Below are 230,686 nucleotides of genomic sequence, written 5' to 3'. Positions count from 1 at the left end.
ATTGATCGATGATTCAGGCTTGAAAGTATACTCAGCTATTTTATTGAAAGAAGCAGCTGAACTTGTTACTAAAGTATTGAAAGGATAATTTTTCTTTTTTATAAGTTTAAAAGCCTTTAGAACGCATGCTAAAGGCTTTTTTGTTTGCTGGGGCTTCAGTAGATAATGTAATCCTCAAGCGCCCATCCTCCCAAGAGCGTGCGCGCTCCTACCTAGCGGAAACCATCTTCCACAAAGCCCTATCGACTTTATCAACCAGATGAACTTTATAGGCGTATTTAAAAAATAATAAACTATTTTTGTAAGCTCAAATCCGACAACATAAGACGCTCATTATTGCATACTCATGGAACATACACGTATAAAACAACTGTTACAGTCAGAAGAAATTGGCAAAGAAGTTATTGTCAAAGGATGGGTCAGGACATTTCGCAACAACCAGTTTATTGCGATCAATGATGGCTCCACCATACACAATATTCAAGCCGTAGTTGATTTTGAAAACACCGATGAGACACTCTTGAAAAGAATAACTACTGGCGCCGCGCTTCGCGTGAAAGGCACGCTTGTGGCGTCACTTGGAAAAGGGCAACGTGTAGAAATCAAAGTAACGGAGCTTTCTATTTTAGGGGATTCTGATCCAGAGAAATTTCCATTGCAACCTAAAAAGCATAGCTTAGAATTTTTACGGGAGATTGCGCATCTACGCTTCCGTACAGGCACCTTCAATGCCATCTTCAAGGTCCGCAATGCCCTGGCCTTTGCTGTCAATAAATTTTTCTACGATCGGGATTTTGTGTATATGCATACCCCAATTATCACGGGATCCGATGCCGAAGGAGCGGGCGAAATGTTTCGCGTCACAACACTAGACCTGAACAGCCTACCACGCACGGAAGCTGGCGAGATTGACTTTAAGGAGGATTTTTTCGGAAAATCGACAAACCTTACCGTTTCTGGTCAGTTGGAGGGCGAATTGGCCGCAATGGCTTTTGGCAATATCTATACGTTCGGACCTACTTTCCGTGCCGAAAACTCAAACACGACCCGGCATTTAGCAGAGTTTTGGATGATTGAGCCTGAAATGGCCTTCTATGAGCTGGAAGACAATATGGATCTTGCAGAGGAGCTTTTAAAATATGTAATAAACTATGCCCTTACAGCTTGTTCTGATGAAATAGAGTTCTTGAGAAACCGTTTGCTGGAAGAAGAGAAATCGAAGCCACAGGCTGAACGTTCAGAGCTTGACCTTGTAGCGAAATTGCAATTCGTGGTACAGAATGAATTTGAACGCGTGAGTTACACGGATGCCATTGAGATTTTGAAACGCAGCAAGCCCAATCAAAAGAAGCAATTCAAATACCTTATCGAAGAATGGGGTGCTGATTTGCAGTCGGAGCACGAACGCTACCTCGTAGAAAAGCACTTTAAAAAACCCGTTATCCTGACAGATTACCCGCGTGAAATAAAATCATTCTACATGAAACAGAATGAACCCGATGCTCAAGGGCGTCAAACTGTGCGCGCTATGGATATCTTGTTTCCTGGAATCGGTGAAATGGTGGGGGGATCACAGCGTGAGGAAAACTTGGAAAAACTATTGACGCGCATGGCAGAAGTAGGTATTCCCGAAGAAGAGATGGATTGGTTTCTAGACACCCGTCGTTTCGGCTCAGCACCGCACTCGGGTTTCGGCGTAGGTTTTGAGCGCCTCGTTCTATTCGTTACGGGTATGACCAACATTCGCGATGTCATACCGTTTCCTAGAACGCCTAAAAACGCAGAGTTTTAAACAAGACATGTATATCACCGCCGAACATTTTCTATGTTCGGCGGTTCTATTTTACAGGGTACTTTAAAAAAAACGATCACGGCGAATCGCCGATAAGCGGTTCGATAAAAAAGAGCAAGATGTTATTAAAAATATACGAAGACAATCCCAATCCTAAAGCCATTCAACAGGCAGTAGAGGTGCTTAAAAAAGGCGGTGTTATCATCTACCCTACAGATACCGTATATGGGATAGGCTGTGATATAACCAACCAAAAAGCGATTGAACGGGTCTGCCAAATTCGTGGGTTGAAACCTGAAAAATCAAACCTATCGTTCATTTGCTACGATCTTACCGATATCTCCAACTATACCAAACCGTTCGACACGGCTGTTTTCCGGGTGTTGAAAAAGGCACTGCCAGGGCCTTTCACGTTTATCTTTAATGCAAGCGGGCAAGTCCCTAAATTGTTAAGTTCAAAAAAGAAGACTGTCGGTATTCGGGTTCCAGACAACAACGTTGTACGCGAGATTGTAAAAGAGCTGGGTAATCCGATTGTATCATCATCCATTCACGATGAAGATGAGATCATCGAGTACTCGACTGATCCGGAATTGATCTATGAAAAGTATCAAGACCTGGTGGATATCGTGATTGATGGAGGCTACGGCGGCAATGTGGCCTCAACGGTAGTTGATCTTACAGCAGGCGAATTTGAAGTGCTTCGTGAAGGAAAAGGTGATCTGGAAGATTACTTATAGATCGACCTTTTCTTGTTCTTCCACTCGCTTTTTCAATGCATAGTTGAATGCCCTAAAACCTTCTTGTGTAGGTCCCAAGATCATCTTTCTCAAGAACGGAACCAATATACCACTAAAATATTCGCCTTGTATAAATTCTGTTGTTCCATTTGCCAATGGCTTCAGCATGAAATAGTGCTCGCCGTCAAAAATGCCGGGCAAGAACAATCGACCTCGCCAACGCAGCTCTTTGTTAGCCGAAAGGCGAAGCACCTTGGGATGCATCGTCATTCTTTTTCCGTTGGGTTGCTGCAACAAAACAGTGATTGATTTTCCTACTTCGGGGGCTGATGCCAAAAAACGTACGGTTGGACTCCATTCATGATACGCCTGAAAGTTGGCGAACACGGCCCAGACTTCATCCGACGATGCGTTAATGGTCACCTGCTGTTCTATATGTAATTTTCCCATAGCCCGAAAATAGTAGATCGCCCGCAGCATTCACTTGATAAAAATCAAGAAAACTGTTTTGCGCGAATTCGGCTTAAGGTCTCGGCGCTCATGCCCAAAACCGAAGCGATGTATTGTAAAGGCACCTGATTGAAATGTTGGGGAAACATGCTAAAATAACGCTCGTAGCGCTCTTCTGCCGATAATGCGATAAAATCAAAAATACGGCTTTCCATCAACGCAAAACACTTGGCTACAAATCGCTTTTCCATCTTATTCCATTCGGGCAATTCCGCTTCGAACCGCAGATAGTCTGTATAAGAAAGCGTCCACAGCGTGGTATCCGATAGCGCGCGGATGTTCCAGCGCGCTGGCTGCCGAAAAAGAAAGGATGATACATCTGTCAGAAAGTGGCCCGCATCGCCGATCCATTGTGTGACCTCCTTCTTATCCGTTTCCGCGTACACGCGAACCAGACCGGAAGCTATAAAACTGAATCTATTGCAGCGCTCTCCCGTTTCAAGAAAAAAGGCATTTTTAGGGAGTACTTCTGGTGTAAACTTATCCGCAAACTGCAGTGCATGCGTTTTTGAGATTTGGAAGGCTTCACTAAAGATAGCGGCGATATCCATGACTAAAGGATAATAAACTCTTCAACCACAACGTGCCCTACGTATTCATTAACACGCCCGATAATCTGTCGACGCATCATAGCCAGTTCGTTTTTGATTACGGCAGACTCCACGCGCACGAAGAGTTTTTTATCGTGAATATAGATCTTTTGGGTACGATTGGCGATGGCACTCCCAATAATTTTGGGCCAAGCCGTTACGATGGATGATTCATCAAATTTCGAACGCAGCCGGTAGACTTCGATCCATTTTTCAACGGCCTCTTTAATGCCGACATCATCCTTCGTCGGAATTTCATCAAATTTCTTCTTATACATCTACCCTGCCTCCTTTAACTTCAAAAATACGAATTGGCTTTCCTATTTCCTCAAAGATACGTCTTATTCTTTCCCCATCGGTATCGGTCAAGAAAATCTGGCCAAATTCATCGTCAGACACGAGCTTCATGAGCTTACGGGTGCGATGAACGTCAAGCTTATCAAAAATATCGTCCAGTAACAGCAGGGGCTTGTAGCTTTTGCAGCTACGCAGAAAACTGTATTGAGCCAGTTTCAACGCAATTAAAAAGGATTTTTGCTGACCTTGGGAGCCAAACTTCTTCAGCAGCATGCCCTCGTGTATCGTAAACAAAAGATCATCTTTATGGATCCCCTGCGTGGTACGTTCCAACAAACGATCTTTTTCCAATGAGTTTCTTAACAGGTTTTCGAAACCGTCGCGCATCAAAGGCGAATCATACACCAAAGAAACCGTCTCCGCCCCTTCTGCAAGAAAAGCATAGTAGCGTTCAAATTCTGGAAGAAAAGCTTCCATAAAGCGCTTCCTTCGTAAGAAAATGCGCTCCCCGACATTCGCCAACTGCGCATCCAAAACTTCCAACAGACCGATATCAAACACGCCTCTTTCCTTGATCTGCTTGAGTAAGGTATTTCGCTGCAACAAAATTTTATTGTATTGGATGAGTATATCCAAATAATGGTTGTCGGTTTGCGAGATGACATTGTCCATAAATTTGCGCCGCTCTTCGCTCCCCTCGGTCACAATATTAGTATCACTGGGCGAAATCATCACCAGCGGAAACTGACCAATATGGTCGGCGAGTCTTTGGTAATCTTTCTTGTTTTTCTTGAACTGCTTCTTTTGGTTTCTTTTGAGGCTACATGATATAGTATCAGCGGCGTATTCTTTATCAAATTCGCCTTGCACCATAAACCAATCCTCTCCCTTCTTGATATGTTGCGCATCAATAGGATTAAAATAAGACTTGCAAAGGGCAAGGTAGTGAATGGCATCCAGCAAATTGGTTTTACCCGCACCGTTGGTACCCGCAAATGCATTTGCTTGCGGCAAAAATTCTAAAGAAGACTCCGTATAGTTTTTAAAATTTAAAACGGAAAGTTGTTTTAGCCACATGTAGAAAAGGGAAAAATCAAAAATAACTATTAAAAAACGAAGGGGCAAAATCTATTGCCCCGTACTATTAAATAATTTCAGAATACAGATTTACTTTATCTCTTCAAAATCTACGAATTCACCTGCAGTCTGGGTTCCCTTTCTATCTTTTGCTTCATCCGTTGGCACATAATCTACGCGGATCTCTCCCTGATGTTCGGCTGACTTTTGTTGTTTAAACTGATCAAATGGATTGGTACTCTGGTATTGATATTGTCCTCCTCCTGTCTGTCCCTGTTGTGCTTTCTGCATTAACCGTTCCGTCATCTTGCGCAATGCAAACGGCATTAGTAGGCGAAAAAGATACTTTACGCCGTAAAACACAATAAAAAATATAACGATAAATTTCAATAAAGATTCCATGCTCAAACTATTTTACCAAATTTACTAAAAATCTGGAAACCGTTTCGTCAATAAAATGTCAGCATGATGGCGTTAACAGAATTTAACGTCGTGATGTTGTGGCAATGGTCTAGCTTTTCAATTTGGCTTTGGCCTCATTCACTGCCCGGACAAGTTCCGCCGCACGGTAAGAGCCGATGATGTAAACCAATCCCTCCTTATCTGTGAGCCATACAGAGTCCTTTCCACCAGAATAGAAGCGAATTTTACCGTTTTTATGGAGATTGTAAACCGGATTATTAAAGATAAACAGGCTGTAAGGCTTACGTTCCACTTTGACAATATTGTAGAGGTCGATCTTTACCAAACGGGAAGACCAAAGCCCACTGATAATAAGAAACTTCTCTCCCACCACCGTCTTGTAATGAACCATATAGATCATAATAACCGAGACGATGATGATGCTGACGCCTACGATAAAAAACAATTGGCTTGACGCCAAATGATTAAGATTTAGATAGTAAGCCACAAAGCAAAACAATACCAAAATCATACGCACGCTTAGCCAGGTCGCATCACGCCCTAAGTATTGCTTTTCCTGAAATATATACTGTTCGTCCATAGCCCTTATTTGTAAACTAAAGTAAACACTTTTTTTGTACTTTTCGTAATCCGATAGCGGTTATCCATTCGATAGCCGGCGATCCATAGGATATGGCCATTGCCATTTATCAACAGCGGTATCTGCTTCTTCGTATACCGATCAATCTTTTGCTGAATAAAAAAGTCACTCACCTTTTGTCTTCCTGACATGCCCAACGGATAGAATGCGTCGCCTTCTTCCCAAAAGCGAATCCGTAAAGGAAAAATTAAATGATCAAAATCCAGCTTTGCTATCGTAGTATCCCGCACGATGGATACGTCCTCGCTCAGGTTCGTCTCAAAAATTCGATCGCAGAAACGGGTTAGCGCGCTATCCATTTGCACATCTACGGTACCAGTAGGTCCCTCGTGGGGTTCTGTCAAATGCCTTAGGCGGATGACATGCCTATCCAAAAGCATTTCATAGTCCGGAGACTGGAAATACCGCCCTGATTCGCCCTCCCAGGCGCCCTGAAGATCTTGCAATACCGATTTGGAAAAGCCATAAGGTCGAAATAGCTCAAACAGTAAACTGAGATTGTCTATGTAGGGTGCCAAGGCCGTTTTAAGAAGTTCGATGTCCCTTGCCTTACGCAAAAAAAGTTGTTCTCGAATAGGGCTTACAAAAGATTGTAGCAGTCGGTAAGATTCTTGAAAATTAGCGATATTGTCGACCATAATCGCGTCAAAATCTGGACTGATTTCTTTCAGCTTCGGGACCACTTCCAGACGGATCTTGTTGCGTGCATACTTTGTCGAAAAATTTGATTGATCGTCTCGAAAAGGTATCGCAAGACTTGCCACCTGTGCCGTTACCTGCTCACTGGAAAGAAATAGTAGGGGTCGGATAAGATGCCCTTGTTTAGGCAATATTCCACGAAGCCCGCGAAGCCCTGTGCCGCGTGTCAAGTTGAGCAATGTCGTCTCGATATGATCGTTCTGATGTTGCGCGATAGCAATCCATTCCGCGCTTTCTTGCACGCGCAACTCTTCAAACCATAGGTAGCGCAATTCGCGAGCGGCCATTTGGATAGAAATATGCTTATCTTCGGCATAACGCGCCGTGTCAAAATCGCGTCGCACAAAAGGCACTTTATACGCCTTCGCAAATTCGCGAACCAGTGCCTCATCTTTGTCCGACTCTGCACCTCGCAGTTTGAAATTACAGTGAGCAATCACACACGCATAACCAGCTTCTATAAACAAATAAGCCATCAGCATCGAGTCTCGCCCACCGCTCACAGCCAGCACAATGCGATGATTCTCGGAAATACATAAAGACTCCTGCAGGTGTTTTCGAAATTGACGAAGCAAATCCATAGGTCAAAGTTAAGAGATTATTGCTGCCAAAAGTATTTACCGGGAAAATTTGTCCTTTAACATTTTTTTGCTTTTTTATTAGCTATTTTTGCGCTCGTGAAACACTGTTTAGCCTTCATATTCGCATTGCTTTGCCTCCAAACTCTATTCGCTCAAGACGAACTGAGATTGGTTTCCTCTCGCTACAGTACTATTATTGAGCAGAAGGGATTTAGCAGCATCCAACCGGTATATTCGCATAAAGGGAATACACTTTCGGCAGATAGCGGTATCTTATATGAAGACGAGTTGAAGCGGCAATTTTTTGAAGCATTCGGAAACGTGGTTATCACGCAGCCATCAGGAACGGTGATTTACGCGGATCGTCTGCATTACGACGCGACACCGCAAATAGCTACCCTAACGAATAATGTGCGTATGGTAGATGCGAACTCCGTATTGACGACAAATTTCCTTGTATACAAGATGCGCGAAAAAATAGGCACATACACGGGCGGCGGCCGCATTATCTCTAAAGGCGACACCATCACGTCAAAAAATGCCTATTATTTCGAGAACACGAAGGATGCCTATTTTCGAAACAAAGTAGTTGTTCGCACAGCCAATGTAAAAATATACACCGATACGATGCGCTATAATTCCGCGCAGCGCATGACCTATTTTTTCGGGCCAACAAATATCAAAGGTACAAAAGGAGAGAATTTGTACACGGAAAAAGGAAACTACAACACCGAGACCGGCGTTGCAAACTTTTCAAAGAATAACCTCTATACGGAAGGAACCCGTTTTCTAAAAGGTGACAGCCTGCATTACGAACGTGCATCAGGCATAGGAAAAGCTTTTCGGAATGTAGTTTTTGTAGACACCTTAGATAAGTTTTACGCGCAGGGCGGATATGGCCTTTACAACCAGCTTGATGAGTCCATAACCATGACCGAGAAACCGCTGATTACGATGGTCGTAAATAATGACTCTACCGAGACGGCGCCCCCCGATAGCACGGCACAAGCCCCCCTAGAAACTGATTCAAAGAAAAACAAACGAAAAAAAGAAACCGAAGAAGTGGCCGTAAGTTTAGCGGATGAAAATACAGGGCTAGGCAGTGACTCCACCGCAGTAACAACGCTAAAGCCAGAGAAGCCTGCCGTGGATTCGGTGTATATGACCGCCGACACGCTGTTTTCTCGCATGATATTATTGAAAGATTACAAAGCGCTAAAATTCAACCTAGACCGCAGCGGTGGAGAACTTGATGTGGACGAGGATGTGGACTACGGAGACGATGATGGTTTCGATATCGGCGACAATGGCGAAGGAGAAAATTTGCTACAAGATTCTACGTTAGTTGATACCGCAGGTGTAGATAGTCTCCTGAAAAAAGAATCGCCCGGAACGGCGCAAGAGCCGGTTAGTAAAGGTACAGAAGTGAAAAAAGCTCCGGCCAAACAGCCTACAAAAACACCACCGGCCCGCGTACCACCGGAAACAGATATTGCAAAGACTTTACAGCAAGATTCTGTTATTCGCCAGCGCGCCATTGTGCCGCGCGAAGCCGAGGCAGATAGTTTGATCAACCAGGCGCTAACCGCGGTACAGAAACCTGATACCGCTTTTAAGGACACCTCCAATCAAGCGTATCTTGACACAGCTCGAACCCGGATTGTGAAGGCCTACTACAATGTCCGCATGTTTAAATCAGATCTGCAAGCGGTCGCCGATTCAGTATACTATGGGATGGCCGACTCGATGTTCCGCTTTATGGGACGACCTATGATATGGGCCGATGGATCACAGATCTCATCAGATACGATATACATGCAGATCAGGAACCAGAAAATGGATAATGCCTTGTTGATAGCGAATGCATTCATGGTGAATGCCGTTTTGGATTCCATCAAGTACAATCAGTTGAAGGGAAGAAAGATCACCGCTTTCTTCGCCAACAATTCCATCGATCGGATGTACGTAGATGGAAACGCGGAAAACCTCGTATTCTCTACCAACGACAAAACCAATACAATTACGGAAATGTTTCATGATCGAGGAGCCCGAATAAAGATCAAGATGGAAGGCAAAAAGATCATCGACTATATTACTATCCGCAAGGTGGATCAAAAAGTATATCCATTCCGTTTGGTGAACCAGGAGAACGAAGTGCTGCCCGGTTTTATTTGGCGACCGCAAGATCGACCTCAATCCAAAGAAGACATGATCAATCGTAAGCGTGAGATACCAAAAGATGGTGTGTCTGGTGCAGAAGGAAATGAAGCAAAAAGTCCGACGGATATAACGACAGAGCCGGATGATGCTGCAACGGAGGCTCCGGTACAACCTGTGAAACCGGCAGCGCGCGAAGGCGAAAAGGCAACCACCGCAGCAGAAAAAAAGAGCGAGTCGGGAAGCACGGCACCACCTATACGCTAGGCACACAAAACGACCCCGCAAAACAGAACATAATCCCTTATTTCACGCCAAGGACGGGCTGTACTTACCCCGGAAACGGAAACTTACTTACGCAACAAAAAGTCAGCAAGCTTTGCCACAGCAATCGAACGGTGACTGATCGCGTTTTTCTCGGCAGGAGTCATTTCGGCAAACGTCTTTTCATAGCCATTCGGAACAAAAATTGGATCGTACCCAAAACCGGCTACGCCACGACGTTCGGTAACGATAGTACCTTCGATAGTGCCTTCGAAAAAGTGTTGCTGCTCGTTTAGATAAAGCGAAATAACCGTACGAAATTGAGCAGCGCGATTTGCATTTGTACCTAAACGATGCAGCACCAGATCAATATTTTTCTCCATATCTCGGCTACCCGAATACCGTGCTGAATATACACCAGGCTCATTATTCAAGGCTTGTATTTCCAATCCAGAATCATCGCCAAAGCAATAAAGCCCATATTTATTGACTAGGTAATCGGTTTTTTGCTGCGCATTTTCTTCAAAGGTCACACCCGTTTCCGGTATGTCATCATGACAATCGATATCCGCCAAGGATTTGATAACGAACTTACCATCGACAATGGATTGCACTTCTTCTAATTTATGGGCGTTGTTTGTGGCAAATACGAGTTCAAGCATTCTTTGGAAAGTAAAAGGTAAAAATTAAAAAGTCAAAAGTTAGAAGTTAAAAGTTAGAAGTTAGAAGTCAAAATTAAAAAGTCAAAAGTTAGAAGTCAAAATTAAAAATTCAAAAGTTAGAAGTTAAAAGTTAGAAGTCAAAATTTAAAAGTCAAAAGTTAGAAGTTAAAAGTTAAAATTAGACGTTAGACAAACTAAAACATAACCACACAACTTACTGTAATCTACCATCTATCATCTAAGTACTATCATCTATTATCTAAGTACTACCATCTATTATCTATCTACTACCATCTATTATCTATCTACTACCATCTATTATCTAAGTACTAATAAACGTCTTAAACTCGTTCCAGAACAGCTTCTTTTTTTCGACGTCGGCAAACATCTCTTCAAAGCTAAAGGTATTGAACACGGTAGCGATACGCCCTTTCATATAGGCGTTATGTCCGATAGCAGGCAAGTTGAGCGAAGACGGCTCGACACCTAATAGGGTGATCTTCTTCGGCTCGAAAAAGGTCATGATACGTTTGAAGTCATTGGGGTTTTGTGCGTTCGCCAGATTCACAACAGCGACATTCGCTAACGTCAGCTTCAAGGCGCCGATAGTTTTTACGAAGGCCTCTTCTGCCTGTGGTGAAAAGTATGGATAGGATGGGTAACGCAGGATAAAAAGTATACCGGTCGATTTATCGCCGGTGTAGACAAATTCCTCAGCAGCGGTCGAAGTTTCCTGCGGCAGCGCCAAGATCTCGTCTGCTCCATTAGGCTGTGAAAAGAGGGCTTCCGCACCGGAGGTGAAGATGGTCTCCGACATAAGAGCCTGTAAAGCTGCTGCATTGTGCGTAACCAAGTTGCTCATCGTTCTAAATTTACCCTATTTGACAAAAGAGGAGCAAGAAGATATGCTATCCTTGCTCCTGTAAAGTATGTAATGTTTCTCTACGATTAGTGTCCTAACACGTACGAAAAAATCAATGGAACCACGATAGTCGCATCAGATTCAACAACGAATTTCGGTGTATCGATGTCCAATTTGCCCCAAGTAATCTTTTCGTTTGGCACAGCCCCGGAATAAGAACCGTAAGAAGTTGTTGAATCAGAGATCTGACAGAAATAAGCCCAGAAGGGCACATCTTCCCACTCTAAATCCTGATACATCATCGGTACGACGCAGATCGGGAAATCACCAGAAATACCACCGGCAACCTGAAAGAAACCGACACCCTTACCTGCCGAATTTGCACGGTACCACTCGCTTAAGTAGATCATGTATTCGATACCTGATTTTACGGTGCTTGCCTGTAGTTTACCTTTAATAACATTTGCAGCAAAGATATTTCCCGTTGTAGAATCTTCCCAGCCTGGACATACGATTGGCAAATTTTTCTCTGCCGCTGCTACAATCCAAGAATTTTTAGGGTCGATTTCATAATATTGCTCTAAGATACCCGAGTTCACTACTTGATACAAAAATTCATGTGGGAAGTAGCGTTCGCCTTTTTCTTCCGCGGCATGCCATACATCTTCCAGATGTTTTTGTAAACGGCGGAAAGCTTCTTCCTCTGGAATACAGGTATCCGTTACGCGGTTATAGTGTTGGTCAAGTAATTCTCGTTCCTGCTCCGGTGTAAGATCACGGTAATTAGGCACACGTTTATAGTGAGAGTGGGCTACCAAGTTCATCACATCTTCCTCCAAGTTTGCGCCTGTACATGATATAAACTGTACTTTATCCTGACGGATCATTTCAGCCAAAGAAATGCCCAACTCCGCAGTACTCATGGCACCGCCTAAAGAGATTAACATCTTGCCACCATCTAAGAGGTGAGCTTCGTAACCTTTCGCCGCGTCAACTAATGCTGCCGCATTAAAATGCAGGTAATTTTTCTCCAAAAACTGAGAAATAGGACCTTTTTGTGTACTCATAGTTTTCAATTTTCTATCTTCTCACAAAGGTAGGTAATATATTCATCATCTTCGAAAGGATGAGGGGGAATATTGACCAGAAAGCCTTTAAAGACAGCCTGCGATGGTTGGCTTGGGGATCACTTCCGTTTTAGCAATCGACTAAAAATCTGCCAAAAGAAAACGACCGGCATAACAAGAATGGCCAGTATTATTATTTCTTCTAGGCCATTGTCCACAGCAAACAGGTTACCCTCATATATTTTCTTATCTTTTGCTAAATCGTCCATTGTTCACATTTCTCCAAAAACTTCGGATCAACATCAGCACCAATTCCGGGCGCTTCACTAACAGACACACGATATCCATCAAATTGAACACCACCAGTAATCGGATCTAGAAGGTGACCAATCATGCAGGTATCCAAATCGTAGAATTTTACGTTTGCTGCGGCGTACGCGAAATGAACCTTGGCCGAGAGTGCCAAACGAGACTCCAACATGCCGCCAATCATACAGGGCACTTCATAATCAGCAGCCACGGCTTGTATTTTTAGCGCTTCTGCAATACCGGATGATTTAGAAAATTTGATGTTGATATAATCGCAGGCGTCGGTTCTACAAAGGCGATCGGCATCTTGCGGGCTGCAAACCGATTCATCTGCCATAAGGGGTATAATGGTCTGGCTGCGTAGTTCCGGCAACAGATGATCGTTGTGACTACGCATCGGCTGTTCGCAAAACTGAATCTTAAACGGCTCCATACCGTGAAGTGCCTCCACAGCATCCTCAAATGACCAACCTTGGTTGGCATCGATGCGCAACGGAATATCAAATCCGACGGCACGACGAATGGCGCGTATTCGCTCCACGTCATCTTTCGGTCTTTTCCCGAGCTTCACCTTTAAAACAGCAGCGCCCGCGGCTTTGAATGCCTCGGCTTTTTGCGCCATCACGTTGGGTTCGCCCAAACCAATCGTAATATCCGTCACAATATCCTTCCGCTGCCCACCTAAAAATCTGTACAGGGGTAGGCCCGCTTGCTTCGCAGCAAGATCATGCAAAGCAATGTCAAAAGCTGATTTTATCGTGGCATTGCCCGCAATAAAAAGATCCAGCTCTGCCATACGATCCTTGATCGCTAACGGGTTCTTACCCTTCCAAATGCGTGCAAAATCACGCGCAAGCACTAAGCAGGTATCTTGTGTTTCACCCACAATCATCGGAAAGGCAGAACATTCGCCAAGGCCGTAAAAACCGGAGTCTGTGTGTATACGGATGCAGGTATTTTGCGCGTAATCCATCACCCCTGTTGCAATAACGAAAGGCTCCATGGGAATACTGAATCTATAAATGTCGATGGAAGTAATGATCATTCGGGTCTGAAAGTTAGATGTTGGGAATAAAGCTATAAAATTTATTTTATTTATCCCGCAAATTGAACTCGGCAGTGAAAATTGGAAATTGTTCACCGACATCACCCGAAGCATAACCGATTTCGTCTTTGTACAATCATGCGTCCCCTTAAACGCGTTATTTTACCGATGTAAAAGCGTCAAATTTCGAATAAAAGCAATAAATTAGCCCCGATCATTAACGTATACTAGCTATGAAGTACCATTTGTTTGCCCTACTTATCAGTCAATTGGCTTGGCTTGTGCCATATGCCCAAGAAAAACACACTCCGCTCACCTGGCAAGACATTCCCGACTGGAAATACACGCGAACAAACGATGCTACAGCAAGCCCAGACGGCAAGTGGTTAGCCTACGTATCTGGACCCACGCAAGGAGATTTGGCACTAACGATAAAGAACACGGGCAGTCAACAGCAATATCGCTATGCCATCGGCGGGCAGCATACCCCGATAAGCTTCAACGAACACAGCAGCTTTGTTGCCTTCTATCAATCGCCTGACTATAAAACGATAAAGAGCAACCAGAAAGCCAAAAAACCAAGCCGCAAAAAGCTCTATTTGATTTCCTTGAAAGACACCGCTTCAATAATCTTCAACAACGTGCAAAAATTTGATTTTGCAAACGAGCACGGTGGATGGATAGCCCTTCGTTTTGAATCGATTGCACCGACAGCAAAAAATGATACAACCGGCAGAGGGACGGATTTATTGCTTTACAACCTAGCCAACAAACAGAAATTTAATATCGGTAGTGTCCATGATTACGCGTTTAATAAAAGCGGCACACTACTAGCCTATACCGTAGACGCGGCAGGCCAAAATGGCAATGGCGTATTCCTACTTAACTTAATGAGCGGATTAACAACACTGGTACAAAATGATGCCGCTACCTTTTCCAAAGTTAATTGGAATAAGGAAGGCACCGCATTCTCCCTATTGAAATCCAAAAAAGACAAAGCCTACAAAACACCCGTTTACACGCTTATCGGCGTCAAAAATATACATGCAAAAAATCCAGAAGTGCATAGCTATACGGGCCTCCAGGAACAAGAGATCACAGCTGGCTATGGCATTAGCGAAAACACCGCGCCCTATTGGAGCAAGGACCTCAAACGTATCTTCTTCGGCATTGCCAAACTGGAAAAAACAAAGGCTGATTCAGAAAAAGCACAAGATGCCAAGGTAGATAGTCTAGCGCAGAAGGTAAAGGTGGCAAGCATTGCCGATAGCAGCGAACACAATCGTGACAGCGTTGCTGTGAAAACGGCCTCTCGTGATCCGCAAAAGTCTACCGTGAACAAGAAGGATCTGGAAAAACCCGATATGACGATATGGAACTGGCAGGATAAACGACTTCAATCGTCACAACGCACACAACTTGAGCGCGATAAAAAGTTTAACATCATGAGTGTTTGGGAGATTGGCGCCAATACGTTTGTGTCCTTGGCAGACAGCAACCTGCGGTCAATCCGTTTGGCTCCGAATGAAAAAATTGGATATGGTCTTGATTTTTCTCCCTACGAGTATGCCTCTAATCTCGACGGACAGCGTTTTGCCGATGTCTATATTGTCGACATCGCTTCGGGCACACGCAAACTTGCCATTGAAAAGCTATATCTCAACGCCAGTTTCAGCAGTACCTTCTCCCCCACTTCCACGCATATACTCTATTACAACGATGGCAACTACTATGTGCTGGATGTAAAAACGCTGGCAAAGACCAATATCACCAAAGATATCCCAACCTCTTTTATCAGTGATACCGATGACCATAATGTTTCCAAACCGGCAACGGGCACTTATGGATGGACAGCGGACGGCCGCTTTGTGCTTTTAAAAGACAATTATGACCTCTGGAAGGTAGCCTTCGACGGCAAATCGCACACACAACTGACCGATAACTGGAAACATAAAAAGCTCATTATTACAGCTTACAACAATATCCACCCCGATGATGAGGAAATCGACCTCACGAAAGACCAATATTTTTCAGTGATCGATGATAACAGCAAACGGACGGGTATTGCACTGCTACCAGGCAACCGCAACAAGATCGACGTCGTTACACTGGAAGATGCCTATTTCGGCGCCGTCAATAAGGCGAAACATACTCCGGCCTATTTTTTCACAAAACAAACACCAACCGTTTCGCCAGAGCTCTATATGTCAACCGACAAGACACTAAAATCACCGGTCAAACTTATTGCGGATAGCGCAAAACAGCTACTTTCTGCCGGTAGTAAGCTGATTAGTTACGTCAGCGATCATGGTGATACCTTACAAGCCGTTTTATATTTGCCAGCAAACTATGTCGAAGGACAGGCCTACCCAACGATCACCTACATTTACGAGCGCTTGACGAATGGGAAGAACAGCTACTCGCTGCCAGCCTACCCTGGTGGTGGTTTCAACCGCGCTATGTATACTAGTAATGGATACGCGGTGTTGATGCCTGACATCAAGTACAAACTAAACGATCCCGGCATGTCTGCCGTAGCTTGTGTCGTGCCAGCCGTTAAGGCAGCAGTAGCAACAGGTATTGTCGACGAAAAGAATGTAGCGATCCACGGACACTCTTGGGGTGGCTATCAAACGTCGTTCTTGATCACCCAAACAAACATCTTTAAAGCGGCTGTTGCTGGTGCGCCATTGACCAATATGATTTCCATGTATTCATTGATTTACTGGAACTCGGGCTCGTCTAACCAAAGTATATTCGAATCAAGCCAAGGACGACTAACGACAGGCTATTGGGACAATTGGGATGCCTACGCAAGAAATTCACCGATCTTTCACATCAAAAATGTACAGACGCCATTGATCATTATGCACAACGATAAAGATGGGGCTGTAGATTATACGCAAGGTATCGAATACTTTAACGGTTTGCGACGCCTTAACAAGCCGGTAGTCATGCTGACCTATAACGGCGAAAACCACGGTCTTGCCAAAGAAGTGAATCAGAAGGACTATGCGGTACGCATGATGGAATATTTTGATCATTACCTCAAAGGTAAAGAAGTACCGGAATGGTGGTCTAAAGGGATTGACTTTATGGCTCTTCCTAAACATTTGGAAGAACGAGCTTTTAACGCAACTGTCACAAACGAATAAACCATATCCCCCCGCCCTAATCAGTTCGTCCGAATAGGGCGGGGATTCGATTGCGTCTAAAATATTTAAGATTAATCGCGTATATTAACGAAGCACAGCATCGATGTAGGCCGCGTAATCGTCCATATTTTCATCGTGAAAACCCTCTACTCTTCTTAGCAGTCGACCATGTTCATCTGTAAAGACAATCAACGGCATCTCTCGGAAATTATATTTAACACGCATAAAATCAACATAGGTTTTATCTACAAAGTATTGCGGCCACGCGGGCCGATTATATCGTAAACTAGCTTTCCAATCGAAAATATCCTTTGTCATTGTTACATAGGAAAGTGAAATCTGTTCATTATCCCTGCAAAGCTCGCGTAAACTGTCGATATTAAGGCTTTTCAGCGGAAGAGGAGATACGTCCACAGGGGGAAAAGCCAATATATTAAGTACTGTCCGCTTATCGGCATTTTGCACTAACCCCACCCGGAGACCAGCAAGTGAAAGACTACTCGGATGTACATCCGAGTAAAGGAAGGAGGATAAGATATTGCCGTAAAATCTGATCAGGCATAGACGGGCCTCGGCCGGCAATCTTATAGTGTGCCTGCGGATCTCTTTTAGCGTTCGTTGTTCGTATCGCCAACCAAACAACAATACATAACAACAGGAAAATATTCCAATACAGCACGCTCGCTCGTTTCACGCCAAACTGTCTCATAACAATGCAATCTATATGTTTACCATACCCTCTTTGCCCGGCCGACCAGAGGATATGATGGCTAAAATTATTCCGTTTTTCACGATCGTTGCAAAATTAGCGAAGAGCTTTATCCGTTATCCAGCAGACAGATGCTCATTGTAAAGATACTAAACACTTCTCCATTGTAACAAACAGCGCGTTAATGTACCGGTGCAACAGTTTGTTCGCCAAACCACGCATGTGACAGAACGATCTTTCCTTGGGCAGAAAGATTTCAAACAGGAATACAATATCAATAAAAAAACATCTTTAAATTGGAAATAAACCAACAACAATCTATTTTTTTTATAAAATCAGTAACAAAAGAAGTTTTTTATTCGTATATTAGCAACCTAATATTTTGAGGAGAGTATGATAAACGAAAGATTACCGGAACAAGGGCTGTATAACCCCGACTTTGAGCACGATGCCTGTGGAGTAGGTTTTGTAGCGCACATCAAAGGCCAGAAGTCGCACCAGCAAGTGAGTGATGCATTAACCATGTTGGAAAACATGGAGCATAGAGGTGCTTGTGGTTGTGATCCTGAGAGTGGTGATGGTGCTGGTATAATGATCCAGTTGCCGCATGAGTTTTTGTGGGAAGAGTGTATTAACCTAGGTATTCAACTGGAAGAACCTGGTTACTATGGTACGGGCATGGTATTTTTACCGAAGGAAGCAGACCTCAATGCTATCTGCCGTGAGGCCATCATCGAAGCCACAGCAAGCAGAGGCATGAAGTTCTTGGGCTTTCGCGATGTCCCGGTAAGCCGTGATGGCATCGGGCCAACAGCTTTGAGCGCCGAGCCGGAAATCGTTCAGTTTTTCGTTTCCCGTCCCGATGGCGTCTCCACCACCGAGGATTTCGAGCGTAAGCTTTTCGTCTTAAGACGTCTGATCATCCAAATCGTTAAACAACACCAAGAATATCCGTTGCCCTTATACATCGCATCGCTTTCTTGTAAAACTATAATCTACAAAGGCCAGTTGACAACCTATCAAGTGGGCACTTATTATGATGATTTGAAAGATCCGCGTGTCGTGTCTGCATTCGGCTTGGTACACTCGCGTTTCTCGACAAACACCTTTCCTTCTTGGTCGTTAGCACAGCCATTCCGCAATATCGCACACAATGGCGAGATCAATACATTAACTGGAAACCTCAACTGGTTTTACGCTGGTGCGCGCGCGCTTTCATCGCCCTACTTTACGGAGGAAGAGATGCAAATCTTATTGCCGGTGGTGGATCGTGGGCAGTCCGACTCGGCATGTTTAGACAACGTCGTTGAACTACTCCTCCACAGCGGAAGAAGCCTTCCACATGTCATGCTCATGCTTGTTCCGGAAGCTTGGGACGGAAATACACAAATGGATCCCTTGAAAAGAGCGTTCTACGAATACCACGCGACGCTAATGGAACCATGGGACGGCCCCGCGGCACTATGCTTCACCGATGGTAAAACCATTGGAGCAACGCTAGACCGCAACGGCCTGCGTCCACTGCGTTTCGCTATTACCTCGGACGACCGCGTTATCGTGGCTTCGGAAGCCGGCGCTTTGCCTATTCCAGAAAGTCTGATCATCAAAAAAGGACGTCAACAGCCGGGTAAAATCTTCGTAGTAGATATGGAGAAAGGTCAGATCCGCTCTGACGAAGAGGTTAAAGGCGAGTTGATCCGTCAACAGCCATACAGCGAATGGTTAGACAACTACAAAATCCGTATGGATGAGCTAGAGGAGCCGCGTGTAACTTATACTTACCTCAAACAAGAGTCCGTATTCAAATACCAACAGGCCTTCGGTTATTCCCGTGAAGACCTCGAGACAATATTAACACCGATGGCGCTAACCGGTTACGAACCGATTGGTTCTATGGGTACCGACGTGCCTTTGGCAATCCTCTCGGATCAACCACAGCATCTATCGAGTTACTTCAAGCAGTTTTTTGCTCAAGTAACCAATCCACCAATTGACCCTATTCGGGAACGTTTGGTGATGAGCTTGGCAACCTTTATCGGTAATGCCGGCAACATTTTGATTGAAGATAAAAAATTCTGTCACTGCGTGACTTTGGAGCATCCGATTTTAACATCGAGCGAATTGGAAAAACTACGTTCTATCGATACGGGCATTTTCCAAGCGAAAACATTACAGCTGTATTTCCAAGCCGATGGAAAAGCAGGCTCTTTGGAGGCAGGTTTAGAAAGACTTTGCCGGTATGCAGATGACGCTGTTCGAGACGGATTCGAGGTCATCATACTTTCTGACCGCGCTATTGATTCGCAGCACGCCGCTATTCCGTCTATACTTGCCGTATCTGCGGTGCATCACCATTTGATAAAAACCGGAAACCGCGGGGCCGTAGGTCTTGTCGTAGAGGCCGGCGACGTATGGGAAGTGCATCATTTTGCTTGTCTCTTAGCCTTCGGCGCTACGGCAATCAACCCCTATATGGCCCTAGCCTCGATCCGTACGATGAAAGAACTCGGCCAGATCGAAACGGATTTGGTTTGGGATGATCTGAAGAAAAACTACGTAAAAGCTATTTGTGCAGGCCTATTGAAGATCTTCTCTAAAATGGGAATCTCGACGCTTCAATCTTACCATGGTGCCCAGATTTTCGAAGTATTGGGTATCGACAAGTCTGTAGTAGACGATTACTTCTGCGGTTCCGTATCCCGTATCGGCGGATTAAAACTGGACGATATTGCGAAAGAAGCTCTTTCCAAACATTGGAGAGCATTTGGCGAATCGCGCGTAGAGAAAAAACTATTGCCTGAAGGCGGTTTGTACCAGTGGAAGCGCCGTGGCGAAGGTCACTTGTGGAGCCCAGAGACGGTGCACCTTTTACAAAAAGCCTGCCGTACCACGGATTACAATTCTTACAAACAATATGCATCCATTATCAATAACCAAAAAGAGCGCATGTATACGCTCCGCGGTTTATTGGATTTTGCAAAACATAGAACACCCGTTTCTATTGACGAGGTAGAACCTATAGAAAACATCATGAAGCGTTTTGCTACCGGTGCAATGTCTATGGGCTCCATCTCTACTGAAGCACATAGTACGTTGGCAATTGCCATGAACCGTATTGGGGCAAAGAGCAATACTGGCGAAGGAGGGGAAGATCCGGCACGTTTTGAGCGCCTCGCCAACGGCGATTCGATGCGCTCGGCTATCAAACAGGTGGCATCGGCCCGTTTCGGCGTTACCTCACACTACCTGACCGAGGCCGACGAAATCCAGATCAAGATGGCGCAAGGAGCAAAACCAGGTGAGGGTGGACAGCTTCCAGGCCACAAAGTAAATGACTTCATTGCACGCCTACGACATGCTACACCGGGGGTAGGTCTTATTTCGCCGCCACCACACCATGACATCTATTCTATTGAAGATTTGGCACAGCTGATCTTCGACTTAAAAAATGCAAATCGTGCAGCGAGAATCAATGTGAAATTGGTCTCTAAAGCCGGAGTAGGCACCATCGCAGCAGGCGTAGCGAAAGCGCACGCTGATGTGATCCTGATTGCAGGTTACGACGGTGGTACAGGTGCATCACCGATCAGTTCCATCAAACATGCGGGCCTACCGTGGGAGCTTGGCCTGGCCGAAGCACACCAAACACTCGTACAGAATAAATTACGCAGCCGTGTTGTACTCCAAGCGGATGGCCAAATGAAAACCGGACGCGATATCGTTATGGCGACGCTTCTGGGCGCTGAGGAATGGGGTGTTGCTACCGCAGCTTTAGTTGCTGGTGGGTGTATTATGATGCGCAAATGCCATTTGAACACCTGTCCAGTTGGGGTGGCAACACAAGATCCGGAATTACAAAAACTCTTCTCCGGTAAACCGGAAGATATCGTAAACCTGTTCCGCTTCTTGGCAGAGGAGATTCGCGAAATCATGGCTCAACTTGGCTTCCGCACCATCAACGAAATGGTTGGACGTGCACAGTTCCTTAAAAAACGTGAAAACATTGACCATTGGAAAGCCTCAAAAATTGACTTTTCCAAAGTACTCTATGTAGCGCGTAACGAACCATCGGAAAGCTTGTATAATACCCAAGAACAAGATCACGGCATGAGCATGATTCTTGACTGGGGCCTATTAAAACAGGCAAAATCAGCTCTTGATACCAAAACGCCAGCATTCGGTACGTTTAAAGTTAAAAACACCGACCGTACTATCGGCACCATGTTGTCTAACGAGATATCGAAGATCTACGGAGCAGATGGCTTACCAGACAATACGATTAACTTCAAGTTTGAAGGTTCTGCCGGGCAGTCTTTTGGCGCCTTTGGTGCAAAAGGTCTTTCTTTCGAGCTAGAGGGGGAAGCTAATGACTACGTTGGTAAAGGATTATCCGGTGCTCAACTCGCTATTTATCCTACGAGCGACAGCCCATTAACGGCGCACGACAATATCATCATCGGTAACGTAGCCCTTTATGGAGCGACTTCAGGGCACCTCTTCATCAATGGTATGGCGGGCGAACGCTTTGCAGTAAGAAACTCGGGCGCAACCGCCGTAGTAGAAGGTATTGGTGATCACGGATGTGAGTACATGACAGGTGGCCGTGCCTTGATCCTTGGACCGACCGGTCGGAATTTCGCAGCAGGAATGAGCGGCGGTATCGCTTGGATATACGATTTGTCTGGCACCTTCCGCGATAACTGCAACCAGGAAATGGTTGATCTTGATCCATTGGACACCGAAGATGAAAATGCGATTATAGCTTTATTAAAACGTCATATCAACTTGACGAACAGCGAGCGAGCCAACTTCATCCTACAGGATTGGGCAAATGAGAGAAGTAAGTTTATCAAGGTATTCCCAAGAGAGTACAAAAATGTGTTACGTAAAAAATTAGTGGAAGCTTAATATAGCGGAGGAAACAGACATGGGCAAACCAACAGGATTTTTAGAATATGAAAGAACGCTTCCTCAGAAAGACACTGTAGAAAGCAGAAAACAAAATTATCAGGAATTTGTGCACAGCTATTCCGATGATCAATTGAATAATCAAGCTGCACGTTGTATGAATTGCGGCATCCCGTTTTGTCACTCAGGATGTCCACTCGGAAACGTGATTCCAGAATTCAACGACGCCGTTTACGATGCTCGTTGGGAAGAGGCTTACAACATACTGATATCAACAAATAACTTTCCGGAATTTACGGGAAGAATATGTCCCGCACCTTGCGAAGCCGCCTGCGTGTTGGGTATCAATAAATCACCGGTAGCCATCGAAGAGATTGAAAAGCACATTATTGAAATTGCTTTCAAAAACAATTTCGTGAAAGCGAACAAGAACTTGATCAAGACCGGAAAAAGCATTGCTGTAATTGGGGGGGGGCCAGCGGGCTTAGCAGCAGCAGCCCAGCTCAATAAAGCAGGTCACGATGTCGTGTTGTACGAACGTGATGATAAGGTGGGCGGCTTGTTACGCTATGGCATTCCGGATTTCAAACTGGACAAATCCGTTATTGACCGTCGTGTGGCGGTGATGGAACAATCCGGCGTTGTATTCCGGACCAATGCGGAAGTCGGCGGAAACGTTCCCGCCAGCGAATTGCAGGCGTATGACGCTATCGTGCTTGCAGGAGGCTCTACTATCCCACGCAATCTTCCGATACCAGGTCGCGAATTGAAGGGCGTGCACTATGCTATGGAATTCTTGAAACAGCAGAACAAACGTGTAGGCAACTCGCCTATCGACGTGGAAGAAATCCATGCAGCCGGAAAAAATGTATTGGTGATTGGTGGTGGCGATACGGGCTCTGACTGTGTTGGAACGTCAAACCGCCACGGCGCAAAAAGCGTTACGCAGTTTGAGTTGATGCCGCAGCCTCCGAAAGAGCGTACGGTAGCGATGCCTTGGCCGACCTACCCGATGCTATTGAAAACTACGACATCGCACGAAGAGGGCTGTCAACGCCATTGGAGCGTCAGCACAAAAGCGTTCTTGGGCGATGAAAATGGCCATGTCCGCGCAGCCTTAGTTGTCGATTTGGAATGGGAAACCGACGCCTTGGGACGGCCCATGAAGTTTAAAGAGGTAGAAGGATCCGAACGCGAACTTCCTTGCGAACTGGTAACGTTAGCCATGGGCTTTTTGCACCCACAACATGAAGGCCTCCTGCAGCAGTTGGGTGTAAAATTAAACGAACGCGGCAATGTGGACGCTACGGAAACAGACTATAAAGCATCTGCGGATAAAGTATTTGTCGCTGGAGATATGCGCCGTGGACAATCTCTTGTCGTTTGGGCGATCTCCGAAGGTCGAGAATGTGCGCGTAAAGTTGATGAGTACTTAATGGGCTACTCAGAACTGGAGCGCAAAGATAAAGCTGTCTCATACGCTTAATTTCATATACTTTAGTTAAAGTGAGAAACCGGACTAGGTCCGGTTTTTTTTGTTTTTATAGTAGTGAGTACTGCGTAATGAGAATTGAGTATTGAGTAGTCCGTATAGCGTAGTGGGAAATTCAAGCCACGTACATTTTATAGCGCGAACGACAGTATAGACTAGACAAAGGTTAAGATCTCTCAAGAAAAAGATGACTATTAAAAGCGATTTTCACAAGCTATGCCTTGAAGTTATTACGAGTTGATTTACCCATTTTGACTTTTAAATTTTGACTTTTAAATTTTTACTTTTTAATTTTTAACTTCAACCGGTGCTGTCCCGCGTCCAACTTAACCATAGCCGTTTCGACCACATTGCTGGGCGGATAGAAAGTAGCGGTAGCGTTCGGTGGGATCAGCACGTCATAAGTGACTGCGCTTTTGCTTTTCTTCCAACTGGATTTTATTTCACCGAAGGGTGATGTGTGTGTCACGGATGAATGTTCCAGTCCTGCTGGGAAGATGGGACGAAGCTGCACATGCTTAAAGCCGGGAGCACTTTCATCCGGAATAATTCCGCCGATAGATTTAAAGAACCACCCCCCAATTTCACCAAACATCATATGGTTGTCGGAGATATCACGCTCGGCGTCGAGATCCCAGTTTTCCAGCAAGGTGGTGGCGCCATTGACCACCCACCAGCCCCACGAAGGATACGTATCCTGAACGGCAACCTTATATGCCGTTTCGCCATAGCCATTATCCTTTAGCGCATTAAGCAATGCCTTTGCTCCTAAAACCCCTACATCCAAATGAAAATTAGTGGCCTCTACCCGCTTGTTCAAATTTGCAGCGACCTGCTCACGCATATCGTCGGGGACTACGCCCCAATATAGAGGTACGCTTAACTCGGTCTGCGAGCCGTCGGCATAAATTCCGGTTTCCTTATTCAAGAATTTCGCGTTAATCGCGTCCTTGATTTTATGGCTCAATGCAGCATATTTCCGATGATCTTCGGCATGACCAAATAGCTTTGCTGCTGCAGCCAAGATACGCGCGTCGGTATAAAAATAAACGGAGGAGGTCAACTCTAGATTGGAAGTGGTTTTTACCGGAACCCAGTCGCCTCGTCCAAAAGTAGTCAGTCCCGTCGGGCTTATCCGATCCACATAGTCCACATAGCGTTTAATATTTTCATAGCACTCCTCGAGAAGATGGCTATCGCCGTAGAACATATACGCTTGCCAAGGAATAATGGCAATAGTACTCGTCCAATCCAAGCCATTAGCTGTTCCATATCCCCAGCCTCCGGTCGGAATAATATCCGGCAATACACCGTTTGGCTGCTGCTCATCCCGATGGTCGGCCAGCCATTTTTCGTAGACCGTGATCCCATCAAAATTGTAAAAAGCCGTTTCAATAGCGAGATGACCATCACCGGTCCATCCGTTCTTCTCACGCTGCGGGCAATCTGTTGGATAACCCATCAAATTGGACAGGTACGCATTATTAGTCACCCTCCACAAATCATTTACCAATTTCGAGGATGTCTTCACGCTGCCCTTGGGCTTCACATCGCTATGCATAAAATAGCTTGTAATGTTAGACTCATTCAACGCTAGAGGTGCTGTGCTGCTGACTTCGACATACCGAAAGCCTTTATAATTGAACTTCGGCATGAATACGTCCTCTTTCTTGCCACTGAGTATCAATATATCGGTTTGAAAAGGATCGTTCTCCTTGTCTCCGCGGTAATACACGTCGATGTTGGACATATCGATTCGTCCATCGGGGAGAAGGCGTTCCCCATGCTTGATTTTCACGATTGTTCCTTCCGGTCCCTTTACTTTTAGTTCGGTAATACCCGACATGTTTTGCCCCATATCAAATACATACGTTTGGGCATCGATCTTTTTGCTGGAGATCGGTTTATATGATCTTACACGACGAATGGGAACAGTTTGTTGGGCGACGATATTCATAGAGGGAGCTGCACGATAGCGTATGCCTTGCCATTTGGAATCATCAAAATTTGCCTTGTCCCATCCTTTCTGCTCCAAGCGCGCATCATAATGCTCGCCCGTGTAGATGCTGTTGGCGGTGATAGGGCCGGAAGACGTTTTCCAATCCCGTTCGGACACGATCACATCTTCGGTTCCATCCTCGTAGTGCACGTGCAGCTCAAAACAGAAGGCTGGTCGTGCCCGCCAAGGGGCTTGATGAAAATCCCACACCGCCAAGGATTGGTGATTATACCAACCATTTCCCAAAATTACCCCAACAGCATTCCCTCCAGGCTGTAGGTGTGCGGTCACATCGTGGACCACATATAAAGTACGCCGGTCGAAGCGGGTATACATAGGATCCAAGTGGTGATCACCAACGCGCTCACCATTCATGGACAATTCAAACAATCCTGCAGCAGCAACATACGCGCGTGCATATTTTACAGCTTTTTTTACCTGAAATTCTTTCCGGAAATATGGGGCTTCTCGGTGTGCTATATCACGACCGTCGCTAATCCACGTTGCCTTCCAATTACTTGCACCCAATAATCCAGTTTCGAACAAAGCGATTGCTGGCTTGCTGGCTCTTCCATCTTTATCCCATACGATGACTTGCCAATAGTAGCGAGTTGCAGGTGTCAAGGGTTTTCCGTCATACTTTACCAATTCATCCGGACTTGACTGCTTGCCCGAATCCCACATCGCTCCTCTCCCTTTCTCTACCAAAGCTAAGGAATCGGTATCTACAAGAATCTGATAAGCGGTTTGCAGGGCGCCTTGCCGATCGTCATTCAGCATCCACGTCAAACGGGGTCTTTTATTATCAATGCCGACAGGATTTACCAAATGTTCACATTGAAGATAAATAGGCTCAGCCTGCTGAATGGATTGCGCGAAACTGTTCGTCAAAAAGAGAGTGATAAGACCAAGCAATAGGAAGCTTTTCATTATTGGGCTATGTAAGGTTCAGGGGGCAAAAAACTAATCCGTTTTAGCTTTGCCTCACTAAAATAAGAAAGTTATCCGACACTAAGAAATCGAAAAAAACTTCACAGATTACAAAAAAGCCAAATTTTATAAATTAACTCTAGAAGAAAAACTACATTTAATTATTTATTTTGCAAAATATTTGGTTCTTTAAAAAATAACAAGCATATTCCATGATTAAATATAATAACACTAACCTCATCTATTTATTATGAATAAAAATATACATAACAAACATAAGCTATCAAAGTCTAAAATACGCTATTGTTTAATGGATATGAAATACGCCATAATCGTGAGCATAGTATTTTCACAAATCGATAGCGTGCAATCGGCTTCGAATAGCGACCACGTAAATCGCATCGTAATAGACGACAGCTTTCCTCTCCCTCAACAAAACATCATCACAGGATTGGTAACCAATACTTCAGAACAACCATTACAAGGGGTAACAATAAAATTGAAAAACGACAGCAAGGTCAGTACAAGCACCGATGTAAATGGCCGTTTTGTATTGAACGTGCCTAAAAACGAAATCATTCAAATATCGCTTGTTGGCCACATCACCCAAGAAATAAATGTAGCTGAAGGAAAAGATTTAACGATCATTCTCGAAGAGGACAAGACCGGTATTGAGGAAGTTGTCGTTGTGGGATTTGGAACACAAAAGAAGGAAAGCAACGTAGGTTCACAGGCAACTATAAAGCGAGAGGAACTGAAAGTCCCAGTAGCTAACCTATCAACTGCTATAGCAGGAAGGTTAGCCGGTGTTGTTGCGACCCAGCGCGGCGGCGGGCCCGTTTCAACGGGTGCGGACTTGTTCGTACGCGGAGTAGGCACCTTCGCTTCCTCGCCACAAGGGCCCTTACTCGTTGTCGATGGCGTGCCTGACAGAGATATAAACAATATTGACCCAGAAGATGTGGAGAGTTTTACCGTGCTAAAAGATGCTACAGCAACAGCTGTATATGGAACCCGCGGAGCCAACGGCGTTATTATTATCACAACAAGGAAAGGTAAGGCGGGTAAGCCCCAAATTTCCGCTGAGGTGCAGGGTGGCCTGACGCAATTTACCTATCTTCCAAAGTTTGTTGACGCCCCCACGTTTATGCGTCTTTACAACGAGGGGCAAACCTTACGGGGCAAGACACCGTTCTACTCTGAGGAAACTATCCAAAAACATGTATCAGGCGAAGATCCAGATCTGTACCCTAATGTTAGTTGGTATGACGTACTGTTCAATGATTTTGGCTCTAACAAAAGGGTGAACACGAACATCTCTGGAGGCGCAGACATTGCCCAGTATTATCTATCTATAGGATATTACACAGAAACAGGACAATTCAAAACGGAAAACATCGACAGTTACAATGCAACGTTGAAAAGAGATCGTTTTAATTTCACAAGCAACCTGGATATCAACGTTACTCCATCAACAAAATTAGCTTTTGGCGTGAATGGATATTTAACGAATTACAACCGGCCAAATGCTGGCGACAACTATATTTTTGAATTAGCTTCAGCTACACCGCCCCATATTATACCACCTCAATACTCCAATGGACAATCGCCTTACCTAGGAGGAACAAATAGAAATCCATATGAAGCGATGACACTATCGGGCATCCAAAACTCCTACCAAAACGTGGTACGCTCCAACATCAGGCTTACACAGCAATTGGATATGTTAACGCAAGGGCTAAGCGTGTCCGGAATGTTTGCTTTTGATGTAAATGTCGACAATAATTTACATCGTTGGCGAGACTTGCCGGTATATTTTGCTGAAGGTCGAGACCCAGACGGCAACCTGATTACGCGTATAACCAGAGAGGGCAGTGAAAATATAAACTTTTTATTCACGCGATTCTCCATGCGTCGTATTTACCTGGAAACATCGCTCAACTACAGCCGCACATTTGGAAAACACGACGTGGGTGGATTACTATTATTTAATCAATCTGATTTATCCGATGGTCAAGACCGTGTTACGACTTACATTGCCGCTATTCCCTACCGACAACGCAATGTGGTAGGTCGCGGGACATATGCCTATGATACACGATACCTGCTGGAGGCAAACTTTTCCTATTCAGGATCAGATAATTTTGATCCGGATAACCGGTATGGCCTGTTCTCCTCGCTAGGGATAGGCTGGAATGTTTCAAATGAACGCTTTTTTGAAGGACTAAAGGAAACCATTAATCACTTCAAGCTGCGCTACTCTTACGGAACTTCCGGGAATGCCAGTTTACAAGATCCAAATAATAGGTTTCTCTACCTATCCCAATTCGGCGTGAGCGGTGAGTATACATTTGGCTCGCCAGGGTCAACTCGATCTCTAAGTGGCTATAACGAAACGTTAATTGGTTCGCCTGTTAGCTGGGAAACCTCATATCGTCACAATATAGGGCTGGAAATGAATTTTTTTAACAATGAAGTTCAGCTTATTGCCGAACTGTTCAAGGAAGACCGCAAAGGCATCCTTTTACGCGACCTCCAATTCCCCTACATCTCTGGCTATACAAACGGCAACTTACCTTTCCGCAATATCGGCGAAACAAAAAATAAAGGCATAGATATCACCCTAGAATATAACAAAAAGTTTAATAATGGCTTTTTTATGGCAAGAGGAACGTTTAACTACAATGCAAATGAAATTGTAAGGGACAACCTGCCTCCATTTAGCTATCCATATCTAGACCGGGAGGGGCACCGTATCTCGCAACGCTTTGGTTATATCGCGACTGGACTATTTAAAAGCGATGAGGAAATAGCTAACGCCGCGGTACAGCCTGGCGATGTGCGCGTGGGGGACATTCGTTATAAGGATTTGAATGGAGATGGAATTATCAATGCGGATGATCAAACAGCAATAGGCTATGGCGACGTACCCGCTATACTCTACGGCGTAACGCTGGGTGGCGGCTACAAAGGATTTGACTTCAGTATGTTTTTCCAGGGTGCAGGTTTAGTCGACTTAAATTACAGCGCGGGCTATGCCACTACCCCCTTTCAAAACGGTCCAACCCTAGGCAATCTATACGCCGTCGCAACCGATCGATGGAATCCAGACAATCCAGATGCAGCAAGCTTCTATCCACGTTTATCGACAGGAGAAACGGTAACTACGAACTACCAAAGCAGTTCCTGGTGGATTAAAAGATCGGACTATTTGCGCCTAAAACAAGCGGAAATAGGCTACAATTTTACGGACAAAGGTTTTCTAAAAAAATTAGCGATAAGCAGATTACGTCTATATGCAAATGGCTTTAATCTATTCACCATTTCTAAATGGACGCATTGGGATCCCGAAATCGGTGATGGCAGAGGCATAAATTACCCAAATACACGTGTATATAACATGGGGATACGACTAAACTTTAACTAATACGATGGACCATATGAAAACGAAAAGGTACAGCTTAATACTCATGTGTGGCGCTATGGTCGCCAGCGCATGCAACGACAATTTTTTCAATGCGCAACCAGACAACCTACTAAATATTGACAATATTTTCAGCAATAGAGCACAGACAGAAGGCTACTGGGGCGGGCTCTTTTCGGGGATTCCAGACCCATGGGACCAGCCTTACGCGTTTTATTACAGCGCTATAACGGACGAATTAGATTGTTCAAACTGGATGTCGGAGATGCTCAACGGATACAATTCCGGCGCCTTGTCATCCAACAATGTTTCATCGCCTTATGCGGCACTATACAACAAAATTCGGCAGTGCGCTATTTTCTTAGCAAATGTAGACCGCAACACCGAACTCCTGAATGCCGAAGGAGGTGCAGAGCGTATAAGACAATACAAGGCGGAAGCAAAATTTTTGCGTGCATATTATTACTGGGTGCTAATGAAATTGCATGGCCCGGTACCCCTTATGCCGTTAGAGTCTGCCACCTTGGAGACCAATCTGCAAATTCCGCGCAGCTCATGGGACGAATGTGTCAACTTTGTGATGGGCCAAATGGAAGAGGCTAAGACTGACTTACCCGAAGATTATTACATCGGTGGATCAACAAATATTGTAGAATCAGAAGTTGGTAGAATCAACCAAATGATTATCGATGCGGTGCAGTCGGAAATAACGCTATTTTCTGCGAGCCCTTTTTACAATGGGAATGCAGATCTTGCACACTGGACAAACGTCGATGGCAGCGCTTTGATGTCTCAAAACTATGATGCAAACAAATGGACTATCGCGGCGAACCAGGCAAAACGAGCGATCACCATTGCTGAGAGCAATGGCAAAGGACTATACAAGGTAGCGCATGCAGATCCGTTTACCGCAGCCTTCCTTTCGGTTCGGAACGTTTTTTGGGATGGCTGGCGCAGGGAAGGAATATGGATACGTCCTAGCACAAACACGTTTCAATGGGAATCCCATGCAGCTCCTCGCGCTGTAAATGGTACACCCTTCAATGGACTGGCAGTTTTTCAGGAAGTGGTTGACGATTTCCGTATGAGCGATGGGCGCAGCATAAAAGAAACCGAAGGATACAACGAAAATACGTACGCAACAGCATCAACCGCATATTATGTAGCCGGGACAAACAATATGTATACCAATAGAGAGCCGCGCTTTTATGCGTATGTAACATTTAATGGGTCTGTTATACCTGGCGCTCCAAAAGCAGGCATGACACGTGTTGAATTTTACGCAACGGGAAATTCCGGCAAAAACGGTGCGCCGCGTGATTGGCCGAGAACTGGATACACCGCACGTAAGAACTTACATCCTACATATAGTCACTCCCCGCGCATCATTGTGACTCGTCCGGTTATGATGATTCGCCTATCGGAATTATATCTTAATTATGCCGAAGCCCTGAATGAAGCAAATCCTGGACATCCTGATATTTTACGCTATTTAAACCTTGTTCGTGACAGGGCGGGATTGCCAGCTTTACCGAGCGGCCTCAGCCAAGATGCGCTACGAGAACAAATTTATTTAGAAAGAAGAATTGAGTTGTGCTTCGAAGGGCAACGATACTTTGACGTAAGACGCTGGAAACGCGTGGAGACGGAAGGGTTTAGACAGGGAGGAACCTACACAGGAATGAATATGGATGCAGGGTCAACCTTAAGCAGCCCCGAGTTTCACACGCGAACAACCGCGATAGTTCGGCGTGAATGGCACGATAGATTTTATATCCTACCATGGCCGCAACAAGAACTGAACAGAAATAAACAGCTTATCCAAGCACCGGGTTACTAGCGCTCATGTAAAGAAAATTGACGTTTTTAAACAAGTTGTTTATGTTGACGTGGGCTAAGTTAAGCGTTTAGCCCACGTCAATCAAATAGTTTCTAATGCAATTTTCTATTCACCAAGCGTCGTTCCTTATTTTCAATTCGAGTCTTGATGTAGGGGTAGAGGAACACGGCACCCAAGACAATTAAGGCGCCGAGATAAAACCCAACGCTCATCGTTTCCTTTTGACCGAAAATCAATACGGCTAAAATAATACCATATACAGGTTCCATATTAGTCGTCAGGGCTACGGTAAAGGCACTGAGTTCTTTCATCACAGCAACGCCTAATACGTAAGCAAATGCCGTACAAAGTACGCCCAACAATAGCAGATAGGCCCAATCAGATCCGCGAAGCCATATCTGTTCATTGAATTCACCAGTCAAAAGCATAAATAGGGAAATCCAAAGAAAGGCACCCAGCATTTCATAAAATGTGATGACCGTCGGACTTGTCTTTTTTACCATGCGGGCATTCATTATGGAAAATATACTGGCACATACTGCGCAAGATAAACCACAGATGATACCCCATAGATATTGAAATTCAAATTTAAATATTAGGTAGATACCGAACACAATAACCAAACCTACGCCTACATCGGATAGCGCTATCCTTTTCTTGTTGATGATGGGTTCGAGAATAGATGTGAAAAGCGTGACCGACGATAGCGTTACCAGGGTGACGGATACCGTAGAAATTTTAATGGCGTGGAAAAACAGCACCCAATGCAAGCCGACCACGCCACCCACAACTAAAAATTGAATGAGGCGCTGTCTATTGACGTGCAGCGATTTTCCAAGAAAAACAAAATAGATAAAAAGCGCTATAGCGGCAATGAGCACGCGATACCAAACTAGATGCAGTGCGGAGATGGAAATAAGCCCTCCTAAAATACCCGTAAAGCCCCAAATCAAAACTGTAAAGTGTAAGATGAGTACGTTTTTGTTGATCAGAAATTTTGTCATACTATTTGGGCGCCTTGTATTTTAACCAGAAGGCCAATGTTAAAAATAAAACGTTGGGAATCAATATTGCGATTAAAGGGGGAAGTCCACCTTTCAGGGAGAACATGGTCGAAAATTGTACAAGCACCAGAAAGGTAAAACTTAGGGCAATGCCTATTCCCAAACTTAAACCGATGCCGCCACGGACTTTCTTTGAGGAGAGCGAAACACCCATCAGTGTTAGGATAAATGCAGAAAAAGGACCAATATAACGTTTATATTTTTCGAGTAGTAAGTCGGTCATCATACCTGTTCCTCGCGTTTCCTCTTTACTAATCCGATCGTTCAATTCATCGGTATCCATCGCCGTAAACACGTTATCATAAACCTCAAAATCACGAGGCAACATGTCAAGCGTGGTATCACGGCTCGTTCCTTTATCCATCTTTTCAGACAGTCCGTCGATAGTCCGCACAGTATAATCTTCAATTTTCCATTTGGTCGCCACCGAATCCCAAGTGATACGCTCTGCGATCAGCTTTTCCGTCAGTTGATCACCTTGAAATTTTTCCATGGAAAATTTATACCCTATGTTTCTTCGTGTGTCAAAATTATCAATATACACATAGGTATTTGAATCAATCTGCATATGCGTAGACATCGTCGAACCACTCACTTTCTGCGGTTTGACGTATACATTTTCAAAGTTTACCTTTATTTTATTTGTATAGGGTATAATCCAGATATTGGATACCAACGTAAACGCAAAAATCAAACCAGCAGAAATCATATAAGGCCGTAAGAAACGGTTGAAACTCATTCCACCGCTTAAAATAGGCACCACTTCTGTCTGATCCGCCATCTTAGAGGTGAAGAAGATAACAGCGATGAAGTTGATCAATGGCGTCAACATATTGAGGAAAAACGGAATACTACCCATCGCGTAATATTCTAAAAAGACACGCGACATGGGCGCCTTATTTTTGAGGAAGTCATCTAGTTTCTCCGACACATCAAACACAACGATCACTACAATGAAAATACCTACCGTAAACACGAAAGTGCTTAGGTATTTCTTTATGATATAGCGATCTATGATGTTCATTATAAAAAGTAAAAAGGTAAAATTAAAAAGTAAAAAAATCTATCTGTAGCCGAATTTTTAAAAAGTAAAAAGGTAAAATTATCTTCGATGAGCTCGCTACGCTCGGTTAAAAAGTAAAAAAATCCATCTGTAACCCAATTTTAAAAGTCAAAAGTCCATTGGCGTTGGCTCGTGCGAGCTTCTTGCTAGAACGATCATCAGTACCCAACGCTCAATACGCAATACGCACTACCCAATACTAAACGCCAACTACAGCCTTTGGCCTAGTACCTTGACCATCTTTTCCTTCCAATCGTAAAAAGTACCGGCTATAATTTGTTCGCGCGCCTGTTTTACTAGCCACAAATAGAAGTGAAGATTGTGTAGCGAAGCAATTTGCGCACCTAATATCTCTTGCGAACGGATAAGATGTCGGAGATAAGCCTTCGTATGAATTTGATCTACCAGAAGGTCACTTTCCGCCTCAATAGGTGAAAAATCATCTTTCCACTTCTCATTCTTAATGTTGATGATACCATTTTGTGTAAACAACATCCCATTTCGTGCATTCCGAGTTGGCATCACGCAATCGAACATATCAATACCCAACGCTATATTTTCTAAAATATTTATAGGCGTTCCAACGCCCATTAGATAACGTGGTTTGTCTTGCGGCAAAATATTGGTAACCACTTCTGTCATGGCATACATCTCTTCTGCGGGTTCGCCGACGGAAAGACCACCTATAGCATTACCATCGCGATTAAACGATGCAATGACTTCGGCTGATTTTTCGCGAAGATCTTTATAGACCGAACCCTGGACAATTGGAAACAAGGTCTGGTCATACCCATAAAGTGGTTGAGTGCTATCAAAACGGTCTACACAACGCTTTAACCAGCGGTGGGTCATGTCAAGCGACTTGCGCGCGTAGCTGTATTCACAAGGGTAAGGTGTGCATTCGTCAAATGCCATAATAATGTCGGCACCGATGACGCGTTGTGTATCCATCACGTTTTCCGGGGTAAAAAGATGCTTCGATCCGTCGATGTGGGAGCGGAAAGTAACACCCTCCTCCCGAATCTTGCGCACTTCCGTAAGCGAATACACCTGATATCCGCCGGAATCTGTAAGAATCGGCCCGTCCCAATGGTTAAACTTATGAAGACCACCTGCTTTCTGCAATACGTCAAGCCCCGGACGCAAGTATAAATGATAGGTATTTCCTAATATAATCTGTGCCTGGATATCTTGCACTAACTCATGTTGGTGAACAGCTTTAACAGTTCCCGCCGTGCCCACCGGCATAAAAATCGGTGTTTGAATGTTTCCATGCGCAGTCTCCACTACGCCGGCACGTGCACTTGAACCCTTATCCTTCGCCTGAAGCGTAAATTTCATATATCTTTTTCCTCTTACCCGTTGATAAAAATCGCTACAAAAATAGGATAAAAATCCGCAGGAAACGAGCGCGCTACGAAATCTTAATAAAAGTTAACTATTTCTCCTCGGTATCTTACGAGAAGACGTTATCTTTGTTCTTCTGTATGCTACAACTCGAACAATTTTACCCCCTGTTGCTGCACATTCCGTTTGGAATTTTGGCGCTTTTGCTGATTATACAGCTGTATTACATCTACCTAGTGTATGGCAAGCTGGCGGCCTATAAGGTAGAGTCTTTTCAGGATCGCGCGGAAAAACCAGCAGTAAGTGTAATCATTTGTGCGCACAATGAGCAGGAAAACCTGAAGGCATTTCTTCCTGATATTTTAGAGCAAGAATATCCCAATTTTGAGGTCGTCGTAGTAGACGATTGTTCGGATGATGACACCCCTTGGATTCTTAAAGATTTCGCCAATCGCTACCCCCAAAAATTAAAAATTGTCGAAATCAAGGAGCATATCCGTCTCAAGAACACGAAGAAATTTGCCGTGACAATGGGCATTAAAGCAGCGAAACATGAACATCTCGTATTCACTGATGCCGATTGTCAGCCGTTGAGCAGCCGATGGCTGGCGGAGGTAGCCGGTGCGTTCACGACAGAGAAAGAGTTGATCTTAGGTTATTCTCCTTATTTTAAGACCGCAGGCTTCCTTAACAAAGTTATCCGTTTTGAGACTGCGCACACGGCTATGAGCTATTTGGCTTACGCCTTGCGCGGAAATGCCTATATGGGTGTCGGACGAAATCTCGCCTACACCAAATCTTTGTTTTTTAAAGGAAAAGGCTTCAACAAACATATGCACATCAAATCAGGCGATGATGATCTCTTTGTCAATCATAACGCCACAGCAAAGAATGTGCAAATTGTACTACATCCAGATGCGCATGTTGCATCCTTACCAAAAACAACTTGGAAGAGCTATTATAAGCAGAAAGGCCGCCATGCCGGAGCCTCCGTTCTATACAAAGGGAAGCACAAACGTATGCTCGCTATCCAACTGCTATCAGCTGTGCTTTTTTATGTATTGCTCGCTGTTTGCGCCGTGACCTATCCATCGCTTTGGTTTATCCCCTTATCGGTTTACTTATTGCGCCTCTTGAGCCAACTTATTATCTTTGGCAACATTTACAAAAAGCTTGCACTTCGAGGGCTACTATGGTGGATTCCACTGCTCGATCTTTTTTACTATTTTTATATTTGCATCAACGGGATATTCAACCGCAACAAAAAGCAAAGTTCTTGGAAATAGATTTACACAAGCGCCTTGAAGCACATTTAACGCGGGCAACATGGACGACAAAAAACAACATATGAACCCTACTGTCGATATTATCTACAAATACTTCCCCAAACTTTCAGCGACTCAAAAAACGCAATTTGCCCAATTAGCAGCGCTGTATCCATTTTGGAACAACCAAATTAATGTCGTCTCGCGCAAGGACATGGAAAGCCTTTATCTTCACCACGTCCTACATTCTCTCGGTATAGCGAAGTTTGTAAACGAATTTACAGCAGGTACGCGCATTCTGGATGTAGGCACGGGCGGCGGATTTCCCGGCATACCGCTGGCAATATTATTCCCGGAAGTAAAATTCCATCTGGTAGATTCCATTGGCAAAAAAATAAAGGTGGTGCGTGAGGTAGCTGCAGCTTTGGGCCTGCAAAATGTGGAAGCAGATCACATTCGGGCGGAGGAACTTGATTATAAGTATGATTTCGTCGTATCGCGCGCTGTGACTCGTTTCGTTGATTTCGCTCCTTGGGTTCGCAATAAGTTTGAAAAGAGGGATAAAAATGGAATTCCAAACGGCATCCTGTACTTGAAGGGCGGAGATCTAAAAGAAGAAATTAAAGAGGCTCGTTTAAAAGCAGAACTACACCCACTATCAGCATACTTCAACGAAGATTTTTTTGAAACCAAGTATGTGGTGTATGTTCCCATGTAAGCAACAGAGGAATTATTAATGAACAGCTTCTGTTCATGCTGTGCCTGTATCTAAGAAAAAAAGTGAGAAATGGAGCTTCGATAAACGTAAAGCGCTCCTACATAAGAACATTTGTTAAAAATAAAAAAAGCGCCAAAATTGCGCTTACCCCTATTTAAAAAAATAAAAAAGGGCAAGCTACTCCTATCGCACCGCTCAACCAAATACCCTTGCTTTGTTCCCAACCTGGGGGAGTCATTGGGAGCTGGTCGTAAGAGACTTGCCCGCGACAAAAGTAGCAAAAAAATCACGTTCCCCAAATTTTTTTAGGAATATACAGATAGTACACTGATAGTCAACCAACAAAACTTACATCTTTTTCTTTGCATATTCCCCGCGCAATGCAAAGTAGCCAAAGACAGCCATTCCAATGCTAATAATGGGTGTTAGAATACACAAAATGATAATCCCAAAGACAAGATCTTCTTGATGACCGGTATATAATTTCGGTATTCCAAATTCGAAAACACAGAAGTAAGCGGTAACAACGGCTAACAAGATCCAGACAACACCTAATATTTTTTTTAAGGATTCCATACGTTTACGGTTTTACAGCGTTAGCATTCATTGATTTAGATATATAAATTGCACCTATTATAAAACAGACTCCCGCCACCCCAATGGGATACCATAGCCCAGACAGGTAAAAATCGACTTTACCTTGCAATTGTGCATTTGTTGCCAGGTATGTAGACACGGCAGGTAACAGTCCTCCAAAGATACCATTACCAATATGGTAGGGCAATGACATAGAGGTGTAACGGATTTTCACTGGAAACATCTCAACCAAAAAAGCCGCTATAGGCCCATAAACTAGCGTGATGTAAACGATTTGTACAAAGATCAAGATGACTAAACACACATAATTTATTCCTGATATAAGTACAGTCGTTTTTTGAGACGGCTTAAACTGCACAGCTTCATCTTGAGTGCCTCCATCTTGAGCTAGAGCTGGCATCGAGGTCGTAATATGTTTCACCGTGGTGCCATCTGTAAAGTATTTTGTTATTGTTTCTTCTAAAATCTGTCCTGCTGCCGTTTCTTTAGCCATCACTGTCTGTCGGCGCAAGTCAGCTTGTTCGGTCTTCTTTTCGATATTGGTCAATTGATACATGGCTTCATAAATAGGCCGATACGTTAGTATGGCGAGTAGCATGCCGGTTAACATGACCCATTTTCGCCCCAACCTATCACTGAGTTTACCAAACACCACAAAAAACGGCGTACCAAGCAGCAGTGCAATTCCTAATATAAGGTCGGCTTGATCGGTATCAAGAAACATCACCGTCTTCATAAAACTCATCGAATAAAATTGACCAGTATACCAAACTACTCCCTGCCCCATCGCTGCACCAAAAAGCGCCAACAACACGAACTTTAAGTTGTACGTATTTCCAAAACTTTCGCGTAATGGGCTTTTCGCCGTTTTACCTTCTGATTTTGCTCGTTTGAATTCCGGAGATTCATCCATATTCTTCCGGATAAGATAGGAGACATAGACCATGAAAATAGAAAGCACGAAAGGTACTCGCCATCCCCATTCATCAAACTGTGCCTCTGTAAGGAGTAAGCGCGTTAATAAGATAACGACCAGGGATATAAACAATCCAAAGGTAGCGGTGGTTTGTATCCAAGACGTCCAATAACCTCGCTGCCCTTCCGGACTATGTTCGGCTACATACGTTGCTGCGCCGCCATATTCGCCGCCAAGCGCCAATCCCTGCAAGAGACGTAATAGCAAAACAATCAGTGGGGCCAAAAACCCTATGCTTTCGTAACTAGGCGTACAGCCAATCAGGAAGGTCGCGCCCCCCATCAACATCAATGTCACCATGAACGTATATTTACGACCGATGAGATCTCCCAAACGACCAAAAAATAAGGCTCCAAAAGGGCGCACCACGAATCCAGCTGCGAAAGTTGCTAAGGTGGATAAAAAAGCTGCTGTCGGATTGTCAGCAGGAAAGAACTTGGTAGATAAAACGATGGAAAGACTTCCGAAGATGAAGAAGTCGTACCACTCGATTAAGGTCCCCAAAGAGGAAGCACCGATGACTTTCCATAATGTTTTCTTTGCGTTATTCATGGTCTATTTACGTTTATAGTGAGGTGTCACACCTTCCGGTACATCTTGCCCGGTAAGGCTAGCACAATATTGTTCATTTCCATTTCCAAAAGCACCATAGCAAGTTTACTCATTGGCCAATCCAGGAACAGGGCGATCTCATCGACGACGGCCTGCTCCTTATCTTGCAAGTAGTTGTAAACCCGCTGTTGATCTTTCGTCAAGTCAAGTTGGTGTAGCGGAAGCTGAATACTCGTTTCGTTCTTGACACGATCTTCCCACCCCATTAAATAGCAGAGATCCTCTGCGTTACGAATCAAGTGTGCGCGATTAGTTTTGATAAGGTAATTACAGCCCGCCGAGTACTCCTGATCAATCCGACCAGGAAAAGCACAAACGTCGCGGTTATAGCTATTAGCCAACTCCGCCGTAATTAACGCTCCACCTTTGTGTGCAGCCTCAACAATTACGGTAACATCTGCTAAGCCGGCGATAATGCGGTTGCGGGCAGGAAAATTATTTCGTTCCGGCGCTGTACCCGAAGGAAACTCCGTGAGAAGCCCTCCCTTTTCCAGCATGCGAGAAGCCAACTCCCGATGTGCTGCAGGATAGATGATATCGAGGCCATGCCCCAGCACGCCTACTGTAGGGACATCATGTTTAATAGACTGACGGTGAGCTAAGACGTCAATGCCGTAAGCAAGGCCACTCACAACAAGAGTATCCTGAACTGGCATCGCTGCTACAAGCTCTTCGCAAAGCTGGCGTCCGTAGGGCGTCGCATTCCGAGTGCCCACAATACTGACCACACGGCGACTATTGAGATTGGCGGCACCTTTGTGATAAAGTAATAGGGGCGCGTCTTCACAATGCAGTAAACGCTTGGGATAGCTCGGACTCTCTATCCATAATACTTGGATACGATGTTTATCAATAAAAAGAAATTCGCGCTCCGCTTCATCCAAATAATTTTTCGACAAAATAGCATCTACTGTTACCTTACCGATAGAAGGGATGGCGAGCAGCTCTTTCCGCGTTGCGTTAAAAATTGCATCAACAGAACCGCAATACGCTAGCAGCATGCGCGCTGTTCGCGAACCTACGCCTTTAATCTTGGTGAGTGCTATTTGTTGAATCTTGTTCATAATTGGATTCTTAAAAATAAGAATTTTGTTTAAAAGTTCTAACTTTGATTAAAAAATTAGCGCATGAAATTAGAAGGAGCACAAGAGCCATTTGACATTGAGTTGGAGAACATCGTGTATTCAGTCTTTCCGGAGGAAGAGGATGTTTTTGTTATTTTCAAGGATGGAAAAGAATACGTCAAGATTATCCGTGACAACGATACCTCCTGGTTAAAACTAAATCCTGAAACCGAGCTTCCCATGTTCGGGATGGATGAAGAGGTCAATTACATTGGTAGCAAGATCAATGAAAGACGAGAAGATTAACATCAGAGTAGCATTCCCCAGCAAAGGGTAGCCCTATAGGAATGCTCTCCCATTCTTCCCAAAAAAATGGCGAGGTATCAGCTTACTTGCAGAAGCGGGAGATATTTACCGTTTCCAAATTTCTTTCCATTTTCTATATTTAGATGGCTTAATTTGGAAACGTGCAAAATTCCCGTCGTGCATGGAGAGTAATTCGGTATCCACAATCTCAACAAATTTACTTCTATCACTTTTTGGCAAGCTCCCTGAATAATCTGCTATCATTTTAACCGCTTCCTCCTGAACGATTGCTTTTCTAACAACTTCACCGATGATGTAACGAATATCATCCCTATAGGTAACTTGCAACGGATCGGGTTCACCTAAAGATTGCTTAATTGCTGCATATCGAGTTGCAGAGCGTTCATAAGACCATATAAAAACATCTTTCAATAGATCCACACGGTTTAAATCGTAAATACCGAGCAAACCGGCTATTTAACTCGTTATCAGTTGCTTTTCTTAATTCGCCATCCTCGATCTGTTTATCATGATTACGACACTTCTAAGCTAATTGGAATCAAATATGTCGTAATACCCCCCCTATAACTATACAAATGCACCAATTTTGACGCAATTATCAAAATAATTACGACAAAAAAAGGTTTACAGCATTTTAAATATAATCTTGTTAAGGCATGTTAAAGTCGACAACTATTTGCAAATTAGTCATAGGTTTAGAAAACTTATGGTGAGGAGAACTGTATTTATTACTGTATGCAGCATGTTAACACTCTGCATTTTGCTTCGCGGGGCAGACGTTAAAAAAGTGCCGCGAATACAGCAAGACACCCTACACACGGACACCATAGCTATAGACGAAATATATATTGAACGAAAAATAGATGCCCGTTCGAAATTTGAAGACAAAAAGGCTTATCATAAAGAGATATATCTTTTAGGAGACAATAAGAATATGGTTACATTTTCACCTTTCGGTGGGATAGCCCTGAACATTCAAAAGCTTTACAACCATTTTAGCAACCGCGGACGTGCCGCTCGAAGACTGCAAGCTCAATTTGAGCGCGAGTTTGAAGAAGATCTCGCTAGCGAAATCTGGGATCCATTACTACTGGAATACACAACGCTCCGTGGAGATTCGCTCCAAAAATTTAAATTATATTGTAGTCCTAATTTGGCATTTTTAAATGACGCTTCGCATTATGAGCGTGTTGAACACCTGCTACGACATCTAAAAATGTATAGAGATTCCGTGAACGTAATCCACGATCGCTTACGTCTTATTCCCAAAGAGGGGGACAAGTAACATTGCTTCGTAAGCTCGACGGAATATCTATTACGCTTAGATGCTTGCTTTCAGCCTATCGACAGCATTCGAGAGTACGTGTTCGAAACTAATGATCAAATCTCATTTGGGCAAACCGACGTATACCACTATTACGCCCTTTATACTATTTTTCAGGATATTTTTTGTTTATTTGTAGTCCGAATTATCGAATACTTATGAGTTGGTTTAAAAGAAACAAGGCAGGAATCAGTACTGCAACCGAAAATAAAAAGGAAGCTCCTGACGGCATGTGGAATAAATGTCCGAATTGTAAGAAGCCGTTATTGAACAGCGAGCAAATTGAGAATAAATATGTATGCCAGTATTGCGACTACCATATTCGCATTGGCTCGGCAGCTTACTTTTCTATACTTTTCGACAACAACGATTTCACTGAACTTTTTGAAAACCTAACCTCCGGCGATCCTTTACAATTTTCTGATACAAAGCCGTATCCTGTCCGTTTGGCTGATAGCCAAGCAAAAACAGGTCTGAAAGATGCTATCCGCTGCGGACAAGGCAAGATGGAAGGAAAGGATGTCGTTATTGCCTGTATGGACTTTAACTTTATTGGGGGTTCCATGGGATCGGTCGTCGGCGAAAAAATCGCACGGTCCATTGACTACTGCTTGGAACACAAAATCCCATTCATGTTGATCTCTAAATCTGGTGGAGCGCGTATGATGGAGGCCGCTTTTTCCTTGATGCAAATGGCAAAGACATCAGCAAAATTGGCTCTATTGGCGAAAGCAAAAATCCCATATGTATGTCTATTGACAGATCCTACAACAGGGGGAGTGACCGCTTCTTACGCCATGCTAGGCGACATTAATATCGCAGAACCAGGTGCACTGATAGGTTTTGCCGGGCCACGCGTTATTAAAGAAACGATAAAAAAAGATTTGCCAAAAGGCTTTCAGACCTCTGAATTTGTGTTGGAACATGGCTTCCTAGACTTTATTGTGGATAGAAGAAATCTCAAAGCGAAAGTAGCAGCCTATCTCCGCTTAGTTTACGCGTAAGATTTTCCAAATATAACGAAGAAGCTCCTCTATGCAGGGGCTTCTTCGCTTTCAGGAGGTTTTAAAATAGTTTAAAAACGCCCAGCATTGACGGCGCTCCAAATAATGCGGTTCCGTTTCGTGGGCATAAGCTTCCTGCTCAAAAGAAATAGATCGGTAAGCTTTTTGAAAGTTGCCACATCGACAATAGCGAACAATAAACTCCAACAGATACCATACATAGAAAGGTAATACAGCTAGCTCTAAAGCCTGTCTAATATGGATGCGCTCGTGCTGAAGCAAGACATAGTCCGAGATAAGGCTTTGCGACCTAACAAAAATAAATGGAAAAACGGTGACCGCAACGGCGCGCCCTGCTGAAAACATATTGGTCCAAAACTTACTGACAATTACAAAGCCTTTCACCTTTCAAAATTAAGAAGTTTCCCGAAAAGATTACGGCACTGAAAAATTTTGAATATCAAACAGAGCTCGTATATTTGTTAAAGTAGAACGTAAACTATGCCATACAAAGAACGTGAAATAAATAAGTTATATTATACGATGGGAGAAGTGACCACGATGTTTGGTGTAAACGCTTCTCAGATCAGATTTTACGAACGTGAATTTGATATTCTACAACCCAAAAAAAACAAGAAAGGCAACCGTCTTTTCACCCAAGAAGACATTTCCAACTTGAAGATTATCTTTAATCTAGTGAAAGACAAAGGATATACCCTGCAAGGTGCCAGGGACTATTTACGCGCCAATAAAAATGAAGTGAAGGAAAACCAACGGGTAGTCGATTCGTTGGAGCGCCTGAAGAAATTTTTGATAGAAGTGCGCGATAGCCTATAAGCTAGCGATTACCCAACTCAATCACTTCGAGGTTTTCGATACGATCTTCCGTTATGTGAAAACGCATTAATGTTCGCACTTTATGCCAGCCTTGCTTTCCCGCGGCGCCAGGATTCAGATGCAATAAATTCAATTTAGGATCATACTGCACTTTTAGGATATGGGAATGCCCGCAAATAAATAGTTTGGGCGGATTCAATGTAATTTCGGGTCGCACTTGCACCGCATATCTTCCAGGGTACCCGCCGATATGCGTCATCCATACATCCACATTTTCGCACATAAAACGTTCATGTTCCAAGCATGCCTGTCGAATATCTTGACCATCAATATTTCCCCAAACCCCTCTAAAAGGCTTAAAGGCCGCTAAATGATCAACAATGCCTATCGAACCAAAATCTCCTGCATGCCAGATCTCATCACAGGGCTCAAAGTATCGAAAAACAGCGTCATCCAGGTAGCCGTGCGTGTCAGATAATAATCCAATTTTTTTCATCATCAGTAAGCTAAAAAGTAGGGTTTTAACAAAGTCCTATATGCCATAGTATGCTCTCCGCGGTTTTGATATATCAGCAAGTCCTCTTGCACCGCATCCCCTGCATCCTTTTGGATAGTGATTAGGCTACGAATCGGATCTTCACCTGGATAGGAAGAAATGCTTAAACGATGCCGAAAGTGCAATGCTCGTTTTGCCAACATATTGCCAATCATCTTATCAGCTAAGGCAACCGGAAGGATGCATTGGAATTTACCATCAGGAGAAAGGTGCTTTCCTACGAAGTCTAGCAAACTTTCAAAAAAAGCTTCATCGGTATGTTTTGCCAATTTCTTGCGCGGGTCAGGATTGTGTAAGGAGTTCGTATAGAATGGGGGATTTGATACAATCAAATCATAGCCATGCTGCGTTTCGACATCTTGGAAAGCACCGGTAATCGAACGCAAGCGACTGGCAAAACAAGATCTGCGGAAGTTGTAATCGGCCTGACGACTAGCGGCTTCGTCAATTTCAACGGCATCGATAAATGCTTCAGGATGGCGTTGTGCAAGCATGAGTGCAACGACACCCGTACCCGTTCCCACGTCGAGGATACGCCTAGCGTTAGCTTGGAATGCCGAAGCGCCCAAAATCACCCCATCGGTATTAATCTTCATCGCGCAGTCTCCCTGATCGACGTCGAACTGCTTAAACTTAAAAATGGAAGCCATACGCAAAGGTAAACTTATATTTTGGCGGGACTAGCTCTCTTCCCTTTTATAAGCGAATTAATTTTATTATCATTGGTACATGATTAATGTCATGGCTAAACTTTTCACACTTCTGCTTTTTCTACAGCTCTTCGCCTACCCCATCTATGCACGAGCCAATACCGACGACGCTTTGCAAGACTGTGAACAGATTACCGCCATTGCGCTAGAAAAACTTGTTCCTGCTTTAAAAAAGAATGACTATCAACCCCTCGAGAGCATACTAGGAACGATGCAAAGTGCTTGCGGAGAAAGTGAGTTCACACAACGCATGCGTATCATCCAAGCCTTAGTAGAAAAAAAGGCAACTGCCGAATTGATCGCAGACTACCTTTCAAAAAATTATCACGAAGTCCTTACTATGCGTTGGGATTATTCAGTCGAAAAAGAATATCGGCGAATCTATCAAGACAATAAGCCAGACTTTAGTTACATTCCACTCAACCACCCCATAGACTCGCTGACCAAGCTGAAGGCAAATGCATTGTTGGTTTCCTCCTCTTATACACTTAATGCGCAGGAAGAGCAAATTACGTACCTCTTTGCCGACCAATTAGATAAGTTCTACCAATCTTACGCAGGAGAAGCCACCCAACCAGTTGTCCAAGAAACGCTACCCGTAGTTTCAGAAAATGTTTCGCGTGCCAACTACGATAATAAAAGAGCGGGTGTCGTCATCGCTGCGGGAGCTGAATTTCCAATTACCGGATCTGACCCTCTTTTCAAAACAAACCCAACGGTTAGCGTCATGTATGCTTCGGGACTTTCATCCCTGTTTCTATTTGAGGGTGGAATTAAAATACGGATAAATAGCAATGACCGTTCTTTTGATTACAACCTCTATAACGAGGTGGAACATGTTAACTCTGGCGCGAGCTTCAGCCTCGGTGGAAATATTGGGATAAAAGCCTTCGATAACGATAAATTCATCATTGCTCCAAAAGCAGGTCTATATCTTGACGTGACAACAACTGGGCTAAGCGAAGTTAATTACTACGACGATGGCTATTATGATGATGAATATGAAGAAGGGGGTAGTAGCGTGCAGTATCACAACGTGAATACGATGCGTACTACCTTAGGATTAAATATAATGCGGCATATTGCCGGAAAGAAATACATAGGCCTGGAAGCTGCATATCATTACATCCCCTACAATTGGGACAGCAGCTTACTTACAACAATACAACCCAACTACGCCAGTTTGCAGCTTTTTTTCCGTTTTTAAAAAAGAAGCAACCTGACCCATAATATAAGTGCCTAATTCTTTAATAAGCGCTGGATTTCATCCAGTTTCATCAAGGCCTCAACCGGGGTCAACGTATTGACATCCAAGTTATTCAGCATATCACGTATTTTTTCTAAGACAGGATCATCGATAGCAAACATTTGAAGTTGATAAGCCTGCTTTTGGATCTTACGCATGCTATCTTTAATTTGCTCACCTCCTGTACGCTCTTGTTCCAAACGTTTTAGTATCTCCCCTGCGCGGCCGATCAATTTATTAGGCATACCGGCTAACTTCGCCACATGAATACCGAAGCTGTGCTCTGAACCTCCAGGCACTAGCTTCCGCAAGAAGATCACTTTATTATTGAGCTCTTTTACCGTCACATTAAAGTTCTTGATACGAGACATGGAGTTCGTCAACTCATTCAATTCATGGTAATGGGTAGCAAAAAGCGTTTTTGCTCGAGCCGTAGGATGGTTATGTAGAAATTCAGCAATTGCCCAAGCAATAGAGATTCCGTCGTACGTACTGGTACCGCGACCGATTTCGTCCAAAAGGATGAGCGACCGATCCGAAAGGTTGTTCATGATGCTAGCTGTCTCATTCATCTCCACCATAAACGTGGACTCTCCAGACGATAAGTTGTCGGATGCACCTACGCGTGTAAAGATTTTATCGACCAGACCAATTGTCGCCTCTTTCGCCGGAACGAAACAACCGATTTGAGCCATCAGCACAATCAAACCCGTTTGCCGCAATAAAGCTGATTTACCGGCCATATTGGGTCCGGTAATGATGATGATCTGCTGGGTTTCGGGATCTAGATACGTGTCATTGGTGATGTAATCTTCGCCAATTGGTAAATTTTTCTCGATAACCGGGTGCCGGCCACCTTTTATATCCAATAGCCTGTTCGCAGTTACAACCGGCTTTACATAAAAATTCTTCTCGGCAATCCATGCGAAGTTTAAAAGCACATCAAGCTTCGCTATTAATTGTGCGTTGAGCTGGATAGGTTTGATATAGTTGGTAATATCCAATAGAAGCTCCGCATAGATGCGATTTTCTATCGCTTGTATTTTTTCCTCAGCACCAAGGATCTGCTCTTCATATTCCTTTAGCTCTTCCGTGATGTATCGCTCCGCGTTGACCAACGTTTGTTTACGAATCCATTCCGTAGGCACCTTGTCTTTATGCGTATTGGTTACTTCCAGGTAGTAACCAAAAACGTTATTGAATGCAATCTTTAACGAAGGAATACCGGTAGCTTCCGATTCCCGTCGTTGGATTTCCAATAGATAGTCCTTCCCACCAAAGGCCACTTTACGCAATTTATCTAAATCCGCATCGACACCGTCTGCAATCACATTTCCTTTGACAATAGATACGGGCGGCTCTGCCTGTAACATCCGCTCCATTTTGTCACGGATAATCTGGCAAACGTTCAATTGCTCAGCAATAACACGCAAACTTTCGGAAGACTCGATATTAGTCAAAGTTTTCAGCTTCTCCACGGCGTACAACGAGCGCTTCAGCTGGGTAATTTCACGCGGGTTAGCCTTCTGTAAACCTATCTTCGAGATAAGACGTTCCAAATCGCCCACCTGTTTGATCTCTTTGATAAGCTCATCGCGCAAATCTCGGTTTTGCGAAAAATACGAAACGACATCCAACCGCTCGTTGATTGATTTCAAATCTTTTAGCGGCATCACCATCCATCTTTTCAGTAGGCGGGCACCCATTGGAGATGCTGTTTGATCCAAAACATCAGAAAGGGTGGTTGCATTTTCGTTTGCCGAACCGATCAACTCCAAATTACGGATCGTAAAACGATCCAACCACATGAAGTGATCCTCCTCGATTCGGGCAATATGCGAAACGTGTTGTAGGTTGCGATGTTCTGTTTCGTTGAGATAGTGCAAAGCTACACCAGCAGCCATGGTACCTAAAGGCATTCGTTCGATGCCAAAACCTTTCATGGAGTTAACCTCGAAATGCTTCAGCAACGTCTCCGAAGCATAGTCCCCAGTATACGGCCATTCATCCAAGGTATACGTGTAGTATTGGCTACCAAATTGTTCCAAGAATGTCTTATACTGCTTTTTTGGTAAAATAATTTCAGTAGGTTTAAATCCCTGCAACAGTTTATCGATATAACTCGCATTGCCCTGTGCCACTAAAAACTCACCCGTAGAGATATCCAAAAAAGAAATGCCATACTGACCCTTCTCTTCAAAAAGCGAGGCCAAATAATTGTTGGACTTTTGCTGAACGATATTGTCATTGTAGGACACGCCCGGCGTGACAAGCTCGGTTACGCCACGCTTCACGATGGTTTTGGTTTGCTTCGGGTCTTCCAATTGATCGCAAATAGCAACCCTTTGCCCAGCGCGGACTAGTTTCGGCAAATAGGTTTCCAAAGAGTGATGAGGAAAACCTGCTAGCGCCGTTTCAGACTCTGAGCCGTTCCCCCTTTTTGTAAGTACGATACCCAAAATACCAGCAGCCTTAATCGCATCTTCTCCAAAGGTCTCATAAAAATCGCCCACTCTAAACAACAGCAAAGTACCAGGATATTTGGCTTTGATGGTATTATATTGTTGCATTAAAGGGGTTTGCTTTTTCTCTTTTGCCACGGATTTCTGCGTTTTAGTGAGCCGTAAAAATAAGGTAAATGGCCGGATTTGACAAGACCTTTGTGGAGCGCCGCGCGCTGATAAGCGAATGCTAGATCTACATTTTTAGCCCGAAAGGGATCCGATAAAAACAACTTCGCTCAACAAACAACGATCTCGTGAACGCTCTACTAGGAGAATAGCAAAAAATCGCCTAGCTTTGCAGCACAATTCGTGGTCATGGCAATCAAACGCTCTACAGCAAAAAAGAAAAATACTAGAAAAAAAGGCTACAAAACATCTTGGAAGCAGGTGCTGGGCATCTGGATTCTTCGCGTCACCCTGCTGTTTTTTGCGTTCACCGTTTTTTGGGTATTGCTATTAACGATCATGAATCCGCCAGTCACTTTTCTACAACTGCAGCGGGCGTTTGAACGCAAAGCAGCAGGTAAAGAATGGAAAATTGAAAAAGACTGGCTGAGCTATGACGAACTATCGAATAATCTAAAGAGGGCTGCGATAGCGGGTGAAGATGCGCATTTTCTAACGCATAGCGGATTTGACACCGAAGCCATTCGCCAGGCATTTGAAAAAAATCAAGCCGGTAAGAAGCTACGGGGTGGCAGCACAATTAGCCAACAAGTAGCGAAAAATGTGTTTCTATGGCCCGATCGTTCATGGCTCCGCAAGGGACTGGAAACCTATTTCACCGTATTAATTGAAGTCTTTTGGAGCAAAAAGCGCATACTCGAAGTATACCTCAATGTCATTGAGATGGGTCAGGGCGTTTATGGTTCGGAAGCGGCGGCACAATATTACTTTCACAAATCGGCGAAAAGCCTAAGCAAGAAGGAAGCGGCGTTGATTATCGCCATTCTTCCAAGTCCACAAAAATGGGATGCTAGAAGGCCGTCAGCCTATGTCAACCGACGCGCAAACAACATCGTGAGGTATTTAAATTTTTACCGAATTCCAGAGTAACGTTTGTTAGTCTTTATAAATTGCGACCTCTACAGCACCATCAGCTGTTATAGCTCCGCGATACATTCCTGCCGTGTTAAAAGGCATAGCTACCTCCCCGTTTTTATCTAATGCTATCATTCCGCCATCACCACCCAGTTCGGCAATTTTATCGATAACAGCTTGCGTCGCCTTGGCAAGAGGTACATGGGTGTAAGCAACCATAGCGGCAACATCATAGGCCGCTACCGTACGAATATAATACTCGCCCCAACCGGTGCAAGATATAGCGACTTGGTCGTTTGCATAATTTCCGGCACCAATTATGGGTGCATCGCCTACTCTTCCATACTTTTTATTGGTCATCCCGCCTGTCGAAGTGCCGGCGGCTAAGCCACCTTGCTGGTCTAATGCGACACAGCCCACCGTACCAAACTTTTCATCCACATACTTCTTACGATTGCTTTGCTTATCGTCATGATCCAAAGCCGTCGCTTCTTTATCACGCTGTAAGATCCGTTGCAAAGCATCCCATCGCGGCTTGGTCCAAAAATAAGAGGGATCAACAAGTACAATTCCTTTGGAATCAGCAAACTCTTCCGCGCCTGCCCCCACCATCATCACGTGCTCCGATTGTTCCATCACCGCTTTCGCGGCTGTTATCGGATTTCTGATGGTATGCACTCCCGCTACGGCACCAGCCTTCAAAGTTTTGCCATCCATAATCGAAGCGTCCATCTCATTCTCGCCTTTATGGTTAAATACAGCGCCTTTACCTGCGTTGAAAAGTGGCGAATCTTCCATTATTTGTATAGCAGCAGTAACCGCATCAACGCTTGTACCCCCCGCCTGTAAAACGCGATACCCCTCGCGCAATGACTTCGTTAATTCGGCCACATAAGCACGTTCCAACGAATCGCTCATGTTCTTTTTCAAAATAGTTCCAGCACCTCCATGTATTGCTAATACGTAACGTTTTGGTGAAGCCTGCTGTCCGTAGCTGCTTAGCAAAAAGCCCATCAAGAAGATGCAAATAAGGGTAAGGCCTGTTTTTATCATAGGGAGTTTTCTTATCAACACAATACCATTCAAGGTACAGATTTAAACTCAAATAAGGAGAGAAGCCAGACAAAAAATATCCAGCTTCTCCCCTTGCTTACTTCTTATACCGATTATTTTCGGACTACCGTCAAGACCGCTTTATCGTTCCCACCGGATAAATCTACCGTTAGCTCATAGGTCGCACCATTTAGAAGCTGCTTCCCAGACACAATACCTAAATTGCCGGGATCGCGTCCGTTAGAACCGTTACCCACGAAAATCACATCACTGTTGCTTGCTAATCCATCGTTTTTAAACTCGCCGCCCCACCCTTTCTGATGGAAGAATTTGAAGTTGATGGAATTGGTCGATATATTTTCTCCAGCAACTACGGTGATCCGGTATTTTTTACCCCCGATAGGTGCTAGACAAAGTGCTTTCTCGGTTGTCCAACCAACTTGGTTACCAAGACTTGGCTTGCCTATGCCCTCTCCGATAATCCAGATGGCACCCGTGCCATCAGCATGTAACGTAGCCAAATTATTGCCCGTCATTGCTTCCACAATAAAATAGCGGCGATCGAAATCTGCTGTGATGCGATATTTTCCCGGGCTAGCTTGAAACTGGATACGTCCATTCTCCTGACGCATGAAGTCCGTATCCAGCCACCAATTGTCAAGCGACGGAAAGTCAGTGAATGCGATCTCTTGATTTGCCGCTAGCGTCAGATCAGCCGTATAATGGCTATCATCCAACATTCGCATTTCATTGCCATTGACTTTATAGCTTTGAAATGGCGATGCAGCGTAGGTTAGCGTATTAAATGAAAGACTATACTCGCCCGGAGAGAGATACGAAAAAGGGATCTGCTGTGTGCTACCTTGTGTCACCCGTTCATTTTCCCATCCAAAGTTTAGGGTATTGCCATGTGTACCGAAAGCCGGTGCCTGAATGTACCCTTTGACTTTCTGCGGAAGCTCCTTAGTAACCGTATACTGATTATTCCCCATGCGTTCGAGACGAATGGTTTCCGTATCGGTAATTAAGTTTAGAAATGGAAAATCTGGACGGGTCAAGGCGAGTTCTTTGGTCTCCTCCACTTTTACCATACCTACATTTTCTAGGATAAATCGCAATTCGGCCGTGCCATTTGGAATGTCTTTGTAAAAAGGTACATAAATTTTAGCAGTATAATTACCGTAGCTTTTGGTTCGAATAATCGTCTCCGCTACCTTGTCGCCACTGAAATAAAGTTGAGCTTTTACTGTCGAAAGCTCCGTTCCATCGTCGGCGACAGCCAACCTAAAACTGAGGCTATCCCCAAAATGAGCGCTCGTTGCCAACTCTTCTACAGCCAGCGTTGGCTTTCCGCCTTCTAACGGGTAGCGGTATTCTTCTTTGCAGGCCCACAAAGATGCCAGCGCCAGAAGAAGGAGGATATGTTGTACGTGCTTTCTCATTATTTCCAAGTATAAGAAACTACAGACTGTGCAGGAATATCATAACTAAAGTATTTACTACCGTCCGTAAATGTAATCCGTGTACTTTTCGTATTCTCATTCGCCAAAACTACCGCGTAGCTGTTATCCGGGTTTTTAAACGCAGAAAGTACCACATCGTCTTCGGCAAAACCTTCCGTAGCAATACGCACTGCACCCGGCTTTACAACAGCCGAAAGGTGCCCGATAATAAAATAGTGGGAATTCTTCTTGATTGTCTTATAGTCCGAAGAATTGATATCTACCGCTCCGAAACAAGTTTGGCAACCGCCCTCCCGATTAGGTCCGCGTTCTGAATCCAACATCAGGTTCCACACAATTACCGCCCGGCTCCAGTTATTCACGGTGCCTAAGGCCACTTCCTTCATATCCTCAAGCAACCGCCTACCCAAATTCTGCCCGGTATTCCATGTTCCAATGGAGGTCTCTGTAAAAATCAATTCCTTTTCTGGAGCCTTGTTATGTATATCGAGCAGCTCAGCCTTATCGCCGCCGTAATTGTGGTATGCAGCACCGGCGAAATACGAAGCCGCCTTCGCATCCGCATAGATCTTCACGGGATAGTCTTCTTCACTACTCATGTTGTCATAGTTGTAGTTGTGGTCAAATGCGTATATCTTAGTACGCAAACCTGCGGCTTGCAATTTTGGGCCAAGCGCATCGCGTACAAAATCTCTTTGCTCCGGCCAAAACATTAACATCGATGCTGAATTTCTAGGATTAAGCGGTTCATTTTGCGGCGTGATCGCGTGTACGGCAACCCCTGCAGCTTGCATCGCCTGAATCCATTTCACAAAATATGTTGCATAATCTTGGTAATATTTAGGGTTTAGATGCCCGCCAGTCCAGGAATCATAGGGTGCTAGATTTGTCAAGTCAGCGACTTTCATCCATTTTGGTGCTGTCCAAGGTGATCCCAGCACTTTAATCTGCGGGTTTATCGCTAAAATTTCTTTCAAAATAGGTATGACGTATTTTGTTTCTTCCTCCTGCAAAGCAAAATTTTCAATGCCCTCTTTATCGTTTAAGGTATACTCGCTCAGCGAGAAATCCGAGCAGCCAATCGCAATCCGAATGTAGCTTTGTCCCATTCCTTCGCTCACGCTGAATGTTTCCTTTAAAAACTGCGTACGATCTGCTTGCGACATCTTGAGCAAGTTATACGCTGCGGATCCTGTGATTGCAGATCCAAAGCCATCCATGGTTTGGTAGCGCACTTGTTCATTGAGCCGAATAGTGCGTGGCGACATATTTGATCCGGCACCAAAATCGACAAAGGATTTCTTGAACTCTTGTGTACGGGCGGCGGTTGTGGTATAAATTGTTACATCACCTGACTGTTTGCCAGGAGGCGGCTCTGGTACGGCTTCTGTTTGGCCGCTAGAGCCACAGGCCATAATCATCAAGCTGAATAAACTACTGAAGAGTATCGTTTTCTTTAAATTTTCCATTTCAATACATTGGTTTTTAATCGGACTAATAGCCCAAATTTTGCTTTAAGTTCGGATTTTGATCGAGAATACTTTGCGGTATCGGCATACGGTAGGAGTAGTTGGTAAACGGGTATACTTGCGTACGGCGCCCGCTGTCTTTTGCATATACAGCGTTCATTACTCCTTCAACCTTGTCCAATCGCACAAGGTCAAACCAGCGCTGTCCTTCAAAGGCCAGCTCTAAGCGACGTTCTTTTAGTACAGCTTCTAGCAAAGCTGTCCGATTGCCGCGCGTGCCGGACGACAACACGGCGAGTTTCGCACGGGTTCGTACTTGGTCGATAATATCTGCTGCCGCATTCAGGTCACCCCCCTCTCGCTGTATCAAAGCTTCGGCTTTTAAAAGTAAAATATCCGCATAGCGATATTTTATCAAACTGTTTACTGCCGAACGCATTTTATACATAAAAGGATAGTTATTGGCTGGATAATAGTTGCTCCACGTTGTTTGGTAGAAGACAATCGATTGGGCATAACGCACTTGATCACCTTCTTGTTGAAAAGTATTAATTAAGTCACGCGATGGCGTCACCCATTTTGCCCAAGTGAAGTTGGAATTGTAGTTGGTGAGATCACGCCCGAACATCCAGGTAACCCAATTTCCATTCCCCGCGAAAAACTGACCTTCTAAAATAGACTCACGCGTATTGCGTTTTTTTGCGTCCGTATTATTTTCATTCATACCAAAAAGGTTACTGAAGTCGTCTTCCAATGCAAAGCCATCTGCTGCCAGCTCATCTGCATATTGAATGACCTTGTTGTAGTCGCGCAAAGGCTTCTCGGCGTACACCTTGGCTAAGACAGCGCGTGCTACAGATTTACTAAAGATAGTTTTGTTTCCTGCGTTGTTGGCCGGAGCATTCGGAATCGCTTCCAGCAAATCTTTTTGAATCTGCTCATAAACTTCTTTCTCCGTACTTTGGGTGGGAAAGTAGGAAGGATACACTTCTTTGATATTCTCGGAGGTAATATCCTTTGCTACCGTAGTAACTAAAGGCACATCGCCCCATAACCGAACCATATCAAAATACACCAAAGCCCGAAAAATCTTCGCTTCCGCTTTAAATTGACCACGTTCGACGCTAGTCAGGTTATTATCGTTTACGGAGTCCACGTACTGAACCATCTTATTTGCCAGTGCGACATCTTCCATGTACCGGCTCCAGTCTCGGGCGAGCACAGAATTGGAGCCTTCAATAGAATTATTTTCAAACGGTAGCACCTCTGCACCCGTAGTGCCCGCATAGGCATTATCGGCATGTGCATCGCCCACCAGCAGCAAGTCGAGGTACCAGTGCTCCTGTCTATTACGTATCTGGTCATACATCGCTTGGCGATGGCTCAACACCGAGGCCTTATCTTTAAAGGCTACGTATTCCCCTCGCTCATCTACTCCCTCTGTCACGTCCGAGAAAGAATCCAAAGGGTCACGTGCGAGCGAACAACTTTGCAGCAAGGTGGCAATCCCCACCCAAACTATACAGTAACTAAAATATCTTTTCATGTTCATCTGATTACAATTAAAACTCTAGGTTTAGCCCTACAACAAACGAGCGGTTCTGTGGGTAAGTACCCCAATCGATACCCTGCACATGACCATTATCTCCCCATTGATTGACCTCTGGGTCGAAGCCGGTATATTTAGTCCATGTTAATAGGTTGCTAGCCGAAACAAAAGGCTGTAAACGGCTGATTCCCAAATTTGTTAAACGTGGCGTCTTCACATCATACGACAAGGAAATATTTTTTACACGTAGAAAACTTCCGTCCTCAACAAAATGGCTGGAATTCTTTAGATCGAAGCCCGCTTTAGGAATACTCGTCTGCTGTCCGGGTACGCGCCAACGATCGAGCACGCGGATGGATTGATTTTTACCGTCATACATCCCTTCCGTTTCCATACGCGAAGCATTGTAAATATCGTTACCGTAAGATCCTTGTAGGAATATACTTAGGTTAAATCCGCGATAAGACAAGTTGTTGGTCAAGCCAAATATAAAATCTGGATTTGGATCGCCGATGTACGTCCTGTCGGAGGAAGAAACACGTCCATCGCCATTCACATCGCGATAGCGTAGCTCACCGGTTTCGGGGTCTACACCATCGCTGATGTAGCCAAAAAAGCCACCCAATGCTCGTCCCGGCTCATTGCGAACCACATTATCGTCCACAAAATCGGAAGTACGTCCTGTGCTATAAATCCGCTGCAGTTCCAAACCCGTCAACCGATTGCGATTAAAGGAGATGTTGAAGTCCGTAGACCACAAAAATTCATGCACTAAATTTTTGCTACTTACATTCACTTCAAATCCTTTATTGGTCATTATTCCTTCATTGCGCATGATAGATCCGGAACTACCTCCTCCGGTTGGTACCGTCGCCCTCATCAACATATCCGTTGTCCGTTTGTGGTAGTAGTCTAAATTAACGGTTAGTCTACTGGCGAATCCTGTGAAGTCGATACCGATATTACTTTGCGTCGTTGTTTCCCAACGTAAATCGCGTGTACGTAGGTTTCCACTAAGTGATGTTACGGGCAAGGCATTTTCTTGTCCCGTCACAAACCAAGCGACGCGTGTCGCGTTAAACATCTGTAAATACGCGTAATCCGTAAGGCCAGACTGGTTTCCTGTTTGCCCCCACCCGCCACGGATCTTTAGATCATTGATCCATGAAACGTCTTCCAAAAAGCTCTCCGAAGAAAGACGCCAAGCAGCAGACATCGAAGGGAAGATACCCCACCGATAGTCGGGATGTAATTTTGAGGAACCGTCACCACGCAAATTGGCGGTCACTAAATACTTTCCATCGAAGTTGTAGGATGCCCGACCAAACAAAGACATAATCGCCCAATCGGATGCACCGCTACCCGTAGCGGTCCACGAAATCTTATTGGCAACGTTAAGTGTTTCGATCAGGTCGTTTCGGAAATGCGAACCATTGATCCAGCTATTGGTGTAGTCAGATGCGGTCCACGACGTTCCACCCATCAGATCAATACCATGGCGGCCCCATTGTTTTTTGTAATTCAGCACATTATCGAACGTAAGCACCGTGTTCATATTGCGATTGTCCGACGCTTCTCCATATTGTGTTCGGCCCCAAGTTGTGGAAAGTGGATCCAAGAATGTCGTGGCCAACCCATTCCTCCGATCGAGCGCAAGCATTGTCTTAAACGTCAAATCAGGTGTAAAGCTCACCGTTGCACTTCCTGAAGCAATCAAGCGATTTTCCCTCCCCTTGTTATTCTTTGTTCGCGCGATATTTTCTAAAGGACTGCTGATGTTTACCCCATAAAAATCGGTATAGTATTGTCCGGGGTAATCCGCATCCCAAATGGCACCATAGGTAGGCGTGTTAATCGTCGACAGTACTACACCGCCCCGGTTGGCGCCGTTACCGGTGTTGATACCGTTACGAATATCATCGGTGTAAGCTACGTTAGCAGATACCTTCAGCCATTTACGCACATCATTCTCGATGTTTGCACGAAAGTTGTAACGACGATAAAACGAGGAGTTGATGATGCCAGATTCATTAAGGTAGCCTCCAGAGAGAAAGTACCGTAGTTTCTCGGTACCATCAGAGATGGACAGCTGGTAGTTTTGCATGATTCCCTTCGTAAATGTTTCATCGAACCAGTTTGTGCGGTCTGGGAGACCTTCCGGAAGGTTAACCAAGCCAATTTCATCTTGCAGTTCTTTGTATTGTGCAGCATTGAGTGACTCCATTTTATTGGCAACACTATTTTGTGTGAGCTGCCCATTGAGCGCGATTTTGGCGTCTCCTGCTTTCCCTTGTTTTGTGGTGATCAACACCACCCCATTGGCAGCGCGCGAGCCATATATGGAAGCGGAAGAAGCGTCTTTCAAGACCTGAATATCCGCCATATCATTTGGCGATAGGAAATTGATATTATCCACAGGCACGCCATCAACCACATAGAGCGGATTATTACTGGCGTTAAATGAAGTTGTTCCGCGGATGCGGATCGAGGTTTCGCCTCCGGGCGCACCGTTCGGTTGTATCACCGATACGCCTGCAGCCCTACCCTGCAAGGCCTGTCCTGCCGATACAATCGGTCGTTGGTTGAGATCTTCTAAGGAGACGCTGGAGATCGCCGTTGTCACATCCTTACGCTTCACGGATCCATAACCAATAACTACGACATCTTCCAAAGTAGAGCTGTTGGATGTTAAGGTAATCGCTATGGATTCACTTTCCACAGTTGCCATGGCTGTTTCATAGCCGATATAGGAAACTGCTATTTGTGCTCCACGGCTGACGTTGGTCAGCGTGAAGTTACCGTCGCCATCTGTTGATGTGACGTTGTTTGTTCCCGATAGGGAAACAGTTGCCCCGACGATAGGCCCATTAGTTTGTCCATCTTTCACCGTTCCGCGTAGGGAAACGATCGTTTGTGCGCGCAAGGAAATTACCTGCAACAGCAAAAAAACGAAGAGAAAAATAGGACGCGTCATTCTTGTAGAAAATGCCATAGGTCTTATAATTTGATCTTATGTTTGGATTATAATTGTTCGCCCCAAGAGGCAATGACAAAGGTAATACGGGGCGCAGAAAAAAGATGTCGTTTCGAAGTTGGGGAAGATGAAAAGTAAACTAAAAAATAAATCAAATTATTGATAACAAGCAAGATAACGAAACAGATAAGAATAGAAAAAGTAACCTGTTTTGAGGATTAATACGAACGAATTTCGCCAATACCCCGAATTTTATCTTCAAATTTGTCTTTTGATCCGGACACTTTACCGCGTACTTTGACACGATAATTGTAAACGGTGCGCAGGGAATAGCGAAGAAACGAAGCGATCTTTGTGGAGTCGGTAATTCCGAGGCGAATCAGCGCAAAGATACGCAGTTCGGTGTTCAACAATTCGCCATCCTTCAGGCTGATACGCTCTTCATCACGGAGCAATTGGTTAAAATCTTCGATGAACGAAGGATACAGATTGAGAAATATAATATCAAAATTGCGGTACAACTCATCCAGCTCATTTTTAACAACATCCTGCGATTTCAGGATTTTATTGATATCATCGTATTGCTTTTGGGCAAAACGTTTTAGAAGTAGCTTACGTTGTTCATCGATCTTATCGATATAGCTGGAGCAGATATCAAAGAACTGCGCAATGTATTCTTCCTTGATATGATTTGACTCGGATAAGCGATTGTTGCTTTGCAATAGCTGATCATTCAATTTCTTTAGTTCAGCATTGGCCAGATGTAGCTCCATCCGAGCCCGTCGAATTTTTTTGACTTGATTGTATAGAAAGAAAAGCGCTATGACTAGGAATACCGAGAGTAAACTAATGACAATTAGATTTTGGCGTAAGGCACGTTTCTGTGCAAGCTCCTTTTCTTGGAAAGATGCGTTGATGATACCATAGAAGGATGAGTTCTCAAGCGATCGGTACCTAATGTTACAAAATGCGGCATCATTGATAGCCGCTTGGATAAATTGATAGGCCTTATCCACATCACCTTTGCTATTGTAACATTGTGCCAGACTCTGTAAAGACGCATTGTCCTTCACAACATGCTTGATGTCTGATATGGCTGATAGCGAGAAGTAGTACATGGCCTGCTCCATATCATCCTTGTTTTTGTACATCAGCCCGAGTAGATAGGCGATCAACCCGCGTTCGGGATGACTATCGTTCGTTTTTATCAAAAGGCCTTGCAAGATTTTCTCGGCCTCGGCCTCGCGGTTGTGGTAAAGGTACTTGGTGGCCAAAGCGACGCGATGCTGCAACGAAGTGTCAGGCAAGAGCACCAATAGCGAGTCGCGGTAGCGTTCACTTAGCTTAAAGTATTGCTCGTTGTTGCTACTTTGTCCATAGTGGCTGCTGAAAGCGGTGTATGCTTCAAAATAGGCTGGTACGAGCTCCTTGGCTAATGCAGTTCGATTAACGCTTCGAAGTAAGTTTTCAGCCTCAATAAACTTTCCTGTTGACGAATAGAGACTAGCTAAATAAAAATTGGCTTGATTGATTACTAACGAGTCCGCACGCTGCTCACCCATTTGCCGGTAAAGCTGCGTATAATGAATGGCCGAATCTACTTGGTATTTTCGATAGGCCAATATGAGTTCTCTTGCCAAGTCTAGCCTACCGGTTAGACTTGGCTCCTGCGACAAACGTTTTTTCAACAGGGCTAACCGTTCTATTTTCTTCTGTTCAATTTTGCCTTTTGTGCTGAACACCTGCTCAAGTATCTGCACGGTACTATCCTGCTTTGCTATGGACAGAAAAGGCGCCACAAAAAAAACAACACAAATCAAACGATAATAAAAGCGCATGTAGAAGGGTACTTAACTATTTTTTTCCTCATCTTCCCACCAATCCGTTTTCAGATCATCAATTTCTCGTCGATCTTTTTTGGTTGGTCTTCCCGTACCGCGGTCACGTTTTAAAACAGGCGCGTGGAAAACCGATTTAAAAGCATGTGTATCCTCCACAGGGGTTTGGTCTTGGTAAAACTGCACCGCAGTCTTAGCGTCAACCCGTCGCTCTAATAATCCCGTTACCAAAACGACTTTCCGCTCTGGTCCCTTCTGTATGGCATATACATCGCCGATTTTAACCACCGCCGACGCCTTCACATTTTGGCCCTTCAGCTTTACGCGCCCCGCTTTACAGGCTTCTGTCGCCAAACTTCTCGTCTTAAAAATTCGAATGGCCCACAAGTATTTGTCTATTCTCAGTTTATCTTTCTCGGTTGCTGCTTCCATGTACACAAAATTACAGCAATTTAGAACCTGTTTAAAATTTATCTACTCATTTTTTAGGTCTCATTTTGACTGTAACCTCCATTAAATTTTAAATATATCGCCGACCTGCTAGCCGTGGAAAATTTGCACAGGCTGCCAAAAATAGGCTATACACAATTCTAGCATATAAATCTAAAGAGGCACTTCTAGGAATTTTAGAACGGTAAGCATGCTGATTCGCCAAAAAATTATAATCTTTGTGGTAGAGAAGATGCGCTGTTATACAGAAATAAGCAGTAATTCATCTTCCGAATTTTCACTTTTGAATTTTCACTTTTGGATTTTTACTTTTCATTTTTGAACTTTCACTTTTGAATTACTATTTTTTAATTTTTACTTTTTACTTTTTAATTTTCAAAATGGAATTGGAATTACAGAAACTGCAGAAGCTGGTTGAAGACGCTTGGGAAGACAGACAATTATTAGAATATAAAGAATACTTTGAAGCCATTACGGTGGTAATCCAGAAATTGGATGAAGGCGAGCTTCGTGTGGCCGAGCCAATTGGCACGCGCTGGCATGTAAACGACTGGATTAAAAAAGCGGTTATCCTGTATTTCCCTATTCGGGAAATGAAAGAAATTGACAACGGCCCGTTTGTGTATTTCGATAAAATGAAATTGAAAACGAACTATAAGGAGTTAGGCGTTCGTGTGGTGCCTGGTGCAAGCGCTCGTTATGGCGCCTACCTTTCAAAAGGGGTCATTATGATGCCTTCTTACGTCAACATTGGTGCATATGTGGATGAGGGTACCATGGTCGATACCTGGGCAACAGTAGGTTCTTGTGCACAAATCGGCAAAAACGTCCACTTAAGTGGTGGTGTTGGTATTGGCGGAGTGCTTGAGCCAGTTCAAGCTGCACCTGTTATTATCGAAGACAATGTTTTTGTGGGCTCTCGTGCCATTGTGGTCGAAGGTATCCGCGTAGAAACAGAGGCCGTCTTGGGTGCAAACGTAGTATTGACAGCGTCCACTAAAATTATTGATGTTTCCGGACCAGAACCTGTGGAATACAAAGGTTATGTACCGGCACGCTCGGTGGTTATTCCCGGCTCGTACACCAAAAAATTTGAAGCTGGCGAATACCAAGTTCCATGTGCATTAATCATAGGACAACGTAAAGAATCAACAGATAAGAAAACCTCTTTGAATGATGCTTTACGCGAACACAATGTAGCCGTTTAATGCATCGCGCATTTATCGATAGAGAAGACTTGAATAAGGCCCTTGAAACGTTGAAAAACGGAGGGCTTATTCTTTATCCGACGGACACCATTTGGGGTATCGGTTGCGATGCGACAAATAAAGAAGCTGTCGAAAAGATTTTCGCGTTAAAGGGTCGCGATAAAAGTAAGAGTTTGATTGTGCTGCTCCACAATGACAACCAACTCGCGAGCTACGTCAACGACATCCCAGAGGTTGCTTACGAATTGATTGAGTATGCTGATAGGCCATTGACCATTGTGTATTCGAAAGCAAAGAACCTCGCTGAAAATGCCATCGCAGATGACGGGAGTGTAGGCATACGGATCGTGCGCCATCCTTTTTGTGAACAGGTGCTACAACGCTTTCGGAAGCCTATTATTTCAACGAGTGCCAATATCAGCGGCGATGCCTCTCCCATGTCTTTCGACGATATTTCGGAGCAGATCCTTTCAGGTGTAGATTACGTGGTGAAATACGGGCAACATGAGAAGGGAGACGGTCGATCCTCAACAGTAATGAAACTCGATCCAAGTGGAAAATTTGAATTTTTACGTAAATAGCAAATATCATGAAAAAAATAATCGGTATGCTCATCTGCACATTCGTTGCTTTAAGTATGAGCTTCGCGCAGCAACAGCTCACACCTGCGAAAAAAGGTGTGCAATACGGCAAAAAGATTGATGCCCAAGATGCGATCTCTGTAGCTGATTTGGAAAAGAAGCTGCAGAAAAATGAGAACTTTATTGGGAAGATAACGGGAGAAGTAGTGGAAGTCTGCAAAAAGAAAGGTTGTTTCTTGACATTGAAACGTGCGGATGGAGAGTCGGTCATGGTTCGCTTTACCGATTACGGATACTTTGTGCCGGCCGATATCGTAGGCAAAAAAATCGCGGTTGAAGGTCGTGCGAAAATGAAAGAAACATCGGTAGAGTGGTTACAACATTACGCCGAAGACAAAGGTGCCTCGAAGGAAGAAATTGCCAAAATTACGAAACCCAAGACGGACATTAGCATCGTGGCAGATGGTGTAGTCGTACTTAACTAGAGAACGTTATTATTGCGTATACCAGAGGCTACTTTAAAAGAGGTAGCCTTTTCTATTGCATCTTTCCCACGGTATACAGGCAATCGCATTACGATCACCAATTAATTTCTTTCCGTTTTTATTTATCTTCGCGTTACATGATGCATTTACAAACGACAGCAGCGCAATCGCTAAATTTAGGTGGACAGCTTTTCAGCTTCGAACGTCCACTGATTATGGGGATTTTGAATGTAACGCCTGATTCCTTTTTTGATGGCGGCCAACATTATCGTGCGGATCTGGCCATGGCCAAGGCTGAACAACTGTTGCAAGATGGAGCAGATATCTTGGATATTGGAGCCTTTTCCTCGCGTCCCGGCGCCCGGCTGATCAGCGCACAGGAAGAAATGGATAGAGCCCTGCCTGTTATGGAAGGCTTGCGTACAAAGTATCCAGACTGTAAGCTATCTATTGATACCTTCCGTGCGGATGTGGCAGAAGAAGCGGTGAAAGCGGGTGCACAACTCATCAACGATATATCTGCTGGAACCATTGACGACCATATGTTCGGCACCGTTGCCCGTCTGAAAGTGCCTTATGTTTTGATGCACATGCGCGGCGTGCCTGAAAACATGCAGCAATTCACGCAGTATGATGATATCGTTGTTGACGTCGCCACCTTCTTGGGTGAAAAAATAAGTGTGTTGCGGTCTTTGGGTGTACAAGATATTATATTGGATCCAGGATTTGGATTTGCGAAGACCATCGACCAAAACCACGAACTCTTGCACCGTGTCGATGAGCTACACTATTTCGGCCTGCCGCTCCTAGGCGGTATTTCTCGCAAGTCGATGATTTATAAAAAGCTGGGCATCTCGGCGCAAGATTCCCTGCCGGGAACGATCGCGCTGAATACATTGTTGCTGACCAAGGGCGTACAGATCTTGCGTGTGCATGATGTAAAAGAAACAAAGCAGGTAGTGGATTTACTTTTTTAAGAAAACTTCATGAGAAAGATTGGAGACATCGCTACTATCGGATTTGCCTTATTTGCCATGTTTTTCGGGGCCGGGAATTTACTACTTCCGCCGTTTATAGGCATACAGGTTGGTAGCCACATTTGGATAACGATATTGGCCTTCGGCCTAACGGGAATCCTCTTGCCCTTCCTCGGCATTCTATCCGTTACCCAATCCGGAGAAACATTCAGCGATCTGGGACATCGGGTAAACAAAAATTTAGCGACTGTGCTGGGCACGATTATTATGATCTGTATCGGTCCACTCATCGCACTACCAAGAACAGCGGCCACCACGTATGAAGTCGGGATACTACCGTCATTTCCTGACAGCAACCCGCTGTGGACATCGTTGGCATTTTTTATTGTCGTCTGGCTCTTCGCTATTGTACCATCAAAAGTTGTCGATTTGGTTGGAAATCTTCTTACCCCTTTTTTGTTGATCATCCTTACGGTATTGATCGTGGCTGGCATTTTGTATCCACCATCGTTACCCAGCGCAACAGCGTTATCCAGCACCGAATCCTTTTCCCTAGGCTTTACGGAAGGGTACCAAACATTGGATGTCTTGGCTTCCGTCATTTTTGCGGGGATTATTATTGCAGCAACAAAAGCGAAGGGGTATCATTCCATTCGTGAAAAGAATAAAGTGGTTATTGCCTCAGGTGCTTTGGCCGCCGTTTGTCTCCTTTTTATCTATGGCGGACTTATCTACCTCGGTGCTACAGCAGGAATAGAAGATATGGCTGTAAAACGCTCTGAACTGCTGATCCATATTTCAAATCGTATTTTGGGAAAATACGGCACGCTGGCGATCGCATTAAGTATAGCCCTGGCTTGCCTAACAACCGCAATTGCGCTCGCGGCTGCTGTGGGCACATTTTTCAGTGAACTGACCCGTGGTAGGCTTAGTTACACCTTGCTCGTAACGCTTACCTGTCTTGTCTCCGGTGTATTATCCATTACTGGTGTAGACAATATCATTCAGTTTGCGTATCCGCCGCTCGCCTTTGTCTATCCTATTGTGATTACATTAGTCCTGTATGTCGTATTTTTCGGTCGTTGGGTACCTTCGAAATCGCCTTATATTGCTGCATTAATCGCTTCTACGATAGTGGCCGTATGCAATGTGTTAAACATTCTCAACCTACTCACGCCTAATCAATTTGCTTTATTAAACAACATTCCTTTTTTTTCCTATGAGTTGGGCTGGGTTGTTCCTTCATTCTTGGCGTTTTGCATTACTTGGGGCGTTGAACGTCTACGGGGAAACACGACGCGCTCCTAGACGAGGGGCACAAATTGGCTGATCAACAGATGGGGCAGTCTTGATAAGTAAAACGTTAAGGTTATCGCGAGAAGGCCGAACGACGACGAGGCGATCTTACATCTCAAAAAAAATGCGTCGTGCTTTCCAGCAATGACGCATTTCTTATTGCAAAGCGGACAAGGGCATGGCCGCTCGTTTCACTTCAATTCATAACAATTAACGAACGCTACTGCCTGGCTTAATCGCGGTTGTCGGATTAACGAAATCTAATCTTCCGTCAGCATCTTCCGCCATCAGGATCATCCCCTGTGACGTGATCCCCTTTATCTCTCTAGGTTCTAGATTCACCAGTATCGACACTTGCTTACCGATAATATCTTCCGCTGCAAAGTATTCGGCAATGCCGGATACGACCGTACGTTGATCAATACCCGTATCGATTTTGAGCTTTAAGAGTTTTTTTGTCTTGGCCACCTTTTCCGCTTCAAGAATGGTACCGATACGGATATCCATCTTCATAAAGTCGTCGTAGCTGATATTGCCTTTTGCAGGTTCGGCCTGTGCACTATTTGCAGCATTCTGTGCTTTTGCATTCGCCAATTTTTGCAGCTGCGATGCTACTTGCTCGTCTGTGATCTTTTCGAAAAGAAGAACAGCCTCGCCCAAATCATGCCCCTCGGCGACAATGGTCGTAGCACCCGCCTGATTCCAATCTTGTTCGGCAAGATTCAACATGGCGAATAACTTATTCGCGGTACGTGGCAAAAATGGTTGCGCAAGGACGGCTAAATTCGCGACAATCTGCGTAGCAACGTAAAGCACCGTTTTGACACGTTCCTGATCGTCTTTATATACCTTCCACGGCTCCTCATCGGCTAGGTATTTGTTTCCCAAGCGTGCCGCATTCATAAAGTGGCTAAGTGCTTCGCGAAAACGGTATTGTCCGATGGATTGTTCAATATCTTTCGGGAAATTAGCCAATTCGGCCAATACCGAATGATCTTGTTCCGTCAATGCGGATCCAATTGAAACCTTACCGGCAAAGTATTTATGTGAAAGCACCATCACCCGATTTACAAAATTGCCTAAGATGGCAACCAGCTCATTGTTCACACGCGACTGAAAATCTTTCCAGGTAAACTCGCTATCCGACGTTTCCGGCAGGATAGAGCTCAACACGTAACGTAGCTCATCCTGCTTTCCAGGAAATTCTGCAAGATAGTCGTGTAACCATACTGCATGATTTCTAGAGGTGGAAAGCTTATCACCTTCTAAATTTAAAAACTCGTTAGCCGGCACATTCTCCGGAAGGATATATTCTCCATGCGCATGTAAAATGGCCGGGAAGATGATACAGTGGAAAACAATATTATCCTTACCAATGAAATGAATCAAGGTAGATTCGTCTGCTGGATTTGCTTGTTTCTTCCAATAAGTCTCCCAATCTTTTCCATTATCCAATGCCCATTGCTTGGTGGCAGAAATATAGCCAATTGGTGCATCCAACCACACATATAGCTTCTTTCCTTTAGCTTCTTCTAAAGGCACATCGACACCCCAGTCCAAATCGCGCGTCATCGAACGCGGTTGCAAACCAGACTTGAGCCAGGACTGACATTGTCCAAAGACGTTCGATTTCAATTCGTGGCGTTTGCCTTCAATCAACCACTTCTCCAACCAAGGTTGGTATTTATCCAATGGCAGATACCAGTGCTTTGTTTCTTTTAAGATGGGTGTTTTGCCGCTAAGTGTAGACTTTGGATTGATAAGATCTGTAGGATTCAACGATGTACCACATTTCTCACATTGATCACCATAGGCACCTTCGTTATGGCAGTGCGGACAAGTTCCTACGATATACCGATCGGCAAGAAATTGATGAAACTCTTCGTCATAATACTGCTCGGAAAACTTCTCAATAAATTCTCCTTTTTCATATAAATTCAAAAAAAACTCTTGGGATAGCTCATGGTGCACCTGTTCGGATGTACGATGGTAAATATCAAAATCAATCCCAAATTCTTCAAAACTTTCCTTAATCTGTTTATTGTATTTGTCGATGATTTCGCGCGGTGTAACACCTTCTTTTTTCGCTTTGATCGTGATTGCCGCTCCGTGTTCGTCGGAACCGCATACAAATACAACTTCTTTTTTGTTCAAACGCAAAAAACGGACAAAGATATCTGCCGGAATGTAAGCGCCAGCGAGATGTCCAATATGTAAAGGCCCATTAGCATAGGGAAGAGCCGAAGTAATAGTAAAACGGTTTTTGGATAAAATACTCAAGGTATAACGATTTTTAAATAACAATAACGACTGAAAAAGTAAACAAAAGACTTGCTTCTTTGACAAAGATAACTCAATTTGCGCTTAAAATAAGCGTGCAGTATGAAAATACCTGAATTTCTTAAACCTGGCGATAAGGTTGCGATTGTGTGTCCGGCGAGCTACATAAAGGGCTCTATTAATGTGGCGGTGAAAGCTTTACAAGATTGGGGATTGCAGGTGGATATTGGCAAAACGGTAAGCGCGCAGCATAACCAGTTTGCAGGGAGTGACGATCTGCGAACCAGCGATCTTCAACGCGCATTGGATGACGACAACATCAAAGCCATCTTCGCGGCCCGCGGCGGTTACGGCACGGTGCGTATTATTGACCGGCTAGATTTTGGCCGTTTTGAACAACGGCCTAAATGGATTATTGGTTTTAGCGACATAACCGTGCTACACAGCCATCTTCAACATAAAATCGGCGTGGCCAGTATACACGGGCAAATGCCAAAGTCGTTTGACGACAGCACAGCAGAAGCATTAGAATCGTTGCGGAGAGCTATCTTCGGCGAGGATATGGATTATCGCTATCAGCAATCCTCGTTTCCAAATCGCTCAGGATTAGGCGCCGGGCAGCTTATCGGCGGAAATTTAGCGATCTTGCATAGCATCCTAGCTTCATCATCAGATGGTTCATATGATGACAAGATATTATTCATGGAGGATGTGGGTGAATCCTACTATAACATAGACCGCATGCTATGGACATTGAAGCGTGCTGGAAAACTTGCGAAGTTGCAAGGTTTGATTGTCGGGGGCTTCAGCAGCCTGAAAGATAGCGACCCCTCCTTTGGCCAACGTTTCGAGGAAATAATTTTAGACAAAGTAGCGGAATACTCTTTTCCAGTTTGTTTCGGTTACCCCGCTGGTCACATCGATAACAACCACAGTTTACTATTAGGAAAAACAATTCAGTTACACGTGGAAAACGAAGAAACTTCATTAAAATACACAAGTTAACGCCATTTATTCTCCAAACACATTTATTGCATTAACAATACTTAGAAATATTGTCTAATAAAAATTTTATGGGGAGCGAGTTTGCGTAGCATATTTTCAATAATTAACGTTTTTTGTTCGATTATTTACTAAAAATATCCTGACGATTTATCCTACTGATATTCTCTCTACCTTAGCAGCATAAACAAATTATGATATGGTTAAGGAAGAAAAATATCCAAACCCATGTAACATGAGGCAGTTACTACATAGACTGTCTAACAATGTACACATACAGCTCGATGCAAGCCGCTTAGTCGAACAAACTCTAGAACGGAATCAAGGCACCCTGAATGATAGGGGAGCACTTTGTATTAGCACGGGAAAATTCACAGGTCGATCCCCTAAAGATCGGTTTATCGTCAAAGATGAAACGACTGCTGCAGCAGTTGACTGGGGCGACATCAACATTCCCCTATCCTCCGAAGTGTTTGACAATCTTTTAGAAAAGATGACGGGCTTCGTCGAAGGAAAAGAGCTTTGGAAACGTCATTGCCATGCCGGTGCGGATCCTGCCTACCGGATCAACGTAACCGTAATCAATACTACGCCTTGGGCGAATCTATTCTGCCATCATCTCTTCATCGATCCTACAGCAACAGCCTTGAACGATTTTGAACCCGAATGGCTGATTTTTCAAGTTCCTGAGTTCTTAGCCGATCCCCTTATAGATGGCACACGACAGGAAAATTTTTCCATCATAAACTTTAGTAAAAAGATGATTCTGATCGGTGGAACCGCCTACACGGGCGAAATGAAAAAAGGCATTTTCTCGGTATTGAATTTCCTTTTACCCCAACACGGTGTCTTACCAATGCATTGTTCTGCGAATGAAGGGAGCAACGGCGACGTAGCCCTATTCTTCGGGCTTAGTGGCACCGGAAAAACGACGCTCTCTGCCGATCCTACTAGAAAGTTAATTGGTGACGACGAACACGGCTGGTCGCAGGATCTTATCTTTAATTTTGAAGGTGGCTGCTACGCCAAATGTATCAACCTCCACGCAGATAAAGAGCCGCAAATTTATGCCGCTATACGGCCGGGAAGTCTCTTAGAAAATACGCGTTTTTTTGATGGCACCAATATCGTTAACTATAGTGATAGCAGCATTACGGAGAATACCCGCGCGGCTTATCCCATTGCATACATTGACCAAGCGAAGATACCTTCCATCGGCAACACGCCTTCTAACATCTTCTTCCTGACCTGCGATGCTTTTGGCGTCCTTCCTCCAATTGCGAAATTGACGACAGCACAAGCTATGTATCATTTCCTTTCGGGCTATACGGCGAAGGTGGCGGGTACCGAAATAGGTATCACAGAACCACAAACCACGTTTTCAGCATGTTTTGGAAAAGTTTTCTTACCCAGCCACCCTACAGCATACGCTACATTGTTAGGCAAAAAGCTCGAAGAAAACCCGCAAGTAAACGTCTGGCTCGTGAACACGGGCTGGACCGGTGGCGCCTATGGAGCAGGTGAACGCATCAGCTTGCGCTACACCCGCGCATTAATCCAGGCAGCGATAAGTGGACAGCTTCAAGAAGCGCATTTCGTTAAGCACCCCTCATTTTCCGTGCTTGTTCCACAGTCTTGCCCAGGTACCCCAGATTCCATATTGAATCCACGAGACACTTGGGCTGATAAAGAAGCATACGATAAACAGGCTGATAAATTAGCGAACTTGTTTATCCAAAATTTTGAAGCTTACCGAGAAGAGGCCTCTGAGGAAATTCGGCAAGCATCGCCGAAATTGCTTGCGGCTATGATCTAACGTATGGAAGCGCTTGTTCAAAAGTTAGAAATGGCCGTTATCACACATTTGTAAAAAGTTTCTATAAAGATAGGGAAGAATACAATGTTGTTCAAAGACGATCTATCTAAGCGAAGGAATAGGCCATCAATTCGTCTTTGCGAGGAGGAGGAACGAGGACGAAGCAATCTTAAGCTATCAAAAATGCAGATTGCCGCGTCATACTTCCTCGCAATGACGCTTTTTAATTATTTGATATGCTCTTTTCACCCGCGCGTCATTTTATACCTTATAAAAACACGCGTGCGTGCCAACTATCCTTTAAAGGTACCTCCCACTTTTCCGCAACTTCTTCCACTGCCGTAAGCATGTTGTTAAAAACAATCGTATCGCTATTCACGTCGCCATTTTCTACCAAGGCAGCAAACTCATCACGACTTGCAATGCATAGTTTCCCGCTACTTGAAGCTTTGTAGGCTACCTGCATTCGATCGAATAACGTTATGTCCAGTTCTTGCTCAATTTTTTTAAGCAAATGAACGGATTTATCAATCGAACAGCCTGTCACCATAGCTTGTTCTTCGTCGACCATCAGCATGAGGAATAAGTTGTATCGAACAACAAAACTACCGGCCAATTGGCTGCCATGGGCTGTCCATTGGGAAACGAACTCCTGCAGGATGTCCTCTATGCGCGTAATCTCTTCTGCTTGTAGAAAACGGTTACTCTGGTAAATCCAAACTCTCTTCATAGGCCAAACAATTAATGAACGTAATAAGGCGAGATCATCAAATAAACGATCACCCCTGTAACAGCAACATACATCCACATCGGATACGTAATTCTCGCTAGCTTCTTGTGCCGCTCGTAAGCGCCCGCAATTCCCCTGACAAAGGTAAATAAGACGAAGGGTATGATGATGATAGACAGCATAATATGCGTTATGAGAATAAAAAAGTAGACATAACGGATGACGCCTTCGCCACCATAGGGCGTCGAATCAGACGTCATGTGGTAAGCTACGTACATCACTAAAAATGCTAGCGAACAGGCCATACATACCTTCACCAAATTTTCATGCAATTTGACTTTGCCTTGCTTTATAGCGGCCACAGCCGAAAACAACAATACGGCTGTCAGTCCGTTGATGGTCGCATATATGGGGGGCAGAAACGATAAGGGCGTAACATCATAGCCTAGCTTTCTCAAATTTACGCCGAATAAAACGGCAACGGCTAAAGGAATAACAATGGATAGCAACACGATCCACTTCCTATATTTCTTCTCTTCTTCAGTAATCATAAAACTATTTCTGTGCAATCTTAGCAGGTCTATTTCGAATTTCTTCGACCACGAGCAACTTAACCTCATCTTCCAGGCGATCGACTTCTCCCTTTTGACTTATGTCATAAAAACCGCGTATGCGTCGTTTGGAATCGACTAGTACAAACTGGTTAGCAATCAAAAAGCGGGCAGAATCCGTAGGGTCAACCATCGCGTCGATCAGTAGTTGCTCTCTAGCGTACGAAAAGATATCCGATGAAGCACCAAACACCATTTTCCAATGCCCATTGTCGAGCCCCTTGAACGTTTTAGTGAACGAACGTAACGAGGATTGGCTCTCTGAAGGATCGACAGATATCGAATAAAAATTAATTAACGGATTTTCCTGAAACCGATCAGAAAGGCTTTGTACATTTTCCATCATCAGCCTGGAAAAGGACGCATCTTTTGAATAGAATAAGTGTACGATGTTTATCGTGGTATCCGATGCAGGAAAGGCTACCGGTTTACCATCGAAATTAGTGAAGATGAGTGTGTCTAGCGTATGGAAGATCGTGTCAGGATATTCCCTCCCCCAGTTACGTTTCATTTCGCCGCTCAGCTTCTTCTCGCCGAAAACAGGAAGCGAAACATAATGATTAGATCCCAATCTATTAACGGCTATATATAAAAATCCTGGCACTAGTAAGATTAATGCCAGGAGAATTATTTTTGATTTCCTTCCTTGAGTACGGTTACTCATTGAGTTCCTCTTGATTTATTAATTGTTTGGAAACAAAGGGTGCGACTGCAAGTGGTGCAATAAATAATCGCCTTCGATCAATAACAATACGATAAAATAAACAATAAATATAAATCCGATACTACAGCAGATGATAAAACCCGATTTCTCAAATTTTAAGTGCATGAAGTAGGCCACAATATAATATGCTTTAACTAATGTTAATGCGATATATATGGTATTCAAAATCATACCTTTTTCGATGACACCCCAATGGTGCACAAAGCCCAAGGCTATTAAAAACTCAAGTGCAGTCAGGGCTAAAAGAATAAAGAATACTTTCCAAATCCCTTTCTTGTCCATTCCACCATGATCGTGGTGGTCGTGTGCTGCTATATTTTCGTGATGATGTGACATTGCTGAATATAAATTATTATGCTGAAACCAATTAGATTAAGTAGAAGAAAGTGAATACGAATACCCACACTAAATCCACAAAGTGCCAATACAAACCAACCTTTTCAACCATTAAATAGGTTCCACGGTTTTCGAATGTATTATTTAGTGTCATACATAAAATAATGATGTTCAAAAGAATACCTACAGAAACGTGGAATCCGTGAAAACCAGTAATCGTAAAGAATAGATTAGAGAACTGCAAGGCAGCAGTGTAGGAAATCTCTTTCGTAAAGTATGGTGCTAACGCTTGTGCTACAGCATCACCTTCTAGACCAGTAGCTGGGTTTCTTCCGAACCAAAAACCTTCGTGATGCAAATGCGTCCACTCGATCGCCTGACAGCCAACGAAACAAATACCACCTAAAATGGTCCAAAGCATCCATTTCACAACTTCTTGTTTCTGGTTTCTATGTCCTGCATCAACGGCCAACACCATGGTAACCGATGACATAATCAGGATGAAGGTCATAATACCCACAAAAACCAACGGTTGACCGTGCTCAACAATACCTGGAACAGATTGGAAAATCTTGTCCGCGTCAATCCATGTCGGTTGCGCGAATTTTTGTGCGCCGTAATAGAGTAAGAATGCCGAAAATGTAAAAGCATCCGACACCAAGAAAAACCACATCATGATCTTTCCATACTCTAAGTTCCAAGGCGACTTACCACCGCTCCAAGGGCCGTCTTTTACCTTATCTAATTGCGATACAGTTGTTGTACTCATTTTTTACTATTATTGATTCAAAAGTAAGAAAACATAAATATAAATCCATAAAAGATCGAGAAAATGCCAAAATATAATGGCCAAATTCATGCGGAATTGGTTGTTCGGAAAAGGGATCGGCTTAAGTGCTCCCAAATAACAACGAACCAATACGATCAAGCCCGCAATAATGTGTGCTAAATGCAATCCCGTAAAAATATAGATAAAGGATTGCGAAGCATTATTATTCACAAAGTAAATACCTCGCTCGGCCAATACTGACCAAGAATGCAATTGTATGCCGAAGAAGACAAGCCCCAACACAATCGTTAGCAATAGCAACATGCGTTGTCTGCCAAGTTGCTCCCGTTTAGCAGCCAAAAAAGCGAAATGCAGAGTTACGCTACTTACGAGTATCACAATAGTGCTATACGTAAACGCAACAGGCAACAATGTTTTGATCCCCTTATCTACCCCGCTTGCCGTGTAGACAATAAAACCACTTGATAGCGCTGCAAACATCATAAACATCCCAATCATGCCCAGCCAAAGGTTAAACTTCTTAGCTTTCCTGGATTGGAGTAATTCTTCTGTCTTATATTCTGTTGTATCCATTATTTAAAAGGAATAAAATCAAACAATAACACTAATTGCGTCAGGGGCAGATAAAAGAATGAGGTAAACATCACCTTCTTAGCTGTCGCATCCGTTTTTTGCATAGCATGCTGATAGCCATAATAAGTAAACAGCATACCGCCCAACAGAGAGACTAGCGTAAATACCCAACCTCCAAAACCGTAGTAAAGTGGCAAAAAACCAACCGGGATCATCAACATCGCGGACATAAAGATCATCCACGCAGAAAGGTTATCTTTTTCTTTTGTCGGGAGCAGTCTAAATCCGGCATTTCGATAGTCTTCATCAGCCACCCAAGCAATAGCCCAAAAATGGGGAAACTGCCAGAAGAATTGAATTAAAAACAACACCCATGGCGTGATCACAATTGCGGCTTCGCTTACTGCAGAATATTCAAAGCCAAAACCCGCTGATTTAAACGCCGCATAATAACCAATTAGTGGTGGCAAAGCCCCAGGAAACGCGCCTACAAAAACAGCAATAGGCGATTTCTGCTTTAATGGCGTGTAAACGAAGGCATAAAGGATGATCGAAAAAACAGACAATAGGCCAGCTAAAAAGTTCAAACGAACGAGTAGTAAGGTACCAAATATGCCCATAAAAACGCTCAACACCAGCGCTTGTCCTGTAGTCATACGGCCTGTGGGTAATGGGCGATCTGCGGTACGCTTCATTAACTTGTCGAGATCACGTTCGATAATTTCATTGAATCCATTTGCAGAGCCGGTTACCAAAAAACCGCCAATGGTGAGGATTAACCAATTCAACCATATGATGTCTCCCTGCTGCTTCGCTCCTATTAAAAAAGAAATCGACGCAGAGAAAACCACAGTTAAGGTTAGCCTAAGCTTTATTAATTTATTGAAATCAGAAATAAACTCCTTCATGAATACGTTATGCTAATTCGTTGTTAAACCGTTGATACGGCGCCACAAATGTCCGCAACTTTGTACAAACTATCGTTTTAATTTTGTCATTAATAGCATCAAATAATATTGCGCTCCAAAAAACAAACTAGCAACAATTAGATGTGTTGTCTGTGCAAAGGCAGGAATGTTGAAACGTGCCAAAATAATTCCAGACATCATTTGTATCCCTACTAAAACGATTACTATCCAAGCATACTTACTTTGCAATGTCAATGAACTAAACTTATTTTTTACTAGGAAAAACATCAATATGTTCAATCCTAGCGACGTGTAAGCCAAAACACGGTGAATGAAATAGGGTTGACCCAAGTGCGAGACCCAGTCCGCGCGTGCTACGCCTTGATCATTCAAATGATCGATACTCTCGCGGACCTCCGTTCCGTATACTACCTGAACCACCGTCAATGCCAGTGCCACGAGGGCCAGCCATTTAAACGCGCCGACGCTCTGCCCACCTAATATCGACTTATTGCGCCAAGTCGTAGCCGAATAAAACGTGTAAATACTGATACCCACAATGAGTAGGGCCAACAGCATATGCACGGTTATAATCCAGGGCATAAGGTTGGTCGAAACAACGATCGATCCCAACCAAGCCTGCACGACGACCACAAAAACATTCAGAACGCTCCACCCTACAATGGATGGCTTTGTCTTTAAATAGGTAAAAGAGAAAAGTGCGGAGAACAACAAGCAAAATCCGGCGGCTACACCAACTAATCGATTAATGTATTCAGTCCATGTCTTTGCAGCGTTGAACGACTCGTGTTCGAGGATTGACTTATCATGACGAATTTTATCAGCCTTCTCTGGGTAGCCAAAGAATTCGACGATCTTTGCAAATCGTTGATTCTTCTTAGCACGCCCATCCACATATTGTTGTTCGTAGCCTTCTGGAAGTTGGCTGATGTCGGTTGGCGGGATAATGCGGTTGAAGCATTTCGGCCAATCCGGGCAGCCCATTCCCGATCCGGTACTTCTGACGATTCCACCCGCAGCGATCACTAAGAACAAGACGAAAATAGTAATCCTATTTGTCCTAATAAATCGTCTCTCTGCACGCGGATACATCGAATCCTCTCTTTCTTCTACTTTATGTATAAAGAGAGGTAGGTAAAAACCTACCCTTCTATTATTTCTCTATTATTTCTCTATTATTTGCTTTGTTCCACTCGTTCTGAATACGAATAGCCTCTTCGTTACCTTCAAAATCATGAGGTAGGTTTGAGCTCATCGTCTCCGAGAAAGGAACATCTTGCGGGATAAAATCCGTATCGTGACCAGGCTTGCTGTAATCGTAAGGCCAACGGTATACCGTAGGGATTTCTCCAGGCCAGTTACCATGGATATGCTCTACTGGTGTAGTCCACTCCAACGTATTGGCATTCCAAGGGTTTTGCGTTGCCTTTTTGCCTTTCCAGATGGAGCTAAAGAAGTTCCAAAGGAACGCTACCTGCGCTAAACCAGCGATAATCGCCGCCCAAGTGATCAACATATTTACCGAAACCCATTTCTCCATGAAAGGGAATGCTGTAAATGCGTAGTAACGGCGAGGCACACCATCAATACCCATAAAGTGCATAGGGAAGAATACCAGGTAAGCACCGATAAACGTCAGCCAGAAATGTAGATATCCTAATTTAGTATCCATCATACGACCGAACATCTTTGGATACCAGTGGTATACACCGCACAACATCCCGAAGATCGAGGCTGATCCCATAACCAAGTGAAAATGGGCAACAACGAAATACGTATCGTGCAAGTTGATATCCAATGCCGCATTACCAAGATAAAGACCGGTCAAACCACCCGACACAAAGAAAGATACCATACCAATTGCAAACATCATTGCCGGTGTGAAACGAATGTTACCTCTCCATAGCGTCGCGATATAGTTGAATGCTTTTACCGCAGAAGGTACGGCAATAATCAATGTCGTGATCATAAATACACCGCCTAAGAATGGGTTCATACCTGTCACGAACATGTGGTGACCCCAAACGATGAACGAAAGCACGGTAATACCAACCAAGGAGTAAACCATCGCGTGGTAACCAAAGATAGGTTTACGCGAGTTTGTCGAGATAACCTCCGACGTAAGACCTAAGGCCGGCATCACGACGATATATACCTCAGGGTGACCTAAGAACCAGAACAAGTGTTGGAACAAGATTGGTGAACCACCTTCATTCGGTAAAATTTGCCCCTGAACAACCAAATCCGAAAGGTAAAATGATGTACCTACAGAACGGTCGAAGAATAATAGAACAACGGCTGAAACGAGAACCGGGAAGGATAATAGACCTACGATTGCTGTCAAAAAGAAAGCCCAGATGGTCAATGGCATTTTCCACAGATCCATACCTTTCGTACGCATGTTCAAGACCGTGCTCACATAGTTCACACCACCCAATACCTGCGAAGCGATGAACAACGTCATACTGACTAACCAAAGTGTCATCCCTAGGCCAGAACCCGGTATCGACGTTGGCACGGCAGAGAGCGGCGGATAGATTGTCCAACCTGCGGCAGCAGGTCCACTTTCTACGAAGAAAGAAGCGACCATGATCACACAGGCTACAAAGAAGAACCAGTACGATAACATATTCATCAGCGGCGATGCCATATCTCGAGCACCAAGCTGATAAGGAATTAATAAATTACTAAACGTACCCGATAAACCGGCGGTTAATACAAAGAAAACCATCATCGTACCGTGAATGGTAACCAACGATAGGAAAAATTCGGGTTTCATTCGCCCTCCTTCAGCCCATTTGCCCAAGAAGATTTCTAAGATTGGGAAATCTTTCTCCGGCCACGCTAACTGGATACGGAATAAAATTGAAAGCACCATAGCGAAAACCGCCATCACGATACCGGTGATCAAAAACTGCTTCGCGATCATCTTATGATCTTGACTAAATATGTATTTAGTTAAGAAGGTTTCATGATGATGATCATGTGCATCATGATGAGCTGCGCCGTGCGATATAACTGTACTTGACATATTCTTTTAATAATTTCTTATTTCAATTAATTTAGTGAAGCTGTAGCCAATTCTTTCGAATCTTTCGAATCTACTGCTGTAAACTCTTTTTGCAAATCTTCAGTAAAATATTTGTTTTGCGTACTTAACCACTCTTTATATTCCTCTTCCGTCACCACAACCACTTTCTTCTGCATGTTAAAGTGACCAGAACCGCAAATCTTGTTACACAACATGACGTAATCATATTTCGGATCATTCATGCGCTCACGCATTTCCTCTGTGGTAACCGTCGGTGTAAATTGGAAGTAGTTCGTCATACCTGGTACTGCATTAATTTGGACGCGGAAATCAGGGATGTAAAACGAGTGAATAATATCTTTAGAGATGATATGAAAACGAACAGATTTATTCACGGGAAGTACGATATCAGAAGCTTGAATATCGTCCCAAGCATTTTTGTCGTTGAAATCAATACCATAGGAATTCATCGGGGTAGTCATTTTGTAGTTACGTTTACCAATCACGCCATCTGCGCCCGGGTAACGTACCTGCCATTGAAACTGTTCGCCCAATACCTCAACCTGCAAAGCCGATTTTTGTAAATCTTCCGGCACATTCGTGATGGATCTCCAGGTGAAGAAACCGAACAATACCAATACCGTCAACACGATAGCTGGAACGATAGTCCATATTTTTTCAATCGTGTCATTGTGTGGATAATAGTAGGCCTTCGTTTTCGCACGCATCCGGTATATGTATGGAAACGTGAATAACAAAAGATGAACAAGTACCAAAACCACGGTGATGATGACCGTCGTAACGATAAACATCGTATCAATCCTCTGTCCATGTTCGGTAACTGCATCACGCCATGCCCAGCTTCCCCATACAGCGTAGCCATAGTAAACGAAGGCTAAAAAAGCGACCAAAAAGATGATAAATAAAACGGATTGGAACGTGTTATTTGCAAATGGATTATACTTTCCATTCATTCTCTTGGTCAGTTCATAAATTGACAAGACTTTACCGATTACAGCAACAATAGTACATACAATTAAAAACAATAGTATGTAGTAGGTCATGTTCTTGTAAACCTGTGGATCAATCTGTTTCTCGGGTTCGGGTGTTGCGGTAGCGGTAGCCGCTGTAGCGCCCGCCGCAGAAACTGTAGAAACCGAATCTGTCGCTGCTGGAGCAGCAGCAGCCGTGTCCGCAGCAGCAGCGGTATCAGCGGTCATTGAAACTGCTGTATCTTGCGCTGTTGAATCTTGCTGAAGGGCAAAACTAGGAGTAGAAAACAATAACCCTACGGCTAGTAAGCATCCCAACGCGGCTTTGAATCTGTTATTAATTTTGAATTTCATTTCTTATTAAGACGTTTAAACGTTTTATGCTTTGATTAGAAACTAAACTATATTTGATGATGTAAACTCTCATCCATAAAAGGATGGTTTTTCGGAGCCAACGGATGTTTGCTCAATTTGCTCATCACCAAAAAAGTAAATAAACCAACGAAGCCAATAGCTGTTCCAATCTCGATATAACCAAAACCACGATGTGATTCCACGGTGCCCGGCATAATCATGATATAATAATCTAACCAGTGACCACACAATAGCAAGATGGCTACGAATAACATCATGCCGTTTTTACGTTTAGCATCGCGGTCAACAAGTAACAATAATGGCGCTACGAAGTTAATGATAATGCTCAACCAAAACCATGGTTTATACTCAGGTTCCCATCTTTTGTAGAAATAAACCGTTTCCTCTGGAATATTAGAATACCATATCAACATGAACTGGGCGAACCAAACGTATGTCCAGAAAATAGAGAATCCAAACATCAATTTACCCAAGTCATGCAAATGATTTTCATTAACCCATGACAAATAGCCCGCTTTCTTTACCAAGATCACGATAACGACAATAGTCGCAATACCGCTCACCCACATGGCTGCAAAATTATACCAACCAAACATGGTCGAAAACCAGTGTGCTTCCAATGACATGATCGTATCAAACGACCATATCGGTGTCGTAAAACCGAAGATAACGAGGAAGATTGCCGAAAGCTTGAAACTTTTCTTATAAGAATTTAAACCGCCTTCTAAATCCTCTTTATAGGATAATTTGGTAAGGATAAGAGCAAAAATGCTATATGAACCCATGAATAGAATTTGACGAATCAAAAATCCGGGGACATTTAAAAATGCAGATTTTCCTGCAACAAGTTTATCATACGCTGGGCTATTCGGGTCTGTTAGGCCTTCAGCATTCCAGTGATGATATAAATTATGTGATGTTAGACCTAAGCCTACGATAACCAATAGGATGACAGCCGCTATAGGTAAAATGCCAGCCATAGCCTGCGGAATACGCAGTAAACCTGCCGACCAACCCGACTGGGTAACCATTTGCAGCGCGACGAAAAATGCCCCGGCAGCACATACACAAGTGAAATAATAACCCATCAATAATAGGTTTGCGTACGTACGTTCAACCATAATATGGTCACTTGATATTAGGCCCATAACAATGGCTATAATACCTACGGCAATACCAACTAGACTGAGTATCTTGGCGATACCAGCAAATTGGAATTTTTCGCTGAAATTATAATCGTGATGATGATTGTGAGTTCCCATTTACTATATTGATGTTAGATTATTTTTTTTGTAATTCGTGTACATACATGACCACCTGCCAACGCTCCTCTGGCGATAATTGGGAGGCATGAGACCCCATCGAGTTATGACCATAGTAAATCGTGTGATAGATCTTACCGTCTGTCAATTCGCTCATTTGACCACCTCTGGATGACGATGCCGCGTCTGATTTTTGATACGATGGAGGTGGCGGGAAGGTTTCCAAAGCACGCGTACCTCTGGAATCTGTTACCGATCTTTCTTTTGTGATCGGGCCATCGCCTTTACCTTCCGGACCGTGACAAACCGCACAATACGTATGGAACAAAGCATCACCTTTCGCAAGGTTTTCTTGCGTTACTGCCAGCGGGCTAGTAAGCTCTCTACCGGCACGCTCGTACTCCTCTAGCGAGTTAGCAAATTCGAAACGCTCGAAGCCTATCGGATTTGTACCTGCAGGAGGTAATTGTGCAGTAATTTTGTTCTTAAAGTTTTCGTTTGGCTGATCCGGATTGAAGGCAATCGGATCATACATATTTCTGGAGAATTCCCATCCGGTACTACGTGTCTTTCCATCGCCGCAGCTGGAAACTACTGCAGCCAAAGCAAATGCAGCACATACAGATCCAAGAAAATTCTTCTTATTCATAGCTAACATATTTTCTTTCATTGTATTTAACCTCAACCGCGCCAGCATCATTCAGTAATGATTCAACCAAAGCGTGATCTGTATTTTCATGAGCATCTACCGCAATAATAAAACGATCGTCGGATGCTCTCAGGTCCATTACACGAGGGGTGCGGCCTGGAAACAAGTGGTTGCGGAAAAAGAAGGTCGCTACCATGCCAAGAGCACATAATAAAATGGTCACCTCAAATGTTACCGGAACAAAGTTTGGCAAAGGTAACGAGGGTTTACCACCCACGTTCATCGGCCAATCATGTGCCATCGTATAATATAACAAGCTAAAGCCCAAGCAGGTACCTAATGCGCCGAAACAAAACGCTGCAATAGGTAAACGAGATGGTTTTACACCCAACTTAGCTTCTATTCCGTGAATAGGCATTGGCGTGAAACAATCATATATGCTGATATTGTTTGCTTGCAATTTCTCAATCCCGTGCATCATATCATCAGGATCAGCAAAACTACCTAATATATATTTTGTATTGCTCATTGCTATTATTTTTGTTTTAATGCGTTAATGTCCTCTTGTGTAACTGAATCGTACTTGTCCAACGAGTTTGCAAAATGCTCAACCTGTTCGGCTGGGAATGCACCTTCTTGAGCCAACTTGGTTTTCTGTTGTAGCGAGGCAGATTTCAATAGCAATTTCACCTCTGCAATCGCGATACCCGGCAAGAAACGTAAGAACAACAAGAATAGCGTGAAGAATAGACCAATCGAACCAACGAAGATACCTACGTCTGTCCATGTTGGATAGAACATCGCCCATGAAGATGGAAGATAATCACGGTGCAATGAAGTAACGATGATTACGAAACGCTCGAACCACATCCCGATGTTTACCACGATTGATAAAATCCAAGAGATAGGAATACTGGTACGAATCTTCTTGAACCAGAATAATTGTGGAGAGATTACGTTACACGTCATCATTGCCCAGTAAGCCCAAGCATAAGGACCGGCAACACGGTTAGCAAACGCATACATCTCATATTCAGAACCTGAATACCAAGCTACAAAAAGCTCTGTCAAGTAAGCGATACCTACGATGGAACCTGTAGTCATGATGATTTTATTCATAGACTCGATGTGGAACATCGTGATGTAATCCTCAAAGTTCATGACTTTACGAAGGATCAACAATAGCGTTTGTACCATCGCAAAACCAGAGAAGATCGCTCCCGCAACAAAGTAAGGCGGGAAGATCGTGGTGTGCCAACCCGGAATGACCGAGGTTGCAAAGTCCATGGATACGATCGTGTGTACGGAAAGTACAAGTGGTGTAGAGATACCTGCCAGAATTAAGGACACAATCTCAAAACGTTGCCAGGTCTTCACGGAACCGTTCCAGCCAAACGACAAGACTCCGTATATCTTTTGTTTTAAACCTGTCGCACGGTCACGTACCGACGCAATATCAGGTAATAGACCACAATACCAGAATACTAAGGATACCGTAAAGTAGGTCGAGATCGCGAAGGCATCCCATACGAGTGGGGAGTTGAAGTTTACCCAAAGGGAACCAAACTGATTCGGTAAAGGGAAAATCCAATAAGCCAACCAAGGGCGTCCCATGTGGGCAACAACGTATGTCGCGGCACAGATAACGGCGAAGATCGTCATCGCCTCTGCAGAACGGTTGATCGAGTTACGCCAGTTCTGGCGGAAAAGTAATAATACGGCTGAAATCAACGTTCCGGCGTGACCGATACCTACCCACCATACGAAGTCGGTGATATCCCAAGCCCAGCCTACTGTTTTGTTCAAACCCCAAGCGCCGATACCTGTCCAAAAAGTGTATCCGACACTTACAACCCACAACATGGCACCTAATGCGGCTACGATAAATCCTATCCACCAGGCTTTGTTGGGCTTATTCTCAACCGGTAACAAGATGTCATCAGTCACTTTAGCATACGTGATGTTCTTGCCGGTTATTAATGGTTCTCTTAATATTGATTCGTTATGCGATGACATAATTGCTTTATTTCAGATTACAATAAAATTACGCTTCAAATGAATTTCTAACTTTCGTCATGTAGCCAATGTTCGGTTGAACGTTGATTTCTTCCAAGACGTAGTAGATACGTTCGCTACGTAACGCTTTAGAAACTTCCGAGTTTGGATCGTTAGCATCACCGAAGATCATAGCGTTTGCACTACAAACTCCTGAACATGCTAGTTTGATATCACCATCTTTCAATGGACGACCTTCAATCTTCGCTTGAAGCTTACCTGCTTGAATACGTTGGATACACATCGAACATTTCTCCATCACCCCACGTGAGCGTGTAGTAACATCTGGATTCAATACCAACTGTGTAAACTCGTTATTCAAGTAGTTGTCGAAACGTGAATCATTCCAGTAGTTGAACCAGTTGAAACGACGCACTTTATACGGGCAGTTGTTCGCACAGTAACGTGTACCGAAACAACGGTTGTAAGCCATATGGTTTAATCCTTCAGAAGAGTGGACCGTCGCCAATACCGGACATACCGTTTCACAAGGAGCGTGGTCACAGTGCTGACACATCATCGGTTGATGAACTACTTTCACATTTTGGAAATCGTTCAGATTCGCGATATCATCCTCTTTGGTGTAATCTACCCCATCTTCTTCGATCGTATAGTAACGGTCGATACGCAACCAGTGCATTTCACGACGACGACGAACCTCATCACGACCTACTACAGGAATATTGTTTTCAATGTTACATGCTACGATACAAGCACCACAGCCTGTACAGGCATTTAAGTCTACTGCCATCACCCATTTGTGACCTGGCGACTCAAACTTGTTCCACAAATCGTATGATTTATGTGAATCGGCAAAACGACCAGATTCTGATGCTGGATTTTTTAAATAGTTTGCGAATGTAGTTTCGCGAATAATATTTCTGCCTTCGATCGTATGGTGCGTTTGCGTTTGTGCCAACTCGTACGTTCTCGAAACTTTCGAAATCTTAACTTTAGCAGCGGTTTGCGTCACACCATTTTTAACAGTTGCAAATGGATAAGCGTTAACCCCAACGTTGTTACCCGCTTTACCTACTTTCGTACGACCGTATCCTACGGCTACGGAAGCTGAACCCAATGCCTGACCTGGCTGTGCTAACACAGGAAGCTCCACGGAGTAGTTGTTTCCTTCTACCGTTACCACACTGTTTTCACCCAATCCTAGTGCTTCGATATCCTTTGGATTTAAAGCGACGTAGTTGTCCCAAGTAACTTTGGAAACCGGATCCGGCAACTCTTGTAAGAATGCGTTGTTTGCAAAGCGTCCGTCACGAATGGCTGCAGATTCGTACAAGGCTAACTCGAACCCTTCACCAGCTAACGTCTTCGCATAGGCCTGCAAGTTGGTTGCGGCACCCTGCACGTTTCCGGTGAATGTATACGCGTTCGCTGTTAATTTACCTTTATATTCAAAACCAGTTTGCAATACATCTTTCCATTTCTTCGCGCTACCCGCTAAAATTTGGGTTTCCCAAACATTTTTAACAAAGTCAAAGATGTTGATGATGTTTCCAGACCAAACCAATAAGCTTTGCTCTGCTTGGCGCGTATTGAATACGGGGTTGATAGTCGGCTGAACGATGGTGTAATAACCTTCTCTGGAAGATTCATCACCCCAAGATTCTAAATAGTTGCTCGTTGGTGCGATCGCTTTTAATTCCGAAGCTGTTTCATCCGCACGATCGGCAAACGAAAGCGTGAAATCCACTTTAGATAATGCGTCTTTCACCACCTTAGTATCCGCATAATCATACAAAGGATTTGAATTTAAGAACATCGCAACACCTACACGTCCGGCATTTGCATCTGCTAAGAAAGTAGCAAAAGCATCTTCAGAACCTTGGTATTTTTTGGAGAAGTTATCCAGATCGATTACTGTACCGTAAGCACCAATGGCAACGTTGATCGCGTTAGCTAAAATCTGAGCATCTACATTATTTGCGCCAGCTACGACAACAGCTTTTCCTCTGTTCTTTAATAATTCTTGCGCTGCCAGCTTAATCGCTGTAGCAGCACGTTGGTTCCCCGTTAATGCACCTGGCAAGGATGAACCCGTAACTTCGTTATATAAAGAAACTAATACCGCACCTTCTTCGGATGGCTTTACTGCGATACGAACGTCCGCATTTGTACCTGTCATGCTCATACCCGATTCAAATTGGATATGGCGCGACATCTTGCCACCTTCTAAGGATTTGTAGTTTCTGTTTTTAATATAATCTTGTGTATGCTCTTCCCCATCTAACCAAGTACCTAAGAAATCAGCACCAACAGATAACACAACCAAGGCATTTTCGAAATTATAAGCAGGGATCACCGCTCTTCCGAAACTTTGCTCGTTTGCTTTGCGGATACCACTGTATGATATAGGATCGAATTGAACCAAGTTCGTGCTCGGGAAAGACTCCTTGAATTTGGCAATAGCTTGTAAAGTCGACGGGCTGTTAATCGTTCTTGAAACCAGCGTGATTTGTTTCCCAGAATTTGAAGCTTTGACTAACGCTTGTTTAACGGTTGTATCTAACTTGCTCCACTCGACATCTTTACCCCCGATTTGTGGGTTCTGTAGTTTGTTCGTCATGTCATACAGATCCAAGACGGACGATACTGTCGCTGACTCTGTACCCTGCACTAAACCAACTGCATTGGGGTTTGCTTCTACTAAAATAGGACGACCTTCACGTGTTCTGATTAACACACTTTGTCCGTTGAATGATGAAGCGTAATAATTTGGAATACCTGGTGTTACTTCTTCCGGTTTGATAACATAAGGCACTGCTTTATGAACAGGTGTACGATTACACGCTGCCAAGGTTACAGCCCCTAAACCGAATCCCAAAGCTTTCAAGAAGTCACGACGAGGTGTCTTTGTGCTCAATCCAGCTTCGTTCAATACATCTTCTACAGGAATAGGCTCGGCAAACTCACCTTTGCTCTTTTCGACGAAAGCAGGTGTTTGTTGCAATTCCTCCAAACCTTTCCAATATTTCTTGTTGCTATCCATTTAAGCTTTATATTAAAGATTGCGTATTTTCTTATTTAATTATTAATAGTGACATTTACCACACTCTAGTCCGCCGATCATTGCGGCAGTCATCTTCTCACCTTTCTTCAACTTTTCGTGAGCCTCGATCAATTGATCGTAATAAGCGTTGTCCGTGTTAACTTCTGTCGTTCTGTGACAGTCGATACACCACTTCATTGTTAAAGGAGAGTATTGGTAAACCTCTTCCATTGTTTCTACCGGACCATGACATGTTTGACATTCCACACCCGCTACCACAACGTGCTGCGAGTGATTGAAGTAAGCGAAGTCAGGTAGGTTGTGAATTCTAACCCATTGAATAGGCTTCGGATTGTTTCCGTATTCGCGTGTCTCTGGATTATAATCCAGCGCTCTGTAGATTTTAGCAATCTCTGGTGAAAGCTCCCCATCGTAATGCTCAGATGCTGTTACCGTGTTATGACAGTTCATACACACATTCGCTGACGGAATCGACGCATTTTTGGATTTGAAAGCACCACCGTGGCAATACTGACATTCGATTTGGTTCACGCCCGCGTGAATCTGGTGCGAGAATTTAATCGGCTGAACAGGCTCATACCCTTGATGAACACCAACGTTCCAAAGCGTATTCCAGCCGCCAACTGCCAAGAAAGCAACCAGCATCAGCACCGAGAAACCGACGAGCTTTTTGTTTTTCACAAATGCCTGTGCAAATTTCGCGAAGCGATTTTCCACTACTGTTTCGTTGCGCGCTTGCGCAGCTTCGATAGCCGCTTGGTTATTCGCGATAACTTTTTCTAGGGTGCGAATAACACGATTCAGCACCACGATAACAACAACCGCCAAAACGACAATGGCTATTAAACCAATGATCATGAATGTGTTTGCATCATCCGATTGTGCAGCACCAGCGGCAGCAGCACCAGCAGCAGGAGCTTCCGCAGCTTTCGTTTCCTCATCTTTTACATAAGCAATGATGTTTTTGATTTGATCATCCGATAAATCTGTAAAAGCAGTCATCACCAATTTGTTGTTCTCTTCAAACAGCTGTACAGCGGTAGGATCACCAGCAGCAACCATCGCTTGTGAATTTTTAATCCACTTCACTAACCATTCTTCATCATGACGCTCGGTCATTCCAGCCAAGGCCGGACCAACCACTTTTTTCGTCACACTGTGACAGGTCGTACATTTAGACTTGAAAAGCGTCTGACCCTCTTTAACGTCCTGCGCATTCGACATTGTAACGGCAAATAACAACATCATACTTACTGACATTGTCTTCGCAAGTTTTCCCAATAAGGATGAGATATTTCTCATATTTAGCACTTTATACTATTTATTTATGATATAAAACTTTTAAAATACGTCGTCTAAATGGTCTAAACCCTCCAAACAATGCACAAAAGTATAACTTATTAAGCAATCACTGACAATTTAATGACGCAAATTATCAATTTAAAACCATTCTAAATAAATAGCCAAATGGCGCTGTAAAGGCCGTTTTAGGGATGAATTTGGTGGGAATTTATAGCGGAAACTCTTCAGTATCTAGCCGGAAATTCTTGACATACAGAAAACAAAGATATCGATCTATTTTGCGATCTTAGTGACATGTATAAAAACCCGATTTTTCTAATAGTTATTGCTATTTTTTTCCTGTCTTGTGGGCAAACATCAGGATCGCAGGGCGCAGAAAATAAAAAGGCTAAATTAACGACGATGAGTGATACAACAAAATACAACAAATTGACTGCCGAAGAGGAATATGTGATTGTTCATAAAGGAACAGAACGACCATTTACCGGCGAATTACTGGACAACAAAGCAGAAGGCACGTATGTTTGCAAGCGCTGCGATGCCCCGCTTTACTTGTCGAAAGACAAATTTGAATCGCATTGCGGATGGCCGAGTTTTGATGACGAAATTTCAGGCGCTGTGAAACATGAGACGGATGCCGATGGCCGGCGCGTTGAAATACTTTGTGCGAAGTGTGGTGCACACCTGGGGCATGTATTTAAAGGCGAGCGGTTTACGGCGAAAGACACCAGGCATTGCGTAAACTCGCTCTCGATGAAATTCGTTCCTACGAAGAAATAGAAGATTCCCGAACGATCAGTTGGCATGGAATAGTCAACTGCCTAACCTCTTTAAGTTTCCCACTAATTTCAGCAATTAGCGTGTGAATAAGTTCGCGCGTTAATTGCTCAATATCTTGCGATACAACCGTTATGGAAGGATCATGCAATTTAAACAAAGTATGTTCATCAAATGCTACCATTTTAGGCAAACTCGTTTTGTGCTGCTTTAAGGCTTTCAGACCATCTACGGCCAGATAATTAGTCGCAAATAAAACCGCGTCTAATTTATTATCAACCACAAACTCCCTGATTTGTTCTTGTGACTCTGCTTCCGAACTATCCAAATTGAGCTTTTTAATGAAAGACTGCACACGGAATTCGTCCATGGCTTCCATATAACCGTCCAACCGATCGCGCATTTGCGTCTGGTTGGAATACAGTGATATTAAACCGATACGTTTGTTACCCCCTTCCAGCAGGTGTTTGGTTGCCTCGTACGATCCGCGTCGATTGTCGGAAACCACGTAATTCGTTTCCACAGAAGGCACAAACCGGTCAAATAACACCAAGGGGATATTATTTTGTTTGATGTTGGATATGGTATCCTCCAAACCTTCCGAAGGGGTAATGATAAATCCATCCACTTGGCGATCCATAAAGAGCTGGATCAATTCCTTTGCCTTATGCTCGTCGTTATCCATACTACAGTAGATAATATGGTACCCGGTTTCATATGCCCTGCGCTCAATATGTTTAGCAACATTGGAGAAAAATGGATTAGCAATATCCTCTACCAGTAGACCCAAAATTTTGGTCTGTCCGGTTCGTAGACTTTTTGCTAATTGGTTTGGCTTATACCCTACTTTGTTAACATAATCTAAAACGCGTTTGGTTAGCGCATCGCTGATTCGCTTTTCTTTAGCTTTATCATTAAGTATGAAGGAAACCGTCGTAACGGAGATACCCAAAGCTTTCGCAATATCGCTAATTAACACTCTTTTTTTCATATACTGGTTTACGTTCGTTTAGGCTAGCAATCTACTAAATATATTTAGCAAAAAAATAACATAGCTAAAATTTATTATGCTAAAAGGTTTTATTATGCTTAACACTTTTTTTTTCGTAATATTATCACCCCGGTAATGTAGGCTTTACGCGCATATACTTTAGGGAAGGTAGTACGGAGGGAAAGTAAAATAAACAGCCAACAACATATCATGAGAAATAAACATCTATTCGGCCTGAGCTTTTTAGCTATCGGGCTAGCAACCAACCTTGCACATGCTCAGGATCTCAATAAGCATGTCAATTTATTAATCGGTACAGGCGGACACGGGCACACCTACCCGGGAGCTACCGTTCCTTTTTCGATGGTACAACTAAGCCCTGACAATGGTAAAGGCGGCTGGGACTGGGTAAGTGGCTACCACATTTCTTCCGACAGTATTGCGGGGTTTAGCCATATGCATTTAAGCGGGACAGGAATCGGCGACTGGCTAGACATCGCGGTAATGCCGATGTTGGGCCCCATACAGCAGGCTAAGATCGATACACGCGTAAAATTCTCACGTCAGAACGAGGTTGCACAACCTGGACATTATAAAGTAAAGCTAGATAACGGTATCCAGGCAGATCTGACGAGCACCGAACGCGTCGGCTTCCATCAGTACACGTTCCCTACGGGCACTTCTAAGCCCACCATACGCTTAGATCTAGATCACACCTACAATTGGGACAAACCTCTAGAGACAGAAATCCGTATAATCAATGATAGTACATTGATCGGAAAACGATACTCCCAAGGCTGGGCTAATAGGCAACGTGTGTATTTCGCGCTACGCACATCGGCATCCATAAACGAGCTTTTGTTAAATGGCGCTTTGGTTACAGAGCAGCGCAGCATAGCCAGCAGCAGCGATGGAAAGGAAAAGAACGTCAAGGCCGTTAATGCCCAATTGGTCTTCGCGGGCAAGAGCGATGTTAAAATCAAAGTTGCACTTTCGATGACGAGTGAAGAAAAGGCTTTAGCAGCGCTTTCGGAAATTCCGACCTGGAGTTTCGACACGGTGAAAAATCAAGCACAAGCAAAATGGGAAGCTGAGTTAGGAAAAATAAAGGTGGAAAGCAGCGACGAGCGTCTAAAGACTATTTTTTATTCTGCCTTGTACCATACAGCGGTAGCTCCGACCTTATATTCCGATAAGGACGGTGCGTATAAAAATGCGAAAGGCGAATTACACAATATGCCTCATGGCGGACAACGTTATACCTTTTTCTCCATGTGGGATACCTTTCGTGCTTTAAAACCCCTATTTACCATTACACAACCTCAGCGATATACCGACATTTTGAACAGCCTATTAGCGTTTCACGATGAAAATGGATTGCTACCCGTTTGGGACCTGAGCACCTTTGAAACCAACACAATGACGGGCTACCATTCCGTACCAGTATTGGCCGATGCTGTCTTGAAAGATTGGCCGGGCGTGGATGCCGAACGTGCCTATCAGGCGATGCGCAATAGTGCGTTTCAAGAAATCCGTGAAGTGCCGGCCTATATTGAATACGGCTACGTTCCGCAGGATGTGAATGGTGGTAGCGTTACCAAAACATTGGAGTATGCATTTGATGATTACTGCATTGCACTTGTCGCCAAAAAATTGGGTAAAAAAGAAGATTATGAACTGTTTATTAAGCGAGCAAAGAGCTACGTCAATCATTTCGATCCACAAACTGGCTTTATGCGCGCAAAATATAAGAATGGAAAATTTGTAGAGCCTTTCGATCCGTTTTATTCGGAGCATGATTTTGACAAAAGTCAATACATCGAGGGTAACGCTTGGCAGCACTCCTTCTTCGTTCCGCATGATGTACGTGGGTTGGCGAAGCTGTTTCCGCAGAAAAATGGACTCGGCCTGATGTTGGACACCTTGTTCAAGGCTCCGTCGCATATGACAGGTGAAAACCAATCGCCAGATGCGAGCGGCTTCATCGGCCAGTATGCTCATGGAAATGAACCTAGCCACCATATTGCCTATATGTATGCGTACATTGGCGAGGCTTGGAAAACGCAGGAAAAGATTCGCCATATAGTGGACTCCATGTATCATGACCGCCCGGATGGCTATGCCGGCAACGAAGATGCCGGGCAAATGAGTGCCTGGGCTGTATGGTCGATGATGGGCTTATATCCCGCTTCGCCTGTTGGCGGTGAATATGTTTTCGGAAGCCCTAGCTTAGATAAAGCTGCTATCAGTATGCCCAACGGCAAGACATTTACGATCATTGCTAAAAACAACAGCCCGAAGAACGTTTATATCAAATCGGCCAAGCTAAACGGAAAAGCTTACAACAAGGTATACATTACGCACAGCGACATGCTTCTCGGTGGTGAGCTGGTATTTGACATGTCAGATAAGCCTAACGAAAAGTTCGGCAAGCAGAAGAATAGCTGGCCAACATCGATGGAAAACTAAAAAACGACAAAAAGACAGTTTCTATATTAGGTATAATTATTGGAGTATAAAGCAGGAAGGAGAACTATACATGACTGATTTTAGTAAATTAAACATTCAGGACTTGCCCGATAACGAAGGCAACAACCCAACAGATTTCTATGATAATTTTCGCGTGAAATTAAATACGGTCGAACAGTTTCCCAGCTTGTACACATTTAAGTTTATCGTAAAAGCTGAGGCAGAGAAACTTGACGAAGTAAAAAGCATCTTCACACACCCAAGCACGAAGTTTGCGGAAAAAGAATCGTCCGGCGGAAAATACAAATCCATTACGGTAGAAACCTTTGTTAATACTGCCGAGGATGTGATTGATTATTATAAAAACGTCTCGAAGATAGAGTCGGTGATTATGTTGTAAACACAACATAATAAAACGAGAAGCGCTGTCAATATGACAGCGTTTCTCGTTTAAGCTTGTTATGAAACAGGAGTTCAAAAAGTTGAATACATGCTAAAAAATGCGTCATTACGAGGAAGAATGACGAAGTAATCTGCATTTTTTCAAACATGAGATCGCTTCGTCGCTGTCCCTCCTTCTAGCGATAACAAAAGGTAGTTCCCTTTTTAAACAGCCTCGTCCTTTTTTACAAACGTTTTCAATGTTTCAATCGATATAAAACAAATATCGGCTTGACCCACTATCACTATGTAAAAAATCCTTTTCTATTTGGGAGTAATTTACATAAATCCAGTCCATCAGTCTCTTCGCTTTCGCGCCTTCATTGCTATGTACTGCCACGTCGGAGAGCTGCCCAATCGAGGCGTCATATATAAAAGATACGGCTATACTTTTTTTACTATCTAGAACCCCGGACCAGTCTGGATCAAATTTTAACACCTGACCTTCAAAACGGTCTTTAATAAAATAAGCTACTTCGGTGTACTGAATAGATTCCTTATCAAGGGAACGGTCTGGTCGAACTTTCACTGTGGTTACACTGTTTACGGGTTGCCCATAGTAAATTGCCTGTTTCCATTTAGGTTTTAATCCCGCATACAAGCTTTTGGACAGAAGATCATCTCCAGTGAATTCAACTTCACCTGATTTATGAATAAGTATATCCACCTGCTTGACATTCTCAAATAAATTAGGGTCTCGTATTATTGCGGCCCAGTCTTGTAATAAAGAGTCTCTAAAGTCATAAAAGCCCCGAGCCACCGACGCATAAACAACCACCGGACCAAAAAGCTGTCTCCCACAGGTAAACTCTTGAAAATTTACAATCTTCCGCAAAGTTATAGGATCCGTAAACACATAGAGGTGGTAACATTTCTCTTTCGTAAAAAATCGATTGTAGCTCGAAAGCAAAGGTTGAACGTACTGATTTAATACACGCCTGTAATCGAATAGAGGTACGGTAGTATCCGCAGAGAAGCTGAAATGTACTCGTTCATGCCTATTTAAATGTAACGTATCCGGCAATCTTGTAGAGATTAACTGCGCTAACGACTGCAGATCTGTTGGTTCTTGGCTAAATCCAAAAGCGGATAGAAGAAAAAATAAATAGGTTAGATAAATGCGCATATAAAAAAGTCGTTAGCTTACCACACGTCGTTTGCTTCCTATGGATAGGATGACCATTTTCTACTTTTTCCATAAAAAAAGCTGCACCATAAGGATGCAGCTTTAAATTATGCGTCTTAAACTTACGCTTGAGGCGCGTCATTAGCCGGTTTTTGTTCTTGCTTTGGCTTATCTTCGCGTGGAGGGCGAGGCAATAACACTTTACGTGAAAGTTTCATCTTGCCTTGCTTATCGATATCCAATAATTTCACGCTAACCATATCGCCTTCTTTGAAAACGCCGTCCATCGTTTCTAAACGTGACCAATCGATTTCGGAGATATGCAATAGACCATCTTTACCCGGCATGATTTCTACGAATGCACCGAAAGGCATAATCGATTTCACTTTACCTTCGTAAACTTCACCGATTTCTGGTTTCGCAACAATGGCACGAATGCGGGAAACCGCAGCATCAATAGCCGCCTTATTGTCGGCGAAGACCTGAACGATACCTTTTCCATCCACTTCTTCAATCGAAATGGTCGAACCTGTTTCGCGTTGCATTTCTTGGATAATTTTACCGCCCGGTCCGATAATCGCACCGATAAATTCTTTATCGATTGTTAACGAGATAATGCGTGGCGCATGTGGTTTGTAATCTTCACGAGGTGCGTCGATTGTTTTCTTCATCTCGTTTAAGATGTGTAAACGCGCTTCTTTCGCTTGATCCAACGCTTGGGTCAATACTTCCCATTTCAAACCATTTATCTTCAAGTCCATTTGGCAAGCTACAATACCTTTTTCAGTACCTGTCACTTTAAAGTCCATGTCACCTAAATGATCTTCATCACCCAAGATATCCGATAGGATAGCATACTTACCACTTTTCTCATCTGTAATCAGACCCATTGCAATACCAGAAACTGGCGCTTTCAATTTCACACCCGCATCTAACAACGCCAATGTACCTGCACAAACAGTCGCCATCGATGAAGAACCATTCGATTCCAAGATATCAGAAACCACACGGATCGTGTACGGGTTTTCTGTACCCTCTGGAAGCACTTGCTTTAAAGAACGCATAGCCAAGTTACCGTGTCCGACTTCGCGCCGACCAGGGCCACGGTTAGGGCGTACCTCACCTACCGAAAACGAAGGGAAGTTATAGTGCAATATAAATTTATTGTATCCATGGATAAATGCGCCATCGATCATTTGCTCATCGTCTTTAGCACCTAGCGTTACAGACGTCAACGATTGTGTTTCACCACGGGTAAATACCGCTGAACCGTGCGCTGCCGGTAAATAATCCACTTCAGACCAAATCGGACGTACTGTACGGACATCACGGCCATCCAAACGGATACCTTCATCCAATACCAAGTTACGAACAGCGTCATACTGCACATCGTGGTAATATTTTTTCGCTAAGAATGTCGTTTCTTCATCAATCTCCTCACCTAATGTTTCAAAGAATGCTTTACCTATTTCTGCAAATTTCTCTGTCCTTTCGTGTTTCGTTGAACCTGATTTTGCAATTGCATAAACTTGGTCATATGTCGCTGCAAAAACAGCATCACGTAACTCTAAGTTTGAGGGCTCGTGGTTAAATTCGCGTTTCGCGCTAGATCCCACCAAATTCGCCAACTCTACCTGCGCAGCAACTTGCTTTTTGATCGCGTCATGGGCAAAAGCAATTGCTTCGACCATTTCAGCTTCTGAGATCTCTTTCGACTCCCCCTCAACCATCACGATATCTTGTGCAGATCCCGCAACGATGTATTCTAAACTAGCTTGCTCCAATTGAGAAAGCGTTGGGTTAAGTACTAATTGTCCGTCGATTTTAGCAACGCGAACTTCAGAGATTGGACCGTTAAACGGAATATCGGAAACAGCCAATGCTGCTGATGCTGCTAAACCAGCCAATGCATCCGGCATAATATCTTTATCTGCAGAGATCAAGGAGATCATTACTTGCGTATCTGCGTGATAGGTTTCTGGGAATAATGGACGTAATGCTCTATCTACCAAACGGGAGATCAAGACTTCGTAATCCGACAAACGTGCTTCCCTACGTAAGAAACCACCTGGGATACGTCCTGTAGAAGCATACTTTTCTTGGTAATCAACAGATAGTGGAAGAAAATCAACGCCTGGCTTTGCTTCACGCGCGGAAACAACCGTTGCCAACAGCATGGTGTCTCCTTGTTTTAGCACCACCGATCCGTCAGCTTGTTTCGCCAACTTACCTGTAGATAACTCGATCGGGGCCAATCCGTTGCCCAAGTCGATCGATACTTTTTTTTCGTTATAACTCATTTGTAATTCGTTTCGACATACGTTTACATCTTTCTACGTATGTCCTCTTATGTATAGACCTTTAAAAATCACACAAAGTTAAGTAAAATTTATACGTTATGGCGCAGCTTGTGAAAAAACAATACCACATAAGGTCGTGATTATCTTGGTCGAAAATAAAAAACAACCAGCTCGTTGAAATGAATGGGCCGCGCACTTGGCAAATTGCCTACCGAACAGAGAGAGGCCCTAAAATAAAAAAACCACCTACGTATTGTAGATGGTTCCTGTCTTTTTACTTCTAAAAGCTTATTTGATGATGTCACGTAGACCTAATGCCTTAATAATAGCACGGTAACGGTTGATATCTTTTTTGTACAGATAAGCTAATAATGAGCGGCGTTTACCTACTAACATTTGTAGGGAACGTTGCGTGTTAAAATCTTTTCTGTTTTTTTTCAAATGCTCTGTTAAGTGAGCGATTCTTTTAGTGAATAATGCTACCTGTCCTTCTGTAGAACCTGTGTTTTCTGCTGCACCTGCAAATTCTGCGAAGATATCAGCTTTGTACTCTTTACTTAAATACATTCTTGAATAATATTAAAGCGTTTAAAATTTAATGAATTGGCTGCAAATATAAAAATTAAAAAGGCAAAAGTAAAAATTAAAAAGTAAAAAAAGTGATAAGTCAAAAGTTAGAAGTCAAAATTTAAAAGTTAGAAGTCAAGAGTTAAAAAGTCAAGAGTGAGGAGCTGCGAAGCACGCGCCTCTTCTACATACTAAGTACTATCATCTAAATACTACGTACGCACTACTCCTTAATCGTCACATGTTTAATATTCTTACGATTATGCGTATATACGATATGAATCAATCCTTTTGAGTCCTGCATAATGGTAGGATAGCTAAATTCTCCCTTTTCTTCGTCTTCTAAATGTAGCACATCTTTCCAATGCATACCATCCGTTGATGTGGCCAGACGCAGTTTTGCGCGACCTTCCCACCAATCTTTTCCGGGCAGCGCTGGATTATAAACAATGTAAAAGCGATTGCCGACACGGATAGCATCAGTTCCAGAGTTTGGGTTAATGAGGTCGGTCTTTTCCAATGCGGACCAGCTTTTCCCTGCATCTGTCGACCAAGCTGTTGCTACGACACCTTCCTTGCTTCGGCAAAGCACCTGCAGCCGGCCGTCTGTGTGCTCAACGATGCTGGGCTGGATAACATTCATCTTTCCGTCATGATCTATGGGATATGCCACCCAAGTCTGCTGCTGGTCCGTACTGCGTTCTACATGCGCCACCCAGCGATCTTCACTGATCTCTACACTGGACGGTGAGAGGATGGTACCGTCGGGCAAAGCTAAGGGCTTATTTTTAATAGGCCCTAAAATACCTGTCGGTAAACGTTTCGCTGCCGACCAACTTTTACCTCCATCATGAGAAGTTTTAACCATCCCCCACCATTCACGCGGATTTGGCCCCACTTTATAGTAAAGATACAACAGGCTTTCTTTTGGTGCGCGAAAAAGAACAGGATTCCAGCATGGCTGTTGCGTACCATCTGCAAGCTTACCATCTGCCCAAACACGGGGCTCGGTCCATTGACCCTTTTCATAGCGCGCACCCCAAATCCGCACATCGTCGCTGCCTTCGTGCGTGCCTGCAAACCAGCTGGTCAACAAAACACCATCGGCGGTTTCCTCGATCGTCGAGGCATGACACTGCGCAAAAAACTTCCCCGTTTCAAACAGAAATTCACTGCTTTTCAACGCAATATTGGCTTCCTGTGCACAAAGCATCGGAATCTGGTATGCACAGGTCAATAGCAATACAATAAATCTCATCGATCCTCCTTTATTTACTATCCAATTGAATTGCTGTCGCATAGCTCAGCGTCGCTTTTGGCTTCTGCACGGTGACTTTATCCCCTTTTTGCGACCATTTCACCTTGCCTTTAACCCCCAATATGCGAAGCTGCTTTGCCTTAAACCCTGCAGGCACGGTAAATTCAAATGTCGTTGGTGCTACATAGTCCGCTTCGTTCGACAGGTGGAAAACATTTAGCTGCTTCGCATCCTTACTTTTTGTATAATAGTAATCTCCTTCGTGGTAAGGTGCAACGGCTCTCGTGGCAAATACAGCGGAGCCATTCGTATCCATCCAAGAGGAAAGTTCTTTAAGTCTATCGTAGGCCGCTTGGTCAAAGTCACCAGTTGGCCCCGGCGCGATATTCAACAGGTAATTACCGCCGCGAGATATAATCTGCACTAAAGTTTCGACAAGCTTCTTGGTCGGCTTGTAACGGTCGTTGGGTATATATGAGAAGGAATCGCCCATCGTGATACAGCTTTCCCAAGGAATGTCTAAAGGGTGTTCGGGGATAGCTTGCTCGGGTGTGACGTAGTTTTCCCAATTGCCGGGCACGGTTCTATCCACCACGATAATTCCCGGTTGGTTTTTACGCGCCATGGAGCCGATACGATCCATATCAATATCCTGCTCGACCTTAATCGTGCGCTGCCACTCGACCGTTGGATCAATGGTTTTGAAGGGGCGAACCCATCCGCCATCCAACCAAAGGATATCGACTTTCCCATAGTTTGATGTCAACTCGTTGATCTGGTTAAAGGTAAATTGCTTGTATTTTTCCCACCGCTCGGGATACTTTTCAGGGTCGTAATTGACGTTTCTATCTTTCGGCGGAAAGTAGGGCCACCAATAGTATTCTGTGTGCCAATCCGGCTTCGAAAAATAAGCACCTATTTTAAATCCTTCCTGTCGAAAACTGTTGAAGATTTCCTTCGTAACATCGGCTTTTGGGTTGGTGGAGAATGGTGATTTGGAAGAGGTGATTTTATAATCGGATTCCTTCGTATCAAACATGGCAAACCCATCGTGATGTTTAGTCGTAAACACGACATATTTCATACCTGCTGCCTTAGCTGCGTCGGCCCACTTCTCCGGGTTAAAAGCTGTCGGATTGAATGTTGTTTGCAAGTTTTCGTAATTTTTCACATACGCATTGTATGTCGCGCCATGCTCTGGCTTCCGTTGTGTCCAGCCCTCATCTTCCGGACAAAGACTCCAACTTTCTACAATGCCCCATTGGCTGTATGTCCCCCAATGCATAAAGAGCCCGAACTTCATATCTTGCCAGTGTTCGAGGTTTTCAATAACCTGCGGATCGGTTGGCTTTTGATAGCCTGATGATACATTATGGGCTTGGGAAAAAGCGCTGCCAGCCGTAAAAGACAAGGCTACGGCTAAAACGTTTTTATAAATTGAACGCATGCGTATTGATTAAATTAGCTGATTAATATTCGAATAGCCAATATACGGTTTATCGGGAAGATGAGCAAGTTGAAAGGCCGTTAAGAACCCATATTAACCAATTAAAAAGCCTGCATCACAATCGTGATGCAGGCTTAATAAAATTAGTAAGACAATGCTTATTTTACGTCCCAAAAGATTTTGGTATCGCGTGTGTCTTTTGCTTGAACCGCACTGTAGTTGTCGCTGTTGTTCGTTATCTCCGATGATGGATATAACAAACGGACAGGCGGGCGCTCAAAACCATTTAAATCATCCACTGGGAATGCTGGAAGAACAGGGTATTTTGTTCTGCGGTATTCCGACCAAGCTTGCTCACCTTGCAACCACCCAAAGTGTACCCATTTTTGTGTACCAATCAGCTGCAATTTGTTTGCTGGAGTACCGGTGTACGCGATGTTAGACTGCGTAACGAATGCGGTGATTACCGAATCTACAGGAGTCGTCACTTTACTAGCATGCGTACTGGTATTATTTAAATAATAGTAAAAGCTGACAGACTGCCTAACTGCAGTTTCGTAAGCTAGTTTTGCATCCGCTGTGCTTCCCCAACGCTCTAGGGCTTCAGCCTTAATAAAATTCACCTCCGAAGCGGTCATTAAAACGCCCGGCAATTTATTGTTAATCCATGCCGTTGCCGAGTCAACTACCGCATAGTCTTGGAATTGCTGCTCCGACTCCACTTGAGAGAAGGTTATCGGCATGGCTCTGTATGTTGGATTTTGCACAAAAGCATTGTTAACTGTTTTCCCGAATTTGTCAAACAACACCGGTATGCGAGGATCATTGGAGGTATTAAGTACCGTATTCAGCATATAGTCTGGCGCGTAATGGCTCGGAAGCTCTCTAAGTGCATCCAGCAGACTGGAGGTGTATGTGCTCAAAGGCGCTAACAAAACATCCGAAGTAGGCGTGTAGTTTCCTGAATTATCTCCGTCTACCAACGGATAATCAGCAGGATTATTCAGCATCTCCATGATCTCGGTTCTTGCCGTACTCTCGTTCACGTGCGATGTACGCATTAACAAACGCAAGCGCAAAGAGTTAGCATATTTTTGCCACTTTAGGGCAACGCCGCCGTTTAGGATATCTGCCCGCGTAAAGTCTGCCGTAGTGCGGTACGTCTTAAAGAAAGTCCCTGCACTCTTAAGTCCTTCTATGAATTCAGCATAAAGCGCTGTTTGTGAATCAAACTTCGCCAAACTGATTTGGTCGGTCTTCGGCAGGCTTCCCGCTTCCGAAAAAGGGATATCACCAAAGTTATCCACCAATTTAGATGCTTGGTCGTAAAGCACCACGCGTGCTGCATACATAAACGGGTCAAGCTCTGCTTTTTCGGTATCGCTCAAATCAGCGTAAGCTCTTTCCATAGCCCTGTAAACACCAAGTAGGCCCGGTCCGTAGAAATCGTTCCAATAGCCGTTGATATAGGAATCATTTTGCTGATACATGCCATTTGCATTCGTAAAGAATGTCGTCTGTGTATACCGAGCCTGGTGCATAAGGATGAACGTACGGTAATGCCAATATTCAGATCTTAATCTTGAATTTGTTAACATCTGCGATAAAAATGCGCGGATGTTTGGAGTCGCCGTCTGCTCTGGATCTAAGTATTTATCTTCCAGCTGGGACTTACAAGAGGTTGCAGTTCCTAGCACGAATACCATAGTCATGGCGATTAATATATTTTTTATTTTTTTCATTGCTTTACTATTTGATAAGTGAACGATTAGAAGTTCGCATTTAAAGAAAATCCAAAACTTCTTGTTGCTGCATTGGAGCCAATATCCACTCCTTGTGAGTACCATTGCGTACCAACTGGTGCTTCCGGATCGATGTCCTTAATTGAACGGTAGAAGTAAAATAAGTTACGGCCGATCAATGAAACGCGGAGGTTGTTAATTTTAACTTTTTGTGTGAAGGAATCTGGAATTCTATAGCTGATTACCGCTTCACGAAGTTTGATAAAGTTATTATCCAATACAGCTGCCTTTTCGTTCCAGGCGTTGTTACCCCATCCGAAAGTATTTAAGTAATACTGTGCTGCAGTTAAATTGACGTTATTCGCTGCTCCAGAATTCTCATTCACCCCTTCTAGGGTAATACCTGACTCTCTATAATCGAGTGTGCTCTCTAAACGACCAGCAGCATAGGCATATTTATGCGGTGCAGAAACCATCTGGCCTCCGAAGCGGTAATCTGCGGTAAAATCTAAACTGATGTTTTTATAAACGAAGGTATTACTTAAACCGCCAATCGCTTTCGGCATAATGTTGCCTACTTTCTCGTAGCGCGATTTATCAATTACGTAATAACCTGTATTCGTTATTAAGAATTCTCCGTTTTCGTTAGTGGCTCTTGGATGAACATAGATATTACCCAATTCTTCACCTGGTCTTGCTTCCAAACGAAGAGAGCTTTGGTCCATTTCATAGAATACAAGTCTGGAGATACCCTCACGAAGTGAATTCAGCTTTGATCTGTTGTTTGAGAAGTTCAACCGCGCGTTCCACCGGAAGTTCTCGCTCTGAACCGGCGTTCCCGTGAAGGATAATTCCCAACCTCTATTTGCTATTTCTCCAACATTCACAATCTGATTTAATGCACCTGTAGAAGCGGCAGTCGTTAACGGCATAATCTGGTCTTCGATACGGTTGGTGTAGTAACTCGCGTCCAAACCTAAACGGCTATTTAAAAATTTCAATTCCAAACCAACTTCCGTTTCGTATTTACGCTCAGGTCTCAGATCTAGGTTACCATAGCTGCTATTAACGTTCAAAGCCGTCACAGGATTAGTCGGCGTGATCAATGCCGATTGTTTGAAAGCGACATTTGATACATACATTGGCGCATCATTACCGACCACACCGTACGATGCACGTAACTTTCCATAAGTAAAAAACTCGGGTAATTTAAACGCATCGCTAAACACAAATCCGGTGTTTACCGAATAATAATTGTACGTATTATTTTGAACAGGAAGCGTCGAAGATGATTCACGTCTCGCTGTACCTTCTAAGAACAAATAGTTTTTATAGCCTAAATTCATCAATCCGAGGTAAGCATACTTCAACATAGACTTACGAGCATGCGTGGTAACCGCTTGGCCGAAACTGTTCGTGATACTGAACCAGTTTTCGGATACTAGTCCCCCTTCTGTTCTGGACATTTGATCGTCGTAATTTTCCGTTCTAGACTGGAAACCTCCACTTAAACTGAAATCAAAATCTTCCGAAAATTTATCTGCATAGGTTAATAAGGCATCCCCATACACAATAGAATAAATTCCTTTAGAAACTTCATATTTACCTGTACTATTGGTTTCATTGAATCTAACCGATGCCTCGTTATGCTCTTTATTCTCGATATTTAATGAGGTAACATCGGTACCGATACGTCCTCGCAGACTCAATTTATCAATGATTCTATAGCTTAGTGTGGCACTAGATAAAAAGCGGTTCTCTTCTTCTTCGTAGATATTTCTTTTCTGTTGCCAGAAGTAGTTTAGCAAATTGGTTCCGTTAAAAGACAATGGAAACTCACCTGGTCTATTGGCGCCACGGTTTTGGAACTTATAGCCTTCAGCAGTTTGATAAAGCTCGTTTTTCATTTTAGCAACATCCTCTGCACCACTGAAGAAACCAGCGTTAGAACCAAGTACATCTCCCATTAGCCCCGGTCTATTCTTCGTTTTTGTGTTTACATAGTTTGCGACAACGTCGACATCAACACGATCAGACACTTTCACCGTACTATTCAAATTGAAAGAGCTTCTATTTTGTCTACTACCTGGAGCTATCGCTTTGTAATCCATATTGGAAGCAGATAAGCGGTAATTAATCTTCTCTGTTTGGTTAGATAAACTTACATTGAAGTTACTGTTATGACCGGTATCGAAGATGTCGGCATAGTTACCTCTGTTAGCGCTATACTGGCGGACAGAACCATCCCACCACCGAACGTCCTGGCCATCATATCTCGGTCCGAACTGTGCAAAAGTATTGTAGCGTAACAGGCGCTCTCCCGGATAGCGAGGATCGGTTAACCAACCTTCTTCTGTAGCTCCAGCGGCTAAGTTGCTCGCTGCAGTTGATCCTGGGCCGAATTCATATTGCAGGTTGGGAAGAAATGCAGCTGACTCAATGGTACCCGAATAGTTGAAATCGATCCCTAATCCTCTGCCTTTTGTACCTTTTTTCGTCGTGATTACGATTACACCACTCGCCGCATCAGAACCGTATAGTGCAGTGGCACTAGCTCCTTTCAATACGGTTAAGGATTCAATATCCGCCGGGTTGATATCTAACATACCATTACCACGGATGCGGTTATCCTGCCAAATGGCCTGTCCACCTGGATCAGTTACGCCTCCGGAATTGTTCGTTCCGCGTGCACCGGCTTGTTGATCATTCCGGATCATCACACCGTCGACTACATACAATGGCTGACGGTTGTAATTTAAGGAGTTGATACCACGGATCTGCACGTTTACAGCACTAGACGCGCCACCAGGTGCAGTGGAAATACGAACACCGGGGGCTTTACCGTAAAGCGCGGAACCGATATTTGTGTTTCCTGCCTCTGTAAGCTCCTTTGCAGAAATTGTAGACGCCGCATAACCCAAAGCTTTCGTTTCTCTTTTTATACCTAATGCCGTAACGACTACTTCATCCAAGGCGCCTGCATCCTCTTTCATATTAACATTCAATCGGTTCCCAGAAACAGTCAATTCTTGAGATAAGTAGCCCACCATGGTAAACCGTAGTTTCGATCCTGCAGGAGCCTGAATCGAATAATTACCTTCTACATCCGTTTGTGTACCGTTGGTCGTTCCCGATACAGACACCGTAACGCCCGGCAGCGCACCGTTGGCATCCGTCACTTTTCCCGTGACGGTTTGCTGTGCAAATACCGCACTGATGCTAAATAACATCAGCAGCGTTAAACTGCAGCATTGTTTGTAAATTTTGTTCATAGTTGTTGTAATTTGTTGTGTTTTAGTTTTGGGTATATTAGAATGGGTTGTTGCATGGCTATGCAAGCGCTTGCAATAATTTGCACGTTGTTTAGATCCGATACGGAAATTTCCGTCAAACGCGATAATCGGGGGATGCAATACTCCTGAATGGAGGAATTAAGCGCAGGTAAAAGATCGTTGCCAAAGCCCTCCCCTTTTCCACTCACAATGATACGTTCTGGATTCATGATATGGATCAGTGTTGATAAGCCTTTCCCCAACATATGCATGATGTTTTTAACTGCCCGAAGCGTTACTTGGTCGCCATGAGCAAAGGCAAAGAGAAGGTCGGAAAATGTTATTTCACCGTTTTCCTGAAATGTCTGCTGCAGATGAGACGCTTCGCCATCGGCCAAGGCGGCTTTGATCGCATCGAAAACGCTAACCAGCGAAGCCTCGACTTCCAAACAGCCTTTCTTTCCGCAAGAGCATAATTTCTGGCTATTGGCCAAGGGTATGTGACTAAACTCTCCGGCATAACCACTATGTCCTTTATAAATTTTGTTGCTGATAATCATGCCTAAGCCGACTCCCCAGTTGAAATTGACCACGAGAATATCCTGACTACCTCGGCCTTTCCCAAATTTATGCTCAGCTACGGCAATCGCACTGGAATCATTCGCCACAGCAGTAGGATAGCCCAATTCCGATTCCACACGCTGCTTTATGTTGAAGAAAGGTGAGCTCGAAGGAAACGAATGATTCAATCCACGTTCACTATCCACAAACCCCGGCATGGTCAAGCCCAAGAGGCAATGCTTTGGATTTCCCAACCGGTCTATTGCCTCGCGTGCTGCCGCGATTATTGTCGCGAACGCATGTTCATCATCATATATGGCGACAGGAAATGTGTGTATTGGCGCTAACAGTGTATTTCTTATATCCGCAATCCCAATAGCGGTATAGAACTGATCAATCGCTATGCTGATGATAATGGGAAGCCTATCCACAGCTAGCGAGTAGCGCATGGCTCGTCGACCACCTGTTGAAGCCGCGAATCCGTCTTCTATCAACAAATGATCACGTAATAAAGTAGCAACCTCATCTGCTATTTTGGGAATACTTTTCCCTGTGCAGACGCTCAATTCCGACACCGACAAACAGTCCGAATAATAGAGATGCTTAATTATTTCGTTCGTCAAATTCATTGTAGCTCTTCCGGCTATCGATTAGTTGTTATCATAACTGGCGGTGAAAATAGAAAAAGTTTTTTGGAAATTGACTAACTTTTTAAAAAAATTAATAAGTAAGGCTCTATTTTTAAATCGCCTGTTTTGAAGAAATTTGCTAATCCATTTCAAGTCTGTTCCCAAAAAAGGATGAAATCTTCAGCTGTATATCGACCTCCATTCAATATCAACAAAAAAGGAGGCGTGAAATAACGCCTCCTAATATCAAAGTTAATAAAACTGAAATGCTAATTTACATCCCAAAAGATTTTTGCATCGATTCTATCTTTTGCTCTGACAGCTTCATAATTTGTAGGATTATAAGTGCGCTCATTCTCTGGATACAATAGACGAGCTGGCGGAAGACTTTGTGATGATGAGTTGTCATTTGCGAAAATTAATGCTGGATAATTTGTTCTGCGATACTCCGCCCAAGCTTGATGAGATAGTATAACCGAGAAGTTTGCCCAGTTTTGGGTTGCAATCTTTTCTAGCTTTTGCTGCTGGGTACCCGAATAATTAACTTTTGTACTAGCCAACATATTCGCAATCTCAACTTCAGTAGCCGGTGTCTCCGGTCTATAAGCAGTACCGTCCGCGTTGTCATTCAAAGCATTAATATAAAACCAGTATTCGATAGACTGCCTGATTCCTTTTTCGTATTCATCTTTCGCAGCATTTCCAACCCCCCACCGTTCATTCGCTTCTGCTTTTAAGAAGCTTATTTCCGCCGGTGTGAAAATTATGCCCGGAAATTTATCGTTCCTGCTAAAGGTAGCAGAATCTACCCTCGAAATCAAGTTATTACTAATTTGATCGTCCTGCACTGTGGGATCGAGATTTGGATCAAGGCCTAAATAATCTCCGTTAGCATTCTTCGAAAAGAAAACACGCAGACGGGGATCATTAGAGGGCTTCATTAAATCGTTAATTATAAAGCCCGGTGCATAGTTGAATCCTCCGCTTTCAAACGAGTTTCTTATACCGTCGACACCCACCACACTACGAAGTTCTGCTCCTCTAGAGTCTATTTTGATAGAATTTTCTATTGTCGAAACAAGAGGATAAAGGCTTGGGTTTCCTAGTATTTCTGTGACGACATTCCTTGCTTTTGCTTCGTCTGCGTAAGATATTCTCATAGCTAGCCTCAATCTTAAGGAATTTGCGTATATTTTCCATTTTTCTACACTACCTTGATTAATAATATCTGCTTTGTCGAACATCGGTTTGTAAAACGAATTAGTTTGATAGGCGTTCAAGTAATCCGCTATCACTTTTAAATCGTCAATAAATGTATAGTATAGCTCTTTTTGATCATCATACTTCGCATTTTGGATAATACCGCTTGAAGTTAAGATATGTCCAGCCTCACTAAAAGGTATATCGCCCCACATATCAATCATTTGAGCGGTTTGATCGTATAGAAATATCTTGCTTATCTGCATAAACAAATCGTAGCCTGCTTTCTCCTCGTTAGTTGACAAATTATTATATAGCTTCATCATTTCCGTGTAGGATGAAAAAGGGCCTGTATAATAATACTGCCAACGACTCTGTGTATAAGCAGTTTGTTGCTCGTATCGACCGTTACTTGCGGTGTAACCGAACAACTGACTATACTTTCCGGGCATCGGTAATTGGAAAACGTAAAGATTCCAATATCGTGGCATTATTGTATTCGAACTGGCTTTGCTTTGATTGAACAACAATCCCGAAAACAGTCGAGGGATGTCTGCCTCAACGGACGATTCTGGATTATAGTAGTTTTCGTCGAAACTATCTTGGCTACAGGAACTCGCAATCAACGTGAGTAACAAACCAATGTATATAATATTCTTCTTAATATTTTTCATGACTTTAAAAATTAACTTCTTTTAAAACGATGCTCTCAATGATAATCCGAAGGATCGGGGAACAACTCCCGCGTTACCTATGTTAGCTCGCGATATCCAATTTGTGCCCCGGGTTGCTTCTGGATCTAAGTGTGGAATCGTTTTATGAATGAAAAATAAATTTCTGCCATAAGCCGACACAACTACATTTTTTGCTTTTATCCGATTCGCAAAAGGTGCTGGTAATGTATATGCCAACGATATTTCCCGCATTCTAATAAAGTCGTTATCGAAGACAGCAGACTTATAAGTGCCTGTTCTAGCCGCACCAGGGTAGCTACCCCAATAGTTGGATAGCCTATAATATTCTCCTGCTTCAATGACGCTTGTATTTGCCGTACCGTCGGCGTTTTTACCATCCAAAACAATACCATCATGAAAGATGGTAGCGCCTGAAGGAGCACCATTTCTAGCATCAACAAATCTGCCATCGGTACCTACATAATATGGAATACCACCAGTCTGCTCATCCCGACCGAATAGTGTTTCTTTGTACATCCCTGCACTTCGTCCGTATTGGATTGAAGGAGAATAAACTTGGCCGCCAAAGCGAAAATCGATAACCGTATTAATCAAGAAAGATTTGTATTGGAAACCATTAATAAATCCTCCTACAGTTTTTGGTTGGATATTCCCAGCAACTATTAAATTATCGTAATCTGGTATATAGAATCCGCGGCCGTCTACTAGTAAATCGCCATCGGCATTTCTCTTTAAATCATATGTAAAAATATCACCAGCAGCTTTGCCTACCTCGGATCGTACATAAAGTGAACCGTTGTCCACATTACTGTGCTCCAACATTTCAAGATTTTCAGCAAGCTTTGTAAGTTTATTACGATTGAAAGCAAAATTGATTCTAGAATCCCACGAAAAATTTTCATTTTTTACAGGCGTAAAATTTAAACCGATTTCTAATCCGTAGTTTCTCATATTTCCCACATTCTGCATGATCTTAGATGTTCCTGTTGAGAATGCGACGTCTAAAGGAACGATCATATCTACAATTTGGTTATTGTAGTAGGTTAAATCCAGTCCTAAACGATTGTTTAGGAAAGTATTTTCCAGCCCTACCTCAAATTCTCGTTTAGTTTCGTTTTGCAGATTATCATTCCCATATGTATTAGGCAATACCAATGTAGGTGTTCCAGATACAGATCGAGCATCGTATACGACATTAGCAGTATACGGATCAGGCGGATTTCCGACAACGCCAAAGGACGCCCGTAACTTGCTATAGCTTACAAACGTTGGCATTTTGAAGAGATTGCTTAATTCTAAAGCACTGCTAATAGAAGGATAGTAAAACACGTTATTGCCAGTGGCTAATGTGGATGTCCGTTCCTGTCTAATTGAACCTTCTATAAATAGATAGTTATTAAATTCAAGTCCGGCTACACCGAAAAGGCCATCTTTTACTAGATTCCTTCTGCGCGCGTATCCCCGGGTTGCACTGTTTGAGGCATTCATAGAAAACCAATTTCTCTGAGAGAGTCCTCCTTCCGTATTAGCTGAAGAGTAGTTATAGGTTTCTTCCCGGCCTTGGTAACCGGCTTGGAAGTTAAGTGCTGTTTTCTCAGAAACTTTAAGGTTATACGACAATAGGATATCACCATATAGAATATTATATCTATTATTTTCTACGCTGTAATGACCAGATGTGCCTATATGCAGAGGAATCGTATTGGGCTCTTTGTTTTGCGAATGAAAACTTGTAAAGTCGGTTCCTAAAGTACCACGTATACTTAGGTTATCCAAAATTTTGTAGTTTATTTTCCCTGTAGCCATCAGACGGTTGTTATACTCATCATATTGTCTTTCCCTTTGTGTCCAAAGGTAATCCATATAATCACCGCCACCTACGCTTAACAGGAAAGCCTCTTCCGGATTTTGTGCCCTGTCCGCTGCAGTTACATATTTATATCCCTGACTAGTTTTATAATACTTTTCGAACCAATCAATGTTGTTAACAGCGCTCAAAAACCCGGTGTAGTTATTCGTCATGCGATCTATCATATAGGGCCTATTGTTAATATGCTCATTGACATAATTCGCTATAACACTAACATCTAACTTCGGTGTGATATGATAGGTGGAGTTAAGGTTGAATGTATTTTTATTTTGCGGACCACTTTCCATTACGCCCTGATAGCTATTCCGCGTGTAAGATAATCTATAGTTAGACTTTTCATTTGCATTATAAATCGCCACATTATAAATACCACTGCGGCCGTCTTGGTAGAACTTTTTATAATTGTCCTTATAGGCTACATAATTTCGTATTTGACCGTCCCAAAAAATAGCTTCCTGTCCATTAAATCGCGGGCCGAATTGTCCCCAAGCACTAAATCGCGGTTGTAAAACAATATCACCTTCGTTGTACTGACTTGGGGCAGCTATGTTTAATGTTGAAGACTGATTCGGCGTTCCAAACCAAATCCTACCGTTGGAAACTGTACGGTGAATAAATCCATCATTCTGTACTCCGCCCACAGATCTCGCGTATCCCGGTCCAAAGTCATATTGATAATCCGGTAACATCGCCACTTGTTCAATACCCTGAGAAAGACTAAAATCTACACCAAATCCTTGAGATCCTTTTCCACTTTTTGTAGTAATAACGACGACGCCGGCAGCAGCATCCGACCCATAGAGGGCAGATGCAGCAGCTCCTTTTAAGATATTGATACTTTCGATATTTTCAGGATTTATATCTAAAATACCGTTTCCTCTTATGCGCTGATCATCCCAAAAGCTTTGGTTGTTGACCTCCTCATTTCGAGTAATAACGCCATCTACAACGATTAGCGGCTGTCTTTGAAAGCTGATGGAATTCATGTTTCCCCGGATATCAATACTAACAGCGGAATTTCCCCCGCCAGCATTCGTATTAATTGAAACACCTGTAGCTTTTCCGTACAGAGCCGATGCGAAATTGGTCGGTGAGGACTTTACGATATCTTCCCCCTTGACTGTAGAAATTGCGTATCCGAGCTTCCTTTGTTCTACACTTCTACCAAGCGCCGTCACAACAACCTCATCCAACGCGCCGGCGTCTTCTTGTAAGGTAACGTTTACGGTTTGACCAGTTACTTCAACTTCTTGGGCTACATACCCTACTGTTGAAAAACGTAATTTTTCGCCCCGAGCTGCCTGAATGCTGAAGCTTCCTTGTGCATCCGTTTGGGTGCTTCGGTTGGTTCCGGGAACGACAACGGTAACACCCGCGAGCGCTCCGTTCGTGTCTGTTACTCTCCCCGTAACAGATTGTTGTGCAAATAACGTGCTGATGCTAATCAACATCAACAGCGATAAGATGCAACCTTTTTTGTAAAGTTTGCTCATTTTCGATTAGTTTATTAGTGTTGTAATAATTTGGTCTTTACGCGTCATCCCGACGGGTAAGGTTTTGATTTTTGGATTCGTAGTTATGTATAATTATGTTTTGTTAATTATCGGTTCATTCATCTAAAGACCGCAGCACACAAACAAGGCAGCCCTGAAGCGACGTTGTTAAAATTTGCGGATACATGATGTCGCTATCTCCTGTGTTGATCTTCACACACATTAAGATCCCACAACAGAAACCTGATCGTTTAAGCCGTTTTATCCGACAGTTGATTGTTCGTTTTTTTACTCCATTCGAGCTGTTGCACGGCGATACACGCAGAAGCAAGAAGCTGCACGTCAGCCATGTCAGAAATCTCTAATTTTGTCTGCCGTGCTAACCGCGGAATACAATATTCTTGCACGGCCGATAGAATCTGTGGAACCAACGCTTCGCCAAAAGCAGCACCACGACCACTTACAATGATTTTTTGTGGATTCAAGATATGAATCAACGTGGCGATGCCTTTGCCCAACATATGCGCAATTTTTTTAATCGCACGAATGGTTAACTGATCCCCTTTCTCGTAGGCGATCAACAAATGTTCGAATTGGATGCCTTTTTCCTGTGAAAAAATATCTTCCAGATACGATCGTTCGCCGTTGGCCAAAGATTCCTGAATATCGTCGATTGCACAGTGTAACGAGGCTTCTACCTCCAAACAGCCTTTTTTCCCACAGGAGCACAACTTATTCTCATCGGCCAATGGAATATGGCTAAACTCTCCTGCGAAACCACTATGTCCGCGAAATAATCCGCCTTGGATGACCATGCCTAAGCCTACACCCCAATTCAGGTTAATCACGAGTGCGTCGTCAACAGATCGCGCTGCGCCAAAGTATTTTTCGGCAATGGCAATGGCCGACGAATCGTTTTCAATATAGGTGGGAATGTGGAAGCGCTCGCGTATATTTTCGCGCAACGCATGCAAGGATGAAGCCGGAGCATAGGAGTTGTTCACACCGGTTTGGGCATCGACAAAGCCAGGCAATGTGATTCCAATCGCCAAGATTGCACGGCCATCCATGTCGGCAACGAGCCCCTCGATCATATTCACAATAATCGCAAAGACCTGCTCTTCCTCTTTTAGTTCAATAGCGTTTTTCACGACAGCGCTAAGCGGACTGTTCTCCAGATCAAAAGCGCTTACACTAACGGAATACTGATCGATCGCAACAGCAATCAAGCATCCATGGGCGACAGTATGCAACGCGAAATTCATCGCTCGTCGTCCACCGGTCGACGCACGCAAACCGATTTCGGCGATAAGGTCATCGTCCATAAGTTCGTTGATTGCACGGGTCACGAGGGGAATACTTTTACCGATCCCATCGCTGACTTCTGCAATGGATTGTGTACTGTTAAAGTACAGATGCTTTAATATCGATGATTTTAGGCTATCCACAATTTCACGTGATTAGTTAGTTAATTAGTTATGACAAATATATATGGCAAAAGGATATCTTCCAAATACTTTTTAAAAATTTTAAAAAGTTGTAACATATTTCTTACATGTTTTTCTATAACCCCAATATCATAAGCAGCGCATGAATAGCGAGTACAATTCAAATTGAAGTACAAAAAAACCATTTAGCAAATAGTGCGGCGAATATCCTACTATGTTATAAATTCTCCTGAAAGTGAATAATAGAAATATATAATTCTAGTAATCATGAAAAATAAACGCGGCATTTTTTTCCACATCTTCTATTTTTAAATTTTCGTGCAAATTGTACCTTTACCCTGAAACTAACAAATACCCAATGACAACTGAAAAGACACCTATACGCTATTACTCGCTGGACGTATTTAGGGGTGCGACCGTGGCGCTCATGATTATGGTCAACAACCCCGGTTCATGGAGCCATATTTTTGCACCATTTAAACATGCGCCTTGGCACGGCTGTACGCCGACAGACTTGGTGTTTCCATTTTTCCTGTTTGCGGTCGGCAATGCGATGTCTTTCGTAATTCCGAGGCTGCAACAAGCCGGCGACACCGTATTTTGGAAAAAAGTAATCAAGCGAACCGTGCTTATCTTTGCTATTGGTTTACTGTTGAACTGGTGGCCCTTTGTCGAGTGGGTAGACAATGGCCTACAGTTTAAAAGCTGGGTAAGCTCAACCAATCCCGAACGGGGCGTACGCATCTTGGGTGTTTTACAGCGTATCGCAATCGCTTATTTTTTTGCCTCGATATTGGCCTACTACCTGAAACCGAGAAAGCTCATTCTGGTATCAGCCATCTTGTTATTCGTCTACTGGGGGGTCACGGCATATCTAGGTGGAGAAGCCCCTTATTCCTTAGCGGGCTGGTTTGGTACAAACATCGACAAAGCAGTGCTCGGTGTTCCTCACATGTACAAGGGGGAAGGTGTACCCTTCGACCCAGAAGGATTGGCCAGCACCGTTCCTGCCATCGTTCAGGTGGTATTTGGTTACTTAGCTGGGGTATTTATCAAACAACAGGGACAAGTGGATTGGCTTTGGACAAAGGTGCCACAAAGTAAAGAGCCACATTTCAAGTTACTTGCCGGTCTTTTTGTCACGGGCTTTATCCTGCTTGTACTGGCTTGGACCTGGTCAATGGGTTTTCCAATCAATAAAAAAATTTGGACCAGTTCCTATGTACTTTACACCATTGGATTGGGAACGCTTACCATCGGCACCATGATTTGGTATATTGAAGTGCAAGGGGTCAAGAACAAGCTCACAAAATTTTTCGATGTCTTTGGGAAAAATCCGTTGTTCATTTTTGTACTTAGCGGACTTCTGCCACGCTTTTTAGGGCTATTTCGTATTCCCGACGGCTTTGCCGAAGATGGATCTCCGCAATACACGCAGGCACTCGCTTGGTTTTACAAATATGTATGCGCAAAGATTCCCGGCCCGCCGGAAGTAGGATCATTTGCCTACGCGCTTTGCTTTCTGGCGTTGATGTGGAGTATTTGCTACTTACTCGATAAGAAGAAGATTTATATTAAGGTTTAACAGTCCGTTCCGCATGCGTAAAACAACGATACGTGACGTTTTAGAATCGGGAAACACAAAGGCCCTGTACATGTTCGATATGCACAGGGCCTTGTTTGTTAGCATAAAAGCCGGGTTAATGCGTGTAATCATTTGCCAACACAAACTCACCTTTCAACCTTATATCGTCGGAAGAAGCGCCCAGCAGCAGCGTAAATTTGCCTTTCTCCGTTTTCCATTTTTTATCCAAGCCCCATAGCTTGAGGTCTTCTTTAGAAAGTACAAAGGCAAGTTCCTGTGTTTCGCCTTTCTTAATAGCTTTTCGATTAAACTTCTTCAGCTGTTTGACGGGCGTAACCACGCTACTTACTTCATCAATGACATATAGCTGTACGACTTCTTCTCCATCCCGAGACCCGATGTTCTTAACATTCACCTTTACTGTACAAGCGAAGTCATTGGCCTGCTCTGCAAGCGTTACGCGAAGGTCACTGTAGGCAAATTCCGTATAGCTTAGCCCGTAACCAAAGGCGTAAAGCGGCTTCGCATCAAATTCCACATAGTCGTGGTGCTTGGGTTTCGTATGGTTATAATGCACAGGAAGCTGCCCCACAGAACGTGCAATAGAAATAGGCAATCTACCTGCTGGATTGTAATCACCGAAGAGCACGTCAGCAATCGCCATACCGCCTTCCTGCCCCGGATACCAGGCATTCACAATCGCAGGAACATGCGCTGCCGCCCAATTTAAATTTAACGGTCGCCCCATGATGGTAACCAGAATCACTGGCTTGCCCGTTGCTTGCAGCGCTTTCAACAGCGCAAGTTGGTCGCCCAATAAATCTAGACTTGCACGATCAAATCCTTCACCACTTTCCATATCACTCAACGCGCTTGCACCGCTCGCAATGTTGGCGGCGCCGGTAGCTTGATAAGATGTCTTGAAATCGCGCGCACTTGACCCGCCCAGCACCACGATAGCTACATCAGCATGAGCGGCTGCTTCTACTGCCGCTGCAATATCAGAAGCGGAGGTATCGCGGATAGCACAACCCTTTACGTAATCGACCTGCGTACTTTTAGATACCGCAGCGCGAATTCCGGCAAGTACCGTTTTTACTTTTTCCTCAGGTTGTGGCGCTGTGTAGTCGCCCAATTGATTGTATATATTATCGGCATTCGGGCCGATCACGGCGATCCGTTTCAGGGATTTACTTAAGGGCAACAGGTTTTGTTCGTTCTTTAACAGTACAACCGTTTCACGCGCAACTTTTCTGGCGAGGTCGATATGCGCTTGCGTACCGACCTTCTTATTGACGGCCTTTTCGTCGACGTATGGACGATCAAACAGTCCCAAGGCGAACTTTTGATGCAGCACACGTGCCACTGCCCTATCCAACGTTTGTTGATCTACGCGGCCATCTTTCACGGCTTGCAACAGATTCTGATTGTAGCCAGAACCGCTCAAGTCAACGTCGAGACCAGCGTTGATACTCTGTTGGGCTGCATCAACCGCATCTGTAGCGGTACCATGACCGCCGTTCAACCCCGATATACTCAATAGATCTGATACCACGAAACCCTCAAAACCCCACTGCTTACGCAAGATCTCGTTCAGCAGCCAAGGGTTTGAAGAACAGGGAACGCCATCTATAGAATTGTATGCCGTCATGACTGATCCGGCACCTGCTCTGACAGCCGTTTCGAAAGGAGGCAAGAAATACTGTAGTAATGATCGCTCGCCAACACTTACGCTGCCGCCATTATGCCCACCTTCGGGTACGGCATAGGCCACAAAATGCTTTAATGTCGAAATAATTTTATCCGTTTCGCCAATTTTTTCGCCCTGAAAGCCCTTCACCATGGCTTGGCCCATTTGCGAAATAAGGTAGGGATCTTCACCATAGGTCTCCTCCGTTCTTGACCAACGCGGATCGCGCGCTAAATCCAACACGGGGCCATAGGCGTTTTTACCACCTACCGCATATGTTTCACGTGCAATGGCGCTCGCCATCGTTTGGATTAATGTTGGGTTCCAGGTACTCGCCTGGCCGATAGCCGTCGGAAACACCGTTGCTCCAATGGCCATGTGCCCGTGTGGTGCCTCCTCGGATAGCAACAGCGGAATCCCCAAGCGCGTACTATCCAGCATAAAGCGTTGGATGGCATTCGTGGCCTGCGCAGCTTCCTTCGGACTTAACCCGTTAGTCAATGTTTTTTGTGTCCAGGGATCCGCGCGCAGCGTCGCCCATAACAAGCCAATGTGCTGCTGTTTTACGACATCTTTTAATTTTTGGCTGGCACGTACCGCTTTTCCCGATTTCTCATACATCTCCCATCCCAATAGTTTGGAAAGTTGCCCCACCTTTTCTTCGACCGTCATGCGGCTAATCAAATCCTCCACACGATCCGCAACCGGCAGTTTACTATTCTTGTAGGGCAATTCCTGCGCTTGTCCAGTTAGCAACAAGCCCGACATTCCCAAAATAAGTAAGTGTTTAATTTTCATTCGTATTATATGCTTTCATAAGGATGGCGAGCTGACGCTCGCCATCTCTTCTATTGTGATAAATTTTAGCGTTCGCTTGCCGATAGCTTATTGAACCGATGTTGGTCTTGCCTCTTTCGCCACACCAAACGTCGTGGAAGGCGTTGTGCCCATCTCGAATTCCAGTTGCCCACCCTGTATCAGATCCGCGTAGCTTATATAGGACTTTTCATAAGCTTTCCCATTCAATTTTACGGACTGTATATATTTCGCCTCTTTACTGTTATTATGCGCAACAATTGTCAATGATTTTCCAGCATCCAAAGCCAATGTTACCTTATCAAAGAGCGGACTTCCAAAGATAAAGGGTCCGCCAGCCGGAGAAACCTGATAGAAACCTAACGCCGACATGACGTACCAGGCCGACATTTGTCCGACATCCTCGTTCCCCGATAGTCCGTCCACCTTGTCGGTATACAACGTTGCCAGTGTTTGGCGCACCCGATCGGCAGCTTTCCACGGCTGGCCTGCAAAAGGATACATATAAATAACGTGGTGGCTCGGCTCATTTCCATGTGCATATTGTCCAATCAAGCCACTGATGTCAGGCGATGCTTCTTCGCCCAGATCACCTTCGACGACAAAAAGCGAATCCAATTTATTGATAAATTTCTCTTCGCTCCCAAATAGATCGATAAAACCATTTACATCATGGGGCACAAGCCAAGTATATTGCCAAGCATTCCCTTCGGTATAGTCGTTAGCTAAATGTGCAGAATGAAATGGGTCAAATTTTCCGGGTCTGAACTTTCCTTGCGAATCCTTCCCACGTAAAAACTGTATATCCTTATCGAAATAATGCTTGTAGGCCTGACTCCGTTCGCTGAAATAGCGGTAATCTTCATCGGCACCGCGCAGTTTTGCCACTTGCGCCAAACTCCAGTCGGCTATGGCAAATTCTAGACCTTTCGCCACTGATTCAACCTTTTCTTTATCATAAGGAACGTAGCCATACTTTTTATACGAATCCAATCCGCGATCGTCCTTCATGGCCGATACCTTCATGGCTTCATAGGCTAAATCTTTATCAAAGCCCTCTACACCTTTCAGGTAGGCATCCGCTACGACGATAATGCCTGGATTGCCCACCATACAGTCGGTTTCATTGCCTACCAAGTGCCACACCGGAAGCTTACCTTGTTCCTGATAGATGCGCAGCATGGTATTCACCATATCTGGCAACCGATCACGATGAATAATACTCATCAACGGGTGCGCTGCACGATAGGTATCCCATAGTGAAAACGTTGTATAATTATTTCCCGACGCTAGGCGATGTGGCTTAAAGTCTGACCCCATATAATCTCCATTCACATCATTGAAAAGCGAAGGCGCGATCATGGTATGATAAAGCGCAGTATAGAAAATTTTGCGCGCCACCGTATCCGTCGTCTCGATCTTCACTTTGGTAAGCTCTTCATTCCATGCCTGATCAGCCGCTTGTCGGGTAGCGTCGAAATCCCAGCCCGCAAGCTCTTCCTGCATGTTCAACTTTGCATTGGCGATGCTAACCGGTGAAACCGCAACCTTTACCAACAATGCTTTGTTAGCTTCATTATTAGCGAAAGTTAGCTCGCCATAGGCTCTTTTTACCCGGATACTATCCCCCGGTTGCACAGCAGTACTATCTGCCAAACGAATCTTGACAACCGGTTGCGAAAACGTCGCTGTAAAATAGATCTTCTGGTTTTTAGCCCATCCCATGGAATACCGGTATCCCGATACAACCGAGTCGTTCTCCAGAATAATGTGCCCTTCCTTTTCGCCTTCCCAGCCAATCCCCGCATCGAGGTTAATCAATACTTTGGGGGTTGCCTGCTGCGGAAAAATATATTTGTGAAAGCCCACCCGCGCCGTAGCCGTAAGTTCTGCGTCTACGTTAAACCGATCAAGATGTACGGCGTAATATCCCGGACGTATCCGCTCACTTTCGCGTTTAAACACGGAGTAAGCGCCACTCTTTTGATTTCCAGCCTCGCCGCGATCGAAACGTACATCACCCGTAAACGGCAGGAAAACGATGTCGCCCAGATCACCTATACCTGTGCCACTCAAATGCTGATGAGAAAATCCGATGATCGTGGAATCAGATATGTGGTAGCCGGATACCCAATCCCATCCGGTAGATATATTGGAAGGGCCGAGCTGAACCGCGCCATAAGGCACATTCGCGCCGACAAACACGTGTCCGTGTCCGCCAGTTCCTATATAGGGATCTACATATTGCGTTACTACCTCCGCCTGCGGAACGTCGGATTGCACACCACACGCATGAAACGCAAGTAATGGCGCACTTAAAAAAACGAGTTTCTTGACGAAACTTTTTGCTACGATCATAAATAAGAAATGATATAGTTTATATAAAATATACACACAACGAGGAAGGACTGTAATTTGACAACAAAACTTCCCCAACCACTCCACTAAATTAACGTTTTAGCAGACAAAAAGAATATTATCCCTTCATTTTTACATAATTCATCGCTTAAAAACTGTCCATATCGTTTCCATAGAAATAAAAAATATACTTAACTTAGACTGGCTATTTGCTAAGCATGCACACTACGCCAAGCAGAACCAAAAAAAAGCTACCATGAAGAAATTTAATATCTTTTTATGTCTCGTGTTTTTCCTCCAGTTTATCGCTCACTCACCACTGGCACAGGCCCAATCTCCACGAAGTTCCTGGTTTGAAGATGCGCGCTATGGAATGTTTATACATTGGGGATTATACAGCGCTGCGGAGGGCATGTGGAAAGGCGAGAAATTGCGTTATCTAAATAATTATGCGGAATGGCTACGCTACCGAAATCGGATATCGAAAGCGGAATACGGCGAATTGGCAAAAAGATTTGACTGGGATCGTATTGATCCAGAAGAATGGGTAATTGCCGCGAAAAACTCCGGCATGAAATATATTATCATGACAGCAAAGCACCACGATGGCGTTGCACTATGGAATACCGAGGTGGGCGACTATTCTTTGCCCAAACTTTCAGCGAGCAAGCGCGACGTCATTAAAGAGTTAGCGGATGCTTGCAGCAAGCACGACATGAAGCTTGGCTTTTACTATTCGCACTGGATCGACTGGGAGCATCCCTATGCTTGGGATCATAATCAAGAATTGACAGGGCATGTTACCGATGCACAGTTTGATCAGTACTGGCAGGAAAAAGCGATACCGCAACTGCGGGAACTGTTAACCAACTACGGTGATATCGCGGTTATGTGGTTTGACATGTGGATACCCTACCAACGTACAATTTTTAAAAAAGAACAACTTGAACAGGCAGCATCCCTTATTCGGACCTTGCAACCGAATTGCCTCATCAACTCCAGACTAAGTTTGGAAACCAACAGTGAATTCGTAGACTTTGAAACGTTGGGCGACAATCAGTTTGGCACAACCTATACCGACCATCCTTGGGAGACTCCGGGAACAATAGCACATTCATGGGGCTATAACGGTCAAGAGAAAGAGTGGAAATCGACAGGGCAACTTTTTGAGTCGTTGATCGGCAACGTAGCGCTGAACGGAAGTTTTACCTTGAATATTGGCCCTCGCGCCAACGGTTCTTTACCCTATGAAAGTATCTCGCGGCTGAATGATATCGGAAGCTGGTTAAGTAAATACGGCCAATCGGTTTATGGAAATACTGGACTGCAATTTCATGCAAAGCAGCATGACTGGGGCACAATCACGCGCAAAAAAAACGAGAATATTGTTTATTTACACGTCTTTAATTGGCCTTTGGATCATGTTCTTCGTGTGACAGGGTTGAGCAGCCAACCTGAAAAAGTAGAATTGCTCGTGCATAACAAAACGCTACCGTGTTCGTTTGACCAACATGGCCCTCTTCTTCATATTCAGTTACCAACCGAGCAGCCCGATCCATTTGTTTCCGTTGTTAAGGTTACCTACTCAACAATCCAACTCGATCAGCGCATCGTTGCCGAATCAACCTTCGGCGGCTTCGCGTTGAACGGCATCAACGCAAAAGAGGCAAAAAATCTAAAGCTTGTTAGATACGATGGGAAGCGGCCCACATATATAAACACGCGCGATGAAAAGATAACCTGGTCCATATACCTACCTGAAGCTGGGACGTATAGCATCGATCTCTCAGCACATAATCCAAATGAGGAAGGATTACCCGTGCGCATACGATGTGCGGATCAACACATCGATGCCACCGCGCCGCCCAACGGCAAAGTTGTTGTAGAGCCTAACGAAAAAAACTATGTGGAAGAATTTGTGGATCAACGCCTGGGTGAATTTACGATCAAGCAGCCGGGCGAATATACCTTCGAATTCCAATCGGAAAGCCGACTCCCACTTTGGGTAAACCGACTTTGGCTTATCAAGAAATAAGTTTCTGCTATCGCTTCGATTGCTCTCTTGCGAAAAAGCAAGAGAGCAATGCTTCTCCGCTATCCCTCCTATGCCCCCCAACCTTTTTTAAAAAAGTGTCCAAAAAGATTTGCACCGTAACAAGTAGAACAATACCTTTGCGTTGTTTATATTAAATCTAAATAAAGACGACACAATCCTTTGTTAGATTTAAGCGTAAACGACTACAACTTATAATCTATGAATTCATCATAACAAAAAGTAGCGCCATACCGAACGGCAATTCGAATACGGCGCTAGAGCGGGTCTAACGGCAATTAGACTCGCATTGAACTGCACATATCGCGCAGTACCTCCTAACGCATTACCATTAAAAGATGAAACAAAATAGTACTTTTTTACTAACTATTTGTATGCTGCTGTCTTTTTTTACGACAATAGCACAGCAAAAAAACCAAACCTTTACCGCTCACGTGCTGACACACGGACAAGCCGTTAGTGGTGCTACCGCGCACATCGACAACGAAGTTGTACACAGCGACGAAAACGGCGTATTCTCCTTCAAAGGCATCGCCGGAACGACTGTCAAAATAGAAATTACAGCCGTTGGTTTAAAGCCCTATAAGACCCGCGTTAAGTTACCGACTGAAGCTACCGCTCCACTCATCTTTAACATAGAGACCGATGAGAAGCAAATTGAAAATGTAGAAGTGGTGGGGTTTACGAAGGTCCAAGAAGTTAATAGACAGGCCTACAATGTGACCGCCCTAGACGCGACGAAATTGTACAACACAACCATGAACATATCCAGCGCCCTGGATCGTGTCGCGGGAATTCGAGTTCGAGAATCTGGTGGTGTAGGATCAAACTTCAACCTCACGCTCAACGGTTTTTCTGGCAATCATATCCGATACTTTATTGATGGCATTCCCATGGATAATTTTGGATCTTCCTTCCAAATCAATAATATTCCAATCAACATGGCGGAGCGTGTTGAAGTGTATAAGGGGGTGGTACCAATATGGTTGGGCGCCGACGCCCTTGGAGGCGCCATTAATATCGTCACTTCAGTGAAACCTGGAACCTATGCCGACGTATCATACGGTTACGGATCTTTCAACACGCACCGTACCGCAATTAATGCCGGATACACATCTAAGAAAGGATTCATGGCCTCTATAAGTGCTTATCAAAACTATTCCGATAATAATTACAAAGTAACAGTAGAAGTTTCTGATATAAAAACAGGCGATAACTATCAGGCCGCCGGCAGGGTAAAAAGATTTCATGACACCTACCATAACGAAGCTATTATCGCACAGTTGGGCATGGTGAATAAGTCCTATGCTGATCGCCTTCTTTTCGGCATTACCCTCGGTCAAAGCTACAAAGAAATTCAAACCGGGGCACGAATGGAAGCGGTATTCGGAGGTATTCATAATGAGGGAAACACCATTATGCCGACGTTGAAATACCAAAAGAATGATCTAATCAAAGGCTTAGATGTAACCTTGAACGCCAATTTCAATCTCGGCACGGAGCGCAGTGTGGATACACTAAATAGGCGGTATGGTTGGTACGGGGACTGGAAAGAAACTGGCGCTAACGCTGGCGAACGCAACAGGCAACTTTATGAGTATAAAAACAATGAAGGGTTAGCGACGTTATCGGCTAATTACAAATTATCGCAGCGACATTCCCTTGCATTAAGTAACGTAGCAACTACCTTCAACAGAATTGGGAAAAATAAACTTGATCCACAGTCAAACCAATTCGAACTGGGAAAGAAATCCTTTAAAGACATTTTGGGTTTGGGTTACAGTTACGATATGGAGAATTTGTGGAGTACGACCGTTTTCGGAAAACTCTTATATCAACAGAATAAAAATGAGAACATATCCTCTACCAGTGCAACAGAGTTTGGCTACGGACTTGCCTCAACCTACTTCCCTGCGCCATCTTTGCAGATAAAAGCATCTTACGAATTGACCAATCGCCTACCAACCGCCTTCGAATTATTTGGTGACGTAGAAAACCAACAAGGAAATTTTAGTCTAAAACCGGAACATAGCCACAATATTAACCTTGGTGCAATTTACGACTGGAAAGCTACGGATGATCATCGTTTCTCCGCCGGTGCTAACCTTATTTACCGCTATGCTTTCGACTTCATTTTTAACCGACTCAATGCCAATCAAACATTACTAATCGCGGACAATAGAGAAGGCGTGAGTACACGGGGTGGAGATGCTGAAATCCGCTATTCGTACAAGAATTTTTTGACGTTTGGTGGTGCCATTACGTACCAACATTTGCAAAACAAACAAAAATACGAAGATGGCTATACGGGCGTAAGCCCCCTATACAATGATCAAATGCCAAATATCCCCTATTTATTTGGAAACACGGATTTGGGTCTGGCATTCCGCGATCTAGGTGGGCGGGGAAATGTCCTGAACATCCATTACAATATGCTATATGTTCATCGCTTTTGGCTCTATTGGCCCAGTTTAGGTAGTACATCCGCGGGCGACGAGAAACGTGAGGTGCCTAAACAATTAAGCCACGATCTATCATTCGTCTATAGCTTAAAAAATGGAACTTATAACATCGGATTCGAAGCAAACAATATTGCTGATGCACAACTGTATGACAACTTCAGTTTGCAAAAGCCTGGCCGTTCATTTATGGTTAACCTACGCTATTACTTCAACAGAAAACAAATCCATTAATTTAAAATAGAAAACAATGAAAACAAACAAGTTAATAAATTTAGCAGTAGCTACGATACTGTCTTTTAGTGCTTTCTCGTGCAAGAGCGATAACCCTACGCCTGATAATGGTAATAAAGGAAATTTTGTATTAGCCGTTACGCCAGTTGCCTCTACGGCGGTGGCAGATTATCTAGTGACAGCCAACGACCTTGAATCTGGAACGGTTTCTATTCTAGGAAATGGTATTGAGCAAGATGGAACATACCGATACTATGTAACGCATAATAACAAATTTTTCAGTATGCTATACGGCCAATCAAACCCAGGAGCTGTGACCACATACGAAGTTACAGATGGTAAGTTAACGCGTTTGAAAAATTTCACTAGCGAAACAGTACAAGCTTTTGCACCTGTTAACGATGACATTCTTATGCTAAAGATTCCACGTGCGATAACCAATCCATTCGCTAATTACTACCAGGTGAATACCAATAGCCTAACGATTACAAAGGAAGGTACGATCAACACACAAGATATCCTGAAGAATGGTGAGACAGCATTTTTCACGTGGATCAAACAAGTAGGGAACAAAGTTTATGCGCCTTTTATGTCAATTAAAGCTTGTTGTAATGGCGCGTTTGACACCGCTTATCCAAACAATGCGTGGATAGCTGTTTACTCGTATCCAGACATGACCTTCGAAAAAGTGATCAGCGATGACCGCACAAGCTTTATCGGCCGATATTTCCGTGATGGCCTCGCGATTGACGAAAAAGGAGATGTATACGCATTCTCTTCCTCCGTAGCAACGGCGAACGGCACGCTGAACTCCACAAAACCATCGGCAATCACGCGTGTAAGTGCTGGCACAACCGAGTTTGATAAATCGTACTACTTCGATATCGAAGCCGTGAGTAACGGTAAAAACATTACCAATTGGATTTATGTAGGCCAAGGTAAATTTGTCGTACAAATGACGACAAAGGAGGAAAAGGGCAATTACACCGATGGTAAACATATTGGTATCGTTGATGTCTACAACAAAACGTTTAAAGATGTGACGGGCATGCCAGATATTAGCACGATCAAAGCGGTAACTTACAACAATTACACGCCTAAGAATGGGGTAGCCTATATCGGTATCGCAACGACGGAAGCCGTAAGTTTTGTTTACAAAATTGATGCGTCGACAGCAACAGCGACGCAAGGGTTACGCGTCGAGGGCGGATCAATAACTGCCGTATCGCGCGTAAACTAAAGGCTAGATTTTATAAAAAAAGCATGAGCGCCGACGAGCGCTCATGCTTTTTCATTTAGCGCGACCGACAGTTCTCTTGCTATCGCTATTCCACAATAACCTCAATGCCTACCCGATCAGCTTTATACTTTATCTTTTGTATAAGACCATAGTAACTCCAATTGCGAAGCACGAATCGATCCTCCTTGGCAAACTCTTCCCGCGTTGCTTGATTAACCAGCAACAAGGTGCCCGCTCCAGCTTCCATGCAAATATCAATCAACTTTCGGCTATACGAATGTAACCGACTTTCCACATACCTTTTTTCTTTATCCTCAAAATGCGCAATGCATATCGTCTTCCGTTTGCGGCCGTGGCCACCTTTTGCAAATGAAGCTGCTTTTTGAAGACGGTTTCTTGCCGATTGTATGGCCAGCCTCCGGTACAAAAACTCTTCTTTGGTTCCTATTTGATAGTGTTTGTTATCGATTTTTACGGAAATGGGATATTCTAATGTTAGGGAAGCTTCTGCGATAACATAAGGTTGGAGGCCAAGCTGTACTTTCGGTAATTCCAAACTGAGCAGTATGTATATTTTTCCTTTCCGGATCTGCAGCAAACTCCCACACACTTTTATCTGCCCTGCCATGGCCTTTTCTAACAGCTTTCGCTTACTTCCGGGGTCCTTACCCAAGTACGTGCGAAAGGGAATTTTAAAAAGTACACATTTAAATTCTTTGGAATTGCCTTCCCTAGTAAATTTCATATCCAATCCTGAAAACGGTATGGGCACATCTCGCCTAGCGGTTGCCAACGAACGTTCACCCTTCCAATAGGCAAGGCGATGGCGGTTAAAACATTTTACCGTGCTTACGTTTAAGCTCGTTAATATTTTGGCGGGCACCTTCCCTTTGAAATAGTGCGAAAGCAATTGGTATGTCGAATTTAAGCGTGAGGTGGTAAATATCCCCTGTTCATCGTTTTCACGGTTTGCTAGCTTAACGCGGATCTCATCCTGCAAGTAAATAAAATCGGGGATCCGCTCTTGAATATACTGGTGGGTCAAGACCAAGTTAGATCCGCGAAACACCAGCGATTGCCATTCGAACAACGTGCCGTAGTACGCTCGGCGTTGTTCCCTGTTAGCGCAATCTATAAGTAATTGGATCTTCCTTACAACAATGTGTGTCTGCTTTTCCATATTGATACCTTGATTTGATGCGGACAGCGTGATCCGAAATACCTCCCACGTTCTGGTAAGCGACCAACCCATAACGCCTGCCCACAGCTTTAGCCAATAAAATACCCTGGTTTACTGTCCTCCCTGCTGAGGACCTGTGCTCGACGTTTGCAGAATGCTAACTTTACCAACACGCTCTTATCAATGTATGGACGGCAGGGACCGTATGAAGTCAATATGTTTAGCATTAGTTGTGTATACTTACCAAAAACAATCAAGCCGTAACGGCTATCGGCAGTATTCAGTGAGTGACCTATATCCTCACCCCACGGCGCCACAAGGAGCCTCCAAATTTTGTTTTACGGGTTACTTGCTATCGTTAGCTTAGCTTTCGTTAGTTGACATCTTGATAGGCACAGCCTGCTTTCCAATACGATCGATAATTCAAAGAACCTAATACATACGTTTCGAAAAAATGGGCTAAGCTGTCTGAAAACAGTATTTCATCCATCGTTTAAAAGCAAATATAACAAACCTATTCGTTTTGCGCAATTTTATTTTACAAAAGTTTGCGCAAAGCTATTATACAAAAATAAATGTATTAAAAATATTTCTGTTTTTGTTTAATTTGGCTTGTGAGCGGAATTAACAAAGGCATCGTACAGGAAATTGGTCGCAAAATTAGAGCGCGTCGAGAGGAATTATCTTACTCCCAAAAAGACGTTTCAAATATGACTGGACTTACGGTAAACATGATTTCAACATTTGAAAACGGAAAAGGCTCCACGTTGAGCAATTTTTTGCTCATCTGCCGTGCACTTCAGATACAGCCCAGAGATGTACTTGTTGACGACATTGATTTACGGCCTCTTTACGACTTACCTCCAGAGTCGAGACGGCGATTGGAAATTACACAAAAGCTAGACGATTTGGTTTACAACAGTGATTTCTTTAATCAGCCTAAACGAGTCGCGGAAGTTATCAAGGAGCTCGACTCAGACAAAAGAGATAGTAACAAATTTTCAGTGTATTTGACCAACTACTGCAAAGAGGGTGAACTGGAATATGTAAAAGAAGGTAACATAAAGAAATACAAAAAGCCTAAGTGAAGCGTGTAGTCTAAACGCTAGCAAGAATATATAAAACAACAGCCCGATGAATCGGGCTGTTGTTTTATATATTAGTCGATCGTGATTTCATCGACAAACAGCCAGCTATCTGTTCCTTCAAGTGGGTTTCCCGCCGAAATCTCGCCGCTGCTCTTGATAATAATCTTAACATAACGTGCCTGCTTTGATCCGACATGCACTTTTACAAAACCATCGGCTTTGCGCACCTCGTCTACCGTTAATGTCTTGACCTTCTGAAAACTTTTATTATCGGTAGCGATAAGGACGGTTACCGATGCCGGATAATGTGCACCAATTCCTCTATTCTCCAGAACAGATACACCCACGGAGGATATGGTTTCCACCTTTAGCAGATCGACAGTCGCTTCTACATCCTTTCTTATAAATCCGAGCCAATGTTTTTTATGCACGGCATGTGAACCTAAAATACCATCCACCAACGTCGCAGCGCCACCTTCCGCATAGCTGGCATGAGGCTCTTCCGCCAGGATCACGGGCTTGCCCGTTGCTTTCGATTTTACGAAATGCTGGCTTGTAGTACGGCTGATTTTTTTGCCGTTTACAAAATAGGCGGCTTTCATGGTTGTTGCATCTTGAACATCTATCGGGCCCTGATACCGCGAAGAATTCCATTGCGGCTCACTACCATCCCGGGTGAAACGTATAGCCGACGGATCTTTCCTCGTCGATAGCATGTAAAGTAGTTTCTCCGCATCAGTTCTTGCTTCCCCAATCACTTCATATAGGGCGCTACTGTAGTTGATGTTCTTCCGATCTAATCGTGCAAACTGGGCAATCACTCTATTTTCAAAAGCGCCATACGCATCAGGTTTTGACGTACCCCAAGCCACTTCCGACAAAGCCATTAGCCGTGGAAAAAGCATATATTCTACCTGTTTAAAAGTAGGCATATACTCTGTCCACATATTGGCCTGCGTTCCGAGAATATGCCGCGCTTCTTGTGCTGTCAATGCCGTCGGAAAGGGATTGTAACTGTAGACCTGCTCCAACGGCAAATCCGCCGAGAATGCCAAGGGTTCTGTCTGTGGATTGCCTTGGTAATAGTCGAAATAAACGTGCGAAGCTGGAGTCATAATCGCATCGTGGCCAGATTGAGCAGCTTGTGTACCGCCCTCAATGCCCGTCCAGCTCATGACGGTGGCATTTGGCGCTAAGCCGCCTTCCAAGATTTCATCCCAGCCGATAATTTTCTTTCCTTTTGAATTGATGTATTTCTCCATCCGCGTAATGAAATAGCTTTGTAACTCATGCTCATCTTTCAACCCTTGTTTTTTAATCAATGCTTGACAGTGCGCGCAGGCCTTCCAGCGGTCTTTAGGTGCTTCATCACCCCCTATATGGATGTAGGCACTGGGGAATAAGGGTAACACTTCGTCAATAACATCTTCTAACAAGGCGAATGTCTCTTCCTTCGGACAAAAAATATCTTTCATGACACCCCAGTTCACACCTACTGAAAATGGGCCGCCGGTACACGACAATGCTGGATAAGCCGCCAAAGCAGCTTGTGCATGCCCCGGCATCTCTATTTCTGGAATAACTTCGATATGCAGCCCTGCTGCATAAGCAACCACCTCCTTGATTTCTTCCTGCGTATAAAACCCACCGTAAACATCCGGATCATCGGTCGGGTGCGCTTCGCCATCAAACGGCTTCCGCTGCCGAAACGCACCTACTTGCGTCAGTTTTGGGTGCGACTTGATTTCAATCCGCCAACCCTGGTCGTCTGTCAAATGCCAGTGAAATTTATTGATCTTATACGCCGCTATGTAATCCAAAAAGCGCTTTACTTCCTCCACACTAAAGAAATGCCGGCAAACATCCAGATGCATCCCACGGTATGCGAATTTCGGATAGTCAGTAATATGCAAGTACGGTAAAGAACCGGCTTTTCGGTGTTCTTCTAAAAGTTGCAACAAAGTCTGGACGCCATAGAAAATTCCGGCCTCGCTGCTCGATTTTACCGTTACCCCGCCGGCGTGGATATCCAGTTTATAGGCCTCTGGACCAGCCCCCTCCACTGGATCGACAACTAGCTTAAGTGTCACCCTGCTTCCTCCGCGAGCCAGCTTTTTCCCGAAGATCCCTTGCCATTGCTCTTTCAGGTAGTGTGCCTCCACTGAATTATCTTCAGCGGAAATACGCAATTGATCAAATGGAAAGCTTCCCGCATGTACCTGCATTTCCTGCGGGAAGGGAATAATATTTTCCTGCGCGCGGACCGCCCCCGCCATCAAGCAAATGGCCAGTAGCCCCATCACGAATACTCTTCCCATGTCTTAAATTGCGCGTGTTTTCTCTTCCAACCAGGCCGCTTCTTCCGTTGTTAAATGTTCGGCAAGCGATTTGTACACCCAAGCGTTATACGCGTTCAACCAGTCAATATGCTTCTTGTCCAATAACGTTTTCTCGACCAGGTCTGTCGCGATGTAACATAGCGTCAATGTTTCGAAATGCATGAACGCACCAAATTGATTTGCTTCCAAAGCCATGCTTAGCACGAGGTTTTCGATACGAATGCCGTATTCCCCTTCGCGGTACAGACCGGGTTCGATCGAGGTGATCATCCCCTCCTCCACGGCAATGTCCACATTAGATGGGTTGAATGTATGTGGACCTTCGTGCACGTTGAGGAAGAAGCCCACACCATGCCCTGTGCCGTGCCCGTAGTTGCGCAGCGTTTCCCAAATGGGTCGCCGGGTAATGGCATCAATTTGATAGCCCCGCGTTCCCGAAGGAAAAATCGCCAAACTACCTTCAATGGTTCCTTTTAAAACAATAGTATAATCTTCTTTTTCGCGTTCTGTCGGGTTACCTAACGATACAACACGTGTAACATCCGTCGTACCATCTTTATATTGCCCTCCCGAATCCACGAGCAGCAAACCTTTTGGAGCAAGCGTGGCGTTACTTTGTTCGGTAGCTTTATAGTGCGGCAAAGCACCGTGTTCCAAATAGCCGGCAATGGTGTCAAAGGAAATATCGACGAAGTCTTTGCCCGCCGCACGAAACTGCTGTAAGCGGTCAGCAATGTCTATCTCCGTCAACTTTCCATGTGAAACTTCCTCTTCCAGCCATTTAAAAAAACGGGTCAGTGCGACACCGTCTTTAAGCATCGCACCACGTGTGTGCGCAATCTCTACTTTATTTTTCACCGCCTTTAAACGGGTCGACGGGTTAATATCTTCTATAATCTTGGTCGTCGGAGGGACACTATCATACATCGCAAAGCATGTACGCTTAGGATCAATAAGGATAGAAGTCGCATCCAGTTTTCGAACCGCAGCAAAGGCGTCCTCATATGTTTGCACGTCCACGCCCGCTTGCTGTAAGCGCGCACGGTCGCTTTCCCCAAGTTTGTTCGCGTCGATAAATAATGTAGTCTGCCGATCAGCAATCAGCAGAAAGCCGAGTACTACCGGATTACACTGTACATCGCTACCGCGGATATTCAGTAACCAAGCTAAATCATCCAAGGTTGACACGATATGCGCCGAGGCGTATTTCTCTTTTAGTTTCGTCCTTACACGTGCAAGTTTATCTTCGATAGATTCACCCGTTTGCTGTTCATGCAACAGGTATGCTTTTGCCGCTGGCAAGCTTGGCCTGTCTTCCCATACCACGTCTAACAGATCGACATGTCCGTCCACACGGATATCGACTGGCGTCAAGGCCTCTTCAACTGCTCGAGCTACAGCGAGGGATGCCAAGCTGCCATCGAAGGCTACTGTACTTCCTGCCGGTAGCGTATCGGCCAACCACGAAGCGTATTCCGCTGCGCCTTGTGCCTTAAGCTTCACCAACGCAAATCCGGTTCCTGCTAGCTGCTCATTGGCCTGCACGAAATAGCGCGAATCGGTCCATAACCCCGCAAAATCTTTGGTAATGGCCAGTGTTCCGGCCGAACCTGTAAAACCCGATGCCCAGGCGATGCACCGGTAGCGCTCCGGTAAATATTCGCTAATGTGCGGATCAGATGAAGGTATAATATAGGCATCGATGCCACGATCGGCCATCGCAGCACGGATGGCATTTAAGCGTGCTATATGTGTCATGTTGTTCATTTTTCTGGTGTGCGTGCAAGTTAAAGAATATGTCATAGACTTGGTAACAGCAACGGTAGTTACCACGTAATAATTTCAGGATAGCCAGCTGAACCTACTGCTATTTTTAGGGAAATGAAACTAAAATTCGATATGTTTGTCTAAAAGAATATGCGTATGAATACATTTATAATTTCGATGCTGACCTTATCTATAGGGCTCTTAGGCAGCACATATTCCCAAGCACAATCTAAAAAAGAAAAAATCGCTACGGCCTATCAAACATTTGCCAAAAGTACAAAGTTAACCAATGGCTTGACATCGTTCACCGTGTTGGACGGCAAAACGGGCGAGGTCGTTTTTTCTCAAAATGGTGCCACCGGATTGCCAACGGCCTCTACACTAAAAGTCATCACCTCCATCACGGCATTGGATATCCTAGGCCCCAACTACACCTATAAAACCCAGCTAAGTTATACAGGAACCATAGACAGCTTGGGCGTACTGCAAGGGGATATTATCGTGACCGGAAACGGAGACCCCACATTGGGTAGCGACCGTTATCCGGAAGCAAATGGAGAAACACTATTGAACAAATGGATCTACACGATCAAGAATGCCGGCATTAAAGGTATAAACGGCCGCATCATCGGCGACGATTTGTTTTATAACGGATATGATGTTCCGAATGGATGGAGCTGGTCTGATATAGGGAATTATTACGGTGCCGGCATTTCCGGCCTCAACTGGCGCGAAAACAAATTCGGGCTAGACTTTATTGCAGGCGCGGTGGGCCAACCCGCCAGGCTACGCGATCAGAGCAATCCAAGCGCTGTCGCCATCATAAACGAGGTGACGACGGGCCCGGCCGGCTCCGGCGACAATGTGTACGCATTCTCCGCGCCGTATAGCGATTTAATCTACCTGCGCGGCACCTACGGCAAAGATTTAAATAAAAAGATTGAAGCGTCTCTACCCGACCCTGCCCTATTCCTTGCAACAGAACTTTTGCAGGCTTTGAACGATCAGAACCTACCGGTCGACAGTATAGCAACCACCAGCAAACGCCTGTTGAATCAAGGGGAGCGCTTAACCGCATCCAAAACATTATTGGATACGCACACATCCCCCCCGCTCAAAGAAATCGTGCATTGGTTTAATCAAAAGAGTATAAACCTGTATGGTGAGGCGCTGCTGAAAAGCTTTGGACAGCTTAGCGGTAACAAATCTGACACGCAGCAAGCCGCCAACCTATTAGCCAAATACTGGGAGCAAAAGCTCAAAATTCCGTCGAGTGAGCTTCATATCGAAGATGGATCGGGTCTTTCTGCACAGAATCGGGTAACTACGATGGCAATCGCCAAAATTATGCATTATGCCAAAGGACGCGCTTGGTTTGGTGATTTTCGGAAAAGCTTGCCGACTATTAATGGCATGACGATGAAAAGCGGCACAATAGGCGGTGTCTTGGGGTATACAGGGTATCAGGATGAAGCATTTACTTTTTCCTTGTTAATAAACAACTATTCTGGAAGCAGTGCTGCCATGCGGCAAGATATGTTTAAGCTATTGGATAATTTGAAATAATCCTAAAAATTAGTTAATTCACCTTTGAAGTTTTAGCTTTGTACCCTGACATTTAATATTTATTGTTAGTAAAGGTAGAGGAAGGAATGCAGGTTGCGAACTTCCCCAATTCCAGCAATTGTGCTGGCTTGGAGGAATCGGTAGCAATCTGACGTTCATCTTTTATGTTTACTTTTATTTTTTACTTAGAAAAATGAGTAACAACAGAAAAAAAGACGCGCTTGATTACCATGCGATGGGAAGACCCGGAAAAATTGCTGTCGTGCCCACCAAACCACACAATTCGCAGCGGGATTTATCATTAGCGTATTCCCCCGGAGTAGCCGAGCCGTGTCTGGCCATTGCCGAGAATCCAGAGGATGCTTACAAATATACGTCGAAAGGCAATTTGGTCGCCGTAATCAGTAATGGTACGGCGGTACTTGGATTGGGAGATATCGGCGCGCAGGCGGGTAAGCCCGTGATGGAAGGTAAAGGTCTGCTATTTAAAATCTTCGCAGATATTGACGTATTCGACATTGAACTAGACACTAAGAATGTGGACGAATTTGTTAATATCGTGAAAGCTTTAGAGCCTACTTTTGGTGGCGTAAACTTAGAAGATATTAAAGCCCCGGAGTGTTTTGAAATAGAAAGACGTTTGAAAGCGGAGATGAACATACCGGTTATGCACGACGATCAACACGGCACAGCCATCATCTCCGGTGCGGCATTGATCAATGCCTGTGAATTGATCGGCAAAGACATCAGTGAAATCAAAATTGTTGTCAATGGCGCTGGTGCTGCTGCTATTTCCTGCACGGGCATGTATATTTCTGTGGGCGCGAAAAAAGAAAATATCGTCATGCTTGACAGTAAAGGCGTTATCCGCAGAGATCGCGAAAACTTGGATAAATCTAAAGCAGAGTTTGCGACAGACCGTGACATCCATACGTTGGAAGACGCTGTTAAAGGCTCCGACGTATTTATTGGACTATCGGCGGCCGATGTATTGACACCGGATATGTTGCTATCCATGAATCCACGCCCTATCGTTTTGGCCATGGCAAACCCTAATCCAGAGATCGCCTATGACCTCGCTTTAGAAACACGGGATGATGTCATCATGGGTACGGGTCGTTCTGACTTTCCAAATCAGGTCAACAATGTGTTAGGCTTCCCCTATATCTTCCGCGGCGCACTAGACGTCCGTGCAACGGGAATCAATGAAGACATGAAAATTGCTGCGGTAAAGGCATTGGCAGCATTGGCAAAACAACCTGTCCCGGAAGAGGTAAATCAGGCTTACGACACCAGCAATCTAAAATTTGGCCCCGATTACATTATACCAAAGCCAACAGACCCTCGGTTAATTACTGAAGTGTCCGTAGCGGTTGCTAAAGCAGCCATCGCCTCAGGCGTTGCCCGTGTCGAAATCACCGACTGGGATAAATATAGAGATGAGCTGCGTAAGCGCTTAGGCAAGGATGACGGTATTATGCGCAACTTGACGACCAAGGCTAAACTAAACCCAAAAAGAGTCGTTTTTGCGGAAGCGGATAACTACAAAACTTTACGCGCTGCACAAATCGTTAAAGAGGAAAAAATTGCATTCCCCATATTGTTGGGCAACAAGCAAAAAATAGAGAGTCTGATCCAGGAATATGACTTCGAACTTGCCGGAGTGCCTGTCATCGATCCGAATGAAGAGACAGAAACAGAGCGCTTTAACAAATTTGCACAACACCTATACAAAAAAAGGCAGCGCAGAGGGATTTCGGAAAAAGATGCTAAAAAACTACTAGTCAATCGCAATTACTTTGCCGCATCGATGGTGCAGTTTGGTGAAGCTGATACCTTGATTTCTGGATTAACAAGAAATTATGGAGCAACGATCAAACCTGCTTTGCAGGTTATCGGAGCAAAACCTAATAGCCGCGTAGCGGGCATGTACATGATGTTGACCTCGAAAGGGCCAATATTCTTCGGTGATACTACAGTAAACGAAGACCCAAATCCACAGGAGTTGGCCGAAATCACGTTGCTATTGGAAGATGCTATCAAAAGATTTAATATTAAACCAAGAATTGCTTTGTTATCGTATTCGAACTTTGGCTCCAACGATGGCCGGGTCGCTACAAAGGTACGGGAGACAGCAAAAATTCTTCGCGAAAAGGCTCCAGATATCATCGTAGATGGCGATATTCAAGCGAACTTTGCCCTGAATAGCGAACTATTAAACGCAAACTTCCCGTTCAGCGTATTAAATGGTGAGGCGGCAAATACGCTTGTGTTCCCTAACTTGGAGTCGGGCAACATTGCTTATAAACTGTTGCAGGAGGTTGGCAATGCAGAAGCGGTAGGTCCGATCCTATTAGGGATGAACAAGCCTGTACACGTGTTGCAATTGGATAGCTCCGTACGCGAAATCGTTAACATGGTGACTATCGCCGTTGTCGATGTTCAAGAGCACGAAAAAAACACAAACTAATCGCCTTTAAAAGTATCGCGAAAAGTACTACGCTAGATCGCAAGATGGCAACATCAAGGCGAAAAGATGAACGATGACGAAGCAGCCATACGTTTTAAACGTATAGATTGCTTCGTCATACTTCCTCGCAATGACGTGTTATCAAAGATGTATCTTTTTTAGACAACACCGGTAGCTATAAGAAGCAACACCCCAAAGCAGTTTTGAATGCGTTACTTCAAAATCTGCAATTTTGACTTTTCTATTTTCACTTCTTACTTTTCAATTTTGACTTTTGACTTTACTGTTTAATTTTTACTTTTTACTTTTCAATTCTTATGTACGATTATCTCAGTGGAAAGTTAGTGTTTAAAGCACCTACACATGTTATTTTGGATGTTGCAGGGGTAGGGTACCATGTCCATATATCACTAACCACGTTTTCACAGGTCAAAGATCTGGAAAACTGCAAGTTATATATTTCTTTTCAGGTACGAGAAGATGCGCACACGCTTTATGGTTTTGCGACAGAAGGCGAACGTCAATTGTTCAATCACCTGATTTCGGTATCTGGTATCGGTCCCAATACGGGAAGAATGATGCTATCGTCGATTTCTCCTGAAGAAATACAAGCTGCTATTATTAACGGGCAGGTACAGGTAATCCAAAAAATAAAAGGTATTGGCCCCAAATCGGCACAACGTGTAATTTTGGAACTTCAGGATAAATTGAAAAAACAAGGTCCTGATGCATTGATTCCGCTTCCAGCAGCAAAATTGTCCATTACGGAAGAAGCCCTTACGGCCTTGGTGATGCTTGGTTTTGGAAAACCACAAGCTGAAAAAGTCTTAAACAGCTTAATTGGGGCAGAACCTACCCTGACGGTAGAAGCTTTAATCAAAGCTGCGTTGAAACGTCTTTAGGATTTTTAGTCTACATTTTCCTTGGCGCTATCGAGTTGGAGCCGTTTTTGAAACAACTTAACCGGCCGATGACACGCATTCACTGGCATACGCTTATTTTTGTCTACAATAAATTCACATGACATGGCTGAAGATTTAACGATTGGAACAGGTACGAAAAAAGAACAGTACGAGCTGTTGACCAAACAGATTCGTGCATTACTAGCGGGAGAGGATGATCTCATTGCGAATATGGCCAATGTCGCTGCTGCTCTTAACGAACAATTTAAATTTTGGTGGGTGGGCTTTTACATCGTCAAAGCAGAGCAACTTGTTTTGGGCCCCTTTCAAGGCCCTGTCGCCTGTACACGCATAGGCTATGGAAAAGGTGTCTGTGGCACCGCTTGGGAGCGTCAAGAAACCATTATCGTTCCCGATGTGGATGCTTTTCCCGGTCATATAGCCTGTAGCTCGCTCTCCAAATCGGAAATTGTGGTTCCGGTTTTTAAGGATATGCATTGCATAGCTGTATTAGACGTTGACAGCGAGCATATCAATTATTTTGATGAAGTAGATCAATATTACCTTGAGGAAATCGCTAAATTGGTAGTGGGTAATGTGTAGTGCGTAGTGAGTATTGGGTAATGAGTGATGCGTAGTGAGTATTGGGTAATGTGTAGTGCGTAGTGAGTATTGGGTAATGAGTGATGCGTAGTAAGGATCTACATTGAGCTCAAAACAAATGCACCTACCCCCTATTAAGCGATATGTCGCATCGAAAGCTTTGCAGTATGTAGACAATTACCAAAGTACTTCCCCTCCTTGCAAAGGTTTCAAGCGACGGGGTTTTGCGTACTTTTGCCCCTCAAAAGTACGGCCGTGTCCTGGCAACTACCTACTAACTAACGAGACATCCCAGATCTTAATCAATTTATCATCTCCAGCTGTGACCAGTTGGTCTCCATGCCATATGGCCGTATTAATAGAAAGCCGATGGCTATCATAGCCTCTGTCCAAACTAATATTTTTTAGTAGGGCAAGCGTGGCACTGTCCCAAATTTTTATTGACTTGTCGCGACTTACCGTCGCAATGACAGGTAAATGTGGGTGCGGCAAGATGCTATACACCGTAAACAAATGCGGCGTTAACTCCCGCACTTCACTAAGATCTTTCTTTTGCAGCTGATATAACTTTGCATCCCGCCCCCCAGAATACAAGTGCAGATCAGTAACCGCCAAAGCGGTCACCGGCATGGTATGAACTTTCCGCTTTTCAATTTCCTTGAAATCCGCGAGATCATATAAATAGATATATCCATCTTTATCGCCGAATACGAGTTGTTTGGCGCTGGGGTACGGTTGTATGGTCCGTACCGTTGTCGAAGACACGCGAAAACGGTATAGCAGATCAAAGCTATCCATCGACCACACATAAGCCACACCCTCTTCGCCAATGGCGACAATTTCACGCTTCTCGGCCAAGGTCTGCACAGCGAATACAGCACCTCTTTCCACGGTCAGTTTTTTGACAAGCTGTTGTTTAGCCACATCCACACACCAAAGCTCACCATTACGCATCCCCACCAGCAACATCGATAATTCAGGAATCAAATGTAAGCAGTATACCGACGCAGGAACCGCGGACACAATACGCTTAAACGTCCCTGTTTTCAAGTCCCACTCGACAACACCCTTGTCATTTCCTGCGCTGAAAATGCTGGAGCCATCTAACCCTGCGGCGAGTGCGAAAATGGGATTTTGATGCCCAGGTAACGTTGTTTTTAAAGAGATATCTAGTGTATACATAAAAAAAGTGCTGCACAAATATACAGCACTTCAAGAGGTTTTATGTCATTAGAAAGCTATTGATGTCGGCTTTCCAGATTTTTTGCTAAGGTATTTAAGTCAAGGCCCTTTTCTCGTATCAATACGATTAAATGAAAGAGCAGATCAGAAGATTCATTGATAAAGTCGTGCTCCGTTTCTGCAAGCGCAGCTATGACCGTCTCGACAGCCTCTTCGCCCACTTTTTGCGCGATTTTATTGATTCCTTTATTGCGTAAACTGTTCACATAAGATGAGTCCTGAGGGACGTCGTAGCGCTTCTGGACGATGCGCTCTAGCTCCAAAATAAAGTTTTGATTGTAGTCGGTTTGAAAACAACTACGGGCTCCTGTATGGCAGGTTGGGCCAGCGGGCTGTACTTTCAGCAGGAGGGTATCTTGGTCGCAATCGATATGGAAGGATACAAGCGACAGGAAATTACCGCTCTCTTCCCCCTTGGTCCACAACCGGTTTTTGCTTCGGGAGTAAAACGTTACGCGCCCTTCCCTTTGGGTTTTTTCCCACGCCTCTTCGTTCATGTAACCAAGCATCAGTACCTCCAATGTTTGGCTATCCTGAATAATTACGGGAACTAAACCGTCTCCCTTTTCAAAATCTAGCATGTTAAAAATTCAAAAGTAAAAAGTAAAAATTCAAAAGTGAAAATTCAAAAGTAAAAAGTAAAAATTCAAAAGTGAAAATTCAAAAGTTAAAAGTTAAAAGTTAAAAACCATATCAAGGTACATAACTCCAAACTACGTTATCTGACGACTATTCCTTCGTTATGCAAGGCTTCTTTCAAATCGGGAATCAAGATCTCGCCATAGTGAAAAACGGAGGCGGCGAGTGCAGCATCCACATTCGCTTGTTTAAATGTGTCTATAAAATGTTGTACGTTGCCTGCACCGCCAGATGCGATCAACGGGATATGAATACGCTCGTTAATGGCTTTTAAAAAACCATTATCAAAGCCATTTTTCGTTCCATCATGATCCATAGAAGTGAGCAAAATTTCACCAGCGCCCCGATCCTGAGCCTCTACTATCCATTCCGATGTATCGATATCCGTTTTATCGCGTCCACCGCGTAAATGCACAAAATTTCCTCCCTCTACATAGCGAGTGTCTACGGCAATCACAACAAACTGCCTACCGAAGGCGTTAGCCAGCTCGTTTATCAGCTCGGGTCGTCTTACCGCAGCAGAATTTATCGAAATCTTATCTGCGCCGGCATTTAGCAGGATTTCTGCATCCCTAAGCTCGTTAATACCGCCGCCTATTGTAAACGGAATATTGACCTGACGGGCAACAGACTTAACAAGTTCTATTGTCGTTTTACGCTTTTCATGGGTCGCCGTTATGTCTAAAAAGACGAGCTCATCTGCCCCTTGCTGGGAATATTCCCATGCGAGTTCCACAGGATCACCAGCATCACGTAGATCGACAAAATTTACCCCCTTTACCGTTCGTCCATCTTTGACATCAAGGCAGGGGATGATGCGCTTAGCTAACATATTAAAAGTTAATGAGCGATTTCAGGTTCCAGTCCTTAATTTCCTCTATTGTGATCTTATTTTCATAAATCGCTTTTCCGACCACGCAAGATTCCATTCTGCCCAGATCATTCAATACACGGATATCATCCATAGAGCTAATTCCACCAGACCCAATCAATTTAATGATAGGAGAATGATCCAATAGTTTTTGGTAAAGCTCTACACCGGCACCGCCCAATTTCCCGTCTTTGCTAATGTCAGTACATAAAAAACGGAAAAATCCTAATGCTAAGCACTTATCAATGTATTCGATGAGCTTGATAGGAGAACTTTCTAACCATCCCGAATATTTTATGACTTCATCCAGCACGTCAATGGCTATAACAATGTGATCAGCGTATTTTACACGGCCTTCGTTGAGTTTGCTCAGATCTTCTAAAAATGTAGGATTGGTAATAGCTTGTGTACCAACGATAACCCGGTAGATACCCGCGTCGACAAGCTCTTTTACCTTATCTATGCTCCGTACACCACCGCCATACTGCACCTTCATATCTGTCTTCTGAATGATTTCAAAGAGGTATTCTTGGTTACTAAAGTCTCCCTTTGCGCCATTCAAATCAATGATATGTACAATTTCGGTACCGTTGGCGTGGTATTTCTCGATCTGCTCTTCCAACGAAATTTCATACGTGGTGACATCGTCATAATTACCTTCTCTTAAACGGACAACCTTCTTGTCCAAAACATCAATTGCAGGTATGATATACATAGTTAAGTAGTAAGTTAAAAATCTAAACAAGTAAAAATTGAAAAGTCAGAAGTAATACGTCAAAAACTAATAAAGTGATGTCTTACGGGCATTACAACTTAAGACTCAAAAATTAAAATTAAAAAATGTAAATAACAAAGGCTCCTTTTCAAATTGAAATACAGCTTCTAAAGATATTAAAAAACAACCATATACCTACAGCTTAGCAAAATTTAAGAGCAATTGCTCGCCCACTTTTCCAGATTTCTCCGGGTGAAACTGCACGCCAAAAAAGTTATCTCGCTGTATCGCGGCTGAAAAATCGATCCCATATTGACAATGTGCAGCCGAAAATACAGGGTCTGACTCAATAAAGTAAGAATGAACGAAATACACGTAACTTCCATCGGGAATATGATGAAATAACGCACTATTACCGTTAGGCGAGATACTATTCCACCCCATATGAGGAACTTTCTCTTCCATACGCTTGTCAAAATGCAATGTATTCAAGGGAATAAGATTGAGTAGATCCGCATTTCCCTCCTCCGAATAAGCCGTTAGTAGTTGCATTCCCACACAAATCCCTAAAACTGGCTTCTTGAGCGCCACAATATGCTCCACAAGGCCAGACTCTTTTAGTTTTTGCATCGCCGCCCCCGCGTGCCCTACTCCCGGAATGATGATGTGATCATACTTCTGGAAATCCTGCGCTTCATTGATCATTCCGTAAAGCAGCCCTACGCGATCTAAAGCTGCCGTCAAAGAAAATATATTCCCGGCGCCGTAATTGACTATTCCTATCATGTTGTTCGTACTGGGTATAGCGTAGTAAATATAGCGTGTAGCGTATTTATTTTTTTAGTGCCTATACGCTAACCATATCATCCTTACACCTTTCAACCCGTTATCTTTGTAACCTTTATAAATGGCAATATGGTCATATATCATACCAAAATTACAGAACACCTTTTGTACTAGGCAACTGCATATTCTCTGCATCTCGCCGCACGGCCTTTTTTATAGATTTGGCGAATGCTTTGAAAATTGCTTCGATCTTATGGTGTTCATTATCGCCTTCGGCTTTAATATTGAGATTGGACTTTGAAGCGTCGGAAAAGGATTTAAAGAAATGAAAAAACATCTCGGTAGGCATATCACCTATCTTTTCCCTATTAAATGTCGCATCCCACACGATCCAATTTCTGCCACCAAAGTCTATGGCCACCTGAGCTAAGCAGTCGTCCATCGGCAATGTATATGCATAGCGTTCAATACCTCGCTTGTCACCAAGAACCTGCAGAAATATTTCACCAAGCGCGATGCCTGTATCTTCAATGGTATGGTGTTCATCGATATGCAGGTCGCCCTTGGCTTTCACGGTCAGATCGATGGCACCGTGTCTTGCAATCTGATCCAACATATGATCAAAAAACGGCAACCCCGTGTCTATAGACGATTTACCAGAACCGTCCAAGTTCAGTTCGATAAAGATATCGGTTTCGTTTGTCTTCCGCCGATGCTCGCCTGTTCGCGTTTTTAGCTTCAAAAACTCATAAATCGATTTCCAATCGCCACTCTCCAGAGCCACCACATCTGCATTGTGTATCAAATTCTCTGCTTTTCCCAACGCGTCATTATTACGCAACCATATGGCGCGCGCGCCAAGGTTTTCGGCCAACTTGACGTCATTCAAACGATCGCCAATAACAAATGATTCGGCCAAGTTATAACGCTCGACGTTAAAGTATTCCTGCAACATTCCAACACCGGGCTTACGTGTCAATGCATTTTCATGTGGAAAAGTTCGGTCGATATGTTCTTTGGCAAATATCACACCCTCGCCAGCAAAGGTATCAACGATAAAGTTGTGCACAGGCCAAAAGTTGGCTTCCGGATGAGAATCTGTTCCTAAACCATCTTGATTAGAAACAAGAATAAGCTCAAAATCCAACTCTTTTGCAATCCGTGGAAGGTACTGCAGCGCGCCGGGATAGAACTTTAGTTTCGCAAAAGAATCAATCTGCTCGTCTTCTGGCTCCGTAATCAAGGTACCATCTCGATCGATAAATAACACGCGTTTTAATAATTCAGACATACAAGTTATCGGGTATTAAACGGCCCTCTTCTATGCAAGGAGGGCCTTATTTTTTTAATCTACAGTATTGTTGTAAAATGCACAAACAGATTGGTATAGCAGCGCATTTTCATTGGGTGTGCCTATTGTAAAACGTAAACAGCCTTCACAAAGCTCCACTTTCGAGCGATCGCGCACAATAATCCCGCGATCCACCAGATAAGTATAGAGCTGGCGCGGCTCTTGCAATTTTACCAAAATAAAATTCGCGTCGGAAGGCGTAACATGCTCAACCTGCGGCAGCTCGGCCAACAACGCTGAAAGCTCATCACGTTCCACGACAATATTCTTGATCCAACCATTTACCTGCTCTATGCCTGATAAGGCTTCGAGAACAATCTCCTGCGTCGCCTGGTTGATGTTGTAAGGTGGCTTTATTTTGTTAAAAACCGTGATAATGTCTTTGCTGGCGAATGCCATACCAAGACGCAAGGCAGCAAGTCCCCAAGCTTTCGACAGCGTCTGTAAAACCACCATGTTAGGGAATTCGTGAAGCGCCTGTGCGAAGGATGGCTGTTTCGAGAAGTTGATATACGCTTCATCAATCACCACAATACCGTCAAAGTTTACCAGTATCGTTTCAATATCCTGCCGATTGATGCTATTGCCTGTTGGATTATTTGGTGAACAGATAAATATCAATTTGGTATGTGCATCAATTGCGGCAGCGATACCATCCAGATCCAGTTGATAGGACGGCGTTAAATTTACTTTCTTATAAGCGACGTTATTGATATTAGCAGATACCTCATACATACCATATGTCGGCGGCACCAAGATCACATTATCGCGGCCTGGCTCGCAGAAAGCACGAAACAAAATATCAATAGCCTCGTCGCTGCCATTTCCTAAAAAGGTGTGCTCGGCCGGCACGCCTTTTATCTGGTAAAGTTTTTCTTTCAAATGATGTTGGAGCGGATCCGGATAGCGGTTATAGTTTTTCGAGTACGGCGACCCAAAAGCATTTTCATTAGCATCCAATAAAACAGATGCCTCCCCTTGAAATTCATCGCGTGCGGATGAATAGGGCACTAATTTCCGAATATTATCCCTCAGTAGAGCGTCCAGGTTGAAAGACTCTTTCATAATTGTTTTGTTGAGCGTGTAAACTTAGATAATTTGTTCAGGTCTACAAAATTATTATGCTGACGAAAAACTAAATTTTCCAGTTTATTATGTAACTAATATCCTACAATAAGGAGCATGGGTTTTATTTTGACTGTTTCCCAGATTTTGATGATCACGCATCGACGAAGTACCCCCACGCCTGACGTTCGGTAGCGCAATAAAATAGAGCTATCAGGAAAAGGGTCAGCACAGTACGCTGAACATTACACCGTAAACCATTTTCCTTCTTCCGAGAGGGCCGTATTGGGAAAAATTGCTTGGCTTTCGTCCAGCAAGGGCTGCAAATCTCTATAGCGTGCCGAATAATGCCCTAAAAGGAGTCGCTGCGCATGAACTTCTTTTGCCACTTCTGCAGCCTCCTTGCTTGTGGTGTGAAAAGTTTCTTTGGCGCGGTCTACCATATCATGCAGAAAAGTCGATTCATGGTAAAGAAGGTTTACATCGCGTATCGCGTCGAAGTAAGCATCGCTCATAACGGTATCCGAACAATAGGCATAGCTACGCGGTTTATCTCCGGGTAGCGTGAGATCAGCAGCTTTATAGACCACCCCTTTTTTATCTACACAGTCGACACCCCTTTTCAGAAGCTTCAAAAAAGCGGTTGGCACCTTCTGCTTTTCCACCTCTTCGACGTTTAGCGTAGCCGGTCTTTTGCCTTCGTCAAACCGAAATCCGGTACATGCTATGCGGTGCTGCAGCGGAAAAGTGCTTACTTTTAGGCTTGGAAGATCTAAAATAACTGCCCTTTCACCAGGGTTCGTCGGATGGAAAATAAGGTTGTACCGCAATCGTGTATCCGAATGCTTAAATTGCAAATCCAGAATCTCCTTTAAGGGAGCGGGACCAAACAGATGCAGATCAGCTTGGCGGCCCATCAAATGTTGAGACGACAAAAGCCCTACCAGTCCTAGATAATGATCGCCATGCAGATGGCTGATGAAGATATGGCTAATCCTGGTGCTGCGAATGCCATAGCGGAACAATTGCATCTGTGTGCCTTCACCACAATCAATCAAAAACAGCTGTTCGTTGAAATTGAGAATTTGGGACGTTGGATGGCGACCGTACATAGGTGTTGCCGAGCTATTGCCCAAAATCAAAACTTCAAATCTCACCATAGCTATTCTCCCCTTAAATCTAATCTGATTTCGTTACCGAAAATCATGTCTTCAGCCTTCGCAACGGAAGACGCTGTTTTAAAATACCCTTCCAGGTTTGTGATCTTCAACAAGTCCGTGAGTCGCTTGTTTAATCCCGTTAGGATAAACAGCCCGCCAGACGCCTTGCACAACCTCCGCGCAAGTAGCCCCATCCGGATACCATCTTCGTCGGCGTCTTGCACATGGCAAAGGTTGAGTACAATATTGCGTTGCCCGCCCGTATTGCGAAGCATAAACTCCCCTTTTAAGTTTGCTGCCGCCTCACCGTTAAGAAAGTCTGTTAACGGTTCGATAACGACATAACGTTCGTGTTTGTCAACTGTGAACTTCATATATATCTAATTTTTATAAGACCTGTGTTTTCAACCATCGTGAAAACACGATAACAAAGGTTAGAAGTCGTCTAAAAGGACGTTTAAATACGGAAAAAGCCTCACGGTGATGGCGATTGACGACTGCCGAAGACAGCTTCTAAGGTACTGCAACTCACAGCGCTAAGCGTGAGCTTGAAGGACCAAAACACGAATCTGCACTCTCAAACATGAAGATTGGTTTCCTACGCAGACGTCGTCCCTCCTTCCCGCAATGATTTTCAGGTATTGCTTTTAGACGCTTCTTCTACTATATTTTGGTCTACTGGAGACCTTCGTGTTAAACAATCTCCTGCAAGGCTTGCTGCACGTTGTTCTCCACGCGCGACAGAACTTCACCCGCTTCCGGATAGATAAATTTCTCACCGGCAATATGCTCGTAAAGCTCGATATACCTTTCCGAGATCGAATGAACAATGTCATCGGTCATCTCTGGGATATGCTGCCCGTCTTTGCCTTGGAAACCATTTTCAATCAACCACTGACGAACAAATTCCTTTGATAACTGCTTTTGCGGCTTTGCCTGTTCTTGCCTTTCTTCGTAACCCTCTGCATAGAAGTAACGGGAAGAGTCCGGTGTATGTATTTCATCCATCAAACAGATCTCGCCATCCTTTTTACCAAATTCATACTTTGTGTCCACTAAAATTAAGCCGCGTTGAGCAGCTATTTCCGTACCCCGCTTAAAAAGTGCCTGCGTGTAAGCTTCCAATTGTACATAATCGTCCTCGCTCACAATCCCTTGTGCAATTATTTCTTCGCGTGAGATGTCTTCGTCATGTCCTACCGCTGCTTTCGTCGTCGGCGTGATTATCGGTTCAGGCAGCTTGTCGTTTTCGCGTAGGCCTTCTGGCAATAAAACACCGCAAAGCTCCCTACCACCTTCTCTGTAAGTACGCCATGCATGCCCGGCTAAGTATCCACGAATAACCATCTCTACTTTAAATGGCTCGCATTTCTTCCCGATCGTTACACTAGGATCAGGCACGGACACCACCCAGTTCGGCAAAATATCGGCCGTAGCCTCTAAAAATTTGGCAGCGATCTGATTCAGCACTTGCCCTTTGTATGGAATAGCTCTTGGAAGAACGACGTCAAAGGCCGATATACGATCCGACGCAACCATCACTAAATACTCATCCGCAATGGTATATACATCACGAACCTTCCCTCTGTAAAAGGCAGTTTGCCCTTCAAAATTAAAATTTGTCTCGTTTATTGCATTCATATGTACTCGTGCGATGCACGTTTCATGATTTCTTAAATATCCCCGTAAGCTTCTAGAATTCGTCTTACTAGTTTGTGCCTAACCACGTCTGCTCCGCTTAAATGAATGATCTCAATCCCTTCGATACTATCCAGTAGCTTTACGGCTGTCGCCAGGCCTGATTGTGTTTTTTTCGGCAAATCGATTTGCGTCAAATCACCGGTTACTATAAATTTTGCTGTTGGCCCCATACGTGTCAAAAACATTTTCAGCTGCATGTCAGTGGCATTTTGCGCCTCATCTAAAATCACAAAACAGTTATCCAAAGTCCGGCCACGCATAAAGGCCAGCGGCGCTACTTCGATCACCCGGCGCTCCAGATAGTCTTTAAGCTTGTCAGCAGGAATCATATCATCCAGCGCATCATACAGCGGCCGTAGATAAGGATCAACTTTTTCTTTCAGGTCGCCGGGTAAAAAGCCTAGATTCTCGCCTGCTTCTACTGCAGGCCGTGTTAAAATAATACGTTTTATTTCTTTATTACGCAAGGCGCGTACCGCTAGCGCCACAGCGGTGTAGGTCTTTCCGGTACCGGCAGGGCCTATCGCAAAAAGGATATCATTTTTGATGATACTATCCACCATACGGCGTTGGTTTGCCGTGCGCGCCCGAACGATCAACCCATTGGGTCCATATACAATCGGCTCGCCGCGAAAACCTGTAGGTTCCACTACATCCTTTTTATCGGGTTTACCGTGAACAACACCAACTAAGTCTTCCAATGCGTTGGAATTTAAAGATTGGAATTGTTCGATATGGTTCAGAATACGTTGAAACACTTCCTTGAAGCGAACCTGTTCAGACTCCTCCCCCAACACTTTCAGTTCATTTCCCCGAGCGACCAAGCGAAGTTTTGGAAAACCTTTCTTAACCAATTCAAAGTGCTCATTTTGGGCGCCCCATAACGTCATCAGATTGACGTCATCCAATTGTATCAATACCTCGTTCAAATGTAGTTCGTTTTAAATATCTGTAATAAATATAACTGTTTTTCACGGTAATCGCGCAACATCTACATCCAACTTTTTATAATCAGCTGTTACGAAACATGTTAATACACCAAAAATACAAACTATTATCATCTATTCGCCTGAGGTGCGAAAAAAAGGACAATTTACAATCTTAAAAAACTTTATTGCACTTTCTTTTATTACTTTTGTAGTCCCTTTTTTGGCAGAAAGGCATTCACCATTTTTCTTTAACTTTTTAGTATCTTGAAGAGGTACACTATGGGAGTAATAACGCTAACAACAGATCTTGGACATCGCGACTTCTATCAAGCAGCCTTGAAAGGCAGCATTATATCGCAATTACCCGATGTACGCTTGGTGGATATCACACATGAGATTCCTTCTTTCGATATTCAGCGCGCTGCTGTCGTCTTGCGAAATGCCTTCCATTATTTTCCAAATGGCACCGTACACCTTATCGGCATTGACACGGTCTTTCAGGAGGGCGCACACTATACCATGATGAAATTCGAAAATCACTTCTTTGTTGGTGCTGACAACGGCATATTCTCGATCATCCTGGGCGATAAAGATCCGGAGGAACTTTTTGAGATTGATATTATGCAAGATCTTCGCTACCTTCATTTCCCGTTGGCAGACATCTTAACGAAGGCGGCATGCCACATTGCTAAAGGCGGCGAGCTATCCGCGATAGGGCAGCCTATTGAAAAACCGTTAAAGAAAGTGATGATACAGCCATTGGTCGATCACAGTACAATCAAAGGGCATGTTTCTTATATTGACTCTTTCGGCAATGTAATCAGCAATATCAGTAAAGAACTGTTCAATGATGTGCAAAACGGGCGCGGTTTTAAACTTCACTTTAAACGAAATGAAACAATAAACCGCTTAAGCTGGCACTACAACGAGGTGCCAGAAGGTGAAAAGCTCTGCCTGTTTGGCATTAGTAATTTCCTGGAAATAGCCATAAACAAAGGGCACGCCAGCCGGCTACTGGGCTTACATCAAGATGAAATCATCATGATTGAGTTTTTGGACAATCAACGTCGTTAATCTTTTTCTGAAGCCGTAAGCCAACTGGTCTTTAGAAGATATAATTCAAAAACGAAAATGAAAAGAATAGCACCGTTATTAGTTGTATTTGTTTTGCAGTTTTCCGCGCTTTCGCTGTTTGCACAAAACGACAGTGACTCCGTTAATTATGAGCAACAGCGGCTACGTGTCAACCAGCTGTTAGATCAACGAAGCGCTAGGTTTGGAGCGTATGACGAGAGCATCACCAAAAAAACCGGAATCTTCGGAATCTTCAAAACGAAGAAAGATATGCAGAAGTCTATCGATATCCTCAAGGAAATCGTGATCACCGACAACAACATCTTTGTTGAGACTAAACGTTTGCTCGACTTGAAGGATTACGAAAGCAATAGGCACGCCGCGCTAGCGAATGAATATGACAAGCAAGTATCGGCCTACATGAAAACGATCACCAAGCTGCAAGACGAAAACGACAAGCTCCGCCAACAGGTGGGCACGCTGGATCAAAATGATCAACAAAGCAACTTTCTTGTCTACCTTTTGATCGCCATTATTGGGGTCCTCGCCGTTGTTATCTATTCCCTCTACCAGCGACGAGTTAAGCACAAAAATTTGACGCAACACTGATAAGCCGAGATGAAGAATACCGTATTTTTGTTGGCAAAATTAAAGTAAAGGATGGCCAGAGCGCGATTGAACAGTGGGAATACCCAGTCGGAAGATTTACCCAAACCCAAGCTAAACAAAGATTTACTGAAAAAAGCTTCAAAAATTTTCTCGTACCTCCGTCCCTATCGTGGCAAATTTGTGTTGGGAATGGTTTTCTTGACCTTATCAAGCTTAACGATGCTAACCTTCCCTGCTCTTTTAGGCGCCATGATTGATGCTGCACAGGGCCGACAAACGTACCCCTGGTTACCAGCAGAGGTGCTGTACATTGGCGCCATATCTATGGTGATCTTGCTTTTCCAATCCATTGTTTCTTTTGGTCGTATTCGGCTTTTCGTCGAAATTGCGGAAAAAGCGCTGTCAAACATCCGTAAAGACACCTACCATAAGCTCATTACTTTACCTATCGAATTTTTTTCTAACCGTCGAGTGGGCGAATTGAACAGCCGCTTATCCGCCGATTTGGCACAAATACAAGATACGCTAACGACCACGTTGGCAGAAATTTTACGTCAAAGCATCAGTCTATCTTTTGGCGTATGCTTGTTGGTTTTTGTATCACCCAAACTAGCCTTGATGAACTTGTGTATTTTACCGATCATCGTGGTGGCAGCTATATTTTTCGGGCGTTTCATTCGTAACCTATCCAGACAAGCGCAAGACCAGCTTGCCGATTCCAATAGCATTGTGCAGGAGACGTTACTAGGAATTAGCAACGTGAAAGCATTTGTTAATGAATACTATGAAACCAAGCGCTATGCCGGCAAGCTCGACGCCGTTGTTGGTCTGGCGGTTCGGGGCGCCACCTACCGCGGAATGTTTGCATCTTTCATTATCTTTTGCATTTTCGGCGCTGTTATCGCCGTTATTTGGTATGGAGCTTCGCTCGTCGCCCTACACGAAATTACCGTGGGCGATCTTACGACATACATCCTTTACTCCATGTTTGTGGCTGGATCTATGGGTAGCTTTCCCGAATTGTATGCAAACATCCAACGCTCTTTAGGGGCTAGCGAGCGGGTGCTCGAGATTTTGGATGAGGAAAAGGAGGCTATTGATATTTCCGACCGTAACAAAGAAATAGATCATAAAATTTATGGTGCCTTGACATTCAACCATGTGGGCTTCACGTATCCGTCTCGCCCCGACAGCACCATATTGAAAGACATCTCGTTTCACGTAAATGCTGGGAAGAAGTTGGCGCTTGTGGGCCCTAGCGGTGCCGGAAAATCCACCATTGCATCGCTCATATTACAGTTTTATAAGGCCTCCGCCGGCAAAATTGCATACGACGGCCGAGACGCGAGCCAATTTTCACTTACCGACATTCGCAATCAAGTGGCTATTGTTCCGCAAGACGTGCTACTTTTTGGCGGCACTATCCGCGAAAACATAGGCTATGGTCGCCTCGACGCTGATGCCGAAGAGATCATTGAAGCCTCCAAACGGGCTAACGCGCACGATTTCATTATGGCATTTCCGCAGGGCTATGACACACTGGTGGGTGAACGCGGTGTAAAGCTATCTGGCGGGCAGCGCCAGCGAATCGCTATCGCGCGCGCACTGTTGAAGGATCCTGCTATTCTTATATTAGACGAGGCAACTTCCTCGTTGGATTCGGAATCCGAACGCCTTGTGCAGCTGGCTTTGGAAGAGCTGATGCGTGATCGTACGTCCATCATCATCGCGCACCGTTTAAGCACGATAAAAGATGCCGATCAAATCGCGGTGGTGGAAAACGGATGCGTGACCGAAATCGGCAACCACGTCGAGCTGATGTCGAAGGGCAGCGGACTTTATCATCATCTATACTCGCTGCAGTCTGCCAAAAAAATTATTCGTTAAAAATCTGTTAAATATATATTTAGTAAAACCTTTTCAGGATACACTTGTTTTTCTATACAAAACAGGTTATAGAAATTATAAAAAATGATGTATCATGGAAAAAAATAAGAACGGATTAGTTGCTTTCGCACTTTTAGGTTTGGCAGTTGGAACCGCTGCATATTATTTATTGGGTACGGAAGACGGAAAACGTCAGCTTGACCGTGCTAATGAAGGCGTAAAAAGCTTGACAAAATCAATCAAAGATCTTTCTAAAAAAGAAGCTAAGCGTGCAGCTAAGTTAGCTAAATCAGCAAAAGCAGATTTGGAAAACTTCAAAGATAAGGCGAAAGAAGCAGGTAAACAAGCGTTGGATTCTGCGTCAGAAAAAGCACAACAATGGTCAAGCCGAGCATCTGAAGCTGCAAACCAAGCGGGTAATAAAGCGGATGATGTTATTGCGGAAGCAAAATCAGAAATCAACAAAGCCTAAGTGCTGATTTTGGTCTGCCTACCCGTTTTCGACGTGAAGTATTCGTATCTTTGCACAGTCGATGAACACGTTACAGCAGATAAAAACATTAGTTTATAAAGATATCGTCCTCGAATGGCGCTCGAAATACGCCATCAACGGTATATTATTATACGTAGTATCTACAGTATTTGTTTGCTATCAAGCATTCAAATCTGTAGATACTTTCGTTTGGAATGCACTGTTTTGGATTATCCTGCTCTTTGCAAGCATCAACGCGATCAGCCGGAGTTTCGTGCAGGAAAGCCCACACCGGCAGCTTTATTACCACACATTGGTTAGCCCAAGAGCTGTTATTCTTTCTAAAATTATTTACAATAGCCTGGTGATGCTGGTGCTCTCCATCATCGCCTACGCTGTGTATGCCGTCACCTTTAAGCAGCCTATAGGCGATCCGCTGTTGTTCACATGCGCCGTGCTTTTGGGCAGCATCAGTTTCGCCTCGGTTTTTACGATGATTTCTGGAATCAGTGCCAAGGCTGGCAATAACAGCACCCTCATGGCTGTACTAGGTTTCCCTGTTATCATCCCCCTGCTCATCGTTCTTATTAAACTCTCCAATAATGCGCTTACGGGGTTAGATCGAGGCATCAGCAGCGGAGAGCTCGTCGTTCTTTTGGCAATTAATGTAATTACGATTACAATATCTTTGTTGTTATTTCCTTACCTTTGGCGTGATTAATTTTCAAATTTCGGACATGAGAAAATCTTGGTGGAAAATATTAGGACTTGTGATGGTTGCCTCTGCCATTGTCGCAGGATTGCTGGGACCGGTTCCTGTATTGCCTATACTTCACGAAACGATACGAAATGTTTACTTCCACGTACCGATGTGGTTTACGATGATCACGCTTTACCTGGTTTCCGTTATTTACAGTATAAAGTACCTCAGTTCAGGAAAAACATCTCACGATCTGGTTGCGGTTGAAGCCGTTAACACGGGCATTGTTTTTTGTGCAATGGGACTTTTAACGGGCATGCTTTGGGCAAATATCACCTGGGGCGAACCTTGGCCCAATGATCCGCAGTTAAACGGCTCGGCGATCGCTACGTTGATGTACCTAGCCTATCTGGTGTTACGCAACGCGTTAGAGGAAGAACAGAAACGAGCCAAAATTTCGGCCGTGTATAACATATTTGCTTTTCCTGTGATGGTTGTTCTGCTTTACATCCTGCCGAAAATGACGGACTCTCTACATCCGGGAAGTGGCGGCAACGGCACCTTTCGCGATCTGGATATGAACAGCCAAATGCGCCCTATCTTTTATACATCCGTAATGGGTTGGATACTAATTGGCGTCTGGATCTTTACTCTGCGTTATAGACTGCGCATCTTGGAAAACCGGAAAAACCAACTCGACTAGTTATTTATACAACACATCGCTCGCAAATAAAAACAACAATGAAAAATAGCATTGCCGCAATATTCCTTCTTTTGTTCCACACAACGCTCTTTGCGCAAAGTGAGATTGACATGGCTACCGGCCTGCGTAGCTCCGGTAAAATCTACGTCGTGGTACTTGTTTTGTTAACCATTTTTGCCGTGTTAGGCGTGTTTTTGTTTCTTTTAGACAGACGGATCAAAAAGCTGGAAAAATAGTATTCGCAAAAAGCGCCTGTAGATGATCATCCGCCAACATCGAAAATTTACCCCTTTTAATATTGTATCGGTATCGATCGTTGGCTTAGCCCTGTGTCTTGGTGTGTTTCTGCACCTCCCGGATAAGATTACCCCTATTCTATTTGAGCCCGCGATCAATAATCTTATTGGGATCACGTTTGGCGATAACCTGCGCCCCGGCGAAAATGTGTTCATCACGTTACTCTTGACCTTGCTTCAGGCTTTTTTCCTGAACCGCATTGTGAGCCATTTCAATTTTATGGGTAAGCCCAATTTCCTTACCGCATTGATGTATATGACATTGGTGAGCCTTTTCGCACCGTTTCTGGTTCTTTCGCCGCCCCTCATATGCAATTTTATCGCCATATGGATGCTGGGCAAGCTGTTCAACATTTACAAGCAGACCGATGTCAAAGGGCTCATGTTTGATCTCGGGATGATTGTTGCTGCCGGAAGCCTGATTTATTTCCCATTTATGTTGATGATGCTGCTCCTCTGGATCAGTCTGATCATATTCCGGGCATTCAATTGGCGTGAAATAATCACCCCGCTACTTGGATTCACGACAATCTATTTTTTATTAGGTGTTATCTACTATTGGCTGGGCCGGCTAAACGAGTTTTATGCCATTTTCGAGCCGCTGGCTTACCCATTCCCCAAAGAGTTATCACTAAATGTATACGACTATCTTGTTATCGTTCCGATTATTATCGCGCTCATTTTCTTTTTAGCGGTTCTGAAAGATCAATTTTTTAGAAGTGTGGTTCATTTGCGCAAAGCTTTCCAGCTGTTGTTTTTCATGGTGCTACTTACGTTGGGATCTTTTTATCTTAACGAGCACATCACGATCAACCACTTCCTACTCTGCGCACCGGCATTGGCAATTTACCTTGCCTACTATTTTACCCATTCTAAATCTAAATGGATTTATGAAACACTATACATCGTTATCATCGTAACGATTCTGTATTTCCAGTTTTTTTAAAAGTAATTAGATAACTAACTAAAGATTAACCGATTAACCTTTTTTAACAAATAGAACTAACGGAATAATTAAAAATTAGATAGTTTTGTATCAAATTTTGACAAAGCACGCACTTTAGTAATACCTGCCAATAGGAGGCTCCAGCAAAAAGGCCTAAACAAGAAACAGTGAAAGCTGGCTTTGCTAAAATGCAACACGTACACACATATGCACAGATATTTAACAGGAAGTTTTACTAAAATAGCGCTAAAATTATTTGTAGGCTTAGCCATATTTGCGGGACAAGAGAGTTATGCCCAGCGATCTACATCGCATTCCCCTTACTCCCAATTTGGTTTAGGCCAGATCCGCGAAGACTTGTTTCCGCAAACACGCGCCATGGGAGGTATTTCGACCGGTGTTAAATACTTAAATGGTCTTCCTACATTAAATATTGCAAACCCGGCATCGTATTCTGGAATGAACCGGACCATTTTGGAAGCGGGGATGTACGGAAATTTCACACAACTTTCGAACAATCAAAGTAGCGACCAAACGGCGGATTTTGCTTTTAGTCACCTTGCAATTGGTGTTCCTTTAAGTAAGTATGGCGGCTTAGCATTCGGCTTAATCCCTTTCTCGGATGTAGGTTACTCCGCTACCTCGACACAGTCTCTCGACACCCTTCAATACAGAACGTCCCTATCCGGCGAAGGCGGGATAAATAAAGCTTTTTTGGGGTATGGGGTTTCGCCCATCAAGGGGTTGAGCGTAGGAGCCAACATTGGGTTTTTATTTGGTAACCTTTACGATATTACCAATGTAAGTTTCCTTAACGTGCCTAATACGTATCAGACGCAAATGACGGAAACGCGTAATATCCGTGGCGTATCCGTTGATTACGGTTTGCAATACAGCAGAGCGTTAGGCAAAAAATACAACCTGACCATTGGTTACAGCGGCGGTTTAGACAATCAGATAACAGCAAAACGGAATATGCTGGTTACCATCTCCGAAAACAATAATTTCGGAGATCCGGATTATATTGCTCCACCGTCGGACACCACGACGTCAAGGATACTGAGTAATTCTTCTATAAACCTACCGTTAAAGCATAATATAGGCTTTACCCTATCGAAAGGTTACAACTGGATGGTGGGTGCAGATTTTAAATATACAGACTGGTCAAAGTTCCAAAGTACACAAAGCCAAACACAGCTTGGAAAAGGCTATACGGTAGCTGTCGGTGGTCAGATCAAACCAGATCCGACATCGGTTAAATACTTGAATCAGGTCGATTATAGACTGGGATTTCGCTACAGTAAAACCCCACTGGTTTACCGGAACCAAAACATCAATGATATGGCCGTTACGGTTGGTTTTGGATTCCCTTTGCCAGAAACCAACTTCGGGCGTACCTTCTCCCAGATCAACATTTCTGCTGAGCTAGGCCAACAGGGTACATTAAACAACAATTTGGTACGGGAGCGCTACATCAATATCAACTTTGGTTTCACCATAAACGATTCTTGGTTTATACGTCGTAGTTTAGATTAGTCGCCATGCGGAGCAAAAGGATACCATATACCTGGCCTTTTATGTGCTGTATCGGGTTAATGGCAAGCCTGTTCACGGCCTGTGAGAATGATCTGCGCGATGTGGAAAAGATCGCGAACATCCAGCAGGAAGAGAACGTCAACATATCACGAGATGTTATCGTCACCTACAGCGATTCGGCCAGGGTTAAAGCCCAGCTTACGGCGCCCGAGCTACGGGAATATCCGGATAGCGTAGGGATGTATGAATTTAAAAAGGGGACGCTGATCCGTTTTTTTGACGAAAACGGTGCCGAATCGCAACGCATAAAATCCGATTATGCAACACAGAAAGCCAAAGAAGGCATCACAGAGTTTCGGCGGAATGTCGTCATCACGATGGCGAATGGCTCCATCGTAAAAACGGAGGAGCTGTTTTTCGACGAAAAGAAAAACATCTATTATAACACGGTACCTATCGTATTTGATCTAAAAGATGGGCGGGGCAGCTTTCAGGCCACCAGCTTTATATCCGATTCGGATTTTAAAAAGATCGATGGTCAAAATATGACGGGATTTTATATTCCTAGCAGTGACGCACAATTCCCGCGATTTGGACAATAAAGCCATGTATAACAATTCTTCTCAAATTAAGTTTCCCTCCTTCAGAATTTTTTATATTTTTTTTTCATAAAAATTGTATCTTGCGCCTTGTTTTAAATACAGATGAAAACAAACTAAAAAAAGCATTTACAAAATAACACAGTATATAGATTATGGGATTAATGAGCTATTTGCGGAACCGAGCGGGGTTGGTGGTCACCATCATCGGTTTAGCAATTGTTGCGTTTTTATTGGGAGACATCATCAATGTTGGGACTCCATTTTGGGCGAAAAGCCAAAATCAAGTTGGTAGCGTAAACGGCGAATCCATCGATTACCAAGTATTCAACGCGCAGGTCGATCAAACCACGGCCATGTACCAGCAACAAATGGGAGGTGCAGCGTCTCCGCAAATCCGTTCTTATGCTGTTCAGCAGGTATGGAACCAATTCGTTTCGCAGGAACTATTGAAACAAGAAATTGAGAAACTGGGATTGACCGTTGGCAAGGATGAGTTGAATAGCTTGGTCACAGGCAGTAACCCTTCACCGCAGATTGTACAGGCCTTTACCAACCCAGAAACTGGCGTATTCGACAAAAACCAGCTTAACACCTTTATTTCGCAGGTTAATACGCAAGGCACGCCAGAGATGGTTCAGCAGTGGGATATGCTGTTGGAAAATATTCGTAACGAGCGTTTAAACCAAAAATATTCAAACTTGCTGAGCAATAGTGTATACGTGACGGCTCTTGAGGCACAAGAGGAGTACAACCAACGCAATAAATTGGCTAACTTCAAATACTTGATGCTCGATTACTCATCCGTAAAAGACGGCGAAATCAAGCTTACGGATAGCGATTACAAAGCATACTACGATGCCCATAAAAACGCATTCAAAAATCCGGAAGAAACGCGTTCGATTGAATACGTATTGTTTGATGCAACACCAACGGCCAATGATACAGCAGCAACAAAGTCTACTATCGACCAGCTGAAAACAGAATTGATCAATTCAAAAACAGATTCGCTATTTGCGGCTGTTAACTCTGACACAAAACATCCTTTTACGTATATGCGTAAAGGGCAGGTAAGTCCTGATCTGGATTCCGTTTTATTCAATGTACCGGTTGGTACGACAGTAGGGCCATTTCTATCGAATGGCGTGTATGAAATTGCCAAGGTTGTGGACGCTAAATTCAGCCCAGACTCTGTAAAAGCTTCGCATATCCTTCTAAACGCTACGAAGGAAGGTGGCGTAGACAAAGCGACCGCGAAAGCTGATTCGATAAAAGGTCTTATCCAAAAGGGAGAAAGCTTTTCAGCACTAGCCGTTCAGTTCAGCGAAGATCAAGGCAGTAAAGTAAATGGTGGCGATTTGGGAACATTCCCTCGCGGCCAAATGGTACCTGAATTTGATGAGGCAGTATTCTCCGGCAAACCGGGAGAAGTGGTTGTCGTAAACAGCAGATTTGGGACACACATCATCAAAATCGAAAAGCAGATCGGTAACTCTAAAATCGTGAAAGCAGCCATCGTTGATAAAGCGATCAACAGTGGAAAAGCCACTACAGATGCTGCCTACGCGAAAGCAAATAATTTCTTCGGCGATGCGGACAAGAAAAACTTTAGCGAAGTAGCTGCCAAACAAGGTGCAAAATTGCAAAAGATTGATCGCGCTGTGGCCATGGATAATAATTTCAATGGCGTCGAAGTGCCTCGCGATCTAGTTCGTTGGGTATTTGAAGCCAAAAAAGGTGAAGTTTCGGAAAAGATATTTGATACGGACCAGCATTTTATCGTAGCTCGCGTCGTTGACATTCAACCGAAAGGACATTTATCACTAGAAGCTGTAAAGCCACAAATTGATGCGCAAGTGAAGAACGAGGTGAAAGCGAAAATGCTAACCGAGAAGTTGAACAATGCGTTAAATGGTGCTTCCAATGTTGATCAAGCTGCTCAAAAACTTGGAAAAACAGCGGTAGCAGTAGAAAACATTGTACTAGCAAACCCTGTGTTGCCGGGTGTAGCTTTAGAGCCTGCCGTTGTAGGTACGGCGTTCGGACTGCAGCCTAATAAGGTCTCCAAATCAGTAAAAGGTATCCAAGGTGTATATGCAGTACAAGTGAACAGCTTTGTGAATCCTGCTGAGCTCGTTGCTAGCGATATGGCCAATCAGAAAAAACAAATGCAGGCATCCAAGTCGCAACGCGCATGGGCGTCAATCTACCAAGCGCTTCAAAACAAAGCCGATATTGATGACAATCGCATTAGATTCTATTAAGATATAATCTGTAACTTTATAGCCGGGCAAATTAGCCCGGCTTTTTTATTTTAGGATCGCATGGACATTCAGGAAACTATAGTCAACAAAGTGGCACAAAGCGGGTTAATCACCGTTGACTTGGCGAATTACGCACCCAACGCGGATGTATTGGTTTATGACATCAAAGACAACTTGTTTCATGGACTCATATTAAAAGAGAAAGATTTTAGGGAGTTCATTAAAGAGCATGATTGGTCGCAGTACAGTGGAAAGCACGTAGGCATCATATGCTCTACCGATGCTATTGTCCCTACCTGGGCGTACATGCTGCTTGCAAACAAGCTCGAACCCCATGCACGGAGCGTGCATTTTGGCGGTGCAGACACCGTACGCGACACCGTTTTTGCCGAAAACATGAAAGACATCGATTTTTCTGCATATCAAGACCAACGTGTGGTTGTCAAAGGCTGCGGCGATATTTATGTTCCCGAATCCGCCTTCGTTACCTTTACGGTCAACCTGAGTAAAGTAGCCAAAAGTATTATGTACGGCGAACCCTGTTCAACCGTTCCAGTATTTAAACGCAAAAGTTAAACTATTGGCAGCCATTTATGTCAACCCTTCTATGAGAAAGTTATACGCGGTCATTTTCATTATGCTTAGTTACCTAAGCTCGGTTTATGCGCAAAACCTCCCCTATTTACCAAACCCCACGTACAAGGAAGGCGAGAAGCTCACCTACAAGCTGCGTTATGGCGTTATTTCTGCAGCAACAGGTACGCTAAAAGTTGAAAAATCAAAATTGCGGTTTAGCAACCCGAATGCCTATCATCTATCGGCCTTCGGCCAAACATCTGGGGCATTCTCGGTGTTTTACACGGTCAAAAACCAATATGATTCGTATATTGATGGCGACAACTATCTTCCCTATTTATACACGGAAGATATTCATGAGGGTAGCTATACACGAAAGGAATATGCCACATTTGACCACAGAAACAAGAAAGTTTCCGGTAAAAAAGGAACGTTTACCAGTCCGACCTCCCAGTTTTTCGACTTATTATCTGCTTATTATTTTTCCCGCAACTTGGACCTATCATCGTTAAAGAAAGGCGATACGTTTAAGATCAGCTATTTTTTGAATGATGAAGTATCCCAACTGGGGATAAAATACATAGGCATAGAAAAAATAAAGACATCGCTAGGGACGCTGGAATGCATTAAACTGAGCCCGGAAATTAAATCCGGGAGAATTTTTAAGAAGGATAGCCAACTGTTCCTATGGGTCACCAATGATGGCAATAGGATCCCCGTTAAAGCGCAGGTGGAAATTTTGATTGGGTCAGTAACAATGGAGCTTACACAAGCTAGCGGATTAAAGCACAAGCTCGGCGAGCGGGTAAGTTATTCAAAATAAAGTAAGAGATGATAGAAGTAGGCCACGTATTGGTGCACGAAGATGTGATAAAGAATGACTTCGTCTGCAATTTAACAAAGTGTAAAGGGATATGCTGTGTGGAGGGCGATGCGGGCGCGCCGTTGCAGCCAAAAGAAACGGATATCCTGCGAGACATCTATCCAAAGGTAAAACCATATATGACGGCAGCGGGTATCAAAGCTATCGAAGAACAAGGTACCCATGTGGTTGATGCCGATGGCGACTTAACTACCACCTGTGTCGATGGAAATAAGGAATGTGCTTATGTCACTTGGGAAAATGGCATTACGAAATGTGCTATAGAAAAAGCGTACGAACTGGGTGAAGTAGATTGGAAAAAGCCTATTTCATGCCACCTCTATCCTATCCGGACAACCCAATACCCGGAGTTTGAAGTGCTACACTACGACCGCTGGCATATTTGCCACGACGCATGCACATTCGGAAAAGAATTGGGCGTACCTGTTTATACTTTCCTGAAAGATCCTCTTATCCGCCAATATGGCGAACAATGGTACAAGGAATTAGAGCAAGCTGTAGAAGCCTTGTAGTCCGATCTATATAAATAATTAGCCTATCCACCACCCTATGCGGTATCCACGTTATTTTCATTCCCGTTTGTGTGCCGCAATCATGGATATTTGCTATATTTATCGCAGTTTTAACCGCTTAAACGATATGGTTATTTAGCCATTTTCCATGCTGAAATTAAAAGATATACAAACCCCAATAGCAGAAGAGCTCAAAATTTTTGAGGGTCGATTTAAAGAGTCGATGCGCAGCCCCGTTCCGCTACTGAATCGCATCACCCAATATATCATTAAACAAAAAGGGAAACAAATGCGCCCGATGTTTGTCTTCTTATCTGCCGGCCTTTGTGGTGGAATTAACGATTCTACATACCGCGGGGCTTCATTGGTTGAGCTGTTGCACACCGCATCGCTTGTACATGATGATGTGGTTGATAATGCCAATGAACGCAGGGGCTTTTTTAGTGTTAACGCGCTTTGGAAAAACAAGGTGGCGGTATTGATAGGCGACTTTTTATTGGCAAAAGGCCTGCTTCTTTCGGTACGCAATGACGAGCATGCGCTTTTGAAAATTGTATCGGAGGCCGTGGAGCAAATGAGCGAAGGTGAGCTTTTACAGATTGAGAAAGCAAGAAAGCTCGATATAAAGGAGGATATCTATTTTGAAATTATCCGAAAAAAGACAGCGTCCCTTATTGCATCCTGTTGTGCCAGCGGGGCGTGCTCTGCCGGAGTAGACGAAGAGAAAGTGAGCCTGTTGCGAACGTTCGGAGAGAAGGTGGGGATTGCATTCCAAATCAAAGACGATCTTTTTGATTTTGGGTTAGATGACGTAGGAAAGCCGGTTGGAAACGATATCAAGGAAAAGAAATTGACGCTACCACTGATTTATGCGTTGAAAAACACATCCACTTCGGAGAAGAGAAGGATTATCAATTTAATACGCAACCACAGTGAGCAGAAGGAAAAGGTAGCCGAAGTCATAGCATTCGTGCGAAGCAGCGGCGGAATGGACTACGCCACGCAGAAAATGTTGCAATATCAGGCGGAAGCATTCGAGATTTTAGCAACTTTTCCAGATAATATATACCGTACCGCTTTAGAACAACTGGTACGATTTACAACAGAAAGAAATAAATAGCAGATTAACCCCTATGAGCCACGAGTTATATTTTTTTGGAGGATTTGTCATCTTCATTATCCTCATGCTAGCGGTAGACTTAGGTCTCTTTTCCAAGAGCGACAAGCCAATTACCCTGAAAGCAGCCGCAATTATGAGTGCCATTTGGGTTTTATTTGCCTTGGCTTTTAGCCTCGTCCTCTACTTTTGGGGGAACGAACTGCATGATGTGCATGATTTCGCGACACTTCAAGCCGTCATTGAAAAGCACTACCATAACATCACGCCCATAGGAAGCGACTTAGAAGCCAGCCTGCGCATTTATAACAAAACATTAACCATAGAATATCTAACGGGCTACGTGGTTGAATATGCTCTTTCTGTAGACAATATCTTTGTCATGGTGCTCCTGTTTTCTTCCTTTGGTATACCTGAAAAATACTACCATAAAGTTTTGGTGTGGGGTATTATCGGGGCAATTGTACTCCGCTGTATCTTTATCTTCGTTGGTGCGGCATTGATCGCCAAATTTGGCTGGATATTATATGTCTTCGGTGCCTTTTTGGTTTACACCGGAATCAACATGTACATCAACCGAAATAAGGAAGAAGAGGTTGATCCACAAAACCACCCGGTAGTTAAGTTCGCATCCAAATACTTCAAGGTAACACCTCGTCTAGACGGGGGTAAATTTTTCCATATAGAAAATGGTGTGCGCTTTATGACGCCACTCTTTCTTGTGCTGTTGGTTATCGAATTTACGGATTTAATCTTCGCGGTGGATTCCATTCCAGCAATATTCTCCGTGACCAAAGATCCCTACATCGTATTCTTCTCTAATATCTTTGCTGTGTTAGGCCTCCGTTCGATGTTCTTTCTCTTGGTCAATATTATTCATAAATTCCACTACCTAAAAGTTGGATTGGCATTTTTGTTAATCTTTATTGGCGCCAAAATGCTTTTACATAGCTGGCTGGAAAGTTTTGGGTTTGAAACCATCCATTCGCTAATCATTATCATCTCTATTTTGGTCATAAGCGTGGTGGCGTCGCTTATGTTTCCAAAAAAGGAAAACTTAACGCAGTAAACAGCGCGGTTAAGAGTAGTTTATAACGATTGCATCCTCCTTATTGCTATGGAGGGCGTAAAAATTCGTCCTTTATTAGGGTGTGAAACAAATCACGAACAACATCGGGCTTGTAATAGCTGAAATTTTCGGTTCACAGGTTATGATTGCGCGTTTGCTTCTAAAATTCTGAGTGCTTCATGATTTTTACAATCCACCTACGGTATAAAACCATTTAAAATAATAACTTCGTGAAATTTATTTATACGAATGAACTGGAATAAATCGATATTTCTTGCAGCTGCCCTATTTGCTGCAGCCGGTCAGGTACAGGCGCAGGACAACCTGATCAACTCCCTAAAAAATAATGTAAGTGACAATAGCCGAGAAGGGTTTAAATTTACCGAAGTCTTAAACCTCGGCAATACCTCGATCAAAGACCAAGGTTCGTCCGGAACATGTTGGTCTTACTCTGGTAATTCTTTCTTAGAATCAGAAATGATCCGGATGGGCAAACAGCCTGTCGATATTTCACCGATCTTTACTGCGAGAAACACCTACATTGAGAAAGCAAAAAACTATGTACGCCTGCATGGCGATCAAGCGCAAGGCGATGGTGGCCAACTGCATGATGTGCTGACCATTTTTCGCCAATATGGGGCTGTTCCTAGGGAGGTATATTCAGGCTTGCCCGCAGACCAAAATCGGAATAACTTTTCGGAAATGGGGCCATTGCTGCAAGGCATGACCGAAACCATTGCGAAGAGCAAAAGACCGAGCAGCAATTGGTTAAACGCATTTACCGCTGCTATGGATGCCTATTTAGGAGAAGTTCCAACATCTTTCCAGTACAAAGGAAAATCGTACACGCCGCGAACCTTCGCAGACCAAGTGGTCGGTATTAATCCGGATGACTATGTTGGAATCTCCTCTTTCGATGAGCATGCCTATTACAAACCTTTTGTGTTGTTGATTCCTGATAATTGGTCATTCGAGCGCTTTTACAATGTTCAGATCAATGAACTAACAGATATTATTGATAACGCGCTAAAAAATGGATACACAGTAGCTTGGGCGACTGATGTGTCAGAAAAAAGCTTTAGCTGGAAAAATGGCGTGGCGTTCGTACCGGAAAAACCCGTAGAGCAAATGACCAAAGAAGAGCAAGACAACTTGTTTAACGGGCCAAAAGCGGAACCATCGATAACGGCTGCGCAACGTCAACAAGCATTTGATAACTATACCACCACAGATGATCATGGTATGCATATCGTGGGTCTGGTAAAGGATCAAAACGGAAAAGAGTATTACATCGTGAAAAACTCTTGGGGCGAAACAAACGACTACAAGGGCTACATGTATGTTACGAAAGAGTATGTTCGCTACAAGACTATATCACTTTTGTTACACAAGAAAGCGCTTACAAAAAATTTATCGGCCAAATTAGGGGTTTAAAAGCGTTCTAAGACACATTACGATCTCAGGGAAATAAATCCCTGAGATTTTTTTATGCTTTTTCTGTAGATTAGAGTATAATTTTACGTATAAATCTCACATTATGAAAAAGCTAATTCTAACCATGCTCATCATTTTCCCCATCTTATCCTTCGCTCAGGAAAAGGGGATTGCATTCGAACACCAAAGCAGTTGGGCTAAAGTGAAAGCCAAAGCGAAAGCAGAGAACAAGCATATTTTTGTGGATTGTTTCACGACTTGGTGCGGTCCATGTAAATACATGTCGTCCACTATATTTCCGCAAGAGAAGGTAGGTGACTTTTTCAACAAGAATTTCGTGAACCTCAAGCTGCAAATGGATCAAACCAAAGAGGATAGCCAGGAGGTTAAAGCTTGGTATGATGAAGCAAACCGGTTTGCCACAGATTATGCGGTGCGCGCATACCCTACATTTTTAATATTTAGCCCGGATGGCGAGCTTGTACACCGCATTATAGGCGGCGGCGAAGCCGACGATTTTATAGCAAAGGCACAGGCGGGCCTCAATCCGGAAACGCAGTACATAACGCTTGTCAAGCAATTTGAAAAAAATCCGCAAGACGCCGAAATCGCTAAAAAAACAGCGCAAGCAGCGAAACTCGCCTACGATCAGGATCTTGAGAAAAAAGCTGCGGCACGTTACGTCGAGCTTGTCGGTGGCGAATCCTTATTGACTGCAGAAAATATCCAACTGTTGATACAGGGTGCCAGCTCGAGCAAATCTGCAGCTTTTGGCATCATAAGGGATCATGCTGCACAAGTGGATGAGCTGCTAAAGGCAAGAAACCGAAAAGCGAATGATATACTATCTTCCGTACTGGCGACGGAACTTATTATGCCGCAATTGCAAAGCAATAATGTAGATTTTGCTGCCTTAAAGCAGAACATCGCAAAAAACCACCCCTATGTAGACATGAGTGGGATATTGGCCAACATCAAAACACAATACTATTTCAAGCAAAAAAATTGGCCAGCCTTTAAGGACGCTGTCAACGAGTTTATCGCGCTAGATGACAAGAAAGTATCGCCGATGTCGCTAAATTCATTTGCATGGTCTGTCTTTGAAAACTGCGACGATCCGGCATGTTTGCAAGCCGCATTAGACTGGAGCAAAAAATCGATAGAAAAGAATGAAGATCCCGCATTTTTGGACACGTACGCAAATTTACTGTACAAAACGGGCGATAAAGATCAAGCTATCATGTGGCAGGAAAAGGCCGTGACAAAAGCAAACGAGAAAGATAAGGAAACCTACGTGGCGACCTTAGATAAGATGAAAAAGGGCGAACCAACTTGGTAAATAAGTTGACCTTTAGATCTTTGCTCTAATCCTGCTAAGCGTCACTTGAGAAATGCCTAAGTATGACGCAATAAAACCCAATTTTATAGTACGCACAAGTTCTGGAGAGCGTTCAAGCAGCTCTTCATAACTTTGCGTTGCTGTTTTGAACAGCTTGGACATTAACCGGTATTCAATCTTCAATGTCTCCATCTCTGCTACGCGGCGGCCCCAGTTGGCAATACCTATTGACCGCGAAAATAATGTTTTAAGCAACAGGACATCGAGCTTATACAAAGTGGATGCTTCCATCGCTTGAATGCACTCATAGCCTGGCTTATTATGCACGTAGCTGTTGAGCGAAATCAAAGCATCGCCGGGGAAAGCAAAATCTAAAATAACTTCCCGCTCTTCTTTGTTGTAAAATACACGGCAGGCTCCTGTACGGATAAAATAGATGTAGCGCGAGTTCTTTCCCGCCTCAATAACATCTTCTGATTTTTTGAAAACGACCTCCTCAAAAATCGTAAGCAATTCTGCTTGATCGGCTGGGTTCAGCGGAGCTATGCGCTGGATAATGGCTAAAGCGTCCATTCTTTTAAGGTCAAGTCTTTGCCATCCCATACAGCGTAAGTGAAATGCTGGATCCACTCCCCTAGATTGATGATGCGGCTATCTGGAGCGAGCGGTAAATCATAGGGCAAATGCCTATGGCCGAAAACAAAGTAATCGAAATGTGTAGATCTTAACTTCTCCTTGGCATATTGCACAAGCCATTCTTTATCCTCCCCGAGAAAGCTTTCCGGCTCCTCGTTGCTCGCACGGCTATGCCGCGACCAGCGTTGGGCAATGCCAATCCCCAGGTTAGGGTGCAAACGTGCAAACAGCCACTGGCACAGCCTACTTCGAAAAAACGATTTCAGAAACTTATATTTCGTATCGCCGGGACCGAGACCATCGCCGTGGTGGATAAAAAACCGCTTACCGTCAAGCTCTAAAATTAGCTCATCACTTACGATGGTCGCTTGTAACTCTTCTTGCAGGTAACCAAACATCCACATATCGTGGTTGCCTTTAAAAAACGTAATCTTCACACCCAGGTCGGCTAGTTCTGCAAGTTTACCCAGAAATCGTATAAAGCCTTTCGGCACGACCGTGCTATACTCAAACCAAAAGTCGAAAACATCGCCAACAAGCAATAATTCCTTAGCGTCTACTTTGATAGTATCCAGCCATGCGATAATACGAAGCTCCCGCGCCCTAGACGTACTTCGAGGCGATACGCCCAAATGAAAATCAGAAGCAAAATATATCTTATCTCTCATGCTGTAGGCTCAAAGCTAGATAAATATTGACGGATAAACAAGCTTGCACCGCAGGCTTGGCAATACCTGATGTTTTGCCTATCAAAATTTGCCTTTCTTTTACCTTTTCGTAAATTGCAGATGAACAGATGCGCTATGCGCTAGAAAATAATCAGATGATGAACAGAAACTTGAGTATCCTGCTTGTGGCGATCAGCTTTAGCGCCTGTCAACAGCAAAAAACTATGGAATCAAAAAAAGACATCCTTCTAAAACCCTATCCAAAGACGGAAAAGATTGACCACAACGACAACTATTTTGGTACCGTCGTCAACGATCCCTACCGATGGCTGGAAGACGACCGCTCGGAGAACACAAAAAAATGGGTTGCCGCAGAAAATGATGTTACAGAAGATTATCTAGCGCAGATTCCTTTTCGCGAGGCTATGCGCGAACGTTTGGAAAATTTGTGGAACTTCGAAAAGGTGACCGCTCCCTTTGAAGAAGGTGCCTACACCTACTACTACAAAAACGACGGTTTGCAAAACCAATACGTCCTTTACCGAAAAAAAGGCGAAGATGGTAAGGAAGAAGTTTTCCTCGATCCTAACAAGTTCTCGGAAGATGGTACAACCTCTTTAGCGGGTGTGTCATTTAGTAAGGACGGCTCGCTGGCGGCCTATCAAATTTCGGAAGGTGGTTCCGATTGGCGAAAGGTTATTTTGCTTGATGCTGCTAAAAATCAGGTCATAGGGGATACGCTTATTGATGTAAAGTTTTCGGGCTTAGCTTGGCATGGTAACGAAGGTTTCTATTACAGCAGTTATGACAAGCCAAAAGATGGTTCTGTGCTATCTGCCATGACCGATCAGCACAAACTGTATTTCCACAAGTTGAATACCGCACAAAAAGACGATCAATTAATCTTTGGTGGGAGCACAACGCCCCGCCGTTACATTGGAGCGAACCTCTCCGAAGACGAGCGCTTTCTGATTGTATCTGCCGCTAATACCACGTCTGGAAACGAACTGTATGTGAAAGATCTGAGCAATGCAGGTGCTGGTTTTATTACGGTAGTGGATAACATGGAGAAGAATCACTACATCATAGATAATGACGGCGCAAAACTATTTATTTATACCGAGTTGAATGCCCCGAATGGAAAAGTTGTGACGGCAGACTTTACCAATCCGACGAGTGCAAACTGGAAAGACTTGATCAAAGAGACTGACCAAGTGCTTTCTCCATCTACGGGCGGCGGTAAGATTTTCGCCAACTACCTGAAAGATGCTACCTCACTGGTAAAACAGTATGACCGGAGTGGTACATTGGAACGCGAAATTGATCTGCCTGGATTAGGCACGGCAGCAGGCTTCGGTGCTAAGCAAAAAGACAAAAGCCTGTACTATTCCTTTACCAACTACGTCAACCCGGGAACGATTTACAAATATGATATTGCCTCTGGCAAATCCGATGTGTATAAAACATCGGCGATAAAATTTGATCCGTCCGGCTATGAATCCAAGCAGGTATTCTACACCTCGAAAGATGGTACACGAGTGCCTATGATCATCACCTACAAAAAAGGCATAAAGCTGGATGGTACGAATCCGACGATGCTCTATGGCTACGGTGGATTCAACGCTAGCCTTACCCCAGCATTTTCGACAAGTAATGTCATGCTGCTGGAGCAGGGTGGTGTGTATGCCGTTGCGAATCTACGTGGTGGTGGCGAATATGGTGAAAACTGGCATTTAGCCGGCACCAAAATGAAAAAGCAGAATGTATTTGACGACTTTATTGCTGCTGCGGAATATCTTATTAGCGAAAAATATACGTCATCGGATAGGTTAGCCATATCTGGCGGATCAAACGGGGGCTTATTGGTCGGCGCTGCGCTGACCCAGCGTCCTGAACTCTTTAAAGTGGCCTTCCCTGCTGTTGGCGTGCTCGACATGTTGCGCTACCACAAGTTCACTGCAGGGGCGGGTTGGGCATTTGACTATGGTACGGCAGATGACAGCAAAGAGATGTTCGAGTACTTGCACGCCTACTCGCCCTATCATGCTTTAAAAGAAGGAACAGCTTATCCGGCCACGATGGTCACCACGGCAGACCATGATGATCGTGTGGTGCCCGCCCATTCGTTTAAGTTTGCCGCGCGTTTGCAGGAATACAACACTGGCGATAACCCCGTGTTGATTCGTATCGATACAAAAGCAGGGCATGGCGCCGGAAAATCTACGGCGATGGTCATTGCCGAGCAGACCGACAAATGGGCGTTCATGTTCCAGAATATGCAATTGAATTACAAAGAGATTAAGTGAGTAGTGGGTAGTGCGTACAGCGTAGTGCGAGAACGATGAGCGTCATGGCGAGGAGGCGATAAGACGACGAAGCAATCTTCAGTATTGGGTAGTGCGTAGAGAGTAGAGAGTAGAAAGTATAGCGTAATGCGAGAACGATGAGCGTCATGGCGAGGAGGCGATAAGACGAGGAAGCAATCTTCAGTATTGAGTAGGGTATAGCGTAGTGGGTAGTGCGTAGAGCGTAGTGCGAGAACGATGAGCGTCATGGCGAGGAGGCGATAAGACGACGAGGAAGCAATCTTCAGTATTGAGTATTGCGTATAGCGTAATGCGAGAACGATGAGCGTCATGGCGAGGAGGAGATACGACGAGCAAGCAATCTTCAGTATTGAGTAGTGCGTAGTGGGTAGTGCGTACAGCGTAGTGCGAGAACGATGAGCGTCATTGCGAGGAGGCGATACGACGACGAAGCAATCTTCAGTATTGGGTATTGCGTAGAGAGTAGAGAGTATAGCGTAATGCGAGAACGATGAGCGTCATGGCGAGGAGGCGATACGACGACGAAGCAATCTTCAGTATTGAGTAGTGCGTAGTGGGTATTGCGTATAGCGTAGTGGGTAGTGCGTACAGCGTAGTGCGAGAACGATGAGCGTCATGGCGAGGAGGCGATACGACGACGAAGCAATCTTCAGTATTGAGTAGTGCGTAGTGAGTATTGCGTACAGCGTAGTGCGAGAACAATGACGGTCATCACGAGCCGGAGGTACGAGCAGGTATTTTTAGCTGCTCGTATTTCTTACTAAATTCTATTACCAGCAATCTGTATAAACAAAAAAAAGCGCTTCTTTTACAAGAGGCGCTTTTTTGAGCGGTCTGGACGGGACTCGAACCCGCGACCCCATGCGTGACAGGCATGTATTCTAACCAGCTGAACTACCAGACCAAAGTCTTTAAAAGAGTAACAAAAAATTGAGCGGTCTGGACGGGACTCGAACCCGCGACCCCATGCGTGACAGGCATGTATTCTAACCAGCTGAACTACCAGACCAATTTCTTTTAAAGTGTATGTTTAAGAACGTTTTGAAGCTAAACTTCTAATTTTTTAGCGGTCTGGACGGGACTCGAACCCGCGACCCCATGCGTGACAGGCATGTATTCTAACCAGCTGAACTACCAGACCTAAACCCTTCTTGCGAGAAGGTGTGCAAATATAGTGTTTATTTCTATATCCGCTAAACTTTTTTGAAAAAACTACTCTACAGCGCCCTCTTTCATCTTTTCTGCATTTTCCGCAAATTGCAACGCGTCGATAATACCTTGAATATCACCATCCATAATAGCTGGCAAATTATACATCGTCATTCCTATGCGGTGCTCGGTAACCCGGCCTTGCGGATAATTGTAGGTACGTACCTTTGCAGAACGGTCACCAGTGGAGACCATCGTCTTACGCTTTGCAGCCACATCGCCATGTTTTTTCTGTACTTCTAGCTCATATAGCTTATTACGCAGCATCTCCATAGCCAGCTCGCGGTTGGCTAATTGCGAACGTTCAACCTGACAGACCACGACAATGCCCGAAGGTTTGTGCGTTAACTGTACCTTGGTTTCCACCTTGTTTACGTTCTGCCCACCGGCACCGCCGGAACGTGATGTTTGCAGCTCAATATCGCCCGGATTGATTTCCACGTCGACATCTTCTGCTTCGGGCAACACAGCCACAGAAGCTGCTGAGGTATGCACGCGACCTTGCGTTTCTGTGTCTGGCACCCGTTGCACGCGGTGCACGCCAGATTCATACTTCAACTGCCCGTATACATCCTCGCCGATTACTTTGAGAATAACCTCCTTGTAGCCACCAGAAGTGCCTTCCGTCACGTCCATGACTTCATTGCGCCAACCTTTCGTTTCGAAATAGCGCGTATACATGCGGTATAGGTCACCAGCAAACAAAGCCGCTTCATCACCACCTGTTCCACCTCGGATTTCGAGAATCGCATTCTTACCATCTTCGGGATCTTTCGGAATAAGCATCAACCGGATTTCCTCTTCTTTCTCTTCCTTTTGGGTATACAGCATATCTTGCTCTTCCTTCGCCATCTCCCGCAATTCCTGATCTTTCTCGTTCACAAGGATGTCTTTGTTCGCATCCATGTTGCTCACGATATTTTTATAGATATGATATTGCTCTACGATTTTTCCCAAGTCTTTATATTCCTTGTTTAACTTCGCAAAGCGTTTCATATCGTTGATGGTATCAGGGTTGCTAAGTTCAGCTTCCACCTCTTCCCATCGTTCTTTTATGGCTTGTAATTTCTCTAACATAATACTTACAGCTACTAGGCTGCGACAGCGAGCCTATCTTTTTTATAGCCACAAAAGTACGTAAAATTTTGGTATTAATGTGACGAAACAACTTTCAGCCCGATGATGGATGCAATCAACGTAAAGATGAAAAACACACGCCAAAAATCGGCCGGTTCTTTGAAAATCAAAATACCGACCAGCACCGTTCCCACGGCACCAATCCCTGTCCAAACGGCATAAGCAGTTCCTAGCGGTAACGTTTGTGTGGCCCGCATTAACAAGAGCATACTAATCAGCAAGCAAATCCCAAACCCCGTATACCAACTGTACATTTCAGTTCCAGTAGTCATTTTCGCTTTCCCTAGGCATGAAGTAAACCCTACTTCAAATAGACCCGCAATAATTAAGATAATCCAGTTCATAGTCGTTCTTATTTTTCGACTACAAATATCCGAACGCCGGTAGCAAATTCCTTTTACATATGCTAAAAAATGCTTTCCCTATCCTCTTTTTTGTTTAGGTTTTAAATCCGTTAACGAATCAATTTTTATCGGTCTTCCTTGCGTAATGCTATTTCTTGCCGCTACACCAATCAGCACAGACATCACGCCATCGCGCAGCCCGGCCGCGTGGCCATAAGGGTCTGCCGCTTCCGGATGCTTGAATAGCTTATCGTGCAGGCGCCGGTCACCACCACCGTGCCCTGCCCGTTCGCTAGACACCTGAATAACCTGATAATCCGCCCAATTCTTGTAGAGCACGAGGGGCTCATGAATCACATCCGTTTGCTCCCGCTGCGCCATTTCCGCCGCATGCAGCTCCTCTTGATCTAGGCTATCATTTTTCATCCACGGAATGTCTAGCCAGGCTTCGACACGTCCTTTCTGTCCATTGAAGGCGATACGCCAACCCTCAAATGGCGAATAGGTCGTTAGGGAGTAATTTGCGATAACGCCATTTGCATATTTAATTTGCGCAGACATCTTATCATAAATATCAATTTCTTGCCGGTATACACAGCCATCACGAATGTAGCCATCATGCTCTTCGTTATCGACATACAGATGCATGGCTTGCGAATCTTTTGTGATATCCCAGTAGTAATCGCATTCCTTCGTATGGGAACAGGTCCGGCAACTGGCGCCACGAAAAGGCCCATTTTTACCATAGTGTTCTAATGCCCCATACGCAAAGACCTCCTCAGGCTCCGAATCAAGCCACCAATTCAATAGATCAAAATGGTGTGTAGCTTTGTGTATCCATAGCGATCCTCCTTTGCTCATCAGCCCGTGCCAGCGACGGAAATACGATGCTCCATGGTGGTTATTGAGATACCAATTAAAATCTACGGATGTAATCTCGCCAATTTCGCCTTTCATGAGCAACTCTTTGATTTTTGTCATGTATGGGCTCCAACGATAATTAAAGCCTACAATCAATTTCTTGCCATACTGGCGTTCAGCATTCAAAATGGCTTGCGCTTTTATTTCATCGGTGGTTAGCGGCTTTTCCGTGAGCACATCACAGCCTGCGGCCAGACCCTCAATAATCTGCTCATGGTGCGTTGCATCTACCGTACACACGATAACCAAATCGGGTTTGGTTTTGCGGAGCATGTCGGTGAAGCTGACAAAGGTTGGGCAATCTACTTTCATAAACTGCTTTCCATACTGCAAGCGGCCTGGATTGATATCGCTTAGCCCGACAAATTCCAACTGCTCGGCATACTGTTCCACCAAGCGGCGCCCCCAAAAGGAAACACCTCGTATACCGGTGCCTACCAAGGTAACCCTCAGTTTTCGAGACAAACCAAACGCATTGGCAGGCAAGGAAACGGCCGATCCGGCAGCAAGCAGCGCAATAGACTGTAAAAATGATCTTCTTGAGAAATTCTCCATGTTTATGTGGTTTAGCATGATTAGCGTACCTGAATTAGATGTACAGGTTGTATCCATCCAAAATACGTAAAAACTTCATGGTAAACAAGAAAGGCGCACAGTTCGCTAGGGGGCGACACAAAAAAAGGCGCTTTGCAGCGCCTCTATAATCATTAATAGTAAAAAACTTAGGCTGATGCAACCTCGGCATCAACAGTTGAAAACTCGTCGAAGACATCGGAAAATCCTTCGTAGTCTTCATCTCCATCGGGTGAAAAGCTACGGATACCTTTTTCTTCAATGTACGCTTTCAATTCCGGATGTACCTCCCCGTCAGGGAATACGGCAATATCCGTAAACGATAGTGCACCTTTGTAAAGATCAACGTAAGAACCATCGCCATACGGAGCAGCTTCTTCGGCAGACATATCCACCTGCGCCGCCATTTCTCCATACTTGGATCCTAACGAACCAAACTCCTCGTTTGCGTAAAGCGAATACATCACCTTTGCATCTTTGAAAGCCGGATCATCCTTGTACGCCGTCTTTAAATAAGCCGGAACCATCGCTGCAAACCAGCCGTGACAATGCACCACATCTGGCGACCAACCCAGCTTTTTCACTGTCTCTAGCGCGCCCTTACAGAAAAACAACGACCGCTCGTTATTATCTGCAAAAAACTCACCCTTCTCATCACGAAAAACTTTTTTCCGCTGGAAATACTCTTCATTATCCAAAAAATAAACCTGCATACGTGCAGCAGGTAATGAAGCTACTTTAATAATGAGCGGATTATCATTGTTATCCACCACGATGTTCATTCCCGACAACCTTATCACTTCATGAAGACGATTTCTGCGCTCGTTGATATTACCAAAACGTGGCATTAGAATCCGGATTTCAAATCCTTTCTCCTGCATAGCTTGTGGTAATTGGCGTGTAATTTCAGAAATTTTACTTATTTCAAGGAAAGGCGACATCTCATGGGTTACAAACAATATTTTCGTTTTTGCCATCTCCAATTGTTTTTTTATTTATCGAATAGTAAAATCGGTACACAAAGGTACACATATTTTATGGATTTTACAATTACTTAGTTTTCACAACTTTATATTCCCAATTTATTTATGCAATTTTACACGCATTTTTAAGCTTTCAACGTGGTAACAATACAAAGCAAAGAAGGGTTGCAGAACGAACTGCACGCTCACCGACAGGGAAATCAAAAAATAGCGTTAGTGCCCACCATGGGCGCCCTGCACGAAGGGCATCTATCCCTAATTCAGGAAGCACAGCAGCTGGCCGATATCGTGGTTTGCAGCATTTTTGTGAATCCGACGCAGTTTAACGACCCGAAAGATCTCGAAAAATATCCACGGCCTATTGAAAATGACATGAAGCTTCTCAAGGATGCGGGCTGCAACATCCTCTTTATGCCTACCGTGGATGAAATGTACCCATCAGACGACGCGTCTTGGCATATCGATCTCGGCCGCCTAGATAGCCTTTGGGAAGGTGAAAAACGACCGGGGCACTTTCAAGGGGTAACGCAGATCGTTTATAAACTCTTTCGCTTGGTTGAGCCTGATATCGCCTGTTTTGGTCAGAAAGATTTCCAGCAAGTAATGGTCATACAACGCTTGGTAGAGCTAAAAGAGCTACCAGTTCATATACATATCTGTCCAACAGTACGCAGTAAAGAAGGATTGGCGCTCAGCTCGCGCAATACGCGTCTTTCCGAAACAGGAAAACAAAAAGCGCTTGCCATTTTCCGTTCGCTATCTTATATCAAAGCGCATATTCACAATAATGCTATACCCGAGGTAAAGGAAGAGGCGCTGCATATACTTACGGAAGACGAGGGAATAACGGTAGAGTATCTCGCTGTATGCACGGCCCGCACCCTAGAAGAAGCAACCCAAATTGAGCCCGGAGAAACTTACGTGGCTCTTGTCGTCGCGTGGATCGAAGGTGTGCGTCTTATCGACAATATGATCTTAACGTAAATGTCATTTTTGCGCGCACAAAATGCTGTTTACCAATAAAAAAAAATGCAAAAAGGCATGGCAAGGCTAGTAAGGCATTGCTTTCTGACAAGCAGAATATAGACTTTCAAAAAAAATACGGTAATTTTGCAGTATGTTAATTGAAGTAATGAAATCGAAAATTCACCGTGTGCGTGTTACGCAGGCTGAATTGAACTATGTGGGGAGTATCACGATAGATGAAGATTTGATGGATGCCGCTAACATCGTTGCCAATGAGAAAGTTCAGATTGTAAACAACAACAATGGTGCTCGTTTGGAAACGTATGTCATCCCTGGTGAGCGAGGAACCGGCACCATATGCCTGAACGGCGCGGCAGCCCGCATGGTACAGGTCGGTGATATCGTCATTATCATTTCGTATGCACACATGACGCCCGAAGAGGCCAAAGCGCATAAACCAGGCTTAGTTTTCCCAGATGATAACAATAAATTAATTGCATAATATCAAAAGCATTCCCTAATTTTATAGCGCTATCCGTTTGGTAGCGCTATATTTTTTGATGCATAGATTAACACATACATACCGTTCCCTCATTGCTTATTTCTTAAGCGCGTGGACCGTCGCCATTATTATCAGTGGTGTTGTTTTTATGCACAAGGAGGTAACCTCCACCGGTGAGATTATTACCCACGTTCACCCTTACGACTTTACCAAAAAAGGACAGCCGCATCATCATGACTCTGATGCGGAGATCCAATACCTGAATGTTGTCTTTGCCGGCGCGTTTTTGGCCCCAGACCTCCAGGTCTTTGAAATGGCCATCACGCCTACTACGCTTCGTATAGACTATGCCGAGCTAACAGAAACAATTCTTTCCCAGGAAATCATTCATTACAACCTCCGCGCCCCCCCGCAACAAGGCTGATTTACATATTTCCTTTTTTAATCCTTCTACAACCCACCATACCCACGGTGCTGTCCGGAACGTATCCTGTATCTGCTATAGTCAGATAGGCAGGAAATGAAGAGTATCGTTATGGTAGTTTTTGAAACGTCCATACAGCATTAGGCAGACCATGTTTGCGAAGCGGCGACAGGGCGGGCTCTGTAGAGAGGAACAGCAGATTGTTGCACTTTACATTTTTTACATGACAAAAATATACCCATGGCTTGTTGCCGCCATTTTTTCTATAACCCCTTTTTTACTAGCAGCACAACAGCAACTTACCGGCACCGTAAGCAATTTACAAGGCGAGCCAATCGCACAGGCAACGGTATTGGTAGACGGCAGCAGTATAGCCGCGGCAACGGATAGCGAAGGAAAATTCACCCTCTTGAAAGTCCCCCAGGATAAGTCTACCATGGTGATCCGCGCGGTAGGCTACCAAACACAAAGAAAGACCCTCACTGCCGCACAAAAAGCAGAATCTATTGCGATACAGCTTCAAGAAGATAATCTGAACATTAACGAAGTGGTGGTTAGTGCCACCCGTTATGGCCTGGATCGCCGGGAGGCACCGGTGGTCGTTAACGTGCTTGGCCAGAAACTATTTAACGCTACGCAGTCCGTGGCCATGTCCGAGACGTTGGCTTACCAACCTGGTGTGCGCGTGGAAAACAATTGCCAAAATTGCGGCTTTTCCCAAGTGCGCCTCAACGGGCTGGAAGGTGCTTACTCACAAATACTCATCAATAGCCGGTCGGTATTCAGTGCTTTAAATAGCGTGTATGGTCTTGATCAAATACCGACCAGTATGATTGATCGTATTGAGGTTGTCAGGAGCGGCGGATCGGCACTTTTCGGTGCTAATGCAATCGCCGGAACCATCAACATCATCACGAAAGACCCCGTCGAAAACGATTGGCAGATTAAGTCGACCAACTCCTTGACCGGCGGCACCTCGTGGGATAATACCCTCGATTTTAACACCTCTTTTGTAGAAGATGACTTGATGAACGGCGTTACGTTTTATGGCATGCACCGCGACCGCCAACCTTGGGATGCAAATGGCGATGGCTTTACCGAAATCACGAAGCTGCGTAACACCACCTTTGGCGCTAAAGCATTCTTTAAACCATCTGAACAGGATAAGATCACCGTGGATATGAGCGTGCTAAACGAATTTCGCCGAGGTGGCGACCGCCTCGATCTCGCACCCCATTTTACCGATATTACCGAGCAAATACAGACAAATTCTATTATCGGGGGCATCACGTATGACCACTATTCCAAAGATTGGAAACATAAAGTATCGCTCTACGCTTCTGCGCAAAAAAGCAACCGCGATAGCTACTACGGTGGCCTCGGTGGTGCCAGAACGCATCAGGACAGCGTGATAGCCGCCAATTCCTATGGCACCACCAATGATTTTGCCATGGTTGCCGGAGCGCAATATAACTACAACTTTGAGCGGGATGTCATAACAGCCGGCGTAGAATACAACGGGAACCGCACGGAAGACCAAATTCCAGCCTATCAACGCCGCATCGATCAAAAGACCCACGCCATCGGCACATACGCGCAATACGAATGGAAGGTGTTTGATCAGCTGAAAGCCTTAATGGGTGCACGCTACGATTACACCTATGTTGACGGCACCTATAGCTTGCTGAATAACAACCGTCGCTCGGATCAAAGTTTCGGAACATTCAGTCCGCGGCTAACCCTTTTATATGACATCAATGATGCCCTGCAATTTAGAGGAGGCTATGCACGTGGCTTCCGTGCGCCGCAGGCTTTTAATGAGGATATGCACGTTACGTCTATAGGCGGCCAACAGGTGTTTGTATTGATGGGCGAGAATCTCGAAACAGAATACTCCAATGCGTATACCGGATCCTTGAACTACACGCGTAATTTTGGAAACACACAGGCCAGCCTATTGGTGGAAGGATTTTTTACCGATCTGCAGAACCCGTTTACGACGGTGATGACATCCGAAGAGGCCGACATCATCCTGCAGGAAATGCGGAATGGAAGTCGTTCGCGCGTTTATGGAAGCAACATCGAGCTTAGCGTGGCACCTTCCAACGCGCTGAGCATACAAGCCGGCGGAACGATCCAGCGTGCGAAATATAATGAGCAGCAGCTTATTTTTGAAGGCGAAGATCCCGCAGACAATATATTAACATCTCGCTACATGCGTACGCCAAATGTATACGGCTACCTCAACACCAACATCAAAGCGACCAAGCAATTTGCCGTCGACTTGACCGGTGTGTATACCGGTCATATGCTGGTACCGCATTACCAACCGGATGGCCGGATGATCATTAAGGACGCTCCCGATTTTATGGAGCTTAACTTGCGCCTGGGCTACACCTTTGCCGTAAAAAAGAACTTTAATGTCGAAGTGTTTACCGGTGTACAAAATATGTTCAACGCGTTCCAGAAAGATTTTGACAGCGGCCCTCTACGGGATTCCGACTATGTGTATGGCCCAACGAAGCCGCGAACCTTTACCTTCGGGGTTAAGATCGGGCATTTCCATTAAGAAGAATACATTTAAACCAGGAGAAGGCTTGTCGCACAAGGCTTTCTCTTGGTTCCTAAATAGCAGGTTAAACGCCCAAAACAGATATATAGCCTACATCGCATGGGAATAAAAAACATAACATTATGATAAATCCATCGCGCCACAAATACTTAATGAGATTATTTGCCTGCTTGTGCTTGCTTTACGTTGGCCTGTCTGCCATGGCGCAACCGAAAGATTCCGTACGCTGGATGACGTTTGAACAATTATCAGATTCGCTACAGACAAACCCTAAACCCGTGTTGTTGTTTTTTCATACAGACTGGTGCGCCTACTGCCGAAAGATGCAACATGATGTTTTCACCGACCAACAGCTTGTGCAACGATTAAACGCCGATTATTATGCCGTGCGCTTCGATGCAGAAAGTGTGGACACGGTACATTTCGACGGGCAGATATTAACAAATGAAGTGACAAAAAAACGTACAGGACGGTACCATGCACTTGCAAAAATATTGGCGGCGCGAGACGGCAACTTTGTCTTTCCTACAACCATTCTTCTGGCGCCAGACTTCACGGTGCGCAAGCGGCATTTTGAATACCTAGACCGCAAGAGGCTTTTGAAGATGCTTTAACCACCCCCGACAACGCAACAAACCGTTAATATGTGGAAATCGTACGGCTATGCAAGTACCCTCCCTAGGATCCTTGTCTATGGCAGGCGAAAAGCTACGCAGAAAAATAAATACTGGACTTGACCGAACCTATCTAACAAATGGAGTACGGCAGCTGGCATAGTGTAATGGGGCAACGAACGGCTTTTTGCGAATTCGCTTTCTAACTTAAATTGTTAATCCGATAGAAACGTAGACAATTGCTCGCCTATCATTTTCTGTAAACCCCCCTCCCCAACTTCTGCCACAGCTACCACCATTAAAAATAGATGACGGGTCTGGGTTAGTGCCGGTATTGTTTGTATTTGGCACTGTATAAGCCCCGTAAGTCGCTCCGCCGGGCCCTGGAGTAGCTTCCTGTTCGCCAGCCCTCCAATTCGTATGCCTTATACCAATGGCGTGCCCGACCTCATGCGCAATCAGCGCTTTCCTTTGCGATTCATTCAGGTCTCTCCAATTGTGTAGATTAATATGAACCGATTCACCCACTATCATTTCCGAAATAGCCGATGGAGTAAGCGTGATAGTAGGCCATGAAGCAAATCCGCAGATTGTACTGACTTCATTATACCCTCTAAAAACCAAATCTGCTGCGGCCTCATTGTATACGCGTGTGATTACAACGTTATTAGGCATGACACGACGCAGTTCATCCATACCGGCAGCTACGTGCCTGTGGTTACCTAAAGAGTTCGAAATGAAATACGTAAAAGAACGCAACCGATAGGCCCATATCCCGGAAAACAAAGTGTTTGGTTGGATAACGGCCTGCCTCGGCTGCGTTTTAAAAAGCTCAGACTTTTTTAAGACGATATCGTCTTCCACAAAGATGTTATCACCCTTAATAATAACACTAGTGGTATCAAATCCAAGTTGAGCCAATGCCGAGTTCACAGTGGACACTTCATCTTGCTCCGTTGGGACCATTGCAGCATTGTCTTTTTTACACGATTGGCTAATTGCTGTGCTTGCAATCACCGCCAAAAATAGAATTCTGGTTCTCATAAGAATAAGTTTTAGTTCACCAATTAGTTAATAACAGCAATAAAGATAATCAAAAATTAAACAAAAAATAAAAATATGACAATAATACAATATTTTAAATTATATTTATTTCAATAAAAACTATTTTAAAACGATCTAGGGATAAAAAATAACAACATCCAAACTCTCTCCGTACAGTCTATCTGTCAGAAGGAAAGGACAATCTATAGTGTGCGATATACATTTTCTGACAAGCATAACATTATTGACCCGTTGTTTTGAATAATTATATCGGAATATTTATCAATTTATTTATGTTTGCTGTAGCGTGATGTTGAAACGCCACGTTCTACACCATGAAAAAGACTAGAGATATTTATGAAAAATCTATTTAAACCACTATTAGTACTAGCTATCCTTGCTGTGACCTTTACTTCATGTATGAATAATGATGATAATACAGACTTCGCAGCAGACCGATTAAAAGAAGAGCGACAAATTGACTCTTTGCTTTCTAAACAGGCTACACTTATCGAATCCTACGTAAGCAGTAACTTTGCTAACCCGCAACAAGACACTTTAAACTACCCTTTCCGATATTTAGACAAGAAAGTGAAAAGAGGTTTTTGGTTTGAGATTGATTCTACTGTAACTGATAATTCGTACACCTATGGTTTTGATAACAGTGGCGTATTGCGCTTTCCAAAAGTGAAGCTAAAATACACAGCATCATTATTGAATGGTGAAATTGTACGTTCTGATATAGCGGGATCTGATTATTTATTAAACATTTCTGCCTCAAATTCCTCAATAGTAAATTATGTGTGGCAGATATCGTTCTTTCCCTATTCGATTAAATTCAATGGAAATGATCGCATAATCGAAGGTTTGACGAAGAGCGGCCTTAAGAAAGGGAATAAATTTAAAGTTGTGACACCATCAATTTATGCATTTGGAGCCACTAGTGTTGACAAAATCCCAGCCAATTCACCAATTGCTTACGAATTTGAAGTTCTAGGCATAGAATAAAAACATAATCGAAGCAGTTGGTAGTATTATCAGCTGCTTTGATTCGTATAAACCAAATCTTCACTCTTCCTAATTCACAATACCAAACGACATGAAAAAAATATGCAAAGTGCTGATTGCAATAGTTATTGCTGCTATAAGTTTCACATCCTGTTCCAATGATGATGTGTTCGACCCACAACAACAATTGGAATTGGAAAAGCCGGTTATCGAAGCTTATGTGAAGAGAAATTATCCGAATGCTCAACAACTTGAAAATTCAGGCATTTGGTATGAAATAATAAGTCAAGGAGAAGCCAATAGCTTTCAATACACGGTCAAAGACAGTTTGAACCAAAAATTTATCTTTTCGGAGGCAGTCGTAAATTACACAGGAAAATTAGTAGCGGACGGAACAGTTTTTGACAAAACAGACAATGTCACGACCGGCGATACACTTTCAGTTAGTATGAATCTAAATACTGGCCAAGCAACAGTTATACAGGCTTGGACATTAGCTTTTTTCCCAAAGACGATTACGGTTGATACACGGGAAATTTCATTGGGTGCGCTATTTGATCAAGGAGCACAACGTGGATCGAAGTTCAGGATAATATCCCCGTCGGGATATGGATATGGCAACATGGCTCAGGGCGGAATTCCTGCAAACTCCCCTCTGGATTTCGAAGTAGAGGTTCTTGAAATGAGACCCTTAAGACAACGATCCACCACCAACTAGGATATTTCTTATTCTACATAATTTTTGGTCTTTAGTAAGACTAAAGTAGATTTTCGTTCCAAATTTAACTCTTGAAATACTGAAATTCCCGCAAGAAGTTGACTTCATTGCGAGAAGTACCAACAACGACGGAGCAATCTTACATTTTTATAATCAAGATTGCTCCGTCATTTTTTTGCGCAACGGTGCATTTTTAAGCGTATTTTGCCTTAAACATTAAGCACAAAGCCTACAGCACTAACGCATAAAACGAAAAGGAAGTCCCTCGGTTGCCGCAATAGAAAATTAGGTAGAGCCAGTTTTCTTTTCCCCTATTCCTTCCATCTCCACGATCAGATCTCCAATGGAAATGAAACCTCTGGATAGTCGTCTAAGAGCTTTTTCTTGGCTCTATCAATCCGTTTAATCTGCGAAACTTCAGTTAGCACGGCAACTTACCATCTTTTTCTACCTTCCTTCGGATTTGTTACGTTACGCCGAAAGTAATTTGTATTTTTACCCATTTAAATCCGCAAACAATGGCTCCATTTTTTAAAATTTTATTTTTCCCCATCCTTTTTCTGCTGCTGACCGTTCATTCTGTAAAGGCACAGTACTACAACTACGATAGAAACATGTCATTAGGCTTGACATTTAGCCCTAATGTAGGTTGGTTAAATTACGAGGATGGAAGTTCATTCGATGGCGAACCTAAGCTAGGCTATGCTTATGGACTGATTGCGGATCTCGGCTTTGCGCGGAATTACTACTTTTCTACGGGCCTATTGATCAACACGCTTTACAGCGGATCCAAGCTTCCGCTTGATGGTGCAACGGGAACCTTAAACAATGTTTTTAGGCTGCAATATGCCGAAGTACCCCTAGCCATCAAGCTAAAGACGAACGAAGGTGGAGCAGGAAGATTCTATGGTCAGTTTGGCTTTACGGCGGGGGTTAAAGTATCGGGCAAAGAGCGGCTTGAATCGAGTACGGATTACCGTGCTATCGAGGGCGACGATATCTTCCGACTGGGACTATTGATTGGCGCCGGCGCAGAATGGCGAATAAGCAATAGTCTTTCCGCACTTACAGGGCTGTCCTATAACAATGGTTTCACCCGTACTATGAAAAGCGGAAATCCCAGGCTATCTTATGCGTCGTTTAACATCGGCTTATTATTTTAAGAAATTGACAGCAAACAATGAAAATAGCATTAGCACAACTCAACTACCATATTGGCAACTTTGCCGAAAACAATAAAAAGATAAAAGACCAAATCCAGCGCGCCAAAACAGAAGGCGCAAACCTCATCGTCTTTGCAGAATTGGCTGTGAGTGGCTATCCAGCGAAGGATCTGCTGCGCAACCAGCGCTTTCTTGATTTATGCGATGAAAGCTTGAAGGAGATCGCCACGCTGTGCCAAGGGATCAGTTGCATCATCGGCGCCCCTGTGCGCAATACCGATCCAGAAGGGAAACCTTTATATAACGCGGCTATACTACTCGAAGATGGCGTGATCAAGCTCATTTGTAAAAAGAGTTTGCTTCCCGATTATGATGTTTTTGATGAGTATCGCTACTTTGAGCCCAACAGCAATGTTTCCTGCATCGACATCCAAGGGACCAAGGTGGCACTAACCATCTGTGAAGATCTTTGGGACGATGAAACATCGAATAACTATGTAGGCGACTTGATGGGCGAGCTGCGGAAAGAAAACCCTTCGGTAATTGTTAATATAGCGGCCTCACCCTTTTCGTACATACACTTTGAAAATCGGTTGAACGTACTCCGCCGGAATGTGATCAAGGCAGGCTGTCCGTTGGTCTATGTAAATCAAGTTGGCGCACATACCGATATTGTTTTTGACGGCCGCTCATTGGCTTTTGATCGTAAAGGGGAAATCCTTGCGGAGCTGAAGGGCTTTGAAGAAGATTTCCGCATTGTCGATATTTTTGCACTCGCGGATGCCCATACCCATACAGCGGATAGTGAGATCGCTTTAATCCATCAAGCGCTGATACTTGGCATCCGCGACTATTTCCAGAAATCAGGCTTTACAAAAGCCGTGTTGGGGCTCTCAGGCGGATTGGACTCTGCTATCGTCGCGGCACTAGCCTGCGAAGCGCTGGGTGCAGACAACGTGCTCGCCGTGCTGATGCCGTCTATCTATTCCAGCGATCATTCGTTAAAAGATGCGTTGGATCTCGTAAACAATACCGGCTGTGCACACCGCATCGTCCCCATTAAAGACATCGCCAGCTCCTTTGAGGAAACGCTCTCCGAAACCTTTTCCGGAAGAGAGCCTGACCTCACAGAGGAAAATATACAAGCACGTATCCGGGGAACGATCTTGATGGCCGTCTCCAATAAGTTTGGACACATCTTGCTCAATACATCGAACAAGAGCGAAGCTGCAGTTGGCTATGGCACGCTGTATGGCGATATGGCTGGTTCCTTAAGCGTTATCGGTGATGTGTATAAAACACAGGCCTACGCTTTGGCAAAGCATATCAATCGCGAGCGGGAGATTATACCGCTAAATACGATTGTCAAACCGCCTTCCGCCGAGTTGCGCCCGGATCAGAAAGATTCCGATGCCTTGCCTGAATACGACATGTTGGACAGTATATTGTTTCAGCTGATCGAGTTGGAGAAATCTGGAAGTGAAGTCGTGCAATCCGGTTTTGATGAAACGTTGGTGACACGTATTGCAAAGCTGCTCCACAACGCGGAGTTTAAGCGCTTTCAGGCGCCTCCCATCCTGCGTGTTAGCCAAAAAGCGTTTGGCAGTGGACGCGCTATGCCACTCGTTGCAAAATATATATTTTAAGATTAAACCTTGGTGTAAATAGGTGGTCTAACCCATATTAATAGACGATATTTTATGAAAAAGTTAGGATATATTTTCGCTTTCAGCGTGCTGGCACTTCTGGCTTCCTGTGCTTCGGTGCAGTATAACACCACGAAAATGCAAACCCAAGACTTCGGGCAGTACAAGACGTATGGCTGGCTACCACCGGTAGACTCGCTATCTAAAAATTACTTTAACAACGACATTGCCAAGGCCAATATTTTGAATACGGCGAACAAAGAGCTTGAATCTTTAGGTCTTACGTATTCGAAAGATAATCCTGACATTCTGTTTCGCTATATCCCTATTGTCAACAACAAAAGCCGTTTGGTTTACCACTCCAATGTAGGTTGGGGTGGCATGGGCCCATGGGGTTGGGGAATGGGCTGGAGCTGGGGCATGGGCTGGGGAGGCGGCTATAGCTACCCAGTTGGCAGCGAAAAGTTCCGTTACGCGCACCTTATTATCGAAGCCTTAGACAGACGCACCAATGCCGTGGTGTGGCAAGCAAGAGGTTCTTTCGATACGAAAGCTCCCGAACGCGCTATCAATAAACTGCCTCATGTTGTAAACGGTATATTTAAAGAATACCCTACTAAAGGTCGCCGCTAGACGATTTGAAATAAAGAAAGCCGCGTTGCATGGCAACGCGGCTTTTTTATGGATAATGAGTATTGCGAATAGCCTAGTGCGACACTACACATACGCATAGCATATTACCAAAACCGTACGTAAATCGCGGTAACCAATAACAGCGTAACAACGATCAACACCATGACGGACGGCTCGACTTTGAACATTTTCTTGTCCAGCTCAAATGCTTTTGGATTTTCTTTAGGACCAAATAGGCTGACGAGCACCATCAGCAAGAGCGTGAACGCGAAGGCCAAGCCCATACAAATCTGAAAAGGTATTTCATACACGCCATGTTTGTTGAGGTATGCGGTGTATATCCAGGTTTCAGGGCCAAATACTTTTGTTGCAAATTCATTAAAAAATACCGAAAGGCCAAATCCTGTCACCAGGCCAGTTATTGCCGCCGCACCGGTGGTACGCTTCCAAAACATGCCCAGTAAAAACATCGCAAAAACACCTGGACTGATAAAGCCGGTGTATTTCTGTATAAACGTAAAGCCGCCCGCACCACCGATGCCAAGCGTGTCATTCCATGTAAATAGCACGGATACAAGAATCGAAACCACAATGGTGATCTTCCCTACCCATACCATTTTGCTTTCGCTGGCTTCTTTGCTGATGTATTTTTTGTAGATATCCAAGGTAAAAATAGTAGCTATACTATTTGCTTTACCGGCTAATCCGGCTACAATAGCTGCTGTTAACGCTGCCAAAGCAAGTCCCTTCATGCCATTTGGCAAGTATCCCAATATAGCGGAATAGGCATTATCGGCATGGAAGACGCCGCCCGGTGCCATTTCTTGCTGCAAAGCACCATTCTTGTAAAGCACATACGCCGCAATACCCGGCAGCATGACGATAATAGGCATCAACAATTTTAGCAAACCGGCGAACAAAATACCTGTACGCGCTGTCTTTAAATCGGCACCGAGTGCGCGCTGGGTGATGTATTGATTACATCCCCAATAGTTCAGGTTTACGATCCATATACCGGCGAGGTACATCCCGATTCCAGGCAGCATAAGATACTTGTTGATATCTTCCTGCGAGGCGCCTGGTCCGGGCTTATCCACGATCATTTGGAAGTGATTTGGCGAATCTTGCATCAACATATTGAAACCAGCCAAAACATCTTTGCCTAATCCAAAATGCTCGCTCACCATCGTTAACGCAACGTAGGTGGTTGCGATACCCCCTATAATCAGCACGACCACCTGGATGACATCGGTAAAACCAATGACACGCATGCCGCCTAAGGTGATGATCACAGAGAAAACCGCCAGTGCAACCATAATCATATGGAAGCTTTCAGCCCCACCTGCCATACTCGATATGGCTATAGCTCCTAAGTATAAAATGGATGTCAAGTTTACAAAAACATACAAAAATAACCAGAATACAGCCATGATCAGGCTGGTGGTTTCATTGTACCTATTGTTAAGAAACTGCGGCATGGTGAAGATTTTATTCTTCAGATACACCGGTATAAACCATACGGCGACGATAATGAGGGCGACCGCAGCAATGAGCTCGTAGGCTGCCACCGCAATACCGACCTCAAAGCCGTTACCGCTCATCCCAATAAATTGTTCGGCGGATATGTTTGACGCAATCAACGAAGCGCCAATGGCCCACCAGGTAAGGGATCCTTCGGCAAGAAAATAATCTTTACTGCTACTTTGCGCGCTCGTTTTCTTCCGATAGATCCAATAGCCGTATCCGGCTACAATAAAGAAGTAGATCACGAAGATAACGTAGTCTACCGATGCGAATTTTTCCATGTTTTTGTGTGCTGGCTATGATACAGGCTTTCCGACTTCAGCGCCAAGGCGTAAAATCGGAAGGCCTGCGTAGGTTTATTTTTTCAGCAAATAGTATAATTCATTCCACTTCAGCTGATTTTCTAGGCTGGTTAAGGTTGTATTTTCATCAATCACAACATATTCCAAACCTGCAATTCGCGCGAAGTCTTCCAGGTATTCTGGGGTAAGACTAAGGCTGTATGCGGTGTGGTGAGCGCCACCAGCGAGTATCCAGGCGCTACAGCCCGTCTTCATATCAGGCAGGGGCTTCCATAATACGCGCGCAACAGGTAGTTTTGGTAATTCTTGCTCTACCGGCACGCCTTCCACTTTGTTAACGATCAACCGGAATCGTGTGCCCATGTCTACCAAGGATGCATTTAAAGCAGCTCCGCTGATGCCATTGAATACTAGTCGCGCTGGATCTGCTTTACCACCAATACCAAGTGGGTGCACTTCGATGCTGGGCTTATCCGCAGCTAATGCTGCATCAACTTCCAACATATGCGAACCTAAGACCATCGCATTTTCCGGATCAAAATTATAGGTATAGTCTTCCATAAAAGCAGATGCTCCTGGCAGTCCGGCACCCATCACCTTACAGGCACGCACTAATGCTGGTGTTTTCCAGTCGCCTTCCCCTGCAAATCCATAGCCGTCGGCCATCAACCGTTGAACGGCTAATCCTGGAAGCTGAACCATCCCGTGCAGATCTTCAAATGTATCGGTAAATCCTTTGTAATTTCCGGCTTCTAAAAATTTGCGCAGACCAATCTCGATCTTAGCGGCTTCGATCAAGCTGTCGCGCTGTGCTCCCCCCTCCACAACATTTGCTGCCAACGTATAGCTTTCTTCGTATTCTTTTAATAAGCTTTCAATTTCCGCTTCGCTAACCGCATTGATTACGGCGACTAAATCGCCTATTGGGTAGGTATTCACTGAAAATCCAAACTGGCTCTCTGCAGAGACCTTATCGCCATCGGTAACAGCAACATAGCGCATATTATCACCAAAACGTACAAACTTAGCGCCTTGCCAATCTTGCCAAGCGGCAGCGGCACGCGCCCAAACGTTGATCCGTTCGATCAATTCTTCGTCTTTCCAATAGCCAGTAACAACTTTACGAGGGATGTTCAGGCGGCTAACGATATGTCCGAATTCGCGATCGCCGTGCGCACTTTGATTCAAGTTCATGAAATCCATATCCATGCTGTCCCAAGGAATATCGCGGTTGTATTGCGTGTGCAAGTGCAATAGCGGCTTTTGCAAAGCCTTTAATCCTCTGATCCACATTTTTGCTGGAGAGAAGGTGTGCATCCAGGTAATTACCCCAACACAGTTTTTTGCGGTATTCGCTTCTACAATTGTGTTGTAGATCTCATCGGTATTTTTTACAATAGGTTTGTACAGCACGCGCACTGGAATTCCTTCATGTGATGAAAGATACTGCGCAATTTCTTCCGCGTGTACCGCAACTTGGCGAAGTGTTTCTTCACCGTATAGATCTTGGCTGCCTGTGACAAACCAAACCTCTAGTTTTTTTAAGTCAATGCTCATTTGAATAGTTTTGTTATATTGATCATGCGCGGCGGCTTGCACACCATGCGCTGCATTTTTATCCTGTATCGCTTTTATTCCTGTCCGTAATACGCTTCGCCACCGTGCTTGCGTTCCCAGTGTTTTCTGATTAATGCCTCCTTTAAGCGTGGCGCCTGCGGATTTATTTGCTCCGTCAAGGCAGCCATCTGCGCTACTGTCTCCAAAACAGCACTATTGTAAACCGATTTGATACCCGTTTTGCCCCAAGCAAATGGCGCGTGATTGCCTACCAACACCATCTCGACTTCTTTGTAATCGAGTTTTTGCGATTCGAAGTGGTTGATGATCTGAAAACCGGTTTCATATTCATAATTTCCCTGAATCATTTCGTCGCTCATCGGCGGCGCGCAGGGAATATCCGTAGTTAAATGATCGGCGTGGGTCGTCCCGAAGATAGGAATATCACGTTGGCTTTGTGCCCAGGCCGTGCCGTACGTGGAGTGGGTATGGGTGATCCCGCCAATTCCCTCCCAATGTTTATAGAGTACGGCGTGTGTTTTGGTATCTGAAGAAGGCCGCAACTTGCCCTCAACGATATTGCCGTCAAAGTCCACGATGACCATTTGATCAGCAGCAAGATCTTCGTAAGGCACGCCACTGGGCTTTATCGCGAAAACACCTTGCGAGCGGTCGGCGACACTCACATTGCCAAATGTAAAAAGTACTAACCCCAGTTTGGGCAACTGCATATTGCAGTGGTAGGCCTCTTCTTTGATTGATTGATACATTATAGAAATTAAAAAGTCAAAATTAAAAAGTAAAAAAAGTTAGAAGTGATAAGTCAAAAGTGATAAGTGATAAGTCAAAATTGAAAAGTAAAAAAAGTTAGAAGTGACAAGTTAAAATTCAAAAGTGATAAGTTAGAAGTCAAAATTAAAAAAGTCAAAAGTTAGAAGTAACAAGTTAAAACTAAAGACTAAAAAAGTCACCCCTAACATCAACGACCTATTCCGTTGGATGTGATTCAATGAATTGACCTAGTTCTTGGTACCTCGCATAGCGGGCCGCATAAATCGCGACCATTTCTGGTCTAGGTTCATACGTTTTTTCGAAGCCCTGCCCCATAGCCGACATGGCGTCTTCCACACGAGGGTATATTCCCGCTGCTGTTGCGGCAAACATAGCCGCACCAATAGCACAGGTTTGCTCTGTTTTATGAATCCGGATCGGCATATTCATCACATCAGCCATGGTTTGCATAATATAGGGTGATTTCTTCGCGACACCTCCTAACCCGATCAGGCCTTTCACGGGAATGCCTTGTTCGACAAATCGATCGGCAATACTTTTTGCACCGAAGCATGTTGCTTCTACAATGGCGCGAAAGATACGCGGTGCGTCCGTTCCTAAATGCAGGCCTTGAAGGGCGCCTTTCAACGTTTGATCGGCATCGGGTGTGCGGCGCCCATTAAACCAATCAATAGCCAGCTCGGTATGTACGGTGACCGGCAAGGCTTCTGCCTTTGCACTTAATTTCGGGATCAGCTGATTGTCGATCAGTGCGGTGATCTTTGCAATATCATCTTCAGCAATACCTTGGGCTTCGGCCAGCAGATTGGCCACCGGCCACATCAAAATTTGCTTGAACCAGGCATAGGCATCGCCAAAAGCGGATTGCCCGGCTTCCATCCCGATCAAGCCGGGGATAATCGATCCATCGACCTGGCCACAGATACCACGAACTAACGTATCGGCTACCTCATCCTTCGGAGCAACAAGCATATCGCAGGTCGAGGTGCCCATCACCTTGCTGAGGTAGTAAGGCTCTATTTGTCCGCCTACTGCGCCCATATGGCAATCAAATGCGCCTACGCCGATAACGACATCGGTAGACAAACCCAACCGTGAAGCCCATTCGCTAGACAGGTTGCCAGCAGACTCCGCAGAGGTGTAGGTCTCTGTAAATAAGCGTGCCGTTATTCCATCGAGCAACGGATCTAACGCCTTAAAGAAATCATTCGGAGGCAGCCCGCCTTCGAAGTCCGCAGACCACAAGGATTTATGACCAGCTGCACAAACGCTACGCTTTATATCGACAGCGCGCGTGCCTCCCGTCAGTAAGAAAGGAATATAATCACAATGTTCTACCCAAGTGTAGAGCGACTGGCGTACTTTCTCGTCGACGCGCAAGATATGCAGTAGCTTTGCCCAAAACCATTCCGAAGAATAGATACCGCCTACATATTGTAAATAGTCTGTATCGTATTTTTTTGCATGGTCGTTGATCTGCTGTGCTTCCTGCACGGATGTATGGTCTTTCCACAAGACAAACATCGCATTGGGGTTTTCCGAAAATTCGTCCAGCAAGGCCAAAGGCACACCATTTTCGTTGACCGCTACGGGCGTAGATCCTGTAGTATCTACTGAAATAGCTTTTACATCTTTCGCAATGGATGCGCCGCCGGCTTTAGACAAGCACTCTTTGACCGTGGCCTCCAATCCCTCAATATAATCTAGGGGATGTTGGCGAAACTGACTGGACGAAGCATCGCAAAAAGCACCTCTTTTCCATCGTGGATAGTAAAATACCGAGGATGAAATTTCTTGGCCATTGCTCGCATCTACCAAAACCGACCGAACAGAATCGCTTCCATAGTCCACGCCGATCACATACGATTTACTCATTATTTTTAATACCTTTTTGGTTTATAACACTGATTCATAAAACAACATAATCCCAGAATTCGTCTCTATTAAAACCATAGATGGAAATTATCCTTAGATTATTAGTGTCAAATTAACATTTATATTTTTACAAAATGAAATTTTTAACTTTATTTTTTGCTAAATCCGCTACGTCGCCTAATTTTTGGTTCCGGCGGCAGGTGCAACAATACGCTACTGTTAGCTGGCAAACGTTACCGCTCGCCCTTATAGACAATAAAAAACTATAAATTACACAATCTATTTTTTAGATTTGAAACGCATGTCAGAACAATGCCTATCCAATAACGTCATGATGAAGAGAAATCAGTATGGTCTTTTACACAGGTGAACCTAGCATACTCCTAGCGGTTGATTGTATTATTTTTGGGTTTAACGGGGAGTCGTTAGAAATTCTTTTGGTCAAGCGGGCGATGGAGCCTGAGCGAAATAAATGGAGCTTGATGGGTGGATTTGTGAAACCCGAGGAAAGCCCGGAAGGCGCGGCGACGCGCGTTTTGAAGGAGCTTACGGGACTGGAGGATGTATATATGAACCATTGCGGCATATTCGGTAACCCCCAGCGGGAAAGCCACAGACGGGTGGTCAGTATTACCTATTTTGCCTTAATAGATACCCAACAGTACCAGCATATTATCAGCGATCAATATGAGGCCAAGTGGTTTCCGCTGGATGAACATCCGGAACTGATATTTGACCACAAGGATATGATTGCATCGGCGAAAAGGGAATTGCGTACCAAGGCCGCGCTCTATCCGATCCTGTTTGAACTATTGCCTGATAAATTTACCATTCCTCAGATAGCCTCGCTGTATGAATGTGTTTACAATATTCAGCTGGATAAGCGAAATTTTAGTAGAAAGCTATTGGCTTCTGATTTAATTATCAAACAAAAGGAAAAAGACAAGGAGAATTCGAAGAAAGGTGCGTTCTACTACCGGCTTAACACGGATATCTATAAGGAAAAGATCATGTCGTTCCTGCGTTACCTTCCGAGCTGGTCAGTGGAAAAAGACTAATGCAAGTAGTTTGTTGACTCTAAATTAGGGTATAAAAAGCCTCCTATTCGATTTCACGGAATCGAATAGGAGGCGAATTTGTTGCAGCAATTTACTTATCCAATTCCAGCAGCCCCATGATCAGCGGACCAGTGGCCTTACTGTCGTTTTCACGCACCCGTTCATTAACGTAATACCCATAGCTGCCGTCGCGGTATGGATGCCCGCCCAGACCGGCTACGGCATTGCATTGCATCAAGGTTAAGCTTCCATCAGCCTCTCGTTTAAGCAACTTCCGCTCGATGCCCGACCACGTTTTTTCGGCAATACGTTTGTATTTTTTAGCGATATAGCCCTTGTTTACAGCTTTGGCATAGGCATACATAAACATGGCATTCACAGATGCCTCTTGGTAGTTTCCATCCGCGTGGGGTTTATCCAAGACCTGCCACCACAGGCCCTCTTCATCTTGATAGCGAGGAAGGGTATCGGCTAAGTCAGCAAGCAAGGTTGTTACGCTGTCCCGTTTGGGATAATCTGCGGGTATAAAGTCAAGCACATCCACCAAGGCCATAAACCACCACCCCACACTGCGCCCCCAAAAATTAGGGGATTGACCTGTTTCTTTGTTCGCCCATTGCTGTTTTCTGCTTTCATCCCAAGCGTGGTAATAGAGTCCTGTTTTTTTGTCGCGGGTATGCTTTGCGGTCACCAATATCTGGTTGAGCACATCGTCAAAATACGTCGAATCGTTGACGAACTTTCCATAGGCAGCGACAAAAGGATCGCCCATGTAAATGCCATCTAGCCAAATCTGATGGGGATAAATAAGTTTATGCCAATATACACCTTCCAAAGTTCGCGGGTGATGTTTCAATTGCCCCATCAATTTCTCGATCGCACGTTGATACTTGGCTTTGCCCGTCTTGTCGTAAAGCGTGAACAAGATCTTTGCGGGATTGATATAGTCGATATTATAGGCTTCTATTTTGTACAGGTGGATATCGCCATTTTCGTTAATTATCGTGTCTGCCCAGGCTTCTACATAGTCGAAATAACGCTGATCCGTAGTTTTCTCCCATAGCTTCAGCATGGCTAAACAGCCTAGCCCTTGTGCGTAACCAAAATAAAGCCGCTTCCCGTGATCCAGCTGCCAGGCTTCTGGGAAACGCTTTATTTCAGAATCTGCAAATTGCTGATATAGCTTTACGGGTTGCGCCTGCAGGCACAGCACCTGAAAAATCAGGAAGACCAGTATATAGGTTGTTTTTGTTGTGAATAACATCGTTTAAATCTTTTATTGTATCCTTACTAAACCGCGCTAACCATACCCCTTAATACAACGGATGTTGCTGACCGCGTAGTCCTGGATTGTTATCAATTGTCGTCGTAGCTAAGGGGAACAATTCCACCTTATTTTTTTCCAGCCCCCGGTAAATATTGCGCACCCAGATGGCGTTAGCCGTAAACGTATTGGCGAAAAAGGCGGATGTGGAGCTATACATATTCAGAAGCGTATATCCCTCCGCTTCTAGACTGGCTTTCTCTGCGGCGCTGGGCTCCGACTTAAACCCAATAAAGGGCAAGGCAACTGTAGGGTCGTTGAACACCCTAGCATCGGTTTTCTTGTATGCTCGGAAACGATCTGCATCTGCATATTTACCGCTGCGATTGGCAAGGTCTAAAATTTCCTGTTTCGTGGCCGTCAATTTTTCGAAAAGGATGCCCCAACGGATCAAGTCTGTTCTACGCCAGCCCTCAAAGCCCAACTCCAATTTGCGCTCCTGAATCAGCGCGTTTTGAAAGCTACCATAATCAGCTGGTGTAGCACCGATTTTAGATCGATCACCCTTAAAAGCGCGAAGTCGCACTTCCTCAAGGAGCGTCTTGGCGATGCTCGTAGGGCCGGCGTTCAGTTCATTTTCCGCTTCGGCATACATCAACAGGATATCCGCGTACCGGAGCTCGATCCAGTTTATATCCCTTCGATTTACGGCAGGACCTAATTCAGCCTTCCAATTGACGCGAAACTTGCCAATGGTATTGCTGGCATAGGTATTCATTTGATGTTTGCTATCTGCTGTAATGGCATAACTAGCAATTGTCACATCTCGTCGACTATCATCCGGTTGGAATTCAAAATAGTAAGTCGGTAGTGCCGCCATAGCGGGCTGCGCCTTTAAATAAAAAGATTGCGTATGTGCAAAAATGCCATTCGTATAGCCCACCTGTGCGTCATTGCGATCAATGCCTTTCTGACCATATTCCAACATCGATTCCTGATTATACCTTCCGTTAACCAGATCCCGAAAGATCGTTTCATAATCAATGAGGGAATTTTCCCCCCTATCCACGACGGCCTTACAGGCATCGCGAGCGATTTGATACAGCTCCTGAATGCGTGCTGCATCCGGCCTTCTGGCCAACTGCACACTGGACGGTGAATACGAATTTAAATCCCAGCGTAGCGAATAGCCTGCGCCGTATAGGGCCATTCGTGCTAATAAACCGTGTGCTGCGTTTTTGGAGATTCGTTCAACAGGAAGTCCCGATTCACCTTTCCAAGGCAAAAGCTGAATGGCCGCTTGCAGATCGGCTATACAACCGTCAATGATCGTATCGCGGTTTACGCGGGAGGACGAAAAGCTAGGCATATCGATAACAGGAACACGCGGGTAAGGGACATCGCCAAAAAAACGCACAACATTCAGCATATTCTTTGCGCGAATCGCGTAGGCCTCGCCTAAGAGCATGTCCAGCTTCGCCTTTTCTGCGTCGGAAAGCCCCGTCATCAGCGGTATATTTTTAATCAATACATTGGCTTGTTCTACACCTGCATACATGGCGGTGTAGGTGGATGATGGGCTTGTTGCAGGATTGTACACGTAGTTTGACACTTGATTTTTCGAATTGGTCTCTCCCTCCGTGGAAAAACACTCATCGGTTCCCATACCAAACTGATAGTAAAGCTCGGAATTGAATGTGCTGGTATACGCTCCGAGTATCGCCATTTCTACTTTGCCCACATCCTCAAAAATAGTAGAGCTATCAAAATCTTTTTCCGAGGGCAGCTCTAACCAATCTTTACACGATGACACTGTCAAAACCGACAGCGAACATGCGATGTATAACATATATTTTTTCATGGGTTTTCTAATTAAAAGGTTAAATTAACGCCAGCCACAACGCTTCTCGTACGCGGATAGGCCGAATTATCGACGCCTCGTGTTAAAATAGCATCAGTGGCCGATACTTCCGGATCGTACCCCGAATAGTTGGTGAACGTATGGATATTATTTAGGGTGAGGTACACGCGAAAGCGTTGCACGAAGAGCTTCTTCGACAGATCGGACGGTAGTGTGTAACCCAATGTCACATTATTAACCCGTAGAAACGATGCATCCTCCAGGTAATAATCCAAAGGGTCCGATATCGCAATGTTGTTTGTAGAATTTAAGCTCCATATTTGCTTCTTATCCTGTTGATTCGGGTTTAAGGTGGCAAGACGATTCAAATCCGTGGTTTCCGCACCCGTAGCCGGATCAATCAACGTAAAGCGGTCGGCCATCAGTCCTAATGAATTTTGATTGGGGAGATAGGGCCCCATGAACCGTTGCGTGTTCATATTGAATGCCTTATTGCCATAAGCGAAATTGAGGAAGATGCTTAGATCGAAGCTTTTGTAAATAAATTCGTTGTTGAACCCGCCGAAGAACTTGGGCTCAGGGCTGCCAATTTCCGTACGGTCATTGGTAGACCAAACCGGGTTACCATTGGCGTCTGTTTCCCCGGCCACAGGGACGTACTTCACATCTCCAGGCTTGATACTTGACCTGTTTTTTCCTTTGAGTGAAGCCACACCGTCATTCAGCAGATAGCTTCCATCTGCCTGCTGGGTGAAATCATCGGTCGTGTATACGCCATCGTACTGATATCCATAAAATGTACTGACGGGGCCACCCACTTGCGTATAAAAATTGATTCGGGATTCATACGAATTGATCATATAGTCGTTTCCGCCACTGCCGTAAAGACTTTTCACTTTGGATCGATTAAACGTCAAGTTCAGCACCGTTTTCCATTGAAAATTGTCGCGCCGGATATTTAGTGTATTCAGGGAAAATTCGACCCCACGGTTTCGCAGTTCTGCTATATTTTGAAACTGCTTGCTATAGCCCGTGGATGTGGGGATATTGACTTCCAGCAATAAATTTTTAGATTCATTGTTGTAGAAATCTGTGGTTAAATTTACCCGACTGTTAAACAGGGACAGGTCAACGGCTATATTGGTGGTTTGGGTTTTCTCCCATACCAACATCGGGTTTCCTAACGTCGAACTTGGCTTAACGCCCACTAATGTGGTATTTCCCATAGCGGCAACTGTAGACCCATATAAGGTTGCATAGCGCGTATTCCCGATTTTGTCGTTCCCCGTTGTGCCATAGCCAACCCGCAGTTTCAGTTGGTTAACGAACTCGGAGTCTTTCAAGAAAGATTCATTATGGATATTCCAGGCCGCAGAAGCCGAAGGAAAAGCCCCCCACTTGTTGCCCTCCCTAAATGTGGATACCCCATCGGCCCGCATGGTGGCTGTGAAAAGGTACCGGTCATCATAATTGTAGATAGCCCTAAAAAATCCGGAAACAAGACCGTATCGAACCGCTTCGGACTCCCCTCTTTCGGTGCGCCCAGCCAGACTCACATCTTTCAAGCCAAAGTTACTGTTGGGAAACTCATAATACTGATGGGCGAGCGATTGACTTTCCTCATAGCGGACTTCATGACCGGCTAGCAAATTTATATGGTGCTTACCAAAATCTTTCATCCACGATAGGGTATTTGTCCATTGCCATTCAAAGCCTTCTGCGTTTTTGATAGATCCAAAAGGACCTTTGTTATTGCGGGCGTTGATGGTTCGTCCGTCATCCCAAAAATCTGTACGCGTTTGTCCCCATTGGTAGGATCCTGATGTTCGAAAGGTAAAATCTTCTAAGAAGTTGGCCGTCAACCCGACGTTGATGTTGGCCAGGCGAGCTGCCTTGGCGCGATTAAGGGCATCATTCATAATAATCGGGTTGTACACGTCATACTGCGAGTTGATAAGCTGCAGTTCTTCCGCAATATCGGTATACAGCAACTGCTCGTCCGTAAAGCGGGCTCCGCCTGTGGCTGGTTGCAAGAGCGACATTTTTAGCATTCCATTGAGCGAGCCCCCACCTTGGGTGTTTGCATCTTGAAATAGGGAATTAAAGTCGATGTTGACGCCTTCGCGTAGTTCATGGTTTACCTTCGCGCGCACGCTGTTTCGGCGGAAGCCCGATTTGGCCAAGATGCCATCTTGATTGGTGTTGTTGTAGGAAAGGAGCAGTTTCGTTTTCTCACTCCCGCCGGATACATTGACATTATGTGCCTGCAGCATCGCCTGCCCACCAAAAACTTCCTCTTGCCAATCGATGCCTGGCCTTGTACCGTAATCGCGACGGATGCGTTCGTAGGCTCCGGTAGCAAAATCAGGATCATTGACATTGCCACCAAACATATTAGCGTAGTCTTGTTGCCGCCCGGCCAAGGTTTGGTATTCGTACTGATATTTTACATAGTCTTCCACCTGCAGCATGTCTAGCTTACGGCTCAACCCTTCGAAACTGGCGTAGGCATTGTAATCGATCGTGGTGCGCCCAGATTTTCCTGACTTCGTGGTGATCAATACCACACCGTTAGCTCCACGGGCACCATAAATTGCCGTGGCCGATGCATCTTTCAAAATATCGATGTTTTCTACATCGTTGATATCTATTTTCATCAGGGCATCTTCCATCACAAAACCATCTACCACGTATAGCGGTTTTGTTGATCCGGTAATGGAGGTTCCGCCACGCACCAAGATGTTGACACCCGCCCCGGGGGCGCCACTCTGGGTCACTACATTCACGCCAGCAACCCTGCCTGTAATGGCTTGAGCAGCGGTCGTAACGGGCAAGTTTCGGATCTCATCCGCCTTGATCGATCCTACGGCTCCTGTTAAATCCCTCTTTCTGGATGTGCCGTAGCCGATCACGACAACTTCATCTAGATCATTATTCGTACTGACCAACGTGACAACAAGGGGTTGACGGTTCGTGATGGGAATTTCCTTTGCGGCATACCCTACAAAACTGACCTGTAATACGTCATTGTCATTCAACGTTAGTGTAAAGGCCCCGGCTGCGTCGGTATGCGTACTGTTCGGCTTTCCTTTTACTTGCACACTCGCCCCTTGAATGGGCCGATTATTCTCGTCTATTACCTTCCCTGTAGCAGAGAAGCTCTGCGCCCGAATCATGGGCAGCGTTCCCCAAAAAAACAGTACGATTAGAATGCCTTTAAGCATACTGTTGTGATGCGATTTTCTCATAAATATAGTTTTTGGTGTTATAATTTGCGGAGCAAGCGCTCCGCGATGTTAGCGTATATCAATAGGTTTAGATCGTGGTTAGGCGATCTTCCGGGTAGCAGAACAATAGCACAGTGTGATTTTATTCGAGCATCTTATATACTTCCGTTCCGGCTAAGAGCACGCAGCCCAAGCCATAGTCTTCAAAATCTGGCATCTTCTCCGCTGTCACGGGCTGACCATCTTTGGGTTCTTTGCCGGTGGATTGTACATAACTTAGAAAGCCGGAGGGTTGAATGGTTTCATTAGCCAAGGCCAGCCAAGCTTTCTCTATACTTGGTAAAAACGCGCTTTTATCGAGCAGGCCGTTATTGATTCCCCAAGCCATACCGTAGACGAATAGCGCTGTCCCCGAAGCTTCTTTTCCGCCGTAATGTTTAGGGTCATGCAAACTTACGTTCCAAAAGCCGTCCGCTCTTTGAAGCGGTAACAACGCTGTCGCTAAGCTTTTAAAGTCTTGCAGATATTCCTTGTAATGTGGGTCAGATTTTGGCAGTTCCTGTAGGACAAGCGCCAATGCAGCCAACACCCAGCCATTCCCGCGCGACCAATAGCAATCCTCGCCATTAGGCTCTTTATATGGCGGAATAAAATCTTTATCGCGCCACCACAGCTGGTCTTTCGGATTATACAGGCCATGCCCTCCTTCAACATACTTGATGTGCTGGTACATTTTGTACATATGATTAAAGTATGCCGTATCTTTCAAGGTTACACCGAGTTTTACGAATATCGGCATCGCCATTTGGATAGCATCGATCCAGGTCCAATCGTCAACGCGTCCACTCCGAATAAGCGAATCAATATTCATTTTGATAGCCGCTATACGTTCGGGCTGGGGATCAATACGATAGAGATCGATATACGTCATCCCGCAATTTTGATTGTCGGCATGTCTGGTGTAGACCTCGCCTCGAACGGGCTTCCAATCATGCTTCTCACCCCATTCCACAGCATAGTCATAATAGTTCTTTTGCTTATCTATGGTATAGAAAGCGAGGAGACCTTCATAGTAAACACCTCGCGTCCAAATATTTGCTGCGCGATCTTTGTTGGTCACGATTCGCTTGGCGGGGTCTGGCCATTTTTTCATAAAATAGTCATTCGCCGTCCGCAGCTTTTGTAATAGCTCCTTCTTATCTGTAAATTGCTGTGCATGGAGCGTTTGTAGCAGTGTTGCTGCACAGAGTAATAAATAGATCTTTTTCATTGTGTTAGGGCATTTTCTTAAAACCTTCTTTCTTTATTTTCCATGACCCGTTTTTCGGAAATCCGGGCAGCTCTTCGGTGGAGGCATCCCAACCTTCCAACATCATAGCGACCGCTGTCAGTAGCCCACCGTTTCCAGGTAAGTATATACGCAGCCTATCATCCTGATAATTATGTCCATTTTTTAGGTAGGTGTTTGTTTGAATATCCATAAAAAGAGCATCCAACGCTTTTTCAGGCAAGTTTAGCCGAGCGGCATTCATAGCCGTCATGGGAAAATCCCAGCCCCAAGTATCTTTCCATGACCATTTTGCCCACACGGTATCCAATGTATTTTTCATGATGGTCTTGTCAAGTTTGGGCGACTCGGGCACCATACCAAGCGCACCCAAAACCGCCGGATGATCGGTCATCCACTTTGGAAAGGTGTAGGAATCCGTAGCGGTTTCGGTGGCCAAGTACACGTTGCCTTGCACCGGTAGCGGTGCCAATTTATCGATTACATCGTTCCATTTTTGTACAGGAGGCTCGCCGAGGCGTTCTTTCCACTTTTGTGCAATCCGCAATGCCCAATCCCAATAGGCCACTTCATAGGTGGGATTTCTCGTCTCTGCCGCTTTAAACACCTCTTGTGCAGGAATGACACCCAGACCCAGGTTATAGCGGTCTTTTTCTTTGTCGTAGTATGCATAGTCTGCCATAAAATCAGCGGTAGCGAAAACCAATTCTTTATACTTGTGCAATAGGGCCGTATCGGTTTGGTCTCGATACGCTAATTCGGTCATATAAATGATGTGTGGCTGTTGCCAAATGAGAAATGCAGCAACGGATGACGGGCTTTCGTTGCCTTTATTATCAGACATTTTAATCCAGCGAACACCTTGGTATCCTTGTCGCTCCGCCAAAAGCTTTGCCTTATCGAAGGTTTTGAAGTAATAACCGAGGGTTTTCTCCATAATCTCTGGACGCCCCCACAGGGCATAATGCACGCCATGCCACCAATGCATCTCGGTGTGCGGCTTTCCATACCAACTGTTGAACGTCAACCCGGTTTCCTGCGGCGGGTTGCTTCCGCCGCACTGCACTTTCGTCAAGTATTGCGACAGCACCACGCGACGCTCGAGCTCATGGGCGCGCGGATCCGTACTACCGGCGAAGTCTACCGCAGCACCGCTCTGCCAGTACCTTTCCCAAGCGTCGGCACTCTCCTGTTGGGTGAGTGCATAACCGAGCTTATTTTCATCAAATTCATTTTTTTGGGCAAAGGCAAAAGCCAATTCAAACGTATCCGATTGCGGTGACGGCGTCAAGACAAAATGGTGTTTGGATTGCTCGGCAAATTGTCCTTCAGAAAAATGCAGCCGGGTAAAATAGCTCGTTCCCGGCAAGCGATGTTCCAGCAGCGCCGTCGTGCTATTTTGCATCAACAACGTGGAGGTATGTTTTGCCTCCTCGTCGTAATAAGCCGCCTCATCTAAAAACTTGCCCGTAGGGTAAGGGTAACGGACGGATACCTTGATACGCCTTGCAGCAAGTAAAGGCGAAGACACCTTTACCGCAACGTGGTCGCTGGTCTGCCCAGCAGCGGTCCACACCTCCACAGGTTCACCTTCTACTTGAAAAACGCTGTGGATCAAACCTGTCCAAAGATCAATGGTTTGTTTAATGTCCTGAATATCCTGGACGTTGGCTAATGCGCCATTTTTGAGCTGAATCTCAAAGCCAACATTCCCTAGTTGCAAACGATGCGGATTAACCCGATAATACTCCGTTGCATCCCGATGCCGACCCGGCTCCTTGTGTTGTATGCTGTACTTCGCCTCACGACCTTCCCCATTAAAATCGTACGATTTAAGCGTTTCCTCAAAGCTAAACTTTCCGGTGTTTGGAAAACTATTCCAGCCCCATTCGGATTGCGTGCCTAAAGAAACCCCATTTTTATAATATGCCGGAAAAGATTGCAGACCCGTAGCATCCACGGTATAGGCAAAAGCACCATTGCCAACGGTCAAAGAGGCTAGCGTATCCATGCTGTTATTAAAAACGTTGTGTCGTTGCACCACGGCTTTCCGGTCTATTTTGTTCGACTGCTGCGTTTGACAGGCTGCAAAGAGCAGCAACGCAATTCCGAAGATGATATTCTTTTTCATAGTATGTATTAAAAGTTCACACGTTATCTATCTGTTCACTATTTTATGTCCATTATTTTGTAATAGGGTAGCCGCCATAATGCCGATTACGACATCATTGGCTTCACAGATCAGGCTTAAGGATTTCAGTTCCCTAGAAGGATCAAGTGGAAGATCCAAGATGCTGGCGGCACCGCCATCTATTGCACGCGAAGAAAGACCTTTGATATCATCATATTGACTCAGGCTGCCCCCTTTATATAAGACCCCTGTCTTTAGCTGTACCCGATAAGGAATCGTGGCATCGGGTAACTCAAAGGCATAATTGTCGTCCAAGTAATCCTGCTCAATAGGCCACCAATTGGTTGGGTTACGTAATTCCAAGATCGACTCATGTCCATCCATATAGTGTACGCGGACCTTTGCGTTCACGATTTGCGACTGCATCGGGTTCGTGGAGCCGGCCATGAGTAGATACAGCTTTTCTGCTTTTCCTGAAAGTGGAACTTCCACTTTGGTCGGATAGTTATCCCACTGGCTGGTGAACATGATATTGCGCTGTGTTCCCTTGATCAGAAACGGAATACCGAGGTAGGTAACGATATCATCTTTTCGCTGGTCCATCAATCCTTGATCATCAATATTTGCTGTTGTTAACGGATAGCACCAGTTGCCTATTCCTTGCCAAGGCAATTGCAACGTCGGTCCTACAGGCCGTGGCGACAGGTAGCGTTGTTCAAAAATATCGCTTACACGTGCGTTGTAAAATGTAGAAAGATCTTGAGGAGCATATGCTTGCGGATGATCGATTTCCCAGTAGCTATTGGCTATGGTCCAAGTGGCATCACCTGCCCTTAGATCAAAAGTGTTGGCACCTTTCGTCAGTATGGCACTCGAGATGTCCATGGTACATTCTTCGCCGGATGTCAACACTACCTTTCGTTCGAAAGCTCCTGCCTTCAGCGCTAGGTTATAGGCTTGTGTGCCTATATTTTTCAAACGTAACGTATGCTTACCATCCTGACTAAAAAAATAATGTTGTACCGGCTCCACAAGCGCTAGATCGACGGCTCGCCAATAGTTCATTTGCCCGGCTTGTACCTGCACGAAAAAGGTGCCTTTCCGCATCGCTGACTGCAGTTGAAACCGATTTCCCTGATGACCACGTAATAGCTGCTGCGGATCGTAAACCTCGCCCATCACCTGATCTTTGCCCAAAGGCAAAACAAAATCTTCACTGTAGGGTTGTTCGTAAACAGCTGCTGCAGAAAGATCCAATGTACCTTCTCCCTTGATCTCAACCTGAAAATTGGCTGATGCCGTGGTTTCGAAAATGATGACAGGCATGTTTATAGCGGTAGATTTCAGCGACCATGGCACATCTTTTCCATTTACAGTTACTGCTGTTACTTTCGTATAACGTATTGGGAGCTCCATTTTCATTTTGAGCGGCTGTCCAAATTGGGTACGGATATCGAAATGCGTTTCACTTTTTGTCTTGCGGTACGTATACTGCCATTGCGGCAATGCTATTTCAGCAAAATCCCAAGATGGAGGAAAACCAGGACGGACAAGGATCTCCTTGTCCATTAAGCGCGGTAAGAATCCAAACAGTCCTTCCACTAACGTGCGCGATGCTACGCCAATAGGATCTGCGAAGTCGCGGTATAGTTCTCCCCGAAAAGCATCGTAATGCGACAATTGCTGGAAGTTACCTGGGCTGATGCCATGGTACATACTCTCTATCAAATTGCTTTTCCAAAGTAGGTAAGCATCCTCATGACGGCCAGATTGCCAGAATGCCAGTGCGGCTTGCAAATTTTCGGCTAGCGCCACATTATTGACCGACCAAGTATAAGGCTGCCAGGTGCTTGTTGCCAGGGTATATAAATTTGGCTCCGTTTGTTCTTTAACCCGTATAGGGATATGCGGCAAATGGTTATGTATGTATTGCGTGTTCTGGTAGCTTTCAAAATCATCCAACAGAAAGGCATCGGCGATATGGTAGATTGTCCACAACCCTGGGCTTTCGTGCCGTAATCTGTTTCCCAATTGATCCTCAAATTCCGCAAAGTGACCTTGATTTGCGATCCACAACCGGGCTTTTAATGCATTTGCAATTTTATCGGCCTCCGCGGTAAAGGGCTGCGGATCGATGCCCAAGATAGCTGCTAGCTTGGCAGCAGCACGATTCGCCCGATAGTTGTAAGCACTACTGTGGGTCACGCCGCCTCCCGAATACTGCAGGCCATCACTCGCCCAAATAGCACAATAGGCATCATAAAGGCCATCGTTATCGGTATCGAAGTTGCGCTTTTCCCAAGCCAAATGCCGCAAGATACTAGGCCAAACCTCCTTTAAATAGCTCTTGTCGCCGGTGTAATCGAAATGGGTAAACAATTGATCGAAGAACACCAAATTCATATCATAATGGTGAGGCACTTGATTGTTATTAGGATTTCGTGATATATAACCACTACTAAACACCGAGGTTCCCATTTTTTCGATGTGCCGTGCTAAATTCAAGGCGGTGTCCATAACCACGGGGCCGGCGTTTGGCTCCAATACTTGGGACCGCAGATAGCCGGAAAAATGCTCTTTGGCCCGATCATGCCAACCGAGCGCATCGGCGGCATAAGCCCCTCGCCAAGCATTGAGCCGCATGCGCCATGCGACAGCGCCATGCAGGTAACTGGGGCTTTCCCAAATAGCGTCTGCTGCCAGCGCTAGCGTCTCGCCAATAGTGTTGATGTGTTGATCGGGCGTGCGCAGTTTGACGCGACTGGCCACCGCCTGCCGGGCTTGGTCAGCCTCGGCAAACAGCTCAGATAGTGCTTTGTTGGTCTTTACTTTTCCAGCTAGCGGCCCCTTTGCTACTTGAATATATACAGGCTTGTTCAGCACTGTATATTTCGCATAGACGATCGGGCTATTTGTAGGCTCGCGCTGCTCCAGATCAGCTATGGACTGCAGCACCGCAGCATCCGCTAAGGCTAGCTGTTGCGCGCCTCCGAAGTCGCCGTGTACAACCTGTTCTTCATTTCGCTTGCCCACATAGCGCAAGGTGAACCCTGTCTTCTGCACATCAAAAATATTGCCCTTGGCGTATGCAGGCAACAGATAGAAGCTAGACTCCGGATCGGCACCGATATCACCATTTCGGCTGAACGTTTTACCACTAGCACCACCATATATACTATACAAAAGTGCTTTTGGATCCACACCTTCGCCGGATACTTTCAACACCAAACCTTCCTCTTTATATTGGGCAAGCAGCGTCAAGGTCAGGCTCCCGCTCCCAAGAAGTTCGTCATGAATGCGGTACGTCATTTTGCCTGCTCGGTAGCGTGTTTCTATACGATCGACATCAATGAGCTTTTTATACCGACCATCCCGTGCCAGGACGAACTGTAAATTACCGCCCATCCCGGGAAGATACAGGGCAAATTCCGGCAAGTCTCCCGCTTCAACGCGTGACGCGCGGTTATCACCATAGAGTGCCCGATTAAATCGGTATCGGCCATTCACCAACAAAAAGTCGCCCTGATCCGCCGTATAGTGTAGTTGGCGTTCTTGTTTTTGCCAATGTTTGGCTTGCGCATAACATGGCCCTTGTAACAAAGAACCCAGTACTAGTGCAGCTAGCAGTAGTTTATACCTCATTAGTCAAATGATGAGAGTGGTTTGCCATTAATGACCACTTCCTTAAGCGTCACTTGCTTCAAGTAGTCCACCTTGTAGGGTTCTTGAACACCGTCGATCTTACAATTAATCATCGTAAAGTTGGTCACCGGCGATGATTCGTAGGCATTGGATAGCACGGCATACTTACCGCCGCCCTTAACTTCTAGGTTTTCCACCCATATATTGCGGATCGTCGGGATATGCTTGCCCGGCTTTTCGTAAAACATATTAAACCGTACGGCAGCCTCCTTGTATTGCCCTACTTCGGTGTTATAGAAAAAGACATTTTCAATGGTGCCTCCGCGGCTAGAGCTTGTTTTTATGCGCAGAGCGCGGTCTAGATTTGGGCTATCCATCACATTGTTAAGCGCATAGATGTTTCTTGCACCACCCGCTATCTCGCTACCGATGACCACACCACCATGGCCATCTTTCATCATACAATTTTCGATAATGTGATTTTCCGCAGGGCGACCTATATTACGGCCATCCTCGTCTCGCCCAGATTTGATGGCAATACAATCATCTCCCGTATCAAAATAACAATCTTTGATCCACACGTTTTTGCATGCTTCTGGATCGCATCCGTCGTTATTCGGTCCATGACTTACGACTTTAACCCGCTCGATAAGCACATTCTCACACAATACCGGATTAAGGTTCCACATCGGCGAATTGATCATCTTCACATCGGCAATCCACACATTTTTACAGTGATAGGGCTGCACAAAGTTGGGCCGTAGGAAATGTCCATCGCCATATATCCTTTTACGAGGATCCATCTCTTCAGCCATCTGTTGGTGCAGAAGGGCTCTTGCAGGCTTTTGCTCGCCGGGTTTACTTTCATTCCAGCCATACTTGCGCGCGCCGCACCAATACCACCAATGGTCGTTGTCGGAATTACCATCCAAAAGGCCTTTTCCCGTAATAGCGATGTTCTCTTCGCCATACGCATAGATAAAGGGAGAGAAATTCATGCATTCCATGCCTTCCCATCGGGTGAAGACCATCGGGTAGTCTGCACTATCGCGACTAAACAAGATGGTAGCACCTTCCTGAATGTGTAAATTCACATTGCTTTTTAGATAAATAGCGCCGGTCAAAAAGATGCCTTCGGGTACGACGACGCGCCCGCCGCCGTCTTTATTGCACTGCTCTATAGCTTTTCGAATGGCTTCAGTATTTTTTGTTATTCCATCTCCCTTTGCTCCAAAGCTGGTAACGGCATAATCTTTATTGCGGAATTTCGGTGCGACAATCTGCTTTTTTAACGCTTTAACCTCTGCAAGCGGTTGCGAAGCTGCTGTCCATTTTGTCTCTTGCGCCATTGCGCATATCAGGCTCAAACAAAGAAGGATGCTTCCGATTAATTTCTTCATCATAGTGGTTTATAGTTAAATCAAAGTGTATACGATACAATTTCAAATACAAAGGTTGTTGCGCTGTCATACTCCCCGCCTTGCGTGGCACCAAATAAAAATTGCGGCTTCTCCGTTACCGGGTCCAGAAGCAACATCGGGCGTTCTAAACGACCAAATCGCTTCAAATGAGCTGCGGGCATAGGCTGTGTCACATAATCTTTCATGGCAAGGTAGGAGACCCCTGGAGGAGACCAGTTCAAGCCATCTTTTGAGGAGAGCAGTAATCCAAATTCGTGGTTGAAAAAGCCCATGTCGCGCGCGATCATGTAATAGGTTCCCTGCTCTTTCCAAACGAAGGCATCTTCCAGTTGCGCATTATTGGGCTGATCCGAAAAATCGAGTACAGGATTTTCTGACACGCGCTCATAAGGTCCTGCCGGATGATTGGCCTTTGCTAGTCCGTATTTTCGATTACCTCGGACGGCTCCTTTTGCCTGTTGGTATTCTGCAGTATTCCATGACTTATAAAACAACCAGTATTTTCCGTCATCCCCTTTTATAAAAGCCGGATTGGTGGTGCAATGATCATCCCAAGCACCGGCCTCGCCTGGCAATAAGCACGGCTCATCCCTCCGTTTCCAAGGACCATTAATAGTTTTGGCCGTTGCGATGCCGATGCGTTTCGTGTCGGTTTTTCCATTGGCATTGCCCATGTAGAACAGGTAGTAGGTATCTCCTATTTTTTTGATCAGTGGGTTATGGCAGGTCGTGCCATCCCAATATCCTTCGCGTGGTGCCAACACCACCGATTGATGCTGAAAGCTGTCGAAAGGACTATCGGCCACTGCATGTGCAATCTCAGACCCGCGAATCCAACCACTCATTCCACGCTCTTTTCGCCAACGTGAATAAAAGAGATGGACCTTGCCGTCATCGCCCCAAATGGGTGATGAGCACCAGATGTAATAATCTGCGAGCTGAAAAGATCGGCCGATGGGTTTTAACGTAAAGGCTGCTTCGGGTAAATACTTCTGGGTATTACCAAACAAAGGTTGCATAAAAAGCACACCCGAGAGGGTATACAGCCCCGATTGGATGAAATGTCTTCTGGAAAATGATCGTACGTCGTTCCCTCTTTTACGAATCATGGTTTACGTCTTTACAGTTAGCGTTGTAGGTTTACATCCACAAGATATTAAAAACTAGCACGAAAGGTGTCCTGCGCTGTCCTGAGAGGAATGTAATGGGACAGCCAAAAACGTTCCACACACGCTAAAGGGTGCGCCAGAAGACTGCCGTTTTTAACGCGGCATAGCGCCCAACAGGTTACCGATGACGTAGATGGCTGTAATAGAAAATTATTGATACCGTCACTGCTCCGCCAAGGAACAGCCCGTAGGGCAGGCTATAGTGGCATCATGGATAGGCGCACTTTAAATAGAAGGTCTAATGTTGACGTAAAAAGGTACTTCGAGTTGTTTTGTTTCTTTCGATTTTACGATCTGCGCTGCATACTTGCCCATGAGTTCGAAATCTGTGGAGATGGTGGTAATACCGTTCAGTATAAATTTCTTTAAGGGTGTTTCATTGTAGGAGATGATGCCGACATCCTTGCCCACCTTATAATTTTTAGCGATGCATTTTTCTAGGATAAGTACCAGATCATCTTCTGCGATATTGATGTAACACTCGCCCTTTTTCAGCGGCTCTTTAGTGAGGTTTCCGACCAACATATGGTCGAATGCATATTGCTGACAAAACTTGTAAAAGCCCTTAATGATCGCTTTTGGATAGTCGCTGTTATCTGGAAATACCAATTTAAGTGTTCTGTATTTGGATAAGGGCTCTAGCGCTTTCTCCAACGCCTCATAAATGTCCTTTTCGTAGTTTTCATACACGGCGTCAAATTCGCCGGCTACACCGTCTACCATTTTGCCGAGCAACAGTAGCTTCTCAGCGGGCATGAGTGCAAGCACCTCGGGAGCTTGATCGCGCCCCTCTTTAAAATGCGGAAAGATCACGTATCGATCGTATTGTTTGGTTAAGTTCAGCAGTAAGGTGCGAAGGTGCGAGATATCGCTGTTGTAAACGAAAAGATCCAATGACGCTTCTGAGCCAAGTTCATCGGCAAAAGCGTCGTAAACAATCTTCTTGTGAGCGCTTAACTTATTCAGAAAGAGTGCTATTTTCTGCTTGTGGATCACATCAGACTTCTCCACAAAGTAGCCTTTGCCGGGCGTAGACGAGATGATCTCTAAACTTTTCAAGTGCTTATAGCCCTTTTCTACAGTATCACGAGAAATATCTAGATGTACGCTCAGCTCATTTATCGACGGTAAAATATCCCCTTGTCGCAGGTGGCTGTTCTTTACGCCATCAATTACGGCATCGGCCAACTGAAGATATTTGGGTGTGGAGGAAAAGTCACTGATCTGAATACTCTTTATGAATTCCTGATTGTTCATGCTTACGTCATCTAGGTGATGGGCTAAAGAAACGGTTTTTTAAATAAAAATACAATTTTCGTTCTTGTGTAATTTTCTTGGTAAAGCTTTAAATGGAAACAACACCGTACAAAACTGTGTTATCATGTTCATACGGTGCTGTTCGCCAAACCGTTTCCTAATATCCCTTATTTTGTGTGTAAAGTCCAGGGCTTTTGTTCAGTTCCGATTGCGGTACAGGGTAAAGAACATAGTCGATGATAAAGTCTTCCATCTGCCGACCACGATCTTCCGCTGCAATCCATGTTTTCATGGTGGATTCTACCGTTCCTGAACGGATAAGATCGAACCAGCGGGATCCCTCGCCGATAAATTCGCGACGGCGCTCCTTAAGCAACTGTTCCATCGTAACGCCGACCAAAGGGGCCGTCAAGCCAGCACGTCGACGAACCGCATTAACCACAGCATCTACGTCTGCTGTCGCAGCTCCTTCAGCACCGTTCAGTATACATTCCGCTTTTAACAACAGGAGATCCGTATATCGAAAAACAATAAAATTAATCGGCCAATCTAGTCTGCTTGTTGTGGGCACCTTGCTTATATCCACAAATTTTTTGACAAAAGGCCGGTTTTCAACGACAGGTCCGTCTGTAAAACCATTTTGAATGCTAAACGACGCGCGTACATCCTCCGCTGCATATGTATTAATCAAATCTGTAGAGACCGGGCGGATGGTTAAGCCCCCTTGTGCGGTGAAGCCAAGGGACTGAAAATACCTATCGGGCACCAAGACCCACGGAAATGTAGCACCAACAACAGGGTTTCCCCCACTTACATATTCGATATTGAAGATCACTTCCCTGTTTCGTTCGTTGCCGTAATCAAAGATGGATGCGTAGTTTTCTAAGCTAGCAAATTCACCACTTGCAATGATCTCGTTAAACTGGCTCATCGCCTTACTCCACTCGTTGCTGTTTTGGCCGATACCATCTACACCTAATGTCGGACCCGACTTACTCATATACAATAAGCCTAAAAGCATTTTTGCTGCGTAGGTATTTACTCTACCGGCATCTACCGCAGCATAGTCACTCGATTTCGGCAAATTTTCGATAGCGAATACTAAATCTTGTTCAATAAAATTGCATAGCTCTGGCACGGGGCTTCGCCCAATGGTTTTGGCTTCTGCATCGGACACCACACGATCGATAAGCGGCACCTGCCCAAAATAGCGAACCAAATCAAAATAAAAGAAGGCTCTTAAGAAACGTGCCTCGGCTTCCATCCTTCTTCGAAGCACGGCATCTGTCACTACATTTTCTCCCTTTGTGGCCAGCTGCTCCAAATAATTGTTGGCGCGAAAGACGCCGACGTAATTATCTTCCCACGCCTCAACCACATAAGGATTGGCATTGATGTTTTTTTGAAAGCTGTTTACGCCTTCCCAATCACGAACACCACCGTCAGACACGGCGTAAAGATTGTCGGAACGGGTTTCGGAGAGGTTAAGCAAACGATCGGGATAGGTGCGCGCGGCACTATAGATGGCTGTGAGGCCTTGGGTGAAATCATTAACCGTTTGGAAGTATGTTTCCGAAGTCCCTTCGGATATAGGTTGTTGGCCGAGATCCATATCACAAGAGCTCAGCAGCACGCAACCAAGTGCTATATACAGTGTCTTTTTCATTATCTTAGAATGTCAAGTTAATACCAAAAGTGATTGTCTTCGGAAGTGCTAGCCCACCATAATCGCCTGGTTCGAGATAACTGCTGCTCCCGCTCAGGTTTGTGTTTGCTGATTCCGGATTGACGCCGCCATCATATTGATCCTGTCCCCAAAAATTTTCCAGCGTAAGGTAGAGACGGCCGTTATTCAATTTGCTATTACCGCCGAGGCGCAAATCTTTGAAGTTGTAGCCGAAAGTAACGTTTCGTAGGCGCCAGTAATCGGAGGAGTACAACCAGTCGGTGTTTTTTATACGCCCAAATGTGGAGGAAGCTTTACCCACACGGCCTTCTCCCGGATCATCTTCCGAACGCCAGCGATCACGGTAAAAACCAAGGGCATTATCGGTCGATTCTTGGCCGGTTCTTCCCAATGCACGCCCCAGCAAGGAATAAATATGCCCGCCGCTTTGCCCCTGAAACAATACACTGAGGTCAAAATTCTTATATCGAAAATCATTCGTGATGCCCCATACATAATCCGGATTGGGGTGACCAACGATTACCCGATCGTTGGCATCAATTACGCCATCGCCGTTGGCATCGACGTAGCGCGGATCTCCGGCAACTTGGTTACCAAAAAGAGGCGCACCATTGTTGATATCCTGCTGACTTAATACGCCGTTCTGTTGCACCACATAGATGGAATACATCGGCTCGCCAATACGAAGTACGCTATGCTCGATGTCAAAAGAAGATGGAATTAAGATCTCTTGCTGGTTCCCAATCAACTTGGTTACTTTATTACTATTGTGACTGAGATTGAAAGAGGTTGACCAAGTAAAGTTGGATCTGGCAAAATTGCGGGAGGTCAATTCCAGATCCCAGCCGCGGCTTTTCACTTCTCCAGCGTTATCCAGGTAGTTGGAAAAACCTGAAGCAAACATTGCCGGAACATTCAGCAATAGACTGCTACTGGTACGTTGATACCAGTCAAACGACCCCGAAAGACGCGAATTGAACACCGCAAAATCGACCCCGAGGTCAAACGTACGCGATTTTTCCCAGGTAAGGTTCGGGTTAATGATATTCGCTGGAGCTTGCCCAGGCGCTACCGCGCCATTAAACGTGTAGTTGCTAAAGCCCAAAACGGATATCCCGCTGTAATCCCCAATATTATTATTTCCAGACTCCCCATAGCTTCCTCGAATTTTGAAGTCATTTAAGAAGGTCAGCGAATTCAGGAAAGCTTCATCAGACATACGCCAACCCGCAGAAACGGAAGGAAACCATCCCCATTTGGTGTTGGCACCGAAGCGGGATGAACCATCGCGACGCAAGCTTGCCGAAAAAAGATACTTATTAGCAAAGGCGTATTGCAAGCGGCCGAAGTAGGAAAGCATTAAGTTTTTGCTCGCTTCGGTGGAAGAAACAGTCCTCACGGCAGCATTGAGCGTCGGGATGGAGCTGTTCGTGTAGCCGCCTTGCGAGCTGATTGAAGAGATATCCAAGCGATCGTAATTATAGGCATGCCCGAGTAAGGCACTGATATTGTGTTTGCCTATATCGAGATCATAATGCAAGGTATTCTCGTTCACGACAGTCTGCCGGCGATAGCCATTCGCCGATCCGGAGGTGGCAAGATTTGGATTGTTGATGCGGCTAGCCAACGTCCCCGATACGGTGTAAGGCACAAAGCTTGTTGCTTGGCGATCGGTATGGTCTACGTTCAGGGTTGTCTTGAAGGTTAATCGATCCAGAATTTCGTATTGCCCATACATACTGGCTAGCACACGTGCAATTTTACTTTCACCGACATAGTTATTCAGCTTCGCAATAGGATCATTGGTAGAAACACTCCAAGGGTATTTTTCGTTCTCGAAAACATTCACTGTTCCCGCAGGATGGTCTTGCACGGGCGACATGGAATAGATCTGATGCATAATATTATCCTTCCCTTCGACGCCCGGATCATTCGCTACGGAATAGGTTGGCGCCAAGTTTAGTCCGAAAGCCAATTTTTTTGTAGGCTTGACGTCCACGTTGGCTCGCAGGGCGTAATTTTTATAGTCTAGCCCCTGTACGATACCCTTTTGATCCATGTAGTTCCCCGAGATGTAGTAGTTTACGAAATCGGTTCCGCCCGATGCCGACAATTGATAATTTTGCACGAATCCCTTTCGGTAAGCCTCGTCCTGCCAATTCATCAAGTGAAGTCCCGGGTAGCCGGCCTGCAGCCATCGATCATCATACATAAACGATGCATTGACGGTCCCTGGTGACAATCCCAAAATCGCTCTTCGCTGCTCCGTAGTTTGACTAGCCGTGCGGCCGCTACCAGACGCCACCCATTGTGCATTAATCATCTCTATGGCCCGGTCAATCCACTCTTCGCCGTTTAACATATCCAGTTTTCTGTACGCTTCTGACGCGCCCAGATAGGTATTGAAGTTCAATCTTGCCTGCCCGGTTTTCCCGCGCTTTGTCGTGACGAGCACAACACCGTTTGCCGCTCTGGATCCATAGATGGCTGCGGAGGAGGCATCCTTTAATACTTCGATAGATTCGATGTCGTTCGGATTGATATTGTCTAAAGGATTTCCCGCCGCGTAATTACCCGAGCCATTTGGAGAAGATACGGTTAGGGGAAATCCATCAATAACGTACAGTGGTTCGCTTCCCGCGCTGATAGAGCCTGAGCCACGAACTTGAACGCTGAGGCCCTTTCCCGGGATTCCTGTCGTTTGCTTCACCCGTACGCCAGACATCTGCCCCACCAACGCTTGATCGACACGTATCACGGGGCGCTCCTGTAATCCTTCGGTGTTAAATTTGGAAATTGGCGCAATAACATTGGAACGCCTTTGCGTACCGTATCCAATAACGACCACCTCATCAATCACCTCTTCTTTGCTTTTGAGCGTGATGGTAAGCGGTTGCGAATCGCCAAGCTGAAATTCTCGACTTTCATATTCAATTGAGGAGAAGAGCAGAATCTCGCCCTTCCTAGCAGATAATTCAAATGCGCCGTTTGCATCCGAGGATACAGCACGCGCGGCATCACCTTTAATGGTTATGGAAACCCCCGCAATAGGTTGTTGCGATGCGTCCACGACCTTCCCTTTCCATGATTCTTGCGCAAAAGCTTCGTAGCCGAAGCCGAGCAGAATTGTTAATAGAAAACGAAACTGAATCGTTGTTTTCATAGCCTTAACTTTTTGTATTATGTATAGATTTATGTGGTTATCACCTACAATGTAGCGAGTTAAACTGGTACAACCGTCCTGCGCTTTCATGCGTTGCAACAAGAACGTTACACGGAAAGGGGTTCATTGACAATGAAATGCCTGAAAATTTTAACAAAAGCGGCCGTCCAAAAATCATGGGACGGCCGCTCTCAACTTGCCTCAAGTCGCTTAATAGGCAAACAATTTTACTGGTCCTTGCAATCCGCTATCCATCACTTGCCAAGAAGCGGCATCGAAGCCCTCGTAGTCGATATTCACGAAATTGATCTCGTGATAATTGCGCCAAGACACCTTACGTTGGTCTAAGTCGCGCACGCGGTTGGCCATGAGGTTGGCAACCTCAATCCGGATGGTATTTTTTCCCTTTCGCAACAGGTCACTAATTTCTAACTGGAATGGATGTGCCCATAAAATACCGGCCTCTTGATTGTTCACCAATATACGCGCACTTTCGCCCACGGCGCCCAAGGTCAGGAGATAAGACTTGTGGCGCTGCTTATCCAATTGGACGGTTGTTTCATAATGGGCGATGCCCGAGAAACGATTGGCGTCGGCGTCGTTCCACGCCGTCCAAAAAGAGGGTTGTTGTAATGTGCGGCTTTTCGGTAATTCAGGCCCGCCACTAATGAACGTTACCTTCCAAGGCTGTTTAAAGACAGGAAGCTCTGTTTTTTTGCTGATATAGGGGTAAGGTGTGTTGGCCACCGGCTCGTCGGATAGAGCGACAAGCCAAGCATAGCCGGGAGGAATCTGCAGCCGGACATTTCCTTGTTGGATAGGCAGCTTAAATATTTTACCGGTCTGCGGGTCTAACAGGGTACAGCTTGCACCCCATGCATTGAAGCGGAATACATCGTCAACCGTTTTGTTGCTATGATTCACGAGATAGTAGTATCTTTTTCCATCATGAAAACGCCTGCTAAATTTCAGGCCGGAACGTACTAGGCGCTCTGCAGAAATCTGCTCCGTTTCCAGCGCAGAGTGTACATCTGTGGTCACATAAATTTTGCCTTTCCCGTAAGCGGTGTATTGGTTGTTTTCTGTTGCGGACAATTTTAGCGTGGCAAGAAGATCGTTTAGCTGCTTCCTTCTTTCTTCCACATGATGAAAGCCATGAACATCTTCAGGCAATCCTTGAAATATGACGGTTGCGCCTTGTTTGGCTAAATCGAGCAAATTGGCCAACGTTACTTCCGAAAAATACTGACTTTTCGGGACGATGACCGCTTTATAGGGGCGTGCATTTTTCGCCGTGACCAGCCTCTCGCTATCGACCGTTGTTTGGTCAAGAATTGCATCCGTTACAAAATCAAAACTATATCCCGATTGCTGGAGAGCAATGCTCTGTTTATAGAAATCTGTGGGATGCAGCCAACGGTCGACATGGTGCACACCGAGTGTTTTAAAAGCACCATCCGTATCATGCCATACATCATAAATAGGCCAATAGACCAACAGCTCATTATCGGCTTGCGTGGATTGCAAGATCGATTGTACTCGCGTAATGTACTGGTTTAAGCCAGCCATGTGTGTCCATAAGGGGTTGTCGCTCGTGAAATTGACCGATGCATAAAAAAGCCAGCCCGGGAAGGCGACATCGGTTGGCGAATACGTCGTACCATGGTAGAAAACATGATTTACACCTGCCAAAAATAGTTGCTCAACCTCCGGCTTCGTTTGTGACAACGCCGTTCGGAAATGCTCAGTAAGCCAAGTAAAGGTTTCCGAAGAGGTATATTTTTTCCCGTGTGTATTGGTTGCGGAAGAGGCGAACTTAAACATCATAGGATCTGGATCTACGTTACGAACATCTGCCGAGTCTCGGCGCAGGTTCGGGATACTAAAGAAGCTGGAACCAAAGGTTTCGCATTCTGCAATATCAGTGCTCGCATACAGGTCTATTAAATTCCCGGGCGACCCATGTGCCTGATTGCGAGACAGAGCTCCCCGCTGGTGCGCAAATTTTGTGAAGGGTATCAAAAAATTATCGCGGAGCACGGCACTCACTACTTCCCGATAGTCGGACTTCACCCTCGCTTCCCGATCTTTATCAGCCCCCTTTCCTGCAAAATCCAAGAGATAATCTTCCAATCTATAGCGTTTTCGCTTGTGGAATTCCTGAAGAAAACTATCGGTCCAATTCGCGCCATACACTTCATAGCTATCGTTAAAAAACGAGCGTATGGATATTTGCCTTCCTTGAAACACTTGTGCAAATGAGCCTAGGTAATGCTGTACCGGAATTGCGCCTAAATGATCCAGCGTAAAACCTTCCCCACCTGGTGCTGCACGTTTCACTTTTTGTTTCGTGCGACCCGCAAATAGCGCGATGACACGCACCGCTTCATTCGTAGACCAGTGCCCCGTTGTTTTTCCGATGTATTGATCCAAATTAATCTCTTCGCCATTTGCCTTAAACGCGCGGAGTGCCTGCAAATGGGCAAAAGTTTGCTTGCCATCTGATGGTATTAAGGGGAAGCGCAGCTGATCACCCTGCTTCAAAACGACTTCATCCAAAAAAAACTTGGTCGCTGCATCCTGCTCCGTTACCTGCGCTCCACCGAACGGCCATCCTGTGCCTAAGTTCATATCTAGGCCAAGACCCAAGCTGCTTGTTTTCTGGGCGGTAAATGCCAACATATCCATCCAGTTACCAGATAAATAGGGAGTGTAGCGCGACTCATACCCCTTCGCCCCATAAATCGGTGTAACTTCCACGCCGCCAATCCCAATATCAGAAAGATCTTGCAACTCTCTTGCTAGATTGGGCTTATCTACGGCAGATCCCATCCACCACCAGCGGGTCCATGGCTTCATTTCTTTTGTTACAGCGGGCCATCCCTCTTGCGCAAGAGCAGCGTTCAGCATGATGCCCATGCAAAGCAGCGTTAACCATTTCTTTTTCATACGTGAATCAATGTGTTTATTACAGGCCATATGGATTGTTCAGATTATTTTCAATGAACGCGCTACGTTCGGTTATTCATTCGTATTGGTGGGGCAATGATGACCGTTTAGGCACCGTAGGAGGTTGGGGCCTACCCGCTGCCGCCTTCTCCCCTCGCTCGGGATGGACAATTTTAACGGGCGGTGGTGACGGCTTATCCATTCCGACACCGAGATAATAGCCCGTGTGTGGGGGTTGGTTATAAGCAACATTTTGCCACACGACACTTAAACGGTATTGCGGGTCATGCATTAAGGTGTACAGTCGATGTTCTGTAGGAATAGTGGTGCTGTAAATGCGTAAAGATTGGTTGTCGTCGGCCCGCAGAATAAGTTCTTCCCGCCAATCACCCAAGATATCGGCACTTAAATTGGGCGTGCTTTTGGTTCCATTGATGGATGAAGCGCCATCTGCCCTGAAAATAATGCCTTCTTTGTACTTTTCGATATAGTTGCTATTCAGTAGTTCTCGGCTCAGGTCTCCATCCCACCAAATGAGAAAATTCGCCGAACTCGGCGCTATACCTATCGCGTTTCCCTTCATATCATATAAGGATTTTGATCCCAACCACCACATATAAGCGCCCCTATGTTCAGGATCTATGTTCCCCGCAACTCCGCGTGGCACGTCTTGGTCGATTGCGCCCTGGAAAATAATCTCGCCCGTACGGGCATCACGCAAGGCTGCGCCAATGCCTTTGCGTCCACCTTTAAGCTCATGGATTCCAAAGACCTCCAGTCCGGGCCTATCGGGGTCCAGATCGGAGACATGGAGTGCATCGCCATGACCTAACCCCGTACTGTATAATCCTGTACCATCATCATCAATGGTCATCGCGCCAAAAATTATTTCGTCTTTCCCGTCTTGATCAACATCGGCAACGGAGAGATTGTGGTAACCCTGCCCAGAATAAGGGTGTTCTGCCTTTTGGGTATCAAAAATCCAACGGCGTTGCAGTTTTTTGTCCTTAAAATCCCAAGCGACTAGGGCCGTGCGTGCATAGTACCCTCGTGTCATGACGATAGACGGATTTTTACCATCCAAATACGCAACTGCAGCTAGAAAGCGATCCGAGCGGTTTGCTTTGCTATCGCCCCAGCTGCGCAGATCCCCTCGAAGAGGTAAGTAGTCTACGGTATGTAGCGCTTCGCCCGTTAGGCCATCGAAGACTGTTAGAAACTCTGGGCCTTCCACAATACGTCCAAACGTTGGCGACTGTACCGTTGTATCGCGCCAATCGGCTTGCGCATCTCCAATAATATTGCCTAGTCCGTCCTTCGTTCCATCAGCCGTTTTGCAAACCAATTCGGCTCGGCCATCGCCATCCAGGTCATACAGCAGGAATTGGGTGTAGTGTGCCCCCTCCCTGATATTCTTGCCCAAATTTATTTCCCATAGTAGTGTACCATCCAGTTTGTAGGCTTGAAAGATGGGCTCGTCGGTTAAACCGTTGTGGGCATTATCGCGTGCTTTGCCCGTTTGATGGAGCACGATTTCATAGCTGCCATCACCATCTAAGTCGGCCACGGAGGCATCGCCCGGGGTATAGCCTAGGGGCGTGCGCAACGGAATTTCCAAGTATGGGCGAACGGGATCCTTTGCGAGTAAATGGATTGAAGCGGCTTCTATCTCTTGCTCATTTTGCACCTCCATCAGTGTGTAGGTGATGTCTTTACCATGATCTGCACTGTTATCCTGAAGGTTTGTCCCTTTACTTAAGGGCAGTTTATGGAGTCGCACACGCTGTTCGCCAGGGTATTGCCTATACACGGAAAATTGCTTATCGAAAGCATCGGTCGCGAGCAGCCTCCAGCTCAAAAACGTTGATTTTTCCGAAGTCTTAAGCGCTACTAAGCCGCGATCAAGAAATTCAACCAAACGTTGTGCATTGACCGTCTGCACCATGCCGAGCAGCAAAAGCAGCAACACGTGTGGAGATAATCTACAGCGCCGGATTCTTAAAAGGATAGCGAATGGTTGCATAGATCTTCGCTATTTTTGGAGCACTGGTTTTCCATTCACCCGTACATTATTCAATCGAAAATTTGTAATGTACGTTTGCCGAATATCGGACTGCTTCGACGCGTTTACCGTCAGATTATCAAAAGTGAAATTGGACAATCGATATTGATCAGACTTATTTACGTCGAACAGGATATCGCAATCCAACGTGACATGGCGCAGCGTGATATTGCGTGCATAAGATAGTTTGATGTCCTTCTCGCCTTTCAGATCGAAAAACTGCGTCCACGGCTTTACAAACAACAGGCTTTTGGCATTGCCGGTCACGTTCTCGATCAAGATATGCTCGTATTCTTGAGGTGTATCTGGCCGCATCTTTAGCTGTAGCATTTTTTTTGCTTTATCCAACGTGTTATTCCGGAAGATGATGTTGTAACTATGGATAGATTCGCTGCCGCAGGTCAATGCACTATGACAGAATCCGAATGCGCAATCTTCGATAATAATATTTGCGTTTTCTCCGTTATTGGGGTCTTTATCCGCTTGTGGCCCTTTGCCGCCCTTTAGCGCGATGGCATCATCGTTTACCGATAAGTAACAGTTTTTAATCAGTACATTTTTGCAAACATCCAGGTCTATGGCGTCGGAACTGGGTGCTTTGACGGGCTTTTCTGGAGCCGTGATGCGTAAATCTAGCAGTTTCAAATTTTCCACTTTATAATAGTGTGATGTCCAAAATGGTGAGTTTTTCATGTGTATGCCCGATACCTGCACGTCTTTGCTATTGGAAACATACAAAATGCGTGGCCGCATTTCATCCATATTGGTGCATTTTGGGTTGAATGTGCGGCGTAGCCAAAACGCCTTCCAATAGCGCAGTCCATTACCGTCCAAGGTTCCTTTCCCCGACACGGTAAATCCATCCACACGATCTGCATTTACTAGGGCTGAAAAGTACGTTAATGTTTGCCCTTCCATACGCGTCGTCCGCAGGGAAAAATCAGCAATATCATCACTTCCTTTCAAGGTTGCGCCTTCTTCGAGATGCAGGTGTGTATGCGGTTTAAAAAAGAGAGAACCACTCAGGAAGGTTCCGCGCGGTATAACGATGACCCCACCGCCCGCTTGATATGCCTTGTCAATCACGGCTTGGATCTTTTCGGTTTGTAAAATCGTGCTATCTTGCACCACGGCAAAATCCGTGATTCGATAAACTTTACCCAGATTGCCTATGCGTGTAGGCTCGATTTGCTTGAACCAGGGCGTAATGACGCTGCCATCGGGGAACCGATCTTGCGCGAATATGCGTTCTCGAAAACAGACAAACAGGAATACCCAACTTAGTATGACGATTTTGTTTCTTCTCATCTTTCGTTTAATTGATAGCGTATAAAGCAGCGTATTGGAATATTCCAACACTCGGGTTAGCACAAGCGCTGCCTAGTTTATAACTACTAAGCTATCAAGTAAGGAGGGCACGGGCAACCTGTGCTGTCCTGTTTTCACGAGCATGTGAATTGTTTTATCGGATAAGGGGCTCGTATCTGCTCGTCAGGTGTATTTATACATTTGTAATAAATTTGTTATGCTACGTGAAGAGAAACGTGTGGATGCGATATTGTAACCGATCTGGATCGCGATAGATGTATACCACTGACAGTCAATGACTATATATTGGCATGGATAGCTGTTAATGCTGTATCCAAAAAATAAGGGCAGCATAAGCGTGCCCTATCCTTTGTTTTTAAAAGGAACTGGTGTCTACAATTCTCAATCTAAGGGCGGGCTTTCTACTGCAACACTTCCGCTAAAAAAAGGAGGGTATGCTGCCACGCTCTGTCGGCCATTACTTTATTATAATCTGCTGAAGCTGGATCTGTAAAGGTATGCCCCGAATGCGCATAGGTAATCAATTGCCAATCGGCTTTTCCATCGTTCAACTCTTTTTTTAGCGCCTCTAATATTTCCGGCGTCACGCCTTTATCCTCCGCTGGATTTTCAACCAATATTTTGGTTGTAAGAGCAGCATTAGGTCTTGCTGGATCTTTGGCTAGTCCGCCGTGAATAGAGATGACACCCTTGACCGGAAATTGGGCACGCGCTGCTTCCAGCGCGCCGGTTCCACCAAAACAATAGCCGATCACGGCGATTTTATCGGCTTGTGCTCCAGCTTTTTTAAGCTCCTCCAACGCCAAATGTATGCGCTGTTGATAGGCTTTATAGTCACTTTTGTATGTTCCCGCAATTTTGCCCGCGGCGGCGTTATCCTTGGGAACGTTACCTTCGCCATAGATATCCGCGATAAAGGCAACATACCCTTCTTTTTCCAACGCTAGGGCAGCGTCTTTGGCTTCTTGATCAATTCCTTTCCATGCCGGAAGAATAAGCACACCAGGTTTATTATTTCCGACTGCGGTAGTTACCAAACCATTCAATTTTTGCGCACCGTCACTATACTTTACCTGTTTCAATTCCTGAGCCGACAGCCCAACGCTTAGTCCAACTAAGCATATCATTATCATAAGCTTATACATATCAAATCTATTATCTATTATCTATTATCTATTATCTATTATCTATTATCTATTATCTATTATCTATAAAAGAACTAACTACTATTTCCTAGGATTGTTTTTATGCTATTCAACTTTTTTAGCCCGCAAAAAAAGTTAATCGTTTGACCCGTCAGCAGTTACCCAATATCAGATGTCCATGGGGGAATACGTGAAGCCCGCGCTATGAAAAAGGGTCAACAAGCCTTAACAGCATCCCTTTAATAGCGAAAAAGCTGCCACTTTCATGCGATTGATGTACGGTAAAGAACAAGGTTTTTGCTAACTTTGTGAAAATTATTGATACAATGGCAACAAATAGAACTTTTACCATGATTAAACCCGATGCGGTGGCAAACGGGCATATCGGATCCATTTTAAATGACATTATTGCTGGCGGTTTTAAGATCGTGGCTATGAAATATATTCAACTAACTTCAGAGTCAGCTGGCAACTTCTACGCCGTGCACAAAGAGCGTCCTTTTTATGCTGATCTGGTTAAATTCATGACTTCGGGCCCTATCGTAGCAGCGATCTTGGAAAAAGATAATGCTGTCGAAGATTTCCGTACATTGATAGGTGCTACCGATCCTAAAAAAGCAGAAGAAGGTACGATTCGCAATAAATATGCAGAGTCGATCGAGGCAAATGCTGTTCACGGTTCAGACTCGGACGAAAATGCCGAAATTGAAGGAAACTTCTACTTCTCTCAATTCGAAAGATTTTAACACAAGAGGCTTAGGCCTCTTTTTTTTTGCCCTTCTGAATTAAAAGCCTGATTTAAATGGGTTGTTATAATTTAAATTGATGGTGCAACGATAACAAAAGATTGTTTGTGCCAGCATTGCTTCCTATATGTTGCCGCATGTACCCTAGCTGTATACCCAAATTATCAGCAAGCTTGTAGCCAACGCCGCCATAAAGTCGATTGCGATCAAATACATCGGCACCGCCTGCAAAAACATTCACGAACACTTCATTATAGAATGCCAGATATGTTCCGCCCTTCATCATTTTTGATTGGGTCAGGGGAACGTCAAGAAATAGGCAATACCGTGCTCGACCCCGCAAATTTCCTTTCATAAATCGTTCTTCGGTGCGGACGCGGTGCCTAAAACGTAAGATATCCCAATTATGCTGAATAAGCGCTTCCTGATAGATTCTGTTTTCAGAAAACGGCAGGTTTGGCGAGCCTTCGCTTTCGCTATAAACGTACGCATAGCCCATCGTTAAGTTTATGGCTCTGGCAGCACGATATTGTAGACCGAAGCGAAGCAAGGTCTGCTGGTGGTCGCCTATTATCTTATAATCCCGAAGCTGCAATTCATGATGAATGGAAAACTTGCTGTTTGGAATGGCTGTATTTCCGAAATAGATACCCCATCCCTGCACGCTTTGCCCATGCAGTAAAATGGGCGTAAAAAAGATAAATAAGGCTGTAAGCCACACGCAAAAATGAACCATAGAAAGCCTAGTTGACGACACAAAGATATCCATCAATGTGAGCAATGAAGGCGCCTGCCTGTAACAATATGCTTGTACAACATATATTTATAGGCGAACGGAGCGCGTTAAGCTTCGGCACAGAGTTGGTCTGGCAATTAAAAATCGCGCTTCTTCAGGTATTCGTTTTCTTTCCTAGTCATCTGCTCTTTATCGGCTTTGCTCTTATCTAGAAAGCCGCAAAGATGAAGCACACCGTGTATAATGACGCGATGCAATTCATCTCTCTCCGAAACGGAAAATTTTGCTGCATTCTCTGCCGTACGCTCGACTGAAATAAAGATATCGCCAGCTATCACATCCTCGTGTTCAGAAGAATCAAATGTAACGATATCTGTGTAGGTGTCATGATCAAGGTATTGCTTGTTTATCTCCAGTAGATAGGTATCATCGCATAAGATAAAATTAAGTTCGCCAATCCGTCTAAACCCTTCCGCCTTGACCACGTTGGCGATCCAGCGTCGAAGATTCTGTTTTTCTTTAATGGTATAATTAATGCCTTCGCTAAAGAATAAAATATCCTTCAATGCCATATATTAAATTTTTGTTTCCATAAATGTTTGTAGAATAATGGTGGCCGATACGGTGTCTATCAAGCTCTTATCCTGTCGTTTGCTTTTGTTCTTCCCGCTTTGCGCGATGACTTGTGAAGCCATTTTAGAAGTGAAGCGTTCGTCCACTTCTACTACGTTGATCGTAGGAAAGGTTTTCCGCAGTTTACGCACGAAACCCACGACGTACTGCGCAGATTGGGAAGCCGAGCCATCCATCTGCAGCGGCTTGCCGACGACAAATGTTTCGACCTGCTCTGTCCTGAGGTAATCTTGTAAAAAGCGGAAAATTTCATCGGGGTGTACTGTGGTTAAGGCGGTCGCAATAATCTGCATAGGGTCGGTGACTGCGATGCCAATCCTTTTCGTTCCGTAATCAAAAGCCATGATGCGCATATTCCCTGTCCGTTTTGTACAAAAATACAAATCCCGATGCATCATCCCGACAGAGAAAGGAAATAAAATAATCTATATATTTGATAGATTTTTAAAAGACACATGAGATATACGTATATTTTTACATTCCTGTTGATCAATTTGGGTCTTGCATTCGGGCAAAGCCATTCCCAACAGATTGAATCGTTTAGACAACAACAACGGAAAGCCTTATCGCAAGAAAACAAAGGGCCCATCGCAGCGCAGAATCTGCAGTTCCTCCATTACTTCCTTCCCGATACAACATACAAGACGGTCGCCAACGTGTCGTATCTGTATGATGAACCGACTTTTCGCATGCCTACATCGGACGGCACAAGTAAGGAATTTAAGCGGTTTGCCGAGCTAACGTTCACATTAAAGGGGCAGCAATTTACCTTGCCTATTTACGAAAACGTAAGCCTATTTCAATCAAACCTAGCATCATCTTACCTATTTTTTCCTATCTTAGATCGTACTACCGGCGAAACGACTTACGAGAGTGGTCGCTACATCGATGTAAAAAAGGAGGATATCAAACAAGGCAAGTTGCTTATTGACTTTAATAAGGCCTACAACCCATATTGTGCCTACAGCTCCGGTTACAGGTGCCCACAGCCACCAAAGGAAAATTATTTGGACATTGCCGTAGAAGCCGGAGAGAAAAAGTACACAGGACCAAAAAATCAACGGGAACAAGACAACAGCATGGCGAAGAATTTCAACGATCAAGAAAAGAAGCTTATTTCGGCCGGCAAAGCTGAAGAAAAAATGTACGTACTGCAGACCACTGTAGCAAAAGACTCCACGATCTTACGCACGCAATCAGAAGACGTAAAATATGATGATACGACGCTGGATCTGTTGGCCGCACGGATGCTGGCTACCGTGCAAGACCCGGACCATCCCGGTGTAGGTATAGCTGCTCCGCAGGTGGGCATCAACAAAAACCTCATATGGGTGCAGCGGCTAGATAAGGTGGATGAGCCGTTCGAATTGTATATTAATCCAAAGATAGTTTGGCGTTCACAGCTGTTGCGCAAAGGCGCTGAGGGCTGTCTATCCATACCCAATCGAAGGGAAGATGTGATCCGAAACTATAGTATAAAACTACAGCATGTCGATAAAAAGACCGGGAAAAATGTGGAGGAGTTGATCGAAGGGTTTACGGCTGTCATCTTCCAACACGAGGTTGATCATCTTTACGGCATTCTTTTCCCTGATCGCTTGGAAGAGCAGGAACAAAAAGAATCGGTTTTGCTTAATGAGCGTTTGGAATTTTATATGGGCAAAGGAACTATTGTGCCTTAGCGGACGAAGATATTGCCTTCAGCAGGTGTAGCAAGAAACCTGCTGAAGGCAATTTTTATACTAGCGTTCTACCACTTTTATTTCATAAACTTTATCCCACTGTTTTCCAGTTACCAAAACATTTTTGGTCGCGCTGTCATAGGCAATACCGTTAAGCTCTTTATCGGTTTGCGAGGCGTGGGTGTGCAGACCCATCAGGTTTAGCTGCCCTTCTACGACGCCTGTTTTAGGGTTGATAATCACAATGATATCTTTCCCGTACACATTTGCATATACTTTACCGTCGATGTATTCCAATTCGTTTAAGGCATCTTGCGCGCCCTCACTGTTGTAAACGGATACAAAGCCTGTTTCCTGATAAGTCTTCGCATCCAGGAAATACAGCTTGTTGGAACCATCAGACTTGATCAGCCGCTCGCCGTCGTAACAAAGCCCCCACCCCTCTTTACTATTTTGGTAAGCGAAAGATGCGACTTGTTCGAATGTTGTTTTGTTGAGCACTAATCCCTCGTTATTGAGCCACATTAACATGACGATGTTGTTGCCCACAATAGTCATTCCTTCTCCGAAGTAGTCTTGGCCATTTGCGCTTTTCCCCACAAACTCTTTCTTCTGCAAGACGTTGCCCGATTTTAGATCGACACGGCGGACTGATGAGATCAGTTGGCTACCCGCTCCCGTTGACTCGTACAAGAAGCCGCCATTATATTCTAAGCCTTGTGTAAAGGCCTTTGTATCATGCGGGTATTCGTTGATCTTTTCGAAGGCATATTGCTTCGGTGATTCCGGAACAATGGTGACATTGCTGTAGGCAATTTCTTCTTTACCCGCTTTATATACTTTCGCCACAAGATTCCGTGCTCCCAAACCCACAGTTTCGGTATCTAACATCACAACGGAGGTATCCTGCTTTCTATCCAAAAGCTCCCCATCAACTGAGTAAATGACGGAATCGATGGTTGTATCGGGAAATTGCATCCGCACGGCAACCTTCTGTCCTAAGACAATTGTCTCTCCCGACTTGGGAGACAAAAACTCAAATTTGCCTTGTTGGGATTTACATCCGATAAACAACAATGCACCTGCCGCGAATACGCCTGCTATTTTATTTATTTTCATCTTCTATTTAATTACTCCAAAAAGCATCTTTAATTAATTCTATTTGGTGTTCTTGACCTAAATACACCGATACAATATCAAAACGAATTTCCCCTTCATGGTTAGAAAGTGCCAAGTAGGTGTCTGCAGCTCGTATCAATAAAGCTTGCTTACGGCCATCAACAAAGGTCTCAGGGGTTCCGTAGTGTATAGACGTTCTGGCTTTCACTTCAACAAAAACTAAGGTTCCCCCGTCTTTCGCAATGATATCTACCTCGCAGTAGCGATCCCGCCAATTCGTGGTAACGATCTTGTAGCCTTGACTGCGCAAGAAATCCGCGGCCATTGCCTCTCCACGTTTGCCGTCATCCAAGTGCTTTGCCATATCCTTATTTTACTACGATATTTCCCAAAAATGTACCTAAAAGTTTCTCTGCTTCTTTCAATTTCTGGTATTTTGAAATCAAGATTTCCATATCTGCATCTGCTCCCCCCGCTTTAAGTTCGTCCCGTACTTTGATCATCTCGCGTTCTACCTTGCGTTTTTTGATTCTATAGACTGCTTGGATCGTCAATTCTTTTAAATGTTCCCGTTCCAAGGAGACATAAATTTTACGTTTATCGTCATTCCAATTTGGACTCAGCTCGTAGGGTGTGGATACGCAGGTGATTGCCAAATCCTGCACCTCTTTATCTTCGTGGGAGAAGAAAAACTTCGCTTCGGGTATTTCGAAATCCTCGGCCTTTTTCTTAAACACATCGACAATGAACGCACTGGGCTTATCTTCAAAAGTGACATCGTCAAGGGCGCTCAACAATAATGGCGCCACCGGCACATCGCCATCCCCTTCCCAAGTGGCCATTTCCGCACCATAGTTTAACAAGATACGCACGATTTCCCGTTCCTGAAGGATTTCCGCCGTGATGACCTGCGGGCTTTCGCTGGGCGGCAATCCGATCTCTGTTCGTTCGGCTTCCGTCAAAAAGAAATCTGCCGGAGGCATATCCAGCGGCGGACCATCGCCGAAAGAGGGTCTTGGTGCGGCCTGCTCTTTCTTTTCCTGCGCCTTCGCCTTTTGCAGGCGCATCTTGTTCAGTTCGGTGAGCAGTACCCGTTCTTCGATATCCAACAGTCTCGAACATTGTTGAATGAAGACTGATACCTTTATTTCATCCGGAATGAGTGCTATACTCTGCACCACCTCGCGTATAACCTCGGCCCGCTTTATAGGGTCTCCGCCAGTGTCTTTTAAAAGGATACTGGTTTTATAGAAAATGAAATCTTCCTGATGTTTGTCGATGTACTCTTTAAATGCCGTAGATCCATATTTCTGTACATAGGAATCTGGGTCATTGCCATCCGGAAATAGCAGCACCTTCACATTTAACCCCTCTTCCAAGAGCATGTCCGTTCCGCGTAGGGAGGCCTTTATACCTGCTGCATCACCATCGTAAAGGATAACGACATTTTTAGTGAAACGCGCTATTAACCGAATCTGGCCAGTGGTTAGCGATGTTCCCGATGAAGAGACGACGTTCTCTACCCCCGCTTGATGCATGGATATCACGTCGGCGTAGCCTTCCACGAGATAACACGTATCTTTGTCCATGATTGCCTTCTTCGCGAAATTCAGGCCATACAGCACATCAGACTTATGGTAAATCTCACTTTCCGGCGAGTTAACATACTTCGGAACGGATTTTTCCGTCTTTAAGGTTCGGCCACCATAACCGATAATACGGCCCGTCAAATTATGGATAGGAAACATCACCCGCCCCCGGAAGCGATCGTAGATACTACCGTCATCACGCTCTATAGATAGCCCGATTTCTTTGAGGTAATCTTTATGAAATCCGGCGGCAACGGCGGCATCAGACATAATAGTCCATTGATCTGGCGAATAGCCTAAATCGAATTTCTTGATAATCTCCTCGCGGTATCCGCGCTCTTTGAAATAGGACAAACCTATGGACTGCCCTACTTCAGTGTTCCAGAGTTGCTCTTTAAAGTATTTACCCGCCCAGGCGCTAAGAACGTAGAGACTCTCGCGCTTATCTTGTGCGGCAAGCTGAGCCGGAGAGCGTTGTACCTCTTCAATAGGCACATGGTATTTATCGGCTAAATAGCGAATTGCCTCGGGATAGGAATATTTTTCCAGCTCCATGACAAACTTGAGCGAATCACCGCCTGCACCACAACCAAAACATTTATATATACCCTTTGCCACAGAGACGTGGAAGGATGGCGTTTTTTCATTGTGAAATGGGCAATTGCCTATTAAGGATGTACCTCGTTTCTTTAAATCCACAAAATCACCAACGACCTCTTCGATCCTCGCCGTGTCTAACACCTTCTCAATCGTTTCCTTTGTAATCATGAATCTACTATATCCCTATACGTTTGTTAAGCCTGAGCATCCTTTAAAAACTAAAGCAAGTTACACAGATGAAAAATAAAAAGCAACAAGGAAACTTAGCCGGAAATGTGGCTATTCGGGGGAATGATTGTAAATGGAGCTAAAGTAACCTCGTTATCAACGACACTGTTTGCCCCGATTTCCACTCCTTCACCTACCAATACATTTGATCCGATGTGTACGTTAGCGCCGATGTTTACGAAATCTTCAATAATGGTATTGCTGTGTATAACGGCACCCGAATCGATTAAGACCTGCTGGCCAATTTGTACATCTGGCATCAGCACGGCCTTCGCAAAAATCACCGTTCCGGCTTCCACCTCCGTATGTTTGGAGACATATGCATCGGGATCCACCAATACCGGGAAATTGCGCAACGACAGATCCTCGAATGTGCGCTTACGTAACCCTGCATTTCGAATAGCCAGTACATAATTAGCCTCGCTATCGTACTGATGGTTTAACTCCACATAATAACCTAGCACGCTATCTAACAGTAAGGATTTGTCTATACATCCTTCAACAGCAATATCAAGCCGCTCCAAAAGGTCTATAGTCATTTTTGCCTGTGCCGTAGCACCATATACATATATTGCCATAGCTGCAAATTTAAAAAAGTATATGATAAACGGGTAGTGCGTAATGCGTAATGAGATAGTATAGATTTTAGTAGATAGTACTAGTAGGTAGATTGGGTAGTGGGTAATGCGTATTGAGATTAGATGTTAGTAGATAGTACGTAGTATGTAGACTGGGATAGTGGGTAATGCGTATGGCGTAGTGAGTAGTGGGTAATGCGATTTGAGATACGAAGTGTGTTAAAGTGGACGTCCTTGCGAGCCGGAGGAACGAGGGCGCGGCAATCTTGCGTGTGGAGTAGTGCGTAGTGGGTAATGGGTAATGAGATTAGATGTTAGTAGATAGTACGTAGTAGGTAGATTGGGATAGTGAGTAATGCGTGGTGGGTAGTGAGTAGTGGGTAATGCGTATGGCGTAGTGAGTAGTGGGTAATGCGAATTGATATATGAAGTGTCTTAAAGTGGACGTCCTTGCGAGCCGGAGGTACGAGGGCGCGGCAATCTTGCGTGTGGAGTAAGATCTGGTACAGTGCACAATCCTTTTGAATTTTTACTTTTTACTTTTTAAAAAACAAAAGCCCGTTATCTTTCGACAACGGGCTCCGTATTAAATTCGGCACCGACCTACTCTCCCACCTGTTA

General features: G+C 44.5%; 178 protein-coding genes, 3 tRNA genes and 1 other RNA gene (1 of these 182 cut by a window edge). 68 read left to right on the top strand and 114 right to left on the bottom strand.

Annotation, left to right across the window (positions count from 1 at the left end; translation table 11 throughout):
- From sucC to B0I21_RS03890, 3 genes are all read left to right on the top strand, one after another.
- Positions 1-88, top strand: partial view of an ADP-forming succinate--CoA ligase subunit beta gene (gene sucC, locus B0I21_RS03900; protein ID WP_133639163.1) — the final stretch only. 1,106 nt of this gene lie to the left of the window's left edge; only the last 88 of its 1,194 coding nucleotides appear in the window; its start codon lies off the left edge, out of view; it ends in the stop codon at positions 86-88.
- Positions 89-346: 258 nt separating this feature from the next.
- A complete protein-coding gene (gene asnS, locus B0I21_RS03895; RefSeq protein WP_133639162.1) occupies positions 347-1,792 on the top strand; it encodes an asparagine--tRNA ligase in 1,446 nt (481 codons plus the stop codon).
- A 119-nt stretch (positions 1,793-1,911) separates the two neighbouring features.
- Entirely contained in the window at positions 1,912-2,532 is a 621-nt protein-coding gene (locus tag B0I21_RS03890) for an L-threonylcarbamoyladenylate synthase (RefSeq protein WP_133639161.1), read from the top strand.
- Here B0I21_RS03890 and B0I21_RS03885 read toward each other — a convergent pair.
- From B0I21_RS03885 to tilS, 7 genes are all read right to left on the bottom strand, one after another.
- Positions 2,527-2,982 (bottom strand): SRPBCC domain-containing protein, encoded by a 456-nt coding sequence (locus tag B0I21_RS03885; RefSeq protein WP_166637768.1) that lies wholly within the window; start codon positions 2,980-2,982, stop codon positions 2,527-2,529. The genes B0I21_RS03890 and B0I21_RS03885 overlap by 6 nt on opposite strands.
- Positions 2,983-3,026: 44 nt before the next feature.
- On the bottom strand, positions 3,027-3,593 hold the full coding sequence (locus tag B0I21_RS03880; protein ID WP_133639159.1) for a Crp/Fnr family transcriptional regulator: 567 nt from the start codon (positions 3,591-3,593) through the stop codon (positions 3,027-3,029).
- A gap of 2 nt (positions 3,594-3,595) precedes the next feature.
- On the bottom strand, positions 3,596-3,910 hold the full coding sequence (locus B0I21_RS03875) for a DUF721 domain-containing protein (RefSeq protein WP_037495902.1): 315 nt from the start codon (positions 3,908-3,910) through the stop codon (positions 3,596-3,598).
- Entirely contained in the window at positions 3,903-5,006 is a 1,104-nt protein-coding gene (recF, locus tag B0I21_RS03870; protein WP_133639158.1) for a DNA replication/repair protein RecF, read from the bottom strand. Before recF ends, B0I21_RS03875 begins: the two co-directional genes overlap by 8 nt.
- Positions 5,007-5,096: 90 nt before the next feature.
- On the bottom strand, positions 5,097-5,408 hold the full coding sequence (locus tag B0I21_RS03865; protein ID WP_133639157.1) for a DUF4834 family protein: 312 nt from the start codon (positions 5,406-5,408) through the stop codon (positions 5,097-5,099).
- A gap of 109 nt (positions 5,409-5,517) precedes the next feature.
- The gene (locus B0I21_RS03860; RefSeq protein ID WP_133639156.1) at positions 5,518-6,009 is read right to left on the bottom strand and encodes a hypothetical protein; all 492 of its coding nucleotides are present in this window, start codon (positions 6,007-6,009) and stop codon (positions 5,518-5,520) included.
- Positions 6,010-6,014: 5 nt separating this feature from the next.
- Positions 6,015-7,349: a tRNA lysidine(34) synthetase TilS gene (gene tilS, locus B0I21_RS03855; protein ID WP_133639155.1), complete on the bottom strand. Its 1,335-nt coding sequence runs from the start codon at positions 7,347-7,349 to the stop codon at positions 6,015-6,017.
- Between the two features lie 96 nt (positions 7,350-7,445).
- On the opposite strand from tilS, the gene B0I21_RS03850 reads away from it, so the two are divergent.
- Positions 7,446-9,773: an OstA-like protein gene (locus tag B0I21_RS03850; RefSeq protein WP_243835941.1), complete on the top strand. Its 2,328-nt coding sequence runs from the start codon at positions 7,446-7,448 to the stop codon at positions 9,771-9,773.
- 83 nt (positions 9,774-9,856) lie between these two features.
- Here the strand turns inward: B0I21_RS03850 and rdgB are convergent, their stop codons facing one another.
- The 4 genes from rdgB to B0I21_RS03830 all read right to left on the bottom strand — a co-directional run bounded on the left by rdgB (position 9,857) and on the right by B0I21_RS03830 (position 13,715).
- Positions 9,857-10,432 carry an RdgB/HAM1 family non-canonical purine NTP pyrophosphatase gene (rdgB, locus tag B0I21_RS03845; protein ID WP_133639154.1) on the bottom strand — a complete coding sequence of 192 codons (576 nt, stop codon included), beginning with the start codon at positions 10,430-10,432 and terminating at the stop codon, positions 9,857-9,859.
- Between the two features lie 322 nt (positions 10,433-10,754).
- Positions 10,755-11,294, bottom strand: a complete 540-nt coding sequence (locus B0I21_RS03840) for a hypothetical protein (RefSeq protein ID WP_133639153.1) — start codon at positions 11,292-11,294, stop codon at positions 10,755-10,757.
- A gap of 86 nt (positions 11,295-11,380) precedes the next feature.
- On the bottom strand, positions 11,381-12,361 hold the full coding sequence (locus tag B0I21_RS03835) for a deoxyhypusine synthase family protein (protein ID WP_133639152.1): 981 nt from the start codon (positions 12,359-12,361) through the stop codon (positions 11,381-11,383).
- A gap of 256 nt (positions 12,362-12,617) precedes the next feature.
- Positions 12,618-13,715: a mandelate racemase/muconate lactonizing enzyme family protein gene (locus B0I21_RS03830; RefSeq protein ID WP_133639151.1), complete on the bottom strand. Its 1,098-nt coding sequence runs from the start codon at positions 13,713-13,715 to the stop codon at positions 12,618-12,620.
- Positions 13,716-13,948: 233 nt separating this feature from the next.
- Here B0I21_RS03830 and B0I21_RS03825 point away from each other — a divergent pair, with 233 nt between their 5' ends.
- Positions 13,949-16,870 carry an alpha/beta hydrolase family protein gene (locus tag B0I21_RS03825; protein WP_133639150.1) on the top strand — a complete coding sequence of 974 codons (2,922 nt, stop codon included), beginning with the start codon at positions 13,949-13,951 and terminating at the stop codon, positions 16,868-16,870.
- 84 nt (positions 16,871-16,954) lie between these two features.
- On the opposite strand, the gene B0I21_RS03820 is transcribed toward B0I21_RS03825, so the two are convergent.
- Both B0I21_RS03820 and B0I21_RS03815 read right to left on the bottom strand, forming a co-directional pair.
- Positions 16,955-17,188, bottom strand: a complete 234-nt coding sequence (locus B0I21_RS03820; RefSeq protein WP_133639149.1) for a hypothetical protein — start codon at positions 17,186-17,188, stop codon at positions 16,955-16,957.
- Between the two features lie 178 nt (positions 17,189-17,366).
- Positions 17,367-17,579 (bottom strand): hypothetical protein, encoded by a 213-nt coding sequence (locus B0I21_RS03815; protein WP_133639148.1) that lies wholly within the window; start codon positions 17,577-17,579, stop codon positions 17,367-17,369.
- A 393-nt stretch (positions 17,580-17,972) separates the two neighbouring features.
- Here B0I21_RS03815 and gltB point away from each other — a divergent pair, with 393 nt between their 5' ends.
- Together gltB and B0I21_RS03805 are read left to right on the top strand one after the other, a co-directional pair.
- Positions 17,973-22,487, top strand: coding sequence for a glutamate synthase large subunit (gltB, locus tag B0I21_RS03810; protein ID WP_133639147.1), 4,515 nt, complete (start codon positions 17,973-17,975; stop codon positions 22,485-22,487).
- A gap of 19 nt (positions 22,488-22,506) precedes the next feature.
- Complete coding sequence (locus tag B0I21_RS03805) at positions 22,507-23,973, top strand: glutamate synthase subunit beta (RefSeq protein ID WP_133639146.1); 1,467 nt, start codon at positions 22,507-22,509, stop codon at positions 23,971-23,973.
- 286 nt (positions 23,974-24,259) lie between these two features.
- Here the strand turns inward: B0I21_RS03805 and B0I21_RS03800 are convergent, their stop codons facing one another.
- Positions 24,260-26,908, bottom strand: a complete 2,649-nt coding sequence (locus tag B0I21_RS03800; RefSeq protein WP_133639145.1) for an alpha-L-rhamnosidase — start codon at positions 26,906-26,908, stop codon at positions 24,260-24,262.
- A 334-nt stretch (positions 26,909-27,242) separates the two neighbouring features.
- Here B0I21_RS03800 and B0I21_RS03795 point away from each other — a divergent pair, with 334 nt between their 5' ends.
- A complete protein-coding gene (locus B0I21_RS03795; protein WP_208292262.1) occupies positions 27,243-30,335 on the top strand; it encodes a SusC/RagA family TonB-linked outer membrane protein in 3,093 nt (1,030 codons plus the stop codon).
- A 13-nt stretch (positions 30,336-30,348) separates the two neighbouring features.
- Positions 30,349-32,172, top strand: a complete 1,824-nt coding sequence (locus B0I21_RS03790) for a RagB/SusD family nutrient uptake outer membrane protein (RefSeq protein WP_166637766.1) — start codon at positions 30,349-30,351, stop codon at positions 32,170-32,172.
- Between the two features lie 92 nt (positions 32,173-32,264).
- On the opposite strand, the gene B0I21_RS03785 is transcribed toward B0I21_RS03790, so the two are convergent.
- The 3 genes from B0I21_RS03785 to tgt all read right to left on the bottom strand — a co-directional run bounded on the left by B0I21_RS03785 (position 32,265) and on the right by tgt (position 35,640).
- Positions 32,265-33,176, bottom strand: a complete 912-nt coding sequence (locus B0I21_RS03785; RefSeq protein ID WP_133639142.1) for a DMT family transporter — start codon at positions 33,174-33,176, stop codon at positions 32,265-32,267.
- 1 nt (position 33,177) lies between these two features.
- Positions 33,178-34,260: an LptF/LptG family permease gene (locus B0I21_RS03780; RefSeq protein WP_133639141.1), complete on the bottom strand. Its 1,083-nt coding sequence runs from the start codon at positions 34,258-34,260 to the stop codon at positions 33,178-33,180.
- 249 nt (positions 34,261-34,509) lie between these two features.
- Positions 34,510-35,640, bottom strand: coding sequence for a tRNA guanosine(34) transglycosylase Tgt (gene tgt / locus B0I21_RS03775; protein ID WP_133639140.1), 1,131 nt, complete (start codon positions 35,638-35,640; stop codon positions 34,510-34,512).
- A gap of 146 nt (positions 35,641-35,786) precedes the next feature.
- Here tgt and B0I21_RS03770 point away from each other — a divergent pair, with 146 nt between their 5' ends.
- Entirely contained in the window at positions 35,787-36,932 is a 1,146-nt protein-coding gene (locus B0I21_RS03770; RefSeq protein ID WP_133639139.1) for a glycosyltransferase, read from the top strand.
- Positions 36,933-36,993: 61 nt separating this feature from the next.
- Positions 36,994-37,629 (top strand): 16S rRNA (guanine(527)-N(7))-methyltransferase RsmG, encoded by a 636-nt coding sequence (gene rsmG, locus B0I21_RS03765; protein ID WP_133639562.1) that lies wholly within the window; start codon positions 36,994-36,996, stop codon positions 37,627-37,629.
- Positions 37,630-37,796: 167 nt separating this feature from the next.
- Here rsmG and ffs read toward each other — a convergent pair.
- The 4 genes from ffs to dprA form a co-directional block, all read right to left on the bottom strand.
- An RNA gene (gene ffs, locus B0I21_RS03760) (signal recognition particle sRNA small type) lies at positions 37,797-37,894 on the bottom strand.
- Positions 37,895-37,977: 83 nt separating this feature from the next.
- Positions 37,978-38,205 carry a DUF6814 family protein gene (locus tag B0I21_RS03755; protein WP_133639138.1) on the bottom strand — a complete coding sequence of 76 codons (228 nt, stop codon included), beginning with the start codon at positions 38,203-38,205 and terminating at the stop codon, positions 37,978-37,980.
- A 4-nt stretch (positions 38,206-38,209) separates the two neighbouring features.
- A complete protein-coding gene (locus B0I21_RS03750) occupies positions 38,210-39,754 on the bottom strand; it encodes an MFS transporter (RefSeq protein WP_133639137.1) in 1,545 nt (514 codons plus the stop codon).
- Positions 39,755-39,780: 26 nt separating this feature from the next.
- Entirely contained in the window at positions 39,781-40,878 is a 1,098-nt protein-coding gene (dprA, locus tag B0I21_RS03745; RefSeq protein ID WP_133639136.1) for a DNA-processing protein DprA, read from the bottom strand.
- A gap of 63 nt (positions 40,879-40,941) precedes the next feature.
- Between dprA and B0I21_RS03740 the strand changes: the two genes are divergently transcribed.
- Positions 40,942-41,184 carry a hypothetical protein gene (locus B0I21_RS03740; protein WP_133639135.1) on the top strand — a complete coding sequence of 81 codons (243 nt, stop codon included), beginning with the start codon at positions 40,942-40,944 and terminating at the stop codon, positions 41,182-41,184.
- A 105-nt stretch (positions 41,185-41,289) separates the two neighbouring features.
- On the opposite strand, the gene B0I21_RS03735 is transcribed toward B0I21_RS03740, so the two are convergent.
- Complete coding sequence (locus B0I21_RS03735; protein WP_208292261.1) at positions 41,290-41,625, bottom strand: hypothetical protein; 336 nt, start codon at positions 41,623-41,625, stop codon at positions 41,290-41,292.
- A 286-nt stretch (positions 41,626-41,911) separates the two neighbouring features.
- Between B0I21_RS03735 and B0I21_RS03730 the strand changes: the two genes are divergently transcribed.
- On the top strand, positions 41,912-42,490 hold the full coding sequence (locus B0I21_RS03730) for a hypothetical protein (RefSeq protein ID WP_208292260.1): 579 nt from the start codon (positions 41,912-41,914) through the stop codon (positions 42,488-42,490).
- Between the two features lie 197 nt (positions 42,491-42,687).
- Positions 42,688-43,533, top strand: a complete 846-nt coding sequence (gene accD / locus B0I21_RS03725; protein ID WP_133639132.1) for an acetyl-CoA carboxylase, carboxyltransferase subunit beta — start codon at positions 42,688-42,690, stop codon at positions 43,531-43,533.
- 51 nt (positions 43,534-43,584) lie between these two features.
- On the opposite strand, the gene B0I21_RS03720 is transcribed toward accD, so the two are convergent.
- Complete coding sequence (locus B0I21_RS03720) at positions 43,585-43,938, bottom strand: hypothetical protein (protein WP_243835940.1); 354 nt, start codon at positions 43,936-43,938, stop codon at positions 43,585-43,587.
- A gap of 96 nt (positions 43,939-44,034) precedes the next feature.
- Here B0I21_RS03720 and B0I21_RS03715 point away from each other — a divergent pair, with 96 nt between their 5' ends.
- On the top strand, positions 44,035-44,370 hold the full coding sequence (locus B0I21_RS03715; protein WP_133639131.1) for a MerR family transcriptional regulator: 336 nt from the start codon (positions 44,035-44,037) through the stop codon (positions 44,368-44,370).
- Position 44,371: 1 nt separating this feature from the next.
- Here B0I21_RS03715 and B0I21_RS03710 read toward each other — a convergent pair whose 3' ends face one another.
- Both B0I21_RS03710 and B0I21_RS03705 read right to left on the bottom strand, forming a co-directional pair.
- A complete protein-coding gene (locus B0I21_RS03710; RefSeq protein ID WP_133639560.1) occupies positions 44,372-44,866 on the bottom strand; it encodes a metallophosphoesterase family protein in 495 nt (164 codons plus the stop codon).
- 2 nt (positions 44,867-44,868) lie between these two features.
- Complete coding sequence (locus B0I21_RS03705; RefSeq protein WP_133639130.1) at positions 44,869-45,576, bottom strand: tRNA1(Val) (adenine(37)-N6)-methyltransferase; 708 nt, start codon at positions 45,574-45,576, stop codon at positions 44,869-44,871.
- Positions 45,577-45,667: 91 nt separating this feature from the next.
- Between B0I21_RS03705 and B0I21_RS03700 the strand changes: the two genes are divergently transcribed.
- The gene (locus tag B0I21_RS03700) at positions 45,668-46,843 is read left to right on the top strand and encodes a hypothetical protein (protein ID WP_133639129.1); all 1,176 of its coding nucleotides are present in this window, start codon (positions 45,668-45,670) and stop codon (positions 46,841-46,843) included.
- Between the two features lie 32 nt (positions 46,844-46,875).
- Here B0I21_RS03700 and mutS read toward each other — a convergent pair whose 3' ends face one another.
- Complete coding sequence (gene mutS / locus B0I21_RS03695) at positions 46,876-49,482, bottom strand: DNA mismatch repair protein MutS (protein WP_133639128.1); 2,607 nt, start codon at positions 49,480-49,482, stop codon at positions 46,876-46,878.
- A 219-nt stretch (positions 49,483-49,701) separates the two neighbouring features.
- Between mutS and mtgA the strand changes: the two genes are divergently transcribed.
- Positions 49,702-50,442, top strand: coding sequence for a monofunctional biosynthetic peptidoglycan transglycosylase (mtgA, locus tag B0I21_RS03690; protein ID WP_133639127.1), 741 nt, complete (start codon positions 49,702-49,704; stop codon positions 50,440-50,442).
- 6 nt (positions 50,443-50,448) lie between these two features.
- Here mtgA and B0I21_RS03685 read toward each other — a convergent pair whose 3' ends face one another.
- The 7 genes from B0I21_RS03685 to B0I21_RS03655 all read right to left on the bottom strand — a co-directional run bounded on the left by B0I21_RS03685 (position 50,449) and on the right by B0I21_RS03655 (position 61,205).
- Positions 50,449-51,480 (bottom strand): isoaspartyl peptidase/L-asparaginase family protein, encoded by a 1,032-nt coding sequence (locus B0I21_RS03685; RefSeq protein ID WP_133639126.1) that lies wholly within the window; start codon positions 51,478-51,480, stop codon positions 50,449-50,451.
- Positions 51,481-51,593: 113 nt separating this feature from the next.
- Positions 51,594-52,922, bottom strand: a complete 1,329-nt coding sequence (locus B0I21_RS03680) for a DUF5125 domain-containing protein (protein WP_133639125.1) — start codon at positions 52,920-52,922, stop codon at positions 51,594-51,596.
- Positions 52,922-54,412, bottom strand: coding sequence for a glycoside hydrolase family 30 protein (locus B0I21_RS03675; protein ID WP_243835939.1), 1,491 nt, complete (start codon positions 54,410-54,412; stop codon positions 52,922-52,924). Before B0I21_RS03675 ends, B0I21_RS03680 begins: the two co-directional genes overlap by 1 nt.
- 25 nt (positions 54,413-54,437) lie before the next feature.
- Positions 54,438-55,958 (bottom strand): RagB/SusD family nutrient uptake outer membrane protein, encoded by a 1,521-nt coding sequence (locus B0I21_RS03670; protein ID WP_133639124.1) that lies wholly within the window; start codon positions 55,956-55,958, stop codon positions 54,438-54,440.
- Positions 55,959-55,974: 16 nt separating this feature from the next.
- Positions 55,975-58,953 carry a SusC/RagA family TonB-linked outer membrane protein gene (locus tag B0I21_RS03665; RefSeq protein ID WP_133639123.1) on the bottom strand — a complete coding sequence of 993 codons (2,979 nt, stop codon included), beginning with the start codon at positions 58,951-58,953 and terminating at the stop codon, positions 55,975-55,977.
- 200 nt (positions 58,954-59,153) lie between these two features.
- Positions 59,154-60,773, bottom strand: a complete 1,620-nt coding sequence (locus B0I21_RS03660) for a DUF6377 domain-containing protein (protein WP_133639122.1) — start codon at positions 60,771-60,773, stop codon at positions 59,154-59,156.
- Between the two features lie 12 nt (positions 60,774-60,785).
- Positions 60,786-61,205, bottom strand: coding sequence for an RNA-binding S4 domain-containing protein (locus tag B0I21_RS03655; RefSeq protein WP_133639121.1), 420 nt, complete (start codon positions 61,203-61,205; stop codon positions 60,786-60,788).
- A gap of 398 nt (positions 61,206-61,603) precedes the next feature.
- Here B0I21_RS03655 and B0I21_RS03650 point away from each other — a divergent pair, with 398 nt between their 5' ends.
- The 5 genes from B0I21_RS03650 (at position 61,604) to brnQ (ending at position 65,782) form a co-directional block, all read left to right on the top strand.
- Positions 61,604-62,431, top strand: coding sequence for a 2,3,4,5-tetrahydropyridine-2,6-dicarboxylate N-succinyltransferase (locus B0I21_RS03650; RefSeq protein WP_208292259.1), 828 nt, complete (start codon positions 61,604-61,606; stop codon positions 62,429-62,431).
- Complete coding sequence (locus B0I21_RS03645) at positions 62,431-63,012, top strand: L-threonylcarbamoyladenylate synthase (RefSeq protein ID WP_133639120.1); 582 nt, start codon at positions 62,431-62,433, stop codon at positions 63,010-63,012. The genes B0I21_RS03650 and B0I21_RS03645 overlap by 1 nt, the downstream gene beginning before the upstream one ends.
- Before the next feature lie 8 nt (positions 63,013-63,020).
- Positions 63,021-63,497 carry a DUF4920 domain-containing protein gene (locus B0I21_RS03640; protein ID WP_133639119.1) on the top strand — a complete coding sequence of 159 codons (477 nt, stop codon included), beginning with the start codon at positions 63,021-63,023 and terminating at the stop codon, positions 63,495-63,497.
- A 137-nt stretch (positions 63,498-63,634) separates the two neighbouring features.
- Positions 63,635-64,474 carry a dihydropteroate synthase gene (folP, locus tag B0I21_RS03635; RefSeq protein WP_133639118.1) on the top strand — a complete coding sequence of 280 codons (840 nt, stop codon included), beginning with the start codon at positions 63,635-63,637 and terminating at the stop codon, positions 64,472-64,474.
- A gap of 9 nt (positions 64,475-64,483) precedes the next feature.
- Positions 64,484-65,782 carry a branched-chain amino acid transport system II carrier protein gene (gene brnQ, locus B0I21_RS03630; protein WP_133639117.1) on the top strand — a complete coding sequence of 433 codons (1,299 nt, stop codon included), beginning with the start codon at positions 64,484-64,486 and terminating at the stop codon, positions 65,780-65,782.
- Between the two features lie 198 nt (positions 65,783-65,980).
- On the opposite strand, the gene metG is transcribed toward brnQ, so the two are convergent.
- Positions 65,981-68,050 (bottom strand): methionine--tRNA ligase, encoded by a 2,070-nt coding sequence (metG, locus tag B0I21_RS03625; RefSeq protein ID WP_133639116.1) that lies wholly within the window; start codon positions 68,048-68,050, stop codon positions 65,981-65,983.
- A gap of 102 nt (positions 68,051-68,152) precedes the next feature.
- Here metG and B0I21_RS03620 point away from each other — a divergent pair, with 102 nt between their 5' ends.
- Together B0I21_RS03620 and pckA are read left to right on the top strand one after the other, a co-directional pair.
- Complete coding sequence (locus tag B0I21_RS03620) at positions 68,153-69,055, top strand: S66 peptidase family protein (RefSeq protein WP_133639115.1); 903 nt, start codon at positions 68,153-68,155, stop codon at positions 69,053-69,055.
- A 232-nt stretch (positions 69,056-69,287) separates the two neighbouring features.
- Positions 69,288-70,868, top strand: a complete 1,581-nt coding sequence (gene pckA / locus B0I21_RS03615; RefSeq protein ID WP_166637765.1) for a phosphoenolpyruvate carboxykinase (ATP) — start codon at positions 69,288-69,290, stop codon at positions 70,866-70,868.
- 268 nt (positions 70,869-71,136) lie between these two features.
- Here pckA and B0I21_RS03610 read toward each other — a convergent pair whose 3' ends face one another.
- The 16 genes from B0I21_RS03610 to B0I21_RS03535 all read right to left on the bottom strand — a co-directional run bounded on the left by B0I21_RS03610 (position 71,137) and on the right by B0I21_RS03535 (position 88,252).
- Positions 71,137-71,598: an ABC transporter ATPase gene (locus B0I21_RS03610; RefSeq protein ID WP_133639113.1), complete on the bottom strand. Its 462-nt coding sequence runs from the start codon at positions 71,596-71,598 to the stop codon at positions 71,137-71,139.
- An 11-nt stretch (positions 71,599-71,609) separates the two neighbouring features.
- Entirely contained in the window at positions 71,610-72,149 is a 540-nt protein-coding gene (locus B0I21_RS03605; RefSeq protein WP_133639112.1) for a DUF420 domain-containing protein, read from the bottom strand.
- A gap of 4 nt (positions 72,150-72,153) precedes the next feature.
- A complete protein-coding gene (locus B0I21_RS03600) occupies positions 72,154-72,873 on the bottom strand; it encodes an SCO family protein (protein ID WP_133639111.1) in 720 nt (239 codons plus the stop codon).
- Positions 72,874-72,891: 18 nt separating this feature from the next.
- Positions 72,892-73,269 carry a cytochrome C oxidase subunit IV family protein gene (locus tag B0I21_RS03595; protein ID WP_133639110.1) on the bottom strand — a complete coding sequence of 126 codons (378 nt, stop codon included), beginning with the start codon at positions 73,267-73,269 and terminating at the stop codon, positions 72,892-72,894.
- A 31-nt stretch (positions 73,270-73,300) separates the two neighbouring features.
- On the bottom strand, positions 73,301-74,038 hold the full coding sequence (locus B0I21_RS03590; RefSeq protein ID WP_037496010.1) for a cytochrome c oxidase subunit 3: 738 nt from the start codon (positions 74,036-74,038) through the stop codon (positions 73,301-73,303).
- 9 nt (positions 74,039-74,047) lie between these two features.
- Positions 74,048-74,632 carry a cytochrome c oxidase subunit 3 gene (locus B0I21_RS03585; RefSeq protein WP_133639109.1) on the bottom strand — a complete coding sequence of 195 codons (585 nt, stop codon included), beginning with the start codon at positions 74,630-74,632 and terminating at the stop codon, positions 74,048-74,050.
- On the bottom strand, positions 74,632-75,540 hold the full coding sequence (gene cyoE, locus B0I21_RS03580) for a heme o synthase (RefSeq protein WP_133639108.1): 909 nt from the start codon (positions 75,538-75,540) through the stop codon (positions 74,632-74,634). The genes B0I21_RS03585 and cyoE overlap by 1 nt, the downstream gene beginning before the upstream one ends.
- 69 nt (positions 75,541-75,609) lie before the next feature.
- The gene (locus B0I21_RS03575; RefSeq protein ID WP_133639107.1) at positions 75,610-76,653 is read right to left on the bottom strand and encodes a COX15/CtaA family protein; all 1,044 of its coding nucleotides are present in this window, start codon (positions 76,651-76,653) and stop codon (positions 75,610-75,612) included.
- Positions 76,654-76,714: 61 nt separating this feature from the next.
- A complete protein-coding gene (locus B0I21_RS03570; protein WP_208292258.1) occupies positions 76,715-78,592 on the bottom strand; it encodes a cytochrome c oxidase subunit I in 1,878 nt (625 codons plus the stop codon).
- 26 nt (positions 78,593-78,618) lie between these two features.
- Positions 78,619-79,938: a cytochrome c oxidase subunit II gene (locus B0I21_RS03565; RefSeq protein ID WP_243835938.1), complete on the bottom strand. Its 1,320-nt coding sequence runs from the start codon at positions 79,936-79,938 to the stop codon at positions 78,619-78,621.
- 47 nt (positions 79,939-79,985) lie between these two features.
- Positions 79,986-81,221, bottom strand: coding sequence for a quinol:cytochrome C oxidoreductase (locus B0I21_RS03560; RefSeq protein WP_133639106.1), 1,236 nt, complete (start codon positions 81,219-81,221; stop codon positions 79,986-79,988).
- Positions 81,222-81,240: 19 nt separating this feature from the next.
- Positions 81,241-81,891 carry a c-type cytochrome gene (locus B0I21_RS03555; protein ID WP_133639105.1) on the bottom strand — a complete coding sequence of 217 codons (651 nt, stop codon included), beginning with the start codon at positions 81,889-81,891 and terminating at the stop codon, positions 81,241-81,243.
- Positions 81,863-82,399, bottom strand: coding sequence for a DUF3341 domain-containing protein (locus B0I21_RS03550; protein WP_133639104.1), 537 nt, complete (start codon positions 82,397-82,399; stop codon positions 81,863-81,865). The genes B0I21_RS03555 and B0I21_RS03550 overlap by 29 nt, the downstream gene beginning before the upstream one ends.
- A 5-nt stretch (positions 82,400-82,404) precedes the next feature.
- Positions 82,405-83,886 carry an NrfD/PsrC family molybdoenzyme membrane anchor subunit gene (gene nrfD / locus B0I21_RS03545; RefSeq protein WP_133639103.1) on the bottom strand — a complete coding sequence of 494 codons (1,482 nt, stop codon included), beginning with the start codon at positions 83,884-83,886 and terminating at the stop codon, positions 82,405-82,407.
- A gap of 28 nt (positions 83,887-83,914) precedes the next feature.
- Positions 83,915-86,929, bottom strand: coding sequence for a TAT-variant-translocated molybdopterin oxidoreductase (locus tag B0I21_RS03540; protein WP_133639102.1), 3,015 nt, complete (start codon positions 86,927-86,929; stop codon positions 83,915-83,917).
- 42 nt (positions 86,930-86,971) lie between these two features.
- Positions 86,972-88,252, bottom strand: a complete 1,281-nt coding sequence (locus B0I21_RS03535) for a cytochrome c3 family protein (RefSeq protein ID WP_133639101.1) — start codon at positions 88,250-88,252, stop codon at positions 86,972-86,974.
- A gap of 402 nt (positions 88,253-88,654) precedes the next feature.
- Between B0I21_RS03535 and B0I21_RS03530 the strand changes: the two genes are divergently transcribed.
- A complete protein-coding gene (locus tag B0I21_RS03530) occupies positions 88,655-89,032 on the top strand; it encodes a methionine-R-sulfoxide reductase (protein WP_394346342.1) in 378 nt (125 codons plus the stop codon).
- On the opposite strand, the gene B0I21_RS03525 is transcribed toward B0I21_RS03530, so the two are convergent.
- The gene (locus tag B0I21_RS03525) at positions 89,019-90,020 is read right to left on the bottom strand and encodes a LacI family DNA-binding transcriptional regulator (RefSeq protein ID WP_133639099.1); all 1,002 of its coding nucleotides are present in this window, start codon (positions 90,018-90,020) and stop codon (positions 89,019-89,021) included. The genes B0I21_RS03530 and B0I21_RS03525 overlap by 14 nt on opposite strands.
- 210 nt (positions 90,021-90,230) lie before the next feature.
- Between B0I21_RS03525 and B0I21_RS03520 the strand changes: the two genes are divergently transcribed.
- Both B0I21_RS03520 and B0I21_RS03515 read left to right on the top strand, forming a co-directional pair.
- Positions 90,231-92,489, top strand: coding sequence for a GH92 family glycosyl hydrolase (locus B0I21_RS03520; RefSeq protein WP_133639098.1), 2,259 nt, complete (start codon positions 90,231-90,233; stop codon positions 92,487-92,489).
- 70 nt (positions 92,490-92,559) lie between these two features.
- Positions 92,560-92,889, top strand: coding sequence for a DUF493 domain-containing protein (locus B0I21_RS03515; protein WP_133639097.1), 330 nt, complete (start codon positions 92,560-92,562; stop codon positions 92,887-92,889).
- 246 nt (positions 92,890-93,135) lie between these two features.
- On the opposite strand, the gene B0I21_RS03510 is transcribed toward B0I21_RS03515, so the two are convergent.
- The 11 genes from B0I21_RS03510 to B0I21_RS03460 all read right to left on the bottom strand — a co-directional run bounded on the left by B0I21_RS03510 (position 93,136) and on the right by B0I21_RS03460 (position 112,538).
- Entirely contained in the window at positions 93,136-94,056 is a 921-nt protein-coding gene (locus B0I21_RS03510) for a hypothetical protein (RefSeq protein WP_133639096.1), read from the bottom strand.
- Between the two features lie 122 nt (positions 94,057-94,178).
- Positions 94,179-96,356, bottom strand: a complete 2,178-nt coding sequence (gene pnp, locus B0I21_RS03505; protein ID WP_133639095.1) for a polyribonucleotide nucleotidyltransferase — start codon at positions 96,354-96,356, stop codon at positions 94,179-94,181.
- Positions 96,357-96,644: 288 nt separating this feature from the next.
- A complete protein-coding gene (gene rpsO, locus B0I21_RS03500) occupies positions 96,645-96,923 on the bottom strand; it encodes a 30S ribosomal protein S15 (RefSeq protein WP_037496050.1) in 279 nt (92 codons plus the stop codon).
- A gap of 223 nt (positions 96,924-97,146) precedes the next feature.
- Entirely contained in the window at positions 97,147-98,181 is a 1,035-nt protein-coding gene (locus B0I21_RS03495; protein ID WP_166637764.1) for a sialidase family protein, read from the bottom strand.
- Positions 98,182-98,191: 10 nt separating this feature from the next.
- Positions 98,192-99,628, bottom strand: a complete 1,437-nt coding sequence (locus tag B0I21_RS03490) for an alpha-L-fucosidase (RefSeq protein ID WP_243835937.1) — start codon at positions 99,626-99,628, stop codon at positions 98,192-98,194.
- Positions 99,629-99,786: 158 nt separating this feature from the next.
- Complete coding sequence (locus B0I21_RS03485; protein WP_243835936.1) at positions 99,787-101,370, bottom strand: SusD/RagB family nutrient-binding outer membrane lipoprotein; 1,584 nt, start codon at positions 101,368-101,370, stop codon at positions 99,787-99,789.
- Between the two features lie 26 nt (positions 101,371-101,396).
- Entirely contained in the window at positions 101,397-104,642 is a 3,246-nt protein-coding gene (locus B0I21_RS03480; RefSeq protein WP_133639093.1) for a SusC/RagA family TonB-linked outer membrane protein, read from the bottom strand.
- Entirely contained in the window at positions 104,639-105,832 is a 1,194-nt protein-coding gene (locus tag B0I21_RS03475) for an ROK family protein (protein WP_133639092.1), read from the bottom strand. The genes B0I21_RS03480 and B0I21_RS03475 overlap by 4 nt, the downstream gene beginning before the upstream one ends.
- 269 nt (positions 105,833-106,101) lie before the next feature.
- A complete protein-coding gene (locus B0I21_RS03470; RefSeq protein ID WP_133639091.1) occupies positions 106,102-107,706 on the bottom strand; it encodes a SusD/RagB family nutrient-binding outer membrane lipoprotein in 1,605 nt (534 codons plus the stop codon).
- Positions 107,707-107,727: 21 nt separating this feature from the next.
- Entirely contained in the window at positions 107,728-111,090 is a 3,363-nt protein-coding gene (locus tag B0I21_RS03465; RefSeq protein ID WP_133639090.1) for a SusC/RagA family TonB-linked outer membrane protein, read from the bottom strand.
- Positions 111,091-111,341: 251 nt separating this feature from the next.
- Complete coding sequence (locus B0I21_RS03460; protein WP_133639089.1) at positions 111,342-112,538, bottom strand: ROK family protein; 1,197 nt, start codon at positions 112,536-112,538, stop codon at positions 111,342-111,344.
- A 358-nt stretch (positions 112,539-112,896) separates the two neighbouring features.
- On the opposite strand from B0I21_RS03460, the gene B0I21_RS03455 reads away from it, so the two are divergent.
- On the top strand, positions 112,897-114,123 hold the full coding sequence (locus B0I21_RS03455; RefSeq protein ID WP_133639088.1) for an acyltransferase family protein: 1,227 nt from the start codon (positions 112,897-112,899) through the stop codon (positions 114,121-114,123).
- Positions 114,124-114,238: 115 nt separating this feature from the next.
- Here B0I21_RS03455 and B0I21_RS03450 read toward each other — a convergent pair whose 3' ends face one another.
- Together B0I21_RS03450 and B0I21_RS03445 are read right to left on the bottom strand one after the other, a co-directional pair.
- The gene (locus B0I21_RS03450; protein WP_133639087.1) at positions 114,239-116,611 is read right to left on the bottom strand and encodes a glycoside hydrolase family 3 N-terminal domain-containing protein; all 2,373 of its coding nucleotides are present in this window, start codon (positions 116,609-116,611) and stop codon (positions 114,239-114,241) included.
- 87 nt (positions 116,612-116,698) lie between these two features.
- On the bottom strand, positions 116,699-118,987 hold the full coding sequence (locus tag B0I21_RS03445) for a GH92 family glycosyl hydrolase (RefSeq protein WP_133639086.1): 2,289 nt from the start codon (positions 118,985-118,987) through the stop codon (positions 116,699-116,701).
- Between the two features lie 256 nt (positions 118,988-119,243).
- On the opposite strand from B0I21_RS03445, the gene B0I21_RS03440 reads away from it, so the two are divergent.
- The 3 genes from B0I21_RS03440 to B0I21_RS03430 all read left to right on the top strand — a co-directional run bounded on the left by B0I21_RS03440 (position 119,244) and on the right by B0I21_RS03430 (position 124,973).
- Positions 119,244-121,022, top strand: coding sequence for an alpha-L-fucosidase (locus B0I21_RS03440; RefSeq protein WP_133639085.1), 1,779 nt, complete (start codon positions 119,244-119,246; stop codon positions 121,020-121,022).
- A 356-nt stretch (positions 121,023-121,378) separates the two neighbouring features.
- Positions 121,379-123,733 (top strand): TonB-dependent receptor plug domain-containing protein, encoded by a 2,355-nt coding sequence (locus B0I21_RS03435; protein WP_243835935.1) that lies wholly within the window; start codon positions 121,379-121,381, stop codon positions 123,731-123,733.
- Between the two features lie 16 nt (positions 123,734-123,749).
- On the top strand, positions 123,750-124,973 hold the full coding sequence (locus tag B0I21_RS03430; protein ID WP_133639084.1) for a DUF4374 domain-containing protein: 1,224 nt from the start codon (positions 123,750-123,752) through the stop codon (positions 124,971-124,973).
- Positions 124,974-125,058: 85 nt separating this feature from the next.
- Here B0I21_RS03430 and B0I21_RS03425 read toward each other — a convergent pair whose 3' ends face one another.
- Positions 125,059-126,153, bottom strand: a complete 1,095-nt coding sequence (locus B0I21_RS03425; RefSeq protein ID WP_133639552.1) for an IS200/IS605 family element transposase accessory protein TnpB — start codon at positions 126,151-126,153, stop codon at positions 125,059-125,061.
- 614 nt (positions 126,154-126,767) lie between these two features.
- Between B0I21_RS03425 and B0I21_RS03420 the strand changes: the two genes are divergently transcribed.
- Positions 126,768-127,241, top strand: coding sequence for a helix-turn-helix domain-containing protein (locus tag B0I21_RS03420; protein ID WP_166637763.1), 474 nt, complete (start codon positions 126,768-126,770; stop codon positions 127,239-127,241).
- A 71-nt stretch (positions 127,242-127,312) separates the two neighbouring features.
- Here B0I21_RS03420 and B0I21_RS03415 read toward each other — a convergent pair whose 3' ends face one another.
- Together B0I21_RS03415 and B0I21_RS03410 are read right to left on the bottom strand one after the other, a co-directional pair.
- Positions 127,313-129,559: a glycoside hydrolase family 20 protein gene (locus B0I21_RS03415; RefSeq protein WP_133639082.1), complete on the bottom strand. Its 2,247-nt coding sequence runs from the start codon at positions 129,557-129,559 to the stop codon at positions 127,313-127,315.
- A gap of 3 nt (positions 129,560-129,562) precedes the next feature.
- On the bottom strand, positions 129,563-131,338 hold the full coding sequence (locus tag B0I21_RS03410) for an aminopeptidase P family protein (protein ID WP_133639081.1): 1,776 nt from the start codon (positions 131,336-131,338) through the stop codon (positions 129,563-129,565).
- 165 nt (positions 131,339-131,503) lie between these two features.
- Between B0I21_RS03410 and dacB the strand changes: the two genes are divergently transcribed.
- The 4 genes from dacB (at position 131,504) to B0I21_RS03390 (ending at position 136,888) form a co-directional block, all read left to right on the top strand.
- A complete protein-coding gene (gene dacB / locus B0I21_RS03405; protein WP_243835934.1) occupies positions 131,504-132,913 on the top strand; it encodes a D-alanyl-D-alanine carboxypeptidase/D-alanyl-D-alanine endopeptidase in 1,410 nt (469 codons plus the stop codon).
- A 193-nt stretch (positions 132,914-133,106) separates the two neighbouring features.
- Positions 133,107-135,383: an NADP-dependent malic enzyme gene (locus B0I21_RS03400; protein WP_133639080.1), complete on the top strand. Its 2,277-nt coding sequence runs from the start codon at positions 133,107-133,109 to the stop codon at positions 135,381-135,383.
- Positions 135,384-135,700: 317 nt separating this feature from the next.
- Positions 135,701-136,285 carry a Holliday junction branch migration protein RuvA gene (gene ruvA / locus B0I21_RS03395; RefSeq protein ID WP_133639079.1) on the top strand — a complete coding sequence of 195 codons (585 nt, stop codon included), beginning with the start codon at positions 135,701-135,703 and terminating at the stop codon, positions 136,283-136,285.
- 123 nt (positions 136,286-136,408) lie between these two features.
- Positions 136,409-136,888, top strand: coding sequence for a GAF domain-containing protein (locus tag B0I21_RS03390; RefSeq protein ID WP_133639078.1), 480 nt, complete (start codon positions 136,409-136,411; stop codon positions 136,886-136,888).
- Positions 136,889-137,155: 267 nt separating this feature from the next.
- On the opposite strand, the gene B0I21_RS03385 is transcribed toward B0I21_RS03390, so the two are convergent.
- The 11 genes from B0I21_RS03385 to B0I21_RS03335 all read right to left on the bottom strand — a co-directional run bounded on the left by B0I21_RS03385 (position 137,156) and on the right by B0I21_RS03335 (position 147,347).
- Complete coding sequence (locus B0I21_RS03385) at positions 137,156-138,070, bottom strand: WD40 repeat domain-containing protein (protein ID WP_133639077.1); 915 nt, start codon at positions 138,068-138,070, stop codon at positions 137,156-137,158.
- A gap of 56 nt (positions 138,071-138,126) precedes the next feature.
- Positions 138,127-138,711: a bifunctional phosphoribosyl-AMP cyclohydrolase/phosphoribosyl-ATP diphosphatase HisIE gene (gene hisIE, locus B0I21_RS03380; RefSeq protein WP_133639076.1), complete on the bottom strand. Its 585-nt coding sequence runs from the start codon at positions 138,709-138,711 to the stop codon at positions 138,127-138,129.
- A gap of 137 nt (positions 138,712-138,848) precedes the next feature.
- Positions 138,849-139,601, bottom strand: coding sequence for an imidazole glycerol phosphate synthase subunit HisF (hisF, locus tag B0I21_RS03375; RefSeq protein ID WP_133639075.1), 753 nt, complete (start codon positions 139,599-139,601; stop codon positions 138,849-138,851).
- A gap of 1 nt (position 139,602) precedes the next feature.
- On the bottom strand, positions 139,603-140,355 hold the full coding sequence (locus B0I21_RS03370; RefSeq protein WP_133639074.1) for a 1-(5-phosphoribosyl)-5-[(5-phosphoribosylamino)methylideneamino]imidazole-4-carboxamide isomerase: 753 nt from the start codon (positions 140,353-140,355) through the stop codon (positions 139,603-139,605).
- A 195-nt stretch (positions 140,356-140,550) separates the two neighbouring features.
- Entirely contained in the window at positions 140,551-141,141 is a 591-nt protein-coding gene (hisH, locus tag B0I21_RS03365; protein ID WP_133639073.1) for an imidazole glycerol phosphate synthase subunit HisH, read from the bottom strand.
- Between the two features lie 151 nt (positions 141,142-141,292).
- Positions 141,293-142,432, bottom strand: a complete 1,140-nt coding sequence (gene hisB, locus B0I21_RS03360) for a bifunctional histidinol-phosphatase/imidazoleglycerol-phosphate dehydratase HisB (protein ID WP_133639072.1) — start codon at positions 142,430-142,432, stop codon at positions 141,293-141,295.
- A gap of 54 nt (positions 142,433-142,486) precedes the next feature.
- Positions 142,487-143,557, bottom strand: a complete 1,071-nt coding sequence (hisC, locus tag B0I21_RS03355; protein WP_133639071.1) for a histidinol-phosphate transaminase — start codon at positions 143,555-143,557, stop codon at positions 142,487-142,489.
- Between the two features lie 245 nt (positions 143,558-143,802).
- A complete protein-coding gene (locus B0I21_RS03350) occupies positions 143,803-144,714 on the bottom strand; it encodes a ribonuclease Z (protein ID WP_133639550.1) in 912 nt (303 codons plus the stop codon).
- A gap of 5 nt (positions 144,715-144,719) precedes the next feature.
- The gene (locus B0I21_RS03345) at positions 144,720-145,091 is read right to left on the bottom strand and encodes an STAS domain-containing protein (protein ID WP_133639070.1); all 372 of its coding nucleotides are present in this window, start codon (positions 145,089-145,091) and stop codon (positions 144,720-144,722) included.
- Between the two features lie 319 nt (positions 145,092-145,410).
- Positions 145,411-146,358 (bottom strand): phosphoribosylaminoimidazolesuccinocarboxamide synthase, encoded by a 948-nt coding sequence (locus B0I21_RS03340; protein WP_133639069.1) that lies wholly within the window; start codon positions 146,356-146,358, stop codon positions 145,411-145,413.
- Positions 146,359-146,390: 32 nt separating this feature from the next.
- Entirely contained in the window at positions 146,391-147,347 is a 957-nt protein-coding gene (locus tag B0I21_RS03335; protein ID WP_133639068.1) for a PhoH family protein, read from the bottom strand.
- Positions 147,348-147,626: 279 nt separating this feature from the next.
- Here B0I21_RS03335 and B0I21_RS03330 point away from each other — a divergent pair, with 279 nt between their 5' ends.
- The 18 genes from B0I21_RS03330 (at position 147,627) to B0I21_RS03245 (ending at position 165,363) form a co-directional block, all read left to right on the top strand.
- Entirely contained in the window at positions 147,627-148,421 is a 795-nt protein-coding gene (locus B0I21_RS03330; RefSeq protein ID WP_133639067.1) for an SAM hydrolase/SAM-dependent halogenase family protein, read from the top strand.
- A 57-nt stretch (positions 148,422-148,478) separates the two neighbouring features.
- Positions 148,479-149,030, top strand: coding sequence for a hypothetical protein (locus B0I21_RS03325; RefSeq protein ID WP_133639066.1), 552 nt, complete (start codon positions 148,479-148,481; stop codon positions 149,028-149,030).
- 51 nt (positions 149,031-149,081) lie between these two features.
- The gene (locus B0I21_RS03320) at positions 149,082-150,917 is read left to right on the top strand and encodes an ABC transporter ATP-binding protein (protein ID WP_133639065.1); all 1,836 of its coding nucleotides are present in this window, start codon (positions 149,082-149,084) and stop codon (positions 150,915-150,917) included.
- A 94-nt stretch (positions 150,918-151,011) separates the two neighbouring features.
- Positions 151,012-151,389, top strand: coding sequence for a hypothetical protein (locus B0I21_RS03315; RefSeq protein WP_133639064.1), 378 nt, complete (start codon positions 151,012-151,014; stop codon positions 151,387-151,389).
- 61 nt (positions 151,390-151,450) lie between these two features.
- Positions 151,451-152,110 carry a heme exporter protein CcmB gene (locus B0I21_RS03310; protein WP_133639063.1) on the top strand — a complete coding sequence of 220 codons (660 nt, stop codon included), beginning with the start codon at positions 151,451-151,453 and terminating at the stop codon, positions 152,108-152,110.
- A gap of 16 nt (positions 152,111-152,126) precedes the next feature.
- Complete coding sequence (gene ccsA, locus B0I21_RS03305) at positions 152,127-152,792, top strand: cytochrome c biogenesis protein (RefSeq protein WP_133639062.1); 666 nt, start codon at positions 152,127-152,129, stop codon at positions 152,790-152,792.
- A gap of 38 nt (positions 152,793-152,830) precedes the next feature.
- Positions 152,831-153,028 (top strand): CcmD family protein, encoded by a 198-nt coding sequence (locus tag B0I21_RS03300; protein ID WP_133639061.1) that lies wholly within the window; start codon positions 152,831-152,833, stop codon positions 153,026-153,028.
- Between the two features lie 22 nt (positions 153,029-153,050).
- Positions 153,051-154,034, top strand: coding sequence for a DUF6427 family protein (locus tag B0I21_RS03295; RefSeq protein ID WP_133639060.1), 984 nt, complete (start codon positions 153,051-153,053; stop codon positions 154,032-154,034).
- Between the two features lie 207 nt (positions 154,035-154,241).
- Complete coding sequence (locus B0I21_RS03290) at positions 154,242-155,570, top strand: hypothetical protein (RefSeq protein ID WP_133639059.1); 1,329 nt, start codon at positions 154,242-154,244, stop codon at positions 155,568-155,570.
- Positions 155,571-155,575: 5 nt separating this feature from the next.
- A complete protein-coding gene (gene lptC / locus B0I21_RS03285; RefSeq protein ID WP_133639058.1) occupies positions 155,576-156,172 on the top strand; it encodes an LPS export ABC transporter periplasmic protein LptC in 597 nt (198 codons plus the stop codon).
- A gap of 152 nt (positions 156,173-156,324) precedes the next feature.
- A complete protein-coding gene (locus B0I21_RS03280) occupies positions 156,325-158,433 on the top strand; it encodes a peptidylprolyl isomerase (RefSeq protein WP_133639057.1) in 2,109 nt (702 codons plus the stop codon).
- A 60-nt stretch (positions 158,434-158,493) separates the two neighbouring features.
- Entirely contained in the window at positions 158,494-159,009 is a 516-nt protein-coding gene (locus B0I21_RS03275; RefSeq protein ID WP_133639056.1) for a DUF2480 family protein, read from the top strand.
- A gap of 31 nt (positions 159,010-159,040) precedes the next feature.
- The gene (locus B0I21_RS03270; RefSeq protein WP_133639055.1) at positions 159,041-159,832 is read left to right on the top strand and encodes a DUF3108 domain-containing protein; all 792 of its coding nucleotides are present in this window, start codon (positions 159,041-159,043) and stop codon (positions 159,830-159,832) included.
- An 8-nt stretch (positions 159,833-159,840) separates the two neighbouring features.
- Positions 159,841-160,404, top strand: coding sequence for a DUF3109 family protein (locus B0I21_RS03265; RefSeq protein WP_133639054.1), 564 nt, complete (start codon positions 159,841-159,843; stop codon positions 160,402-160,404).
- A gap of 148 nt (positions 160,405-160,552) precedes the next feature.
- Positions 160,553-161,524: a polyprenyl synthetase family protein gene (locus tag B0I21_RS03260; protein WP_133639053.1), complete on the top strand. Its 972-nt coding sequence runs from the start codon at positions 160,553-160,555 to the stop codon at positions 161,522-161,524.
- A gap of 13 nt (positions 161,525-161,537) precedes the next feature.
- Positions 161,538-162,590, top strand: a complete 1,053-nt coding sequence (locus B0I21_RS03255; RefSeq protein ID WP_133639052.1) for a TerC/Alx family metal homeostasis membrane protein — start codon at positions 161,538-161,540, stop codon at positions 162,588-162,590.
- A gap of 249 nt (positions 162,591-162,839) precedes the next feature.
- The gene (locus tag B0I21_RS03250) at positions 162,840-164,024 is read left to right on the top strand and encodes a C1 family peptidase (protein ID WP_133639051.1); all 1,185 of its coding nucleotides are present in this window, start codon (positions 162,840-162,842) and stop codon (positions 164,022-164,024) included.
- 103 nt (positions 164,025-164,127) lie between these two features.
- Positions 164,128-165,363: a thioredoxin family protein gene (locus tag B0I21_RS03245; RefSeq protein WP_243835933.1), complete on the top strand. Its 1,236-nt coding sequence runs from the start codon at positions 164,128-164,130 to the stop codon at positions 165,361-165,363.
- A 12-nt stretch (positions 165,364-165,375) separates the two neighbouring features.
- Here B0I21_RS03245 and B0I21_RS03240 read toward each other — a convergent pair whose 3' ends face one another.
- Positions 165,376-165,936 (bottom strand): Crp/Fnr family transcriptional regulator, encoded by a 561-nt coding sequence (locus tag B0I21_RS03240; RefSeq protein WP_208292257.1) that lies wholly within the window; start codon positions 165,934-165,936, stop codon positions 165,376-165,378.
- A complete protein-coding gene (locus B0I21_RS03235) occupies positions 165,924-166,667 on the bottom strand; it encodes a UDP-2,3-diacylglucosamine diphosphatase (RefSeq protein ID WP_133639048.1) in 744 nt (247 codons plus the stop codon). Before B0I21_RS03235 ends, B0I21_RS03240 begins: the two co-directional genes overlap by 13 nt.
- A gap of 224 nt (positions 166,668-166,891) precedes the next feature.
- On the opposite strand from B0I21_RS03235, the gene B0I21_RS03230 reads away from it, so the two are divergent.
- The gene (locus B0I21_RS03230) at positions 166,892-168,973 is read left to right on the top strand and encodes a prolyl oligopeptidase family serine peptidase (protein WP_394346341.1); all 2,082 of its coding nucleotides are present in this window, start codon (positions 166,892-166,894) and stop codon (positions 168,971-168,973) included.
- An 851-nt stretch (positions 168,974-169,824) separates the two neighbouring features.
- Here B0I21_RS03230 and B0I21_RS03225 read toward each other — a convergent pair.
- The 7 genes from B0I21_RS03225 to B0I21_RS03195 all read right to left on the bottom strand — a co-directional run bounded on the left by B0I21_RS03225 (position 169,825) and on the right by B0I21_RS03195 (position 174,155).
- Positions 169,825-169,898, bottom strand: a tRNA-Asp gene (locus tag B0I21_RS03225).
- A 31-nt stretch (positions 169,899-169,929) separates the two neighbouring features.
- Positions 169,930-170,003 (bottom strand) — tRNA-Asp (locus tag B0I21_RS03220).
- Positions 170,004-170,061: 58 nt separating this feature from the next.
- A tRNA-Asp gene (locus tag B0I21_RS03215) sits at positions 170,062-170,135 on the bottom strand.
- 71 nt (positions 170,136-170,206) lie between these two features.
- Complete coding sequence (gene prfA / locus B0I21_RS03210) at positions 170,207-171,280, bottom strand: peptide chain release factor 1 (protein WP_133639047.1); 1,074 nt, start codon at positions 171,278-171,280, stop codon at positions 170,207-170,209.
- A 74-nt stretch (positions 171,281-171,354) separates the two neighbouring features.
- A complete protein-coding gene (locus B0I21_RS03205; protein WP_133639046.1) occupies positions 171,355-171,684 on the bottom strand; it encodes a DMT family transporter in 330 nt (109 codons plus the stop codon).
- A gap of 78 nt (positions 171,685-171,762) precedes the next feature.
- A complete protein-coding gene (locus tag B0I21_RS03200; RefSeq protein ID WP_133639045.1) occupies positions 171,763-173,160 on the bottom strand; it encodes a Gfo/Idh/MocA family protein in 1,398 nt (465 codons plus the stop codon).
- Between the two features lie 167 nt (positions 173,161-173,327).
- Positions 173,328-174,155 (bottom strand): glycogen/starch synthase, encoded by an 828-nt coding sequence (locus B0I21_RS03195; RefSeq protein WP_133639044.1) that lies wholly within the window; start codon positions 174,153-174,155, stop codon positions 173,328-173,330.
- A 144-nt stretch (positions 174,156-174,299) separates the two neighbouring features.
- Between B0I21_RS03195 and panC the strand changes: the two genes are divergently transcribed.
- The 5 genes from panC (at position 174,300) to B0I21_RS03170 (ending at position 179,239) form a co-directional block, all read left to right on the top strand.
- Positions 174,300-175,145: a pantoate--beta-alanine ligase gene (gene panC, locus B0I21_RS03190; protein ID WP_133639043.1), complete on the top strand. Its 846-nt coding sequence runs from the start codon at positions 174,300-174,302 to the stop codon at positions 175,143-175,145.
- 133 nt (positions 175,146-175,278) lie between these two features.
- Positions 175,279-175,629 carry an aspartate 1-decarboxylase gene (panD, locus tag B0I21_RS03185; protein WP_133639042.1) on the top strand — a complete coding sequence of 117 codons (351 nt, stop codon included), beginning with the start codon at positions 175,279-175,281 and terminating at the stop codon, positions 175,627-175,629.
- Between the two features lie 58 nt (positions 175,630-175,687).
- Positions 175,688-176,053 carry a hypothetical protein gene (locus B0I21_RS03180; protein WP_133639041.1) on the top strand — a complete coding sequence of 122 codons (366 nt, stop codon included), beginning with the start codon at positions 175,688-175,690 and terminating at the stop codon, positions 176,051-176,053.
- Positions 176,054-176,276: 223 nt separating this feature from the next.
- Positions 176,277-178,622, top strand: a complete 2,346-nt coding sequence (locus B0I21_RS03175) for a TonB-dependent receptor (protein ID WP_133639040.1) — start codon at positions 176,277-176,279, stop codon at positions 178,620-178,622.
- A gap of 125 nt (positions 178,623-178,747) precedes the next feature.
- Positions 178,748-179,239, top strand: a complete 492-nt coding sequence (locus tag B0I21_RS03170) for a thioredoxin family protein (RefSeq protein ID WP_133639039.1) — start codon at positions 178,748-178,750, stop codon at positions 179,237-179,239.
- Positions 179,240-179,446: 207 nt separating this feature from the next.
- Here the strand turns inward: B0I21_RS03170 and B0I21_RS03165 are convergent, their stop codons facing one another.
- Positions 179,447-180,283, bottom strand: coding sequence for a M57 family metalloprotease (locus B0I21_RS03165; protein WP_133639038.1), 837 nt, complete (start codon positions 180,281-180,283; stop codon positions 179,447-179,449).
- A 357-nt stretch (positions 180,284-180,640) separates the two neighbouring features.
- Between B0I21_RS03165 and B0I21_RS03160 the strand changes: the two genes are divergently transcribed.
- The 5 genes from B0I21_RS03160 to B0I21_RS03140 all read left to right on the top strand — a co-directional run bounded on the left by B0I21_RS03160 (position 180,641) and on the right by B0I21_RS03140 (position 185,451).
- Positions 180,641-181,291, top strand: a complete 651-nt coding sequence (locus tag B0I21_RS03160; protein ID WP_133639037.1) for an FKBP-type peptidyl-prolyl cis-trans isomerase — start codon at positions 180,641-180,643, stop codon at positions 181,289-181,291.
- 91 nt (positions 181,292-181,382) lie between these two features.
- Complete coding sequence (locus B0I21_RS03155; protein ID WP_133639036.1) at positions 181,383-182,009, top strand: FKBP-type peptidyl-prolyl cis-trans isomerase; 627 nt, start codon at positions 181,383-181,385, stop codon at positions 182,007-182,009.
- 518 nt (positions 182,010-182,527) lie between these two features.
- Positions 182,528-183,172 (top strand): outer membrane beta-barrel protein, encoded by a 645-nt coding sequence (locus B0I21_RS03150; RefSeq protein WP_133639035.1) that lies wholly within the window; start codon positions 182,528-182,530, stop codon positions 183,170-183,172.
- 17 nt (positions 183,173-183,189) lie between these two features.
- Positions 183,190-184,818 carry an NAD+ synthase gene (locus B0I21_RS03145; protein WP_133639034.1) on the top strand — a complete coding sequence of 543 codons (1,629 nt, stop codon included), beginning with the start codon at positions 183,190-183,192 and terminating at the stop codon, positions 184,816-184,818.
- Between the two features lie 54 nt (positions 184,819-184,872).
- Positions 184,873-185,451 carry a DUF4136 domain-containing protein gene (locus B0I21_RS03140; RefSeq protein ID WP_133639033.1) on the top strand — a complete coding sequence of 193 codons (579 nt, stop codon included), beginning with the start codon at positions 184,873-184,875 and terminating at the stop codon, positions 185,449-185,451.
- A gap of 104 nt (positions 185,452-185,555) precedes the next feature.
- Here the strand turns inward: B0I21_RS03140 and B0I21_RS03135 are convergent, their stop codons facing one another.
- The 4 genes from B0I21_RS03135 to B0I21_RS03120 all read right to left on the bottom strand — a co-directional run bounded on the left by B0I21_RS03135 (position 185,556) and on the right by B0I21_RS03120 (position 191,501).
- Positions 185,556-187,256 (bottom strand): sodium:solute symporter family transporter, encoded by a 1,701-nt coding sequence (locus B0I21_RS03135; RefSeq protein WP_133639032.1) that lies wholly within the window; start codon positions 187,254-187,256, stop codon positions 185,556-185,558.
- 75 nt (positions 187,257-187,331) lie between these two features.
- Positions 187,332-188,834: an L-arabinose isomerase gene (gene araA / locus B0I21_RS03130; RefSeq protein ID WP_133639031.1), complete on the bottom strand. Its 1,503-nt coding sequence runs from the start codon at positions 188,832-188,834 to the stop codon at positions 187,332-187,334.
- A 74-nt stretch (positions 188,835-188,908) separates the two neighbouring features.
- Positions 188,909-189,604 carry an L-ribulose-5-phosphate 4-epimerase gene (locus B0I21_RS03125; protein ID WP_133639030.1) on the bottom strand — a complete coding sequence of 232 codons (696 nt, stop codon included), beginning with the start codon at positions 189,602-189,604 and terminating at the stop codon, positions 188,909-188,911.
- Between the two features lie 217 nt (positions 189,605-189,821).
- Entirely contained in the window at positions 189,822-191,501 is a 1,680-nt protein-coding gene (locus tag B0I21_RS03120; protein WP_133639029.1) for a ribulokinase, read from the bottom strand.
- A gap of 350 nt (positions 191,502-191,851) precedes the next feature.
- Here B0I21_RS03120 and B0I21_RS03115 point away from each other — a divergent pair, with 350 nt between their 5' ends.
- Positions 191,852-192,559: an NUDIX hydrolase gene (locus B0I21_RS03115; protein WP_133639028.1), complete on the top strand. Its 708-nt coding sequence runs from the start codon at positions 191,852-191,854 to the stop codon at positions 192,557-192,559.
- A 91-nt stretch (positions 192,560-192,650) separates the two neighbouring features.
- Here the strand turns inward: B0I21_RS03115 and B0I21_RS03110 are convergent, their stop codons facing one another.
- From B0I21_RS03110 to B0I21_RS03040, 15 genes are all read right to left on the bottom strand, one after another.
- Complete coding sequence (locus B0I21_RS03110; RefSeq protein ID WP_133639027.1) at positions 192,651-193,823, bottom strand: glycoside hydrolase family 88/105 protein; 1,173 nt, start codon at positions 193,821-193,823, stop codon at positions 192,651-192,653.
- A gap of 49 nt (positions 193,824-193,872) precedes the next feature.
- A complete protein-coding gene (locus tag B0I21_RS03105; protein WP_133639026.1) occupies positions 193,873-195,684 on the bottom strand; it encodes a RagB/SusD family nutrient uptake outer membrane protein in 1,812 nt (603 codons plus the stop codon).
- 11 nt (positions 195,685-195,695) lie between these two features.
- On the bottom strand, positions 195,696-198,932 hold the full coding sequence (locus tag B0I21_RS03100; protein ID WP_133639025.1) for a SusC/RagA family TonB-linked outer membrane protein: 3,237 nt from the start codon (positions 198,930-198,932) through the stop codon (positions 195,696-195,698).
- Positions 198,933-199,053: 121 nt separating this feature from the next.
- Complete coding sequence (locus B0I21_RS03095) at positions 199,054-200,181, bottom strand: glycoside hydrolase family 88/105 protein (protein ID WP_133639024.1); 1,128 nt, start codon at positions 200,179-200,181, stop codon at positions 199,054-199,056.
- A 4-nt stretch (positions 200,182-200,185) separates the two neighbouring features.
- The gene (locus B0I21_RS03090; protein WP_133639023.1) at positions 200,186-202,330 is read right to left on the bottom strand and encodes a hypothetical protein; all 2,145 of its coding nucleotides are present in this window, start codon (positions 202,328-202,330) and stop codon (positions 200,186-200,188) included.
- Between the two features lie 27 nt (positions 202,331-202,357).
- Positions 202,358-205,972, bottom strand: a complete 3,615-nt coding sequence (locus B0I21_RS03085) for a DUF4450 domain-containing protein (protein ID WP_133639022.1) — start codon at positions 205,970-205,972, stop codon at positions 202,358-202,360.
- Positions 205,972-207,375, bottom strand: a complete 1,404-nt coding sequence (locus B0I21_RS03080; RefSeq protein WP_243835932.1) for a glycoside hydrolase family 28 protein — start codon at positions 207,373-207,375, stop codon at positions 205,972-205,974. The genes B0I21_RS03085 and B0I21_RS03080 overlap by 1 nt, the downstream gene beginning before the upstream one ends.
- A 17-nt stretch (positions 207,376-207,392) precedes the next feature.
- Complete coding sequence (locus B0I21_RS03075) at positions 207,393-208,502, bottom strand: glycoside hydrolase family protein (protein ID WP_133639021.1); 1,110 nt, start codon at positions 208,500-208,502, stop codon at positions 207,393-207,395.
- A gap of 285 nt (positions 208,503-208,787) precedes the next feature.
- Positions 208,788-209,819, bottom strand: coding sequence for a GntR family transcriptional regulator (locus tag B0I21_RS03070; protein WP_133639020.1), 1,032 nt, complete (start codon positions 209,817-209,819; stop codon positions 208,788-208,790).
- Positions 209,820-209,976: 157 nt separating this feature from the next.
- Positions 209,977-211,485 carry a RagB/SusD family nutrient uptake outer membrane protein gene (locus tag B0I21_RS03065; RefSeq protein WP_133639019.1) on the bottom strand — a complete coding sequence of 503 codons (1,509 nt, stop codon included), beginning with the start codon at positions 211,483-211,485 and terminating at the stop codon, positions 209,977-209,979.
- Between the two features lie 4 nt (positions 211,486-211,489).
- Positions 211,490-214,669, bottom strand: coding sequence for a SusC/RagA family TonB-linked outer membrane protein (locus tag B0I21_RS03060; RefSeq protein ID WP_133639018.1), 3,180 nt, complete (start codon positions 214,667-214,669; stop codon positions 211,490-211,492).
- A gap of 210 nt (positions 214,670-214,879) precedes the next feature.
- The gene (locus B0I21_RS03055) at positions 214,880-217,618 is read right to left on the bottom strand and encodes a glycosyl hydrolase (RefSeq protein ID WP_133639017.1); all 2,739 of its coding nucleotides are present in this window, start codon (positions 217,616-217,618) and stop codon (positions 214,880-214,882) included.
- A 76-nt stretch (positions 217,619-217,694) separates the two neighbouring features.
- Positions 217,695-219,641 (bottom strand): rhamnogalacturonan lyase, encoded by a 1,947-nt coding sequence (locus B0I21_RS03050; protein ID WP_166637761.1) that lies wholly within the window; start codon positions 219,639-219,641, stop codon positions 217,695-217,697.
- Between the two features lie 9 nt (positions 219,642-219,650).
- Positions 219,651-220,988: a rhamnogalacturonidase gene (locus tag B0I21_RS03045; protein WP_133639016.1), complete on the bottom strand. Its 1,338-nt coding sequence runs from the start codon at positions 220,986-220,988 to the stop codon at positions 219,651-219,653.
- A 422-nt stretch (positions 220,989-221,410) separates the two neighbouring features.
- On the bottom strand, positions 221,411-222,136 hold the full coding sequence (locus B0I21_RS03040; RefSeq protein WP_243835931.1) for a dienelactone hydrolase family protein: 726 nt from the start codon (positions 222,134-222,136) through the stop codon (positions 221,411-221,413).
- 344 nt (positions 222,137-222,480) lie between these two features.
- Between B0I21_RS03040 and B0I21_RS03035 the strand changes: the two genes are divergently transcribed.
- Entirely contained in the window at positions 222,481-222,900 is a 420-nt protein-coding gene (locus B0I21_RS03035; RefSeq protein WP_133639014.1) for a nucleoside-diphosphate kinase, read from the top strand.
- A gap of 64 nt (positions 222,901-222,964) precedes the next feature.
- Here B0I21_RS03035 and B0I21_RS03030 read toward each other — a convergent pair whose 3' ends face one another.
- From B0I21_RS03030 to ruvX, 3 genes are all read right to left on the bottom strand, one after another.
- On the bottom strand, positions 222,965-223,636 hold the full coding sequence (locus B0I21_RS03030) for a DUF2490 domain-containing protein (RefSeq protein WP_166637760.1): 672 nt from the start codon (positions 223,634-223,636) through the stop codon (positions 222,965-222,967).
- 137 nt (positions 223,637-223,773) lie between these two features.
- Positions 223,774-224,208 carry an rRNA maturation RNase YbeY gene (ybeY, locus tag B0I21_RS03025; protein ID WP_208292256.1) on the bottom strand — a complete coding sequence of 145 codons (435 nt, stop codon included), beginning with the start codon at positions 224,206-224,208 and terminating at the stop codon, positions 223,774-223,776.
- A gap of 3 nt (positions 224,209-224,211) precedes the next feature.
- Positions 224,212-224,622: a Holliday junction resolvase RuvX gene (ruvX, locus tag B0I21_RS03020; protein ID WP_133639012.1), complete on the bottom strand. Its 411-nt coding sequence runs from the start codon at positions 224,620-224,622 to the stop codon at positions 224,212-224,214.
- A 102-nt stretch (positions 224,623-224,724) separates the two neighbouring features.
- Here ruvX and def point away from each other — a divergent pair, with 102 nt between their 5' ends.
- The gene (gene def / locus B0I21_RS03015) at positions 224,725-225,951 is read left to right on the top strand and encodes a peptide deformylase (RefSeq protein WP_133639011.1); all 1,227 of its coding nucleotides are present in this window, start codon (positions 224,725-224,727) and stop codon (positions 225,949-225,951) included.
- 60 nt (positions 225,952-226,011) lie between these two features.
- On the opposite strand, the gene B0I21_RS03010 is transcribed toward def, so the two are convergent.
- The 4 genes from B0I21_RS03010 to B0I21_RS02995 all read right to left on the bottom strand — a co-directional run bounded on the left by B0I21_RS03010 (position 226,012) and on the right by B0I21_RS02995 (position 230,065).
- The gene (locus tag B0I21_RS03010; protein ID WP_243835930.1) at positions 226,012-227,070 is read right to left on the bottom strand and encodes a glutaminyl-peptide cyclotransferase; all 1,059 of its coding nucleotides are present in this window, start codon (positions 227,068-227,070) and stop codon (positions 226,012-226,014) included.
- 7 nt (positions 227,071-227,077) lie between these two features.
- Positions 227,078-227,434, bottom strand: coding sequence for a YraN family protein (locus B0I21_RS03005; RefSeq protein ID WP_133639010.1), 357 nt, complete (start codon positions 227,432-227,434; stop codon positions 227,078-227,080).
- A gap of 4 nt (positions 227,435-227,438) precedes the next feature.
- Positions 227,439-229,427 carry a DNA primase gene (gene dnaG / locus B0I21_RS03000; protein ID WP_133639009.1) on the bottom strand — a complete coding sequence of 663 codons (1,989 nt, stop codon included), beginning with the start codon at positions 229,425-229,427 and terminating at the stop codon, positions 227,439-227,441.
- Positions 229,428-229,522: 95 nt separating this feature from the next.
- The gene (locus B0I21_RS02995; protein WP_133639008.1) at positions 229,523-230,065 is read right to left on the bottom strand and encodes an LbetaH domain-containing protein; all 543 of its coding nucleotides are present in this window, start codon (positions 230,063-230,065) and stop codon (positions 229,523-229,525) included.
- Between the last annotated feature and the right edge of the window lie 621 nt (positions 230,066-230,686).

It is taken from the genome of Sphingobacterium paludis (assembly GCF_004364125.1).
GTDB classification, from domain to species: Bacteria; Bacteroidota; Bacteroidia; order Sphingobacteriales; family Sphingobacteriaceae; genus Sphingobacterium; species Sphingobacterium paludis.
This window is presented reverse-complemented; position numbering and strand designations above follow the sequence as displayed.

Excerpts from the sequence above, each read along its gene's own strand:
- pckA (WP_166637765.1), top strand. The coding sequence starts at position 69,288 with ATGAGGCAGTTACTACATAGACTGTCTAACAATGTACACATACAGCTC.
- B0I21_RS03100 (WP_133639025.1), bottom strand. The coding sequence starts at position 198,932 with ATGAGAAAATCGCATCACAACAGTATGCTTAAAGGCATTCTAATCGTA.
- B0I21_RS03445 (WP_133639086.1), bottom strand. The coding sequence starts at position 118,987 with ATGATCGTAGCAAAAAGTTTCGTCAAGAAACTCGTTTTTTTAAGTGCG.
- B0I21_RS03065 (WP_133639019.1), bottom strand. The coding sequence starts at position 211,485 with ATGAAAAAGACACTGTATATAGCACTTGGTTGCGTGCTGCTGAGCTCT.
- B0I21_RS03590 (WP_037496010.1), bottom strand. The coding sequence starts at position 74,038 with ATGAGTACAACAACTGTATCGCAATTAGATAAGGTAAAAGACGGCCCT.
- B0I21_RS03085 (WP_133639022.1), bottom strand. The coding sequence starts at position 205,972 with ATGAGGTATAAACTACTGCTAGCTGCACTAGTACTGGGTTCTTTGTTA.
- B0I21_RS03115 (WP_133639028.1), top strand. The coding sequence starts at position 191,852 with ATGGTCTTTTACACAGGTGAACCTAGCATACTCCTAGCGGTTGATTGT.
- B0I21_RS03370 (WP_133639074.1), bottom strand. The coding sequence starts at position 140,355 with ATGTATATCATACCTGCAATTGATGTTTTGGACAAGAAGGTTGTCCGT.
- B0I21_RS03255 (WP_133639052.1), top strand. The coding sequence starts at position 161,538 with ATGAGCCACGAGTTATATTTTTTTGGAGGATTTGTCATCTTCATTATC.
- B0I21_RS03605 (WP_133639112.1), bottom strand. The coding sequence starts at position 72,149 with ATGATTACTGAAGAAGAGAAGAAATATAGGAAGTGGATCGTGTTGCTA.
- B0I21_RS03820 (WP_133639149.1), bottom strand. The coding sequence starts at position 17,188 with ATGACAAAGGATATTTTCGATTGGAAAGCTAGTTTACGATATAATCGG.
- B0I21_RS03180 (WP_133639041.1), top strand. The coding sequence starts at position 175,688 with ATGCATAGATTAACACATACATACCGTTCCCTCATTGCTTATTTCTTA.
- B0I21_RS03800 (WP_133639145.1), bottom strand. The coding sequence starts at position 26,908 with ATGAAAAGCTTCCTATTGCTTGGTCTTATCACTCTCTTTTTGACGAAC.
- B0I21_RS03195 (WP_133639044.1), bottom strand. The coding sequence starts at position 174,155 with ATGGCAAAAACGAAAATATTGTTTGTAACCCATGAGATGTCGCCTTTC.
- ccsA (WP_133639062.1), top strand. The coding sequence starts at position 152,127 with ATGAGAAAATCTTGGTGGAAAATATTAGGACTTGTGATGGTTGCCTCT.
- B0I21_RS03145 (WP_133639034.1), top strand. The coding sequence starts at position 183,190 with ATGAAAATAGCATTAGCACAACTCAACTACCATATTGGCAACTTTGCC.
- B0I21_RS03495 (WP_166637764.1), bottom strand. The coding sequence starts at position 98,181 with ATGAGATTTATTGTATTGCTATTGACCTGTGCATACCAGATTCCGATG.
- B0I21_RS03070 (WP_133639020.1), bottom strand. The coding sequence starts at position 209,819 with ATGAACAATCAGGAATTCATAAAGAGTATTCAGATCAGTGACTTTTCC.
- B0I21_RS03860 (WP_133639156.1), bottom strand. The coding sequence starts at position 6,009 with ATGGACGAACAGTATATATTTCAGGAAAAGCAATACTTAGGGCGTGAT.
- B0I21_RS03490 (WP_243835937.1), bottom strand. The coding sequence starts at position 99,628 with ATGCGTTCAATTTATAAAAACGTTTTAGCCGTAGCCTTGTCTTTTACG.
- B0I21_RS03010 (WP_243835930.1), bottom strand. The coding sequence starts at position 227,070 with ATGAAAATAAATAAAATAGCAGGCGTATTCGCGGCAGGTGCATTGTTG.
- B0I21_RS03645 (WP_133639120.1), top strand. The coding sequence starts at position 62,431 with ATGCATCGCGCATTTATCGATAGAGAAGACTTGAATAAGGCCCTTGAA.
- B0I21_RS03665 (WP_133639123.1), bottom strand. The coding sequence starts at position 58,953 with ATGGCATTTTCTACAAGAATGACGCGTCCTATTTTTCTCTTCGTTTTT.
- B0I21_RS03105 (WP_133639026.1), bottom strand. The coding sequence starts at position 195,684 with ATGAAAAAATATATGTTATACATCGCATGTTCGCTGTCGGTTTTGACA.
- B0I21_RS03620 (WP_133639115.1), top strand. The coding sequence starts at position 68,153 with ATGAAAATACCTGAATTTCTTAAACCTGGCGATAAGGTTGCGATTGTG.
- B0I21_RS03430 (WP_133639084.1), top strand. The coding sequence starts at position 123,750 with ATGAAAACAAACAAGTTAATAAATTTAGCAGTAGCTACGATACTGTCT.
- B0I21_RS03240 (WP_208292257.1), bottom strand. The coding sequence starts at position 165,936 with ATGGACGCTTTAGCCATTATCCAGCGCATAGCTCCGCTGAACCCAGCC.
- dacB (WP_243835934.1), top strand. The coding sequence starts at position 131,504 with ATGAATACATTTATAATTTCGATGCTGACCTTATCTATAGGGCTCTTA.
- B0I21_RS03475 (WP_133639092.1), bottom strand. The coding sequence starts at position 105,832 with ATGAATTTGACGAACGAAATAATTAAGCATCTCTATTATTCGGACTGT.
- def (WP_133639011.1), top strand. The coding sequence starts at position 224,725 with ATGAGATATACGTATATTTTTACATTCCTGTTGATCAATTTGGGTCTT.
- B0I21_RS03385 (WP_133639077.1), bottom strand. The coding sequence starts at position 138,070 with ATGTATACACTAGATATCTCTTTAAAAACAACGTTACCTGGGCATCAA.
- ruvX (WP_133639012.1), bottom strand. The coding sequence starts at position 224,622 with ATGCGCATCATGGCTTTTGATTACGGAACGAAAAGGATTGGCATCGCA.
- B0I21_RS03310 (WP_133639063.1), top strand. The coding sequence starts at position 151,451 with ATGAACACGTTACAGCAGATAAAAACATTAGTTTATAAAGATATCGTC.
- B0I21_RS03685 (WP_133639126.1), bottom strand. The coding sequence starts at position 51,480 with ATGATAAAAACAGGCCTTACCCTTATTTGCATCTTCTTGATGGGCTTT.
- B0I21_RS03790 (WP_166637766.1), top strand. The coding sequence starts at position 30,349 with ATGAAAACGAAAAGGTACAGCTTAATACTCATGTGTGGCGCTATGGTC.
- asnS (WP_133639162.1), top strand. The coding sequence starts at position 347 with ATGGAACATACACGTATAAAACAACTGTTACAGTCAGAAGAAATTGGC.
- B0I21_RS03250 (WP_133639051.1), top strand. The coding sequence starts at position 162,840 with ATGAACTGGAATAAATCGATATTTCTTGCAGCTGCCCTATTTGCTGCA.
- hisC (WP_133639071.1), bottom strand. The coding sequence starts at position 143,557 with ATGAAAGAGTCTTTCAACCTGGACGCTCTACTGAGGGATAATATTCGG.
- B0I21_RS03655 (WP_133639121.1), bottom strand. The coding sequence starts at position 61,205 with ATGGAAGCAGCAACCGAGAAAGATAAACTGAGAATAGACAAATACTTG.
- B0I21_RS03205 (WP_133639046.1), bottom strand. The coding sequence starts at position 171,684 with ATGAACTGGATTATCTTAATTATTGCGGGTCTATTTGAAGTAGGGTTT.
- B0I21_RS03230 (WP_394346341.1), top strand. The coding sequence starts at position 166,892 with ATGGAATCAAAAAAAGACATCCTTCTAAAACCCTATCCAAAGACGGAA.
- B0I21_RS03040 (WP_243835931.1), bottom strand. The coding sequence starts at position 222,136 with ATGATATGCTTAGTTGGACTAAGCGTTGGGCTGTCGGCTCAGGAATTG.
- B0I21_RS03340 (WP_133639069.1), bottom strand. The coding sequence starts at position 146,358 with ATGAATGCAATAAACGAGACAAATTTTAATTTTGAAGGGCAAACTGCC.
- lptC (WP_133639058.1), top strand. The coding sequence starts at position 155,576 with ATGCGGAGCAAAAGGATACCATATACCTGGCCTTTTATGTGCTGTATC.
- dnaG (WP_133639009.1), bottom strand. The coding sequence starts at position 229,427 with ATGATTACAAAGGAAACGATTGAGAAGGTGTTAGACACGGCGAGGATC.
- B0I21_RS03815 (WP_133639148.1), bottom strand. The coding sequence starts at position 17,579 with ATGAGACAGTTTGGCGTGAAACGAGCGAGCGTGCTGTATTGGAATATT.
- B0I21_RS03700 (WP_133639129.1), top strand. The coding sequence starts at position 45,668 with ATGGCTAAACTTTTCACACTTCTGCTTTTTCTACAGCTCTTCGCCTAC.
- B0I21_RS03330 (WP_133639067.1), top strand. The coding sequence starts at position 147,627 with ATGGGAGTAATAACGCTAACAACAGATCTTGGACATCGCGACTTCTAT.
- B0I21_RS02995 (WP_133639008.1), bottom strand. The coding sequence starts at position 230,065 with ATGGCAATATATGTATATGGTGCTACGGCACAGGCAAAAATGACTATA.
- B0I21_RS03740 (WP_133639135.1), top strand. The coding sequence starts at position 40,942 with ATGAAATTAGAAGGAGCACAAGAGCCATTTGACATTGAGTTGGAGAAC.
- nrfD (WP_133639103.1), bottom strand. The coding sequence starts at position 83,886 with ATGTCATCGCATAACGAATCAATATTAAGAGAACCATTAATAACCGGC.
- B0I21_RS03680 (WP_133639125.1), bottom strand. The coding sequence starts at position 52,922 with ATGAGAAAGCACGTACAACATATCCTCCTTCTTCTGGCGCTGGCATCT.
- B0I21_RS03785 (WP_133639142.1), bottom strand. The coding sequence starts at position 33,176 with ATGACAAAATTTCTGATCAACAAAAACGTACTCATCTTACACTTTACA.
- B0I21_RS03865 (WP_133639157.1), bottom strand. The coding sequence starts at position 5,408 with ATGGAATCTTTATTGAAATTTATCGTTATATTTTTTATTGTGTTTTAC.
- B0I21_RS03140 (WP_133639033.1), top strand. The coding sequence starts at position 184,873 with ATGAAAAAGTTAGGATATATTTTCGCTTTCAGCGTGCTGGCACTTCTG.
- B0I21_RS03080 (WP_243835932.1), bottom strand. The coding sequence starts at position 207,375 with ATGATGAAGAAATTAATCGGAAGCATCCTTCTTTGTTTGAGCCTGATA.
- B0I21_RS03270 (WP_133639055.1), top strand. The coding sequence starts at position 159,041 with ATGAGAAAGTTATACGCGGTCATTTTCATTATGCTTAGTTACCTAAGC.
- rsmG (WP_133639562.1), top strand. The coding sequence starts at position 36,994 with ATGAACCCTACTGTCGATATTATCTACAAATACTTCCCCAAACTTTCA.
- araA (WP_133639031.1), bottom strand. The coding sequence starts at position 188,834 with ATGAGCATTGACTTAAAAAAACTAGAGGTTTGGTTTGTCACAGGCAGC.
- ybeY (WP_208292256.1), bottom strand. The coding sequence starts at position 224,208 with ATGGCATTGAAGGATATTTTATTCTTTAGCGAAGGCATTAATTATACC.
- B0I21_RS03600 (WP_133639111.1), bottom strand. The coding sequence starts at position 72,873 with ATGAGTAACCGTACTCAAGGAAGGAAATCAAAAATAATTCTCCTGGCA.
- B0I21_RS03060 (WP_133639018.1), bottom strand. The coding sequence starts at position 214,669 with ATGAAAACAACGATTCAGTTTCGTTTTCTATTAACAATTCTGCTCGGC.
- B0I21_RS03075 (WP_133639021.1), bottom strand. The coding sequence starts at position 208,502 with ATGATTCGTAAAAGAGGGAACGACGTACGATCATTTTCCAGAAGACAT.
- B0I21_RS03890 (WP_133639161.1), top strand. The coding sequence starts at position 1,912 with ATGTTATTAAAAATATACGAAGACAATCCCAATCCTAAAGCCATTCAA.
- hisB (WP_133639072.1), bottom strand. The coding sequence starts at position 142,432 with ATGTCTGAATTATTAAAACGCGTGTTATTTATCGATCGAGATGGTACC.
- B0I21_RS03090 (WP_133639023.1), bottom strand. The coding sequence starts at position 202,330 with ATGAAAAAGAATATCATCTTCGGAATTGCGTTGCTGCTCTTTGCAGCC.
- rdgB (WP_133639154.1), bottom strand. The coding sequence starts at position 10,432 with ATGCTTGAACTCGTATTTGCCACAAACAACGCCCATAAATTAGAAGAA.
- B0I21_RS03200 (WP_133639045.1), bottom strand. The coding sequence starts at position 173,160 with ATGGAGAATTTCTCAAGAAGATCATTTTTACAGTCTATTGCGCTGCTT.
- accD (WP_133639132.1), top strand. The coding sequence starts at position 42,688 with ATGAGTTGGTTTAAAAGAAACAAGGCAGGAATCAGTACTGCAACCGAA.
- B0I21_RS03035 (WP_133639014.1), top strand. The coding sequence starts at position 222,481 with ATGGCAACAAATAGAACTTTTACCATGATTAAACCCGATGCGGTGGCA.
- B0I21_RS03485 (WP_243835936.1), bottom strand. The coding sequence starts at position 101,370 with ATGAAAAAAATAAAAAATATATTAATCGCCATGACTATGGTATTCGTG.
- B0I21_RS03165 (WP_133639038.1), bottom strand. The coding sequence starts at position 180,283 with ATGAGAACCAGAATTCTATTTTTGGCGGTGATTGCAAGCACAGCAATT.
- B0I21_RS03730 (WP_208292260.1), top strand. The coding sequence starts at position 41,912 with ATGGTGAGGAGAACTGTATTTATTACTGTATGCAGCATGTTAACACTC.
- B0I21_RS03875 (WP_037495902.1), bottom strand. The coding sequence starts at position 3,910 with ATGTATAAGAAGAAATTTGATGAAATTCCGACGAAGGATGATGTCGGC.
- mtgA (WP_133639127.1), top strand. The coding sequence starts at position 49,702 with ATGGCAATCAAACGCTCTACAGCAAAAAAGAAAAATACTAGAAAAAAA.
- B0I21_RS03755 (WP_133639138.1), bottom strand. The coding sequence starts at position 38,205 with ATGGAATCCTTAAAAAAAATATTAGGTGTTGTCTGGATCTTGTTAGCC.
- B0I21_RS03660 (WP_133639122.1), bottom strand. The coding sequence starts at position 60,773 with ATGCGCTTTTATTATCGTTTGATTTGTGTTGTTTTTTTTGTGGCGCCT.
- B0I21_RS03045 (WP_133639016.1), bottom strand. The coding sequence starts at position 220,988 with ATGAGAAGAAACAAAATCGTCATACTAAGTTGGGTATTCCTGTTTGTC.
- dprA (WP_133639136.1), bottom strand. The coding sequence starts at position 40,878 with ATGAACAAGATTCAACAAATAGCACTCACCAAGATTAAAGGCGTAGGT.
- B0I21_RS03175 (WP_133639040.1), top strand. The coding sequence starts at position 176,277 with ATGACAAAAATATACCCATGGCTTGTTGCCGCCATTTTTTCTATAACC.
- B0I21_RS03005 (WP_133639010.1), bottom strand. The coding sequence starts at position 227,434 with ATGGCAAAGCACTTGGATGACGGCAAACGTGGAGAGGCAATGGCCGCG.
- B0I21_RS03540 (WP_133639102.1), bottom strand. The coding sequence starts at position 86,929 with ATGGATAGCAACAAGAAATATTGGAAAGGTTTGGAGGAATTGCAACAA.
- tgt (WP_133639140.1), bottom strand. The coding sequence starts at position 35,640 with ATGAAATTTACGCTTCAGGCGAAGGATAAGGGTTCAAGTGCACGTGCC.
- B0I21_RS03525 (WP_133639099.1), bottom strand. The coding sequence starts at position 90,020 with ATGAAAAAAAGAGTGTTAATTAGCGATATTGCGAAAGCTTTGGGTATC.
- B0I21_RS03320 (WP_133639065.1), top strand. The coding sequence starts at position 149,082 with ATGGCCAGAGCGCGATTGAACAGTGGGAATACCCAGTCGGAAGATTTA.
- B0I21_RS03805 (WP_133639146.1), top strand. The coding sequence starts at position 22,507 with ATGGGCAAACCAACAGGATTTTTAGAATATGAAAGAACGCTTCCTCAG.
- B0I21_RS03245 (WP_243835933.1), top strand. The coding sequence starts at position 164,128 with ATGAAAAAGCTAATTCTAACCATGCTCATCATTTTCCCCATCTTATCC.
- B0I21_RS03585 (WP_133639109.1), bottom strand. The coding sequence starts at position 74,632 with ATGGATACAACAGAATATAAGACAGAAGAATTACTCCAATCCAGGAAA.
- tilS (WP_133639155.1), bottom strand. The coding sequence starts at position 7,349 with ATGGATTTGCTTCGTCAATTTCGAAAACACCTGCAGGAGTCTTTATGT.
- cyoE (WP_133639108.1), bottom strand. The coding sequence starts at position 75,540 with ATGAAGGAGTTTATTTCTGATTTCAATAAATTAATAAAGCTTAGGCTA.
- B0I21_RS03710 (WP_133639560.1), bottom strand. The coding sequence starts at position 44,866 with ATGAAAAAAATTGGATTATTATCTGACACGCACGGCTACCTGGATGAC.
- B0I21_RS03465 (WP_133639090.1), bottom strand. The coding sequence starts at position 111,090 with ATGAGCAAACTTTACAAAAAAGGTTGCATCTTATCGCTGTTGATGTTG.
- B0I21_RS03160 (WP_133639037.1), top strand. The coding sequence starts at position 180,641 with ATGAAAAATCTATTTAAACCACTATTAGTACTAGCTATCCTTGCTGTG.
- B0I21_RS03565 (WP_243835938.1), bottom strand. The coding sequence starts at position 79,938 with ATGAAATTCAAAATTAATAACAGATTCAAAGCCGCGTTGGGATGCTTA.
- rpsO (WP_037496050.1), bottom strand. The coding sequence starts at position 96,923 with ATGTATTTAAGTAAAGAGTACAAAGCTGATATCTTCGCAGAATTTGCA.
- B0I21_RS03830 (WP_133639151.1), bottom strand. The coding sequence starts at position 13,715 with ATGATCATTACTTCCATCGACATTTATAGATTCAGTATTCCCATGGAG.
- B0I21_RS03530 (WP_394346342.1), top strand. The coding sequence starts at position 88,655 with ATGAGTGATACAACAAAATACAACAAATTGACTGCCGAAGAGGAATAT.
- recF (WP_133639158.1), bottom strand. The coding sequence starts at position 5,006 with ATGTGGCTAAAACAACTTTCCGTTTTAAATTTTAAAAACTATACGGAG.
- B0I21_RS03155 (WP_133639036.1), top strand. The coding sequence starts at position 181,383 with ATGAAAAAAATATGCAAAGTGCTGATTGCAATAGTTATTGCTGCTATA.
- B0I21_RS03595 (WP_133639110.1), bottom strand. The coding sequence starts at position 73,269 with ATGTCACATCATCACGAAAATATAGCAGCACACGACCACCACGATCAT.
- B0I21_RS03280 (WP_133639057.1), top strand. The coding sequence starts at position 156,325 with ATGGGATTAATGAGCTATTTGCGGAACCGAGCGGGGTTGGTGGTCACC.
- B0I21_RS03575 (WP_133639107.1), bottom strand. The coding sequence starts at position 76,653 with ATGTATCCGCGTGCAGAGAGACGATTTATTAGGACAAATAGGATTACT.
- B0I21_RS03455 (WP_133639088.1), top strand. The coding sequence starts at position 112,897 with ATGACAACTGAAAAGACACCTATACGCTATTACTCGCTGGACGTATTT.
- B0I21_RS03825 (WP_133639150.1), top strand. The coding sequence starts at position 13,949 with ATGAAGTACCATTTGTTTGCCCTACTTATCAGTCAATTGGCTTGGCTT.
- B0I21_RS03670 (WP_133639124.1), bottom strand. The coding sequence starts at position 55,958 with ATGAAAAGATATTTTAGTTACTGTATAGTTTGGGTGGGGATTGCCACC.
- B0I21_RS03390 (WP_133639078.1), top strand. The coding sequence starts at position 136,409 with ATGGCTGAAGATTTAACGATTGGAACAGGTACGAAAAAAGAACAGTAC.
- hisIE (WP_133639076.1), bottom strand. The coding sequence starts at position 138,711 with ATGCTAGATTTTGAAAAGGGAGACGGTTTAGTTCCCGTAATTATTCAG.
- B0I21_RS03400 (WP_133639080.1), top strand. The coding sequence starts at position 133,107 with ATGAGTAACAACAGAAAAAAAGACGCGCTTGATTACCATGCGATGGGA.
- hisF (WP_133639075.1), bottom strand. The coding sequence starts at position 139,601 with ATGTTAGCTAAGCGCATCATCCCCTGCCTTGATGTCAAAGATGGACGA.
- B0I21_RS03440 (WP_133639085.1), top strand. The coding sequence starts at position 119,244 with ATGAAGAAATTTAATATCTTTTTATGTCTCGTGTTTTTCCTCCAGTTT.
- B0I21_RS03515 (WP_133639097.1), top strand. The coding sequence starts at position 92,560 with ATGACTGATTTTAGTAAATTAAACATTCAGGACTTGCCCGATAACGAA.
- B0I21_RS03560 (WP_133639106.1), bottom strand. The coding sequence starts at position 81,221 with ATGGGAACTCACAATCATCATCACGATTATAATTTCAGCGAAAAATTC.
- ruvA (WP_133639079.1), top strand. The coding sequence starts at position 135,701 with ATGTACGATTATCTCAGTGGAAAGTTAGTGTTTAAAGCACCTACACAT.
- B0I21_RS03050 (WP_166637761.1), bottom strand. The coding sequence starts at position 219,641 with ATGCAACCATTCGCTATCCTTTTAAGAATCCGGCGCTGTAGATTATCT.
- B0I21_RS03325 (WP_133639066.1), top strand. The coding sequence starts at position 148,479 with ATGAAAAGAATAGCACCGTTATTAGTTGTATTTGTTTTGCAGTTTTCC.
- B0I21_RS03425 (WP_133639552.1), bottom strand. The coding sequence starts at position 126,153 with ATGGAAAAGCAGACACACATTGTTGTAAGGAAGATCCAATTACTTATA.
- B0I21_RS03570 (WP_208292258.1), bottom strand. The coding sequence starts at position 78,592 with ATGTCAAGTACAGTTATATCGCACGGCGCAGCTCATCATGATGCACAT.
- panD (WP_133639042.1), top strand. The coding sequence starts at position 175,279 with ATGTTAATTGAAGTAATGAAATCGAAAATTCACCGTGTGCGTGTTACG.
- B0I21_RS03300 (WP_133639061.1), top strand. The coding sequence starts at position 152,831 with ATGAAAAATAGCATTGCCGCAATATTCCTTCTTTTGTTCCACACAACG.
- B0I21_RS03520 (WP_133639098.1), top strand. The coding sequence starts at position 90,231 with ATGAGAAATAAACATCTATTCGGCCTGAGCTTTTTAGCTATCGGGCTA.
- gltB (WP_133639147.1), top strand. The coding sequence starts at position 17,973 with ATGATAAACGAAAGATTACCGGAACAAGGGCTGTATAACCCCGACTTT.
- B0I21_RS03880 (WP_133639159.1), bottom strand. The coding sequence starts at position 3,593 with ATGGATATCGCCGCTATCTTTAGTGAAGCCTTCCAAATCTCAAAAACG.
- B0I21_RS03610 (WP_133639113.1), bottom strand. The coding sequence starts at position 71,598 with ATGAAGAGAGTTTGGATTTACCAGAGTAACCGTTTTCTACAAGCAGAA.
- B0I21_RS03555 (WP_133639105.1), bottom strand. The coding sequence starts at position 81,891 with ATGAAAGAAAATATGTTAGCTATGAATAAGAAGAATTTTCTTGGATCT.
- B0I21_RS03235 (WP_133639048.1), bottom strand. The coding sequence starts at position 166,667 with ATGAGAGATAAGATATATTTTGCTTCTGATTTTCATTTGGGCGTATCG.
- B0I21_RS03315 (WP_133639064.1), top strand. The coding sequence starts at position 151,012 with ATGGAAAAAAATAAGAACGGATTAGTTGCTTTCGCACTTTTAGGTTTG.
- B0I21_RS03345 (WP_133639070.1), bottom strand. The coding sequence starts at position 145,091 with ATGAAGTTCACAGTTGACAAACACGAACGTTATGTCGTTATCGAACCG.
- B0I21_RS03030 (WP_166637760.1), bottom strand. The coding sequence starts at position 223,636 with ATGGTTCATTTTTGCGTGTGGCTTACAGCCTTATTTATCTTTTTTACG.
- B0I21_RS03705 (WP_133639130.1), bottom strand. The coding sequence starts at position 45,576 with ATGGCTTCCATTTTTAAGTTTAAGCAGTTCGACGTCGATCAGGGAGAC.
- B0I21_RS03055 (WP_133639017.1), bottom strand. The coding sequence starts at position 217,618 with ATGAAAAAGAAATGGTTAACGCTGCTTTGCATGGGCATCATGCTGAAC.
- hisH (WP_133639073.1), bottom strand. The coding sequence starts at position 141,141 with ATGATAGGAATAGTCAATTACGGCGCCGGGAATATATTTTCTTTGACG.
- B0I21_RS03750 (WP_133639137.1), bottom strand. The coding sequence starts at position 39,754 with ATGAATAACGCAAAGAAAACATTATGGAAAGTCATCGGTGCTTCCTCT.
- B0I21_RS03650 (WP_208292259.1), top strand. The coding sequence starts at position 61,604 with ATGGAATTGGAATTACAGAAACTGCAGAAGCTGGTTGAAGACGCTTGG.
- B0I21_RS03715 (WP_133639131.1), top strand. The coding sequence starts at position 44,035 with ATGCCATACAAAGAACGTGAAATAAATAAGTTATATTATACGATGGGA.
- B0I21_RS03780 (WP_133639141.1), bottom strand. The coding sequence starts at position 34,260 with ATGAACATCATAGATCGCTATATCATAAAGAAATACCTAAGCACTTTC.
- folP (WP_133639118.1), top strand. The coding sequence starts at position 63,635 with ATGATGCATTTACAAACGACAGCAGCGCAATCGCTAAATTTAGGTGGA.
- B0I21_RS03510 (WP_133639096.1), bottom strand. The coding sequence starts at position 94,056 with ATGCGCATTTATCTAACCTATTTATTTTTTCTTCTATCCGCTTTTGGA.
- B0I21_RS03095 (WP_133639024.1), bottom strand. The coding sequence starts at position 200,181 with ATGAAAAAGATCTATTTATTACTCTGTGCAGCAACACTGCTACAAACG.
- B0I21_RS03535 (WP_133639101.1), bottom strand. The coding sequence starts at position 88,252 with ATGAGAAATATCTCATCCTTATTGGGAAAACTTGCGAAGACAATGTCA.
- B0I21_RS03840 (WP_133639153.1), bottom strand. The coding sequence starts at position 11,294 with ATGAGCAACTTGGTTACGCACAATGCAGCAGCTTTACAGGCTCTTATG.
- B0I21_RS03150 (WP_133639035.1), top strand. The coding sequence starts at position 182,528 with ATGGCTCCATTTTTTAAAATTTTATTTTTCCCCATCCTTTTTCTGCTG.
- B0I21_RS03260 (WP_133639053.1), top strand. The coding sequence starts at position 160,553 with ATGCTGAAATTAAAAGATATACAAACCCCAATAGCAGAAGAGCTCAAA.
- B0I21_RS03550 (WP_133639104.1), bottom strand. The coding sequence starts at position 82,399 with ATGAGCAATACAAAATATATATTAGGTAGTTTTGCTGATCCTGATGAT.
- B0I21_RS03770 (WP_133639139.1), top strand. The coding sequence starts at position 35,787 with ATGCTACAACTCGAACAATTTTACCCCCTGTTGCTGCACATTCCGTTT.
- B0I21_RS03640 (WP_133639119.1), top strand. The coding sequence starts at position 63,021 with ATGAAAAAAATAATCGGTATGCTCATCTGCACATTCGTTGCTTTAAGT.
- B0I21_RS03835 (WP_133639152.1), bottom strand. The coding sequence starts at position 12,361 with ATGAGTACACAAAAAGGTCCTATTTCTCAGTTTTTGGAGAAAAATTAC.
- B0I21_RS03415 (WP_133639082.1), bottom strand. The coding sequence starts at position 129,559 with ATGGGAAGAGTATTCGTGATGGGGCTACTGGCCATTTGCTTGATGGCG.
- B0I21_RS03135 (WP_133639032.1), bottom strand. The coding sequence starts at position 187,256 with ATGGAAAAATTCGCATCGGTAGACTACGTTATCTTCGTGATCTACTTC.
- B0I21_RS03435 (WP_243835935.1), top strand. The coding sequence starts at position 121,379 with ATGAAACAAAATAGTACTTTTTTACTAACTATTTGTATGCTGCTGTCT.
- pnp (WP_133639095.1), bottom strand. The coding sequence starts at position 96,356 with ATGAGTTATAACGAAAAAAAAGTATCGATCGACTTGGGCAACGGATTG.
- B0I21_RS03480 (WP_133639093.1), bottom strand. The coding sequence starts at position 104,642 with ATGAACAAAATTTACAAACAATGCTGCAGTTTAACGCTGCTGATGTTA.
- B0I21_RS03450 (WP_133639087.1), bottom strand. The coding sequence starts at position 116,611 with ATGAAAATTAAACACTTACTTATTTTGGGAATGTCGGGCTTGTTGCTA.
- B0I21_RS03290 (WP_133639059.1), top strand. The coding sequence starts at position 154,242 with ATGCACAGATATTTAACAGGAAGTTTTACTAAAATAGCGCTAAAATTA.
- B0I21_RS03675 (WP_243835939.1), bottom strand. The coding sequence starts at position 54,412 with ATGGAAAATTTAAAGAAAACGATACTCTTCAGTAGTTTATTCAGCTTG.
- B0I21_RS03470 (WP_133639091.1), bottom strand. The coding sequence starts at position 107,706 with ATGAAAAATATTAAGAAGAATATTATATACATTGGTTTGTTACTCACG.
- B0I21_RS03125 (WP_133639030.1), bottom strand. The coding sequence starts at position 189,604 with ATGTATCAATCAATCAAAGAAGAGGCCTACCACTGCAATATGCAGTTG.
- B0I21_RS03120 (WP_133639029.1), bottom strand. The coding sequence starts at position 191,501 with ATGAGTAAATCGTATGTGATCGGCGTGGACTATGGAAGCGATTCTGTT.
- B0I21_RS03170 (WP_133639039.1), top strand. The coding sequence starts at position 178,748 with ATGATAAATCCATCGCGCCACAAATACTTAATGAGATTATTTGCCTGC.
- prfA (WP_133639047.1), bottom strand. The coding sequence starts at position 171,280 with ATGTTAGAGAAATTACAAGCCATAAAAGAACGATGGGAAGAGGTGGAA.
- B0I21_RS03265 (WP_133639054.1), top strand. The coding sequence starts at position 159,841 with ATGATAGAAGTAGGCCACGTATTGGTGCACGAAGATGTGATAAAGAAT.
- B0I21_RS03295 (WP_133639060.1), top strand. The coding sequence starts at position 153,051 with ATGATCATCCGCCAACATCGAAAATTTACCCCTTTTAATATTGTATCG.
- brnQ (WP_133639117.1), top strand. The coding sequence starts at position 64,484 with ATGAGAAAGATTGGAGACATCGCTACTATCGGATTTGCCTTATTTGCC.
- B0I21_RS03885 (WP_166637768.1), bottom strand. The coding sequence starts at position 2,982 with ATGGGAAAATTACATATAGAACAGCAGGTGACCATTAACGCATCGTCG.
- B0I21_RS03410 (WP_133639081.1), bottom strand. The coding sequence starts at position 131,338 with ATGACACATATAGCACGCTTAAATGCCATCCGTGCTGCGATGGCCGAT.
- B0I21_RS03275 (WP_133639056.1), top strand. The coding sequence starts at position 158,494 with ATGGACATTCAGGAAACTATAGTCAACAAAGTGGCACAAAGCGGGTTA.
- B0I21_RS03110 (WP_133639027.1), bottom strand. The coding sequence starts at position 193,823 with ATGTTATTCACAACAAAAACAACCTATATACTGGTCTTCCTGATTTTT.